Raw genomic sequence first — 225,546 nt, 5'->3', positions numbered from 1 at the left:
CGACTGCGATATCGGGCAGCGCGAGCCCGTGTGCGTCGAAGGTCGCGCGCATGTGGTCGAACGGCGCGGTGCCGCGCGGCGGAATCGCCCAGCGCGCGTGCAGCGTATCGGCGAGCGTCGGCGCGCGGCCGAGCGCGCGCAGCGGATGGTGCGGCGCCGCAACGATATGGCTGCGATCTTCCCAGCGGCACTCGGGAATCGCGACGATCTCGTCGGTGTCGGGCCCGTGCGCGGACAGCGCGAGATCGATCTCGTGCTTGTTCAGCCCTTCGGCGAGCCGGTCCCACACGCCTTCGAGGATTTCGACGCGCAGGTTCGGCCAGCGGTCGAGCACGCGGCCGACTGCGATCGGCAGCACGAGGCTCGCGATGCTGCCCACCGCGCCGACCTTGATCGTGCCCTTCGCGAACCCGCGCATCGCGTCGAGCTCCTCGCGCGCGTGCTCGGCCTCGTGCTGCAGCAGCGTCGCATGCGGCAGCAGCGCGTCGCCGAACGCGGTGAGCTGCACGCCCTTCGAGTGGCGCTCGAACAGCGGCGCGCCGACCTGATCCTCGAGCCGCTTCAGGATCCGGCTCAGCGCCGGCTGCGTCACGTGCAGCGCGTCGGCCGCGCGGCCGAGGCTGCCGCACGCGACGATCGTCGTGAAGGCGCGCAATTGTCGGAGGTCGAAAGTCATGCCGGAGCGTAATGGCTTTTTGCAGAAAATACAGTATCCGAGAATGGCTTGCACTTCGATACTGTGGAAACCGCCAAGCCACCCAGGAGACACCCGAGCATGTCCGGCCATCCGCCCCCATCCGCCGCATCGATCACCGTTCGGGATGCGGTGATCGACCTGCTTCGCCAGTTCGGCATCGACCGCGTGTTCGGCAATCCCGGCTCGACCGAGCTGCCGATGTTCCGCGATTTCCCGGCCGATTTCCGCTACGTGCTCGGCCTGCACGAGGCCGTCGTGGTCGGGATGGCCGACGGCCATGCGCAGGCCACCGGCAATGCGGCGGTCGTCAACCTGCATTCGGCGGCGGGCGTCGGCAACGCGATGGGCAATCTCTTTACCGCGTTCAAGAACCGCACGCCGCTGATCGTCACCGCAGGCCAGCAGGCGCGCGCGATCTTGCCGTTCGACCCGTTCCTCGGCGCGACCCAGGCCGCCGAACTGCCGAAACCGTATGTGAAGTGGAGCATCGAGCCCGCGCGTGCGCAGGACGTGCCGGCCGCGATCGCGCGGGCGTACCGCGTCGCGATGCAGGAGCCGCGCGGCCCCGTGTTCGTGTCGATTCCGGTCGACGACTGGGACCAGCCGGCCGAGCTGCTGCCGCGGCGCGACGTCAGCAGCGTCGTGCGGCCCGATCCCGACGCGCTCGCACGGCTCGGCGACGCGCTCGACGCCGCACGGCGCCCCGCGTTCGTGGTCGGCGCGGCCGTCGATCGCGCGGGTGCATGGGACGACGTCGTGCGGCTCGCCGAGCGGCACCGTGCGCGCGTGTACGTCGCGCCGATGTCGGGTCGTTGCAGCTTCCCCGAGGACCATCCGCTGTTCGGCGGCTTCCTGCCCGCGATCCGCGAGAAGATCGTCGCGCGGCTCGACGGGCACGACCTCGTGTTCGCGTTCGGTGCGCCTGCGTTCACCTATCACATCGAAGGCTTCGGCCCGCACGTGCCGCCGGGTGCGACGCTCGTGCAGCTCGTCGACGATCCGGGCGTCGCCGCGTGGACGCCGTCCGGCGATGCGGTCGTCGGCAACCTGCGGCTCGCGGCGCGTGACCTGCTGGCGCGGCCGGCGCCGCCCGAGCGGCCGATGCCCGCGCCGCGTCCGCCGCGCGCGCGCGTCGACGCACCGGCCGGCGGCGAGCGCATGTCGGTCGCGTTCGCGCTGCAGACGCTCGCCGACGTGCGCGACGCGCTGGACATCGTCGTCGAGGAAGCGCCGAGCGCGCGGCCCGTGATGCAGGAGCACCTGCCGTTCACGCGCAGCGGCACGTTCTACACGATGGACAGCGGCGGGCTCGGCTACGGGATGCCGGCCGCCGTCGGCGTCTCGCTCGCGCAGCCGGGCCGGCGCGTGATCGGGCTGATCGGCGACGGGTCGAGCCTGTATTCGATCCAGGCACTGTGGAGCGCCGCGCAGTTGAAGCTGCCGATCACGTTCGTGATCCTGAACAACCGGCGTTACGCGGCACTGCAGGATTTCGCGCCCGTGTTCGGCTTCGGCCCCGGCGACCCCGTGCAGGGCACCGATCTGCCCGACCTGGATTTCGTCGCGCTCGCCGAAGGGATGGGCTGCCGCGGCGTGCGTGTCGCCGACGCGGCGCGACTGCGCGACACGCTGACCGACGCGCTGCATGCGGCGACGCCGGTCGTCGTCGAAGTAGAGATTGCCTGACGCGCACCGCGCGTCTTTCCGGAGACTCCATGCAAACCGTATCGATGCTGATCGGTGGCGAACGCCGCCATTCGTCCAGCGGCGCGACCTTCGTGCGCCGCAACCCGCTCGACGGCGAAATCGCGTCCGCAGCGCCCGCGTGTACCGTCGACGATGCGCGTGCGGCGGCCGACGCGGCCGCGCGCGCATTTCCCGAATGGGCCGCGCTCGGCCCCGGCGCACGCCGCGCGCTGTTGTTGAAGGCGGCCGCCGCGCTCGAGGCGAAGCACGAGCAGTTCGTCGCCGCGATGGCGGCCGAGACGGGCGCGTCCGCGCTGTGGGCCGGCTTCAACGTGCACCTCGCCGCGAGCGGGCTCGTCGAGGCTGCGTCGCTGACCACGCAGGTCGGCGGCGAACTGATTCCGTCCGACGTGCCCGGTTCGCTCGCGATGGGCGTGCGGCAGCCGGCCGGCGTCGTGCTCGGCATCGCGCCGTGGAACGCGCCGGTGATTCTAGCGACGCGCGCGCTCGCGCTGCCGCTCGCATGCGGCAACACGATCGTGCTGAAGGGCTCGGAGCTGTGTCCCGTCACGCACGGGCTGATCGTCGAGGCGCTGCAGGAGGCTGGCTTGCCGCCGGGCGTCGTCAACTTCGTGACGAATGCGCCCGAGGATGCGGGTGCGGTTGTCGACGCGTTGATTGCTCATCCGGCCGTGCGCCGCGTGAATTTCACCGGCTCGACGCGTGTCGGCAGGATCGTCGCCGAAGCATGCGCGCGCCACCTGAAGCCGTCGGTGCTGGAGCTGGGCGGCAAGGCGCCGTTCATCGTGCTCGACGATGCGGATCTCGACGCAGCGGTCGCCGCGGCCGCGTTCGGCGCGTTCGCGAATTCCGGGCAGATCTGCATGTCGACCGAACGCATCATCGTCGACGCCTCGATTGCCGATGCATTCGTCGCGAAGCTCGCCGACAAGGCCGCGTCGCTGCCGCTCGGCGATCCGCGCAAGGGCCCCGTCGTGCTCGGCTCGCTGATCGACATGAAGGCCGTCGAGCGCTGCAACGCGCTGATCGACGATGCGCTCGCGCATGGCGCGACGCTGCTGTGCGGCGGCAAGGCCGACAGCACGCTGTTCCCGGCGACGCTGCTCGATCGCGTGAGCCCGGCGATGCGCATCTACGCGGAAGAATCGTTCGGCCCGGTGAAGGGCATCGTGCGCGTCGACGGCGAGGAGGCGGCGATCCGCTGCGCGAACGACAACGCATTCGGGCTGTCGTCGGCCGTGTTCAGCCGCGATGTCGCGCGCGCGCTGCGCGTCGCGGCACGCATCGAATCGGGCATCTGTCACGTGAACGGCCCGACCGTGCATGACGAGGCGCAGATGCCGTTCGGCGGCGTGAAGGACAGCGGCTTCGGCCACTTCGGCGGCAAGGCCGGTATCGCGGCGTTCACGGACCTGCGCTGGATCACCGTGCAGACCGTGCCGCGCCACTATCCGTTCTGAAGAGGCCACCGACGATGAGGATCGCCATTCTGGGTGCGGGCGCGATGGGCTCGCTGTTCGGCGGGCTGCTGGCCGAAAGCGGCGAGGCCGTCACGCTGATCGACGTGAACGACGCGCATCTCGATGCGATCCGCCGCGACGGGCTGCGCATCGACGACGATCGCGGCGAACGGCGCATCCGCGTTTTGCAGGCCGTGCGGCCGGAAGCCGCAAATGCGGACGCGGCCGCATCGCCCGACACGCCGTTCGACCTGCTGATCGTTTTCACGAAATCGCTGCATACGCGTACGGCGCTCGACGGCGTGCGTGCGCTGCTGACGCCGCGCACGCACGTGCTGACGCTGCAGAACGGGCTCGGCAACGTCGAGACGCTGAACGCGTTCGTGCCGCTCGAACGCATCCTGGTCGGCGTGACGACGTGGCCGGCCGATGCCGCGGGGCCCGCGCACGTTCGCTCGCACGGCGCGGGCACGATCCGCATGATGACGGCCGACGGCGCGGCACGCCCGTTCGCGACGGCCGTGGCCGACGCGCTGTCGCGTGCGGGGCTCGCGTGCACGCTCGACGCCGACGTGTGGGCCGCGATCTGGGAGAAGGTCGCGTTCAACGCGGCGCTCAATACGGTGTGCGCGGCGACCGGCTGCACGGTCGACCAGCTCGGCAACCATCACGACGGGCCGCGGCTCGCGCTTGCGATCGCGGCCGAGACGGCCGCCGTCGCCCGCGCGAACGGGATCGCCGTCGACGGCGAACGCATCGCACGCAACGTCGCACATGCGATCAGCGCGCATCGCGGCCATCGCCCGTCGATGCTGCAGGACGTACTTGCGGGCCGCCGCACGGAAATCGACGCGATCAGCGGCAAGGTCGTCGCGGCCGCGCGCGAAACGGGCGTCGCGGTGCCGCACACCGAGACGCTGCTCGCGCTCGTCCGGCTGATCGACGCGCGGATGCACTGAGCAACAGGCCGGCGACGCGGCTTGCGCCGCATGACGATACGAGCGCGCCGCGCGCAGGCGGTGGCGCCGGATCGAGACGGGTTGGACAGGATGCCGGCGCCGCTGCACTGACGCCGACGCGACCGCGCAGCACGAGATCCGGGCACGCGCCAATGCGCCAGCCCGGGCAACTGGAGACGTTATGAACGCCATCGAATGCCGTTGTCTTGCCGCGCACCGTTCGCGCACGTTGCCACCGACGCGCGGCGCACGGGAGGTCGCATGAGCACGCGCGACGGAGTGCCGCCGCCGTCGATCGACATCGGCTCGACGCTCGACGACGGGCCGTTCACGGCGATGCAACGCGGCGTGGTGCTGCTTGCCGCGCTCGCGATCGTGCTCGACGGCTTCGACGGCCAGTTGATCGGTTTCGCGATTCCCGTGCTGATCCGCGAATGGGGCATCACGCGCGGCGCGTTCGCGCCGGCCGTCGCGGCCGGGCTGATCGGGATGGGCATCGGCAGCGCGTGCGCGGGGATCGTCGCGGACCGCTTCGGCCGCCGCCAGGCCGTGATCGGCAGCGTGTTCCTGTTCGGCATCGCGACCTGCGCGATCGGCTTCGCGCCCGACGTCGCGGCGATCGCGATGCTGCGTTTCTTCGCGGGGCTCGGGATCGGCGGCGCGCTGCCGACCGCCACGACGATGACGGCCGAATACACGCCCGCGCGGCGCCGCACGATGATGGTGACCGCGACGATCGTCTGCGTGCCGCTCGGCGGGATGCTGGCCGGCCTGTTCGCACACGAGGTGCTGCCGCGCTACGGTTGGCGCGGGTTGTTCTTTGCCGGCGGCGCGCTGCCGCTCGTGCTCGGTTTCGTGCTCGTGCGCGCGCTGCCTGAATCGCCGCGCTATCTCGCGCGACGCCCCGCGCGCTGGCCGGAGCTCGGCGCGCTGCTCGCGCGGATGCAGCGGCCGGTCGCGCCGGGTACCGTGTTCACCGATACGAAAGACGCACGCGCACCCGGCGGCCGCGGCGGCTTTGGCGCGCTGTTCGCGAGCGGCCAGGCGCGCGACACGATCGCACTGTGGTGCGCGTTCTTCATGTGTCTGCTCGCTGTCTACGCGGCATTCAGCTGGTTGCCGACGATGCTGTCCGCGAGCGGGCTGAGCGTGTCGGTCGCGGGCACGGGGCTCACCGCGTACAACCTCGGCGGCGTGATCGGCGCGCTGCTGTGCGCATGGGCGATCGCGCATGCCGGGTCGCGCTGGCCGCTCGCGCTGTGCAGCATCGGCGGCGCGGCGAGCGCGGTGTGGCTGATGGGCGTCGATGCGAGCCGCCACACGAACTGGCTGATCGTCGGGCTCGGCCTGCACGGGTTGTTCGTCAACGCGGTGCAGTCGACGATGTATGCGCTTTGTGCGTACATCTACCCGACGGCGGTGCGCGCGACGGGTACCGCGAGCGCGCTCGCGTTCGGCCGGCTCGGCGCGATCCTCAGCGCGTTCGCGGGCGCGATCGTGATCACGGCGGGCGGCGCAAGCGCGTACCTGACGATGCTGGCCGCGGCGATGGGCGTCGTGTGCATCGCGCTGCTCGCGGTGCGGCGGCATATTCCGCGGCTGTCGCGCGCGCAGTCGCGGCCGCGCGAAGGAGAGGAGCTGGCCCGCACGTCGTCGTGACGGCGGGCGAAGGGAGCCGGCCGCGCGTTACAGCGTGGTGCGCACGTGCCAGAGCTCGGGGAACAGCACGACGTCGAGCATCTTGCGCAGATACGGCGCGCCGCTGGTGCCGCCCGTGCCCTGCTTGAAGCCGATGATGCGCTCGACGGTCGTCACGTGACGGAAGCGCCACTGACGGAACGCGTCCTCGAGATCGACCAGTTCCTCGGCCATCTCGTACAGTTCCCAGTGCTGCTGCGGGTGACGGTACACCTCGAGCCACGCGGCCTCGACCGTCTCGTCGTGCCGCGTCGGCTGCGTCCAGTCGCGCTCGAGCCGCTCCGGTGCGATCGGGAAACCGCGCCGCGCGAGCAGGCGCACGACCTCGTCGTAGAACGACGGCGCTTCGAGCGTCGCGCGCACCTGTTCGAGGATGTCGGGCCGGTGCGCATGCGGCTGCAGCATCTGCACGTTCTTGTTGCCGAGCAGGAATTCGAGCTGGCGATACTGGTACGACTGGAAGCCCGACGACTGCCCGAGATACGGCCGCATCGCCGAATACTCGGACGGCGTCATCGTCGACAGCACGCTCCACGCCTGCACGAGCTGCTCGAGGATGCGCGACACGCGCGCGAGCATCTTGAACGCGGGCGGCAACGCGTCGGTGCGCACCGCATCGAGCGCGCCGCGCAGCTCGAACAGCGCGAGCTTCATCCACAGCTCGCTCGTCTGATGCTGGATGATGAACAGCATCTCGTTGTGATCGGGCGACAGCGGATGCTGCGCGTCGAGGATCGAATTCAGCGACAGGTAGTCGCCGTAGCTCATCGACTTCGAGAAATCGAGCTGCGCGTTGTGCCAGCCGGCTTCACCGGCGGCATCGCCCGGCACGTGCGGCGCTTCGTGTGCCGCTTGCGTCGAATGTGCCGATTGCGCGGCGCGTGCGCCCGAGAACGGGCAGCCCGCCGGCGCGTCGTTGCCGGGTGGCTGCATATGACCAGAATTCACGACTTTCTCCAGGATTGAATGACGGGGGCGCGGCGCGTTATCCGCACGTCACTGCGGCGCGCGCCGGGCAAAACCGGTCAGGTCACCGCGCCGCGCTCGGCGAACTCGGGCGCCTTCCACGCGTCGGTGGCCAGGATGTCGCGCAGCGTCTCGACGGCATCCCACACGTCGACGAAGCGCACATAGAGCGGCGTGAAGCCGAAGCGCAGCACGTACGGCTCGCGGTAGTCGCCGATCACGCCGCGCGCGATCAGCGCCTGCATCACCTCGTAGCCGTGCGGATGCTCGAAGCTCGCCTGCGAGCCGCGCTGGTGATGCGCGCGCGGCGTGACGAGCTTCAGCGACAGGCCCGCGCAGCGCGTTTCGACCAGCGCGATGAACGCGTCGGTCAGCGCGAGCGACTTGCGGCGGATCGCGTGCATGTCGGTCTGCAGGAACACGTCGAGCCCGCATTCGACCATCGACATCGACACCATCGGCTGCGTGCCGCACAGGAAGCGCGCGATGCCCGGATCGGGCGCGAAGCCCGGCTGCATCGCGAACGGTGCGCGGTGGCCCCACCAGCCGGACAGCGGCTGCGAGAAATGCGCGTGATGGCGCTGCGGCACCCACACGAACGCGGGCGAACCGGGGCCGCCGTTCAGGTACTTGTACGTGCAGCCGACCGCGCCGTCAGCGCGCGCGCCGTTCAGGTCGACCGGCACCGCGCCGGCCGAGTGCGCGAGATCCCACAGCATCAGCGCGCCCGCGTCGTGCACGAGTTGCGTGACGGCCGGCATGTCGTGCATGTAGCCGGTGCGGTAGTTCACGTGCGTGATCATCGCGACGGCCGTGTCCGCGCCGAGCGCATCGGGCAGGTCGGCCGGATCGTCGATCAGGCGCAGTTCGTAGCCGCCGCCGAGCTGCTCGATCAGCCCCTGCGCGATATACAGGTCGGTCGGGAAATTCGAGCGTTCCGACACGATCACGCGGCGTTCGGGCGCACGCTCGGCCTGGTGGCGCAGCATTGCCGACAGCAGCTTGAACAGGTTGATCGAGATGGTGTCGGTCACGACCGTTTCGCCGGGCGCGCCGCCGATCAGCGTCGCGAGCTTGTCGCCGAGGCGGCGCGGCAGCGCGAACCAGCCGGCCGTGTTCCAGCTGCGGATCAGCCCTTCGCCCCATTCGGCGCCGATCACCTGCTGCGCGCGGGCGGCCGATGCGCGCGGCTGCGCGCCGAGCGAGTTGCCGTCGAGGTAGATCACGCGGTCTGGCAGTGCGAACTGGTCGCGCAGCGGGGCGAGCGGGTCGTCGCGGTCGAGGGCGAGCGCGTCTTCACGGGTCTTGATCATGATGTGGGTCGTTGGTCGGGGTAATCAGGAGGCACGCGCGGGCAGCGCGCGCAGCACCGCGCGCACGGGGCTCGCGTCGAGCGTCGCGAACTTCAGCGGCAGTGCGATCAGTTCATAGTCGCCGGGCGGCACGTCGTCGAGCACGATGCCTTCGAGGATCGCCATCCGGTGCGCACGCACGCGGTGATGCGCATCCATCGTCTTCGATTCCTGCGGGTCGAGCGACGGCGTGTCGATGCCGATCAGCTTCACGCCATGCGCGGCGAGCAGGTCGATCGTTTCAGGCGCGACCGCGCAGAAGCCGGGGTCCCATTGCGCGATCGGCGCTTGCGCACAGGTGCGCAGCAGCACGCGCGGCGGCACGCCGTCGAGCATGGCCGCAACGTCGGCCGGCTGCACGACCGGCGATGCGCCGATGCAATGGATCACGCGGCACGGGCCGAGATAGGTGTCGAGCGGCACGGCGCCGATCGGCGCGCCGTCGGCGTCGTAGTGCAGCGGCGCGTCGCAGTGCGCGCCCGTGTGCGGCGACAGCGTCAGGCGCGCGACGTTGACCGGCGAGCCGGCCTCGATGCGCCACACGCGTTCGACGGAAACCGGTGTATCGCCCGGCCACACGGGGGTGGCGGGGCTGACAGGCGGCGAGATGTCCCAGAGTGTGTCCATGGCATGACGAAGCGGTGAGTCGATGCTTCGAATGATAGGTGGACGCTCGCAGAAAGTGCTTGCGAAATAAACATGGACAAACCGCCGGATTGGCAGATAATTCGACTCAGAGGGAAAACGGGGACCAAAAATGCACGCGATCACGCTCGATGCCACCGACTGCCGGATTCTGGCGGTACTGCAGGAAGAGGGCAGAATCAGCAATCTCGATCTGGCGGAACGGATTTCGCTTTCGCCATCCGCTTGCCTGCGCCGCATGCGCCTGCTCGAAGAGCAGGGCGTGATCGAGCACTACCGGGCGTGCCTGAGCCGCGAGAAGCTCGGCTTCGAGCTCGAGGCGTTCGTGCAGGTGTCGATGCGCAACGAAGAGAATCAATGGCACGAGCGCTTCGCGGAAGCGCTGCGCGAATGGCCGGAGGTGGTCGGCGCATTCGTCGTGACGGGCGAGAGCCACTATCTGCTGCGCGTGCTCGCGCACAACCTCAAGCACTATTCGGATTTCGTGCTGCACCGGCTCTACAAGGCGCCGGGCGTGATGGACATCCGTTCGAACATCGTGCTGCAGACGTTGAAGGACGAAGCCGGCGCGCCGGTCGGGCTGGCGCGCACGGGCGCGATCAAAGCGGTGTAAGGCCGTGGAAGCCGCCGCCGTGGAACACCAGTGGCGGCGTTTCGTCCGAAGCGGCGCGCACGCCGCAGCGTTCCACTTCGCCGACGAAGATCACGTGGTCGCCTTCGTCATAGCGGCTGCGGTTGTGGCATTCGAACCACGCGAGCGCGCCGTCGAGCACGGGCATCCCCGAGTTGCCGGCCACGTGCGCGATTCCTTCGAAGCGGTCGCCCTTGTAGGTCGAGAAGCGCTTGCACAGGTCGAGCTGCGACGCCGCAAGCACGTTCACCACGTAATGACTGTTGCCGCGAAACACGGGCGTCGACGCCGATTTGTGCGCGAGGCTCCACAGCACGAGCGGCGGATCGAGCGATACCGAGTTGAACGAGCTGGCGGTGATGCCGATCAGTTGCCCGGACGGCGCGCGCGTCGTGATCACCGTCACGCCCGTCGCGAACTGGCCGAGCGCCTGGCGGAAGGCGGCCGCGTCGAAATCCGGCGGGTTGGCGCGGCTCATCGGGCGGCCTTCCGGAACGAAACGGGCGGGCGCGGCGCGACGCGGGTGTGACGGGCGCGGCGGACGAAAGGCGACAAGGCGGTCGGTTGGGAAGTGGTGCGCATGGCCCGATTTTAGCGGAATCGGGGCCGCCGGGCCCGGCCGGACGGCGCATTGCGGGGATAGCGTGACGTAGCGAACACAGCGGCGCGATGCCGGGTTCACGATGCCGCGCGGCCGGCATGGCCGCTCTGTCGCGTTATTGTGCGGTGCGGTCGGCCCGTCCACCTGCCGATCCGCCGATCCGCCACGCGTGCCATCGATGTCCGCGCTATCGCGTCGCCGCCAGTCCGAGCGACAGCGCACCCGTCACGATCAGGCTCGATGCCCACACCGCGTCGAGATTGAACCAGCTCCGCGACACGAACCTCAGCCCGAGATAGCGGTACACGAGCCACGCGAGCCCGCCGCCGCCGGCGATCATCGCGGCCGCATGCACGGCCGCGACGACGAGCGCCATCCCGAGATGCGCATCGACGAGCGTGGCCGCCGCGCGGTGGCCGGCGTCCCTGTCGAGTCCGCAAAGCCCGAGGTAGATCGGCACCAGCATCAGCCCCGCGCCGTGCGCGATCGCGACCGCGAACGACCACAGGCCGAGCCGCGCCGGCGGGATCCGGGCGAGCGCGCGCGGATGCCGGCGCCGGATCAGCAGCACGGCGCCGAAGCCGATCACGAGCGCGCTCGCGCCGATCCGGATCGCCGACTGCCACGCGAGCAGCGCGGCGAGCAGCCCGAACGGCAGCATCACCGCGAATACCGCGAGCGCATGGCCGAGCGCGAGATAGCCGAGTGCCGCGACGAGCGCGCCGCCGCGGCGCGTCATCAGCGCGTTCGACACCGCGAGCGGCCAGCCCATCGCGGGATTGAGCCCGTGATACACGCCGCTCGCGAGCACCGCTGCCCACAGCGCGAACTGCGCGTGAAGTCCGGTGCTCAACGCTTGACCGACGGATAGCAGAACGAGTCGGTCGAGCAGTCGCCGCCTTCGAGCCGGATCTGGTGCGCGCGATAGCCGTCGGGGAACTCGACCCAGTAATCTTCGGCGAGCGTCAGCCCGCCGTCCGGCCCCGCGTGCGCGAGCACTTGCGCGGCCGGCACGCCGTCCGGATAGAACTGGTCGTCCCACGTCGAATAGAGCGAGTTGGTCCAGTACACGCGCCGGCCGTCGCGGCTGATCTCGACCATCTGCGGACCGCCCGCGAACGCGCGGCCGTTCGTGTGCGGCGCGCGGCGCACGATCCCGCCGATGCGCACCGACCCCGCGAGCACCGGGTTGTGCGGGTCCGACACGTCGTACTGGCGCATCTCGCCGGTGCCCCAGCACGACACGTAGAGGAAGCGATCGTCGAGCGACAGGTCGATGTCGGTCACGAGCGGCGGCACCGCGCCGAACGCTTTCAGCAGCGGCGGCAGTTCGTCGGCCGCGGCAGGCTCGGGCGGGATCGTCGCGGTCTTCTTCACATGGAACTTGCCGTCCTCGCGCCACCAGGTCCAGATCGAGCCTTCGAGATTCGTCGTGTCGACCACGACGCCGACGAATCCGTATTCGCGCACCGGATCGTGCGCGGGCCGCACCTCGAGCGCCATCTGGTGCTGCGCGCCGAGATCGATCGTCTGCACGTTGCGTCGTGCGCGCAGGTCCCAGAAATGCAGCCGGTGCCCGTATTTGTTCGCGAGCAGGTCCTCGGGCACGATGCCGTTCTCGAATTGCGGCGGCAGCGCCCATTCGCTCGACACCATGTAGTCGCGCGGCAGGTTCCACCAGAAGTCGTAGTGCTTGTCCTGCGGGCCGCGATCGATCTCCCAGCGGCCGAGCACGTCGAAGCTTTCGCAATCCATGATGAAGATGCCGGGCGCGCCGTCGGTGCCGTCCTTGCCCGCGCCGCCGAGCGTGCTTACGTAGATGCCCTCGGGGCCGCAGTGAACGGTGTGCGGCCGCGAATAACCGGTCTTCGCGAAGATCTCGTCGGGTTCGATGATCTTGTGGATGCGCGCCTGCGTCGGATGCGGCTTGGTGTCGATCACGTAGATGCGCGACGAGCGCAGGCCGGGGATGATCAGGAAGCGGCGTTCGAGAAACGCATGGCCGGTCAGCGGCGACAGCGAAGACGAACACGCATTCCAGCCGAAGTGGTGAAACTCGTCGCCCGTGTTCGGCATCGTCACCGTATGCACGATCTTTCCGTAGGTCGACGAGCCGGGCTTCACGTCGATCACGGCGAGTGCGTCGGGTCTGGAAAAATCGGGGCTCAGCAACAACGTATAGGCAAATTCTTCCGCCGGCGCCTGCATCGCAAGCTCCGGCGAAGCGTGAAACGTCGGGTCAGGCCGCATGCTCATGGTATTGCCCTCTCAGTGGTATCGGATCGCGGACGCACGGCCGTACGATGCGGGCGTGCGGGTCGGGGTTGCCGCGCGGCGCGAATCACGCCGGCGGGCGCGATCGGCAGGCGGATGCACGCGTCGGCGACACGTGCGGCGCCGTGCATCAGATCGTGAAAGCGGGTGAAGACGATGAACCGGATCGCGGCGCCCTGTGTGACACGAGCGCACGATATCGCGAAGGTGAAGTTGAAGCGTCGGCTCGCGACGTGGCGGCGACCGGGCCCGCGACGCGGGCGATGTCTGTCAAGACGTGCATATCGATGTTCCGGCAGATGATGGGTACATCAGGGGCGGGTGTGCATCGGGCGCTTTGCGTCGCCGGCCGGTTTTGCCGCCGCGCTCACGCGTGCCTAAGTGTAGTCGAGAAACGTGCGGCCGGGCCGCGCGCGGCACCTGTACGATCTGCCAGGTTCGCGCGCGAGTGAGATACTTGCCGAAGTGCCGCTGCGTCCCGCACCACGGACGCGCAGCGGCGAGACGGAACGGTGGCGCCGGCACATGCGTGCCGGCCGCTGTCATCAACGAGGGCTTGATTTCATGGTGAACGAAATGCTTGAAACCGCGACGTTGGGAGGCGGGTGTTTCTGGTGCACGGAGGCCGTGTTTCTCGACGTCGACGGCGTGACGGCCGTCCAGTCGGGCTACGCGGGCGGCCACACGCGCAATCCCGGCTATCGCGACATCTGCGAAGGCGACACGGGGCACGCGGAAGTCGTCAACGTGACGTTCGATCCGGCGCGCATCGGTTATCGCGAGATCCTCGAGATATTCTTCGCGACGCACGATCCGACCCAGTTGAACCGGCAGGGCAACGACGTCGGCACGCAGTACCGGTCGGTCGTGTTCACGCATTCGGATGCGCAGCGCGACACCGCGCTGGACGTGATCAGCGAGCTGGAGCGCGAGCAGGTGTTCGGGCAGCCGATCGTCACGCAGGTCGTGCCGCTCGACGGCAACTACTGGCCGGCCGAGGACTATCACCAGAACTATTACGCGCGTAACCCGGGGCAGGGCTACTGCTCGGTCGTGATCGGGCCGAAGCTCGCGAAATTCCGGCAGAAATTCTCGCACCGGCTGAAATCGCTGCGCGGCGGGTAAGCGCTTGACCGGCGCAAACCGGCGAAACCGACGTTAGGGCTCGTTCCCCTGTTTGGAAAAATGTATTCGTGGGGCCAGCGCAAGCCCGTTATTAGCGGGAACCGGCCCTAAGCCGCCTCGTTGCGCCACTGCGCGCACGCGGCGGCGATCTCGCGCGCGAGTGCGATGCACGACAGCGGCGCGGAGCCTTCCGCCTTGTTGTTGATCGTGATGATCACCGGCTGCCCGGCCAGCGCGTAGCGCGCGGCCAGTTCGGCGAGCGCCGAGCGCGTCGCCGGATCCTCGTCGACGAGCTTGTCGAACGGTTCGTACTTCGCTTTCGCCTGTTCGTACTTGAAGCCGCCGTGCAGGCTCCAGCGCACGATCAGCGGGCCCGGCGCGTCGCCGTCGAGCAGCGCGAGCGCGGCGGCCTGGCGCAGCGGGTCGGGCATCCGCGCGTGCAGGCCGACGCAGTAGCGCACGCCGAGCGCGGCGAGCGCACGGATGAAGCGCGGCGTGAGCAGGCTCGCGTCGCGGATCTCGATCGCGTAGCGCGGGCCGTCGGCTTCCGGCGGCAGCGGCGGCAGCGCCGCGAAGAACGCGGCGAGCCGGTCGATCAGCGCGGCCGGTTCGGCGAGCAGATGATCGGGCAGCGGCGAGAACTGGAACACGAGCACGCCGGCCTTCCGGCCGAGCCCTTCGAGGCACGGCTGCACGAATTCCCGGGTGGCGAGCTGCGCGTCGAGGAAGGTCGGGTTCGGCCCGGCCGGCTCGCCGCGCCGGCCGCGTACGACCGCGTCGGTCACCGAGGCCGGCGCCTTCACGACGAAGCGGAAATCGTCGGGCACCTGCTGCGCGTAGCGCAGGTAGTCGGCGACGGACAGCGGGCCGTAGAACGACCGGTCGAGACTCACGCTCTTCAATAGCGGATGTGCGCCGTACGCTTCGAGCCCTTCGCGCGACAGTTTCGTCTGCGCGAAATCGCCGTCGTAGACGATGCCGTTCCAGCCGGGGAAGTACCACGACGACGTGCCGAGCCGGACATTCGGCGGCAGGCCGGCCGCTGCGTCGGCGACGTCCGCCGCGATCGGCGCGGGCAGCACGCCGCGCCGGCGCCGGCCTTGCTTCGGCGGCGCGGCTGGCGGCGACGGTTCGTCCCACAGCAGGCCGGAGGCGGGCGGTGGTGCTTCGTCGGAGTCGGGAGGACTGGAGGTCGCACGGGCGGGCGGTGCCTGTCGTGCATCGTCATGCGGGTTCGAAGTCACGCGTTCACCGGCGTTTGCGGGAGGCGTGTCGTCTGCGGGCGGCGACGCGCGTGCGGCGTCCACCGGCACGCCGAACAGGTCGAATTGTCCGTCGGCGTGCGACCCGTCCGTGTCGTCGTGCTGCCGTCGTTCCGGTGGCGCCTTGCGCCGCGTCCTGCCGTCACCCATGCATGCCCAGCGTGAAGCGCCGCCTAGCGCGGCAGCGCGCGTTCGTACATATAGCGCCGCGACCAGGGCAGCGTTTTCGCGCTGCGTCCGGCCTTGCGGCACACGATCTGGAAGATCGACACGTCGTCGTGCTCGAACGCATACGCGCAGCCGGCGAGATACACGCGCCAGATGCGGAATTTTTCGTCGTCGACGAGTTTTCGCGCTTCCTCGGCCTTCGCCTCGAAGTTTTCCGTCCAGATTTCGAGCGTGCGCGCATAGTGCCGCCGCAGGCTTTCGACGTCAACCGCTTCCAGCCCGCCGCGCTGCGCGGCTTCGAGCGCGAGGCTGATGTGCGGCAGCTCGCCGTCCGGGAACACGTAGCGATCGATGAACTCGCCGCCGCCGAGCGCCGTTTCGCCGCTTTCCGCGTCGGTCGACGTGATCCCGTGGTTCATCGCGATGCCGTCGTCGGCGAGCAGTTCGCGCACCCGCGAGAAGTACAGCGGCAGGTTCTTGCGGCCGACGTGTTCGAACATCCCGACGCTCGTGATGCGGTCGAACTGGCCGTCGATCTCGCGGTAGTCCTGCAGGCGGATCTCGATCTTGTCTTCCAATCCCGCAGCCCTCACGCGCGCGGTCGCGAGGTCGTACTGGTTCTGCGACAGCGTCACGCCAAGACACGTCGCGCCGAACTTCTGCGCGGCGCGCAGCACGAGTGCACCCCAGCCGCAGCCGATGTCGAGCAGGCGCTGGCCCGGCTGCAACTGGATCTTCGTCAGGATGTGGTCGATCTTCTTGACCTGCGCGGTGGCAAGATCTTCGTCGCCGTTCTCGAAGTACGCGCACGAGTACACCATGTTCTCGTCGAGCCACAGCCTGTAGAACTCGTTCGAGACGTCGTAGTGATACTGGATCGCCTTCTTGTCGGTGTTCTTCGTGTGGCTGAAGTAGCGCTTCACGCGCGCGAGCTTGCTCGCGCTCGTCACCGTGCTGCGCGCGAGCGAGTAGCTGATGTTGATGATGTCCGACACCTTGCCCTCGATGTCGATCTTGCCTTTCACGTACGCCTCGCCGAGATTGTCGAGGCTCGGTTCGAGCAGCAGCGGCAACGCCGACGCGCTGTTCACCTTCAGCGTGACCTGCGGCGCGCTGAAAGTGCCGAAATCGAGTTGGTCGCCGTTCCACAGCACGAGGCGTGCCGGTATGTTCGCTTTCGCCCGTACTTCGTCCGCCCACTGTGCCAGCTTCTTTTCCCAGAACATTTGGAATCTCCGTTTGTTCGTTGAATCGAATACAGCCAAGTATCTTGACGGCGCCCGCCGCTTGCGACGCGGGCGCCCGGATGCAACACGAGACACGACCGGCGTGCGCCGGCGCCGCGCTTAGGGCGACAGGCGCGAGATCGTCCAGTCCGGCGACGTGTCGGCGTCGCGCGTATAGAGCAGGCGGTCGTGCAGCCGCGACGGGCGGCCCTGCCAGAACTCGATCGAGTCGGGTACGAGGCGGTAGCCGCCCCAGTGCGGCGGGCGCGGCGGATTGTCGCCGTAGCGTTCGCCGACTGCCTTTTCGCGCGCTTCGAGCGTCGCGCGGCTGTCGATCACGGCGCTCTGCTCGGACGCCCATGCACCGATGCGCGAGCCCAGCGGGCGCGACGCGAAATAGCGGTCGCTTTCTTCGGCGCTGGTTTTCTCGATCCGGCCTTCGATGCGCACCTGGCGCTCGAGCTCGATCCAGTAGAACAGCAGCGCCGCTTGCGGATGCGCGGCGAGGTCGCGTCCCTTGCGGCTTTCGTAATTGGTAAAGAAGACGAACCCGCGTTCGTCGACGCCCTTGATGAGCACGATCCGGGCCGAAGGCCGGCCGTCGGCGCCGACGGTTGCGAGCGTCATCGTGTTCGGCTCGGGCAGCTGGGCGGCGAGCGCCTCCTTGAACCAGCGGTCGAACTGGACGAAGGGGTCGTGGGCGGCATCGGCTTCGTCGAGCGAAGCACGTGAATAGTTGATGCGGAGATCGGCGAGAGTCGTCATGTTATGCAAACGCTTCAATCTGGGGCCAGTATAGCGAACGCGCGAGAATCGTGCGTGCACAGTGGCGCGTGCGAGCGGGGAGTTCAGGCAAAATAGAGGGCTGCTCGACTTACGTTTTCCTTGCTGCCATGTCTGCCGCCGATACTGCCCCGCCCAGTTCTTCTGATCTTACCCCGAGCCCGACAATCCAGCTTGACGTGGATCGGGAGCGGCGTTTCGGCGGCGTCGCGCGGCTGTACGGCGCGCCGGCGGCGGCCGCTTTCGAGCGTGCGCATGTCGCGGTGATCGGGATCGGCGGCGTCGGGTCGTGGACGGCCGAGGCGCTCGCGCGCAGCGCGATCGGCACGCTGACGCTGATCGATCTCGACAACGTCGCGGAAAGCAATACGAACCGGCAGATCCATGCGCTGGACGGCAATTACGGCAAGCCGAAGGTCGACGCGATGGCCGAGCGGATCGCGCTGATCGATCCCGCGTGCCGCGTGAACCGGATCGAGGATTTCGCCGAGCCCGACAACTTCGACGCGCTGCTCGGCGGCGGTTTCGACTACGTGATCGACGCGATCGACAGCGTGCGCACGAAGGTTGCGCTGATCGCGTGGTGCGTCGCGAAGCGGCAGCCGCTCGTCACGGTCGGCGGCGCGGGCGGGCAGCTCGACCCGACGCGCATCCGCATCGACGATCTCGCGCTGACGATCCAGGATCCATTGCTGTCGAAGGTGCGCGCGCAGTTGCGCAAGCAGCACGGCTTTCCGCGCGGGCCGAAGGCGCGTTTCAAGGTCAGCGCCGTGTATTCGGACGAGCCGCTGATCTATCCGGAAGCGGCCGCGTGCGACATCGAGGACGGCGCGGAGCCGTCCGCGGCCGCGCATGTCGCGGGGCTCAACTGTGCGGGATTCGGTTCGAGCGTGTGCGTGACCGCGAGCTTCGGTTTTGCGGCCGCCGCGCATGCGCTGCGCGCGATTGCGGCGCAAGCCGCCGGCTGAGCGGCGAAGCGCGGGCGTTGCTTCATGCTGCGGCGCGGCACACGCGCTGCCGGCGATACGGCGACCCGGCCGCGCCGTCGCGGCCCGGGCCCGCCGTTCGTCAGTTGAGCGCCATGCTCAGCTTGCGCCGCCACGCAGCGACGATATCGGGGCGGTCGCCGGCCAGTTCGAACACCGAGATCATCGTCCTGCGGCCGAGGTCGTCGCCGTACGCGCGGTCGCGCAGCACGATTTCCAGCAACTGCTCCAGCGCACTTTCATACGCACGCCGCGCGATCAGGCTCTGCGCGAGGTCGAAGCGCGCGTCGAGATCGCCCGGGTTCTCCGCGATGCGTGCTTCGAGCGCGTCGGTCGGCGGCAGGTCGGCGGTTGCGTCGAGCGCGTCGAAACGGGTCTTGATCGCCTGGTAGCGCGGATCGCCGCCTTCCACGATCTGCGGCGACAGCCGCTCGGCCTCGGCGCGCGCGACTTCGACCTGGTTGTGCGCGAGCAGCAGGTCGATCAGGTCGAGCCGCGCGTCGTCGAAGCCGGGGTTCAGCGCGAGCGCCGCTTCGAGGTGCGTGAGCGCGTCGTCGTAGCGCGATTCGGCCATCGCGTACTGCGCGGCGCGGCGTTCGGCTTCCTCGGGTGCCGGCAGCAGCCGGTCGAGGAACGCGCGCAACTGGCCTTCCGGCAGCACGCCGACGAACTGGTCGACCGGGCGCCCGTCGGCGAACGCGATCACGTGCGGGATGCTGCGCGTCTGGAAGTGCGCGGCGAGTTCCTGGTTCTCGTCGACGTTGACCTTCACGAGCTTCCAGCGGCCGTCGTAATCGGCTTCGAGTTTTTCGAGCAGCGGGCCCAGCGTCTTGCAGGGGCCGCACCACGGCGCCCAGAAGTCCACCAGCACGGGCGTGTCCAGCGACGCCTCGATGACGTCTTTCTCGAATGTGGCAAGCGTGGTGTCCATGTCGTTCTCTTCGGTTCGAATATCGTCAGGATGGGGGCAGCGCGCCCCTTTTTCAACGCGGCTTCGACTCGGGCAGCGGAATCCACTCGGTCTCGCCCGGCACCTTGCCCATTTCCTGGCGCGTCCAGGCTTCCTTTGCGCGCGCGATCGCGTCGCGGCTGCTGGCGACGAAATTCCATTCGATGAAGCGCTCGCCGTCGATCTTGTCGCCGCCGAGCAGCATCGCGCGCGCGCCGCCGGCGCTCGTCAGCGTGACCGTTGCGCCCGGCGCGAGCACGGCCATCTGCTCGGCCGGAACCGGCGTGCCGTCGATCGCGAGATCGCCGTCGACCACGTAGACCGCGCGCTCCTCGTGCGACGCATCGAGTTCGATGCGGCTGCCGGCCGCGAATGCGGCCGCGACATACAGCGTGCGCGAGAACGTCGTGACCGGCGAGCGCAGCCCGAATGCGTCGCCGGCGATCACCGTCAGCGACACGCCGTCTTCGTCGCGCTGCGGCAGCGTGTCGGCCGCATGGTGCTCGAACGACGGCTCGGTGGTTTCGTGCGCGCGCGGCAGCGCGACCCAGGTCTGGATCCCGTGCACGGTGTGGCCGTTTGCGCGCTGCGCGTCGGGCGTGCGTTCGGAATGGACGATCCCGCGGCCGGCCGTCATCCAGTTCACGTCGCCCGGCACGATTTCCTGCTGCGAGCCGAGGCTGTCGCGGTGCAGGATCGCGCCGTCGAACAGGTAGGTGACGGTCGCAAGCCCGATATGCGGATGCGGGCGCACGTCGAGCCCCGTGCCGGCCGGCAGCGTGGCGGGCCCCATGTGATCGAAGAAGATGAACGGGCCGACGAGGCGCGCGGCGAGCGCGGGCAGCGTGCGGCGCACCTGCTGGTTGCCGATGTCGCGCACGTGCGGCTTCAGCAGGGCTTTGATCGAGGCGGTCATGGCGGGTCCTGTGGGGCGGCGGGGGATCCCGGTCATTGTACTGGCCGCCCGCCGACGATTCCATGCGCGCTGCGCGGGTATCGGGCCCTGCGGCGAAACCCGGTAGACTGACGCGCTTCTGAAGAAAACGCCGGGCCGCCCCAGGTTTTCTTGACCCCCTCGGGGGCCCTGGCGCGAAGCGACAGGGTGGGGGTGCCTTGTACATCGATTCGACAATCGAGGAGACGCCGATGATGGCCCCGAAGGACTTGCTGCTCGCGCTGGTCGTGATCCTGGCGTGGGGCGTGAACTTCGTCGTGATCAAGGTTGGCCTGCACGGGATGCCGCCGATGCTGCTCGGCGCGCTGCGCTTCACGCTCGCGGCCGTGCCCGCGGTGTTCTTCGTGCGCCGGCCGCAGATTTCGTGGCGCCTGCTGGTGCTGTACGGCGCGACGATCCAGCTCGGCCAGTTCGTGTTCCTGTTCACCGGCATGTACGTCGGCATGCCGGCCGGCCTCGCATCGCTCGTGCTGCAGTCGCAGGCGTTCTTCACGCTCGTGTTCGCGATGCTGTTCCTCGGCGAGCGGCTGCGCGTGCAGAACCTGGTCGGGCTCGCGATCGCCGCGGGCGGGCTCGTCGTGATCGCGGCGCAGGGCGGCCGCGCGATGACGATCGCGGGTTTCCTGCTGACGATCTGCTCGGCCGCGATGTGGGCGGTCGGCAACATCGTCACGAAGAAGGTCGGGAAAGCGAACCTCGTGTCGCTCGTCGTGTGGGCGAGCCTCGTGCCGCCCGTGCCGTTTTTCCTGCTGTCGCTGTGGTTCGAAGGGCCGCAGCGGATCGCGACCGCGCTCGCCGGGCTGAACGGTGCGTCGATCTTCGCGGTCGTCTATCTCGCGTTCGTCGCGACGCTGCTCGGCTACGGGCTGTGGAGCCGCCTGCTGTCGCGCTACCCGGCCGCGCAGGTCGCGCAGTTCTCGCTGCTGGTGCCGATCGTCGGCCTCGCGTCGTCGGCGCTGCTGCTCGACGAGCACCTGACGCGCGCGCAACTGATCGGCACGGCGCTCGTGATGGGAGGGCTCGCGGTGAACGTGTTCGGCGGGAAACTGATGCGCCGCGTCGCGGTGTCGTGACGCGCCGGCACGCGCTGCGTGCCGGCGGCGGGGCGGGGTGGCCGGGTACGGCCGTCAGGCCATCCGGTTCTTCGCGAGCGGCGGATTCGCGGCGAAATAACGCTTGATGCCGCGGAAGATCGCGTCGGCCATCTGGTCGCGATAGCTGTCGTCGTTGAGCCGGCTCTCTTCTTCCGGGTTGCTGATGAACGCGGTTTCGACGAGGATCGACGGGATGTCGGGCGCCTTCAGCACCGCGAACCCGGCCTGCTCGACCGAGCCCTTGTGCAGCTTGTTGATGCCGCCCACTTCCTTCAGCACGTAGTTGCCGTAGCGCAGCGAATCGCGGATCTGCGCGGTCGTCGACATGTCGAACAGCGCGCGGTTCACGGCCGCGTCGGCCGTCTTGATGTTGATGCCGCCGATCAGGTCGGACGAATTTTCCTTGTTGGCCATCCAGCGCGCCGCGGCGCTCGTCGCGCCGTGGTCGGACAGCGCGAACACCGATGAGCCGCGCGCGGACGGCGTCGTGAACGCATCCGCGTGGATCGACACGAAGAGATCGGCGCCGACGCGGCGCGCCTTCTGCACGCGCACGTTCAGCGGCACGAAGAAGTCGGCGTCGCGCGTCATCATCGCGCGCATGTTCGGCGCACCGTCGATCTTCGCGCGCAGCTTCTTCGCGATGTCGAGCGCGATGTGCTTCTCGTACGTGCCGCCGCCGCCGATCGCGCCCGGATCCTCGCCGCCGTGGCCCGGATCGATCGCGACCGTCAGCAGGCGCACGGTGCCGCCCTTGCCGGATTTCGGCGCGGTGAACTTGTAGGTGTCGCCGTCGTCGTCGCTGTCGTCGCGGCGTGCGATGACGGGCGGCGGCTTGACGGCCGGCTTCGCGGGCGTCGAAGGCGTGGCCGCGGCGGGCGGCGCGTGCGGCGTGGCCGGCGTGTTCTGCGCGAAGCGCTGGAAGAATGCGTCGCTGTTGTCGTTGCCCGCGACGGGCGGCGTGGCCGGCCCGTTCAGCGCGCTCGGCGGCTGCATCTGCTGCGCACGTGCCGTGTCGTTGAGCGCCTGTTCCTTGCGTTCCGTCTGCGCGATCAGGTCGGTCAGCGGATCGGGCGCGACGGCCGGATACAGGTCGAACACGAGCCGGTACTTGTAGGTGCCGACCGGCGGCAGCGTGAACACCTGCGGCTTCACCGAGCCTTTCAGGTCGAACACCATCCGCACGACGTGCGGCTGATACTGGCCGACGCGCACCGACTGGATCTGCGGATCGTTCGGCGCGATCTTCGACACGAGGTCGCGCAGCGCCTGGTCGAGATCGAGGCCGTTCAGGTCGACGACGAGACGGTCGGGACCCTGCAGCAGCTGTTGGCTATTCTGCAGCGGCTGGTCGGATTCGATCGTGACGCGCGTGTAATCGCGCGCGGGCCACACGCGCACGCCGAGCACCGACGATGCATGCGCGAGCCGCGGTGCGACGAGACCGAGCACCAACGTCGACGCGCCCGCGCACAGGATCTGGCGGCGCCGCCAGTTATGCGTCGCGGTGGCCGCCGATTCGATCGAGCGGAACGGTTTGATCAACATCTTTCGAGACATGCCTTTCCTGAAGCGCTGTACGCCCGGACGGTGAGGGCACGGCCATCGCCATCCACGTCGAGCGAGAAAACCAGATCGGGCACGCCGAGCAGTGCACCCGCCTGTTGCGGCCATTCGACGAGGCAGATCGCGCTGGAATTGAAATACTCGCGAAAGCCTGCGTCGGACCATTCGGCCGGATCGTTGAATCGATACAGATCGAAGTGATAGACCTCGAGTTCCCCATCGTCGCGTTCGAGCGCGTACGGCTCGACGAGCGTGTAGGTCGGGCTGCGCACGCGTCCTGTGTGGCCGAGGCCGCGCAGGATCGCGCGCACGAGGCTCGTCTTGCCCGCGCCGAGATCGCCGACCAGCTGGATCTGCAGCCCGTCGAACGCGTGCGCGCGGGCGAGATCGAGGCGCGCCGCATCGAGCGCGTGCGCGAAGCGCGTGCCGAAGGCCTCGGTCGCCGCCTCGTCGGCGAGCGCGATCACGCGCTCCGCGAACGGGGCAGGCAGCATGACGGCATGAGGCGTATGGGACGTGGCTGGCATTCTCGTAAAATAGTGCGATGAACCGATTACCGGAACTCGCCGCATCCGACAGGCCTTCGACTCGTGCCGAAGGCGCGGCGCCGTGCGCGCTCGACGATGCGGCCTTGACTGCGCTCGCCGCGCGCATCAGGGCGTGGGGGCGCGAATTGGGTTTCGGGGCGATCGGCATCAGCGATACCGATCTCTCGGATGCCGAAGCAGGCCTCGCCGCCTGGCTGGAAGCCGGATACCACGGCGAAATGGATTATATGGCGAAACATGGGACGAAACGCGCGCGGCCGGCCGAACTTGTGGCCGGTACGCGACGCGTGATTTCCGTGCGGCTCGCCTACCTGCCGGCCGAAACGCTCGCCGCCGGCGCGCCCGACGGCGGGCCCGGCGCGCTCGCGCCGCACGACTGGCGCGCACGCGAACGGGCCCGGCTCGACGATCCGCAGGCGGCCGTCGTGTCGATCTATGCGCGCGGCCGCGATTATCACAAGGTGCTGCGCAACCGGCTGCAGACGCTCGCGGAGCGCATCGAGCGCGAGATCGGCGCGTTCGGCTACCGCGTGTTCACCGACTCGGCGCCCGTGCTCGAAGTCGAGCTCGCGCAGAAGGCGGGCGTCGGCTGGCGCGGCAAGCACACGCTGCTGCTGCAGCGCGATGCGGGCTCGCTGTTCTTCCTCGGCGAGATCTACGTCGACCTGCCGCTGCCGACCGACGCGCACACGTCGCCCGACATCGCGCCCGAGACGCCGGGCGCACACTGCGGCAGTTGCACGCGCTGCATCGACGCGTGTCCGACCGGCGCGATCGTCGAGCCGTACCGCGTCGACGCGCGCCGCTGCATCTCGTACCTGACGATCGAACTGAAAGGCAGCATTCCGGAGCCGCTGCGGCCGATGATCGGCAATCGCGTGTACGGCTGCGACGACTGCCAGCTCGTGTGCCCGTGGAACAAGTTCGCGCAGGCTGCGCCGGTGGCCGATTTCGACGTGCGGCACGGCCTCGACCGCGCGACGCTCGTCGAACTGTTCGGGTGGGACGCGGAAACGTTCGATACGCGGATGCAGGGCAGCGCAATCCGGCGCATCGGCTACGAAAGCTGGCTGCGCAATCTCGCGGTCGGGCTCGGCAATGCGCTGCGCGCGAGCGCGGACCGGCTTGCGCCACAGGCGCGCGACGCGATCGTCGCCGCGTTGCGCGCGCGGGCCGACGATCCGTCGCCGGTCGTGCGCGAGCATGTCGAATGGGCGCTGCGTGCCGCGTGAAGGCGGCGTAAAGTGTCGTCGGCGCGCGGCGGTGCCGCGCGCATCCATCGCTCAGGAGAGGGCAATGTTCAATGCAGTCATCGACGCGCCGTTCGGCAAGGTCGGCATCCGCACGGATGCCGCGGTGGTGCGCGAGATCGTCTATCTGCCCGAATCGGTGAAGTCGGTCGATCCGGATTCGCCGCTCGCGGAGCGCGCAGTCAAGCAGATCGAACGTTATTTCGAGCGCGCGTCGGCGCGTTTCGACCTGCCGCTCGCCGAAGTCGGCAGCGCGTTCCAGCACCGCGTGTGGGACGTGATCAGCGATATCCCGCCCGGCACGGTGCTGACCTACGGCCAGGTTGCAAAGCGGATCGGCAGCGCGCCGCGCGCGGTCGGCCAGGCGTGCGGCGCGAACTACTTCCCGCTCGTGATCCCGTGCCATCGCGTCGTCGCGGCGGGCGGCCTCGGCGGCTTCGCGAACCACGACGACAACGGTTATTACCAGAAGGTGAAGCGCTGGCTGCTGGCGCATGAGGGCGTGCCGTACCGATGAGCGAACCGCTGATGTCCCCCGAAGCCGACGGCGATGCCGCCGCGGCATCGCCCGCGCTGCTCGCAAGCCGCGCGTCGATCGACGTGTTCTGCGATGCGCTGTGGCTCGAGCACGGGCTCGCGCGCAACACGCTCGACGCGTACCGGCGCGATCTGGTGCTGTTTTCCCAATGGCTGGCCGCGACGCACGACGCGCCGCTCGATTCGGCCGACGAGGCGATGGTGACGGGCTACATCGCCGCGCGCAGCGACGGCAAGGCGACGTCGTCGAACCGGCGGCTGTCGGTGTTCCGTCGCTATTACGGGTGGGCCGTGCGCGAGCATCGCGCGAGCGCCGACCCGACGCTGCGGATCACGTCCGCGAAACAGGCGGCGCGGTTTCCGTCGACGCTGTCGGAGGCACAGGTCGAGGCGCTGCTCGGCGCGCCCGACATCGGCACGCCGCTCGGCCTGCGTGATCGCACCATGCTCGAGCTGATGTATGCGAGCGGGCTGCGCGTGAGCGAGCTCGTGACGCTGAAGACCGTCGAGGTCGGCCTCAACGAGGGTGTCGTGCGCGTGATGGGCAAGGGCTCGAAGGAGCGGCTCGTGCCGTTCGGCGAAGTCGCGCACGGCTGGATCGAGCGCTACCTGCGCGACGCGCGGCCGGCGCTGCTCGGCGCGCGTGCGGCCGATGCGCTGTTCGTGACTACGCGCGGCGACGGGATGACGCGCCAGCAGTTCTGGAACATCATCAAGCGCCACGCACAGCACGCCGACGTGCGCGCGCACCTGTCGCCGCATACGCTGCGGCATGCGTTCGCGACGCACCTGCTGAACCACGGCGCCGATCTGCGCGTCGTGCAGCTGCTGCTCGGCCACAGCGACATCTCGACCACGCAGATCTACACGCACGTCGCGCGCGAGCGGTTGAAGACGCTGCACGCGCAACACCACCCGCGCGGTTAGCGCGAATCCGGCAAGGCACGGCGCTGCACAGCGCCGTGCCGGCCGGCGTCAGACCAGCTCGCGGAGCTTGTGCTTCAGCACCTTGCCGGTCGACGCGGCCGGCAGCGCGTCGAGCACGCGGATGTGAGCAGGGCGTTTGTAGGGCGCCAACCGCTCCGCGCACCATGCGTGCAACGCCGCTTCGTTCGCCGCCGCGCCGGGCACCAGCTCGACGAACGCGAGCACTTCCTCGTTGCCTTCGACCGCGCGGCCGATGACGGCGGCCTGCACGACGTCCGGATGCGCGTTCAGCACCTGCTCGACTTCGACCGGATACACGTTGAAGCCGGACCGGATGATCAGTTCCTTGCTGCGGCCCGCGATCGTCACCGCGCCGTCCGCCTCCTGCCGCGCGAGATCGCCGGTGCGCAGCCAGCCGTCCGGCGATACGGCCGCGCGCGTCGCATCCGCGTTGCGGTAGTAGCCGAGCATCACGTTCGGCCCGCGCACGCGAATCTCGCCGACTTCGCCCGGCGGCACGTCGGTGCCGTCCGGCGCGACGATCCGCATGTCGACGCCCGGAATCGGCACGCCGACCGAACTGTCGGCGCGCGGCGCGTCGAGCGGCGTCTGCGTGATCGTCGGACTGCTTTCGGTCATTCCGTAGCCGTTGTGCAGCGGCACGCCGTACGTGCGCTCGACGCGCGCCTTCAGGTTCGCATCGAGCGGCGAGCCGCCCGAATACGCGAAGCGCAGGCGCGGCGCGTGCCATGCGTGGCCGTGCGTGTGCAGGTGTTCGAGCAGCTTCGCGTGCATCGCGGGCACGCCCTGGAAGATCGTGACGCCTTCGTCGGCGAGCGCGACGCGCACGGCCTCCGGCGCAAAGCGCGGCGCGAGCCGTAGCGTCGCGCCTGCATACAGGCTGCCGAGGCAGACCGACGCGAGCCCGTACACGTGCGACACCGGCAGCACCGTGTAGACGACGTCGTCCGGCGACACGCGGCGCAGCGTGCTCGACGTCGCCGCGATGAACAGCAGGTTGCGGTGCGACAGCATCACGCCCTTCGGCGCGCCGGTCGTGCCGGTCGTGTAGATCAGCGCCGCGCATTGCGCGGCACCGTCGGCGGCCACCGGTTCGGCAGGCGCGCTCGCGTCGACGCGATACGACCATGCGCCGATGTCGACCGGCAGCGCGCCGGCGGGCGTTGCGCCGAGCCGCGTCGCGTGGGCACGTGCGTCGGGCGATGCATCCGTCGCGAACGCGATCAGCTTCGGACCCGCGTGCGCGGCGATCGCATCGAGTTCGCCGGCCGACAGCCGCGCGTTCGACACGAGCGCCCACGCGTCGAGGCGGGCGACCGCGAACAGCAGCACGATCTGCGCGACGCAGTTTTCCGCGACGATCATCACGCGGTCGCCGCCTTGCACGCCGAGGCTCGCGAGCCGCGCGGCGGCCGCATCGACGGCCTGCGACAAGTCGCCGTACGACAGGCGGCGCGCGTCTTCGATCAGCGCCGGATGCGCGGGCGCCTGCGCGGCCCAGCGCGCGGGCACGTCGGCGATTCGGCCGGGCAGCGCGGCCAGCAGCGCATCGACGTCGAGCGGCTCGGATGAACGGATGGTCGAGGGCATGGCGTCTCCAGAAAAGGGGCGGGCGGCGGCGTGACGATGTTTGCGAACGATCGTGCCATGACGGCGCGCGCGCCACAATCGGCCAATCGGGCAATAGCGCTTCGCGATGTCCGCAATGATGATGAGCGGGATCGTTGCGGCGATGCCGCGGGCCGCCCGGCGGAAAACGGGCCGCGAGTATACCGCCGGCGCGGGCATGCCATCGCGCGCCCGCCGGTCGTTCGCCATTAGAATGCCGCCATGAGCAAATCCAGACACGTGTCCGAAACCCCCGCGACCCAGCTGTTGCGCCGCCACGGCGTCGCGTTCGGCGAGCATCCGTACGAATACGTCGAACACGGCGGCACCGGCGAATCGGCGCGCCAGCTCGGCGTCGACGAGCACAGCGTCGTGAAGACGCTCGTGATGGAGGACGAACACGCGAAGCCGCTGATCGTGCTGATGCACGGCGATCGCACCGTGTCGACGAAGAACCTCGCGCGGCAGATCGGCGCGAAGCGCGTCGAGCCGTGCAAGCCCGACGTCGCGAACCGCCACTCGGGTTATCTCGTCGGCGGCACGTCGCCGTTCGGCACGCGCAAGACGATGCCCGTCTACGTCGAGGCGACGATCCTCGAATTGCCGACGATCTACCTGAACGGCGGCCGCCGCGGCTACCTCGTCAGCCTCGCGCCGGCGGTGCTCACGTCGCTGCTCGACGCGCAGCCCGTGCAGTGCGCGAGCGTCGACTGAGGGTTTCACCTTCGTGGCAGCCCGCGCTCGTTCGGTAGAATGGGCGCCGTTTCGGCTTGCCGCGCACAGCCTTCCCTTTACCGATACGTTGAAAGAAGAGTCCTCCGCATGCAGATCCTGCTCGCCGCCCTCGTTGCCTACCTGATCGGTTCGGTGTCGTTCGCCGTCGTCGTCAGCGGTGCGATGGGCCTGGCCGACCCGCGTTCGTACGGGTCGAAGAATCCCGGCGCGACCAACGTGCTGCGCAGCGGCAACAAGAAGGCCGCGATCCTGACGCTCGTCGGCGATGCGTTCAAGGGCTGGATCGCCGTGTGGCTCGCGCGGCGCTTCGGCCTGCCCGACGTCGCGGTCGCCTGGGTGGCGATCGCCGTGTTCCTCGGCCACCTGTATCCGGTGTTCTTCCGCTTCCAGGGCGGCAAGGGCGTCGCGACCGCGGCCGGCGTGCTGCTCGCCGTGCACCCGGTGCTCGGGCTCGCGACCGCGCTGACCTGGCTGATCGTCGCGTTCTTCTCCCGCTATTCGTCGCTCGCGGCGCTGGCGGCGGCCGTGTTCGCGCCGGTGTTCGACGTGTTCCTGTTCGGCACGGGCCACAACCCGGTCGCATGGGCCGTGCTCGCGATGAGCGTGCTGCTCATCTGGCGTCACCGCGGCAATATTTCGAAGCTGCTCGCGGGGCAGGAGAGCCGGATCGGCGACAAGAAGAAGGCGGCCGCCGACGGCGGCGCGCAGGACGGCGGGAAGGCCTGAGGAAGCGGCGTTTGCCGCGCGCCGGGCGCGCCGCGTGTGCGGGGCCCGGCGGGATGACGGATCGGCGGCCGATCAGTCGCGGAAGTTGTTGAAGTCGAGCGGCGTATCGGTCACGTCCTTGCGCAGCATCGCGATCGTGTTCTGCAGGTCGTCGCGCTTCGTGCCCGACACGCGCACCGCGTCGCCCTGGATGCTCGCCTGCACCTTGATCTTGCTGTCCTTCACGAGCCGCACGATCTTCTTCGCGAGATCGCCGGTCACGCCTTTCTTCACGGTGACGATCTGCTTGACCTTGTCGCCGCCGATCTTCTCGACCTTGCCGTAGTCGAGGAAGCGCACGTCGACGTTGCGCTTGGCCAGCTTGCCGATCAGCACGTCCTTGACCTGGCCGAGCTTGAAATCGTCGTCGGCGAACAGCGTCAGCTCGCGTTCCTTCTGCTCGACGCGCGCGTCGGAGCCCTTGAAGTCGAAGCGCGTCGAAATTTCCTTGTTCGACTGCTCGATGGCGTTCTTCACTTCGATCATGTTCGCTTCGGAAACGACGTCGAACGATGGCATGGTTTTCTCCCTTGAGATGCGGGCACCCGGCTCGCGCGCGGGCACTCGCTATAATTGCGGACTGTTTGCCATTTTACCGATGCCCCTCCGTTTGCCCAACACCGGCCATTTGCCGGCCCGGGCCGACGTGACCGCGAATGCCGATGCCTCCTGACGATTCCGCCCTGTCGCTGCTTCCCGACCATCCGCTTGCCGCGCACAACACGTTCGGTATCGACGCGAACGCACGCTTTGCCGCGCGCATCACGCACGCGGCGCAGTTCGAGGCGCTCCATCGCGACCCGCGCGTCGCGAACCTGCCGCAGCTCGTGCTCGGCGGCGGCAGCAATGTCGTGTTCACGCGCGATTTCGACGGCGTCGTGCTGCTCGACGAGATCGCGGGCCGCCGCATCGTGCGCGAGGACGACGACGCGTGGTACGTCGAGGCCGGCGGCGGCGAGAACTGGCACGCGTTCGTCGCGTGGACGCTCGAGCACGGGATGCCGGGCCTCGAGAATCTCGCGCTGATCCCGGGTACCGTCGGTGCCGCGCCGATCCAGAACATCGGCGCGTACGGCCTCGAGATGAAGGGGTATTTCGACTCGCTGGTCGCCGTCGAGCTCGCGACGGGGCGCAGCGAGCGCTTCGACGCCGCGCGCTGCGCGTTTGGCTATCGCGACAGCTTCTTCAAGCGGGAAGGGCGCGGCCGGTTCGCGATCGTGTCGGTGACGTTCCGGCTGCCCAGGCAATGGACGCCGCGGCTCGGCTACGCGGACGTCACGCGCGAGCTCGACGCGCGCGGCATCGCGCCCGATGCGGCGACGCCGCGCGACGTGTTCGATGCGGTCGTCGCGATCCGCCGCGCGAAGCTGCCCGATCCGCTCGTGCTCGGCAACGCAGGCAGTTTCTTCAAGAATCCGGTGATCGATGCCGCGCAGTTCGATGCATTGCGCACCCGCGCGCCCGAGGTCGTGTCGTATCCGCAGCCGGACGGGCAGGTGAAGCTCGCGGCCGGCTGGCTGATCGACCGCTGCGGCTGGAAGGGGCGTGCGATGGGGGCGGCAGCCGTGCACGACCGCCAGGCACTCGTGCTCGTCAATCGCGGCGGCGCGACGGGTGCCGACGTGCTCGCGCTGGCACAGGCAATCCAGCACGACGTGTTCGCGAAATTTGGCGTCGAGCTGGAGCCGGAGCCGGTCTGCCTGTAAGCCGGGCCACGACGCCCGCGTAACGGAGTCGCGCCGGCTTCTGCCGATTCCACACGGCAAACCGTCCTTTTTTCTCGAAGCGCACCGGCGTGTCCCACCTCGCGCCGCACCGCTCGGCGGCGATGCACGCGTCGTGCCGTTCTGCCGCCCGTCCATCCACGCCGTCGCGTCCCCCCCGACCGCCACACCCGTCATTCCCTTGACTCTCATTTAACCTTGAGGTTAAATGAAATCATGCGTTCCACATCCGATTCCCTGTCTGCGGTGTTCTCCGCGCTGGCCGACCCTACCCGGCGCGCGATCCTGGTGCGGCTCGCCGAGGGCGCGGCGCCCGTCGGCGAGCTGGCCCGGCCGTTCGACATGTCCGCACCGGCGATTTCGAAGCACCTTCGCGTGCTGGCGGAGGCGGGGCTGATCGAGAGGGAAGTCAATGCGCGCTGGCGAATCTGCCGGTTGCGCGCGGACGGGATGCGCGATGCGCACGGATGGCTCGAAGCCTATCGGCAATATTGGGAAGAGAGCCTCGATCGACTGACGGCGTTTGTCGAATCGTGCGCGGGCGGCACGGCCGGCGGCGACGCCCCACCACGGCGGGAGAAGTCATGAGTCAGGCAGCGACGTTTCATCTCGAATTGAACCGGTTCATCCGCGCGCCGCGCGAACGTGTTTTCGACGCGTTCACGAACGAAGCCGCGCTGGCGACCTGGCATTGTCCGCGCGGGATGAGCGTGATCGAAGCAAGCGCCGACGCGCGGGTCGGCGGCAAGTACCGCATGGTGATGGGCGGGCGCGACGGTTCGCGCCACATCGCGGGCGGCGAATACCAGAAGGTCGATCGGGTCGACTTTCTGGCGTACACGTGGGCGTGGGAGGCCGGGTCGATGCCGGCCGACCTGAAGACGCTGATCGAGGTCACGTTCACCGACCAGGACGGTGGCACGCATCTGCACATGCGTCACAGCGGCTTTCCGGGCGAGGCCGAGCGCGATTCGCACATGGGCGGGTGGCAATCGGTGTTCAACCGGCTCAACGATCTGCTGGACCCGGAAGGCAGCGCGGGTACCGTCGTCGTGATCGGCGATCCGCGCAGCACCTATTGCCGGACCGTGCGCATGGCGCTCGTCGAAAAGGGCGTCGCGTACACGTTGCAGCCGCTGCCGCCGCATTCGCCGGAAGTGCTCGCGCACAACCCGTTCGGACGCATCCCGGCATTCTGCGACGGTCCGATCGAGTTCTACGAAACGCGTGCGATCCTCGGCTATATCGACGAAGGGTTCGACGGCCCGAGCCTGCTGGCCCAGTGGGGCGTCACCGCGCATGCGCGCGGCGAGCAGTGGATCAGCCTGATCAACTGCCACGCGTACGACGCGATGGTGCGCCGCTACGTGCTGCAGTACGTCTTCCCGAAAGGCGAGAACGGCCAGCCCGATCGCGCGGTGATCGACGCGGCGCTGCCTGAAATCGGCCAGCATCTGCAGGTGTTCGATGCGGCGTACGGCGGGCGCGATTACCTGGTCGGCAGCGCGTTGTCGATGGCGGATCTGTTCCTGGCGCCGATCCTGGCTTACGTGGGCATGTTCCCCGAAGGCGCCGAATTGCTGCGGAAATGCCCGAACGTCACGCGTGCGCAGGCGGTGATGCGCGAGCGGCCAAGCTTCGCCGCGACGCAGCCGGCGCCGGGCTGACGGGGCATCGGCATGAGCACGCATCCCGCGCGGGTGGCGGGAAAATAAAAAGCGCCGGCTGGGCCGGCGCTTATCGCTTGCGACGAGGCCGCGCGCGTCAGTGTTTCAGCCGGCCGAGCAGCAGGAACTCCATCAGCGCTTTCTGCACGTGCAGGCGGTTTTCCGCCTCGTCCCATACGACGCTTTGCGGGCCGTCGATCACGCCGGCCGTCACTTCCTCGCCGCGGTGCGCGGGCAGGCAGTGCATGAACAGCGCGTCCGGGTTCGCGTGGCCCATCATTTCCTCGTCGACGCACCAGTCGGCGAACGCCTTCATCCGCGCTTCGTTCTCGGCTTCGAAACCCATGCTCGTCCACACGTCGGTCGTCACGAGATCGGCGTCCTTGCACGCTTCGTTCGGATCGTCGAACACCTCGTAGAACGGTGCGCTGTCGGGCGACACGAGCTTCATGTCGAGCGCATAGCCCGGCGGCGTCGACAGGCGCAGCTTGAAGCCGAGGATCTGCGCGGCTTCGATCCACGTGTAGAGCATGTTGTTCGCATCGCCGACCCACGCGACGGTCTTGCCGGCGATCGGGCCGCGATGCTCGTAGTACGTGAAGATGTCGGCGAGCACCTGGCACGGGTGGTAATCGTTGGTCAGGCCGTTGATCACCGGCACGCGGGAGTTCTCCGCGAAGCGCTTGATGACGTCCTGCTCGAACGTGCGGATCATGATGATGTCGACCATCCGCGAGATGACCTGCGCGGAATCCTCGACGGGCTCGCCGCGGCCGAGCTGCGTGTCGCGCGTACTCATGAAGACGGCGTGGCCGCCGAGCTGGAAGATCCCGGCCTCGAACGACAGGCGCGTGCGCGTCGAGCTCTTCTCGAAGATCATCGCGAGCGTGCGGTCGTGCAGCGGGTGATAGGTCTCGTAGTTCTTGAACTTGCGCTTCAGGATACCCGTGCGTTCGAGCACGTACTCGTAGTCTTCCAGCGAGAAATCCTTGAACTGCAGGTAGTGACGAATGGTTTTGGCGGTCATGAAGCAAGATACGGCGGGTTTCACCCGGCAGCGAGGCCGGACGGCGCCGCCGTCGGGTGTGGATAACTCAAAGCAGCATAAAGGATTTTCTGTGCTTTGACGAGCCGCGGAGAGAGGCGGGGCACGATCGCCGCGCGCGGCCGGCGGCGCGGGAAGGGGGCGTCGGGACGACGCGCGATGGCGCGCTGCGGTATAATCGAAAAGTTTTCTCCAGCCCGGCAGGCAAGCCTCTTCGCGCTCTGCCGGACACAAGCCGTGCGCTGCACAAATCCGGTGCAGCACACCGGCGGCGCGCATCGACGTCCTGTTTTCGGGATATCCGAATGCTTGTGCCGCCGTCCATTCCAGCTTTGTGTTCGCGTATCCAGGCGCCGTCGCCTGGGCATCGCCGGGCCGTCACTTGGGTAACCACATGGCTGAAACCCCTCCGACCGAATTCTTTATCCAGGGCATCACGAAAGACGGGAAAAAGTTTCGCCCGAGCGACTGGTCGGAACGTCTGGCCGGTGTGATGGCCTGCTTCGGGCCGGGGGCGAGCGGGCCGAATGCGCGTCTCAAGTATTCGCTGTACGTGCGCCCGACGATGCTCGGCGACCTGAAATGCGTGATCCTCGATTCGCGGTTGCGCGACATCGAGCCGATGGCTTTCGATTTCGTGCTGAATTTCGCGAAGGACAACCACCTCGTCGTCACCGAGGCGTGCGAACTGCCGGACTACAGCGCGAAGAAGTGATGCCGACGGGCGAGGGCGCCTGGTGCGCCCGCCCCGGCTGTCGTCGGCCGGCATGATGTCCGGACGACAGACGACAAAAAAGCCCGCCTAGGCGGGCTTTTTTGCGATCGCAGGAAACAGGAGCGCCCGCGTGGGCGGGCGCACCGGAGTTACGCTGCTGCCTGCAGGCCCTTGACGGCTGCGGCCAGGCGGCTCTTGCTGCGAGCGGCCTTGTTCTTGTGAACGATCTTCTTGTCGGCGATCGTGTCGATCGTCTTCACGGCAGCCTTGAACAGATCGGCAGCCTTTGCGTGGTCGCCGGCTTCAACAGCCTTGCGAACCGACTTGATCGCGGTACGGAATTTCGAGCGCAGCGCCGAGTTGTGCGAGTTTGCCTTCGCGGCCTGGCGGGCGCGCTTGCGTGCTTGTGCGGAGTTAGCCATGACGGTTCCTTATCCTGTCCTGTTTCCAGAGCTTGGAGCCTGACGGCCAAGCGCTGCTTTTCGATCCGTCCCCTGAGAACGATTGCCCAGGGGCGCATAAAAAAACGGTGATTTTAACCGAGGCCGGGACATGAAAACGGCAGTTGCCGTGCATGTACGAGCCCAGAAACGGGCGATTATAGCAACAAAATCAAGCGAGTGGCAAGTTCGTCGTGATACCCGTCGGGCGGGGTGCCCGCGGCGGGCGTGCTTTTCGGCATCGGCCGGTGGCCGGGCCACGCAACGTCCGTATAATAAGCGCCCCATGAATCTATTCCGAGCCCTGCTGACGGTCAGCGGCTTCACGCTGCTGTCGCGCGTGACCGGACTGGCCCGCGAGACGCTGATCGCCCGTGCGTTCGGCGCCAGTCAATACACCGACGCGTTCTACGTCGCCTTCCGCATCCCGAACCTGTTGCGCCGCCTTTCTGCTGAAGGCGCGTTCTCGCAGGCGTTCGTGCCGATCCTCGCCGAGTTCAAGAACCAGCAGGGGCACGATGCGACGAAGGCGCTCGTCGACGCGATGTCGACCGTGCTTGCGTGGGCGCTTGCCGTGCTGTCGGTCGCCGGGATCGCCGGTGCGTCGTGGGTCGTGTTCGCGGTCGCGTCCGGCCTGCACACCGACGGCCAGGCGTTCCCGCTCGCGGTCACGATGACGCAGATCATGTTCCCGTACATCGTGTTCATTTCGCTGACGACGCTCGCGTCCGGCGTGCTGAACACGTACAAGAGCTTCTCGTTGCCCGCGTTCGCGCCGGTGCTGCTCAACGTCGCGTTCATCGCCGCGGCCGTGTTCGTCGCGCCGCACCTGAAGGTGCCGGTGTTCGCGCTCGCGTGGGCCGTCATCGTCGGCGGCGTGCTGCAGTTCCTCGTGCAACTGCCGGGCCTGAGGAAGATCGACATGGTGCCGCTGATCGGCCTCAATCCGCTGCGCGCGCTGCGCCATCCCGGCGTGAAGCGCGTGCTCGCGAAGATGGTGCCCGCGACGTTCGCGGTGTCGGTCGCGCAGCTTTCGCTGATCATCAACACCAACATCGCGTCGCGGCTCGGGCAGGGCGCCGTGTCGTGGATCAACTACGCCGACCGCCTGATGGAATTCCCGACGGCGCTGCTCGGCGTCGCGCTCGGCACGATCCTGCTGCCGAGCCTGTCGAAGGCGCACGTCGACGCGGATTCGACTGAATATTCGGCGCTGCTCGACTGGGGGCTGCGCGTCACGTTCCTGCTCGCGGCGCCGAGCGCGCTCGCGCTGTTCTTCTTCGCGACGCCGCTTACCGCGACGCTCTTCAACTACGGCAAGTTCGACGCGCATACCGTCACGATGGTCGCGCGCGCGCTGGCGACCTACGGGATCGGCCTGGTCGGCATCATCCTGATCAAGATCCTCGCGCCGGGCTTCTATGCGAAGCAGGACATCAAGACGCCCGTGAAGATCGCGATCGGCGTGCTGATCGTCACGCAGATCTCGAACTACGTGTTCGTGCCGCTGATCGGCCATGCGGGCCTCACGCTGAGCATCGGCGTCGGTGCGTGCCTGAACTCGCTGCTGCTGTTCCTCGGGCTGCGCAAGCGCGGCATCTACCAGCCGTCGCCGGGCTGGCCGCGCTTCTTCATGCAGCTCGTCGGCGCGACGCTGGTGCTCGCGGGCGTGATGCACTGGTTCTCGATCAGTTTCGACTGGACCGGGATGCGCACGCAGCCGCTCGATCGCATCGCGTTGATGGCCGCGTGCCTCGTGCTGTTCGCTGCACTATATTTCGGTATGTTGTGGGTGATGGGCTTCAAATACGCTTACTTCAGAAGGCGCGCCAAGTGACGACCGCAATGACCCGCGTCCTCGACTACTTCAGCACGCTCGTGGCGGACGACGACAGCCTGCCCGTCACGGAGACCGCGCTGTCGCTGGCGCAGGACGCGTATCCCGACCTCGACCTGCAGGGCACGCTGGCCGAACTCGACATGCTGGCGGCGCGGCTGCGCCGGCGGCTCGCCGACGATGCGGACCTGAAAGGCCGCGTCGCCGCGCTGAACGACTTCTTCTTCCGCGAGCTCGGCTTCGCGTGCAATCACAACGACTACTACGACCCGGATAACAGCCACCTGAACGCCGTGCTGAAGCGGCGGCGCGGGATCCCGATCTCGCTGTCGGTGCTGTACCTGGAGCTTGCCGAGCAGATCGGCGTGCCGGCGCGCGGCGTATCGTTCCCCGGCCATTTCCTGCTGCGCGTCACGCTGCCGGACGGCGACCTGATCATCGATCCGACCAATGGGCATTCGCTGTCCGAAGCCGAGATGGTCGAGATGCTCGAGCCGTACGTCGCGCGTGCGGCCGGCGCGGTCGACAGCGCATTGCGCGCGCTGCTGCAGCCCGCGACGAGCCGCGAGATCATCGCGCGGATGCTGCGCAACCTGAAGACGATCTATCTGCAGACGGAGCGCTGGCAGCGGCTGCTCGCGGTGCAGCAGCGGCTCGTGATCCTGTTGCCCGAACAGCTCGACGAGGTGCGCGATCGCGGTTTCGCGTATGCACGGCTCGACTACCTGCGCCCCGCACTCGAGGATCTCGAGCAGTATCTCGGCGAGCGGCCGGAGGCGGACGATGCGACCGTCGTCGAGTCGCAGGTGACCGAATTGCGGCAGCGGATGCAGCGCGACGGCGAGGACTGAGCCGCCGCGCGACTACCGGAACCCGGAATGAACAACGCCCGCAACGCGGGCGTTTTTTTCATGCGCGCTTACTTCGGCTGCATCCGGATCGCGCCGTCGAGGCGGATCACTTCGCCGTTGAGCATCGGATTCTCGACGATCTGGCGCACCAGCATCGCGTATTCGGCCGGTTTGCCGAGCCGCGGCGGGAACGGCACCATCGCGCCGAGCGCGTGCTGCACGTCCTGCGGCATGCCGAGCAGCATCGGCGTCTCGAACAGGCCGGGCGCGATCGTCATCACACGAATGCCGCTGCGCGACAGGTCGCGCGCGATCGGCAGCGTCATCCCCGCGACGCCGGCCTTCGAGGCCGCGTACGCGGCCTGGCCGATTTGTCCGTCGAATGCGGCGACCGATGCGGTGCTGACGATCACGCCGCGCTCGCCGTCGGCGGTCGGCGCGGTTGCGGCCATCGCGGCCGCCGCGAGCCGGATCATGTTGAACGTGCCGACCAGGTTCACGTTGATCGTCTTCGCGAACACGTCGAGCGGATGCGCGCCGTCCTTGCCGACGGTTTTCGCCGCGGGCGCGATGCCCGCGCAGTTGACGAGGCCGCGCAGCGTGCCCGCGCGCGTCGCCGCGTCGACGGCCGCCTGCGCGTCGGCTTCGCTCGACACGTCGCATCGTACGAATACGCCGCCCAGCTCGGTTGCGAGCGCGATGCCCGCCGCCTCGTTCAAGTCGGCAAGTACGACCTTGCCGCCTGCCTGCGCGAGCATCCGCGCCGTTCCGGCGCCGAGGCCCGATGCGCCGCCCGTGATCAGAAAGACGTTGCCGCGAATCTCCATGACTGTCTCCTTTGTCGACCACCCTTGGCGCTTTAGCGCTTAGGGAGGTCCCATGCAAAGCGTCGACCACCCTTGGCGCTTTAGCGCTTAGGGAGGTCCCATGCAAAGCGGTCGACCACCCTTGGCGCTTTAGCGCTTGGGGAGGTCCCATGCAAAGCGGTTGTGCCGTCCGATGCGAAGCGATCGGTTGAAAAGCCGTGCGCCGGTTGGCGGCGCGCATGCATCCGACCGATTGTACGAGGCGCCATCGCGCGGCGGCGAGACAAGCACGATCGTGCTTGTCTCGGCCGGGCGAAAAAAAAGCCGCCCGGACAGGGCGGCTCGCGGTGCGCGACGCAGTGCTTACTTCAGTGCGTCGAACGCACGCTCGCGGATTTCCTCGACGGTGCCGAGGCCCGAGATCTTGCGATACTGCGGTGCCTTCAGGCCGTTTTCCTCGCCGCGCTGCGCCCAGTCGCCGTAGTACTTGATCAGCGGCTTGGTCTGCGCTTCGTACACTTCGAGACGCTTCTTGACGGTTTCTTCCTTGTCGTCGTCGCGCTGGATCAGCGGTTCGCCCGTCACGTCGTCCTGGCCCTCGACCTTCGGCGGGTTGAACTTGACGTGGTACGTGCGGCCCGATGCCGGGTGCGTGCGGCGGCCGCTCATGCGCTCGATGATTTCCGAGAACGGCACGTCGATTTCGAGCACGTAGTCGATCGCGACGCCGGCGTCCTTCATCGCATCGGCCTGCGCGATCGTGCGCGGGAAGCCGTCGAACAGATAGCCGTTCGCGCAATCGGATTCCTTCAGGCGCTCCTTGACGAGGCCGATGATCAGGTCGTCGGTCACGAGCTTGCCTTCATCCATGAAGCGCTTCGCTTCGATGCCGAGCGGCGTGCCGGCCTTCACGGCCGCGCGCAGCATGTCGCCCGTCGAGATTTGCGGGATGCCGAACTTTTCCTTGATGAAGTTTGCCTGGGTGCCCTTTCCCGCGCCGGGCGCGCCCAACAGGATCAAACGCATGGTGATATCTCCAAGTATGTAGATTCGTGTGGCGAGCTTCAAAGGCGCCGGCGACTGCGTGCGCGGGGCTTGCCTGGCGCGCGACGGACCGGTCTGATGCGGCGCGTCGGCTTCGGCGACGCGCGGCTGCCGGCAAGGCCGCGGGCGGGGTCAAGCGAGGACGCGCTGGTCGCGGACGGCTCGCACAATCGCCTGATTATGCCACGGGTTATTTTGAACCCGGCTGAAAAAGGGCCTGCACGCGCGCGAGATCGGCCGGCGTGTCGATGCCGGCTTCGGGCGCGGACTCGGTGATCAGCACTGCGATGCGCTCGCCGTGCCAGAGCGCGCGCAGCTGTTCGAGCTGCTCGGCCTGTTCGATCGGCGCCTGCGCGAGCGACGGATACGTGCGCAGGAAACGCGCGCGATATGCATAGAGGCCGATGTGCCGGTAGACCGGAAATGCCGGGGCCGGCATGGCCGAGACGTCGGGCCAGTGCGGCTGGTATGCGTCGCGGCTCCACGGAATCGGCGCGCGCGAGAAGTACAGCGCGACGCTGTGCGCGTCGAGCGCGACCTTCACGACGTTCGGGTTGAACACGTCGGCCGCGTCGTGGATCGGGTGTGCCGCGGTCGCGATCGCGCAGGCCGGATGTGAGGCCAGGTGCGACGCTACGTCGCGCACGAGCACGGGGTCGATCAGCGGCTCGTCGCCCTGCACGTTGACGACGACGGTGTCGTCGCTCCACCCGAACGTCGCCGCGACTTCCGCGAGCCGGTCGGTGCCGGACGGATGGTCGGCACGCGTCAGCACCGCTTCGAAGCCGTGATCGCGCGCCGCATCGAGCACGCTCTGCGCGTCGGATGCGACGAGCACCTGCTGCGCGCCCGCTTCGCGCGCGCGCTCGGCGACGCGCACGACCATCGGCTTGCCGCCGAGATCGGCGAGCGGCTTGTTCGGGAGGCGCGTCGACGCGAGCCGGGCGGGAATGACGGCGATGAAGGGTTGCGGGTGAGTCATCGGGGGTGAGCGGTGAGAGGGACGGGGCGGGTGGCGCGTCCGGAGCCGGTCGCCCGGCGGGGTTCGGCGACCGGGCGCGGCCGGGTCGCCTTCAAGCGATTGCGCGGCTTAGCGGCCGGCTGGGTCGACCGGCGTGCCTTCGACGGTCTGGCGTGCTTCGTCGACGAGCATCACGGGGATGCCGTCGCGGATCGGGTACGCGAGCTTGTCCGCGTTGCAGATCAGCTCCTGCGCGGCACGGTCATAGTGGAGCGGGCCTTTGCAGATAGGGCACACAATGATTTCAAGCAGGCGAGCGTCCACGGAGTTTCTCCACAACGAGGGCAATGAGGCGAGGGTCGAGCGCGGCTTCGACGGGGACGACCCACAGTCGAGCGTCGCGCCAGGAAGCGCCCAATTTTACTGCATCCTTCTCGGTGATCAGGATCGCATCGACGGCGTCGTCGACGAACGGATTGTCGGCGAACGCGTAGTGGTCCGGCAGTGCCCGCGTCGCCGGCGCGAGACCGGCCGCGCGCAGCGTCGCGAAGAAGCGCTCCGGCGCGCCGATGCCGGCGGCCGCGAGCACGCGCTCGTGCGCGAACTGCGACAGCGGGCGGCGCAGCGCGGGCTGGTCGAGGTGCCACGCGGCGCCCGGCGTGAGCGCGAGCGCGTAGGTGTCGGGCCACGGCGGCAGCGCGCCGCTGTACGGGTCGTTGACGAGCGTGGCGTCGCGGTGCCGCGACAGCGGCTCGCGCAGCGGGCCGGCCGGCAGCAGGAAGCCGTTGCCGCCGAGCCGGTGGTCGAACACGACGAGCTCGACCGTGCGCGCGAGGCGGTAGTGCTGCAGGCCGTCGTCGCTGACGATCACGTCGACGTCCGGATGCGCGGCGCGCAGCGCCTGCGCGGCCGCGACGCGGTCGGGGCACACCCAGACGGGCGCGCCGGTGCGGCGCGCGATCAGCAGCGGCTCGTCGCCGCCCACGCTTGCGCGCGATGCGGGGGTGACGGCGGTCGGCGCTTTCACGGTCGCGCCGTAGCCGCGCGACACGACGCCGGGCGTGAAGCCGGCCGCGCGCAACGCGTCGACGAGCGCGATCACGGTCGGTGTCTTGCCGGTGCCGCCGACGGTCACGTTGCCGACCACGACGACGGGCACGCCGACGTCGACCGGCTTCTTCCAGCCCTGTGTGTACGCGGTGCGCCGCAGCGCCGCGCACAGGCCGAACACGCATGCGAACGGCGTGAGCGCCCACGCGAGTGCGCCGCGCCGCTGCCATTCGCGTGTCAGGCGCGCTTCGAGCCGGCCGAGCGGGCCGCCGGGCGCGCTCATCGGGCCGGGCGCGGCGCGTCGTGCGCCGCGGCGTGGGACGGATTCGTCAAGGCGGATTCTCCGTTGGGCGGCGCATGCCGCGGGGTCTGCGGAAGGCGGCACTCTAGCGTGCCACATGCGGACGCGGCAAGCGCCACCGGCCGACGCAGCCTGCGGGGCCGAATCGCGACGGGCTGTGGATAACTCTGTGAAGAACTCCCCGGTCGATGGCCTCAAACGCCCGTCGGGTGGACCTCGAATCGGATGGGAATCATTTGGAAAGGTTTAAAAAACGATAAAAAACAATGTGTTATCGCGAATCGTCTGGGTTTTTCCGCGGTTTTCGAGCGTTTTACTTGGACGATTGCCAAAGTGTGGACACCTTCCGCGCGTCGCGGCGCATGCGGTCGGTGCTGGACGCCGCGCGCGTGTCGGACTATCGTGTCGCCGCCAGCATTCATCCGACCGTCCATGCCTTCCGACTCCCCTTTTGCCGCACCGGGCGCGACCCGCAGCGGCGACGAAGTGATTCCCGTTTCGGCGCTCAATCGCGCGATTTCGACGATGCTCGAGCGCTCGTTTCCGCTGCTGTGGATTTCGGGCGAAGTATCGAATTTCACGCGCGCCGCGAGCGGCCACTGGTATTTCTCGATCAAGGACCAGCAGGCGCAGATGCGCTGCGTGATGTTCCGCGGCCGTGCCCAATACGCGGAATTCACGCCGCGCGAAGGCGACCGGATCGAGGTGCGTGCGGTCGTCACGATGTACGAGCCGCGCGGCGAAGTGCAGCTCAACGTCGAGGCCGTGCGGCGCACCGGGCAGGGGCGCCTGTACGAGGCGTTCCTGCGGCTGAAGGCGCAGCTCGAAGGCGAGGGCCTGTTCGCACCCGAGCGCAAGCGGCCGCTGCCGGCCCACCCGCGCGCGATCGGCATCGTCACGTCGCTGCAGGCCGCCGCGCTGCGCGACGTGCTGACCACGCTTGCGCGCCGCGCGCCGCACATTCCGGTGATCGTCTATCCGGCGCCCGTGCAGGGTGCCGGCTCCGCCGAAAAGCTCGTTGCGGCCGTCGAGGCCGCGAATGCGCGGCGCGAGGTCGACGTGCTGCTGGTCTGCCGCGGCGGCGGCTCGATCGAGGATCTGTGGTCGTTCAACGACGAAGCGCTGGCGCGCGCGATCGCGGCGAGCGAACTGCCGGTCGTCAGCGGCGTCGGGCACGAAACCGATTTCACGATCGCGGACTTCGCGGCCGACGTGCGCGCGCCGACGCCGACCGGCGCGGCCGAACTCGCGAGCCCGCAGCGCGCGCTGCTGCTGCGCGAGGTCGGCGACCGCCAGCGTGCGCTCGCGCGCGGCATGGAGCGCCGGCTCGAACAGCGCGCGCAGCAGCTCGACTGGCTTGCGCGCCGGCTCGTGAGCCCGGCCGAGCGGCTGCAGCGGCAGCGCACGCACGTCGAGCAGCTCGCGGTGCGGCTCGCGTCGGCGGCGTCGCGGCCGGTGCGCGACGCACGCGCGCGCTTCGCGCTCGCGCAGTTGCGCTGGCAGCGCGCGCGGCCCGATCCGTCACAGGCGCGCCAGGCGCTCGCGGGGCTGTCGCAGCGTCTCGCGGTTGCATTGCAGCGCCGTCACGAACGCGACACGGCACGTGTGTCAGCCTGTGCGGCGCGGCTCGAGGTGCTGAGCCCGCAGCGTACGCTCGAGCGCGGCTATGCGGCGCTCATCGATGCGCAGACGGGCCGCGCGGTGCGCGCGCCGAGCGCGCTGAAGCCGCAGCGTCGCCTGACCGTGCATCTCGCCGAAGGGGCGGCCGACGTCACGCTCGCCGACGTGCAGCCGCGCCTGACCGATACGATCTGACGTTAACCGGCGCACGCGAAGCGACGGGTCGAAACGGGCGTCCCGCGGACGGGAACGGATGCTGCGCATCGCCGGTTCGTCCTGCCGGACGATGCGCGAACATCGCTTTTCCGCATACCGCGGATAAATGGCCCGTGAGTTTGCGGGGTTATTCGTCCTCGCCTACAATCGGACGCTCGGCAGCATTCAACACAAGCCCCCCTACATACTCAACGAAGGAATCGCCATGGCTCATACGCTCCCGCCGCTCCCGTACGCTGAAGACGCACTCGCGCCGACCATCTCGCTCGAGACGATCCAGTACCACTACGGCAAGCACCATCAGGCTTATGTGACGAACCTGAACAATCTGATCCCGGGCACGGAATTCGAAAACCTGTCGCTGGAAGAGATCGTGAAGAAGTCGTCGGGCGGCATCTTCAACAACGCCGCGCAAATCTGGAACCACACGTTCTTCTGGAACAGCCTGTCGCCGAACGGCGGCGGCGCACCGACGGGCGCGCTGGGCGACGCGATCAATGCGAAGTGGGGTTCGTACGACGCATTCAAGGAAGCGTTCACGAAGGCTGCAGTCGGCACGTTCGGTTCGGGCTGGGCATGGCTGGTGAAGAAGGCTGACGGTTCGCTCGACATCGTGTCGACGAGCAACGCAGCGACGCCGCTGACGACCGCCGACAAGGCACTGCTGACGATCGACGTGTGGGAACACGCGTACTACATCGACTACCGCAACGCACGTCCGAAGTTCGTCGAAGCGTTCTGGAACATCGTGAACTGGGACTTCGCAGCGAAGAACTTCGCGTAAGTCCGGCGCCTGCGCGCTTCTACGGCGCGCGGCACCCACGAAAAAGCCCTCGAAACGAGGGCTTTTTTGTTTTTGTCCGGCAGGCTCGTGCCGAGCTCGCGAACACGATGGCGCCGCGCCGCGTGTCAGCCGTTGCGCGGCGTTCAGTGCGTACCGTCGCCCAGCCCGCTCGCGCGGCGCAACGCGTCGATGTCGACGAGTTCGATCTCGCCGACATGCAGCCGTACGACGCCGTCGGCCTGCAGCGCCTTCAGCAGCTGGTTGGTGGTCTGACGCGTCAGCGACAGCATCGACGCGAGCGTTTCCTGCGACAGCCGTACGCTTGTGCGTCCGGCGCTGATGCCGCCGTAGCCTTCGGCGATCATCAGCAGGCGCGCGGCGAGCCGCTGCGCGGCCGGCATCACGCTCATCGATTCGACGGTGAGGAAGCTCAGGCGCAGCTTTTGCGCCATCAGCAGCGCGAACTGCCGCCAGTATTGCGGCGTCGCGGCGAGAATCGCGAGCAGCGCGGCCTGCGGCACGTGCAGCAGCAGCGCGTCGTCGAGCGCGATCGCGTCGTGCGTGCGCGGCTGGCCGTCGAACAGCGCGATTTCGCCGAACCACGTGACGGGCTCGGCGACCGTCAGCAGCGCTTCCTTGCCCTGCGGGTCGACCGCACCTATCGTGAGTGAACCGGCCAGTACCGCGTACAGCCCGCACGGCGGGTCGCCGCGCCGGAACAGCGCGTGACCGGCCGGCAGGCGGCGCAGCGCCGCACGGCCGAGCAGGTCCGCGCGCAACGCGGGCGGCAGCGCGGCGAACCACGGGTTCGTTTCAATCTGCGGCAGGTAGGGGGCGAGCGACGAGGGCATGGTCACGCGATGTCGGGTAGCTGACAGAGGTTCTCGGGCGTGACGCGCATCATAGCGCTCAACGACCGACCAGGAGACGCGATGAAGACGCTCGAAGACCATCTTTCCCAGTATGCGGCCTACCATCGCGACGCGCGCAACATCGCGACGCATCTGGTCGGCATCCCGATGATCGTGTTCGCGGTCGAAGTGCTGCTGTCGCGGCCGGCGATCGGGATGCTGGCCGGCATTGCGCTGTCGCCGGCACTGCTGCTCGCCGTCGCGTTCGCGGTGTTCTACCTGAGTCTCGACCTGCGGTTCGGGATCGTGATGACCGCGCTGTTCGCGCTCGGCCTGTGGGCCGCGCAGGCGCTCGCGCTGCTGCCGACCGCGCAATGGCTCGCGATCGGCATCGGCGCGTTCGTCGCCGGCTGGATCGTGCAGTTCGTCGGGCACTGGTTCGAAGGGCGCAAGCCCGCATTCGTCGACGATCTGGTCGGCCTGATGGTCGGGCCGCTGTTCGTCGTCGCCGAAGTCGCGTTCTTCGCGGGGCTGCGCGGCGACGTGCGCCGCGAAGTCGAGCGGCGGGCCGGGCCCGTGCACGGCGGCGCGCACTCGCATGTCTGACGGGCCGGTCTGCGTGGTCGGCGCGGGCGCCGTCGGCTGCTATCTCGGCGGCCGGCTCGCGGCAGCCGGCGCGCAAGTGACGCTCGTCGGCCGCGCGCGGATCGGCGACGCGATTCATCGGCACGGGCTCACGCTGACCGATCAGCGCGGTTATCGCGCGACGCTCGCGCCGGCCGATGTCGCGTTCGCGACCGATCCGGCCGCCGCGGCCGCCGCGCGGCTCGTGCTGGTCGCGGTGAAGTCGGCCGCGACGCGCGACGCCGCCGCGCAGTTCGCCGGCGTGTTGCGGCCCGGTACGGTCGTGATCAGCTTCCAGAACGGCCTGCACAATGCCGACGTGCTGCGCGACGCGCTGCCGCAAGCGACCGTGCTGGCCGGCATGGTGCCGTTCAACGTGATCGAGCGCGGGCCCGGCGCGTTTCACCAGGGTTCGGCCGGCGCGCTCGCGGCCGATGCGTCGCCCGCGCTGCAGCCTTTTACCGGCGCATTCGCGCGTGCCGGGCTGCCGCTCGCGCTGCATCGCGACATGCCGGCCGTGCAATGGGCGAAGCTGCTGCTCAACCTGAACAACGCGGTCAATGCGCTCGCGAACCTGCCGCTGCGCGACGAACTCGCGCAACGCGCGTATCGCCGCTGCGTCGCACTGGCCCAGCGCGAAGCGCTTCACTGGCTCGCGCGTGCCGCGATCCGGCCCGCGCGGCTGACGCCATTGCCGGCCGCGTGGATCCCGGCCGTGCTCGATCTGCCCGATGCGGCTTTCCGCGTGCTCGGCGGCCGGATGCTCGCGATCGATCCGCTCGCGCGTTCGTCGATGTCCGACGATTTGGCGGCACACCGTGCGACGGAAGTCGAGTGGATCAACGGCGAGATCGTTCGGCTCGCCGCGCGCTTCGGTGCGCCGGCGCCGGTCAACGCGCGACTGTGCGCGCTCGTCCATGACGCGGAAAACGCGGCGGCCCGTCCGGCGTGGCGCGGCGACGCGCTGTGGGCCGAGCTGGCCGCGCAGGCGCCGCGCACGGACGCCGCGCGGGCCGCGTAGGCCGGCTTTGCGCCATCGTTGCGCGGGTCGTACGCGATGCCACAGGCGGGGCGCAACGGCTAAGATGCGAGGTGCGTCATACGACGCCTATGCGGAGCCATCACCATGGTCGATCGCCCGACTCTCGACGCCTACGACGCGCATGCCGCGCAATATGCGCAGGACTGGCTCGACCAGGCCGCGCCCGACGACATGTACGCGCTGCTCGAGCAGCATTTCTCGCCGGGGCCGACCGCCGACGTCGGCTGCGGAGCAGGGCGCGACACGGCCTGGCTCGCTTCGCGCGGCTTCGACGTGCGCGGCTACGACGCGAGCACCGCGCTGCTCGACGAAGCGCGGCGGCGCCATCCCGATCTGAGCTTTGAACTGGCCGCCCTGCCGGCGCTGGCCGGCGTGCCGTCCGGCGCGTTTCGCAACGTGCTGTGCGAGACGGTCGTCATGCATCTCGAACAGGCGGACGCGGCCGCCGCCGCCGCGCGACTGGCCGATCTCCTGATGCCGGGCGGCACGTTGTACCTGAGCTGGCGGGTGGCCGGAAACGGCGCGCTGCGCGACGAGCGCGGCCGCCTCTATACGCCGCTCGACTCCGCGCGGATGCATGCGGCACTCGGCGCCGGCATGCACGTGATCGACGAACATGAAGTTGTCAGCGCGTCGTCCGGCAAGCGCGTGCACCGGCTGATCGTGCGCAAGGCCGCCGCCGCGTGAAGGCGGCGCGCCGTCGCGGTCATTCGCGGCTGAGCGCCGCTTCCCAGTTGATGTCGACGCAGAGCACCTGCATGCCCGCCGCGGCGGGCGCGGCGACCGACGCGGTCACGCACAGGTGTGCCTCGTTGATCGACAGGTAGGGCGGCGTCAGATGCACGCGGCCCGGCGCGCGCATCGCGTCGATGAAGTACGGGCGGCGCTCCCAGCTCGCACCCTCGGAATGCAGCAGTGGCCGGAAGCGCTTGGCGCGCTGCGACACGCTGCCGCGCGCGAGCACGTTGTCGCCGATCTGGCGTCCCGATGCGTCGAGCAGGAAGCAGCGCGCGGTCTCGGGCAGCCCGAGCACGGCGGCGGCCGAGTCGGTGAGCGATGCGCCGGCGCCGAGCTTCTGGCTCGCTTCCTCGAGCGCGGCGACATACGGCGCGAGCCGTTCCGCCTGCTTGCGCTCGCGTTGCGCGACGCGCAGCCGCAGCGCGGCCGACAGCGTATCCATGCAGCCCGCGGCAGCCTGCGGCTGCACCGGGTCGACGCTCGGCCCCGCGAAATACTGGCCCTGCACGAAATCGACGTTGCACTCGAGCGCGATCATTGCGTCGCGCTCGGTCGACAGCCCGCCCATCAGCACGAGCTGGCCGGATTCGTGCAGCAGCGACACGAGCCCCGGCAGCACGCGTTCGAGATGCGAGTGCTCGCTCGCCTGCGCGAGGATGCCGCGGTCGAGCGTGACGATGTCCGGATGCAGGTGCCACACGCGGTCGATGTTCGAGTGCTTCGCGCCGAACCCGCCGAGCGCGATCAGGAAGCCGGCCTTGCGCAGCCCGTCGACGATCGCCGCGTAGCGCGGCGTCTCGCCGCCCGCCTGCTCGGGCACCTCGAGCACCACGCGGTGCGGCGGCAGCCCGAGCGCCTTCAGGTTCGCGAGCAGCGCGTCGCCGTAGATGGTGTCCATCAGCGCGGCCGGGTGCAGGCTCAGGAAAAGCCATTCGTCGTGACTGTCGAACGCGTGGAAGTTGCCCAGATGCAGCGATTCGGCGAGCCGGCCGAGTTCGAGCAGGTCGCCGCGCCGTGCCGCCTGCGTGAACACCTCGTGCGACGCCACCTGGCGGCTTTCCTCGTCGTGCGCGCGCAGCGATGCGTGATAGCCGATCGCGCGGCGGTGCGACACCGAGAAAACGGGCTGGAACACGCTGAACACGGTGTAGCCGCCGTACAGCACGGTGCGCCGGTTCCCGTCGTCGCCGGCGACGGGGCGGGGCGGCTGAAAGCCGGGGGGATCGATTTCGATCATGCTCATGATGTCGGCCGAAGGAAGACTGCCAGTTTACCTAGAGAATAGGCGAGCAAGAAGCATGCACGGCATCGCGCCCCGTGCGGCGGCCCGTCGCGGCCGGAGAATGGGGCATCGCAGGGGCGGGCTGCACCGCAATGGTGCGCGCGGAGGCGGTGCGGCGCCCGAAACGGCGCGCGCCGCGCGTCACGCGCGCTCGGACGGGTCCGTCTTGCGCGCGGTGCTGCGGATCTCCGGTGCGAGCTGCGCGAAGATCCAAGCGGACGCGGCCGTGATGATCCCGACGCAGACGAACGTCGCATGGAACGCGGGCAGCGTGTTGCTCGGCGTGACGGTGCGCAGCATGCCGGTGAACGTCGCGAGCAACGCGCCGGCGACCGTGACGCCGAGGCTCATCGACAGCATCTGCACGAGCGAGAACAGGCTGTTGCCGCTGCTCGCGCCGCCGGTGCCGAGATCCTTCAGCGTCAGCGTGTTCATCGCGGTGAACTGCATCGAGTTGAAGCCGCCGAACAGCGCGAGGTGCACGACCTTCACCCAGACGGGCACCGTGTCGCGCATCAGCGCGAAGCTCGCCATCATCACGCCGACCATGATCGTGTTCGCGAGCAGCACCTTGCGATAGCCGTGCTGCGTGATCAGGCGCGTGATGATCCGCTTCGAGAACATCCCGGCCGCCGCGACCGGCAGCATCATCAGCCCGGCCTCGAACGCCGAGTAGCCGAGGCTCACCTGCAGCAACAGCGGGATCAGGTACGGCATCGCGCCGCTGCCGATCCGCGCGAACAGGTTGCCGAGCAGCCCGACGCTGAACGTGTGGATCCTGAACAGTTCCAGCGAGAAGATCGGCTGCGGCGCGCGCACCGCGTACAACCCGTACGCGACGAAGCACGCGAGGCTCAGGATCAGCAGCACGAGCACGGCCGCGTGCTGCATGCCGAGATCGGCGAGCCCGTCGAGCGACAGCGAGATTGCGACCATGCCGATCGTCAGCAGCAGATAGCCCTTCAGGTCGAAGCGGCCGACGGCCGGGTTGCGCGAATCGGGCATCGAATAGAAGGTGGCGATGCAGCCCGCGACGCCGACCGGCACGTTGATCAGGAAGATCCAGTGCCACGACGCGATCTTCACGAGCCAGCCGCCGAGCGTCGGCCCGATCAGCGGGCCGATCAGGCCGGGGATCGCGACGAACGACAGCGCGGACAGGTAGCGCTCGGCCGGAAAGGTGCGCAGCACCGCGAGCCGTCCGACCGGCAGCAGCATTGCGCCGCCGACCCCCTGCACGACGCGGAACGCGACGAGCTGCGTCAGCGTATGCGCGTTCGCGCACAGCAGCGAACCGAGCGAGAAGACCAGGATCGCGCTGAAGAACACGCGCCGCGTGCCGAACGTATCGGCGAGCCAGCCCGACACGGGGATCATCACCGCCATCGTCAGCGAGTACGCGATCACGACGGACTGCATCCGCAGCGGCGATTCGCCGAGGCTCGCGGCCATCGACGGCAGCGCCGTGTTGACGATCGTCGCATCGAGCGTCTGCATGAAGAAGCCCGTCGCAACGAGCCAGAGCATCACGGTGAGGTTCTTTTCGCCGGGAGCGGCGGCGGGCGGGCGTTGGAACATGAAGGCGGGGCGGTGGCGCGGGACAGCCGACATTGTAGGGAAAGCCGCCGCGCAGTGCAGGTTCGGTGCAGGCGCAATGCGAAGCCCGGCCGGCGGATGCCCGTCCCCGTCGGTTGACCAGTACAGTTCAGCCAAAAGTGTCTGCAGCCGTATCTGTCCGTGTGCTGCCACTGTCCGAAATACTGGAGCCATCGAACCCGTGCGACCAGGAGGCTGCCATGCGCGAACTGCGACTCTACGTGATGGACGGTGACGAGCCGGCCGGACGGTGGCGGATCGTCGATCGCACCGTGCTCGAGGTGGCCGAAGGCGACGCCTGGGTGACCGTCGAGGGCCTGCCCGACGACCACTGGCTCGGCGCCGGCGATTCGCTGACGTTGATGCCCGGCACGCGCGTGTGGGTCAGCGCGGGGCCGCACGGCGCGACCTTCGCGTTCGGTCCGCTCGTGGTGCCGGCCGCGCGCGCCGTGCACGCGTGGTGGCGTCCGCTCGTCGCGTGGCGCGACGGCCGGCGTCACGCGGCTGCGTCGCTGCCGACGTAGCGCGCCCGGGGCCGGATCAGCTTGCCGTCCGCGTATTGCTCAAGCGCATGCGCGATCCAGCCGGCCGTGCGGCCGGCTGCGAACAGCGTGAACGCCGCGCCGTCCGGCAGCGCGAGCGTACGCTCCAGCACCGCGAGCGCGAAATCGATCGCCGGCCGTAGGCCCGTCGCCGCTTCGACGCGCGCGGCGAGCGCACGTGCCGCTTGCAACGCCGGTCGGTCGGGCGTCGCGGCGTGCAGCGCGTCGAGCAGCGCCAGCGCGCGCGGGTCGCCGTCGGGGTAGAGCGGGTGCGCGAAGCCGGACAGGGCGGTGCGGCCGCCGTTCGCACGTTCGTCGTGCGCCAGCCGCAGCGCGAGGTAGCGGTCGAGGTCGACGGCGCGGGCCGCTTCGTCGAGCAGCGTGCCCGCGCGGAACGTCTCGCCGCCGTGGCGCGGCCCGGACAGCGCCGCCAGCCCGCCTGCGATCGCGCCGAACAGGTGGGTGCCGGTCGACGCGATGCAGCGCACCGCAAAGGTCGACGGATTCAGTTCGTGATCGGCGCACAGCACGAGCGCGCGACGCAGCAGGTCGGCTTCGTCGCGCCGTCGCACGCGCCACGCGGCAGCGAGCTGCCGGTGCACGGGCGCGTCGCCCGGCGCGATGCCGGCGAGCGCGGCCGTCGCGACACGCAGCAGCAGCGCGGCCGAATCGAGCTGCGCGTCGCGCCCCTGCGCCCACAGGCGCGGCAGCGACGCGGCCGCGGCCGGCAGCAGCACCAGCGTGCGTTCGAGCGGCGCGAGATGCGCCCAGCGGCGTGCCCAGTCGTCCCACTGCGCGGTGTCGAAACCGGTCGACGCGAGCGACGCGGCGGCAAGCCGCGCGGGCGGACAGTCCCACAGCCTCGCGGCCGTCTGCTCCAGCGTCGCCTCGTCGGCAAGCGCGATCGCATCGGCGCCACGGTAGCGCAGGCGGCCGTCGGCGATCTGCGTGATCCGCGATTCCAGCACCGGCACGCCCCAGTCGAGCGACCGCTCGGCGACGCCGCCCGCGCGTTTCGCATCGGCGCGGCGGCGCGCGAGCAGACGCACCTCGTCCGCGTCGTAGCGGCGGCGCTTGGTCGCGCCATCGGGCAGCGAGCGCAGCAGCCCGCGGCTCACATACGCATAGAGCGTGCTCACACTGACACCGAGGGTGCCGGCGGCTTCCTGCGCGCTGAGGGATGTCATGCCGGTCGCTCCTGGCGGGGCGCATGAAGCGCGGCCCCGCTACAACTATTCGTTATGTATCGATTCGTGCAATCAAGATTGATCGCACCTGTCGCGAATTCTAGACTCGATTCCGTCTCCCCCTACGACGCTGAGGCGCTCACTTCACCATGACACCCGAACTCGCATTGACGCATCTGTGGCAACTCGCGCACGGCGACCGCGGCGCGCTGGCCCGTACGACCGTGACGGGGCAGGACCCGACGCTGCCGTCGACGTTCCATATCGGCACGCTCGCCGCGGCAACGATCGCGGCCGCTGGGCTCGCGGCGGCCGAATGCCACCGGCTTCGCACGGGCGTCGTGCAATCCGTCGACGTGTCGGTGCGCGACGCGCTCGTCGCGTTCCGCAGCGAACGCTACCTGCGCGTGGACGACGGTCCGCCGCCGGAGTTGCGTCATCCGGTGACGGGCTTCTTCGAGACGCGCGACGGGCGCTGGATCCAGTTGCACGCGAACTTCCCGCATCACCTGCACGGGATCCTCGACGTGCTCGGTTGCGGCGCGCAGCCGGCCGAGGTCGCCGCGGCGATCCGCACGTGGGACGGTGCGGCACTCGATACCGCGCTGGCCGAGGCCGGCCTGTGCGCGGCATTGATCAGAACACCTGATGAATGGGCGGCGCACGAGCAGGCGCATGCGATTGCGTCGCTGCCGCTGTTCGAGATCGAGCGGATCGGCGACGCGCCGGTCGAGCCGATCGGCCGCGGCGAGGCCGGCCAGCCGCTCGCGGGCGTGCGCGTGCTCGATCTCACGCGCATCATCGCGGGGCCGGTCGCGGGCCGCACGCTGGCGTCGCACGGTGCGCAGGCACTGCTCGTCAACGGCCCGCACCTGCCGAACATCGCGCCGCTCGTGATCGACAACGGGCGCGGCAAGCGTTCGACATGGATCGACCTGCGCGAAGACGCAGGCGTCGATACGCTGCACGCGCTCGCACGCGACGCGGATGTGTTCCTGCAGTCGTACCGGCCCGGCGCGCTTGCGGCACGCGGTTTCGCGCCGCAGGCGCTGGCGGAACTGCGGCCCGGCATCGTCTGCGTGTCGGTGTCCGCATACGGGCACTCGGGGCCGTGGGCGAAACGGCGCGGCTTCGACAGTCTGGTGCAGTCGGCGAGCGGGATCGCATGGCAGGAGCAGCAGGCCGCGCACGCGGACAAGCCGCGCCATTTGCCATGCCAGGCGCTCGATCATGCGACGGGTTATCTCGCGGCGTTCGGCGCGATGATCGCGCTCGCGCGGCGGGCGCGCGAAGGGGGGAGCTGGCACGTGCGGCTGTCGCTCGCGCAGACGGGGCGCTGGCTGCAGTCGTTCGGCGCCGTGCCGGACGGCCTGCAGGCGCCCGATCTCGCGGCTGCCGACGTGCGCGACCGGATCGACCGCATCGCGTCGCCGTTCGGCACGATCGACGCCGTGCGGCCGGCCGAACGGTTGTCGGCGACGCCGCCGTCGTTCGCGCGGCCGCCCGTGCCGCTCGGCACCGACGATGCTCGCTGGCTGTGAGTGCCGGCGGCGCGGCTTGCGTTACTTGCGCAGTTCGACGACGAAGTCGTAGTAGTCGTTGCGGCAGTAGGTATCGGTCAGCTCGATCGCGCGCTGGTCCGACGTATAGCCGATCCGCGTGATCAGCAGCAGCGCGTCGTGCGGCGCGATGCCCATCTGTTCGGCGATCTCGTCGGTCGCGTTGACCGCGCGGAAATGCTGCAGCGCGCGCACGATCGGCGTGCCGCGCGCTTCGAGATAGCTGTACAGCGAACCGCCGATTGCCTGCGGATCGGGAATCAGCGTCGCGGGGAACGTCGAGTTCTCGACGGCCATCACGATGCCGTCGGCGAGGCGCAGGCGCTTCAGGCGCGTAACCGACGCGGCCGGCGACAGCCCGAGCTGGATCACCTCGTCGCGGTTCGCGGGCTGGATCTCGCGTGCAAGCCATTGCGAGCTCGGCTTGAAGCCGCGGCGCTCGAGCATTTCGCTGAAGCTCGACAGCCGCGACAGCGGATCCTCGTAGCGCGGCTGGATGAAGTTGCCCGCGCCCTGCGTGCGGCGGATCAAACCCTGCTCGACGAGCAGCGCGATCGCCTTGCGCGCGGTGATGCGCGACACGCCGAGCGCATCGGACAGCACGCGCTCTGACGGCAGCGCCTCGCCGGCCGTCCAGCGATTGTCGTGGATTGCGTCGCCGAGCTTGCGGGCGAGCTGCAGGTAGAGCGGCGTGTCGTTGTCGGGGTCGGGGCGCAGGTCCTGCCAGCGGTCGTCCGTGGGTGACTTCATGGAGTGGGTATCGATCAGGTTGCGGCCATTCTAAGTCATCATGCGGCGCCGTTATAGCCGGTTTTTGCCCCGCAATAGGCCGGTGTCGCGCCGATTGACTACACTGATGCGTCGTATTCCATGCTTCGGCCGCGGTGTGCGGCCACGAATCCGCAGCGAGGAGCGCATGACAGACACGATCGCCACGGTCGTCCTGCCGGACGGCGAGACGATTCCGAAGCTCGGCCAGGGCACCTGGGAAATGGGCGAGCGGCCGGCCCGCCGCGCGGACGAGATCGCCGCGCTGCGCGAAGGCGTCGAACTCGGGATGACGCTGGTCGACACGGCCGAGATGTATGGCGAAGGCGCGACCGAGTCGCTCGTCGGCGAGGCGCTTGCCGGCCTGCGCGACGACGTGTTCCTCGTCAGCAAGGTCTATCCGCACCATGCGAGCCGGCGCGGCGTCGTCGCCGCGTGCGATGCGAGCCTCAAGCGCCTGCGTACCGATCGCCTCGACCTGTACCTGCTGCACTGGCGCGGCTCGGTGCCGCTCGAAGAGACGGTCGAGGGCTTCGACGCGTTGCGACGCGCGGGCAAGATCCGTCACTGGGGCGTGAGCAACTTCGATACGGCCGACATGGACGAACTCGTCGACGAGGCGGGCGGCGGCGCGTGCGCGACCAACCAGATCCTCTACAACATCGCGCGGCGCGGCCCGGAATTCGACCTGCTGCCGTGGCTCGCCGAACACCGGATGCCGGCGATGGCGTACAGCCCGGTCGATCATGGGAGGCTGCCGAAGCGCTCGCCGCTCGACGAGATTGCACGGCAGCGCGGCGTGTCGGTGATGCGCGTCGCGCTGGCATGGGTGCTCGCGCAGCCGGGTGTATTCGCGATCCCGAAGGCGTCGCGGATCGAACATGTGCGCGACAATCGTGCCGCGCTCGATTTCGTGTTGAGCGAAGACGAGCGCGCGCAGCTTGACGCGTACTTCCGTGCGCCGCGCAGCAAGCGCGCGCTCGAGATGCTCTGACGGCACCCGGCCGGGCAACGCGTCCGGTCAGTGGTTGCCTCCGGACGATCCGCCGTTGCCGTGACCGCCGCCATTGCCGTGGCCGGTGCCGTTGCCATTGCCGACGCCGTTGGCACCACCATTGCTGGCGCCACCACTGCCGTTGCCATTGCCGTCGCCGCCGCCATTGCCGTGGCCACCGTTGCCGCCGTTGCCGCCGGCGCCACTACCGTTACCGCCGCCGTTGCCCGCGCCTCCGTTGCCGTTGCCGCTGCCACCGCCATTGCCGTGACCACCGTTGCCGCCGGCGCCACTGCCGTTCCCGCCGCCGTTGCCCGCGCCGCCGCTGCCGCCGCCATTGCCGTGGCCACCGTTGCCGCCGGCGCCACTGCCGTTACCGCCGCCGTTGCCCGAGCCGCCAGTGCCGCTGCCACCTCCATTGCCGTGGCCACCGTTGCCGCCGTTGCCGCCGGCGCCACTACCGTTACCGCCGCCGTTGCCCGCGCCTCCGTTGCCGTTGCCGCTGCCACCGCCATTGCCGTGACCACCGTTGCCGCCGGCGCCACTGCCGTTCCCGCCGCCGTTGCCCGCGCCGCCGTTGCCGCCGCCATTGCCGTGGCCACCGTTGCCGCCGGCACCACTGCCGTTCCCGCCGCCGTTGCCCGAGCCGCCAGTGCCGCTGCCACCGCCATTGCCGTGGCCACCGTTGCCGCCGGCACCACTGCCGTTCCCGCCGCCGTTGCCCGAGCCACCGTTGCCGCTGCCGCCGCCATTGCCGTGGCCGCCGCTGCCGCCGGCACCACTGCCGTTCCCGCCGCCGTTACCCGCGCCTCCAGTGCCGTCGCCGCCGCCATTGCCGTGACCACCGTTGCCGTGGCCGCCGCCGTCATCGCCGCCATTGCCGTGACCACCATTGCCGTGGCCGCCGCCGTCATCGCCGCCATGGCCACTACCACCGTTGCCGTGGCCGCCGCCGTCATCGCCGCCATTGCCGTGACCACCGTTGCCGTGGCCGCCGCCGTCATCGCCGCCATGGCCACCACCACCGTTGCCGTGGCCGCCGCCGTCATCGCCGCCATGGCCACCACCACCGTTGCCGTGGCCGCCGCCGTCATCGCCGCCACCATGTCCGCCATGGCCTCCGCCACCCGAGGTGCCGCCACCCGAAGTACCGCCACCTGAAGTACCGCCACCTGAAGTACCGCCACCCGAAGTACCGCCACCCGAAGTACCGCCACCCGAAGTACCGCCACCCGAAGTACCGCCACCCGAAGTACCGCCACCCGAGGTGCCGCCACCCGAGGTGCCGCCACCCGAGGTACCGCCACCCGAGGTGCCGCCACCCGAGGTACCGCCACCCGAGGTGCCGCCACCCGAGGTACCGCCACCCGAGGTACCGCCACCCGAGGTGCCGCCACCCGAGGTGCCGCCACCCGAGGTACCGCCACCCGAGGTACCGCCACCCGAGGTACCGCCACCCGAAGTACCGCCACCCGAAGTACCGCCACCCGAAGTACCGCCACCCGAAGTACCGCCACCCGAAGTGCCGCCACCCGAAGTGCCGCCACCCGAAGTGCCATCACCGGAGCCACCGTTGCCGGACGAATTGCCTCCTCGGCCGGTGCCGCTCGTACCGCCGGACGTTGAGCCTGTCGCTCCGCCGGCACCGGCAGGTCCCACAGCGCCGTTTCCGTTATTTCCGCCGCTACCGCTACCGGGGTTGCCGCCACTGCCGCTCGAGCCGGCACCTTTACCGCCAATTCCACCGCCGGCATAGACATGCACCGCGCATGCAGCCGGATTGGCTGCGCACGACGAAGCGTCCTCGACCAGTGTCATGACGGCGTCCGCGCTGGCAACTGCGTCGGGCACGGAGTCAGGTGTTGCGTTCTGCGCGACTGCATACGAGCAGCAGCACGCAAACGCGGCCGCGGCCATCAAGGTCGCGCGATAGCACCGTCCCGCCGCGCGGAACGGCTGTTTTTTCTTAAGCATCATGGCCTCCCGATGCGCGCGATGCCTCGTCGTCGCGCGACGATCTACGTGTGGAGCAGGGGGGCCATAAAAGATTCGTTGTCCTAACGGCGGCCGATTACCTTCGGGCCGGCGCTTGAAGCCAGCCGCGAACGCGGATCGGCACGCGGGCCCGCCGTGCGAAGCCCTATCAGCGAGATTCGTGCCACCGGCCGCTTACACCCGTGGCGCAAGGCGCGCGCATGCATGCGACGGCGCATGACGCGTCGTCGGGGGAGTTTTGTTTCCGAAATGAAACATCTGAGCGATGCTCAGCGCGTCGGCGCGTCGGCCGCGCGCTGCCAGCGGTGGAACAGGATCGATGCGATCCAGCAGACGAGGAACAGCGCGACGATGCCGTAGCCGATCGAGCCGAAGCGTTCGCCGAGCGCATCGAGCGCGTCGCGCACGGGGCCCGTCAGCGCCAGCTTGTCGGCGAGCAGGCCGGCCGCCTCGATCCCGCCGATCGCCAGCGCGACGGCCGCCGACACGAACGTGATGCTCGCGTTGTAGAGCAGCTTGCGCTGCGGATCGTCCATCGCCCAGCCGTATGCATGAATCATCAGCACGTTGTCGGTCGAGTCGATCAGCGTCATGCCGGCGGTGAACAAGGCGGGAAACAGCATGACCGTATAGACCGGCAACCCCTGGCTTGCTTGCGCGGCGGCAATCGCGAGCAGGCCGATTTCGGTTGCAGTATCGAAACCTAGCCCGAACAGCACGCCGACCGGATACATGTGCCAGCTCTTCGACACGAACCGGAACAGCGGGCGCAGCAGCCGCGACACGAGTCCGGCCGGGCCGTGCACATGCGCGGCGCCGTGCGCGTGCTCCGGCATGCCGCGATAGCGCCGCCACACGTCGCGCAGGATCATCAGGTTCACGCACGCGAGCACAAGCAGGAAAGTAGCCGACACGGCCGTGCCGATCGTGCCGCCGATCTCGCGGAACGCATCGAACCGGTCGCGCAGTGCGAACGCGGTCAGCGCGATGGCGAGCGTCGCGGCGATCACGATCGTCGAATGACCGAGCGAGAAGAACAGCCCGACGCTTACCGGACGCTGGCCGTCCTGCATCAGCTTGCGCGTCGCGACGTCGATCGCCGCGATGTGATCGGCGTCGACCGCATGACGCAGTCCGAGCCCGTACGCGATCGCCGCGGTGCCGAGCAGCAGCGGATGGTCGCGCAGCACCGCGAGCGCCCAGAGCCAGACGGCGACGTTCGCGGCGATCAGGCCGGCGTAGAGGGTCAGCAGGCGGCGCAGGGCAGGGGTGGGCGGCATCGGGCGGTTTCATCTGACGAATCGCGATGCATTGTGGCATGCGAAAAAAATGACTGGCGTGCCGATCAAAAAGCCGCGAGCGGTGCGCACCGGACGAAAAAAAGCCCGTCCGGAACCGGACGGGCCTGGCATGCGGCAGGGCGCGAGCGCCCGGCGCTTACTTCGCCTTCGCGCTGATCACGCCTTCCGATACGTTGGCCGGCGTTTCCGCGTAGTGCTTGAACTCCATCGAGTACGTCGCGCGGCCCTGCGTGGCCGAACGCAGCGACGTCGAATAGCCGAACATCTCCGCGAGCGGCACTTCGGCGCGCACGAGCTTGCCGCCGCCGCCCGCGATGTCCTCCATCCCCTGCACGATGCCGCGCCGGCTCGACAGGTCGCCCATCACGTTGCCCATGAAGTCCTCGGGCGTCTCGACCTCGACCGCCATCATCGGCTCGAGCAGCACCGGCTTCGCGCGGCGCATCGCTTCCTTGAACGCCATCGAGCCGGCCATCCGGAACGCGTTTTCGTTCGAGTCGACGTCGTGGTACGAACCGAACGTCAGGTGCACCTTCACGTCGACGACCGGGTAGCCCGCGAGCACGCCGCTCTTCAGCGTTTCGGTGATGCCCTTGTCGACGGCCGGGATGAATTCGCGCGGAATCACGCCGCCCTTGATCTCGTCGAGGAACTCGTAGCCCTTGCCCGGGTTCGGTTCGAGCGTGATCACCGCATGGCCGTACTGGCCGCGGCCGCCCGACTGCTTGACGAACTTGCCCTCGACATCGGACGCCGTCGTGCGCACCGTCTCGCGATACGCGACCTGCGGCTTGCCGACGGTCGCTTCGACGCCGAACTCGCGCTTCATCCGGTCGACCAGGATTTCGAGGTGCAGCTCGCCCATCCCCGAAATGATCGTCTGGCCGGACTCCTCGTCGGTCTGCACGCGGAACGACGGGTCTTCCTGCGCGAGGCGGTTCAGCGCGAGGCCCATCTTTTCCTGGTCGGCCTTCGTCTTCGGCTCGACGGCCTGCGAGATCACCGGCTCCGGGAATTCCATCTTCTCGAGGATGATCGGCTTGGTCGGATCGCACAGCGTGTCGCCGGTGGTCGCTTCCTTCAGGCCGACGGCCGCCGCGATGTCGCCCGCGCGCACTTCCTTGATCTCCTTGCGCTCGTTCGCATGCATCTGCAGGATCCGGCCGAGCCGTTCCTTCTTGTCCTTCGTCGCGTTGAGCACCGTGTCGCCCGATTCGACGACACCCGAATACACGCGGAAGAAGATCAGCTGGCCGACGAATGGGTCGGTCATGATCTTGAACGCGAGCGACGAGAACGGCTCGTCGTCGCTCGGATGACGTTCCGCCGGCTTTTCCGGATCGGCGAAGTCGTGGCCGAGGATCGCCGGCACGTCGACCGGCGACGGCAGGTAGTCGATCACCGCGTCGAGCATCGCCTGCACGCCCTTGTTCTTGAACGCGCTGCCGCACAGCATCGGCACGATCTCGTTCGCGATCGTGCGCTTGCGCAGCGCGCCCTTGATCTCGTCCTCGGTCAGCGATTCATGGTCGTGCAGATACTTCTCGAGCAGTTCCTCGCTCGCTTCCGCCGCGGCCTCGATCATCTTCTCGCGCCATTCGTGCGCAAGCTCGACGAGATTCGCGGGAATCTCCTCGTACGAGAACTTCACGCCCTGGCTTTCGTCGTCCCAGACGATCGCCTTCATCTTGACGAGATCGACGACGCCCTGGAAATGATCTTCCGCGCCGACCGGAATCTGGATCGGCACGGCGACGCCCTTCAGGCGCTCGCCGATCTGCCGCTGCACGCGGAAGAAGTCGGCGCCGACGCGGTCCATCTTGTTGACGAACGCGATGCGCGGCACCTTGTACTTGTTCGCCTGGCGCCACACGGTTTCGGACTGCGGCTGTACGCCGCCGACCGAGTCATAGACCATGCATGCGCCGTCGAGCACGCGCATCGAGCGTTCGACCTCGATCGTGAAGTCGACGTGGCCCGGGGTATCGATGATGTTGATCCGGTGCTCCGGGTAGTTGCCGGCCATGCCTTTCCAGAAAGCCGTGGTCGCCGCCGACGTGATCGTGATGCCGCGTTCCTGCTCCTGCTCCATCCAGTCCATCGTGGCCGCGCCGTCGTGCACTTCACCGATCTTGTGGCTCACGCCGGTGTAAAACAGGATGCGCTCGGTCGTCGTGGTCTTGCCGGCATCGATGTGAGCGCTGATCCCGATATTGCGATAGCGCTCGATGGGGGTTTTGCGGGGCACGTGAACCTCCTGGTGGTTCGGATCGTAAGCGGGCAGGCTGGGCCGGCCCGGGTTTGGAACAAGCGAGACTTAAAGCATAGCGCTTGCGCGTGGCTTTTGCAGATGCGGCCAGCACCGGCGGAATCAAGCCGGGCGGCGGCGCCGGCTGGCGAAAAAAAAGCCGGCGCGCGCGGGCGGCCGGCTTCGGTCGGGGCGCGGCGCGAGGCCGCGGATCGCCGTTACTGGGCCTTCGGCAGGCCGTCGAGCTTCATGCCCGGCTTGATGCCCTTCGCGGCGAACCAGCCCTTGCTCATTTCGAGCGCATAGACGCCGTTGTTGCGCGGGCAGTGGTTGTCGGTCGTCTCCGCCTTCATCTCGTCGATGTCGGTGATCGTGCCGTCCGCACGGATGAATGCGATCGACAGCGGGATCAGCGTGTTCTTCATCCAGAAGCAGTGCACGGCATTCTCGTTGAAGACGAACAGCATGCCTTCGTTCGGCGCGAGCTGCGAACGGTACATCAGCCCCTGTTCGCGGTCGGCGTCGTTCGCGGCGACGGCCGCGTCGATCACGTACATGCCGGCGCGCAGCTTCACGTGCGGGAACTCGCTCGGCTGCTTGGCGCCGGGCGGCATCTGCGCGCTGGCGGCCTGCATGCCGACGGCGAGGACGGCGAGCGCGGCGGGAAACACGGCGGCACGCGCAAGGCGGCCGAGCGACGAGCGCAGGGAGAATTGCACAGCAAGGCTCCTATCTGGAAAACGAGACCCGCATGGTACGCGATGCGCGCCGGCGGGCACAAAAAGAAAAAGGCAGATCGCCTTGCGGTGATCTGCCTTTCAACGCCGTAAGAACGGCAAGACTGCGTGTTCTTGACTGCGTTATTACAACCAGCTTGCTTAGTTCGAAGCAGCTGCCGGGGCTTCGGCTTCGCTTGCAGCCTTCTTAGCAGCGTGGTGCTTCTTAGCTGCGTGGTGCTTCTTGTGCGTTGCCTTCTTAGCCGGTGCCGAAGCAGCTTCTGCCGGAGCAGCAGCAGCCGGAGCGGCCGGAGCCGAAGCTTGTGCGAAAGCAGCCGTTGCGAAGAGGCCAGCGACCAGAGCGGCGATCAGTTTGTTCATGTTGTGTTCCTCAGCTTTAGTTAATTAACCAAATGACCCGGCATAGGAGTCATGACGTCTAACGGTGCCATCCACCTTTCGGTTGACAGACGCTTCGAGAAATTTCTCATTGCGCTGCGGGCGCCGAATCGTATTCGAAGAAAACGTCGCTTTCGTGACGCAAACACGGGTTCGGCTGCCAATGCCGGATAGCTCAGGGTGGCATCTGCGTGATTTAACGCGCGATCTTCGCAGGCGGTTGACGAAAAAGATGACGAAAAATTCGCGTGTCCGGAATCCGTCATCCGGCGGGCGCGAAACCGTCCCACGGCGCGCGCGGCGGCAGCGCAATTGTTTCGCCTGGCGCAATGCCGAGCGCGAATATGTCCAGCGCACCGATGCCGACGCGCACCAGACGCAACGTCGGGAAGCCGACGGCCGCCGTCATCCGGCGCACCTGCCGATTCTTGCCTTCGGTGATCGCCAGTTCGATCCACGTGGTCGGGATCGCGGCGCGGTAGCGGATCGGCGGGTTGCGCGGCCACAGCGCGTCGGGCGGCTCGATGAACTCGGCGCGGCACGGGCGCGTCACGTAGTCGCCCAGATCGACGCCGCGCGCGAGCGCCTTCAGGTCGGCCGGGCCCGGCGCGCCCTCGACTTGCGCCCAGTAGCGCTTGACGAGCTTGTGGCGCGGCTCCGCGATGCGCGCCTGCAGCGCGCCGTCGTCGGTGAGCAGCAGCAGGCCCTCGCTGTCCGCGTCGAGCCGGCCGGCCGCATAGACGCCGGGCGTTTTTACCCAGTCGCCGAGCGACGGCCGCGTCTCGTGCGCGGAAAACTGGCAAATCGTGCCGAACGGCTTGTTGAGGGCGATCAGGTTCATGGCAGGGCGCCCGCCCGGCGTGCCGCAGGAAGCGGGGCGGGCGGTCTATGGCAAATGGCGGAATCTTAATGCATAATACGGAACGGCAAGTCCTCTGTCTTATATAAGACATAAGTGAGGTCTTGATACGCAGTGCCGCGCTTCGTGCCGAAGTGCCCGGTTGGGGCGCTAGAATAGCGGCTCGCTGTTGCCGTCACGGGGTGGCCATGCCGCGCCCCCGCCGCGCGCGCAGCTTCGACCAGCATCACCTGCTCAGCCACGTCACTGGAGTCGATCATGCCGTATCAGCACATCAAGGTTCCGGAAGGCGGTGACAAGATCACCGTCAACAAGGACTTCTCGCTCAACGTTTCCGATCAGCCGATCATTCCCTATATCGAAGGCGACGGTACGGGCTTCGATATCACGCCGGTCATGATCAAGGTCGTCGACGCGGCGGTCGCGCATGCCTACAAGGGCAAGCGCAAGATCCACTGGATGGAGATTTTCGCGGGCGAGAAGGCGACGAAGGTGTACGGTCCGGACGTGTGGCTCCCGGACGAAACGCTGCAGGTGCTGAAGGAATACGTGGTGTCGATCAAGGGGCCGCTCACGACCCCGGTCGGCGGCGGCATCCGTTCGCTGAACGTCGCGCTGCGCCAGGAACTCGATCTCTACGTGTGCCTGCGCCCGGTCCAGTACTTCAAGGGCGTGCCGTCGCCGGTGCGCGAGCCGCAAAAGATCGACATGGTGATCTTCCGCGAGAACTCGGAAGACATCTACGCGGGCATCGAATGGGCCGCGGGCTCCGAGCAGGCGAAGAAGGTGATCAAGTTCCTGCAGGACGAGATGGGCGTGAAGAAGATCCGCTTCCCGGAAACCTCGGGGATCGGCGTCAAGCCCGTGTCGACCGAAGGCACCGAGCGTCTCGTGCGCAAGGCGATCCAGTATGCGATCGACAACGATCGCAAGTCGGTCACGCTGGTGCACAAGGGCAACATCATGAAGTTCACGGAAGGCCTGTTCCGTGACGCAGGCTACGCGCTGGCCCAGAAGGAATTCGGCGGCGAGCTGATCGACGGCGGCCCGTGGATGCGCGTGAAGAACCCGAAGACGGGCAACGAGATCGTGATCAAGGATTCGATCGCCGACGCGTTCCTGCAGCAGATCCTGCTGCGCCCGGCCGAATACGACGTGATCGCGACGCTGAACCTGAACGGCGACTACATCTCCGACGCGCTGGCCGCGCAGGTCGGCGGCATCGGGATCGCGCCGGGCGCGAACCTGTCGGATTCGGTCGCGATGTTCGAGGCGACGCACGGCACCGCGCCGAAGTACGCGGGCAAGGATTACGTGAACCCCGGTTCCGAGATCCTGTCGGCGGAAATGATGCTGCGCCACCTCGGCTGGACGGAAGCGGCCGACACGATCATCGCGTCGATGGAGAAGTCGATCCTGCAGAAGCGCGTCACGTACGACTTCGCGCGCCTGATGGAAGGCGCGACGCAGGTGTCGTGCTCGGGCTTCGGCGAAGTGCTGATCGAGAACATGTAAGACCCCTTGCGGGGTGGGCCGGAGCGTTTCCGGCCGCCCCGGCGCCACCTGCCGGCGCCGGGGCGTTTCGTGGATGGCAGGTTTGGTTTGACAGGGCGGTCCGGCGTGCGGGCCGCGGCGCCGCGAAGCGGCCCGGAGGCCCTGCAAGGTAGAACATGACGGCCCTCGCAACACCATCGCCCGGCTGAATCCGGCGCCCCTTTCGCGATCGACCCGGTCGCTCCCCGCCGGTTACCCGCCGGCGCTCCTCAGTCCCACTTTCACGTAGCAACGCATTGACCATGTCCACTTCGCCCAAGATCATCTATACCCTCACCGACGAGGCGCCCGCGCTCGCGACCTATTCGCTGCTGCCGATCGTCAAGGCCTTCACGCGCTCGTCCGGCGTCGCCGTCGAAACGCGCGACATCTCGCTCGCCGGCCGCATCGTCGCGGCATTCGCAGACATCCTGCCGCCGGAGCAGAAGGGTTCCGACGATCTGGCCGAGCTGGGCCAGCTCACGCTGAAGCCGGAAGCGAACATCATCAAGCTGCCGAACATCAGCGCGTCGGTGCCGCAGCTCAAGGCCGCGATCGCCGAACTGCAGGCGCAGGGCTACAAGCTGCCGGCCTATCCGGAAGATCCGTCGACGGACGAAGAGAAGGCCGTCAAGGCCCGCTACGACAAGATCAAGGGCAGCGCGGTGAACCCGGTGCTGCGCGAAGGTAACTCCGACCGCCGCGCGCCGCTGTCGGTCAAGAACTACGCACGCAAGCATCCGCACAAGATGGGCGCCTGGAAGGCGACCTCGAAGGCGCACGTCGCCCACATGAGCGAAGGCGACTTCTACGGCAGCGAGAAGTCGGCGCTGATCGCCGATGCCGGCAGCGTGAAGATCGAACTCACGACGGCCGACGGCGCGAAGAAGGTCCTGAAGGAAAAGACGGCCGTGAAGGCCGGTGAAATCATCGATGCATCGGTGATGAGCCGCAACGCGCTGCGCAGCTTCATCGAGGCGCAGATCGCCGACGCGAAGGCGCAGGACGTGCTGTTCTCGGTGCACCTGAAGGCGACCATGATGAAGGTCTCCGATCCGATCCTGTTCGGCCATTTCGTGTCGGTGTTCTACCGCGACGCGCTCGCGAAGCACGCGGACGTGCTGGCGCAGGCCGGCTTCAACCCGAACAACGGGATCGGCGATCTGTACGCGCGCCTGAAGGACCTGCCGGCCGACACGCGCGAAGCGATCGAAGCCGACATCAAGGCCGAATACGCAGTGCGCCCGCGCCTCGCGATGGTCAACTCCGACAAGGGCATCACGAACCTGCACGTGCCGAGCGACGTGATCGTCGACGCGTCGATGCCGGCGATGATCCGCGATTCGGGCGGCATGTGGGGCCCGGACGGCGCGCTGTACGACGCGAAGGCCGTGATTCCGGACCGCTGCTACGCGGGCGTGTACCAGGCCGTGATCGAAGACTGCAAGCAGCACGGCGCATTCGATCCGGTCACGATGGGCAGCGTGCCGAACGTCGGCCTGATGGCGCAGGCGGCCGAGGAATACGGTTCGCACGACAAGACGTTCCAGATCCCGGCGGACGGCGTCGTGCGCGTCACCGATGAAGCCGGCAACGTGCTGCTCGAGCACGCGGTCGAGTCGGGCGACATCTGGCGCATGTGCCAGACGAAGGACGCACCGGTGCAGGACTGGGTCAAGCTCGCGGTAAACCGCGCTCGCGCGACCGGCGCACCGGCCGTGTTCTGGCTCGATCCGGCGCGCGCGCACGATGCGCAGATCATCGCGAAGGTCGAACGCTACCTGAAGGATCACGACACGAACGGCCTCGACATCCGCGTGCTGACGCCGGTCGAAGCGACGCGCTTCTCGCTCGAGCGCATCCGCGCGGGCAAGGACACGATCTCGGTCACCGGCAACGTGCTGCGCGACTACCTGACCGACCTGTTCCCGATCATGGAACTCGGCACCAGCGCAAAGATGCTGTCGATCGTGCCGCTGATGGCCGGCGGCGGGATGTTCGAAACGGGTGCGGGCGGTTCCGCGCCGAAGCACGTGCAGCAGTTCGTCGAGGAAGGTTTCCTGCGCTGGGATTCGCTCGGCGAATTCCTCGCGCTGGCAGCGTCGCTCGAACACCTCGGCCACGCATACCAGAACCCGAAGGCGGTCGTGCTCGCGAAGACGCTCGACCAGGCGACCGGCAAGTTCCTGGACGAGAACAAGTCGCCGGCGCGCAAGGTCGGCGGCCTCGACAACCGCGGCAGCCACTTCTACCTGTGCCTGTACTGGGCGCAGGCGCTCGCCGAGCAGACCGAGGACGCCGCGCTGAAGGCGCAGTTCGAAGGCGTGGCGAAGGCGCTGTCCGACGGCGAAGCGCGCATCCTGGAAGAACTGGCGGCCGCGCAGGGCAAGCCGCAGGCCATCGGCGGCTACTACCGTCCGAACGTCGACCTGACGAGCCAGGCGATGCGCCCGAGCGCGACGCTGAACGGCATCGTCGACGCGGTCGCCTGACGCAGGCCGCGCAAGCGCGCGGGCCAATGCGTGTGTCGGCGCGGCGGGTTTTGCCGTCCGCCGTCCGACACAAAAGAAAAACGCCCCGGACGCCCGGGGCGTTTTTCGTTGCAGGCTTGCCATTCAGACGTGGACGATTTCCCACTCGGCGATTTCGTGCGGCACTTCGAGCGTCGCCGTGTCCAGTTCGGACAGTTGCTCGCAGTCGCCGCGGGAGATGTGGTCGGCCGCCACTTCGGGGCACGAGAACGCGCCGAGCAGGGCGTTGCCGAACGTCGCTTCCCAGCCGCCGTTACCCGGCAGGATGTAGAACGACCCGAGCGCTGAACCAAAGCGAAATCCCTTCATTTCCGTTCTCCCTTTCTGATCACAAGCGATTCTGTTGTGCCGCCCGCCGGCTCGGCCGGCTGTGGCCCGACTGGCTGCTTGCGCCGGGTTCCGTATCGAACGTCGTGGCGAAGCGTCAGTGCATGGAACAAAGTCTACGTCCGCGACCCGATCGGATGGTGCGCGTAGAGCGGCTTCTCGAAACGAAAATTCTCATTTAAAAACAACGCATTATTTTTGCCATTTTGTATTGTGGAACGATTTTTGGCATCGCGAAACAGGAAATTTGTGCCCTGCACCACGAATTTTTATAAGGCAGAGACTTGTTCCGCATCGTGAAATATTCACGGTTTCGCGATGGGATAGCGCGACGAGCGCCAATGCAGGGACGGACGGCAGGCGTCAAGCGGTCGCCCGGAGGGCGTCATGGGAGCGGATAAGTGGCGGCGGCAGTCGCCGGCGAAGGGCAGCGCGTCGCAGATTGGCGCTTCCGTCGACGCGTGTTGAAACCGGCGCAACAGCGCCGCGCACTGCGGCGTATCGCCGCCCGACCGGCGGCGGCGCGTCTGGACAGGGGCCTGCGGTTATCATGACGCGGGCATCAGGTTTCGCGTCGCGCATCGGCGTTCGATGCCGGCCGGCGCGGGCGTCGCGGCTTCCGCGCGACGCAGCAAGGATAACGAGGAACGATTGATGATACGGAGAACCTTCCTGTCGCGCGCCATCGGTGTCGCGGCCGCGTCGCTGTTCGCGCGCACCGCGTGGGCGCAGCATGCGGGTCATGCCGGCATGGCCGGCATGGATTCGATGGACGACATGCCCGGCATGTCGGGCATGTCAGGGATGTCGGCTCACGCGCAGCACGGCAAGCCCGCGCCGGCCGCGCTCGCGGCCGCCGACGCGCTGCCGGCCGGCGCGCCGCTTGCCTCGTTGCGCACGCTTGCGAACGAAAGCCGCGAACCCGGCACGTTCCGGGCCACGCTGGTCGCGCAGCCGGTGGCGCGGCCGATGCTGCACGGTGTGCGGCCGACCACGTTCTGGCAGTTCGGTGCGGGCACGCAAGGCCCCGTCGTCGGCCCGCTGATCGACGTGCGCGAGGGCGATACGGTCGAGATCAAATTCGTGAACAAGCTGCCGCAGCCGTCGACGATCCACTGGCACGGGCTGCCGGTGCCGCCCGACCAGGACGGCAATCCGTCCGATCCGATCGCACCCGGCGCGTCGCACGTGTACCGCTTCACGTTGCCGAAGGGCAGCGCCGGCACCTACTGGTACCACCCGCATCCGCACATGATGACGGCCGAGCAGGTGTTTCGCGGGCTGGCCGGCCCGTTCGTCGTGCGCGCCGCGGACGATCCGCTCGCCGGCTGGCCCGAGCGCAACCTGTTCGTGTCGGACCTGAAGCTTGCACGCGACGGCACGATTGCACCGAACGACATGATGGACTGGATGAACGGCCGTGAAGGTCAGTTCGTGCTGGTCAACGGCGCACGCCGGCCGCGGATCGACGTCGCCGGCGACGAACGCTGGCGCGTATGGAATGCGTGCAGCGCGCGCTACCTGCGCGTCGCGTTCGACGACGGCCGCGCCTTCGAGCACGCGGGCACCGACGGCGGGCTGTTCGACGCGCCGCGCCGCGTGACGTCGTTGCTGATTGCGCCGGGCGAGCGCGCGGAGCTACTGGTGCGCGCCGGTGATCGCGCGTCGCGCGCGGTGCTGCAGGCGGCCGAATACGACCGCCGCAAGATGGCGATGTCGCACGACGACGGCCACGGCAGCCTGCCGCCCGACCCGGCGCTGGCGCTTGCCGATGTCGCGTTCGCGCCTGCCGAGGCGCGCGCGCTGCCCGCGACGCTGCGCGCGGTGCCGCCGCTGGGCGAACCGGTTGCGCACAAGACGGTCGCGTTTGGCGAAGAAATGGACATGGACGCGATGATGAAAGGCGCGGCACACGGCCGCCCGGCGGGCATGCGCTTCACGATCAACGGAGCGACCTACGCGCCGCACCGCGCGACGCTGACGAGCCGCCGCGGCGACGTCGAGCGTTGGGAGATCCGCAATGCCACCGACATGGACCATCCGTTCCACCTGCACGGCACGCAGTTCCAGGTGATCGAGCGCGCGTCGGGCGGCTCGCGCACGGCCGAACCGTTCCGCGCGTGGCGCGATACCGTGAACGTCCGCAGCGGCGAAACCGTGACGATTCTCGTCACGCAAGACATGCCCGGCGAACGCATGTTTCATTGCCACATTCTCGAACACGAGGATCTCGGCATGATGGGCACGCTGAAGGTCGTGTAACGAAGGCGCTAATGTGTTTCACATGCCGGATCAGTTTCCGATCTGCATGCGTGACAAGACAATACGTGTTCAATAATCGGGATTGAACGAAAAGGCCGGCCAATCGATTATCGATTGGCCGGCCTCAAAAAAAGAAACCCGGCGCATTGCGCCGGGTTTCTTCGTCCGATATCCGATGCCTTTATGCGGCCTGGATGTTCGACGCTTGCTTGCCCTTCGGTCCTTGAACGACGTCAAAGCTCACCTTCTGGCCTTCCTTCAGCGTCTTGAAGCCATTCATGGTGATAGCCGAGAAGTGCGCAAACAGATCCTCACCGCCCTCGTCGGGAGTGATGAAACCGAAGCCCTTCGCGTCGTTGAACCACTTAACGATACCAGTTGCCATACCTACTTCCCCTGTCACACAGTCGCTGCTACTTACCACGAGCACGCTCGAAAAGCTAAACGACCGGAAAATGCAGCCGTTCCCCCCTCACAAGCTCACCTCGGCCTCTTTCATTTCGCCAACCGGCAATTTGAAAAAAGTGCCAGCTTGATTGTTGGCGCTCTTTATTGGAGTGTCAAGTGGAATTTTTAGACGTATGGAGGGCCGTTGTAAAGAACCCATTTTCAGGGTTTTTCCGGCTTTGCTTTGCAGCATGCGGCCAAGCGCGGGGACTTGAAAAGCCGCATAATCGGCTCATATACCAGGCTCGAGTGACACGCGTTCGAGTCGTCCCGGCTTGTGGGATACTGGATGCGGATACGACGTTCCGGTGCGGTTCCCCCTGACGGTTCGTGTTCCGCGCCACGCGTGAAAGCCGGCACCGCAGCCGGCTTTCGTATGGCGCGAAGACGATCGCGTGTTCCGGGATACCGGGGAGGGCGCCGGCCGGTCGGTCGGGTAATGGCAGGATTGCGGGCCTGTCCGAGTTGTTTAGAATGGGTGTATGGCGATTATCCCGGACAAGCAGGACAGTACCGTCCTGGAACGCAAGCAGCAGAAGCTCAAGCCGCCTTCGATGTACAAGGTGGTGCTGCTGAACGACGACTTCACGCCGATGGAGTTCGTCGTGATGGTGGTCCAGGAGTATTTCAAGAAGGATCGCGAGACGGCCACGCAGATCATGCTGAAGGTCCATCGCGAAGGGCGAGGGGTATGTGGGGTCTATACGCGGGACATCGCGTCGACCAAGGTTGAGCAAGTCGTTACCCATGCGCGGCAGGCCGGGCATCCGCTGCAGTGCGTGATGGAGGAAGCATGATTGCCCAGGAATTGGAAGTCAGCCTGCACATGGCGTTCATGGAAGCACGCCAGGCGCGCCATGAGTTCATTACGGTCGAGCATCTGCTGCTGGCTCTGCTGGATAATCCGACGGCAGCCGAGGTGTTGCGCGCGTGCGCGGCAAACATCGAGGACCTGCGTCAGAACCTGCGCAATTTCATCCACGACAACACACCTACCGTCCCGGGCACCGACGATGTCGATACCCAGCCGACGCTCGGTTTCCAGCGCGTGATCCAGCGCGCGATCATGCACGTCCAGTCGACGTCGAACGGCAAGAAGGAAGTGACCGGCGCGAACGTGCTGGTCGCGATCTTCGGCGAGAAGGATTCGCACGCGGTGTATTACCTGCAGCAGCAGGGCGTCACGCGCCTCGACGTCGTGAACTTCATTTCGCACGGCATCGCGAAGACGAACGGTGGCGAAGCCGCCAAGTCGACCGACGCGAACGCGGAAAGCGAAGACGCGAATGCGCAGAAGGAAACGCCGCTCGCGCAGTTCACGCAGAACCTGAACCAGATGGCGAAGGACGGCCGCATCGATCCGCTGATCGGTCGCGAGCCCGAAGTCGAGCGCGTCGTGCAGGTACTGTGCCGCCGCCGCAAGAACAATCCGCTGCTCGTCGGCGAGGCCGGCGTCGGCAAGACCGCGATCGCGGAAGGGCTCGCGTATCGCATCACGCGCGGCGAGGTGCCCGATATCCTCGCGAATGCGCAGGTCTACTCGCTCGACATGGGCGCGCTGCTCGCCGGCACCAAGTATCGCGGCGATTTCGAGCAGCGCCTGAAGACGGTGCTGAAGGAGCTCAAGGAGCGTCCGCACGCGATCCTTTTCATCGACGAAATCCATACGCTGATCGGCGCGGGCGCTGCGTCGGGCGGCACGCTCGATGCGTCGAACCTGCTGAAGCCGGCGCTGTCGTCGGGCACGCTCAAGTGCATCGGCGCGACCACGTTCACCGAGTATCGCGGCATCTTCGAGAAGGATGCGGCGCTGTCGCGGCGCTTCCAGAAGGTGGACGTGAGCGAGCCGACCGTCGAGCAGACGGTCGCGATCCTGCGCGGCCTGAAGTCACGCTTCGAGGAGCATCACGGCGTCAAGTATTCGTCGGGCGCGCTGTCGGCCGCGGCCGAACTGTCGGCGCGCTTCATCACCGATCGTCACCTGCCGGACAAGGCGATCGACGTGATCGACGAAGCGGGCGCCGCACAGCGCATCCTGCCGAAGTCGAAGCAGAAGAAGACGATCGGCAAGAGCGAGATCGAGGAAATCATCTCGAAGATCGCGCGTGTGCCGCCGCAGAGCGTGTCGCAGGACGACCGCAGCAAGCTGCAGACGCTCGACCGCGACCTGAAGAGCGTCGTGTTCGGCCAGGATCCGGCGATCGACGCGCTGGCGGCATCGATCAAGATGGCGCGCGCGGGCCTCGGCAAGATGGACAAGCCGATTGGCGCGTTCCTGTTCTCCGGCCCGACGGGCGTCGGCAAGACCGAAGTGGCGCGCCAGCTCGCGTTCACGCTCGGCATCGAGCTGATCCGCTTCGACATGTCGGAATACATGGAGCGTCACGCGGTGAGCCGCCTGATCGGCGCGCCGCCGGGCTACGTCGGGTTCGACCAGGGCGGGCTGCTGACCGAAGCCGTCACGAAGAAGCCGCATTGCGTGCTGCTGCTCGACGAAATCGAGAAGGCGCATCCGGACATCTACAACGTGCTGCTGCAGGTGATGGACCACGGCACGCTGACGGACAACAACGGCCGCAAGGCGGATTTCCGCAACGTCATCATCATCATGACGACGAACGCGGGCGCCGAGTCGATGCAGAAGGCGACGATCGGCTTCACGACGCGCCGCGAAACGGGCGACGAGATGACCGACATCAAGCGCCTGTTCACGCCGGAGTTCCGCAACCGCCTGGATTCGATCATCAGCTTCCGCTCGCTCGATGAGGAAATCATCATGCGCGTGGTCGACAAGTTCCTGATCCAGCTCGAGGAACAGCTGCACGAGAAGAAGGTCGACGCGCTCTTCACCGACGCGTTGCGCAAGCATCTCGCGAAGCACGGTTTCGACCCGCTGATGGGCGCGCGGCCGATGCAGCGGCTGATCCAGGACACGATACGTCGTGCACTGGCCGACGAGCTGCTGTTCGGCAAGCTCGTCAACGGCGGCCACGTGACGGTCGACGTCGACGAAAGCGACAAGGTGCAGCTGTCGTTCGACAAGCTGGCGAATCCGCCGCACAAGCCGAACGAAGAGACGGTCGAAGTCGAGTAAGCGATAATTCGTTGTTCATGCGAACGGCGCGGGAAGTTCTCCGCGCCGTTTCGTTTTATCCGGCGCCGGCGGCGCAATGGTGGTGCAGGGGAGTGGTAACGCAGTGACACAACAACAACGGTCGTTCGACAACATCGTCGCGCGCGAACAAGGGTTGCGCCACGCGCTGACGTCGGGGCAGATGGCGATGATCGCGATCGGCGGCGCGATCGGCACGGGGTTGTTCCTCGGCAGCGGGTTCGCGATCGGGCTCGCCGGCCCGAGCGTGCTGGTCTCGTATGCGATCGGCGCGCTGATCGCGCTGCTGCTGATGGGCGCGCTCGCGGAAATGACCGTCGCGCATCCGACGGCCGGCTCGTTCGGCGCGTATGCCGAGCACTACGTCGGCCCGCTCGCGGGCTTTCTCGTGCGCTATGCGTACTGGTTCGCGGTCGTGTTCGCGATCGGCACCGAGATCAGCGCGATCGCCGTGTTCATGAAGTACTGGTTTCCGGCCGTGCCCGGCTGGTACTGGGTGATCGGCTTCTCCGCGCTGCTGATCGCCGTGAACCTCGCGAGCGTCACGCTGTACGGCTCGGTCGAATATGCGTTCTCGCTGCTGAAGATTGCGGCGATCGTCCTGTTCATCGTGCTCGGCGCGTATTTCGTGTGGTCGGCGCCGGCCGCATCGGGCATCGGCTTCGCGAACTACACCGCGCATGGCGGCTTCATGCCGAAGGGGCCGTGGGGCACCTGGGTCGCGGTGATCGTCGCGATCTTCAGCTACATGAGCATCGAGGCCGTCGCGATCGCGGCGGGAGAAGCGCGCGATCCGCAGCACGCGGTCACGCGCGCGTTCCGCTCGACGGTGTTCCGGCTCGTGCTGTTCTACCTGCTGACGCTGTCGCTGATGCTCGCAATCGTGCCGTGGACGCAGGCGGGCACCGACGAAAGCCCGTTCGTGAAGGTGATGGCCGCGACGCACGTGCGGTACGCGGCGGGCGTGATCAACTTCGTGCTGCTGATCGCGGCGCTGTCGGCGATGAACAGCCAGCTCTACGTGACGACACGGATGATGTTCAGCCTGTCGCGCGCACGGCTCGCGCCGGCGGTGTTCGGCCGGCTCGGCACGAACGGCGTGCCGCGTGCGGCGCTGTGGATCTCGACGAGCGGCGTCGCGGTGGCGGCCGTGCTGGTCGCGCTGGCGCCCGACACGGCGTTTACCGTGATGATGGCGATCGCGATGTTCGGCGCACTGCTCACCTGGCTGATGATCTTCGTCACGCACCTGCGCTTCCGTTCGCAGTATCGAGGCCCCGCGCTCGCATTCCGGATGTGGGGTCACCCGTTCGGCAGCCTGTTCGGCGCGGGGCTCGTCGCGGCGATCCTGTTCACGACCGCGTTCACGCGCGAATTCCGGATGACGATGGTGGTCGGAGTCGTGTTCGTCGTGCTGCTGACGCTCGCGTATGCGCTGCACTACCGGCACCAGCACGCACGCTGACGGTGCCGGCGCGGCCACCCACGGCCGCACTAGCCGGCCATCCCGACCTTCGCGTTCGCTAAGGTTCCGTTAAGCCGTCGGCGACTAACATTCGATCCTGTCCGCAATGCGGGCCGGCACGCGCCGCCTCGCCGCTTTCCTGTAAAAAGGGGTTCGAATGAACAAACTTCCCGAAATCACGCTTGCGTTCTGGATCATGAAGATCTGCGCGACGACGCTTGGCGAAACCGGCGGCGACCTGCTGTCGATGACGCTGAACGTCGGCTACGCGGTGAGCTCGATCCTGCTGTTCGGCTTCTTCCTCGTGACGCTCGGCGCGCAGCTCAAGACGACGCGCTATCACCCGGCGATCTACTGGGCCGTGATCGTCGCGACGAGCACGGCCGGCACGACGATGTCCGACTTCATGGACCGTACGCTCGGCCTCGGCTATGCGGCCGGCTCGTCGATCCTCGTCGCGATCCTGCTGGCAATCTTCGCGGTCTGGCGATTCAGCGGCGAATCGCTGTCGGTCAACCTGATCCGCACGCGCAAGGTCGAGCTGCTGTACTGGATCGCGATCCTGTTCTCGAACACGCTCGGCACCGCGCTCGGCGACTTCCTCGCGGACAGCTCGGGGCTCGGCTTCGGCGGCGGCGCGCTGCTGATCGGCGGGCTGCTGGCGGTGATCGTGCTCGCGCACTATTTCACGCGGATCTCCGGCGTGTTGCTGTTCTGGGCCGCGTTCGTGCTCACGCGTCCGTTCGGCGCGACGGTCGGCGATCTGCTGACGAAGCCGGTCGCGAAGGGCGGGCTCGCGCTCGGTACGGTCGGCTCGTCGGCCGTGCTGCTCGGCGCGCTGGTCGCGTTGGTGATCTATGCGAGCGTCGCGCAGGCGCGGCGCCGCGAACCGGTACCCGCGCGGATCGCGCAGCCGGTCAGCGAATGACGGCGAACGGAAGAAGGAAAGGGGCCGCGAGGCCCCTTTTTTACGTTGAGTCGCTCAGTGGCGGCCGGTGCTGCCGAAGCCGCCTGCGCCGCGGTCGCTCTCGGCGAAGTCGTCGACGATGTTGAACTGCGCCTGCACGACCGGCACGATCACGAGTTGCGCGAGCCGCTCGAACGGGTTCAGCACGAACTCGGTCTGACCGCGATTCCACGTCGAGACCATCAACTGGCCCTGGTAGTCGGAGTCGATCAGGCCGACGAGGTTGCCGAGCACGATCCCGTGCTTGTGGCCGAGGCCCGAGCGCGGCAGGATCAGCGCCGCATAACCGGGATCGGCGAGGTGGATCGCGAGGCCGGTCGGCACGAGCGTCGTTTCGCCCGGCTGCAGCGTGACCGGCGCGTCGAGGCACGCGCGCAGGTCGAGGCCCGCGCTGCCGGTGGTCGCGTAGGCGGGCAGGTAGTCGCGCATGCGCGCGTCGAGAATCTTCAGGTCGAGTTTCATGCGGTCGTCGAATCGGTCGGGAAGGGCGCGGCGGCGCGGGCCGCCGCGCGGGGATCAGATCAGGCGGTTGTCGGGCAGGCGCTTCGCGATCTCCGCGACGAGCGCATGCGCGAGTTCGTCCTTCGGCGCGCGCGGCAGGCGCGTGAGGCCGGCGGCCTCGAACAGCACGACTTCGTTGTCGTCGCGGCCGAACGTCTGCGGGCCGAGGTTACCGATGAGCAGCGGCACGTTCTTGCGCTTGCGCTTTTCGTCGCCGTGCACGTCGAGGTCGCCGCTTTCGGCCGCGAACCCGACGCAGAACGGCGGAGCGGGCAGCGCGGCGACCGACGCGAGGATGTCGGGGTTCTCGACGAACGCGAGCGCCGGCATCTTGCGATCGGCTGCCTTCTTCATCTTGTGTTCGGCAGGCTGGTCGACGCGCCAGTCGGCGACCGCGGCCACCGCGATGAAGATGTCGGCATCGGCGACCGCGTGCATCACTGCGTCGTACATCTGCTGCGCGGTCTGCACGTCCTGGCGGTACACGCCCCACGGCGTGTCGAGCGCGACCGGCCCTGCGACGAGATGCACGTCGGCGCCGGCCTGCTGCGCGGCGCGCGCGAGCGCGAAGCCCATCTTGCCGCTCGAGCGGTTCGTGAGGCCGCGCACGGGGTCGAGCGGTTCGAACGTCGGGCCGGCCGTGATCAGCACGCGCCGGTGCGCGAGCACCTTCGGCGCGAAATGCGCGACGATCGCTTCATAGATCGCGTCGGGCTCGAGCATCCGGCCGTCGCCGACTTCGCCGCACGCCTGCGCGCCCGAATCCGGGCCGAGCACCGACACGCCGTCCGCGCGCAGTTGCGCAACGTTGCGCTGCGTGGCCGGGTTTTGCCACATCTGGCGGTTCATCGCAGGAACGACGAGCAACGGACAATCGCGCGCGACGCACAGCGTCGACAGCAGATCGTCCGCGAACCCGTGCGCGAGTTTCGCGAGGAAATCCGTCGACGCGGGTGCGATCACGATCGCGTCGGCTTCGCGCGACAGGTCGATGTGCGCCATGTTGTTGTCGACGCGCGCGTCCCACTGGCTCGTGAAGACGGGCCGGCCCGACAGCGCCTGCATCGTGACGGGCGTGATGAATTGCGTGGCGGCTTCGGTCATCGCGACCTGCACGGTCGCGCCGGCCTTCGTGAGCAGCCGCGTGAGCTCGGCGATCTTGTAGCAGGCGATGCCGCCCGTCAGGCCGAGAACGAGGTGTTTTCCTGCGAGTTCTGCGTGTGCCAACTCAGGCCTCCAAGGTTCAAACGGGACGGCCGGCGCGAGGCCGGCCGTCGACGCCGAGTATGCGCGCTTAGCGCGAGCCGCGCACGCGACGGAGTTCGTCGTAGATCAGCAGCACCGCGCCGACCGTGATCGCAGAATCGGCGAGGTTGAACGCCGGGAAGTGCCAGGCGCCGAGGTGGAAATCGAGGAAGTCGATCACGTGACCGTACACGAGCCGGTCGATCACGTTGCCGAGCGCACCGCCGAGGATCAGCGCGAGCGACACGCTGAACAGCCGCTGGTGGCCGTGGCGCTTCAGCAGGAAGCAGATCACGAGCGTCGCGCCGATGCCGAGCGCGGTGAACGCCCAGCGCTGCCAGCCGCTCGCGGTCGACAGGAAGCCGAACGCGGCGCCGCGGTTGTACACCAGCACGAGGTTGAAGAACGACGTCAGCGCATGCTGCGCGCCATACGCGAACGTTTTCAGGATCGCGATCTTCGACAGTTGATCGAACAGGATCACGATCAGCGAAATGCCAAGCCAGGGCGCAAGCGCGCCGCTGGCCGGTTTCGACAGGGTTTTCGCCATATTTAAGCAGCGCTCCGGATTTCGCCGTTTTCAAAGAGGTTCGAGAAGCAGCGGCCGCACAGCGTCGGATGATCGGCGTGTGCGCCGACATCTTCGCGGTAGTGCCAGCAGCGTTCGCACTTCTGGTACTTCGACGCGGCCACGTCGACGCTTTCCTGCGCTTCGTCGTCGACCTTGACGACCGTCGCGGCCGACGTGATCAGCACGAACTTCAGGTCTTCGCCGAGGCTCGTGAGCGCGTCGTAGCGCGCGCCGCTCGCGTGCACGGTCACTTCGGCCTGCAGCGACGAGCCGATGCGGTTCGCGGTGCGCGCTTCCTCGAGCGCCTTCGTCACGTTGCCGCGGACGTCGCGCAGCAGCGCCCACTTCTCGATCAGCGCGGCCGAGCCGGCGACTTCCGGATACGCGTAGTAGGTTTCCGTGAAGATCGTGTCGCTGGCCGGCTGGAACACCTTCCACGCTTCTTCGGCCGTGAACGACAGGAACGGCGCGAGCACGCGCAGCAGGCCGTGCGTCAGGTGGTACAGCGCCGTCTGCGCGGAGCGGCGCGCGCGCGAATCGGCCGCGCTCGTGTACAGGCGATCCTTCAGCACGTCGAGGTAGAAGCCGCCGAGATCTTCCGAGCAGTACGTCTGCAGCTTCGCGACGACCGGGTGGAATTCGTACTTCTCGTAGTGGCCGAGCAGTTCCGTCTGCAGTTGCTCCGAGAACGCGACCGCATAACGGTCGATCTCGAGCCATTCGCCGACCGGCACCGCGTGCTGCGTGTAGTCGAAGTCCGACAGGTTCGCGAGCAGGAAGCGCAGCGTGTTGCGGATACGGCGATAACCTTCGGTCACGCGCTTCAGGATTTCCTCGGAGATCGCGAGCTCGCCCGAATAGTCGGTCGACGCGATCCACAGGCGGATGATTTCCGCGCCGAGGCGGTTCGCGACTTCATGCGGGTCGACGCCGTTGCCGAGCGACTTGCTCATCTTGCGGCCTTCGCCGTCGACCGTGAAGCCGTGCGTGAGCAGGCCCTTGTACGGTGCGCGGCCGTCGATCATCGACGCGGTCAGCAGCGACGAGTGGAACCAGCCGCGATGCTGGTCCGAGCCTTCGAGATACAGGTCGGCCGGGAACTGCAGCTGATCCTTGTGCGAGCCGCGCAGCACGTGCCAGTGCGTCGTGCCCGAGTCGAACCACACGTCGAGCGTGTCGCGGTTCTTTTCGTACAGGTTCGCGTCGTCGCCGATCAGCTCGCGCGGATCGAGCGTCTGCCATGCCTCGATGCCCGACTGCTCGACGCGCTTCGCGACTTCCTCGAGCAGTTCGAGCGTGCGCGGATGCAGCTCGCCGGTTTCCTTGTGCACGAAGAACGCCATCGGCACGCCCCATTGGCGCTGGCGCGACAGCGTCCAGTCGGGGCGGTTCGCGATCATGCTGAACAGGCGCTGCTTGCCCCACGACGGGTAGAACGCGGTCGCGTCGACGCCTTCGAGCGCCGTTTCGCGCAGCGTCTTGCTGCCGTCGCGCGGCGTCACGTCCATGCCGGCGAACCACTGCGACGTCGCGCGGTAGATGATCGGCGTCTTGTGGCGCCAGCAGTGCATGTAGCTGTGCGTGTACTTCTCGCTGCGCAGCAGCGAGCCGGCGGCGTTCAGTGCGTCGACGATCTTCGGGTTCGCATCCCAGATCGACAGGCCGCCGAACAGCGGCAGCGATTCGATATAACGACCGTCGCCCATCACCGGGTTGATGAAGTCCGAATCGGTCATCCCGTGCGCCTTGCAGGACATGAAGTCCTCGATGCCGTACGCGGGCGACGAGTGCACGACGCCGGTACCGGTGTCGGTCGTCACGTAGTCGCCGAGGTAGACGGGTGCGGTGCGCTTGTAGCCGGGGTGGGCCGATGCGAGCGGGTGGTGGAAGCGCAGGTTCGCGAGCTTCACGCCGGGCGTGGTCGCGACGACGCGGCCCGTCAGCTTGAACTCTTCCATGCACGCGGCGACGCGCTCTTCGGCGATGATCAGCAGCCCGCGCTCGGTGTCGACCAGCGCGTAGACGATTTCCGGATGAAGGTTCAGCGCCTGGTTCGCGGGAATCGTCCACGGCGTGGTGGTCCAGATCACGATGCCGCCTTCGGCGCGCGGCAGTGCCGGCAGGCCGAACGCCTGAGCGGTCTTTTCCGGCTCCGCGAATGCGAACATCACGTCGATCGTCGGATCGGTGCGGTCCTTGTACTCGACTTCCGCTTCGGCGAGCGCCGAGCCGCAGTCGAAGCACCAGTTCACCGGCTTCAGCCCGCGATACACATAACCCTTCTCGATGATCTTGCCGAGCGCGCGGAGCTCTTCCGCCTCGTTGACGAAGTTCATCGTCTTGTACGGGTTGGCCCAGTCGCCGAGCACGCCGAGGCGCTTGAAGCCGACCTTCTGCTTCTCGATCTGCTCGGTCGCGTACGCGCGCGCCTTGCTCATCACTTCGGCCGCCGGCAGCGACTTGCCGAACTGCTTCTCGATCTGGATCTCGATCGGCATCCCGTGGCAATCCCAGCCCGGCACGTACGGCGCATCGAAGCCGGCCATGTTGCGCGACTTGACGACGATGTCCTTCAGGATCTTGTTGACGGCGTGGCCGAGGTGGATGTCGCCGTTCGCATACGGCGGGCCGTCGTGCAGGATGAACTTCGGCCGGCCCTGGCTGGCCGCGCGGATCTTGTCGTAGATGCCGCGCTCTTCCCATTCCTTGACCCACTGCGGCTCGCGCTTGGGCAGGTCGCCGCGCATCGGGAACGGCGTGTCGAGCAGGTTGACCGGATACTTGGCCTGCGGTTTCGAATCGGCTTTCTTGTTGCTCATGATGGGATCGCTATCAAATCGGGTGGACGCTCGTGCGTCGTGAATCGGGTATGCGCGCGAGTGAGCGGCGCGAGGGTGCGGCGCGCGGGGCGCCGCCGTCCGGATCAGCTAATTCGGTCGGTTGCCGACGTCGAGAAGCCCGTTGCGCGGCTGCCCGGCGCACGGTCGCGCTCGATGAAGTACGCGCGTGCATTCGCGACGTCCAGTGCGATCGCGCGCGACAGCGCCTCGAGATCGTCGAATTTCGCTTCGTCGCGCAGCTTCTTCAGGAATTCGACGCGGATGAGCTTGCCGTACGCATCGCCATGCCAGTCGAGCAAGTGGACTTCGAGCAGCACGCGGCCCGAATCGTCGACGGTCGGGCGCAGGCCGAGGCTCGCGACGCCGGGCAGCGGGGCGGGGCCGAGGCCGTGTACCTGCACGACGAAGATGCCCGCGAGCGCCGGCCGCTTGTGCGCGATCGGCAGGTTCAGCGTCGGGAAGCCGAGGTCGCGGCCGAGCTTCAGCCCGTGCGCGACGTGGCCGCTGATCGCGTAACCGTGGCCGAGCGCCTGCGCGGCCGCGTCGAGATCGCCGGCCGCGAGCGCGGTGCGCACGCCCGAACTGGAGATGCGCGTGCCGTCGCTGCCGGCCACCGTGCCCATCTGCTCGACTTCGAAGCCGTATTGCTCGCCGGCCGCCTTCAGCGTGTCGAAGGTGCCCGCGCGCTTCGCGCCGTAGCAGAAATCGTCGCCGACCATCATCCAGCGCGTGTGCAGCCCGTTCACCAGCGTACGCTCGACGAACGCCTGCGGCGACTGGCTGGCGAACGTGTGGTTGAAGTGCTCGACGACGACGCGGTCGACGCCGTGCTCGCGCAGCGCCTCGAGCTTGTCGCGCAGCATCGCGATGCGCGGCGGCGCGCCGGCCGGGTTGAAGAATTCGCGCGGGTGCGGCTCGAAAGTCATCACGCACACGGGCAGGCCGCGCGCGTCCGCTGCCGCGCGCACGCGCGCGAGCAGGGCCTGGTGGCCGCGATGGACACCGTCGAAGTTGCCGATCGTCAGCGCGCACGGGGCGCGGCTCTCGGCGTTGGGCAGGCCGCGGAAGACTTTCACGATAGCGGATGCAGCGTCGGGGGAATGGGCGGTGGGATGCCGCAAAGCAGAAGATTATAAACGTTCGGGCGGGCCGGCGGCCGAGAAGGCGGGAAACGCGGGGGCGAATGGTAAAATTCGCGGATGAAAAAACTCGTGATCCTGATTTCCGGTCGCGGCAGCAACATGGAGGCCATCGTCCGCGCGTGCGCGCAGGAACGCTGGCCGGCCGAGGTCGCTGCCGTGATCGCCAACCGGCCCGATGCGGCCGGCCTGGCTTTTGCCGCGTCGCACGGGGTGGCGACCGCGGTGGTCGACCACCGGTCGTTCGACGGCCGCGACAGCTTCGACGCAGCGCTCGCCGCCGAAATCGACCGCTTTGCCCCCGATCTCGTGGTCCTCGCGGGCTTCATGCGCATCCTCACGCCGACATTCGTCAGACGATACGAAGGCCGTCTGCTGAACATTCACCCGTCGCTGCTGCCGAGCTTCAAGGGCATCCACACGCACCAGCAGGCGCTCGATGCGGGTGTCGCGCTGCACGGCGCGAGCGTGCATTTCGTGATTCCCGAGCTCGACAGCGGCGCGATCGTCGCGCAGGGCGCGGTGCCGGTGCGCGCGGGCGACGACGCAGCCGCGCTCGCGCAGCGCGTGCTGACGGTCGAGCATGTGCTGTACCCGCGTGCGGTGCGCTGGTTCGTCGAGGGGCGTTTGCGCCTCGAGAACGGCCGTGCCGTCGTGGCGCCGGAAGAGGCACGCTGGATTTTCGCGGATCAACCGCATACCGAAACGAGTGAGGGCGTATGAAGCTGCACGGATTCCTGATCGGCCAGACCGAGACTTTGCTGGCCGAGGTGCTGAAATTCGCCGGCCCCGCCGACGCGACGACGAGCCGGTTCTTCCGCGCGCACCCGAAGCTCGGGCATGCCGAGCGCGGCGTGATCGCCGAGGCGGTCTTCGCGGTGCTGCGCCGCAAGATGGAGTTTTCGCACCTGGCCGAGAGCGGCACGGGCACGCCCGCGCGGCGTCTCACGCTGCTCGGCCTGATGCAGACGGCCGGCCGTAACGCGCTGAAGCCGTTTTTGTCCGACACCGAGTCCGCGTGGCTCGAGCACGTGTCGAAGATCGATCCGGCGAGCCTGCCCGTGCGCGTGCGCACGAACCTGCCCGACTGGATCCACCAGGCGCTGTCGGCCCGATTCGACGCCGAGGAACTCGCGCAGCTCGCCGCCGCGCTGAACTACCCGGCGCCGCTCGACCTGCGCGCCAACGCGCAGAAGGCGACCCGCGACCAGGTGATCGACGCGCTGCGCGCGAACGGCATCGATGCGGGTGCGACGCCGTTCGCGCCGTTCGGCGTGCGTGTGGTCGGCAAGCCGGCGCTGACGCGCCTGAAGCTGTTCGAGGAAGGCGAGATCGAGGTGCAGGACGAAGGCAGCCAGCTGCTGTGTTCGCTGGTCGCGCCGCGCCGCGGCGAGATGATCGTCGATTTCTGCGCGGGCGCGGGCGGCAAGACGCTCGCGCTGGGTGCGATGATGCGCTCGACCGGGCGCCTCTATGCGTTCGACGTGTCGGAAAAGCGTCTCGCTAAGCTGAAGCCGCGCCTTGCGCGCAGCGGGCTGTCGAACGTGAACCCGGTGCTGATCGACAGCGAGCACGACGCGAAGATCAAGCGGCTCGCCGGCAAGATCGACCGCGTGCTGGTCGACGCGCCGTGCAGCGGCCTTGGCACGCTGCGTCGCAATCCGGACCTGAAGTGGCGCCAGTCGCGCACCGCGATCGACGAGCTGACGCCGAAGCAGGCGTCGATCCTCGCGAGCGCCGCGCGCCTCGTGAAGAAGGGCGGCCGGCTCGTCTATGCGACCTGCAGCGTGCTCGACGCCGAGAACGAGCGCATCGTCGAGCAGTTCCTGGCCGACCATCCCGAGTTCGTGCTGGTGCCGGCGCAGAAGGTGCTGGCCGACCAGCGCATCGAACTCGAGACGGGCGACTACCTGTCGCTGTGGCCGCACCGTCACGCGACCGACGGCTTCTTCGCCGCGGTGCTTGAGCGGCGCGCGCAGTAACGGCGGCCCGGACGGACGATGGAGAATCTGCAGAGCCGCCTGCTGTCGCACCGGCTGGCGTCGGTGATTCGCGATTTCCACCAGCCGGTGATGATCTGGCAGGCGGCGATCCTCGTCGGCGCGCTGTGTTTCGCGTGGGTGGCCGCGCGCTTCGTGCACGGCCGCATCGATGCGCGCCGCCGGGCGGCCGGACGCGCGCCCGGCGCGGGCGCGCAAAGCCTGAAGCGCGCATTGTTCCCGTTGTTCGGCGGCGTCTTCGCGGGCGTCGCGCAGCTCGCGTTCGACCCGTTCATGTCGACGTCGCTGCTGTCGCTCGCGCTCGTGCCGTTGTTCGGCATCGGGCTGATCTACGTGCTGTTCTTCTTCGCGCGGCGCGTGTTCGCGCGCGACGGCCACACGCATGCGTGGCTGTCGATCGTCGAGAAGATCGTGTCGACCGTCGTGTGGGCCGCAATGGTGCTGACCGTGCTCGGCATCCAGCGCGATGTGCTCGGCTGGCTCGACAGCGTGCAGTTCCGCGTCGCCAATGCGCACCTCACGCTGCTGTCGCTGATCTCCGGCGCGCTGTGGGTCTGCGTGACGCTGATGGTCGCGATGTGGCTCGGCTCGGTGCTCGAGGATCGCCTCACGCGCGCGAGCACGCTCGACGCGAACCTGAAGGTCGTGCTGTCGCGGGTCGGCCGCGCGCTGCTCGTGTTCGCGGCGATCCTGATCGGGCTGTCGCTGGTCGGCATCGACGTGACGGTGCTCGGCGTGTTCGGTGGCGCGGTCGGCGTCGGCCTGGGCTTCGGGCTGCAGAAGATCGCGAGCAACTACGTGTCGGGCTTCATCATCCTGCTCGACCGGTCGCTGCGGCTCGGCGACGCAATCAGCGTCGGCGGGCTGCAGGGCGTCGTCACGCAGATCCGCACGCGCTACACGGTCGTGCGCGGCCTCGACGGCAACGAGACGCTGATCCCGAACGAGAAGCTGATCACCGACGTCGTGCAGAACCAGTCGTCGTACCTGACGCGCGGTTATGCGAAGGTCGCCGTGCAGGTCGCGTATACGAGCGATGTCGAGCACGCGCTCGCGTTGCTCGCGGACGCTGCGAAGGACGTGCCGCGCGTGCTGGCGGAGCCCGCGCCGACCCCGTATCTGGTGAGCTTCGGCGCGGACGGGATCGACCTGGAACTCGGCTTCTGGATCGAGGATTCGGCGAAAGGCACGTCGGGCGTGCGTTCGACGGTGAACCGCAACATCTGGCGGCTGTTCAGCGAACACGGGATTTCGATTCCGTTTCCGCAGCGCGAAGTGCGCGTCGTCGGGTTGCCGGACGGTTTTGCCGGCGCGGGCGTTGCGGCCGGCGATCCGGCGGCCGGTGGCGGCGCGGTGGATGGGCGCGCGTCGGCTGCGTAGCGCGCGTCGGGCGTCAATCGTATCGACCCCGCGGTCGGAACCGGATCGCGGGCCTTTCCAGGTCCGCCCGTGGACTGTTCCGGTTGCGTCAGGGCAAGAAAATATTCATTTTTTACAAAGACTTGGAACGGTTGAAGTAAAATCCAAGTCTATTCGCGGTATGCTTTCATTTTTCTGACGCCTGCGCGAGCCGGTGTCGCTCTCATCTCATCACAGGTAACTGCCTTGTTGAATTCCCTGCTCGATTTTCTTTCCCACGGGCTCCTGCATTTTTCGTGGTGGCAGGTCGCGCTGTTCGCGCTCGCCGTCACGCACGTCACGATCATCGGCGTGACGGTCTACCTGCATCGCTGCCAGGCACACCGCGCACTGGAACTGCACCCGATCGCGAGCCACTTCTTCCGCCTCTGGCTGTGGATGACGACCGGCATGCTGACCGGCCAGTGGGCGGCGATTCACCGCAAGCACCATGCGAAGTGCGAGACCGAGGAAGATCCGCACAGCCCGCAAACGCGCGGCATTTGGAAGGTGTTCCTCGAGGGCGCCGAGCTGTATCGCGCGGAAGCGAAGAATGAAGAGACGATGCGCAAGTTCGGCCACGGCACGCCGAGCGACTGGATCGAACGCAATCTCTATTCGAAGTACCCGATCCTCGGCATCAGCATCATGATGGTGATCGACGTCGCGCTGTTCGGCGTGCTCGGTCTGACCGTGTGGGCCGTGCAGATGGTCTGGATTCCGTTCTGGGCGGCAGGCGTCGTCAACGGCTTCGGCCACTTCTGGGGCTACCGCAACTTCAACTCGGCCGACGCGAGCACGAACCTGTTCCCGTGGGGCATCGTGATCGGCGGCGAAGAACTGCACAACAACCACCACACGTTCGCGACGTCGGCGAAGCTGTCGAACAAGTGGTACGAGTTCGACATCGGCTGGATGTACATCCGCATCATGTCGGCCTTCGGTCTCGCGAAGGTGAAGAAGGTCGCGCCGACGCCGCGCCTGAACAAGCCGAAGATGGTGCTCGACCAGGAAACGCTGCAGGCCGTCTTGTCGAACCGCTACGAAGTGATGGCGCGCTACGGCAAGGCCGTGAAGCGTGCATACCGCCAGGAGCTCGCGCATCTGAAGGAACTCGGTTCGAGCGAGAAGTACCAGTTGATGCGCGGCGCGCGCAAGTGGTTCCACAAGGACGCCGACGGCCTCGACGAGCCGCAGAAGAAGCTGCTGCCGGAAATCTTCGCGAACAGCCAGAAGCTGCATACGTACTTCCAGTTGCGCCAGGACCTCGCCGCGATCTGGGATCGTTCGACCGCGTCGCGCGAACAGCTGCTCGCGCAATTGCAGGATTGGTGCCATCGCGCAGAACAAAGCGGCATCAAGGCGCTGCAGGAATTCGCGACGCGCCTGCGTCGCTACGCCTGATTCGAAATCGATTAGAATCTCAGGACGTCAAAAACCCCGCGTTGGCGGGGTTTTTTCATTTGGGCCGCCGGTTTTTGACAGAAGCGATCGGCAGGTCTCGAATTCGTATGAGGCTTGGGGCAGCGGCGCAATGGCGCCCCGGGGCGAGCGTAGAGGATGGGATCGGAGTAGTGTTGAAGCGCCGATTCTGGTTGACCGTGAGGCATGGCACCGGAGCAAGCGCTAAAGCGCCGGCACTGGTCGACCGCGAAGCATGGGGCCGGAGTAAGTGCTAAAGCACTAACTCCGGCCGACCGCGAAGCATGGGACCAGAGTAAGCGCTAAAGCGCTAACTCTGGTCGACAGGAGATATGGAGATGCAATCGACGATCAAACCCGTCGAGTACGACCGGCCCGTCGCAGCAGGGACCGTGTGCGGCGTGGGACAGGCATGGGCCAAGGTGCCCGATGCGCCGTCCCCCGACGAGCGCGCTGCGCTGAAGGCGCGCATCAAGGCGCTGCTCGTGCGTGAAAAGGCCGTGCTGGTCGCGCACTACTACGTGGATGCGGAACTGCAGGAACTCGCCGACGAAACCGGCGGCTGCGTTGCCGACTCGCTCGAAATGGCCCGCTTCGGCCGCGATCACGACGCGCAGACGCTGGTCGTCGCCGGCGTGCGCTTCATGGGCGAAACCGCGAAGATCCTGAGCCCGAACAAGCGAATCCTGATGCCCGATCTCGATGCGACCTGTTCGCTCGACCTCGGCTGTCCGGTCGATGAATTCTCGGCGTTCTGCGATGCGCATCCCGACCGCACCGTCGTCGTCTACGCGAACACCAGCGCGGCCGTGAAGGCCCGCGCGGACTGGATGGTCACGTCGTCGATCGGCCTCGAGATCGTGGCCGACCTGCACGCGCGCGGCGAGAAGATCATCTGGGCGCCCGATCGCCATCTCGGCAGTTATATCCAGAAGAAGACCGGCGCAGACATGCTGCTGTGGCAGGGTTCGTGCCTTGTCCACGACGAATTCAAGGGAATCGAGCTCGACCTGCTGCGCGCCGAATACCCGGACGCGAAGGTGCTCGTCCATCCCGAATCGCCGGAAAACGTCGTTGCGCAGGCCGATGTCGTCGGCTCGACCACGCAGCTGATCGACGCGGCCGTCAAGCTCGACGCGACGCGCTTCATCGTCGCGACCGATCTCGGCATCCTGCACAAGATGCAGCTCGCGGCACCCGGCAAGACCTTCATCGCAGCGCCGACGGCCGGCAACAGCGCGACCTGCAAGAGCTGCGCGCACTGCCCGTGGATGGCGATGAACGGCCTTGCGAACCTCGCCGACGTGCTCGAACGCGGTCACAACGAGATCTTCGTCGATCCCGCGATCGGCGAGCGTGCACGCCTGCCGATCGACCGGATGCTCGATTTCGCGGCCGCGCACAAGAAGCGCGTGCAGGCGAGCGGCGATCTGCAGCGCGACCAGCAACTGTTCGCGAACGTGGGGGCCGCATGACCGTTGCTGTCTCCCCGCTGTTCGACATCGTTCGCGACCAATACGGCGCGGCATTCGACGACGCGATCGCGCGCAACGTTGCCGATGCGATCGCGGAAGACGTCGGCGCCGGCGATCAGACTGGGCGGCTCGTGCCGGCCGGCGGGCGTCGCCGCGCGCGCATCATAGTGCGCGAGGAAGCCGTGCTGTGCGGCGTGCCGTGGTTCGAGGCCGTGATCGACCGGATCGATCCGGCGATCACCGTGCATTGGCGCTACCGCGAAGGCGACCGGATGATGCCCGATTCGACTGTCTGCGAGCTCGAAGGGCCGGCGCGCGCGCTGTTGACGGCCGAGCGCAACGGGCTGAACTTCCTGCAGTTGCTGTCGGGTGTCGCGACCGCGACGCGCCGATATGTCGATCGTGTCGAAGGCACGCGCGCGAAGATCCTCGATACGCGCAAGACGCTGCCGGGCCTGCGGCTCGCGCAGAAGTACGCGGTGCGCGTCGGCGGCGGCGAGAACCAGCGTCTCGCGCTGTATGACGGCATCCTGATCAAGGAGAACCACATCGCTGCGGCGGGCGGCGTCGGCGAGGCGCTCGACGCGGCGTTCGCGCTGGATTCGGGTGTGCCCGTGCAGGTTGAAGTCGAGACGCTCGCGCAGCTCGACACGGCGCTCGCTCATCGCGCGCAGTCGGTGCTGCTCGACAACTTCACGCTCGACATGATGCGTGAAGCGGTGCGCGTGGCGGCCGGCAAGGCCGTGCTCGAAGTGTCGGGCGGCGTCAATTTCGACACGGTGCGCGCATTCGCGGAGACGGGCGTCGATCGCATCTCGATCGGTGCGCTGACGAAGGACGTGCGCGCGACGGACTATTCGATGCGGATCGTCGACTGACCGCGCGTCATGCGATCAGACAAAAAAGCCGTTGGCGCGCAAACGCCAACGGCTTTTTTCTTGCGTGGTCGCAGCCGGTGAGGTGCGTCGCTCAGCGACGCGCACGCGGCGTGAGCACGCTCGGCAGCGCCTTCGGCAGCGTGTGCGGCCAGTCGCGGCTGTAGTGCAGCCCGCGGCTTTCGCGGCGCGAGTGCGCGCTCTTCACGATCAGCGTCGCCACGTCGACGAGGTTGCGCAGTTCGAGCAGGTCGCGCGTCACGCGGAAATTTGCGTAGTACTCGTGGATCTCGTCACGCAGCAGCGACAGCCGGTGCTTCGCGCGTTCGAGGCGCTTGTCGGTGCGCACGATGCCGACGTAGTTCCACATCAGGCGGCGCAGTTCGTCCCAGTTGTGCGCGACGACGACTTCCTCGTCCGCATCCGACACGCGGCTTTCGTCCCATGCGGGCAGCGTGGCCGGCGTTTCGGCGTCGAAGCCGGCTGCCTCGATCGCCTCGGCCGCTGCGCGGCCGATCACGAGGCATTCGAGCAGCGAGTTGCTGGCGAGCCGGTTCGCGCCGTGCAGCCCCGTGTACGACGTTTCGCCGACCGCGTACAGGCCCGCGAGATCGGTGCGCCCGGCGAGATCGGTCACGACGCCGCCGCACGTGTAGTGCGCGGCCGGCACGACGGGGATCGGCTGTTTCGCGATGTCGATGCCGAATTCGAGGCAGCGCGCATGGATCGTCGGGAAGTGTTCGCGCAGGAACGCTTCCGGCTGATGGCTGATGTCGAGATACACGCAGTCGATCCCGCGCTTCTTGATCTCGAAGTCGATCGCGCGTGCGACGATGTCGCGCGGCGCGAGTTCGGCGCGCGGATCGTGCGCGGGCATGAAGCGCGTGCCGTCGGGCAGTTTCAGCAGGCCGCCTTCGCCGCGCACGGCCTCCGAAATCAGGAATGATTTCGCATACGGATGGAACAGGCAGGTCGGGTGGAACTGGATGAATTCCATGTTCGACACGCGACAGCCCGCGCGCCACGCCATCGCGATGCCGTCGCCGGTCGCCGTGTCGGGGTTCGTCGTGTACAGGTAGACCTTGCCGGCGCCGCCCGTTGCGAGCACCGTATGCGGCGCCTCGATCGTGATCGTGCGGTCGTTGTCGACGTCGAGCGCATACAGGCCGTGACAGCGGCGGCCGGGCAGGCCGAGCCGGTCCGACGTGATCAGGTCGATCGCATGGTGGTTTTCGAAGAACGTGATGTTCGGATGCTGGCGCGCGCGTTCCGACAGCGTCGCGAGCACCGCATGGCCGGTTGCGTCGGCCGCATGGATGATCCGGCGGTGGCTGTGGCCGCCTTCGCGCGTCAGGTGGAAGCCGAGTTCGGCCGCGTCGTCCTTCGTGAACGGCACGCCTTGCGAGATCAGCCATTCGATCGCTTCGCGGCCGTGCTCGACGATATAGCGCGTCGCGCCTTCGTCGCACAGGCCGCCACCGGCGACCAGCGTGTCGTCGACGTGGTTCTCGATACTGTCTGCCGAATCGAGGACTGCCGCGATGCCGCCCTGCGCGTTATCGCTTGCGCCCTCCATCATCGAACGTTTCGCGATCAGCGCGACACGTCGCGTGCTGGCCAGATTGAGCGCGACCGACAGCCCTGCCAGGCCACTGCCGACGATCGCCACGTCGAATTTCATGCTGCATCTCCATCGTTACGCTTTTGATCTTGTGCGTTCCGGCGGCATGGCCGCGGAAAGGGGAGAGCATACCGCGTCGGGCCCGAGCGTGCGCGCAAAACAAAAAGCCCCGCATGTGCGGGGCTTTTCGGTCGCCGTCAGGCTGGCAGAAACCGGAGATTACTTGATCTTGGTTTCTTTGTATTCCACATGCTTGCGGACGACGGGATCGAACTTCTTGATCGCCATCTTTTCCGGCATGTTGCGCTTGTTCTTCGTGGTCGTGTAGAAATGACCCGTACCAGCGGTCGACTCAAGCTTGATCTTGTCGCGGGCGCCTTTTGCCATGATTGTGCTCCTTGGGCTTAGGCTTCGCCGCGTGCGCGCAGGTCAGCGAGCACGGAATCGATGCCGTTCTTGTCGATCAGGCGCAGGCCGGCGTTCGAAACGCGCAGGCGCACCCAGCGGTTTTCGCTCTCTACCCAGAACCGGCGGTTTTGCAGGTTCGGCAGGAAGCGACGCTTGGTCTTGTTGTTGGCGTGGGAAACGTTGTTGCCGCTCATCGGCGCTTTCCCAGTTACTTGGCATACGCGTGCCATGAGAGCACTCCTAATACGCTAAATTCGGGGTTCGATCGCCGGTGAAGGTTCCATCGCACCGCCACGTGATCCATGGCTGCACTCAGAACGCCGTAGCCCTTGCAGACAAGGCCCTTCGATGGCTAGAACTGGTTGGAAAAAATACAGACGGCGATTCTAGCAGAAAAAGTTCAGGAAAATCAAACCTAATTTCGCTTCGTCGTTGCGGCGCCCTGGGTCGGGCCGCCGCGCCACAGTCTACAGCCAACCGGCACGTGCGAACGAGAAAGTGTCGCTGGTGCCGACGACGACGTGATCGAGCAGCCGCACGTCGACGAGTTCGAGCGCGTCGCGCAGCACGCGGGTCAGGCGGCGGTCCTCCGCGCTCGGCTGTACCGCGCCCGACGGATGGTTGTGCGCGACGATCAGCGCCGCGGCGTTCTGCATCATCGCGCGGCGCACGATCTCGCGCGGGTAGACGGCCATGCGCGTCAGCGAGCCGCGCGTGATTTCCTCGGTGTCGATCAGGCAATTGCGGGCGTCGAGGTACACCGCGACGAACACTTCGCACGGGGACGTGCCGATCTTCAGCCGCAAATAATCCTCGACCGCACCGGGCGAATCGATTTGCGTCCGCTCGCGTGCTTTCTCCCTCAGCATGCGCCGCGCGATCTCGGTGACCGCGGCCAGCCGCGTGGAGCGCGCGGGGCCGATGCCGGGGTATGCCTCGAAATCGTCGGTCGTCGCCTCGAGCAGCCCGCGCAACGTTCCGAACTGCTTGACCAACGCGCGGGCGCTGACGAATACGTCGTGCCCGGGCTTGCCGGTGCCGAGCAGCAGCGCGATCAGTTCGTCGTCGGTCAGCGCGGCTGGCCCGCGCTCCAGCAATCGCTCGCGCGGCCGCTCGGGCCGCCAGTCGCCCGGGCGGCGCTTGCGCCGGCGGAGCGGAACGACGCGGCCGGGCGGATCGGCCGGCGCATCGGCGGTGTCGCGGCATTCGGCCGGCGGCGGGGCGAGGCAGGGTGACAGCATGCTTGAAACTCCATTGGCGGCAGGCTGTCTGCGCGACGTCGTCGCACTTTCCGCCTTGCGCGCTCAGGTGACTTACAATATTGGCTTTGCGCCGGGCCTTGCGGCCGTATCGGGCGCCGACTGAACGAGTAATTCATGAGCCTCATCGATCTATCCGAAGTGAAGCCCGGTTCCCACGTCACGTTGCATTACCGGCTGGCACTGGCCGACGGCGCCGACATCGTCAACACCTTCACCGACAAGCCCGCCACGCTGCTGCTCGGCGCGGGGCAACTGGCGCCGTCGCTGGAACAGATTCTGCTCGGGCTCAGGGTTGGAGACCACTCGACTTTTCAGCTAACCCCCGAACAGGCGTTCGGTCCCCGTAATCCCGACATGCTCCAGCGCGTGACGCTGTCGACGCTGCGCGAGAACGGGATGGTCGGTGACGATTTCACGCCGGGCGAGTTGATCGAGTTCAACGCGCCGGACGGCGGCCGGTATGCAGGGGTGCTGAAGGAAGTCAGCGAAACCTCGGCGCTGTTCGACTTCAATCATCCGCTCGCGGGCCAAGCGCTCACGTTCGAAGTGAAAATCATCGGAATCCTGTAATCATGAGCACCACCGATACGCTGTCCGGGCAGACTGTCGCCGCCGATGCCGAAATCCTGCTGGCCCAGCCGCGCGGCTTCTGCGCGGGCGTCGACCGTGCGATCGAGATCGTCGAGCGCGCGATCGCGATGCACGGTGCGCCGATCTATGTCCGTCACGAAATCGTCCACAACAAGTACGTGGTCGAGGATCTGAAAAAGAAAGGCGCGATCTTCGTCGAGGAACTCGAGGAAGTGCCGGCCGGCAACACCGTGATCTTCAGCGCGCACGGCGTGTCGAAGGCCGTGCGCGACGAGGCCGACGTGCGCGGGTTGCGCATTTACGACGCAACCTGCCCGCTCGTCACGAAGGTGCACGTCGAGGTGGCGAAGATGCGCCAGGACGGCGTCGATATCGTGATGATCGGGCACAAGGGTCACCCGGAAGTCGAAGGCACGATGGGGCAGGTCGAGCGCGGCATGCATCTCGTCGAGAGCGTCGAGGACGTGCAGAAGCTCGAGCTCGCCGATCCCGAGCGCATTGCGCTCGTCACGCAGACGACACTGTCCGTCGACGACGCGGCCGAGATCATCGCGGCGCTGAAGGCGAAGTATCCCAAGATTCGCGAGCCGAAGAAGCAGGACATCTGCTACGCGACGCAGAACCGCCAGGATGCAGTGAAGTTCATGGCGCCGCAGTGCGATGTCGTGATCGTGGTCGGCAGCCCGAACAGCTCGAATTCGAGCCGCCTGCGCGAAGTGGCCGAGAAGCGCGGCGTGGACGCATACATGGTCGATGCGCCCGACCAGATCGATCCGGCATGGGTCGCAGGCAAGCGCCGCATCGGCGTGACGGCCGGCGCGTCGGCCCCCGAGGTGCTCGCCCAGGCCGTGATCGCGCGGCTGCGCGAGCTCGGCGTGCGCAACGTCCGCGCGCTCGACGGCATCGAGGAAAACGTGTCGTTTCCGCTGCCGCGCGGGTTGAACCTGCCGCCCGCCGCCTGATTGCCGCATCGCACCCGCGGAACACCGAAGCGCGCCTCCCGGCGCGCTTTTTTTTGTCCGTCGAAACTGCAATCGCAACCATTATTCGTGGTATCGGTGCAACCCGGTTGCTCTGCGCGTTCCTGATCGTCTCTCAAAATTGGTTGCAATGCAGGAAAACCCCATCGAATCAGGATTATTGGCGTCCTATAAATGGAGTTACAATGCGCCCGTTTTCAGGCCGGAATGGCTTTGAAATCGGGTTTTGGCAAGGCGCGGGAGACCATTCAATGCATGTGAAGTTGGCTTACGCCGTGTCCGTCGCCGCACCGGTTGCAATGCTTGCCGGTTGCAGCAAAAAGAGCGACGACGGGGCGGGCAGGGAGGCTGCGGTGTTCGCGGCACCGCCGGCCAGCGGCGTGCGCGCCGCCGGAACCGGTCGTGCGGCGTCATCGGCGTGCCGCATCGCGCAATTGGGCAAGGACAAGGAAAACGGGGCACGTTTGGCGATCGAGGAAATCAACGCGCTAGGCCTGACGAACGATCGGGCAGCGGGCATGCAGGCTGCATCGCAACAAGCCGCCGGTCGCGGTGTGACAACGACCGTGCGCGCCGACCGACGGATGCTGGCGACGGCGCCGCATGCATGCGGCGCTGCGAGCCGAGTGCGGATCTCGCCGGCCCCCTTTCATTTCGATTCGACGAATCAGCGTGTCGCCGCGAGCGGTGAAGTCGTGGCGCGCGGCCTGGTTCGTACGATGGATTCCGACGCAGTCCTGACGATGGTCGGGCGCGGCTTTCGCGATGCCTTGCCAGGCGACGCGGCACGGAATCCGATCTGCCCGGATGCGGGGCTTGCCTCGCACCGGACGGGAAAAGGCACGGATGCCGGGCAACCGGACGATGGCCGTCTCGGCATGCTGCCCTACGACTTCAAGGAGGCCACGAACACCGTCCTCGACGTCGTGACGATTTAGCGACGGGACTCATGACGGCACCGGAACAGTGCGGTGCCGTTTTTGTATCCGCTCCGGCGGCAGGTCCGGCCGTACAGGCCGGGCGGCGCGCGCCGGGACGATCCACACCCTTACCGGTATCGACTAGTACCCGCAGTGTCGCCGAGAAGGCGCGATTCCTCGCTTACCCGCGGGGCGCAACGTCCTCCGGCAGCACGGGCCAAGGAGCTTTAAATGGATATTTTCGTCCAGCAGGTTCTCAACGGGCTGGTGCTCGGCAGTGTGTACGCCATCATCGCGTTGGGTTACACGATGGTGTACGGCATTCTCGGCATCATCAACTTCGCGCACGGCGACGTGCTGATGATCGGCGCGATGGTCGCGCTGTCGGCCATTACCGTCCTGCAGAACCACTTTCCCGGACTCGGCAACGTCGCGACGCTGGCGATCGGCCTTGGCATTGCCGCGGTCGTCTGTGCCGTCGTCGGCTTCACGATCGAGCGGGTCGCATACCGGCCGCTGCGCCGCGCGCCGCGCCTCGCGCCGCTGATCACCGCGATCGGCGTGTCGATCCTGCTGCAAACTGCCGCGATGATCATCTGGTCGCGCAACCCGCTGCCGTTCCCGCAATTGCTGCCGACCGATCCGATCAACGTGATCAAGGCCACCGACACGACGCCCGGCGCCGTGATCTCGGTGACTGAAATCGTGATCATCGCGGTGGCGTTCATCGTGATGGGCGGCCTGCTGCTGCTCGTGCACAAGACCAAGCTCGGCCGTGCGATGCGCGCGATCGCCGAAAGCCCGAACACCGCGAGCCTGATGGGCGTGAACCCGAACTTCGTGATCTCGGCGACCTTCATGATCGGCTCCGCGCTCGCCGCGCTGGCCGGCGTGATGATCGCGTCCGAATACGGCAACGTGCACTTCTACATGGGCTTCATCCCCGGCATGAAGGCGTTCACGGCGGCGGTGCTCGGCGGTATCGGCAACCTCGGCGGTGCGATGGTCGGCGGCGTGCTGCTCGGCCTGATCGAGCAGCTCGGTGCCGGCTACATCGGCAACCTCACGGGCGGCGTATTCGGCAGTAACTACCAGGACGTGTTCGCCTTCATCGTGCTGATCATCGTGCTGGTATTCCGTCCGTCGGGCCTGCTGGGCGAACGTGTCGCGGATCGCGCGTAACGGAAGGGAGCAAACAACATGACATCCATTCAACCGATCGAATCCTCGACGTCGCTCGTCGAAGAGCGCAACACCGCCAAGACCGTCGTCATCGGCATCCTGACCGCTGCGTTCGTGATCGCCGCGCCGATCATCATCGGCGCGGCCGGCGGCAACTACTGGGTCCGCGTGCTCGACTTCGCGATGCTGTACGTGATGCTCGCGCTCGGCCTGAACGTGGTGGTCGGCTTCGCCGGCCTGCTCGACCTCGGCTACATCGCGTTCTACGCGGTGGGCGCGTACACGGCGGCGCTGCTGTCTTCGCCGCACCTCACGTCCCAGTTCGAGTGGATCGCGGCCCTCGCTCCCGGCGGGCTGCACATCCCGTTCCTGATCATCGTGCCGATCGCGATGGCGCTGGCGGCGACCTTCGGGATCCTGCTCGGCGCGCCGACGCTGCGCCTGCGCGGCGACTACCTGGCGATCGTCACGCTGGGCTTCGGCGAAATCGTCCGGATCTTCATGAACAACCTCGACCGTCCGGTGAACATCACCAACGGCCCGAAGGGGATCACGGGCATCGATCCGGTGCATGTCGGCGGTTTCAACCTGTCGCAGACGCACTCGCTGTTCGGCCTCCAGCTGCCGTCGGTCTACATGTACTACTACCTGTTCGTGCTGTGCTCGCTGCTGGTGATCTGGACCTGTACGCGTCTGCAGCACTCGCGCATCGGCCGCGCGTGGGCGGCAATCCGCGAGGACGAGATCGCGGCGAAGGCGATGGGCATCAATACCCGCAACGTGAAGCTGCTCGCGTTTGCGATGGGCGCATCGTTCGGCGGCCTGTCGGGCGCGATGTTCGGTTCGTTCCAGGGCTTCGTGTCGCCGGAATCGTTCACGTTCTGGGAATCGATCGTGGTGCTGGCGTGCGTGGTGCTCGGCGGCATGGGCCACATCCCGGGCGTGATCCTCGGTGCGGTGCTGCTCGCGATCTTCCCGGAATTCCTGCGTTCGACGATGAGCCCGCTGCAGCATGCGCTGTTCGGTCATGACATCGTCGATACGGAAGTGATCCGCCAGGCGCTGTACGGCCTCGCGATGGTGATCATCATGCTGTACCGCTCGGAAGGCCTGTGGCCCGCGCCGAAGCATGAGGACAAGATCGCGAAACTGGCGAAGCGCGCCAGCAAGAAGCCGGTGCGCGCGTAACGAACGGACAAGGGGATATCCACATGAGCGACAAGCAAATCCGACTGTCCGTACAGGGCGTGAACAAACGCTTCGGCGGCCTGCAGGCACTGTCCGACGTCGGCCTCGAGATCAAGGAAGGCGAGATCTACGGCTTGATCGGCCCGAACGGCGCCGGCAAGACGACGTTCTTCAACGTGATCACGGGCCTCTACACGCCGGACTCCGGCGAGTTCAAGCTGGACGGCGCGGAATACAAGCCGACTGCGGTGCACCAGGTCGCGAAGACGGGCATTGCGCGCACGTTCCAGAACATCCGGCTGTTCGGCGGGATGACCGCGCTCGAGAACGTGATGGTGGGCCGCCACGTGCGCACCAAGCACGGTCTGCTCGGCGCAGTGTTCCAGACGCCGGCCGAACGCCAGGAAGAGCGCGAGATCAAGGAACGCGCGATCGAGCTGCTCGAATACGTCGGCGTGCTGCAATACGCGGACTACACGTCGCGCAACCTGTCGTACGGCCACCAGCGCCGTCTCGAGATCGCGCGCGCGCTGGCGACCGACCCGAAGCTGCTCGCGCTCGACGAGCCGGCGGCCGGGATGAACGCGACCGAGAAGGTCGAACTCACGCGCCTGCTCGACAAGATCCGTTCGGACGGCCGCACGATTCTGCTGATCGAGCACGACGTGAAGCTCGTGATGCACTTGTGCAACCGGATGACGGTGCTCGATTACGGCAAGGTGATCGCCGAGGGTCTGCCGCAGGACGTGCAGAAGAACCCGAAGGTGATTGAGGCATATCTCGGCGCAGGGGTGCACTGATGGCAGCGGCAATGTTGAAAATCAAGGGCTTGCAGGTCAACTACGGCGGCATCCAGGCCGTCAAGGGCGTTGACATGGAAGTCCGTCAGGGCGAGCTCGTGACGCTGATCGGCGCGAACGGCGCAGGCAAGACCACGACGATGAAGGCGATCACGGGTCTGAAGCCGTATTCGGCGGGCGACATCGAGTACGACGGCAAGTCGATCAAGGGCGTGCCGTCGCACGAGCTGCTCAAGCGCGGCCTCGCGATGGTGCCGGAAGGCCGCGGGATCTTCGCGCGGATGTCGATCGTCGAGAACATGCAGATGGGCGCGTACCTGCGCAACGACAACGAGCAGATCAAGAAGGACGTCGAGCGGATGTTCGGCTTCTTCCCGCGCCTGAAGGAGCGGGCGACGCAGCTCGCGGGCACGCTGTCGGGCGGCGAGCAGCAGATGCTGGCGATGTCGCGCGCGATCCTCTCGAAGCCGAAGCTGCTGCTGCTCGACGAGCCGTCGATGGGGCTGTCGCCGATCATGGTCGAGAAGATCTTCGAAGTGGTGCGCGAGATCTCGAAGGAGGGCATCACGGTGCTGCTCGTCGAGCAGAACGCGCGCCTCGCGCTGCAGGCGGCCGACCGTGGCTACGTGATGGATTCGGGCATGGTCACGATGGAAGGCGATGCGAAGCAGATGCTCGACGATCCGAAGGTGCGTGCCGCGTACCTGGGTGAGTAAGTGGATGAATGAGCGGGCCCGGTGACGCGCGGCGGCAGATGCCGCGTGCGTCGTGCAAGGGCTTTCGAAAGGCTGTCACGGGATGCCGTGACAGCTTTTTTTTCGTGTCGTGCGATTCGGGTCGAACTGTGCGTGCGGAGGCGACTCCATTCGACTGTTGCGCTGCGCATGGGGCGCGGGAAACGACAGGGCTGCCCACCCGCCGACGGTCGCCCGATGCCGGTCGCCCGCAGCCGGTCGCCCGCAAACCGACACACGGGCCGCGTAGCATCGACGACCATCGGACACGGAGAACACGCATGAGTCTGGACTACGGTTTCGTGAAGGCGAAGGTGACATCGGTGGCGAAGCTGAAGGGCTCGCCGCACGGCAGCGAGATCCAGTATCACATCCACCTGACGCTGGCGCTGCCGGGAGGCGACTGGGATGTCGCGATCAACGTCGGCACCAGCGATGCGGACGACTTGCTGAACTACAAGCTCGTCTACGATTTCCACCATCCCGTCACGCAGACGCTCGCGGCCGCGGCGGAAGGCTACACCGACCTCACGGGGCAGGCCGCACTGCCCGCGCTCGACTACCTGCGCAGCGACATCCTGAACGAGACCGGCGCGTGGCGCGCGAGCGCGGTGATGGACGGTACCGAGAACCCGGAGCCGATCCCGTCGCTGCTGCGGCTCGTCAGTGCCGCACAGTCGCAGGGCCTCGACGTCGTCGTGTTCGGCCGCACGTATGCGGAAGGCAACGGCATTCACGACACGCACATGAACCAGGGCTCGACGGGCCCGAACTACCTCCATCGCACAGGCGACGACCACAACGACCACAACGACGTCTGGCAGGACGGTGCGCTGATCGTGCGCGTGAGCGATACGCAGTGGGCCGCGTATTTCGCGGCGTTCGAACAGCAGGCCGTACCGACCGACGCGCTCGGCAATCCGCTGCCGGGCGCGGGGCCGATCACGCGCTGATACGGGCTGCCGCCGCCGGCTGCATCACGCTGCCGGCAGCGTCTTGCCGAACGAGATGCGCTCCTCGACGCGATAGCCGAGCGCCGCATAGAAGCGGCACGCGTCGTCGTTGCCGGGCAGCACCTGCAGGTTGATCTTCAGGCAGCCGCGCGCGGCGAGCGCGCTTTCCGCGTGTGCGATCAGCGCGCGGCCGACGCCGAGCCGCCGCGCGTCGTTCGCGACGCCGAACGAGTAGAGCCAGCCGCGATGTCCGTCGAAACCCGCCATCAGCGTGCCGACGACGCGCGCGCCGCTGGTCGCGACGAAGAACAGTTCCGGCTGCGTCGCGAGCTTCAGCTCGATCGATCGCAGCGGATCGCGGTGCGGCGGCGCATCGGCCTCTTCGTATTGCGGGAACGCGTCGCGCCATACCGCGAGCACGGCATCGGTGTCGGCGCGTTCGAACGGGCGGATCGCGACAGCATCGGCGGCGGCATCCATCTCGGCGGTCTCCTTAGAGCGTGTCGAGGATCGACCGCAGCATCGCCATCATCTGGTCGATCTCGTCGGTCGTCACGTTCAGCGCGGGCATGAAGCGCAGCAGGTTCGGCCGCGCGGCGTTCAGCAGCAGGCCGTCGGGCTGCATGTCGCGCGCCTTCTCGACGATCTGCGGGCCGATGTCCTTGCCGAGCAGCAGCGCGCGCAGCAGGCCTTCGCCGCGTTCGCCTTCGAAGCCGCGTTCCTCCGACAGCTCGAGCAGCTTGCGCTTCAGGTATTCGCCGCGTGCACGCACGCCTTCGAGGAAGCCGGGCGCGACGAGCTGCGAGATCACCGAATAGCCGGCCGCCGTCATCAGCGGGTTGCCGTTGTACGTGCCGCCCTGGTCGCCGGCCTCGAACACCGCGACGTCGGCCTTCGACAGCAGCGCCGCGAGCGGCACGCCGCTGCCGATGCCCTTGCCGAGCGTCATGATGTCCGGCTCGATGTCGGCGAGCTCGTACGCGAACAACGTACCCGCGCGGCCGCAGCCGCTCTGCACTTCGTCGACGATCAGCAGCAGGTTGTGCTGCTTCGTCAGCGCACGCAGTTCCCGCATGAACTCGCGCGTTGCCGGGATCACGCCGCCTTCGCCCTGAATCGGTTCGAGCATCACGGCGACGGTCTTGTCGGTGATCAGCTTCTCGACCGAGTTGATGTTGTTCAGCTCGGCCTTCGGGAAGCCCGGCACCTGCGGCGCGTAGATCGTGTCCCAGCCCGGCTTGCCGCTGGCCGACATCGTCGCGAGCGTGCGGCCGTGGAAGCTGTGGTCGAACGTGATGATCTCGTACGCGCCGTTGCGGAACTTGCGGCCCCACTTGCGCGCGAGCTTGATCGCGCCTTCGTTCGCCTCGGCGCCGCTGTTCGTGAAGAACACCTTGTCGAACACGCTGTGCTGCGTGAGCAGGCCCGCGAGCTTCGCCATCGGCTCGTTGTAGAACGCCGGAGAAGGGTTCAGCAGCTTTTCGGCTTGCGTCTTCAGCGCTTCGACGACACCGTCGTTGCAGTGGCCGAGGCTGTTGACGGCCCAGCCCTGAATGAAGTCCAGATAACGCCTGCCCGTGTGATCGTAGAGCCACGAACCCTTGCCGTGCGTAAACACGATGTCGGGGCGGTTCGTGATGTACATCAGCGAGTCGATCGGGTAATCGTTCAAGGGCATGGCAGCAGACTCCAGCGGACGTTGAAAGGGAAACGGGCAATAAAAAAGCCACGGGAGGCCGTGGCTGGTGGGTTCGAACAGCTTGTGCGTAACCGGCGAAGCAGTGAGGGGTTACGCGCGAGTCCGTGACGAGCCTGCGGCATCCGGGCGGAGCGGCGAGCGGCGACGTCGGAGAGCGGACAGGAAGCGGTTCATGTGCGCAAGCATAAGGCATCCCGCGCCCCACTGTAAACCGCCGCCATGCCACGGATGTGACATCGCGGCGCATAGCGCGGGACGCGGGCGGCGAGTCTCAGACCGGATGCGCGAGATCGGCGGCGCTCGTGAACGAGTCCGCGTAGAACTCGTCGGCCGGCAGTGCGTGGTGCTGCGTGAAGTCGCGCTGCGCGGATTCGACCATCACCGGCGCACCGCACGCGTACACCTGATGGCCCGACAGATCGGGCAGGTCCTCGATCACCGCGCGATGGACGAAGCCCGTGCGGCCCGTCCACTGGTCGGCGCCGTCGGGCTCGGAAAGTACCGGCACGTACTTGAAGTTCGGGATCTCGCGCGCCCACTGTTCGGCGAGCTCGCCGAGGTAGATGTCCTTCTTGCGGCGTGCGCCCCAGTAGAGCGTCATCGGGCGTGTGATGCCGCGGTGCTTCACGTGCTCGATGATCGCCTTGATCGGCGCGAAGCCCGTGCCCGATGCAAGCAGCACGATCGGCTTGTCGGAATCCTCGCGCAGGAAGAACGTGCCCAGCGGGCCTTCGAAGCGCAGGATGTCGCGCTCCTTCATCGCGCCGAACACGTGGTCGGTGAACTTGCCGCCCGGCATGTGGCGGATGTGCAGCTCGATCGGGCCTTCCTCGTGCGGCGCGTTCGCCATCGAGTAGCTGCGGCGCGAGCCGTCCTTCAGGATGAACTCGACATACTGGCCCGCGAGGTACTGCAGGCGTTCGTTGGCGGGCAACTGCAGCTTCACGACCATCACGTCGTCGGCCTTGCGTTCGAGCGCGGCGATCCGGCACGGCAGCTTCTTGACCTGCACGCCGTCGACGCCGGCAATTTCGCGCACGTCGATCTCGAGATCGCACTGCGCCTTCGAGCAGCACAGCAGCGCGAGGCCGCGCGTGCGCTCGTCATTGGACAGCGCCGACGCGGCATGCGGGCCCTGTTCGATCTGGCCCGACACGATCTGGCCCTTGCAGGAGCCGCACGCGCCGTTCTTGCAGCCGTACGGCAGATGGACGTTCTGGCGCAGCGCGGCCGCCAGCACGGTTTCGTCCGACTCGACCTGGAATTGCCGGCCGCTTTGCTTGAGAGTGACGTTGAATGCCATAGAACCAAACTAGAACAAAATGTGGGGACCGTGCATGTCGCGCACGGCAGCTACAATGCAAACCCGTTGCGCGTCGCGCAACGGTGGCTACTGATTTCGCAACCAACATGATCGCGACACGAATCCTGCGCCGGCCGCGCGCACTGATCGTCGGCTGCGGCGACGTCGGCATGCGCTGCGTCGCGCAATGGCGCGACACGCGCCGCAACCTGCGGATCTTCGCGCTGACGAGCCACCCGGCCCGCCGCGACGAACTGCGTGCCGCGGGCGCGACGCCGATCGTCGGCGACCTCGATCGCCGGGCGACGCTCGGCCGCCTCGCGGGTCTGGCCCGCACGATCCTGCATCTCGCGCCGCCGCAGTCCGACGGCCGCGACGATCGGCGCACGCGTGCGCTGATCGCCGCAACGACCGTGCCCGTGCGACGGCCAGCAGGGCCGCCGGCACCGGCGGTCGGCCGGCTCCGAACGCTGCGCGCCGCTGCCCGACAGGCCGGCGCGCCCGTTCGGGCAGCGCGTATTGTACCCGACGGTGTTCGCGCGCCGAGGCTCGTCTACGCGAGCACGACGGGCGTATACGGCGATTGCGGCGGGGCGCGGATCGACGAAACACACCCGCTGCGTCCCGCGAATCCGCGCGCGTTCCGGCGCGTATCGGCCGAGCGGCAACTGCGCGCGGCGACGGTGCGCGGCGTGCTGTCCGCGCGCATCGTGCGCATTCCCGGCATTTACGCGGCGAACCGCCTGCCGGTCGCGCGACTCGAGCGCGGCACACCGGCGCTCGAGCCGGCCGACGATGTCTATACGAACCACATCCATGCGGACGATCTCGCGGCGATCCTGCGCCGCGCGGCCGAGCGCGGCAGGCCGGCGCGCGCCGTGCACGCGTCGGACGACAGCGAACTGCGGATGGGGGAGTATTTCGACCGGGTCGCGCAGGCGCTTGGCCTGCCGCAGCCGCCGCGCATCAGCCGCGCGGACGCCGAGCGTCAGCTCGAACCGACGCTGCTGTCGTTCATGCGCGAGTCGCGGCGACTGTCCAACGCACGGCTCAAGGCCGAATTGTGCGTGACGTTGCGTTATCCGACCGTAGACGATTTCCTTCAAACGCTCGCGCCGGGCAGCGCGTCAGGTCAGCGCCGGTAGCGCCTCGATCAGCAGGAAGCACAGCAGCGCGCCGATCAGCGCGCCAATCAGGTTCGGATGGTATTTGTGCTTCAGGTGCATCGCAGCCAGCAGCCCGCCGATCACGATGACACCGACGATCGCGAACGCGATCATCACGTACGACAGTTCGAAAGAATGGTTGATGTTCATGATGTCTCCCCTGCATCGCTGCTCGTACAGCTTGTGATTCGAGTATAGCGGGGGATCGTGCGGCCGAGACGCGGCCGGGCACCGAACGGTCGTGCGGATTTTCCCTTACAGGGTTTTGACCCGGTGCGTGGCAAGCCTCGATCTTCAGGGCTGGGGAAGGGCGGATAGCGCAGCACCGTAGGCGTACTTGACAGCGTGTTTTCGCTGGCTGATATGCTCGAATCATGCAACGCCACCAAGCCTTCAAATATGAACTGATGCCGACCGGCGAACAGCAGCGCCAGATGCGCCGCTTCGCCGGGTCGTGCCGGTTCGTCTTCAACAAGGCGCTGGCGTTGCAGAAGGAGCGCTACGAACGCGGCGAGAAGAAGCTCGGCTATGCCGGGCTGTGCAGGCTGATCACCGATTGGCGCAACAGCCAGCAGACACCGTGGCTCAAGGATGCGCCGACACATCCCCTGCAGCAAACGCTCAAGGACCTGGAGCGCGCGTACGCCAATTTCTTCGCCAAACGTGCGGGCTTCCCGCGCTTCAAAAGGAAGGGGCAGTCAGACAGTTTCCGCTATCCCGACCCGAAACAGATCAAGCTCGATCAGCGAACCAGCCGACTCTTCCTACCCAAGCTCGGCTGGCTACGCTACCGCAATAGCCGAAACGTATTGGGCGAGGTGAAGCTGGTCACGGTGTCGGCCAGCGGCGGCAAGTGGTATGCGAGCATCCAGACCGAACGCGTGGTCGAACGATCTGTTCCAAAAGGCGGCGCGATCGGCATCGACTTGGGCATCGTTCGCTTTGCCACCCTCTCGGATGGCAAGTTCTACGCGCCGCTGAACAGCTTCAGGCGGCATGAGACGGCATTGCGCCGCGCACAGCAGGCCGTGAGCCGCAAAGTGACATTCAGCAACAACTGGAAGAAGGCGAAAACTCGCGTCCAGCGTATCCATGCCCGGATCGGCAACGCCCGCCGTGACTACTTGCACAAAGCCACGACCACGATCAGCCAAAACCACGCGATGGTGTGCATCGAGGATTTGCAGGTTCGGAACATGTCCAAATCGGCGGCGGGTAGTGCCATGCAACCGGGAAAGAGCGTTCGAGCCAAGTCCGGCCTGAACAAGTCCATTCTCGATCAGGGCTGGTTCGAGTTCCGACGTCAACTCGATTACAAGCTGGCGTGGAACGGCGGACATCTCGTTGCCGTGCCTCCGCAGAACACGAGCCGCACCTGCCCGCGGTGCGGACACGTGTCGGCGGACAACCGTCGGAGCCAAGCCCGATTCGAGTGCATGGATTGTGGTTTCGACGAAAACGCCGATTTGGTCGGCGCGATCAATGTGCTCAGGGCGGGACACGCTCGTTGCGCCTGTGAAGTGAGCGATGCAACAAGATCGCCAGCAGCAGGAACCCACTGAAGCGAGCTGTCTGCATAGGCAGTCAGACGCCGTAGGAATCGCCCGACTTTAAGGGGGCGAGGATGTCAAGGGATTGCGCAGCGCTGAAAGGTCGGCGTCATCGAGCCAGCGCCACGCGCCGGGTTCGAGGTCGTCCGGCAGCGCGAAGCCGCCGATGCTTTCGCGGTGCAGCAGCTCGACGCGGTTGCTCGCCGCCGCGACCATGCGTTTCACCTGGTGATACTTGCCTTCGAGGACGGTCAGCGCGAGCGCATGCGTGTCGCGCGCGTCGGCGGCGACCGCCGCGATCGGCTTCGGCTCGCCGTGGAGCTGCACGCCGGTGCGCAGCGCGTGCAGTTGCGCGTCGTCGAGCGGATGGCGCACGGTCGCCACGTAGGTCTTCGGCACCTTGCGCTTCGGCGACGTGTACGCGTGCACGAACTGGCCGTCGTCGGACAGCAGCAGCAGGCCCGTCGTGTCCTGGTCGAGCCGGCCGACGCACTGCACGCCGCGCGCGACGAGCGGCGCGGGCAGCAGGCTGAACACGCTTGAATGGTGTTGCGGATCGCGCGAACACTCGTAGCCGGCCGGCTTGTTGAGCGCGAGATACGCACGCGCGTGGAACGGCCAGGCCGTATCGTCGACCGAGAACACGAGGCCATCGGTGTCGAACGTCGCGTCGGGGGCGGTCGCGCTGGCGCCAGCGATGGCGACGCGGCCCGCTTCGATCAGGCCGCGGCACTGGCGGCGCGAGCCGAAGCCCTGGGTGTAGAGAATGCTTTCGAGATCCATAGCGCGCGCATTCTATCAAGCTGCGCGCGACCGGCATGAACCCGCATGCGCTGGTAAGCTGCCGGAACGCCGCGCAGCGCGTGGCGCCCGTTCATTCTTCACGGAAAGTCCATGCATTTCGATTCGCTCCCGTTCGGCCGCAACGCTGCCGCCGTCATCCTTGCGGCGACCGTTTCGTCGGCCGCGTTCGCGCATGCGCATCTCGCGAAGAGCGATCCGGCGGCGGGCGCGGTGCTGACCGCCGCACCGGCCGCCGTCACGATCGACTTCACCGAGCCGCTGGAGCCGGCGTTCAGCTCGATCGTCGTTGCCGACGGCGACGGCAAGACGGTGTCTGACGGCAAGACGCGCATCGACGCGTCGAACCGCAAGCGGATGACGGTGCCGCTCGCGGCGGTCGGCGCGGGCGCCTATACGGTGAAATGGGTGGCCGTCGCGACCGACGGGCACCGCACGCAGGGAGCGTACGGCTTCAGCGTGAAGTGATGCAACGGCGGCGACAGGCCCGTGCCAGGGTTGCCGCCGCCCTTATCCGACAGGGAGTTTCCCGCATGAATCCGACGACGCTCGATGCACTCGCCGATTTCCCCCGTCTGCTCGAAGCCCATTTCGCGGCCGTGCCCGACGGCTATGCACGCTGGACGCCCGACGACTGGGCCGGGATCCCGAGCGAGCACTACTCGCCGCTCGGGCAGCTCTGCCATGTGCGCGACATCGAGATCGACGGCTATCACGTGCGGCTGCGGCGGATGCTCGACGAAGATCGGCCGCTGCTCGTGTCGATCGACGGCGACGCGCTCGCGGTCGAGCGCCGCTACAACGATGCGTATGCGTCCGACGTGCTCGCGGCGATCCGCGAAGCGCGACGCGAGACGCTGGATCTCGTGTCGCGCCTCACGCCCGAACAGTTCGAGCGCGTCGGCGAGTTCGACGGCTACGGTTCGCTGACCGTGCGCGGGCTTGTCCATTACCTGTGCAGCCACGATCAGCAGCATCTGGCCGGCATGCAGTGGCTGCTCGGCAAGATCGACGCGGCGCTGTACGCGCGCTGATCAGGCCGGCGGACGCGCCGCCCTGATCAGCGGATTCCGGCTTCGTTGTCAGTGCGGAAGATCACGTGGCGACGTTCCGATTGGATCGATATTCTGGATAATCCATCCAGCCGCGACCGGCTGACCTGCGTGTCGCGCGTGCCTACACTCCAAACTTCGTTCAACGAAAAAAGGAGTCACCTGTGGCAACTCACACGCTCGCAGACAAGGTCGTCCTGATCGCAGGCGGCGCAAAGAATCTCGGCGGCCTGATCGCACGGGACCTGGCGGGCCACGGCGCGAAGGCGGTGGCGATTCACTACAACAGCGCGGCGTCGCAGGCGCAGGCCGAGGAGACGGCCGCCGCGGTGCGCGCGGCCGGTGCCGAGGCCGCAACGTTCCAGGCCGACCTGACGACGGCCGCCGCGGTCGAGAAGCTGTTCGACGACGCGAAGCAGCGCTTCGGCAAGATCGATATCGCGATCAACACGGTCGGCAAGGTGCTGAAGAAGCCGTTCACCGAGATCAGCGAAGCCGAGTACGACGAGATGTTCGCGGTCAACAGCAAGTCGGCGTTCTTCTTCATCAAGGAGGCGGGGCGGCACCTCGAGGATCACGGCAAGCTCGTCACGCTCGTGACGTCGCTGCTCGGCGCGTTCGCGCCGTTCTATGCGGCATACGAAGGATCGAAGGCGCCGGTCGAGCACTTCACGCGCGCGGCGTCGAAGGAGTACGGCGCGCGCGGGATCTCGGTGACGGCCGTCGGGCCGGGCCCGATGGACACGCCGTTCTTCTATCCGGCTGAAGGCGCCGATGCGGTCGCGTATCACAAGACGGCGGCCGCGCTGTCGCCGTTCAGCAAGACGGGCCTGACCGACATCGAAGACGTCGTGCCGTTCATCCGTCATCTCGTGACCGACGGCTGGTGGATCACGGGCCAGACGATCCTGATCAACGGCGGCTATACGACCAAGTAACCGACCGGACAACCGGTCGCATACCGCGCCGCGCCGGCCGCCGCCGCGGGCGCGCGGCGCACCGCAATGGGCAGATTGCGTGGACAATGGACGGGCGCGCAGCCGCGCGCCCGTTTTCTCGGTGCCGCCGGATACCGCCGCGATGCGCGACGGTCGGCGGCGACGGTCGTCCGAACCCACGTTCCCCGCCGATGGACAAGCTGGATCAGGTCAGAATCTTCCTGCAGGTTGCCGAGATGGGCAGCTTCATCAAGGCCGCGCATGCGCTCGACGTGCCGCGCGCGACCGTGTCGGCGGCCGTCCAGCAGCTCGAGGCGGGGCTCGGCACCCGCCTCTTGCACCGCACGACGCGCCAGGTGCAGTTGACCGCCGACGGCGTGCTGCTGCTCGAACGCGGCCGGCGCCTGCTCGCGGAGGCCGACGAGCTCGATCGCCTGTTCCGCCGCCGCGACCGCGACGTGGTCGGGCGGCTGAACGTCGACGTGCCGAGCCGGATCGCGCGCCGTGTGGTCGCGCCCGCGCTGCCGTCGCTGTTTCGCCGCTACCCGAAGCTGCAACTGTCGCTCGGCTCGACGGACCGCTCGATCGACCTCGTGCAGGAGGGCGTCGACTGCGCGATCCGCGTCGGGCGGCTCGCGGACAGCAGCCTCGTCGTACGGCCGCTCGGGCAGTTCGCGCTGATCAACTGCGCGAGCCCCGACTACCTGCGCGAATGCGGCGTGCCCGAGCATCCGGATGCGCTCGCGCACGGGCACTGGGCGATCGGCTATGCGTCGCCGACGACCGGGCGCGAGCTCGAGTGGGAATACTGCGTGGACGGCGAGCGGCACACGCTGACGCTGCCGAGCCGCGTGATCGTCAACAACGCCGAAACCTATATCGCCGGCTGCATCGCCGGGATGGGGCTGATCCAGATTCCGCGGTTCGACGTCGCGCATCTGCTGGACAGTGGCGCGCTCGTCGATGTGATGCCCGGCCACCGCGCCGAGCCGATGGACGTGTCGGCCGTGTATCCGCACCGGCGGCACCGGTCGCGCCGGCTCAATGCATTCGTCGATTGGTTCGGGGAACTGATGGCGGACGCGTTGACGGGACCAGCGGCCGGGAAGGGCGCGGAAGGCGACTGATCGGTCGGCGGGTGTGTGTCGCGCGCCGACGCGCTTGTTTCAGTCGGCCAGCGCTGCGAACTGCCGGTTGCGCCCGACTTCCCGCACCGCTTCGATCAGCGCCGCGCCGGTGCCGTCCGGCTTCGATGCGAACGCGTAGAAACGTGCGGCCGGCAGCGCGGGCAGGCCGTCCTGGGGCCCGCATGCGCGCAGCCCGTCGCGCAACTGGCTGCGCGCCAGCGCCGTGACCGCGAAACCCGCGAGTGCGGCCGACACGCAGCCGGCCATGCTGCTGCTCTCGAACAGCACGCGGAACGGCCGCAGCGCGGCGGCGAGCGCCGATACGGCGGCCTCCCGATAGACGCACGGTTCCGGAAACAGCGCGAGCGGTACTTCGCCGTTAGCGTCGAGCGTGCGGTCCGACGCGAATGCCCACACGAGCGGTTCTTCCCACAGCAGTTCGCCCGGCGCGTCGACCTGCCGGCACTGCTTGCCGAACACGACATCGAGCCGGCCGAGCGTCTGCTCGCGCAGCAGCGACGCGGTGATCCCGACCTTCAGCTCGATCGCAGTCCGCGGGTGGTGGTCGCGGAACGTGCGCAGCACCTGCGGCAGCCACGCACTCGCGAAATCCTCCGAGGCGCCGACGCGCAGCCGCCCGTGCGCCGGCGCGCCGCGCAGCCTCGCGCGCACTTCGCGCTCCATGTCGACGATGTTGCGCGCGTATGCGTACAGCGTGTCGCCGGCCGGCGTGAGCGCGATACGGCGCGTCGTGCGCGCAAGCAGCACGGTGCCGGCCGCCTGTTCGAGCCGCTTGATATGACCGCTGACGGCGGACGGCGTCAGCGCGAGACGTTCCGCTGCCGGCGCGAACCCGCGGCTGTCGACGACTTCGAGGAAGGTGCGCAGCAGCGCGATGTCGAGCGAGGTCGACGCAGGATCGGTCAGCGGTTTCATCGGTCAATTCAACACAATACTCGAAGAGTGAATCATGATACTCCGTGAATCGTGATGAAAGGTTGGCCTACGATCGTCAGCTCAAGTTGACCCGACGGAGAACACGATGACTGCCTATGCGCATGCGACGACCGCGTCGCTCGATATCGCCTATCTCGAATGGAATCCGCGCGGCGAACGCGTGGCCATGCTGCTGCATGGCTGGCCGGATAGCCCGGTCGGCTGGGAGGCCGTTGCTGCGGCGCTGGCCGCGCGCGGCTACCGCGTACTCGCGCCTGCACTGCGCGGCTTTGCGCCGACGCGCTTTCGCGACGCATCCGTGCCCCGCAGCGGCCAGCTCGCGGCGCTCGGGCGCGACCTGCTCGAATTCGTCGATGTGCTCGGCGTCGAGCGGCCCGTGCTGGTCGGGCACGACTGGGGCGCCCGCGCGGTCGCGAACGCCTGTGGGTTGCGCGATGGCGTCGCATCGCATCTCGTGATGCTGTCGGTCGGGTACGGCACCAACGATCCCGGTCAGCCGCTGCCGCTGCAGCAGGCGCGCAACTACTGGTATCACTGGTTCATGGCGACGCCGCGCGGCGAGCAGGCGCTGCGCGACGATCGCCGCGCGTTTGCCCGCGTGATGTGGGACACGTGGTCGCCGCCCGGCTGGTATCGCGACAGCGATTTCGATGCCGCTGCTGCCGCGTTCGACGGGCCCGACTGGATCGACGTCGTGCTGCATTCGTACCGGCATCGCTGGGGTTTCGCGCCGGGTGCGCCGGCCTATGCCGACGACGACGCGCGGCTGAATCCATCGCCCGTGCTGTCGGTGCCGACGCTCGTGCTGCACGGCGGCGCGGATGCCGTCAACCACCCGGACAGCTCGGCCGCGCGCGAACGGTACTTTGCGGGGCGCTACGCGCGGCAGGTGCTGGACGGCGTCGGGCATTTTCCGCAGCGCGAGGCGCCGGAGGCGGTCGCGGACGCGATCCTCGGGTTCTGCGAGCGCGACTGACGCGCGCCGGCCGGCCCGGCGCGCAGGGGATCAAGCGTGGACGCGGGGTGCGAGCAGGTCGTCGAGGCCGATGTTCCGGAACATCTCGCGGCGGATGCGATCGCCGGCGCGGAACACTTCCTCCGCGCCGTCCTGCGACGGGTCGACGAACACGCGGTACGGGCGCTTGCCGGCCGGCGCGGCGACGAGGTCGGCGATCGCCGTCGCGACGGCGCCGGCATCGGCGTCCGCGGGTTCGAGCGCGGCGAGGCCCCGCAGCGCGTGCTCGGCGACGCCCGCGTACGGCCCGCTGTCGTAGGCCGCCTGCACGACGGCATCGGCCGGCTTGCCCGCGTGGACGAAGTGATTCGTGCCACGGGTGAACGCGCCCGGCACGACGATCGACGTTTCGATGCCCCAGCGCGCGAGTTCGGCCGCATAGGACACTGCGAGCGAATCCATCGCGGCCTTCGCGGCGAAATAGGGTGCGAGGAACGGCGGGGTACCGCCGCGCGCCGACGAGGACGATACCCAGACGAGCAGGCCACGGCCCTGGCGGCGCAGGTGCGGCAGCGCCGCCCGGTTCACGCGCTGGGTCGACACGACGTTGATGTCGTACAGCTGCGCCAGCTGTTCGGGTGTGAACGCCTCGGCCGGACCGAACACCATGTGGCCGGCGTTGTGGACGATGATGTCGAGGCGGCCGTGGTCCGCGATCACGCGGTCGATCGCGGCGTCGACGGATGCGTCGTTGCCGACGTCGAGCTCGACGGTGCGCAGGTCGACGCCGTGTTCCTGCGCGTAGGCGGCGATCGCGGCGGCGCGCGGCGCGTTGCGGCCGGCGCTTTCGCGCATCGACGCGTAGACCGTATGGCCGGTGCGGGAGAGTGCCTGGGCCGTCAGCAGGCCGAAGCCGCTGGACGCGCCCGTGACGAGAATGATTTCCTTCATGATCGATCTCCTGCAAGTGTGGGGGAGCGGGCGCGGCATGCGGTCCGTCAGCACATGCCGCCGTTGGCGCGCAGGATCTGGCCGTTGACCCACGCGCCGTCCGGGCCGGCGAGGAACGCGACGACGCCGGCGATGTCCGCGGGCTGGCCGAGCCGCTCCAGCGGATTCATCTTCGCCATCCGGTCGACGAGTTCGGGGCTCTTGCCCTGCAGGAACAGCTCGGTCGCGACCGGTCCCGGCGCGACCGCGTTCACGCTGATGCCGCGGCCGCGCATCTCCTGCGCGAGGACCTGCGTCAGGCCCTCGACGGCCGCCTTGGTCGCGATATAGACGCCGTAGGTCGGCAGGCGCATGCCGATCACGCTCGACGACAGGTTGACGATGCGGCCGCCGTCGCGCACGCGCTTCGCCGCCTCGCGGCTGACGTTGAACGTGCCCTTCAGGTTGATCGCGACGGTCTGGTCGAAGGCCGTGTCTTCGACGTCGGCGATGGCGGAGAGCATCATGACGCCCGCGCTGTTGACGACCACGTCGACGCGGCCGAACGCGAGCTCGGCCGCGTCGAACAACGCGGCGATCGCCGCCGGGTCCGCGACGTCCGCCTGCACCGCGACGGCTTCGCCGCCGGCGGCGACGATCGCGTCGACCACTTCCTGCGCGGGGCCGGCGCTGCCGGCATAGTTCACGACGACCCTGAAACCGTCCCGGGCGAGACGGCGGGCGATTTCCGCGCCGATGCCGCGTGATGAACCCGTGACGACGGCGACCTTTTCCGTTGTGCTCATGTCCTGCTCCTTGGTTCGTGAGTGCCGTGCGAGCCGGCGACAGGACCAATGTAGGCTTCCTCGATCAATAAAAATAATGAATAATGATCAGATCAAGAATGACTGAAAGTATGTCTCATGGCGTTCGACAGCAGGCTTCTCAGCGGTATCGGCGTGCTCTCGGCGGTGATCGAGGCCGGCACCTTCGCGCGCGCGGGCGAGGCGATGGGGTTGACGCAGCCGGCCGTGAGCCGCGCCGTCGCGCGGCTGGAGGAGCGCGTCGGCATCCGGATCTTCAACCGGACGGCGCGCGCGATCACGTTGACCGACGAAGGGCGGCGTTTTTACGAGGCGGTCGCGCCGCTGCTGGCCGGCATCGAGGAGGCGGCGGTCGACGCAGGCCGTTCCAGGGCGCGCGTCAGGGGGCGGCTGCGGGTCAACGTGGACGGCACCTTCGGCCACTACGTGCTCGCGCCGCGGATGGCGGAATTCCTCGACCGCTTCCCCGAACTGTCCGTCGAGATCAGCGTGCGCGACCGGATGGGCGATCTCGTCGCCGACGGCTTCGACGTGGCGGTGCGCTTCGGCATTCCGGAGCCGTCGTCATACCGCGCGCGGCTGCTGCTCGAGACGCGCGTGCTCACCTGCGCGTCGGCGGCCTATGTCGCGCGTCACGGCGAACCGCGGCATCCGCACGATCTCGCGGACGGGCATCGTTGCGTGCTGATCCGCGATCCGGTAACGGGGCGGCCGTTCGAATGGGTCTTCCATCGCGGCAACGAGGTGGTGCCGTTCGACGCCGGCGGCCGGCTGATGGTCAACGACACGGGCGCGCTGCTCGGCGCCTGCCTGGGCGGCGCGGGTGTCGCGCAGCTGCTGGAACTCTACGCGCGGGACATCGTCGCCGACGGGCGGCTGGTCCTGCTGCTGCCGGAGTGGGCGGACGAGACGTTCCCGCTTTATGCGTATCACCACGCGTCGAATCTCGTTTCCGCGAAGGTGCGGGTGTTTCTCGACTTCGTCCGCGAGCTGATGGCCTGAGCCTGCACGGCAAAAAGGCGGCCGGGCGGCCGTCGGGTCATTCGGTGCGATGCGGAATGTTGTCCGGGAACGGATAGGGCGCATGCGGCCCCGGCCAGTCGGGCACGGGTGGCGCGGTCAGCACGTCGCATCCGCCCAGCATGAGCGACAGAACCGCGGCGAGCACGCCGCGGCAGATCGGGCTTGAAATGTCGCGCGTGGACATGGCCTGCCTCCGTGCTGCGTTCCCTGATGCTTGGACCGCCGCGCGAGGGCATGCGTTGCGGGGCACGTTGCGTGCGGCAAAAACAAAAAACCCGCGAAGCGGTGAGCTTGCGCGGGTTTCGACAGGTGCAGCGCATCACGCTGCGAAATTCTGGTGCCCAGGGCCGGAATCGAACCGGCACGCCTTGCGGCGGGGGATTTTGAGTCCCCTGCGTCTACCAATTTCACCACCTGGGCTTGTTCCTGGCCGCGCATGCAATCGTGCGCGGCGAAACGCAGATTATGGCGGAAATCCGGATGCCGGGCAAGCCACCCCGTTGCCGGCGGTCGAGTTACTGGCTCAGGTAGACGAACCGGTCCTGCTTCACGATCCCCATCACGCTCGCGCGCTGGTCGAGCCCCACATGATCCTTGTCGCTGGAATTGACGACGCCGTTCGGCACCACGAGTTCGTGCGCGCGTTCGAGCTCGCGCCGCAGCGCCGCGCGAAACGCCGGCGTGCCGGGCTGCGCGGTCTTCAGCGCGCGGCCGACCGCGTCGGCGAGGCGCGGGTAGACGCCCGCCGCGTCGCCCGCGAACTGCGTGACGGTGCCGGCGCCGTACTTCGCCTCGTACGCGTCGACGAACGCGAGCGCGGCCTTGCGAGCCGGATGGTCGGCCGGCAGCGTGCGCGCGACGACGACCGGCTGGGTCGGGAACAGCGTTCCGTCGACGTCCTTGCCGCCGAGCTTGATGAATTCCGGCGTTGCGATCCCGTGCGTCTGGTAGATGGCGCCCTTGTAGCCGCGCTCGACCAGCGTGCGCTGTGGCAGCACGGCCGGCGTGCCCGAGCCCGCGATCAGGATCGCGTCGGGCTTCGCCGCGATCAGCTTCAGCGCCTGGCCCGTGACGCTCGCGTCGGTGCGGTTGAAGCGCTCGGTTGCGACGACGCGGATCTTGCGCAGGTCGGCGAAGCGCGTGAACTCGTTCAGCCAGCTGTCGCCGTAGCTGTCCGCGAAGCCGATGAAGCCGACCGTCTTCACGCCATGGTTCGCCATGTAGCGTGTCATCACGTCGGCCATCGCGCGGTCGCTCTGCGCCATCTTGAACGCCCAGGTCCGCGCGCCTTCCTGCGGCTCGACGATCGCGCCGGAGCCGACCAGCGTGATCATCGGTGTTTGCCCGGCGGCCACCGCGTCGAGCGCCGCGAGCGCGGCCGGCGTGATGTTCGGCCCGACCACGACGTCGACGTGATCCTCGTCGACCAGCTTGCGGATGTTGCGCACGGCGGTGCCCGGGTCGGACGCATCGTCGAGCACGGTCACCTGCACGGGCTGCCCGGCAATCGTCTTCGGCCACATCAGGATCGCGTTCTTGCTCGTGATGCCGATCGCGGCGGCCGGGCCGGTTGACGACAGGTCGACGCCGACCTTCAGGTCGGCATGCGCGGCCGTGCAGGCCAGCACGAGGGCGGCGCCGGCGGCGCGGCGCAACAGGGCGGGAAGCATCATGCGGGAATCTCCGTCGGGCAGCAAAAAGGGGCGCGATATGCGCCCCCTGTGTTTATACACGCCGGGCTCAAGAAAACACCGGGCCGCCCCAGGTTTTCTTGACCGCTTCGCGGGGCCTGGCGCGAAGCGACAGGCCGGGGGCGCTTACAGCTCGTACGATTCGGCTTCGCCCTTGAGCGCCTGCTCGATCAGCTTGCGGTTCAGCGTCGGCGACAGCAGTTCGACGAGCGTATACACATAGCTGCGCAGATAGGCGCCCTGCTTGAGCGCGACGCGCGTCACGTTGCTGCCGAACAGGTGGCCGACCGGGATCAGCCGCAGGTTGCGGTCGCGCTCGGGATTGAACGCGATGTCGGCCATGATCCCGACGCCGAGGCCGAGCTCCACATAGGTCTTGATCACGTCGGCGTCGATCGCCTCGAGCACGATGTCCGGCGACAGCCCGCGCAGCGCGAACGCCTGGTTGATCTTCTTGCGGCCCGCGAACGCGTCGTCGTACGTGATCAGCGGGTATTGCGCGAGATCGTCGAGCGACGGCGGCTTGCGTTCGAGCAGCGGATGATCGGCCGGCACGACGGCCGCGTGATGCCACTGGAAGCAGGGCAGCGACACGAGTTCCTTGTAGTCGGCGATCGCCTCGGTCGCGATCGCGAGATCGGCCTGGTCGTGGATCACCATCTCGGCCACCTGCGTCGGGCTGCCCTGCAGGATCGACAGGTGCACCTTCGGGAAGCGCTTCTTGAATTCGGCGATCGCGGCCGGCAGCGAGTAGCGGGCCTGCGTGTGGGTGGCCGCGATGGTCAGGTTGCCCTGGTCCTGCGCGGCATAATCTTTCCCGACCCTTTTAAGGCTTTCAACCTCCTGCAGGATCCGCTCGACCGACGCGAGGATGATCCTGCCCGGCTCGGTGAGCGAGCGCACGCGCTTGCCGTGCCGCGTGAAGATCTCCACGCCGAGCTCGTCCTCGAGCTCGATGATCGCCTTCGACACCCCCGGTTGCGACGTGTAGAGCGCCTTGGCGGCCTCGGTGAGGTTGAAATTCTGCCGGACTGCCTCGCGCACGAAGCGAAATTGGTGCAGGTTCATTTATAACCCTTCCGCATATCAACAGAATTTTTTAGTCGTTTGAAATATAAGGCGAGTTTATTACGATTCACCGGAGTTTTTCAAATATGGATATCTGTTTTCGTCATTAGCAATCCACCCGGCAGCGGATGGCCGGCGGCAGTGACGGTGGAACGGAGATTCGGGCGCGACGTGGCTAGGACGTCGCGCGGTCACCACGAAAACCCCTGGGGTCCCCGAATGTATCAGTACGACCAATACGACCAGACGATCGTCGACGAGCGTGTCGCGCAGTACCGCGATCAGGTGCGCCGCCGCCTGTCGGGCGAGCTGAGCGAAGACGAGTTCCGTCCGCTGCGTCTGCAGAACGGCCTGTACATGCAGCGCCACGCATACATGCACCGCATCGCGATTCCGTACGGCAACCTGCGCAGCGACCAGCTCCGGATGCTGGCGCGCATCGCCCGCGAGCACGACCGCGGCTATGGCCACTTCTCGACCCGCTCGAACATCCAGTTCAACTGGATCGAGCTGGAAGAAACGCCCGAGATCCTCGCGAAGCTCGCGTCGGTGCAGATGCACGCGATCCAGACGTCCGGCAACTGCATCCGCAACATCACGGCCGACCAGTTCGCGGGCGTCGCCCAGGACGAGGAGATCGATCCGCGTCCGTGGTCGGAGATCCTGCGCCAGTGGTCGACGTTCCATCCCGAATTCGCGTGGCTGCCGCGCAAGTTCAAGATCGCCGTGTCGGGCTCGAAGCACGACCGCGCGGCCGTGCAGATCCACGACCTCGGCGTGTACCTGAAGAAGAACGCGCAGGGCGAGGTGGTCGCGAGCATCCTCGCGGGCGGCGGCCTCGGCCGGACGCCGATCGTCGGCGCGGTGATCAAGGAAGACCTGCCGTGGCAGCACCTGCTCACGTACTGCGAAGCCGTGCTGCGCGTGTACAACCGCTACGGCCGCCGCGACAACCTGTACAAGGCCCGCATCAAGATCCTCGTGAAGGCGCTGTCGCCCGCGAAGTTCGCGCAGCAGGTCGAGGAAGAGTGGCAGCACCTGAAGGACGGCCCGTCGACGCTCACGCAGGCCGAACTCGACCGCGTATCGCAGTATTTCCAGCCGCCCGTCTACGAGAAGCTGGCCGACACCGACGCATCGTTCGAACAGCACCTGCTCGAGAACAAGGCGTTCGCGCGCTGGGTCGAGCGTAACGTCGCGCCGCACAAGGTGCCGGGCTACGCGGCCGTCACGCTGTCGCTGAAGGATCATCGCGTGGCCCCGGGCGACGCGACCGACCGGCAGATGGAACTGGTTGCCGACTGGGCCGACGCTTACTCGTTCGGCGAGCTGCGCGTGTCGCACGAGCAGAACCTGATCCTCGCGAACGTGAAGAAGCGCGACCTGTTCGCGGTGTGGGAAAAGGCGAAGGCGGCCGGTTTCGCGACGCCGAACATCGGCCTGCTGACCGACATCATCGCGTGCCCGGGCGGCGATTTCTGCTCGCTCGCGAACGCGAAGTCGATCCCGATCGCGCTGGCGATCCAGCAGCGTTTCGACGATCTCGACTACGTGTACGACCTCGGCGACCTGTCGCTGAACATTTCCGGTTGCATGAACTCGTGCGGCCATCACCACGTCGGCAACATCGGCATCCTCGGCGTCGACAAGGACGGTGCCGAGTGGTACCAGGTGTCGCTCGGCGGCGAGCAGGGCACGGGCCGTAACGGCGCGCGCCTCGGCCGTGTGATCGGGCCGTCGTTCTCGGCGGAAGAAGTGCCGGACGTGATCGCGAAGCTGATCGACACGTTCGTCGATGCACGCATCGACGGCGAGCGCTTCGTCGACACGTACGACCGCATCGGCATCGCGCCGTTCAAGGAGCGCGTGTATGCGGCGCGCCAGACGGTGAACGCGTAACCAACCGGGTAGAAGGAACTAGCAGATGGCTTCGATTATCAAGAACCGCGCAGTGATCGACGATGCATGGCAGGTCGTGCGCGCGGCGGAAGACGGTGCACTGCCCGCGGTCGACGCATTGCCGGCCGGCAAGGTGCTGGTGCCGTTCGCATTGTGGCAGGCCAAGCGCGCGGCGCTCGTCGCCGCGAAGACGAAGGACGAACTTGGCGTGTGGCTCGCGCCGGACAGCGAGCCGGCCGATCTCGTGGCCGATTTCGGTGCGATTTCGCTGATCGCCGTCGATTTCCCGCGCTTCGCGGACGGCCGCGGCTACAGCATCGGCCGCCTGCTGCGCGAGCGCCACGGCTGGAAGGGCGAGTTGCGTTCGATCGGCGATGTGCTGCGCGACCAGCTGCTGTACATGTCGCGTTGCGGCTTCGACGCGTTCGCGGTGCGCGCCGACAAGGACATCAACGACGCGCTGAATGCGTTCACGGAATTCACGCAGCGCTACCAGGGTGCGTTCGACGAGCCGGCGCCGCTGTTCCGCCGCCGCGCCGCCGCGGCCGACGCGAAGGTGGGCGCATGAGCACCGCGACCGCCACCGCGCTGACGCCGGAACTCGCCGCGAAGGTCGAGCGCCTCGACACGCTGCTCGCGCAGATCGGCGCACGTCACGAGAAGGTGAAGTTTGCGAGCAGCCTCGCCGCGGAAGACATGCTGCTCACGCATGCGATCCTGTCGAAGGGCGTGTCGATCGGCATCTTCTCGCTGAACACGGGCCGCCTGCACGCGGAGACGCTCGGCATGATCGACCGCGTGCGCGAGCGCTACGGCTACGAGATCGAGCAATTCCACCCGCAGCAGGATGCGGTCGACCAGTACGTCGCGGAGCACGGCCTGAACGCGTTCTACGAGAGCGTCGAGCTGCGCAAGTCGTGCTGTCACATCCGCAAGGTCGAGCCGCTGAACCGTGCGCTGGCCGACGTCGGCGCCTGGGTCACGGGCCAGCGCCGCGAGCAGTCGGTCACGCGTGCCGAGCTGCACGAGGAAGAACAGGACGAAGCGCGCGGGATCGCGAAGTACAACCCGCTCGCCGACTGGACGGAAGCCGACGTGTGGACGTACCTTGACGCGTTCGACGTGCCGGTCAACCCGCTGCATGCGCGCGGTTACCCGAGCATCGGCTGCGAGCCCTGTACGCGCGCGATCCGCCCCGGCGAGGACAGCCGTGCGGGCCGCTGGTGGTGGGAGTCGCGCGATACGAAGGAATGCGGGCTGCACATCACGATCACGCCGATTCCCGCGACCGCCGAAGCAGGCGCCGCGCACTGAACGCCTCACAAGACACTGAATATTGCGCCGCCTGCGACAGCGGGCGGCACGAACCCAGAAGAAGGACTGAAATCATGAGCACGACGCTCGAGCAATCCGCCTTTGCCCCGGCCACCGGCGGCGACAGCCGCATGGGCCACCTCGACTGGCTCGAAGCAGAGTCGATCCACATCCTGCGCGAACTGGTCGCCGAATGCAGCAAGCCGGCGCTGTTGTTCTCGGGCGGCAAGGATTCGGTCGTCGTGCTGCATCTGGCGCTGAAGGCGTTCGGCCTCGGCGCGAACCGCAAGACGTCGCTGCCGTTCCCGCTCGTGCACATCGACACGGGCCACAACTACGACGAAGTGATCGACTTCCGCGACCGCCGCGCGCAGGAGCTCGGCGCCGAGCTGGTCGTCGGCCACGTCGAGGATTCGATCAAGCGCGGCACGGTCGTGCTGCGCCGCGAAACCGATTCGCGCAACGCCGCGCAGGCCGTCACGCTGCTCGAGACGATCGAGCAGCACGGCTACACCGCGCTGATCGGCGGCGCGCGCCGCGACGAAGAGAAGGCACGTGCGAAGGAGCGCATCTTCTCGTTCCGCGACGAATTCGGCCAGTGGGACCCGAAGGCGCAGCGCCCCGAGCTGTGGAGCCTGTTCAACGCGCGACTGCATAAAGGCGAGCACCTGCGTGTATTCCCGATCTCGAACTGGACCGAGCTCGACGTGTGGCAGTACATCGCGCGCGAGAACCTCGAGCTGCCGTCGATCTATTACGCGCACGAGCGCGAGATCGTGCGCCGCAACGGGCTGCTCGTGCCGGTCACGCCGCTCACGCCGATGCGTGACGGCGAGACGAGCGAGGTCGCCCAGGTGCGCTTCCGCACGGTCGGCGACATCAGCTGCACGTGCCCGGTCGAGAGCGACGCGGACGACGTCGAGAAGATCATCGCCGAGACGGCGGTGACCGAGATCACCGAGCGCGGCGCCACCCGGATGGACGACCAGGCCTCCGAAGCCGCGATGGAACAGCGCAAGAAGCAAGGTTATTTCTGACGCACACGAGGACATTCACATCATGAGCATCATCGAAAATCACGAAGACCTCGGCGTGCTGCGCTTCATTACCGCAGGCAGCGTCGACGACGGCAAGAGCACGCTGATCGGCCGCCTGTTGTACGACAGCAAGGCCGTGCTGTCCGACCAGCTGTCCGCGCTGTCGCGCGCGAAGAACAAGCGCACGGTCGGCGACGAGCTCGACCTCGCGCTGCTGACCGACGGCCTGGAAGCCGAGCGCGAGCAGGGCATCACGATCGACGTCGCATACCGCTACTTCGCGACCGCGAAGCGCAAGTTCATCATCGCCGATACGCCGGGCCACGAGCAGTACACGCGCAACATGGTGACGGGTGCGTCGACGGCGCACGCGGCGATCATCCTGATCGACGCGACGCGCGTGACGGTCGAGAACGGCGTCGCGGACCTGCTGCCGCAGACCAAGCGCCACAGCGCGATCGTCAAGCTGCTCGCGCTGCAGCACGTGATCGTCGCGATCAACAAGATGGACCTCGTCGACTACAGCGAGGCGCGTTTCAACGAGATCCGCGACGCGTACGTCACGCTCGCGAAGCAGCTCGGCCTGACCGACGTGCGCTTCGTGCCGGTGTCGGCGCTGAAGGGCGACAACATCGTCGGTGCGAGCGAGCGCATGCCGTGGTACGCGGGCGAGCCGCTGCTCGACGTGCTCGAGTCGCTGCCGGTCGAGACGCAGGCGCATGACGCGCTGCGCTTCCCGGTGCAATGGGTCGCGCGCCAGGACGGCAGCTCGGCCGACGATTTCCGCGGCTACATGGGCCGTATCGAGTCGGGTGAAGTGAAGGTCGGCGACGAGATCGTCGTGCTGCCGTCGAACCGCACCGCGACGGTCGCCGAGATCGTCGCGCCGGTGCCGGGCGGCACCGCGTCGGTCCCGCACGCGTTCGCGGGCCAGACGGTGACGATTCGTCTCGAACAGGATATCGACGTGTCGCGCGGCGACATGTTCGTCACGACCGCCGAGCCGGTCGAGCCGGCCAAGAAGCTCGAGGCCGACCTGTGCTGGTTCGACGAAACGCCGCTGTCGCCGCAGCGCAAGTATCTGCTGAAGCAGACCACGAGCACGGTGTTCGCCAAGATCGGCGCGGTCAAGCAGGTGCTCGACGTGCATACGCTGTCGCACGCGACCGACCGTCACGAGCTGAAGATGAACGACATCGGCCGCGTCGCACTGACGCTGCAGAAGCCGATCGTCTGCGACACGTACGATGCGCATCCGGGCACGGGCGCGTTCGTGCTGATCGACGAGGCGACGCACCACACGGTCGCCGCCGGCATGATCCGGGCATTCTCGGCGTAATCGGCAAACCTCGCGGCAAGCCGCGCCGCCACGCGGCGGCGCGGGCCGCAGGACAAGCGAAGCGACAAACATGGGCAAGGTGTATCTGATCGGAGCGGGACCGGGCGCGGCGGACCTCATCACGGTGCGCGGCGCGCGGCTGCTGGCGCAGGCCGACGTCGTGCTGCACGACGCGCTCGTCGAGCCCGCGATGCTCGACTACGCGCCGAACGCGCGCAAGATTGCGGTCGGCAAGCGCTGCGGGCAGCGCTCGACCGCGCAGCACTTCATCAACAAGCAGATCGTCGATGCGGCGCGCGAGCATGCGTGCGTCGTGCGGCTGAAGGGCGGCGACCCGATGCTGTTCGGTCGCGCGGAAGAGGAAATGCGCGCGCTCGATGAGGCCGGCATCGACTACGAGGTCGTGCCGGGCATTACCGCGGCACTGGCCGGCGCGGCGACGCTGAAGCGTTCGCTGACGCTGCGCGGCGTGTCGCGCAGCGTCGCGTTCGCGACGCACAGCCGGGCGCCGGGCAGCGACGAGATCCGCGAAGCCGCGCGCGCCGATTCGATCGTCTACTACATGGGCCGCGACAGCGCGCCCGGCATTGCGCAGGAACTGATCGACGCCGGCCGTGCACCGGCGACGCCGGTGGCGATCGTCGAGGCGTGCAGCACCGCACGCGAACGCTCGCTGACGCTGACGCTCGCGCAGATGGCGGCGGGCGATGCGCAGGCGTGGCTCGATCCCGCGGAACCGAGCCTGCTGATGATCGGCGACGCGTTCGCCGAGCGCGCCCGGCACGCGAAAGCGGGCGATTCGCTGCGGGACGCGGCCTGAGCGGATTCCGGCTGGAGTCCGAAACGAAAAAAGCGCTGGCTTCATCTGCCAGCGCTTTTTTACTTGGGGCCGCCGTTTCGCTTACGCGTCGTCGCCGATCTGGTCGACGCAATAGCGTGCGACCGCGTCGAGCACGCCGTCGTCTTCGCCGACGGCCGTCGCGCAGCGGATCTCGACACCCGGATGCGCGGCGCGGCATTCGTCGATGAGTTGTGGCAGATCGCGGCGGACATGGCCGCCCTGGCCGAAGAACACCGGTATCACGGTGATGCGCGCGCAGCCGGCTGCGACTTGCGCGGCGACGGCTTCACCGAGCGACGGCGTCATCAGTTCGAGGAACGCGAGCGACACGTGCGACGCAGGGGAGCCGGCGCCGCGCAGCCGCGCGGCGAGCCGCTCGAACGGCTCGGCCCAGCGTGGATCGCGGGCGCCGTGGCCGAACAGGACGATGCCGAGCGAGCTCATGTCGAAATCTCCGTCGTGACGCGGCGCTCAGTGCCGGTCGACCCACTTGAGTGCGAACAGGCCGAGCGCGAGATAGATCAGGCCCGGCGTCGCTGCGGTGAGCGGTGCGGGCCACGTGTTCAGCGTGCCGATGTGCGAGAACAGCGTATTGAGCAACTGGAAGCTCATGCCGAGCATGATGCCGCCGAACACCTTCACGCCGACCACGCCCGCACGCGTGTGCAGGTACGCGAACGGCAGCGACAGCACGAGCATCACGAACACCGCGAACGGATACAGCAGCTTGCGCCACAGCGCGATGTCGTAGCGCTGCGTGTCCTGCTGGTTTTCGCGCAAGTGCTGGATGTAGCGGAACAGGTTGATGATCGACATGCGCTCCGGCGACACGAGCAGCACCGACAGGATCTGCGGCGTCAGGTCCGAACGCAGCCGGTATTCGGGCAGCGAGACCTGCTGCGACCGGTAGACGGGGTTCAGCGCGTCGGCCGGCTGGCCGCTGATCGGCTTGATCGGCGTGAGTTCCGTTTCGGTGACGCCCGTCAGCAGCCAGTGACCGGGCGGCTCGTAGCGGCCCGTCTGCGCGATCCGCAGGTTCTGCAGCTGGAATTTCGAGTCGAATTCGTAGATGCGTACGTTGCTGATTGTCGAGTCGGGCGACAGGCTGCCGACGTTGACGAAGCGCGTGACCTGTTCGCCGTTTTCGCGGGCCGCGAGCGTGTCCTTCACCCACACGCCCGACTGGAAGTTCGACGACACCGACGCGCCGAGCGCCTGCAGCCGCACGCGTTCGGACAACTGGTCGGCGTACGGGCCGACGAATTCGCCGATCAGGTAGGTGACGATCACGAGCGGCACGCCGATCTTCAGCAGCGAGCGCAGCGCCTGGTTGGTCGCGAGGCCCGACACGCGGAAGATCGTGAATTCCGAATTCGCGGCCATCTGCGCGAACACGTAGATCGCGCTGATCAGCGCGGCGACCGGGATGATCTCGTAGAAGCGCGACGGCGTCTGCAGCGCGACGCGCAGCACCGCGTAGCCGAACTTGTAGTTGCCGTGCCCGACCGAGTTCAGTTCGCTGATCAGGTCGAAGAAGAAGAACAGGCCCGAGAACGCGAACAGGATGAAGACGAACGTGACGTAGATCTGTCGCGCGAAGTACTTTTCATAGAGCCGCATCGATCATGCTCCCGAGCGGCCGAACAGCGCGCGTGTGAACAGCGGACGATTGCGCACGCGCAACCAGAAGATGACGGCGACGATCGCCGCGACGAGCGCGTGCAGGCCGACGAGGCCGACGCCGAACGACATCTTGCCCTGCTCGATCTGCGCCTGCACGACGTTAAGCAGGTTCGAGTACGTCAGGTAGATCAGCACGGCCATCACGAGGTTGATGGTGCGGCTGCGGCGCGGGTTCTGGTATGCGAGCGGGATGCCGAGCACCATCAGGTTGAGCGCGATCAACGGCAGCCCCGCGCGCCACGCGAATTCCGCGAGGTTGTCGCGCGTCGGCTTGCTCAGCAGGTCGAGCGTCGGCGTGCTGTTGGTTGTCGGCACGTTGACGACGGGCGTGCTGGTGATCTTCACGCCGTAGCGCTCGAACTCCATGATCTTGAAGTTCGGCTGGCCGGGCGTGCCGTCGTAGCGGCGGCCGTTTTCCAGGACGACGAAACGGCTGCCGTCCCGCGTTTCCGTGTGACCCGTCTGGGACACGACGACGTTGACCTTGCCGTTCTCGGTCGACGTCACGAACACGTTCTGCACCTTGCTCTGGTCGGGCGTCATCTTCTCGATGAAGAACACGCGATGGTTCGTGGCCGACTCGCGGAACTGGCCCGGCGCGAGCAGCGAGATCTCGTCGCGCTGCTGGAAGCGTGCCTTGATCATCTTGCTCTGCTGGTTCGACCACGGCCAGCCCACGAACGCGAAGAACGCGATCAGCAGGATGATCGGCGCGGCGAACATGCCGATCGGCTTGATGAGGCGCGTGAGGCTCACGCCCGACGCGAGCCACACCACCATTTCGGAGTCCCGGTACCACCGGGTCAGCACGAACAGGATCGACACGAACAGCGTGACGACGAGCATCACGGCGAGATAGCCGATCACGGTCAGGCCGATCAGCACGAGCACGTCGCGCGGATCGATTTCGCCGGACGCGGCGTAGCCGACGATGCGGATCATCATCGTCGTGAGCATGATCGTGAGCAGCACCATGAACACGGCGCCAGCCGTATACGCAAGCTCGCGCTGGAGGGAGCGTTCGAAGATCATTCTTGATGAGAAGAGGGCGGGAGGCTGCGCACGCGTGGTGGAGCGCTCGCGCCGCCACGGGAAAAATAGCGGATAATTGCGGCTTTCATCCTTAGCCCAGATTTTATCCGAGGACAAGCGCGATGGACTTTAGCATAAAAGGCTGTGATTGGAGCAAAGGCGAGGCCAAGGGGTTCCTGACCGGGAAGTCCGACTGCATCGTGCTCGGCATCTTCGAGGCGCAGACGCTTTCGGGCGCGGCGCTCGACATCGACACGGCCACCAAGGGACTGATTTCGCGCGTGGTGAAGGCCGGCGACATGGACGGCAAGCGCGGCAAGACGCTGTTCCTGCACGAAGTATCGGGCATCGGCGCGTCGCGCGTGCTGCTCGTCGGCCTCGGCAAGCAGGATGCTTTCAACCAGAAAGCCTATAACGACGCGGTCACGGCCGCCTGGCGCGCGCTGCTGGCCACCAAGGTGGTCCAGGTCACGTTCACGCTCGCGCAACTGCCGGTCGACGAGCGCAGCTCCGACTGGGGCGTGCGCGCGGCAATCCTCGCGCTGCGCAACGAGACCTACCGCTTCACGCAGATGAAGAGCAAGCCGGAACCGGCGTCGCACACGCTCAAGCGCGTCGTGTTCAGCGTCGATCCGTCGGACGAAAAGGCGGCGAAGGTCGCGGTCAAGCAGGCCGTCGCGCTCGCGAACGGGATGGATCTCACCCGTGACCTCGGCAACCTGCCCGGCAACGTCTGCACGCCGACTTATCTGGGCAACACCGCGAAGCAGATCGCGAAGGATTGGGGCCTGAAGGCCGAAGTGCTCGGGCTCAAGCAGATCCAGGCGCTTAAGATGGGCTCGTTCCTGTCGGTCGCGCGCGCGTCGGTCGAGCCGCCGCAGTTCATCGTGCTGCACTACCAGGGCGCCGCCGCGAAGGCCGCGCCGGTCGTGCTGGTCGGCAAGGGCATCACGTTCGATACGGGCGGCATCTCGCTGAAGCCGGGCGAGGGCATGGACGAGATGAAGTACGACATGTGCGGCGCCGGTTCCGTGCTCGGCACGATGCGTGCGGTCGCCGAAATGGGCCTGAAGATCAACGTCGTCGCGATCGTGCCGACCTGCGAGAACATGCCGGGCGGCAACGCGACGAAGCCGGGCGACATCGTCACGAGCATGAAGGGCCTGACGATCGAGGTGCTGAACACCGACGCCGAAGGCCGCCTGATCCTGTGCGACGCGCTCACGTATGCGGAGCGCTTCAAGCCGGCGGCGGTGATCGACGTCGCGACGCTGACGGGCGCGTGCGTGATCGCGCTCGGCGGCCACAACAGCGGCCTGTTCTCGAAGGACGACGCGCTCGCGGGCGAACTGCTCGACGCATCGCGCGAGGCGAACGACCCGGCGTGGCGCATGCCGCTCGACGACGAGTACCAGGATCAGCTGAAGTCGAACTTCGCGGACATCGCGAACATCGGCGGGCGTCCGGCCGGTGCCGTGACGGCCGCGTGCTTCCTGTCGCGCTTCACCGACAGCTATCCGTGGGCTCACCTCGACATCGCGGGTACCGCATGGAAGGGCGGTGCCGCGAAGGGCGCGACGGGCCGTCCGGTGCCGCTGCTCGCGCAGTTCCTGATCGACCGCGCCGGCCAGTGATGGCGGTGCTGACGACGATGCGGGTGCGCGGGCAATGACGCGAATCGACTTCCATTCGAACGTCGGCGATTCGCTCGCGTACGCATGCCGGCTGCTGCGCAAGGCCTATCAGGCCGGGCAGCCGGTCGTCGTGCTCGCCGAGCCCGCGCGGCTGCGCGCGCTCGACGAGCAGCTCTGGACGTTCTCGCCGCTCGATTTCATTCCGCATTGCGGCGTCGACAGCGAGCACGCGGCCGGCACGCCGATCGTGCTGGCTGCCGATCTCGACAAGGCGCCGCATCATCACGTGCTGCTGAACCTCGGCGCGGCGGTGCCTGCGCAGTTCGCCCGCTTCGAGCGCCTGCTCGAAGTGGTCGGCAATGCGCCGGACGAGCTGGCCGCGGGCCGCGACCGCTACCGCTTCTACCGCGATCGCGGATACGCGCTGAACAACTACAAGCAGGGCAGCTAGCCGCAACCGTCGACGGAGTGTTCCCGTGACACAAGCCGATTCATCCACGATCCCGACGCTGACCGACGTGCTGGTGCCGGGCAAGCCGGTTCCGGCGCGCTCGCCCGCGCCCGACGCGCCGCAGCCGCACGCCGGCGCGGCGATTCCGTTGTTGACCGACGTGATCGCTTCAACCGATTCCACGAAAACATACGCCGACCCCGATTTCGTCGTGATCGAACCCGTGCCGACGCTTCACGTGCCGGCGGTCGAGCTGCCGGGCGACGTGGCGACGGCTGCCGCGGCGGCGATGGGCGAGACCGATGCGCCGGCCGTACCCGGCGCTGCGGTGCATGTGGTCGCCGAGGACGCAGCGCCAATGAATGCACCGCTCCGGTCATCGCTGGGCGACGACGATGCGCCGCATGCGTTCGCTGCGGTTGCGCGCGATGCGGTCGGGCACGCATCTGAAACGGTCATGCCGGAGGCGGTCGTACCGGCCATGGTGCCGCAGCCGGATGTGCAGGCAGCCGTCGGGCTGACGCCTGAAGATGCGCAGCATATCGCCGAGCGGCTGCGCAACCGGCTGACGAGCTATCTGACCGGGGCAGGGCGCGAGGCCATCGAGGCCCGTTGCCGCGATGCGCTGCATGAGCATTCGGCCTGGCTGGTCGGCCAGGTCACGCGCGAGGTGGCGCTGACGCTGGAAACCGAGGTCATGGACTGGGTCCGTGACGCGGTCGACGAAGAGATCGCACGCCGCCGGGCCGGTCATTCGGGCTGACCGTCCGGCCGTTCGGCGACAGAAAACAGGGTGCGGTTTCAGCAAATACCGGCAAAGTTGCCGGCGAGGGGCAAGCCCGCCTTTCGGCAGCGCCCGGCTTAACGGTTAGCCCCGCCCCGGGCATCCGCTTCAATGCAGCGACAGCACCCATTGCGCGAGCGCGTGGGCTTCGGCGCTTGTCAGTTGCGTATTGGCGGGCATCGGCACACCGCCCCATACGCCGACGCTGCCTTTCACGATCGATTGGGCAAGGTAATCGACCGCGTCGCCGCGCGCCGCATACTTGCCGGCGATGTCGCGGAACGACGGGCCCATCAGCGGCTTGCCGATCGCGTGGCAGGCCATGCAGTTCTTGCGCTGCGCAAGCGCGAGCCCGTCGGCCTGTTCGGCGCGCGCCGCCACTGAGCCGCCGGTCAGCAGCGTCACGAGCAGGGCGCGCAATATCGTCTGTTTCATGCGGTTCTCCGCCGGCGGGGACGGCCGGCTTCATCGTCCGCGCATTATAAAAGCAAAGGGAACGCACGTTTTGCGCGTTCCCCCGGCGGCCCTTTCCATTGGGGTCGCATGGTGCGGCGATATCGCGTCAACCCGTGACGGCGCCCTTGTTCGCCGGCCGGGCGAGGGCCGCGAATTTCGCGAGCACGCCGCGCGTATAGCGCGGCGCCGGCTGTTTCCACGCGGCGCGACGGCGCGCGAGCTCGGCATCGTCGACGTTCAACTGCAGCAGCAGCCGGTGCGCATCGATCGTGATCGAGTCGCCCTCCTGCACGAGCGCGATCGTGCCGCCGACGAACGCCTCGGGCGCGACGTGGCCGACCACCATGCCCCACGTGCCGCCCGAGAAGCGCCCGTCCGTGATGAAGCCGACCGATTCGCCGAGCCCCTTGCCGATGATCGCGGACGTCGGCGCGAGCATTTCCGGCATGCCGGGGCCGCCCTGCGGGCCGAGGTAGCGCAGCACGAGGATGTCGCCTGCGCGGATCCGGTCGCCGAGGATCGCATCCATCGCACTCTGCTCGTCGTCGAACACGCGGGCCGGGCCCGTGATCACCGGGTTCTTCAGGCCGGTGATCTTCGCGACCGCGCCGTCTTCCGCGAGATTGCCTTTCAGGATCGCCAGGTGGCCTTCCTTGTACAGCGCGCGGTCGATCGGGAAGATCACGTCCTGGTCCGCGCGCGGCACGCTCGGCACGTCCTTCAGTTCGTCCGCGATCGTGCGGCCGGTGATCGTCATGCAGTCGCCGTGCAGCAGCCCCGCATCGAGCAGGATCTTCAGCACCTGCGGAATCCCGCCGGCCCGGTGCAGGTCGGTCGCGACGTACTGGCCCGACGGCTTCAGGTCGCAGATCACGGGCACGCGCTTGCGAATGCGCTCGAAGTCGTCGATCGTCCAGTCGACCTCGGCCGCATGCGCGATCGCGAGATAGTGCAGCACCGCATTGGTCGAGCCGCCGGTCGCCATGATTACCGACACCGCGTTTTCGATCGACGCCTTCGTGATGATGTCGCGCGGCTTCAGGTCGCGCTTCACGGCGGCGACGAGCACGCGTGCCGATTCGGCGGCCGAATCGACCTTCTCCTGGTCGGGGTTCGCCATCGTCGACGAGTACAGCAGCGACATCCCCAGCGCCTCGAACGACGAACTCATCGTGTTCGCGGTGTACATGCCGCCGCACGAACCCGACGTCGGGCACGCGTTCTGCTCGACGCCTTCGAAATCCTCCTGCGACATCCGGCCCGCGGTGAATTCGCCGACGGCCTCGAACGACGACACGATCGTCAGATCCTTGCCTTTCCAGTGGCCGGGGCGGATCGTGCCGCCGTACACGTAGATGCCCGGCACGTTCAGGCGCGCGAGCGCGATCATGCCGCCCGGCATGTTCTTGTCGCAGCCGCCGACGACGACCACGCCGTCCATCCATTGCCCCTGCACGCAGGTCTCGATGCAGTCGGCGATCACCTCGCGCGACACGAGCGAGTACTTCATGCCCTCGGTGCCCATCGACATGCCGTCCGAAATCGTCGGCGTGCCGAAGATCTGCGGGTTCGCGCCGGACGCCTTCACGGCCTCGACGGCCGCGTCCGACAGGCGCTGCAGGCCGGAATTGCACGGCGTGATTGTCGAATGGCCGTTCGCGATGCCGACCATCGGCTTGTCGAAATCGTCCTTCTGGTAGCCGAGTGCGTAATACATCGAGCGATTCGGCGAACGGGCCACGCCTTGCGTGATGTGCTTCGAGCGACGGTTGTACGACATGGGGGACTCCATCGTTGTCTGGGCGACGCCCGTGTGCGGCGTGCCGGTTCGGATGAAACAAGAATGGAGTTTCCGGATTGGGATGTCCAATATATTATTTGTCGCTTATTAAGTCGTTTTGCGAATGAGTGACGCATGGCCGATCCGACACCCGACCTGCGCCAGTGGCGCTATTTCATGACCGTTGCCGACGAGCGTCATTTCGGCCGCGCGGCCGAGCGCCTGTCGATGACGCAGCCGCCGCTGTCGCAGGCGATCCGGGCGCTCGAGGATGCGCTCGGCGTCGCGCTGTTCGTGCGGACCAAGCGCTCGGTCGCGTTGACGGCGGTGGGTGCGGCGCTGTTGCCCGACGTGCGTCGGCTGCTTGCGTCGGCCGACGCGCTGCCGCCGCTCGCGCGGCGGCTTGCGCGCGGCGAGGCCGGCTCGCTGTCGCTCGCGTTCGTGTCGACCGCCGATTACGGACTGCTGCCGTCGCTGTTGCGCGCGTTCGGTGCGCGTTATCCACAGGTGCGCCTGCAGCTTGCGGAGGCGACGAGCGACGTGCAGATCGACGAACTCGTCGCCGGCCGCATCGATGCCGGGCTCGTCATTCCGCCGGTGCCGCCGCGTCACGCGGCCGGGCTGTCGTACCTGCCCGTCGTGCGCGAGCCGCTGGTGGTCGCGATGCCGGCAGCAACGTCCGATGCGCCCGAGGACGAGCCCGTGCATCTCGCCGATGTCGCCGCATTGCCGCTCGTGATCTTTCCGCGTCGTTTGGCGCCCGGCTTTTATGACATCATTACGGGCTGCTACGGCGCGGCGGGGGAAACTCCGCGCATCGGCCAGGAGGCGGTCCAGATGCAGACGATCGTCAGCCTCGTGTCGGCCGGCATGGGCGTCGCACTGGTGCCGCAATCGCTGCGTAACCTGCGGCGCACCGGCGTGGTCTACCGGCCGCTCGCCGGTCATGCGCCGGTCGTCGAGACAGGCCTCGTGTGGCGCACGGGCGACGTGAGTCCCGTGCTCGCCGGCTTCATCGACGTCGTGCGTGCGCAGGGCGTTGCCGCGTGACGTGAACGATGGTGCACCGGTGCCGTCCAATGCGCGGTGCTGCGCGTTCGCGATCGCCGTACCGCATTCGAAAACTTCTTCGCTAACCCATGATCATTCACCCGAATTTCGACCCCGTTGCGATCCATCTCGGGCCGCTGGCCGTGCGCTGGTACGGCCTCATGTATCTCGTCGGCTTCATCGCGGCGATCGTCGTCGGCCGGATCCGCCTGAAGCTGCCGCACGTTGCGGCGCAGGGCTGGACCGCGAAGGACATCGACGACATGATGTTCTACGGCGTGCTCGGCACCGTGCTCGGCGGCCGGCTCGGCTATGTGCTGTTCTACAAGGCCGATTTCTACTTCTCGCATCCGCTCGACGTGTTCAAGGTGTGGGAAGGCGGCATGTCGTTTCACGGCGGCTTCCTCGGCGTGACGCTCGCGATGGTGCTGTTCGCGTGGCAGCGCAAGCGCCACTGGCTGCAGGTCACCGATTTCGTCGCGCCGATGGTGCCGACGGGGCTCGCGGCCGGGCGGCTCGGCAACTTCATCAACGGCGAGCTGTGGGGCCGCGTGACCGATCCGACGGCGCCGTGGGCGATGCTGTTCCCGGGCGCGATGCGCGACGATGCGGCCTGGCTGCCGAAACATCCGGCGCTCGTCGAGAAGTGGCATCTCGCCGACGTGTTCATGCAATACCAGATGCTGCCGCGCCATCCTTCGCAGCTCTATGAAATCGCGCTCGAAGGCATCGCGCTGTTCTTCGCGCTGTTCTTCTTCTCGCGCAAGTCGCGGCCGATGGGCGCCGTGTCCGCGCTGTTCCTGATCGGCTACGGCCTCGCGCGCTTCACGGTCGAGTTCGCGCGCGAGCCCGACGACTTCCTCGGCCTGCTTGCGCTCGGCCTGTCGATGGGGCAGTGGCTGTCGCTGCCGATGATCCTCGCGGGCGTCGCGCTGATGGTCTGGGCGTATCGCCGTCGCGCGGCGAATGCGGCTGCGTGATGCGATACCGATGCGCGCGCAACCGGTGCGTGCATCGTCAACCCGCTTGCAAATAAGAAACGCCGGCCCTCGGGCCGGCGTTTTGCGTTTCTGACAGCCGCGCGTTGCGCGTTACTTCATCTGCACCGAACCGTTGACGGTGACCGACACGGTGGCCTTGCCGCCTTCGACCGCGATCGGGGCGCTCATCTTCGCGCTGTCCATCGGCGCTGCAGCCATCGCCATCATGCGCGGATACGGCTGCACGTTGCGGCCGCTGCCGACGTTGACATCGCGGATCGTGTAGCTGCTGTAGCCGAACGCCTTCGCGGCTTCGTCCGCGCGGGCGCGGAACGACTTGATCGCTTCGGTCGTGAGCTTCTGCTCGGCCGTGCGCTGCGCTTCGGGCGACAGCGAGAACTCGACGTTCGCAACCTGCATCAGGTTCGACAACTGGCCTGCAAGCTTCGACGCCGCGGCGAAATCGCGCGATTCGAGTGCGACCTCGGTACGGCCGCGCCATGCGGAGATCTTCCCGTCGCGATCGGTGCTCGGATACACGGAGAATGCGCCCGTGTGCGCGGTGACGCCCGAGACGCCCTTCGCCTGCGACAGCGCGGCATCGGCACGCTGGTTCAGCGCGGACGTGAGGCTGCCCGGATCCTTGGCCTGCTGTTCGTAGAACAGCGTGATGTGGATGATGTCCTGCGGCACGTCGGCGCTGGCCTGCGACGAAAGCGACAGCACGCCCGCCGGTTCCGGAAAGTGCGGGTTCGCGGTCTGCGCGTGCGCGGCGGGCGACGCGAGCGTCAGCGCGACGGGAACGGCGGCGGCGAGGGCGAGCGACAGCGCGAGTGCGGATTTCTTGGTCATTGTTGGACTCCTGGTGCGAGGGCGCGCACGCGGATCACGCGTGCACGACGCGGGCGTACCGCGCAACGAAAAAAAACGGCCGGCCCGATAGGCCGACAGCGGTTGCTTAGGCTGCGCGAAAGGCCCGCGAGTTCCGCGGCGGCCGCGCGTGCTGACCAGATTTGACCTTTGGTGTGTGCCTACTGCGTGCGCTGCGTGCGCCTACTTCATCAGCTTTTCGGTGATGAACCGCCATTCGGCACGCGTGACGGGCGTGATCGACAGCCGGTTGCCGCGCGCGAGCACGCGCATGTCGGCGAGTTCGTCGTGTTCGCGCAGTGCGTTGAGCGGCACGAGCGGCGACTTTTTCACATAGCGCACGTCGACGAGCAGCCAGCGCGGTGCTTCCTGTGTCGACTTCGGGTCGTAATAGGGGCTTTTCGGATCGAACTGCGTGGGATCGGGGTAGGGCGTCGACGACACTTCGGCGAGGCCTGCGATGCCCGGCTCGGGGCAGCTCGAGTGATAGAACAGCACGCCGTCGCCGATCTTCATCGTGTCGCGCATGAAATTGCGCGCCTGATAGTTACGCACACCGGTCCACGGCAGCGAGCGCTGCGGTGCGTTGGCGAGATCGTCGATGCTTGCTTCGTCCGGTTCGGACTTCATCAGCCAGTATTGCATGGATCGTGATCGACGCAGCAGGAGGCATGATCGCCTATATGCATGCGCGTTTCGCATGCAAACAGACCCTGAAAAAGGAAACGGCACCGGGACTCGCCCGATGCCGTTGGATAGGCCCCCGCCTTGGCCGCTAGGCCGGCATCCTGAACCTGAGGTTCAGAATTGGTCGCAGTTAGCAGCACTTCGGGTACATCAGACAGAGTGACGCGCGCGCCCGTGCTACAAATTTCCGCAACCGTGCACATGGCATTGGTTCAAGGAATATATGACCTTGGCGAACCAGGCAGGGAAGCTGACTGAACTGTGTTTCGATGCGCCAATTTGACCACCGTTGATCGCCGAGATCAAGGAGAATCGACGCATCGATTAAAACGTTACTGCGTCTCGTGCTGTGCGAGCACCGCGCCGAGCTGTTCGTTCATCTGGTGCATTGTACGACGGATTTCCTCCGCCGGAAATGCTTCACCGTGCCGCACGCTCGTTTGCAGCCGCAGCAATTCCGATGCGAGCGACAGTGCCGCCATCACCGCGATGCGATCGGTGCCGCGTACCGAGCTGTTCGAGCGGATTTTCGACATTTCGGCGTCGACGCGCGCGACCGCCTCGAGCAGTGCCGCTTCGGTCTCGGCCGAACAGGCGAGACGATAGGCCTGACCGAGAATCGAGACTTCGATCTGCTTGGTGCTCATGCATGTTCTCCGTGGCTGGCCGCGTCATCGCCATCCGTACGCGCCTGCGCATCCAGCAGGTCGAGCTGGTTGTCGGCTTGCTCCGCGCTTTTCGAGCGCGGCAGCTTTTCGAGAATCGCGTTCAGTTTCACCTGCGCGTCGTCGATTTTCGCCGACAGCGTGTCGCGCTCGGCCGCGAGCGCATTGCGTTCGTCGCGCAGTTGCGCGAGTTCCGCGCGGACCGTGTCCGCTTCCGCGCGCAATTGCGCGACCTGCTCCTCGAGCGCGAGCCGTTCCGAGTGATAGCGCTTGTTCAGCGAAATCAGACGGCCAATATTTTGAGATAAGGTTTCGAGTTCGTTGAGCATTTGCTGCGTCCTCTAAAGACCCAGCATTTTAGCGCGGAATAACGCGCAATCCGACATCTGTAACGTTTCCAGTCGTAACACCCCCGCTTCTTGCCGCGAATGGGCGCGTCCCGTGCGTGTCCGGACGCTTCCTTGACGCTCGCGCGAGCGGCTCCTAAACTGGCGCCGCCTCGGTGCTCGCGCGTGGAACGCGCGGTTAAACGGGAAGCAGGGCGCGGGCTCCGCCAGGAGACCGCCAACCTGCGCTGCCCCCGCAACGGTAAGCGGCCGCGTCCAGTGACGCAGGCCGGCTCGGGCGCGTTCCGCGTGCAGGTTTCGCACGCGGACGCGGGCCACTGCGCGTCTTCGCGCGGGAAGGCGAGCCGGTATGCCGCCAGCCCGGATACCGGCCGAGGCGGGGAGCCCGCACGGGCTTCGTGACGCGCGACCTGCGGGGAGGCGGGGCGCGCAGTGCTTCACGGGATTTATCTTCATGCTGACCCCAATCGTCCGCACGGCGCTCGGCGCGCTCTGCGGATTGCCGCTTGCCGCCGCCGCGCAGGCCGCGGCGAATGCCGATTCCGCGGCGTCCGCCGTACCCGCGGCAACGTCCACAGGGCCCGCGGCCCAGCCTGCCGCTGCGACCATGCTCGAACCGGTCGTCGTCACCGCGCAGCGCGCGCCGCAGGCGCTGGCCGACGCGATTCCGCAAACCACCGTATTCGACGCGCAGGATATCGCCGCGCACCCGGGCGCCGACCTGCCGACGCTGCTCGCGTTTGCGCCCGGCGCGCAGATCGTGCGCAACGGCGGCCCCGGCGCGAGCGCGACGATGTTCCTGCGCGGCGCGGAGTCGACGCAGTCGCTCGTGCTGATCGACGGCGTGCGGGTCGACTCCGCGAGTCTCGGTGCCGCGCAACTGAGCCAGTTGCCGCTCGACCAGATCGAGCGCGTCGAGATCGTCAACGGCAACGTGTCGTCGCTGTATGGCTCGGGCGCGATCGGCGGCGTCGTGCAGGTGTTCACGAAGGACGGCGGCAATCGTCCGCCGCGCTTCAACTTCGCGGTCGGCGTCGGCAGCTACGGCACGCAGACCCAGCAGGCCGGCGTATCGGGCCGGCTCGACAGCGACGGGAAGACGACGTTCAGCGTGTCGATCGCGCGCGACAAGGACAACGGCTTTTCCGCGCTCGATCCGGCGAAGAAGCCGAACGCGAACCCGAATGCGAACGGCTACCTGAACGAGAGCATCACCGCGGCGCTGCGCCACCGCTTCAACGATCGCTGGGATGCGGGCGTCAGCTATTTCCAGTCGAACGGCAACAACAGCTACGACAACGCGTGGGGCGCGCCGACCGACCTGAACAACCTCTATTCGCGCGTGCAGCAGGTGCGTGCGTTCGCGAACGGCAAGCTGACCGACTGGTGGACCGCTCACCTGAGCGTGTCGACCGGAAACGATCGCAGCCAGTCGGCGCTGAACGGCGCCTATACCGATCACTTCAATACCGACAACCGCCAGTACACGTGGCAGAACGATTTCCGGATCGCGCCGGATCACCTGATCCAGGCCGGCTACGAGCGACTCGACCAGCAGTTCATGTCGAATGCGTATGCCGCGCCGCAGCGTCACGTGAATTCCGGCTGGATCGGTTATTCGGGGCGCGTCGGCCACCAGCAGTTCCAGGCGAACCTGCGCCGCGACCAGTACTCGGACTTCGGCGGCGCCAATTCCTACTATCTCGGCTACGGCCTCGAGCTGACCGATCGCTGGAAGGTGACCGCGAGCTATTCGGACGCGTTTCGCGCGCCGAGCTTCAACGACCTCTATTTCCCGATGGCCGGCAACCCGTCGATCCAGCCGGAGCGCAGCCATTCGATCGAAGCCGCGCTGCAGTACGCGTCCGACGCAGTGGGCGTGATGCGGCTCACCGCGTTCCAGACGCGCTACGCGAACCTGATCAACTATCGGCCCGACGCGAGCGGTTTCTACTATATTGCGCAGAACGTCGGCAGCGCGAAGGTGCAGGGGCTCGAAGGATCGTGGCAGGGGCATGTCGGCGCGACCGACGTACGGGTTGCCGCCACGTTGCAGAACCCGGTCAACGAAACGCAGAATCAGGATCTCGACCGCCGCGCGCGACGTTTCGCGTCGATGGCCGTGAACCGCGCATTCGGCGCGTGGCGCGTCGGCGGCGAATGGCTCGTGAGCGGCGCGCGCGACGATTCGGGCGGCGGGCGGCTCGGCGGCTACGGGATCGTCAACCTGTCCGCGCGCTACAACATCACGAAGTCGTGGTACGTCAGCGCGCGTATCGATAACCTGCTCGACAAGGACTACGAGCTTGCATATGCCTACAACACGCCGAAGCGCGGCGCCTATGTCACGCTCGGCTGGCAGCAGCAGTAAGCGGATGCGCCGCACGTCGTGCGCGGGGCCGTGCGCGGCATGAGCGCCGCGCGCGCCGCCGCGATCTGGGCCGCGCTGGCCGCCGCGGTCGCGTTGCTGTTCGTCGCGTCGCTGTCGATCGGCAGCGTGCCGATGTCGCCGTGGCAGGCGCTCGCGTCGCTCGTGCCGCATGGCGGCGATGCGCTGTTCGCCGACATCGTCCGCACGCTGCGCCTGCCGCGCGCGCTCGCGGGCTTCGCGTGCGGTGCGCTGCTCGCGCTTGCCGGTGCGCTGCTGCAGGTGCTGCTGCGCAACCCGCTCGCGGAACCGTACGTGCTCGGCGTGTCCGGCGGCGCGGCCGGGTTCGCGCTGGTCGCGATGATCGCGGGCGGTGCGTGGTGGCTCGTCGATGCGTCGGCGTTTGCCGGCGCGCTCGTGTCGGTTGCGCTCGTGCTCGGTCTCGCGCGCCGCGAGCTGTGGCGCGGCGATTCGCGCGACGCGTCGCCGCGGCTGCTGCTCACCGGTGTCGTGATCGCGGCAGGGTGGGGCGCGCTCGTCACGCTGCTGCTGTCGCTCGCGCCCGATGCGCGGTTGCGCGGGATCATCTTCTGGCTGACGGGCGACTTGAACGGCGTGACCGCACCGTGGTTCGCGTGGGGTGCGCTGCTATTGGCCGCATGTGTCGCGCTGCCGGCTGCGCCGCAATTGAACGTGCTGCTGCGCGGCGACGCGACCGCGCTCGCGCTCGGCGTGCCCGTCGCGCGCCTGCGTGTGAGGATCTATCTCGTCGCGTCGCTGGCCGCGGCGGCGGCGGTGACGACGGCCGGCACGATCGGCTTCGTCGGCCTCGTCGTGCCGCATGCGCTGCGGCTCGCGTTCGGCAACGACCAGCGGATGCTGCTGCCGGCCGCGATGCTTGCGGGCGGCGGCGGCGTGATGGCGGCCGACCTGCTCGCGCGCACCGCGATCGCGCCCGCGCAATTGCCGGTCGGCGTGATGACCGCGTTGATCGGCGTGCCGGTGTTCCTGTGGATGTTGCTGAGGAGGCCGATGCGATGACGAACATGGCGCAGCACTCCGCCGCTGCCTTACGCGACGACATGACCTACGCGACTGTCGACCTGACGCTGAAGGCCGGTGCGCGCATGCTGCTCGACGGCTTCACGCAGGCCTTCCGTCCCGGCGAAATCTGGTGCGTCGCGGGGCCGAACGGTGCGGGCAAGACGACGCTGCTCGCGACGCTCGCGGGGCTGCAGTCGCCGGCCGGCGGCCGGGTCGAGATCGACGGCCGGCCGCTCGCCGCGTGGCAGCCTGCGCAACTCGCGCAGCGCCGTGCGCTGATGCCGCAGCAACTGCACGATGCATTCAGCGCGACCGTGTTCGACACGGTGCTGCTCAATCGCTTTCCGTATCTCGGCGGCTGGGGCTGGGAGCGTGACGGTGACCGCGCGGCCGCGCACGACGCGCTTGCGACGTTCGACCTGGCCGCGCTCGCGTCGCGCGACGTGCTGTCGCTGTCGGGCGGCGAACGGCAGCGGGTCGCGCTGGCCGCGACGCTGTGTCAGGATGCGCCGCTGATGCTGCTCGACGAGCCGCTCGCGCATCTCGACCTGCATCACCAGATCGACTGCCTGACCGCGCTGACCGCGTGGCTCGATGCGGGCCCGCGCACGGTGCTGTTCTCGTGCCACGACCTGAACCTCGCGCGGTGTTTTGCGACGCATGCGCTGTTGCTCGACGGCCGCGGCCATGCATGGGCCGGCCCCGTGCACGACGTGCTGACGCCCGAGCGCGCAAGCGACGCGTTCGGCTATCCGCTCGTGCTGATCCGCGAGCATGGCCGCGACGCGCTGCTGCCTGCGTGGCCCGGGCGACAATGACCTTTTCCTTTACGATGCGCGGCGCAGGCCGCGCCAACGACACGGTTCCTCGATGACGACTCCGACCCAGTTCCCGCCCGCGATCGCGCCGCTCGACGATGCGCTGCGCAAGCGCCTGCAGCATGTGATCGACCACAAGACCAAGCCGCCCGGCAGCCTTGGCCAGCTCGAGGCGGTCGCGCTGCAGATTGGCCTGATCCAGCACACCGAGCGGCCGGTCGTGCAGCGCCCCGTGATGATCGTGTTCGCAGGCGATCACGGGATCGCAGCCGAGGGCGTAAGTCCTTATCCGCAAGCGGTGACCGCGCAGATGGTCGCGAACTTCCTCGCCGGCGGCGCGGCGATCAACGCGTTCTCGGGCGTCGCGCAGTGCACGCTCGAGATCGTCGATGCGGGCGTCGCGTCGCCGCTGCCGCTGTCCGACCGGCTGGTGTCGCTGCCGGTCGCGCGCGGCACGCGCAACTTCGCGGCGGAGCCGGCGATGACACGCGACGACGCGATGACGGCGCTTGCGGCCGGTGCGGCGCGTGTGCGCCTGCATGCATCGCTCGGCACGAACGTGATCGGCTTCGGCGAGATGGGGATCGCGAACACGTCGTCGGCCGCGTGCCTGATGAGCCGCCTGCTGAGCGTGCCGATCGACGCATGCGTCGGGCGCGGCACGGGCCTCGACGACCAGGGGCTCGCGCACAAGCGCGCGGTGCTCGGCCGTGCGATGGTCAAGCACTCGCACGCGATCGCGCCGCTCGACGTGCTCGCGACGTTCGGCGGCTTCGAGATCGCGATGATGACGGGCGCATATCTCGCGGCCGCGAGCGAGCGGATGACGATCCTCGTCGACGGCTTCATCGCGACGGCCGCGCTGCTCGTCGCCGAGCGCATCGCGCCCGGCGTGCGCGACTACTGCGTGTTCTCGCATACGTCGCACGAGGCCGGGCACCGGCGCATGCTCGAGCATTTCGGCGCGAAGCCGCTGCTCGCGCTCGACCTGCGGCTCGGCGAAGGCACGGGCGCGGCGCTCGCGCTGCCGCTCGTGCGAGCGGCTGCTGCGTTCCTCAGCGAGATGGCGAGCTTCGAGTCCGCCGGCGTCGACAATCGTGACGCCTGATCGCGCGCGCGGCGTGCGTGCCGAACTGCGCTACTTCTTCGTCGCGCTCGGCTACTTCACGCGCATGCCCGTGCCGCGCGCGATCGGCTACGCGGCCGGCGATCTCGACCAGGCCGCGCGTTATTTCCCGCTCGTCGGCGCATGCGTCGGCGCGTGGGGCGCGCTCGTCTATCTCGCCGCGCTGCGCGTGCTGCCCGCGTCGATCGCGGTCGGGCTGTCGATGGCCGCGACGCTGCTCGCGACCGGCGCGTTCCACGAGGACGGCCTCGCCGACAGTTGCGACGCGTTCGGCGGCGGCTATACGCGCGACGACGTGCTGCGCATCATGCACGACTCGCGGATCGGCACGTTCGGTGCGGTCGCGCTCGTGATCGCGCTCGGCCTGAAATGGCAGGCGCTCGCGGCCATGCCGCCGCTGCGTGCCGCATGGACGATGATCGCCGCGCATGCGGCGAGCCGCACGGCGGCCGTCAGCCTGCTGATGTCGCTCGACTATGTGCGCGCCGAAGGCAAGGCGAAGCCGGTCGCGCAACGGATGGGCGCACGCACGGCATGCGTCGCGGCGGTATTCGGATTGCCGTGGCTGTTCTGGCCGGACTGGCGCGTGGGCCTCGCCGCAGGCGTCGCGCTCGTGCTCGTGCGCGCGTGGGCGGCCCGCTATTTCCTGAAGCGGATCGGCGGTTATACGGGCGACTGTCTCGGCTTCGCGCAGCAACTGAGCGAACTGGCGATCTATCTCGTGGTGCTCGGATGGACGTCGTCCTGATCCGCCATCCGGCCGTCGCCGTCGGGCCGGGCATCTGCTACGGACGCAGCGACGTGCCGCTCGCTGCAACGGCCGATGCCGGCGCGCATGCGGTGTGCGCGCATCTGTCGGCTCTCGGTGCGCCGCGGCCCGAGCAGATCTGGACGAGCCCGTTGCAGCGCTGCGCATCGATCGCCGAACGGCTGGCGCAGGCAATCGATGTGCCGCTGCTGCGCGATGCCGGCTGGCAGGAAATGGATTTCGGCGCGTGGGAAATGCGGCGCTGGGACGATATCGACCGTGCGGCGCTCGATGCGTGGGCGGCCGACCTGATGCATGCGTGTGCGCATGGCGGCGAAAGCGTCGAGCGGTTCGCCGCGCGGGTTGCACGGCGGGCCGACGCGGCCATGCGGGCCGATCGGCCGCAATGGGCGGTCACGCATGCGGGGGTGATCCGCGCGTTCGCATCGCATGTGTTGCGTGTGCCGCTCGATACGCTGCTGTCGCGGCCGGTGCCGACGGGCGGTGTCGTCTGGCTGCGTGCGGACGATGCGGCGCGAACATGGGAAGTCGTGCACTGGGATGAATAGGTTCGCCCGAGCCTGCATGTGCACGGCACAACGCGCGGTCAAACCACCTCAAGCACCGGGCGCATCGAGATGTGCGCGACGAACGCGCAAGTCGTCGGAAATCAGCGCGCCGGCCGCCGCGCACGCGCGGCATCGAGATCCTCGCACAGCGCGGCGGCGCCCTGCGCGATCCGCGGCGACGGCCGCGTCAGCAGGTCGCCGTCGATCGCGAACAGGTTGTTGCGCGCAACGGCCGTCAGCGCGGGCCACGCGTGCCAGCGCGCAAGGCTCGGCAGCGGTTCGTCCGAACGCGTCGCGCCGGCGCTCGTCGTCACGATCGCTTCCGGATTCGCCGCGAGCACGGCCTCGTCGGTGACACTCGGCGCGAGCGGCTTGAGCGACGCGAACACGTTACGGCCGCCGCACAGCGCGATCACGTCGTTGATCAGGTGCGCGCCGTTGAGCGTCGTCAGCGGGCGGTCCCAGACCTGGAAGAACATCGTGACGGGCGGACGCGCGGCGTAACGTGCACGCAGCGTCGAAATGTCGCGCGCAAAGGACGCCGCGGCCGCATCGGCTGCCGGCTGCGTGCCGAGCAGCGTGCCGAGCCGGCGCAGCGACGACGATACGTCGTCGAGATGTTTCGGCTCACTGAAGAACAGCGGGATGTGCAGCGCGCGTAGCGCATCGGTCTGCCGCTCGGCGTTGCCGTGCCGCCAGACGACGATCAGGTCGGGCTTCAGCGCGGCGATCCGCTCGAGATCGAGCGCCTTGTTGTCGCCGACGCGCGGCACCGCTTGCGCAGCGGGCGGATAGTCGCTGTACGTGACGGTGCCGACGAGCTTCCCGCCGCCGCCGGCCGCATAGACCAGCTCGGTCGCGTGCGGCGCGAGGCTGATCACGCGTTGCGCGGGCGCCGGCAGCGTAACCGTATTGCCGGCGTCGTCGCGCGTCGTGACATCGGCGTGGACGAGCGGCGCGTGAACGAGCGCGGCCAGTGTCGCGGCCGGCGCCAGCCGGCGGAACTTGCGCGGGCTCATGCGGATTCCTGTTGCAGCATCGGCACGCAGTGCGCGAGCGCGTCACCGAGGCGCTGCCATTCGGCTTCGCTGCCCGGCAGGCCGATGCGCACGCTGGACGGCTTCGCGAAGTGTCGCGTCCAGATGCCGCGTGCCGCGAGCGCCGCATGCAGCGCCGCGGCGCGCGGATCGTCGGTCCAGCTGAAGAGCGGTGTCGCGCGAACCGCGAAGCCGTGCGTGCGCAGCAGTGCGGCCAGCCGCTCGCCGTCGGCTGCGAGTCGTTCACGCGTGGCGGCCTGCCATGCACGATCGGCGAACGCCGCGTCGACCGCGTGGCGCGCGGGGCCGCCGACCGTCCATGCGCCGAGCATGTCGCGCAGCGCGACGATCCGTTCGGGGCAGGCGAGCACGAAGCCCGCGCGGATGCCGGCGAGACCGAAGAACTTGCCGACCGAGCGCAGCACGACGAGCCCCGGGCGATCGACCTGCGGCGCGAGCGATTGCGTCGCGCCCGTGTCGGCGAATGCCTCGTCGACGATCAGCGTGCCGCCGCGCGCCGACAACTGCGCATGCCAGCCGAGCAGGCGCTCGGCCGGCACGAATTCGGCGGTCGGATTGTTCGGATTCCCGACGATGACGTGACGCAGCGTCATCGGCAACGTATCCGTGCCGATGTCGAGCGGAGTGACGCGGTGGCCGTGACGTGCGAACGCGGGTGCGTATTCGCCGTACGCGAGCGACGCGACGCCGGCGTCGCCGGTCGGCAGCAACGCAGGCAATGCGCGGATCGCGGCCTGGCTGCCGGCGACCGGCAGCACGTGCGCGGGATCGGGCGCGTGGTAGTACTGCGCGGCGCAGGCCGCGAGGCCGTCGCCGTCGTCGGGCAGCCGGCGCCACGCGTCGGCCGGGACGGGCGGCACCGGATAGCCGACCGGATTGATGCCGGTCGACAGGTCGAGCCACGCGTCGTACGGAATGCCGTGGCGACGTGCGGCTTCATGCAGGTTGCCGCCGTGCGCGATGCGGGTGTCAGACATGATGGGTGGCCATGACGAGTGCGCCGCTCGCGACCAGCAGCGCGAGCCACAGCGCGAGCGTGCGTGTGACGAGCGACAGCGCGGCGACGATGTGGACGGCGGTCGCCGGTGCGCCGGTGCCGAGCGCCGGACGATCCTCGATCTCGCCGTGATAGACGGCCGGGCCGCCGAGCTGCACGTTCAGGCTGCCGGCGCCCGCGGCCATCACCGGGCCCGCGTTCGGGCTGTCCCAGTGGCGCGCCTGCGTGCGCCAGCAGCGCCATGCGGCGGCCGTGTCGCCGAGCAGTGCGTAGCTCGCGGCCGTGAGGCGCGCGGGAATCCAGTTCAATGCGTCGTCGAGGCGCGCGGCGGCCCAGCCGAAGGTCAGGAAGCGCGGCGTGCGGTAGCCCCACATCGCGTCGAGCGTGTTCGCGAGCCGGAACAGCAGCGCGCCGGGGCCGCCCGCGACGACGAACCAGAAGAGTGCGCCGAAGATCGCGTCGTTGCCGTTCTCGAGCGCCGATTCGACGGCCGCGCGCGACAACGCGCCTTCGTCGGCGTCGCTCGTGTCGCGCGACACGATCCGCGCGGTCAGCGTGCGCGCGGCGCCGAGGTCGCGCCGCAGCAGCGCCGCGGCGATCGGTGCGACATGGTCGGCGAGACTTTTCGCGCCGAGCGCGAACCACAGCAGCGCGACGTGCAGCGCGGCCGCGAGCGGCCACGGCAGCACGGCCACGAGCCATGCGGCGACGGCCACCGGCGGGACGACGGCTGCGATCCACGCGGCGACGCCAACCACGCGGCCGTGCCGGCCTGTATTCGATGCGCCTTCGATGCGCGCGGCGAGGCGGCCGAACGCGACGAGCGGATGCCAGCCGGCGGGCTCGCCGATCGCGCGGTCGACGATCGCGGCCGCGACTGCGAGCATCGCGACGACGGGCAGCGACAGCATCAGCATGACGGCGCTCCCGTCTTGAGGTCGAGCGGCAGCCCGGCGACGAGCAGCGTCACGCGCGTCGCGAGCGCGGCGACGCGCTGGTTCAGGCGCCCGAGTTCGTCGACGTAGCGGCGCGTGACCGACCCGAGCGGCACGACGCCGAGCCCGATCTCGTTGCTGACGACGATCACCTTCGCGCGCGCGCCGCGCAATGCGTGCTCGAGCCGCTCGACCTGCGCCGCGTACTGCGCATCGTCGAGCGGTTCGCCGTCGGCCGGGCACAGCAGGTTCGTGAGCCACAGCGTCAGGCAGTCGACCAGCAGGCATGCGTGCGGATCGTCGAGCCGCGCGAGCGTGCCGGCGAGGTCGACGGGCGCGTCGGCGAACCCCCATTCGGCCGGCCGGCGCGCGCGATGATGCGCGATGCGCTGCGCGAATTCGGCATCGGCGGCGGTCGCGGTCGCGATGTAGGTGACGGGACGGCCGCTGTCGGCCGCGAGCTGCTCGGCATGCGCGCTCTTGCCCGAGCGCGCGCCGCCGAGGACGAAGGTGAGGTCGTGCGGAATCATCGCGTGATTGTAACGGCGCGGGCGTACCGGCGCGGGCGATAATGCGGCCTTTGCTTCGCGACGACCTTTACACGATGAATGCACCCGAGTTGCGGCCGCGCGGCACGCTGATGATCCAGGGCACGACGTCCGATGCGGGCAAGAGCACGCTCGTCGCAGGCCTGTGCCGCCTGGCGCGCCGTGCCGGCGCGCGCGTTGCGCCGTTCAAGCCGCAGAACATGGCGCTCAACAGCGCGGTGACGGCCGACGGCGGCGAGATCGGCCGCGCGCAGGCGCTGCAGGCGCTGGCCGCGGGTGTCGCGCCGCATACGGATTTCAACCCCGTGCTGCTGAAGCCGACGAGCGACCGCGGCGCGCAGGTGATCATTCACGGCAAGGCGCGTTTGAACCTCAATGCGCGGGCGTATCACGACTACAAGCCGGTTGCGTTCGACGCGGTGCTCGAGTCGTATGCGCGCCTGCGCGCCGGTTACGACACGGTGATCGTCGAGGGCGCCGGCAGCCCGGCCGAGATCAACCTGCGCGACGGCGACATCGCGAACATGGGTTTTGCCGAGCGCGTCGACTGCCCGGTCGTGCTCGTCGCCGACATCGACCGCGGCGGCGTGTTCGCGCACCTGGTCGGCACGCTCGCGTGCCTGTCGGACAGCGAGCGCGCACGCGTGCGCGGCTTCGTGATCAACCGCTTCCGCGGCGACTTCAAGCTGCTCGAACCGGGGCTCGACTGGCTGCGCGCGCAGACCGGCAAGCCGGTATTCGGCGTGCTGCCGTACCTGCACGGGCTGATGCTCGATGCGGAGGACATGCTGCCCGCCCAGGCGCGCAGCGCCGCCGCACGCGGCGACGCCGGCGTGCTGCGCGTCGTCGTGCCCGCGCTGCCGCGCATCAGCAACCACACCGATTTCGATCCGCTGCGCGCGCATCCGCAGGTCGAGTTCACGTACTGGAAGAGCGGCCCGGTGCCGGATGCCGACCTGCTGATCCTGCCCGGCTCGAAGAGCGTGCAGCGCGACCTCGCATGGCTGCGCGACGCGGGCTGGGACGCGCTGATCCATCGCCACCTGCGCTACGGCGGCAAGGTGATCGGCATCTGTGGCGGGATGCAGATGCTCGGCCGCACGCTCGACGATCCGCTCGGCCTCGAAGGCGCGCCCGGCAGCGTGCCGGGGCTCGGGCTGCTCGAGTTCGACACGACGCTGCAGCCCGACAAGACGCTGAAGAATGTGACCGGGCATCTCGCGCTGCCGGGCGGGGCTGCCGTGCGCGGCTACGAGATCCACATGGGCGACACGCACGGGCCCGCGCTCGCGGCGTCCGCGCTGACGCTGGCAACCGACGCCGCACAGGGCGGCACGCGCCCGGACGGTGCGGTTTCCGCCGACGGCCAGATCCTCGCGACCTACGTGCACGGGCTGTTCGACGCGCCCGACGCGTGCGCGGCGCTGCTCGCGTGGGCCGGGCTCGACGGCGCGGAGCGCATCGACTATCCGGCGCTGCGCGAGGCATCGCTGGAGCGGCTGGCCGACACGTTCGCCGACCATCTCGACCTCGACGCGCTGTACGCCGAGTTTCGTTGAAGCGGCGCCGCGCCGCCCTCGCTTTTTCCGCCGGATCGCGTACAACACAGGAGGAGGGCGGATGTCCGCCTGGAGGAGTGCGACGATGAAGGCTCGATGGTGGTGGAGCGTGCTGCTCGCGGCGCTGCTGGGTGCATCGGCGGTTGCGCACGCGTGCGATTCATACACACCGGGCGGCAGCCAGTCCGGTTCCGGCGACGCGACACAAGGCAAGAGCGGTTACTGACGCCGGTATCGGGGCATGATCGGTCATGCCCCTTTTTACGACCGGATTCATTCTTAGTGGGAATCAGTTAAAGCGGATTGGCGTGTTTATCGGCCGAATCGGTTCGAATAGAGTGGGGGCCATTCTCATCCACTCACGAAGGAATCCGCCATGAACCCCAATCGCCTGAACGATTTCGCCGCGACGCTGCTGCGCGTCGCGCTCGGCGTGCTGTACCTCGCGCACGTCGCGCAGAAGGTGTTCGTCTTCACGCTGCCCGGCACCGCGCAGTTCTTCGCGTCGATTGGCCTGCCGGGCTGGCTCGCGTACCTGACCACATTCGTCGAACTGGCGGGCGGCCTTGCGCTGCTCGCGGGCTTCCGCGTGCGCGTCGCCGCGCTCGTGCTGCTGCCGTTCATGCTCGGCGCGACCGCCGCGCATCTGCCGAACGGCTGGGGCTTCTCGTCGCCGCACGGCGGCTGGGAATACCCGGCGTTCTGGGCCGTCACGCTTGCCGTGCAGGCGCTGCTGGGCGGCGGCGCGTTCGCGATCGGCGCACGGGAGGCCGCGGTTCAGCGCGCCTGACGGGCGCGTGAGCCGTGCGCCGTTCGGCGCAACCCGTTCCGGTGACACCCCGTTTGCCGATATCATCGCTCCCTGTATCAGCAATCGAGCGGCGCCAGCCATGCGGCCGGCGCCGCGTGGCTTTTTCGGGGGAATTCATGACGGTGATCGTGGTGGCGAATCCGAAGGGCGGCGTGGGGAAGAGCACGCTGTCCACCAATCTTGCCGGCTATTTCGCGGCGCAGGGTGCGTGGGTCGCGCTCGCCGATCTGGACCGGCAGCAGTCCGCGCACGCGTGGCTCGACCTCCGGCCGGCCGGCTTGCCGGCAATCGAGGCGTGGGATCTCGATCCGGACGCGCCGTCGAAGCCGCCGCGCGGCCTCGAATATGCAGTGATCGATACGCCGGCCGGCCTGCACGGCAACCGGCTCGGCGTCGCGCTGCAACTGGCCGACAAGGTGATCGTGCCGCTGCAGCCGTCGATGTTCGATATTCTTGCGACCCAGCAGTTTCTGGAGCGCCTCGCAGGCGAGAAGGCCATGCGCAAGGGCAGCGTCGAGGTCGGGATCGTCGGGATGCGGGTCGATGCGCGCACGCGCTCGTCCGACCAACTGCACCGCTTCGTCGAAGGGCTCGGCCTGCCGGTGCTCGGCTACGTGCGCGACACGCAGAACTACGTGCAGATCGCCGCGCACGGCCTCACGCTGTGGGACGTCGCGAAGAGCCGCGTCGACAAGGACCTCGAACAGTGGCGGCCGATCGTCGAGTGGGCCGAGCGCCGCGCGAAGAAGGCGGAGAAGGCGGAAAAGGCCGCCAAGGCGTCCTGATCCGGTCGCGCGGCCGTGACGCCGGTGCGCGACAAAATGAGAAAGGGCCGGATCCCGTGCGACACGGGATCCGGCCCTTCGATCGCAAGCGGCGCAGCCGCGCCCGCGCGCCACGGCACGCGGGCGGCCGCTCAAGTTACGTCCAGTTCTGCGTCGGCACGTGATCGCGGTGGCCCTTGATCTTGTTGCCGTCGTCGATGAACACGAGCTTCGGCTTCCAGCCGGCCTGCAGTTCGGCTTCGTCGACCATCGCGAATGCCGCGATGATCACCAGGTCCCCAAGCTGCGCACGGCGCGCGGCGGAGCCGTTCAGCGAGATCATCCCGCTGCCGCGCTCGCCCTTGATCGCGTACGTCGAGAAGCGCTCGCCGTTGTTGATGTTCCAGATGTCGATCCGTTCGTTTTCGACGATGTTCGACGCTTCGAGCAGGTCTTCGTCGATCGCGCACGAGCCTTCGTAGTGCAGCTCGCAGTGCGTGACTGCCGCGCGGTGGATCTTCGATTTGAGCATGTGGCGCTGCATGGTGTCTCCGTGATGCGTCGTGAGAGGCGCGGGCGGGCGGCCCGTCAGATTTCCAGGTTGTCGATGAGGCGCGTCGCGCCGAGCTTCGCGGCCGCGAGCACGACGAGCGGCTCGCCGGCTTCGAGTTCGGCGGCGCTCGGCGCGATCAGGTTCGCCTGGCGGCGGATCGACAGGTAGTCGGGCGCCCAGCCGCGCTCGGCCAGGTGCGTGCGCGCCAGTTGCTCGAGCTTGCCGAGGTCGCGCTCGCCGCCGAGTACGCTTTCGCGCATGCGCTGCAGCGTCCTTGCGAGTTCGGGGGCTTCCCGGCGCTCGTCGGCCGACAGGTAGCGGTTGCGCGACGACAGCGCGAGGCCGTCCTCGTCGCGCACGGTTTCGGCCGCGATGATGTCGACCGGCAGCGCGAGCTGATGGCACATGCGGCGCACGATCATCAGCTGCTGGTAGTCCTTCTTGCCGAACACGGCGACGCGCGGCTGCACGCAGGCCATCAGCTTCGACACGACCGTGCACACGCCGGTGAAGAAACCGGGCCGGAATTCACCTTCGAGGATCCCGCCGAGATCGTCCGGCGGCAGCACGCGGTATTCCTGCGGTTCCGGGTACATGTCGCGCTCGGTCGGCGCGAACAGCACGTAGACGTTTTCCTTCTGCAGCTTCTCGATATCGTCCTGCAGCGTGCGCGGATACTTGTCGAAATCCTCGTTCGGGCCGAACTGCAGCCGGTTGACGAAGATGCTCGCCACGACCGGGTCGCCGTGCTGGCGCGCGAGGCGCATCAGCGACAGGTGCCCTTCGTGCAGGTTGCCCATCGTCGGCACGAACGCCGTGCGGTTCTGTCCGCGCAACTGGTCGCGCAGTTCATGGATCGAGCTGATGACTTTCATGATCGGGTAGCGGGTTCCTCGCGCATGCGCGCGTTGGCGCCGCAGCGGCGGCGTCGGGGTCGAAGCGGAGAACGCCGGCGCGCGGGCGGCGCATCGGGCGTCGGCGGATTGTAGAGGATTTGGCCGCCAAACGCATCGAAAAGAGAACGATCGTTCACTTTTTAATCGGGCGTGCCGGAAACGAGCCGCGACCTGGGGGCGCGGCCGCCCGCCGCGGCGAAGCGGCGAGCGTCGGGATGAATCGGGAGCACGGGAATGGCGGGCGCGGGCCTTACGCGGGCAGGTATGCGAGGCGCACGTAGATCGGCGCGAACGGCTCGGGCTGCGTGATCTCGACGAGCGATTCGCGCGCGAGCTCGAGCATCGCGATGAAATTCACGACGACGACCGGTACGCCGCGCGACGTGTCGAACAGGTCGGCGAACTCCATGAAGCGCGCGTTCTGCAGCCGGCGCAGGATCAGGCTCATGTGTTCACGCACCGACAGTTCCTCGCGGGAGATCTTGTGGTGCTGCACCAGCTTCGCGCGCTTGAGCACGTCGGCCCACGCGGCGCGCAGGTCGTCCGAGTTCACGTCGGGAAAGCGCGGCGTGATGCTTTGCTCGATGTAGACGTCGGCGCGCAGGAAGTCGCGGCCGAGCTGCGGCAACTGGTCGAGGCGCTGTGCGGCGAGCTTCATCTGCTCGTATTCGAGCAGGCGGCGCACGAGTTCGGCACGCGGATCTTCCGCTTCCTCGCCGGTGTCGGCCTTCTTGACCGGCAGCAGCATCCGCGACTTGATCTCGATCAGCATCGCGGCCATCAGCAGGTATTCGGCGGCCAGTTCGAGGTTCGACGTGCGGATCTGGTCGACATAGCCCAGATATTGCGCGGTGACCTGCGCCATCGGGATGTCGAGCACGTTGAAGTTCTGCTTGCGGATCAGGTAGAGCAGCAGGTCGAGCGGGCCTTCGAACGTCTCGAGGAAAATCTCGAGCGCATCGGGCGGGATGTACAGATCCTGCGGCAGCTTGAAGAGCGGCTCGCCGTACAGGCGAGCGAACGCCGCGACACCGTCGACCGTGTCGGGCGTCGAATCGGCGCCCGCGGGCGCGGCGATCGCGTCGTCCTGCCGGGCGGCGCTGGCCTCGTCGGCGGCGCTCACGTCGTCAGAAGTTCTGGTAGTAGACGTACGACGTTTGCTTCACGCGCGATTCCTGCTGCTCGTCGCGCTCTTCGAGGTCGATCGGCTGCTTGTCCCACAGCAGCGAACGGCCTTTGCGCTGCTCTTCCTCGAGCGTCGGCTTCTGTTGCTTGAGCTGGTTCAGGAACTGCGTGACGTCGGACTGGTACGGCATGGCTGGATTTTCCGTTTCGGGCGGCGCACGATGCGCCGGATTCGCGATGGCGGGATTTTACCGCATCGGGGGAACGGCCGGCGCCAATCGCGCGTCGAATCCGCGGGCGCACGCCTGCGGCGCGGCGGCCCCGGCCCGTGCGCGCGCCGTTGCGCGCAAGCGTCAAAGCCTCGCGCGTGCGGGCATGGCCGCTGCCCTGTGGTCAAATACAGGGTTTCCACGAAACCGTGACAACCGAGGGCGAGGTTATATTTGGCGGGGCAGTCGAACCAGCAAGCACACACGGCGCATGACGCAGGCCCGCGCGCGGCACGCAATCTCGCCGGCACCGCGGCCCGCGCCGCACGGGCGGCCCTCGCGGGTTGCGTCGCCGCGTGCTTCGCGCTGCCGGCCCACGCGAAGTACGACGTCGACATCGATGCGCCGCGCTCGGTCCGCAAGCTGCTCAAGTCGCATCTCGATATTGCGCGCTTCGCGAAGCGCGACGACATCAGCGAAGACCAGTTCGACTTCCTCGTGACCGCCACGCCGCAGCAGGTGCGCGACCTCACCGCGACGGCCGGTTATTTCTCGCCGGTCGTGCGCACCGACGTGCGCACGCGCAACGGCAAGCGCGACGTACGCATCGCGGTCGATCCGGGGCCGCAGACCGTCGTGTCGACGGTCGACCTGACATTCAAGGGCCCCGTCGACACCGAAGATCCGAAGCAGGAGGCCGCGACCCGTTTCGCGTTCACGCTGAAACCGGGCGACCCGTTCACGCAGTCCGACTGGGACGGCGCGAAGGGCGCGGCGCTCAAGCAACTGCAGTCGCGCCGCTATCTCGGCGCGAAGATCGCGTCGTCCGAGGCGCGCGTCGACCCGCGCACGCAGCGCGCGACGCTCGCGGTCACGTTCGACAGCGGCCCGACGTTCACGATCGGCAAGGTCGATGTCGACGGCGTGCGTCGTTATCCGGAGAAGATCGTCACGAACGTCAATCCGCTGTCGGAAGGCGAGATCTACGACGTGCAGCGAATCGCCGAACTGCAGCGGCAGTTGCAGAACACGCCGTACTACGCGAGCGTCGCGATCGACGTCGGCGACGATACGACGAAGCCCGAGCGCACGCCCGTGCACGTGAAGGTCAGCGAGTTCCCGTACAACAACATCCGCGGCGGTGTCGGTTTCGCAACCGATACCGGGCCGCATGTGCAGGGCTCCTATACGTATCTCGACACGTTCGGCGCCGCGTGGCCGCTGACCGTGTCGGGCCGGCTCGACCAGATCCAGCAGTACGGGCAGGTTCAGTTGTCGATGCCGCCGGGTGAGAAAGGATGGACCAACAGCGTGCTCGCGTCCTATACGAATACCAACGTGTCGGACACGCGCATCTACAGCGCGAGGGTCGGCGTGCAGCGCACGCGCAGCGGCCAGTTCATCGACTATTCGTATTCGCTGATGTACTACCAGGACCGGCTCGACCAGAACGGCGCGGAGCCGACCACGAGCCGTGCGCTCGTGCCGCAATGGGCCTGGACGCGCCGCAATGTCGACGATCCGCTGTTTCCGCGTTCGGGCAACCTGATCCACGCGGAGGCCGGCTTCGCGGTCAAGGGCGTGGCGACCGACCAGACGTTCGTTCGCGGCTACGCGCGCGGCCAGCAATACCTGCCGGTCGGCAAGCGCGACCTGTTCGTGTTCCGCGCGGAGCTCGGCGGCGTGTTCACGAGCGGCAGCTCGGCCGGCGTGCCGGCGTCGCTGCTGTTCCGCGCGGGCGGCTCGAACTCGGTGCGCGGTTACGGTTACCAGAGCATCGGCAACAGCGTCGACGGCTCCGTTTTGCCGACCAAGTACCTGATGACGGGCACCGCCGAATACCAGCACTGGTTCAACCGCGACTGGGGCGCCGCGACGTTCTTCGACATCGGCACCGCGACCGATGCGTGGGGCGAGAAGGTGTTTTATCCGGGCGTCGGCATCGGTGCGCGCTGGCGCAGCCCGGTCGGCCCGATCAACGTCGACGTCGCGTACGGGCTGCGCAACCACAGCGTGCGCCCGTACCTGACGCTCGGCATCGCTTTCTGAACGTACCGCTTCATCCACGACGAACCGCATGACGAAGGACCCGAACGACACGCCGCCGCCTCACGACCCGGATTCGCCCGACGGCGCACCCGACGCACCGCCGCGCGCGCCGCGCCGCGGACGCGCGATGCGCGTCGTCGCGTGGACGCTCGCGACGGTCGTGCTGCTCGTCGTGCTGGCGGTGGGGCTCGTGCTGGCCGCGGCGACGACCGAGCGCGGCACGCGGCTCGCGTGGCACGCGGCCGTGCGCGTGCTCGGCGGGCAGCTTGCCGGCACGCTCGAGGGCGGAACGCTGGCGACCGGCGTGCGGCTGCGCGACTTCGCGTGGACGAGCCCCGGCGGTGCGGGCACGGAAGTGCGCATCGACCGGATCGCGGGCCGCTGGGCGCTGACCCGCGCGCCGTGGCGGCTGTCCATCGCCTATCTTCGCGCGGGCACGATCGACGTGCGGATCGCGCCGGGACCGTCGACGCCGAGCACGACGCCGCAGGACCTGAGCCTGCCGCTGCAGCTGCGGATCGACGACCTGCGCGTCGATCGCCTCGCGATTCACGACGGCGGTTCGACGACGCAGTTCGACCATATCGCGCTGAACGGCCGCAGCGACGGCCGTCACCATGAACTCGCGCTCGACAGCATCGATACGCCGTACGGCGCGCTGACCGCACGCGCGAAGCTCGACGGCGTGAAGCCGTTCGCGCTGACGGGCGAAGCCACCTACGCGGGCAAGCTGTCCGACGAGCCGGTCGACGCGCGGGCCCGCGTGTCGGGCTCGCTCGAGGCGCTGGTTGCGGACGTCGACGCGAGCGGGATGAAGCTGAGCGGGCGCGCGCACGTCGAGGCCGCGCCGTTCGGCGCGGTGCCGCTCACGCGTGCGTCGCTCGCGTTCGATCACGTGAACCCGCAGGCGCTTGCGCCCGGCGCGCCGGCCGCCGATCTCGCGGTGCGCGCGCAACTCGCGCCCGTGACCGCGCCGGCCGGTGCCGCACCGGCGAAGGGTTTCGCGGTGACTGGCCCCGTGTCGATCGTCAACGCGAAGCCCGGTACGCTCGGCGACCACCTGCTGCCGGTGATCGACGCGCACGCGAACGTTCATCTCGACGCGCACGCGCAGCGGATCGACGATCTCGCGCTGAAACTGATCCGCGACGGCAGCGTGACGGGCAACGGCACGCTGACGGGCGGCAAGGGCCGCTTCGACCTGAAGGTCGCGAACCTCGACCTGAACGCATTCGTCGCCGAGCTGCGCCCGATGCGGCTGGGCGGCCCGCTCGGCGTGACGCTCGCGGGCGACGTGACGACGGTCGACTTCAACCTGAACGACCCGAAGCTCGCGCTCGGCGCGCGCGCGAAGGTCGCGCTGACGCCGCAGCAGACGGTGCTGACCGACGCGCGCGTGACCGCGGCCAACGGCCGTATCGACCTGACGGGCGTGTTCCGCCACGACGCGCATTCGAGCTACGACGCGAAGGCGACGCTGACGGCGTTCGATCCGCTGCTGCTCGCCGCGATGACTGCGCCGAAGGCCGGCGGCAAGCCGGCCGCCAAGGCAGCGGCGCCGGCCCGGCGCGGCGAGACGCGCGTGTCCGGCACGCTGACCGCGTCGGGCGCGTTTGCGCCGCAGGTGTCGACGAAGGCGACCTTCAAGCTCGGCGACAGCCTGTACGACGGCGTGCCGCTGACCGGTGCAGGCGTCGTGCAGCTCGCCGGCTCGCGGATCCTGCCGAGCAACGCGAACCTGTCGATCGCGGGCAACCACGTCGATTTGCGCGGCAGCTTCGGCGCGCCCGGCGACCGGCTGCGCTTCGTCGTGGACGCGCCGCAGCTCGACCGGCTCGGCTTCGGCGTGGAAGGGCTCGTGCAGGCACAGGGTGACTTGACGGGCAGCTTCGCGCACCCGAACGTGACGGCCACCTACAAGGCCGAGCACGTCGTCGTCGGATCGAACCGGATCGGCGCCGCGCAGGGCCACGCGGACATCCGCGACGGCGCGCACGGCGCACTCGTGTTCACGGCCGACGCGACCGACATCGCGCTCGGCTCGCTGAAGCTGAAATCGCTGCGCGCGAATCTCGACGGCACGCGCGCGAAGCACACGCTCGACGCATCGGCGCTCGGGATGGCCGACGGCCGCGTGATCGACGTGACGCTCGCGGCGAACGGCGGCGTGGTCGAGAACCGCGACGGGATGCGCTGGGACGGCACCGTCACGCGTCTCGCGAATCGCGGCACGCCGGCCGTCGCGCTGCAGGCGCCGCTCACCGTGTCGGCCGGCGCCGGCCGTGTGACGCTCGGCGCAACGCGGCTCACGCTCGAAGGCGCGGCGATCGACCTGAAGTCGTTCGTGTTCGATCACGGCCAGATGCGCTCGGCGGGCTCCGTGAGCGGCGCGTCGGTCGCGCGTTTCCTCGCGGTCCGTCAGGAACTGACGGGCCAGCGGCCGCCGCTGCGGACCGACGTCGTGCTCGACGCCGACTGGGATTTCTCGCTCGGGGCGAACTCGACGGGCTATGTGCAGGTGAAGCGCCGCGGCGGCGACGTGACGATCGAGAGCGGGCGCGGCATCGCGTCGCTCGGGCTGACCGACCTGTCCGCGCGTGCGAGCTTTGCGCCGGGCAACCGGCTCAACTTGACGGCGCTTGCGAAGGCGAACCGGATCGGCACGTTCGATGCGAACGTCGTGGTGCCGTTCGCGCTGCACGACGGTATGTTCGGGGTCGTCAACGACGGCGCGCTGACGGGCCGCATCGACGCCGACGTTCCGTCGCTGAAGGCGACCGGCAACCTGTTCGGGCCGAGTTACCTGCTCGGCGGGCGCGCGGCGCTGAAGCTCACGGTCGCCGGTACGCCGGTGAAGCCGAACCTGTCGGGGATGCTGACGGGCGACGACCTGTCCGCGACGCTGATCGACCAGGGCGTGCAGCTGAAGGACGGCATCGTGCGCGTGAAGCTCGCGGAAAACCTCGTCGAATTCCAGCAGGTCGAGTTCCATGGCGGCGACGGCACGCTGCGCGCGCTCGGCCGCGTGCGCCTCGACGGCGAGGCGCCCGACCTGACCGCGAGCATCGTCGCGGACAAGCTCGAACTGTTCGCGGCGCCCGATCGCAAGCTGTCGCTGTCGGGCAAGGCGACGGTCGCGAACGACGGGCCGCGCGGCGCGCTGTCGATCGACGGCAAGTTCGTGGTCGACCGCGCGCTGTTCGACCTGCCCGAGGACTCGGCGCCGCGGCTGTCCGACGATGTCGTGATCGTGCAGCCGGACGGCACGGTGCGCGGCGACACGCCGACGGGCACCGCGGTGGCGAAACCGCAGGCGGCCGCGGACAAGCCGGCGCCGTCGCTCGCGCCGCGCGCGAACATCGACATCGGCCTCGGCAACGACTTCCGCTTCAAGGGCCATGGCGCGGATCTCGGGCTGCGCGGCACGATCACCGTGATGAGCGCGCCGGGCGTGCCGCTGCGCGCGGTCGGCAACGTGCGCGTGACCGAAGGGTCGACGTACACGTCGTTCGGCCGCAAGCTCGCGATCGAGAACGGCTTCTTCACGTTCAACGGCCCGGTGTCGAACCCGGGCGTCAACATCCTTGCGATGCGGCGCAACCAGGAGGTCGAGGCCGGCGTGCAGGTGACGGGCACGATCCAGTCGCTGACGGTCAAGCTCGTGTCGGAGCCGAACGTCACGGACAACGAAAAGCTGTCGTGGCTGCTGTTCGGGCACGGCACCGACCAGGGCAACAACGTCGGCCAGCAGGGTGCGATGACGGCGGCGCTCGGGCTGCTCGGCAGCGTGACCGGCAAGCGCGTCGCGCAGACCTTCGGTCTCGACGAAGTATCGATCGGCCGCAGCGATGTCGGCCTGACCGATCCGCAGGTCGTGCAGGTGTCGAAGGCGATCAACGAGCGTTTCGTGCTCGGCTTCGAGCAGGGCCTGCAGTCGGCGAGCAACGCGTTCAAGGCGACGATCAACCTGACGCGCTTCTGGTCGGTGTCCGCGTACGGCGGGACGTTCCAGGGCGTCGACCTGAACTACACGCGGCGCTTCGATCGCTGGTTCAGTCAACGGTGACGGCGGGCGTCGCGTGTCGCTCGCGGCAGATGGGTCGGTGTGGCGTACATGCGAGCCCGTCGTTGCGTGTGGCGACGGCGACAGGGCCGGCGATTCAGCGGCCGCTCGCCGCAGTCGTCAACCCGGGTTCGCTGCCGCGCACGCGGCGAATCCTTCGTGCGTTTCGGCGACCGTGACGTCGACCTGCAGCAGCCGGCCGCAAGCATCGATCCGCCGCGCTCGGAAGTAGTGGCGGTATCGCAGCGCGGCAGCCGCGACCGGCGGCGTGATCCGGGAATTCCACGATTCGATCGAGAAGCCGCCGGCGTCCAGCCATTGCAGCAGTCGCGACACGCCCGCATCGTCGGGCGGCACGACGAGGTCGACGTCGTTCAGCGGCGCTTCGGCATCGTTGTCGCTCGCGCCGGCGGCGAGCCGGCGTGCGAAACCGCCGAACACGGCGAACGCGAAGCCGTCGCGCGCCAGTGCGGCAACGAGTACGCGGGCCGCGTCGGCATCGCTTGCGAGCGGTGCCTTGTGGCACACGAGCGCGTATTCATGCGTGCGGTCGGTCGGCCCGTTGCCGTGCCGTGCGGGGCCGTCCGCGCGTTCGTAGATCAGCACGCGCTCTTCGTGCAGCACGAAGCGTTCGCCGAGCAGCCGCGCGACATCCCACGCGAGCGGCACGAACCGGCCGCCGAGCCGCAGGTTCTGCGCCATCACGATACACCAGCCGTCCGGTTCGAGCAGTGCATCGACGCCCGCGAACACGTTGCGCATCCGCTCCAGATACGGCGCGTAGTGTGCGACGCCGTACAACTGCCCGTCGGCCGTCTTGCCGGGCAACGCGTCGCAGCCGAAGTACGGCACGTTCGTCAGGCACAGCGTGAACGGGCCGCCTGCGTCGCGCGCGGCGGCCTGTGTCGCGGCGCGCGACAGGTCGCCCGCGAGCACCGGATGGCGGTTGGCTGTCGTGCCGGCCCGCGCGAGCCGCTCGCGTGCGAACGCTGCGCGCTCCGGATCGATCTCGACGCCGAGCGCTGGCACACCGCAGCGCGCAGCCGCGACGAGCGTTGTGCCGAAGCCGCAGAACGGATCGACGATCCAGCCGTCCGGCGTCGCGTGGCTGCCGATGAACGGCGTCATCTGTTCGACCCAGCCGCAATCGCGCGCGGTGAATGAATCTCGTGCGCGCAGGTCGGCGGGCAGCGTCGTGTCGGCGGCTTCGTCGGTCAGGCGCAGCCAGCTAGTCACGGCGGTCATCGTCGCTCCACAGGATGTCGCGCGTCGGTTGCCAGCCCGCGCACAGGTTGCCGTTCGGATGGAAGACGAGCTTGTACACGGCGTCGCGCAGTTCGTGCTCGCGCATCTCGCCGTAGTCGGACGTCTCGAACACGACTTCGAACCCGTCGCGATGCGCCCAGCGCGCATTCCAGAAGTAGTAACCGCCCGTCAGCGCGATCGGCTCGCAGCGCGCGGAAAACACCGGGTCCGCGACACACGCGAGCAGCAGCGCGTCGATCGCGATGCGTGCGCGGTCGATGTAGCGGCGCGTCGCGTTGTGCCGGTACGTGTCGGGCAGCACCGAGAATTCTCGGAAGATCACCGTGCTCGCGCCGAGCGCGCGGGCACGATCGAGGTAGCGGAGCACGTCCGCCGGCGTCTCGATGCCGCCGCGCTGCACGATGCAGACGAGCTTGACCGGGAAGCGGGCACGCGCGGCGGCGAACGCGGTCTCGAATGCGGCGTCGCGCATCACTGGCCGGCCTGGGCGAAAGCGCATGATCGACTGGTTCACGTCGTCGCGGTCGTGATGGCGCGACCATTCGAGCCATGACAGCCCGAACGCGGCGAGCGCGGGCAGCAGCGCGTCGCCATGCTCGACGAGGCCTGCACCGTTCGTGTACAGCACGCTGCCGCCGACGTCCGGGCCGTCGTCGCCAGCCGCGTCGAGCGTTGCGAGGAGCGACAGCAGCCAGCCGGGATCGTCGGTGTTTTCGAGTCCGGATAGCGAATACGATAGCGGCACGCCGCGCAGCGCTCGCAGCGCGCGGGCGAGCCGGTCGAAATGAGCGACGGGCGGGCGCAGGCTGGCCGCCATTGGGCCGGTTGCGGTCTCGTCGACGAGCGTTTCCGAGCAGAACCTGCAGCGCGCGGAGCACGGCCGGGCGGCAGCGTACGGCGTTAAGGTCAGCGGTTGCGCGAAGCGGATCGTGCGTGCGCGGAGCACATGCTCGTGCCAGCGCGCATGGTCGCTGGCCGGCGGCTCGCGCAGCGCGAGCCAGGCGAAGCGATCGGCGAGCGCGCCGATCGCGCGGCTGCGCGCGACGAGCGGCGCGACGCCATTCGCGTCGGCGATCGGCACGAGGGGGATCGTCAGCGGGGAGCGGGCGCGGCTCATGCGGCGCGACCTGCGCGTCCGTGCGGCCGAACAGGCGTGGGGTGCGTTCTCATGGCGTTGTTCCGTGTACGGCACCTACCGCCACAACCCATGGCTGGCCACGCGTGGCGGCCTTCGGAATCCGGCGGGTTCCGGTGCTGCGAAAGCATCGGCCTGTGCGAGCGGCTGCCGCGCAAGCCGATATGGTAGCGGAATCCGTGCGTCGAACGCGCCGCGTCGCGATCCCGTCAGCGCGGGCATAAAAAACCCCGCACGCATCGTGCGGGGCCTTTTTTTTTGCAAGCGGCGGCGCGCTCGGCTCGGCTTACTTCACGCGCATGCCGGGCTTCGCGCCGCTGTGCGGCTCGAGGATGTAGAGGCCCGGCTCGGCCTTCTCGTCGGTTGCCGACGCCGCGAGCACCATCCCTTCGGACAGGCCGAACTTCATCTTGCGCGGCGCGAGGTTCGCGACCATCACCGTCAGCTTGCCGACGAGCTGCTCGGGCTGGTACGCGGACTTGATGCCCGAGAACACGTTGCGGGTCTTTTCCTCGCCGACGTCGAGCGTGAGCTGCAGCAGCTTGTCCGACCCTTCGACGGCCTGGCACGCGACGATCTTCGCGATGCGCAGGTCGATCTTCGCGAAATCGTCGATCGAGATGGGCGCATCGTCGGCGCCGTTCACGACGGCCGGCTTCGCGTTCGCCTTGGCGTTCTTCGCGTTCTTCGCGTCCTTCACGGCATTCGCAGCATTCGCGCCTGCAGCGGCCGCGCCGGTCGCCTCGGCCTGCAGCGAATCGCGGTTCGCGGCGAGCAGCGCGTCGATCTGCTTCGGGTCGACGCGCGTCATCAGGTGCTGGTACGCCTTGATCGGCTGTTCCGACGACAGCGGCTTCGCGGCATCGGCCCACGTGAGCGGCGCGATCCCGAAGAACGCCTCGACGGATTCGGCGACGCGCGGCATCACCGGCTTCAGCGCGAGCGACAGCAGGCGGAAGGCCTCGAGGCTCACGCTGCAGGTTTCGTGCAGCGCGACCGCGTTGGCCGGATCCTTCGCGAGTTCCCACGGCTTCGCGCCGTCGACGTACGCGTTCACGTCGTCGGCGAGCTCCATCGTGTGGCGCAGCGCGCGGCTGTATTCGCGTGCTTCGTAGTTCGCGGCGATCGCGGGAATCGCATCGCGCAGCTTCGCGACGAGCGGATGGTTCATCGCGCTGTCCTGCACGCGGCCGTCGAAGCGCTTGAGCAGGAAGCCGGCCGCGCGGCTCGCGATGTTCACGTACTTGCCGACCAGGTCGCTGTTCACGCGCGCCTGGAAGTCGTCGAGGTTCAGGTCGATGTCTTCCATCGTCGCGTTCAGCTTTGCTGCGAAGTAGTAGCGCAGCCATTCGGGGTTCAGGCCCGTGTCGATGTAGCTCTGCGCGGTGATGAACGTGCCGCGCGACTTCGACATCTTCGCGCCGTCGACCGTCAGGAAGCCGTGCGCGAACACGTTGGTCGGCGTGCGGTGGCCCGAGAACTCGAGCATCGCGGGCCAGAACAGCGTGTGGAAGTACAGGATGTCCTTGCCGATGAAGTGGTACTGCTCGGCTTTCGCGCCCGGGCGGATCCACGCGTCGAAGTCGATGCCGTTGCGGTCGCACAGGTTCTTGAAGCTCGCGTAGTAGCCGACCGGCGCGTCGAGCCACACGTAGAAATACTTGCCGGGCGCACCCGGGATCTCGAAGCCGAAGTACGGCGCGTCACGCGAGATGTCCCAGTCGGCGAGCTTGGCCTCGCCGGCGTCGCCGAGCCATTCGCGCATCTTGTTGGTCGCTTCGGGCTGCGCGAGGCCGCTCACCCATTCGCGCAGGAACGTCTCGCAGCGCGGGTCGGACAGGCGGAAGAAGTAGTGCTTCGACGTCTTGCGCACCGGCGTCGCGCCCGACACCACCGAATACGGGTTCAGCAGCTCGGTCGGCAGGTAGGTCGAGCCGCACACCTCGCAGTTGTCGCCGTACTGGTCCTTCGCGTGGCACTTCGGGCACTCGCCCTTGATGAAGCGGTCCGGCAGGAACATTTCCTTGACGGGGTCGTACGCCTGCTCGATCTCGCGCTCGGCGATCAGGCCCGCTTCCCGCAGCGCGAGGTAGATCTGCTCGCTCAGCACGCGGTTCTCGTCCGAGTCGGTCGTGTAGAAGTTGTCGAACGACACGCCGAAGCTGTCGAAGTCGCGCTTGTGCTCGGTCCAGACGCGGTCGATCAACTGCTTCGGGCTCAGGCCTTCCTTTTCCGCGCGCAGCATGATCGGCGTGCCGTGCGTGTCGTCGGCGCCGATGTAGTAGACCTCATGGCCGTGCATTCGCAGCGTCCGCACCCAGATGTCGGTCTGGATGTACTCGACCAGGTGGCCGATGTGGATCTGCCCGTTGGCATAGGGCAGTGCGGACGTAACGAGGATCTGGCGGTCGCCTTGCGGCGCCGCAGCCTGCACGGAAGTGAGGTCGGATGCGGACATAGGGTCTGTAGAGGAACGGCGGAAATACGACGGGAAACTGCGATTCTAGCAGGGGCGCGGGGCGGGGAGGCGGGCCGGCGCCGCGGAGCGGGCGCCGGAACGGGCGGGGCCGCGCAAACGGCGTGCCCGGTGGTGCTGCTGCGCTGCAGCACGAATTCTGCGGGCAAAAAAAACCGGGGCGGATACGGCCCCGGAGCAACAACGACAAGAGGAGAATGGTGACGCGCCGGCAACACCAGCCGCGTACCGTAAATACTGACCACGGCCCGCGACGGAAGTTCGAAATTTTTTTCGATTTGTTACCGGCCCCGACGGAAGCCTTGTCCGGCGGGGTTGCGCGGGCGGCGTGCCCGCGCCTTCTCCTCGTCGCGCGCTTACTGCGCCTGCGCTGCGCGCAGGTAGATTTCGACGCGGCGGTTCTGTGCGCGGCCGGCTTCGGTCGCGTTGTCCGCGATCGGGTTCGACGGGCCCATGCCTTGCGCCGACAGGCGGCCGCTGTTGACGCCGCGCTGCGAGAGCGCGTTCACGACGCTTTGCGCGCGGTTCTGCGACAGCGTCTGGTTCAGCTGCGCCGAGCCGGTGCTGTCCGTGTAGCCGACGATCGATGCCGTCACTTGCGGGTTCTGGTTCAGCGTCGTTGCCAGGTCGTTCAGCAGCGGCGTGAAGGCCGGCGTGATCGCGTACTGGTTCGTCGCGAACGTCACCGAGCTCGGCACGTTCAGCTTCAGCGAGCCGTCCGGCTGCTCGGTCACTTGCGTGCCCGTCTGCGCTGCCGACGGGGCGAGCTTGTTCTTGATCGCCTGCCAGTTGTAACCCGTCACGCCGCCGACCAGTGCGCCGACGCCCGCGCCGATCGCCGCGCCCTTGCCGCCGCCCGCCAGTGCGCCGATGCCTGCGCCCAGCGCCGCACCCGTGCCGGTACCGACGGCCGTGTTGGTGCCTTGCGGCGATGCGCAGCCGGCCAGCACTGCACCGGCCAGGGCGAAGACGGACAGGCGAGTCGCGATTTTCATGTTCATCTTGGATTCCTCTCTTGGTTGAACGAGTCGACAACGACGACAACAGTTTTACGGCTCCCAGCGCAGGCCGCCCGAAACAGGCAAGGCCGGCCCGCGCTCGCGGCAGCCGCCGAGGTGGCCGCATGCCCAGTCCGTCAGCGTGGCTGTTCGGACAGTGCGACGCGTCAGCCTCTACAATATAGGCGGTTACGGGTCGATTTGGCCCCATAGCATGCCGCACGCGAAGAGTGCGCCGGGTCGCGCGTTCGCGCAATGGCATGCAACAGATTCTTTCACTTTTCCCGATTTTCGCAGCGTAATTTGATATTTTTTGACGTTTGCGCGCGAGAAAAACGTTTTCACGGAGTTTCGATGAGCATTGACCGGGCACAAGTCGACACCGCGCTGGCGGCTGTCGTCGACCCCAATACCGGCCGTCCGTATGCGGCGAGCAAGGGCGTGCGCAACGTCGCGATCGACGGCGATGTCGTGACGCTCGACGTGGTGCTCGGTTATCCCGCGCGCAGCCAGCACGACGACGTGCGCGCACGCGTCGCGGCGGCGCTCCAGGCCGTGCCGGGCGTGCGCGACGCGCGCGTCGCCGTGTCGCAGGAGATCGTCGCGCACACGGTGCAGCGCGGCGTGAAGCTGCTGCCGAACGTGAAGAACATCGTCGCGGTCGCATCGGGCAAGGGCGGCGTCGGCAAGAGCACGACGGCCGTGAACCTCGCGCTCGCGCTCGCCGCGGAAGGCGCATCGGTCGGCATTCTCGACGCCGACATCTACGGCCCGTCGCTGCCGACGATGCTCGGCATCCACGGCCAGCGTCCCGAGTCGCCCGACAACCAGTCGATGAACCCGCTCGTCGGCCACGGGCTGCAGGCGAACTCGATCGGTTTCCTGATCGAGGAAGACAATCCGATGGTGTGGCGCGGCCCGATGGCGACGTCCGCGCTCGAGCAGCTGCTGCGCCAGACCAACTGGCGCGAGCTCGACTACCTGATCGTCGACATGCCGCCCGGCACCGGCGACATCCAGCTGACGCTCGCGCAGCGCGTGCCCGTCACTGGCGCGGTGATCGTCACGACGCCGCAGGACATCGCGCTGCTCGACGCGAAGAAGGGCCTGAAGATGTTCGAGAAGGTCGGGATTCCGATCCTCGGCATCGTCGAGAACATGAGCATCCACATCTGCTCGAACTGCGGCCACGAGGAGCACATCTTCGGCGCCGGCGGGGCGGAGCGGATGGCAAAGGACTACGATGTGAACGTGCTTGGCAGCCTGCCGCTCGACATCGCGATTCGCGAGCGGGCCGACAGCGGCACGCCGACGGTCGCGGCCGAGCCGGACGGCGCGCTGGCGCGTCGCTACCGCGACATCGCGCGCGGGGTCGCGCTGGCGATTGCCGAGCGCGCGCGCGACATGACGTCGAAGTTCCCGACGATCGTTGTTCAAAATACGTAAAACCCTTGCGGGGCGGGGCCTCACGCTGTTTACGGCGCCGCGAGGCGCGGTATCATGGCGACTTTTCCCGGGTCCCTTTACCCGCCCGGCGCGGCCGTCGTGTCAAACGGCCGTCAGCCGGCATGAGGATCGAATGAAACAACGACATCACGGGGTACGCGCCGGCCGCGCGCGGCGCGCGCTGCTGGCCGCCGCCGCGCTGGGCCTGCTGGCCGGCTGTACCTCCTTTTCCTCGTCGCACGAAAAACGGGCCGACGCACAACTGCAGCCGACGGTCGGCTCGCAGGCGCGCGGCGCGGTGACGTTCGTCGAGCGTCCGGACGGCGTCCAGGTCACCTACAACCTGGTCGGCCTGCCGCCGAACAGCGATCACGCGCTGCAGGTGCACGAGCGCGGCGACTGCAACGCGGGCGACGGCTCGAGCGCCGGCCCGGTGTTCGCGCCGGCCGCCGACCGCCTGCGCGCGGGCGCCCGCGTCGCCGGCGATCTCGGCAACATCCATGCGGATGCGAACGGCGTCGCGGCCGGCTTCATCGTCGCTCCGGATCTGGCCCTCGATGGCGTGCGCTCGGCGATGAACCGCGCGGCGCTGGTGCACCGAGATCCGAGCGATCCCGCGTTCCCGCAGCATGGCGCGGGCCCCGCGCTGGCCTGCGGCGCGATCCGTTGACGGTCGCCGCGTGCGCGGGCCGATGATCGCGTAAAATGTGCGCCTTTCCCGGCCGCCGTCCTGAACCGGCGGCCTTCGTTTTCTGTCACGCAGCGTTTCCTGGCGCCCCGATATGAGTATCAAGTCCGACAAATGGATTCGGCGCATGGCCGAAGAGCACAAGATGATCGAGCCATTCATGCCCGATCAGGTTCGCGAGTCCGCGGACGGCCGCCGGATCGTCAGCTACGGCACGTCGAGCTACGGCTACGACATCCGCTGCGCGGACGAATTCAAGATCTTCACGAACATCAACTCGACGATCGTCGATCCGAAGAACTTCGACGAGGGTTCGTTTGTCGATTTCAAGGGCGACGTGTGCATCATCCCGCCGAACTCGTTCGCGCTGGCCCGCACCGTCGAATATTTCCGCATCCCGCGCACCGTGCTGACGGTCTGCCTCGGCAAGTCGACCTATGCGCGCTGCGGGATCATCGTCAACGTGACGCCGTTCGAGCCCGAGTGGGAAGGCTACGTCACGCTGGAATTCTCGAATACCACGCCGCTGCCCGCGAAGATCTACGCGAACGAAGGCGTCGCGCAGGTGCTCTTCTTCGAGAGCGACGAAGTGTGCGACGTGTCGTACGCCGATCGCGGCGGCAAGTATCAGGGGCAGCGCGGTGTCACGCTGCCGAAAACCTGATCTGGTTGCATAACGTCTCACCAGTTTCCGGGTGACCGCTGCGCGTGACGCGCCGCGGTCGTTCTTTTTGGAGAATCGCCCATGAAGTTTCGTTTCCCCGTCGTGATCATCGACGAAGATTTCCGCTCCGAGAACATCTCGGGCTCCGGCATCCGGGCGTTGGCCGAAGCGATCGAGAAGGAGGGCGTCGAAGTCCTCGGCCTCACGAGCTACGGCGATCTGACGTCGTTCGCGCAGCAATCGAGCCGCGCGTCATGCTTCATCCTGTCGATCGACGACGACGAACTCATGCTCGGCGAAACCGGCCAGGACGGCGAACTGCCCGAGCTCGCGACCGCGATCATCGAGCTGCGCGCGTTCGTGACCGAAGTGCGCCGCCGCAACGCGGACATCCCGATCTTCCTGTACGGCGAGACGCGCACGTCGCGGCACCTGCCGAACGACATCCTGCGCGAACTGCACGGCTTCATCCACATGTTCGAGGACACGCCGGAGTTCGTCGCGCGCCACATCATCCGCGAGGCGAAGGTCTATCTCGACTCGCTCGCGCCGCCGTTCTTCAAGGAACTCGTCAAGTACGCGGACGAAGGCTCGTACTCGTGGCACTGCCCGGGCCACTCGGGCGGCGTCGCGTTCCTGAAGAACCCGCTCGGCCAGATGTTCCACCAGTTCTTCGGCGAGAACATGCTGCGCGCGGACGTCTGCAACGCGGTGGACGAACTCGGCCAGCTGCTCGATCACACGGGCCCGGTCGCGGCGTCCGAGCGCAATGCGGCGCGCATCTTCAGCGCCGATCACCTGTTCTTCGTGACCAACGGCACGTCGACGTCGAACAAGATCGTCTGGCACGCGACGGTCGCGCCGGGCGACATCGTGCTGGTCGACCGCAACTGCCACAAGTCGATCCTGCACGCGATCACGATGACGGGCGCGATCCCGGTGTTCCTGACGCCGACGCGTAACCATTTCGGCATCATCGGGCCGATCCCGCGCGACGAATTCAAGCCGGAGAACATCCGCAAGAAGATCGAGGCGAACCCGTTCGCGCGCGAGGCGCTGCGCGAGAACCCTGACATGAAGCCGCGGATCCTGACGATCACGCAGAGCACGTACGACGGCGTTGTCTACAACGTCGAGATGATCAAGGACCTGCTCGGCGACCTGCTCGACACGCTGCACTTCGACGAAGCGTGGCTGCCGCACGCGACGTTCCACGACTTCTACCGCGACATGCACGCGATCGGCGACGGCCGCCCGCGCACGGGCGCGCTGGTGTTCGCGACGCACTCGACGCACAAGCTGCTCGCGGGCATCTCGCAGGCGTCGCAGATCGTCGTGCAGGATTCGGAGAACCGCACGTTCGACAAGCACCGCTTCAACGAGGCGTACCTGATGCACACGTCGACGAGCCCGCAGTACGCGATCATCGCGTCGTGCGACGTCGCGGCCGCGATGATGGAGCCGCCGGGCGGCACCGCGCTGGTCGAGGAATCGATCGCGGAAGCGATCGACTTCCGTCGCGCGATGCGCAAGGTCGACGCCGAATACGGCGACGACTGGTTCTTCAGCGTGTGGGGCCCGGACAACCTGTCGGAAGAGGGCATCGGTTCGCGCGAAGACTGGATGCTGAAGCCGAACGACCACTGGCACGGCTTCGGTCCGCTCGCGGAAGGCTTCAACATGCTCGACCCGATCAAGGCGACGATCATCACGCCGGGGCTCGACGTCGACGGCGAGTTCGGCGAGACGGGCATTCCGGCCGCGATCGTCACGAAGTACCTGGCCGAGCACGGGATCATCGTCGAGAAGACCGGCCTGTACTCGTTCTTCATCATGTTCACGATCGGCATCACGAAGGGCCGCTGGAACTCGATGGTGACCGAGCTGCAGCAGTTCAAGGACGACTACGACAACAACCAGCCGCTGTGGCGCGTGCTGCCGGAATTCGTCGCGCAGCATCCGCGCTACGAGCGCGTCGGCCTGCGCGACCTGTGCGCGCAGATTCACGACGTGTACCGCGCGAACGACATCGCACGCCTGACGACCGAGATGTACCTGTCGGACATGGAGCCGGCCATGAAGCCGTCGGACGCGTTCGCGAAGCTCGCGCACCGCAAGATCGACCGCGTGCCGCTCGACGAGCTCGAAGGCCGCGTGACGAGCATCCTGCTCACGCCGTACCCGCCGGGCATTCCGCTGCTGATCCCGGGCGAGCGCTTCAACAAGACGATCGTGAACTACCTGCGGTTCGCGCGCGACTTCAACGAGCGTTTCCCGGGCTTCCACACCGACATCCACGGCCTCGTCGCGGAAGAGGTGAACGGCCGCGTCGAGTACTTCGTCGACTGCGTGCGCGACTGATGGCGACGCACGGACGAATCCAGGCGATGCGCGCGGCAGTGGCCGCGCTCGTCGTCTGGGCGGCAGGGTCGGCGGGGCTGGCGGGGTTCGGCGTCGCACACGCGGAAGTCGCGGCGGCCGACCCGCTCGACGTCGCGATGCGGCAATGCCTCGCGCGGCGCGACCGGTCGTCGCCGGCCGGCCAGATCCAGTGCATGGGCGAAGCGCAGCAGCAGTGGCAGACGGTGATGGACGGCGCGTACCAGCGCCTGTTGAAGGATGCGCCGGCCGACGCGAAGCGCGGCTGGCAGGATAGCCAGCGCCGCTGGGTCACATGGCGCAAGGATGAAGTACAACTGCTGAAGGCCGTGTACGACACGACGCGCGGCACCGCGTACGCGATGTCGAGCGCCGACATGCAGTTGCAGCCCGTGCGCGATCGCGCGCTGGCGCTGCGCGGCGCGGCCGATCGTTATGCGCCGCCGCCTGCCGCCGTACCGGTAGCGGCCACGAGCGACGCGCAGGACGGCGCGAGCGCGGCCCAGGGCGCGGCCGCGTCGAACGGCAAGCCGGCGGCGAACGCGCCGCGCGATCCGGCCGTGCGCCGCGTGCGGCCGTGCGAACAGGATGCCGCGTGCGAGCACGCGCTGTTCGACCTGAACCGCTATTACCAGAAGCTGCGCCGCAAGATGCCTGCGCATTCGGCCGCGACGCTGGTGCGCGCGCAGCGCGCGTGGGTCGCGTTCCGCGACACGACGGCGCCGCTCGTCGGCGAGGACGGGCGCGTGGACCTGATCGGCGCGCGGATCGCGACGATGAAGCGGCTGTCGGAGACGGCCGGCAACAAGTAAGCGCCGTCGCGACGCCGGTCGTTCGGCGCCAACGACAAAACGGGCACCCTCGGGTGCCCGTTTGCATTTGGCGCTGCGCCGTGCGCCGTGTTCGCGCGCGTGCCTACGCGGGCTGCTGCGGGTCGTGCCGGCCGAACCACGACGGCACGAGCGCGACCGCATCGTCGAGCGATGCGAGCACGTGCAGGCTCAGCGCGACGATTTCGGGCGTCGGCGCCTTCAGGTCGGGCACGGTGATGACCGACGCGCCGGCGCCGGCGGCCGATTGCGCGCCGAAGTCGCTGTCTTCGAACGCAACGCACGCGTGCGCCGGCACGCCGAGGCGTTCGGCCGCGAGCCGGTAGACGGCCGGATCGGGCTTGCCGCGCGTGACTTCGTCGCCGCCCGCGATCGCGCGGAAGAACGGCAGCACGCCGACCGCGTCGAGCCGCGCGCGGATCACGTCGCACGCGGACGACGATGCGACCGCGCACGGAATGCCGGCTTGCGCGAGCGCGTCGAGCAGCGCGAACGCGCCGGGCTTCAACGGGAATTTCGGATGGGGCTCGGGCGCCGCGAGCTGTTCGCGTACGCGGATGCGCACCGCGTCGAACGTATCGGGGTTGCCGATCAGCCGTGCCAGGATCACCTGGCCTTCGGCGAACGAGCGGCCGACGATCTGCAGATAGTCGGTGGCCGTCAGCGCGACACCGTGCGCATTCGACACGTCGAGCCACGTGTTCATGATGGTCCGCTCGGAATCGACGAGCAGGCCGTCCATGTCGAAGAGCGCGGCGGAAAAGGTCATCGGCGGCATCCGGGAAGCGGGGCAGGCAATGGGCGGCGCAACGGCCGCCCGAATGAAAAACGGACGCCGAGGGCGTCCGTCCGGAACAGCGGGCTTACTGGCCGAGCGCGGCGCGGGCAGCCTTGACCGCCGCGCGCACCTGGTCGGGTGCGGTGCCGCCCGGATGGTTGCGGCTGGCGACCGAACCCTCGAGCGTCAGGTAGCCGAACACGTCGTCGCCGATCAGGTGCGCGACGTTCGGCAGCTCCTGCTTCATCTCGTCGAGCGTCAGGTCGGCGAGATCGATGCCGCGGTCGTCGCAGATCTTCACTGCGTGCGCGACGGCTTCGTGCGCATCGCGGAACGGCAGGCCGCGCTTCACGAGGTAATCGGCGAGATCGGTGGCGGTCGAGAAGCCCTGCAGCGCGGCAGCGCGCATCGCGTCCGGCTTCACGGTGATGCCGGCGACCATTTCGGCGAAGATCCGCAGCGTGTCGGCGACGGTGTCGACCGTGTCGAACAGCGGTTCCTTGTCTTCCTGGTTGTCCTTGTTGTACGCGAGCGGCTGGCCCTTCATCAGCGTCAGCAGCGCCATCAGGTGGCCGTTCACGCGGCCCGTCTTGCCGCGCGCGAGTTCCGGCACGTCCGGGTTCTTCTTCTGCGGCATGATCGAGCTGCCGGTGCAGAAGCGGTCGGCGATGTCGATGAAGCCGACGCGCGGGCTCATCCACAGCACGAGTTCTTCGGAGAAACGCGACACATGCGTCATCACGAGCGCGGAGGCCGCCGTGAATTCGATCGCGAAGTCGCGATCGGACACCGCATCGAGCGAGTTCGCGCAGATGCCGTCGAAGCCGAGCGTCTTCGCGACCGCGTGGCGGTCGATCGGGTAGCTCGTGCCCGCGAGCGCGGCCGCGCCGAGCGGCAGGCGGTTCACGCGGGTGCGGCAGTCGCGCATGCGCTCCGCGTCCCGCGAGAACATCTCGACGTACGCGAGCAGGTGGTGGCCGAACGTGACGGGCTGCGCGACCTGCAGGTGCGTGAAGCCCGGCATGATCGTGTCGGCATTCTGTTCCGCGAGGTCGAGCAGCGCGCCGCGCAGGTCGTTCAGCAGGCCGCCGATGCGGTCGATTTCGCCGCGCAGCCACAGGCGGATGTCGGTCGCGACCTGGTCGTTGCGCGAGCGGCCGGTGTGCAGGCGCTTGCCGGCATCGCCGATCAGCGCGGTCAGGCGCGCCTCGATGTTCAGGTGGACGTCCTCGAGATCGAGCTGCCATTCGAATTCGCCGCGCTCGATCTCGCCCTTGATCTGCGCCATCCCGCGTTCGATCGCGGCCAGGTCGTCGGCGCTGATGATCTTCTGCGCGGCGAGCATGTTCGCGTGCGCGAGCGAGCCGGCGATGTCGACGAGCGCGAGGCGCTTGTCGAAAAACACCGACGACGTGTAGCGCTTGACCAGCTCCGACATCGGTTCCGAGAAGCGGGCCGACCAGGCCTCGCCCTTTTTGTGCAGTTGGGACGTCATGGCGATTCTTCGAAGGGGAGTTGGGCGGCGTGCGCCGCCGAGGGAATCCCGCGATTCTAACATTCGCGGGCCCGGCGGCCGGCACGGGCTAGCGCAGCGCGCAGGTCAGCGGGCCGATGCGCGGCAGCGTGCCGTCGTCCGGGCGCCGGTACGCGAATTCGACGCCGCAGCGGCGTCCGCCGCCGGAAATCTCCAGATGATTGTCGGCGGCGAGGCCGTCGACGAACGTGAGGCCGTCGTAGCCGACGATCGTGCGCTGGCCGCTTTCGACGTGCACGACGTCGAGGCCGGGCGGCAGCGGCGCGCCGTCCGGCGTGCGCAGCGCGATCGACGCCGCGCGGTAGCGCGTGACCGGGAAGCGCGCGAGCACGCCCGAGCGGGCCTGCGGCACGACGTCGAGCGTCGTGTCCGCGAGGCGCGCATCGGCCGGCAGCGTCGTGCCGTCGATCGCGACGCGATTGTGCTGGTATGCGCTCAGGTCGGGCACCAGCAGGTAGCCGGTGCGGTCGGTCTCGCCGATCGGCCGGTTCTGGTGCAGCACCGGCACGCGCCCGGCATCGGTCGACACGAGCGCGAAGCCGTCGTCGATGCGGCGCGACGTCAGCAACTGGCCGTTCATCAGCACGAGCGCGCCGGTCACGTCGACCGCCGCGTCGCGTTGTCCGCCGAACGACTGTCCGAGCAGCGTGACCTGGCCCGCGCGGCCCAGGTATTGCAGCTGTCCCTGGCCGTAGCGCAGCGGACCGTTCTCGCCGGCCTGCACGTTCCAGCCGAAGCCTCCGTCGTAGTCGGGCGCGCGCGACGCGCTGACCGCGCGGGTCGACTCGCCGTTCTGCCGGCCGACGCTCGCCGCGACCGACGTATTGTCGCCGAGGCCGACGCTCAGGCTGACGAAGAAGCCGCGCGCGTTGTGCTGCCGGAAATCCTGGAACGCGCTGACGGTCATCGACGCGAGCATCCCGAAGTTGACCGACCACGCCGCCGTGCCGATCCGCGACGCGGGCGCGCCCGGGTATTTGAGGCCGAGATAGCTGAACGACAGCGTCTGCGCGCGCAGGAGCGGGAACGACACCGTCACGCGGTCGCTGATGGTCGCGACCGGCGTGCCTTCGCGCGCGCCGAGGTCGCCGTAGCCGCCGAACGCGCGCAGCGTCTGCGCGTCGACCGAGAAGCGCGGCGTCACGTACTGGTAGCCGAGGCCGGCCTGCGCGCCGGAGAAGCGCCCGGCGCTGACGGCCAGCGACGCGTTCGCGACGCCCCCGCCGCCGATACGTGCGAGCACGCCCGCGCCGGCGTCGTAGACGCCGCTCGTCGCCTCGGCGTGCGCCTCGGCCGTCAGCCGCTCGGTGACGCCGTAGCGCACCGATCCGCTCGCGGCCGGCGTGCGCGCATAGTCGAACGCGTCCTGGCCGTATGCGCGGCGCAGGAAGCCGGCCTCCACCGAATAGCTGGCGAGGCCGGGCGCGAGCAGGCGCGTGTCGACGTAGAGCGGGATCGACGTGGCGATCGTGCGGCCGAGCGCGTCGCGCGTGATCACCGTCGCGTTGCCGGCGCCGGTGATGCCCGGCACGCTGTTGATCACGAACGGGCCGCCCGGCACGTCGCCGCTGAACTGGCGCACGTTATTGACGTACAGGTCGACCGCCGACGGCACGACCGCGCTGCCCGACAGCGCCGGCACCGGGAAGGTCACGAGATCGGGGCGCAGGCCGAAGTTGCTGCGCCACTGCACGCCGCCGATGCGCAACGAGCGCGTCCACGACAGCGACGACGAGATGGTGTCGCCGAATTGGGTCGTCGTGAGCGTGCGCGGGTCGGACACCGTCCACGACGTGTCGTAGCGCATGTAGCGCTGCCCGTCGCGACGGAAGTAGCCGATGCCGGTGTTGCTGAACACGCCGGCCGGATCGAAGTAGCGCGCCTCGGTCCACACCGCGAGCGGCGAATGCGCGGCGGTCTGCGCGTATGCGTCGTAGTTCAGCACGATGCCCCGGCCGGACGTCGCGGGCGGCGTGGCGGCGAGCCCGCGCGCGTCGAACGTGTGCGGAATGCGCAGCGCGTCGGGCACGGTCAGGTCGATCGTCTGGCGGCCCGGATCGTAGTCGTAGCGCAGGCCCGCGAGCGCGTCGAGCTCGACCGGCGTGTTCGACAGCGGCTGCGCGCGGTCGCCGCTTGCGATGCCGAGGTCGTTCAGGTCGGCCGACGCCGCGAACAGGTGCCCGTCGGCCAGCCGGAAGCGCGCGATCCGGTGGGTCGGCTCGCCGTTGATCGACACGTCGAGGTACAGCACGCCGGGCTCCGGGGCGGCGGAAGGGGGCAGCTCGGAGGCCGGCTGCGCGCCTGCGGTGCCCGCGCGCAGCGCCAGCGCGACGGCGGCGAGCCACGCGTATCGCCTGGCCGGCGTCGTTCGATTGGCATGTCGCGTCGTCGGCACGCGCAACGGGGCGGGAGGGCGCCGGCGCCGGACTCAGCGCGGCGCCAGCCGGGCCTCGACGGGTTGCGTATTGACTGTCGCGCGGACTTTCACGAACGGCGACGGGCGCGCGTCGAGCTTGAGCGGCCAGTGCCGCACGCTGCCGGCCAGCGCGTAGCCGAGCAGCCCGCGCGCGACGTCGTGCGCGTTGCCGTGCGCATCGACGAGCTGCACCGCGGAGAGCTGCGCGCGCCGGCCGCCGAGATTCGCGACCGACAGCCGCAGGCCCTGCGAATCGGCCTCGATGCGCCAGTCGAGCTGCGGCGGGGTGGGCGGTGCGGCGGGTTCGACGAACACCGGCACCGAGTAGCGCACGCGGATCGTGATGCCGTTCTGCGCCGGTGTGCCGGGCGCGGGCAGTTCGTCGATCAGCACGCGATAGCTTTCCTCCGTGACCGGGCTCGCGCGCGCGGTGCGCACGAGGCGGATCAGCTGCTCGGCGTTCGCGCCGATCTGCAGCAACGGCGGCGACGCGGCGAGCGAATCGGTCGGCGTCAGCACGTCCTCGCCGTTCTCCTGCGTCCAGCGGAACGTGCGCACCTGGCCGTAGATCGGCTGCACGCCCGAATTGCTGAGCGTGACGCCCGCCGCCGCGACCGACGGCGGCAGCTCGAGCGTGACCGGCGAAATCTGCAGCGTCGCGGCCGGCGCGGCTGCAGCCGACGCGGCGCACAGCGCGGCGACAAAACAGGGGCCGATCGCCACGGCGGGTCAGAAGTAGACGGTCGCGGTGACGGTGGCCTGGTAGGTGTCCGGTTTCGGGGTGCCTTGCGTCTGCACCTGGCCGTATACGTTGATCGTCTGGGCGGAGCCGTTGCCGGTGCCGCCGACGGTGTCGGTGCCCTGCGTGTTCCCCCAGATCGTCGTGTGGCCGCTGTCCTGGAACAGCTGGAAACCGACCGTCGTGCCCGTGTTGCCGCTGGTCGTGCCGGCCATCAGCCGCGCGCTGACCGTCGAGCCGGAGACGCCGCCCGAGTCGAGCCCGACGTTGTAGGGCGTCGTGTTGCTGCAGGTGACGGAGAGCGTGGTCTGCTGGTTGATCGCGGCCGACAGTACGCCAGAGGCGCCGAATGCGAGCGGGTTCGCGCTGACCGAGCAGTTCGCCTGGATGGTCAGCGTGACGTTGAATTGCGCGGTGGCGGTGCCGTTGGAATAGATGGCGGCGGCGACAGGGCGCCAGGCCGGGGTGAGTGCGATGGCCGCCGCGATGGCGGTGGACAGCCCGTGACGCGTGATGGCGTTCATTGTGATGGTCTCCAGCCGTTCTGGGAGTGTCGCCCGGCCTGCGGTGCCCGAACCGCGTGATTCGCCGTGTCGACGGAACCGCACATTTGTCTGACTAGATTACTCTACGCATTTGGTTGCATGCAATGGTAGAAATGCGGACTAGTTCGCATTGTCTGAATATTTTGCGGGCGGGCGGCTTGATCTGGATCAACGGTCGGGGCGGCAGCCGGGCCGCCGCCGGTACGAATGCTTTTCTATCGGGGGAAACCATGGCGGAGCAGCGGGTCGTGCGGGCGTACCGGTATCTGCATCGGGTGGCGTGCTGGCTGCTGGCCGCGCTGCTGTGCGGGCCGTGGCTGTCCGCGCAGGCGGACAGCTGCACGGTGAGCGCGCAGACGACGAGCTTCGGTTCGGTCAGCCCGATCACGCAGGCCGCGTACACGACGACCAGCACGGTGGGCGTGACGTGCACGTGGGATACGTTGAGTCTCAACACGACCGCGCTGGTCTGCCTGAATCTCGGCGCGACGAGCCCGCGCGCGATGACGAACGGGGCCAACCAGATGCAGTACGACCTGTACCAGGACAACGGCTATACGCAGGTCTGGGGCGCGGTCGCCAGCGGCACGACGCCGATGTCGGTCACGCTGGCGAAGCCGGGGATCGGCACGAGCGCGAACGCGACCCTGACCGTTTACGGCCGCATCGCGCCGAACCAGCCGACCGTCCCGAGCGTGAACAACAGCAGCACGCTCTACTCGCAGACGTTCGCCGGGAACCTGGCGTCGTACAGCTACAACTTCGCGCTGCTCGCCATTCAGTTGGTGCCATGCACGTCGCAGGCGTCGGCGGGCACGTTCGCGTATTCGACGAACGCGACCATCGTGAACAATTGCTTCATCAGTGCGACGAATGTTGCGTTTCCCGCAACGGGCGTGCTGGCGGCGGCGCAGACGGCAACCGGCTCGATCAGCGCCCAGTGCACGAACGGCGACGCGTTCCAGATCGCGCTGAACGGCGGCAGCAGCAGCAATGTCGCCGCGCGCACGATGCAGCGCGTGGGCGGCGGCGGTTCGGTCGGCTACCAGCTCTACCAGGACAGCGGCTTGACGAAGCCATGGGGCGACGGCACCGGCGGCACGTCGATGGCGACCGGCACCGGCAGCGGGCTCGCGCAGGCCATCACCGTCTACGGCCGCGTGCCCGCGCAGGCGACGCCCGCGCCGGGCGACTACAGCGACACGATCACCGCGACGATCAGTTTTTGAGCGGGCTCAGTCGCGCACCAGCACGACCAGCTTCAGGTCCTCGCGGTGCGCGGGCTTCAGCGTGATCTGCTGGTACACGAGACGGCCGTCGGCCGGATGGTCGAATTCGCGCAGGCCGCCTTCGCGCTCGAACACGTCCTGCGACGCCCAGTACTGCGCGAATGCGTCGCTGCCGGCGGTCAGCGCATCGATCAGCGCGCGCGTCGGCGCGTCGGCCAGGTGGCGGATCGAATCGGCGCGGAATTCGGCCGCGAGCCGCCGCGCGCGGGTTTCCCAGTCGACGATCAGCGTGCGCGCGGCCGGCGCCATGAACGTGAAGCGCAGCAGGTTGCGGTCGTGTTCGCCGTCGAGCCAGCCGGAAAACAGCGCGGCGGCCGGCGCGTTCCACGCGAGCGCATTCCATTGCCGGTCGAGCACGTACGCGGGCGTCGCGATCGCCGCGACGGTCGCGGCGAGCGTCGGCGGCAGGTCGCCGCCCGCGACGTCGGGCTCGGCTGGATCGCGCTGCGCGGCCAGTTCGAACAGGTACGCGCGCTCGGCCTTCGACAACTGCAGCGCGACGGCGATCCGCGCGAGCGCGTCGGCCGACGCCGACACCGGACGGCCCTGTTCGATCCACGTGTACCAGGTCGGGCTGACGCCGCACAGCTGCGCGACTTCCTCGCGCCGCAGCCCCGGTGTACGGCGGCGCGGGCCGGGCGGCAGGCCGACGGCCTGCGGCGACAGCCGCTCGCGGTGGGCGCGGATGAATTCGCCGAGCGCGCGGGCGGGCGTGGCGTCGAGCGGCGGGGTGGGGGCGGAGGACGGCTGGTTCATGCGGAAACGGCGAAGTGGAAACGGGGATACGGCAACGGGCAACGATCAGACAGGTGTATCGAATACCAGTATAACTGCTTAACTTGTACTGGTACAAACGCAGGCCTATTGTAGCGGTTCGCGCGCTGGCAGGCAGCGGGCGTCCCACAAAACGCGTTGCAGGGGGCTGGAACCGGCGCCGAAGCGCCCACTCCGGTCGACCGTACAAAGGAGCGAACGATGAAACACCACGACCAGGTCGCCGACGCATTCGGCACGACGGCCGCCGCCTATCTGACGAGCACGGTCCACGCGACGGGCGCCGATCTGCAGACGCTCGCCGACGCGGTGCGCGCGACGCCCGATGCGGCCGTGCTCGATCTCGGCTGCGGTGCCGGCCACGCGAGCTTCGCGGTCGCGCCGCACGTGCGCGACGTGGTCGCCTACGATCTCGCCGCGCCGATGCTCGCGACCGTCGACGCGGCCGCGCGCGAGCGCGGGCTCGCGAACATCCGCACGCAGCAGGGCCCGGCGGAACGGTTGCCGTTCGACACGGCGACGTTCGACTGGGTCGTGAGCCGGATGAGCGCGCACCACTGGCACGACATGCGCGCGGCGCTGGCCGAGGTGCGCCGCGTGCTGAAACCGGGCGGGCGCGTGCTGATGATCGACATCGCGGGCAACGATCATCCGCTGCTCGACACGTACCTGCAGGCGGCCGAAGTGCTGCGCGACGCGTCGCACGTGCGCGACTACCGCGCGGACGAATGGCTCGCGATGTTCCGCGACGCCGGTTTCGACGCGCACGTGCACAGCCGCTGGCGGCTGCCGATCGATTTCGACACGTGGGTCGCGCGCATCCGCACGCCGGCCGACAGCGTCGCCGGCATTCGCGCGCTGTGGGCACATGCGCCCGACGAGGTGCGCGGCTACTACGCGGTGCGGCCCGATGGTTCGTTCGAGCATGACGCGCTGCTGATCGACGCGCATTGACCGGGCCAGCCGGCACGGCATGCCGATGCGGTGCGGCCTCCCGATGAAAAAAGCCGCGATACGCACCGTGGGTACGGTGACGTATCGCGGCTTCTGCGATGCCATGCGGCGCGGAACGGGCCCGCGCCGCATGCGGATCAGCCGGTGTTGCGCAGGCCGGCCGCGATCCCGTTGATCGTCAGGTGAATCCCGCGGCGCAGCCGCGCGTTCGTGTCGCCCGCGCGGTGACGCTTGATCAGTTCGACCTGCAGGTGATTCAGCGGATCGAGATACGGGAAGCGGTTCTTGATCGAGCGCGCGAGCAGCGGGTTGGTCGCGAGGCGGCCTTCGTGCCCGGTGATTTCCGCCAGCGCCTGCGACGTACGCTCCCATTCCGCGACGATCCGCTCGAACACATGCTTGCGCAGCTTGCGGTCGGACACGAGCTGCGCATAGCGCGATGCGACCGCGAGGTCGGTCTTCGCCAGCACCATGTCCATGTTCGACATCAGGTTCGAGAAGAACGGCCAGGTCTTGTTCATCTTCTTCAGCAGCGCGACGCGCTTCGTGCGCTCGGCTTCATCCTGCGCGCCGTCGAGATACGCGCTCACCGCACTGCCGAAGCCGTACCAGCCCGTCAGCAGCAGCCGGCACTGGCCCCACGAGAAGCCCCACGGAATCGCGCGCAGATCCTCGATCTTGCGCTGCTTCGGATCCTGCAGCTTGCGCGAAGCGGGGCGGCTGCCGATGTTCAGCTCGGCGATCTCGGTGATCGGCGTCGACGAGAAGAAGTAGTCGGTGAAGCCGGGCGTTTCATAGACGAGCGCGCGGTACGCGGCCATCGCCGAGTCGGACAGCGTCTGCATCGCGACCTCGAACGCGGGCAGTTGCGCAGGGGCGTTCGATTGCGGCAGCAGCGACGCCTCGAGCGTCGCGGCGACGACCGTCTCGAGGTTGCGCCGACCGATCTCGGGGTTCGCGAACTTGCTCGCGATCACCTCGCCCTGCTCGGTCAGGCGGATCTGGCCGTTCACGGTGCCCGGCGGCTGCGACAGGATCGCCTGGTAGGTCGGGCCGCCCCCGCGGCCGACCGTGCCGCCGCGGCCGTGGAACAGCCGCAGCGTGATCTTGCGGTCGCGGAACAGGTCGACGAGCGCGAGTTCCGCGCGATACAGCTCCCAGTTCGACGTGAGGAAGCCGCCGTCCTTGTTGCTGTCCGAGTAGCCGAGCATCACTTCCTGCTCGGCACCCTGGTGCGCGATCAGCGCATCGACGCCCGGCAGTGCGAAGTATTCGCGCATGATGCGCGACGCGTCGCGCAGGTCGGGGATCGTCTCGAACAGCGGGATCACCATCAGGCTGTTCCTCGCATGGCCGCCCGGCACGCCGAGCGCACCTTCGAGCAGCCCCGTCTCCTTCTGCAGCAGCAGCACCTCGACGAGGTCGCTGACGGTTTCCGTATGCGAAATGATGTAATTGCGCACCGCGCGCGCGCCGAATTGCGCGCGCACTTCGCGCGCCTTCTCGAACACGCCGAGCTCGCTTTGCGCGAGCGCCGAATATTCGAAGTACGGCGAGCGCAGCGGGCGCGGGTCGGCGAGTGCGGCGAGCAGCACGCGCAGCTTGTCTTCCTCGGCGAGCCCTGCATAGTCGGCCTCGACGCCCGCGCGCGCGAACAGCTCGGCGACCACCGCTTCATGGATGTCGGAGCTCTGGCGCAGGTCGATGCTCGCGAGATGGAAGCCGAACACTTCGGCGGCACGCACGAGCGGCGCGAGGCGCGGCGCGGCGAGCGACGTGCCGTGGTGTTCGTCGAGCGACGCGGTGAGCACCTTCAGGTCGGCGACGAACGCTTCGGAATCCGCATACGGAATCGCGCGCACGGGCGGCGCGCCGCGGCCCGCGCTGCGCACGGGCACCGTGCCTTCGCCCAGGCGCACGCGTGCGCTCGCGGCGAGCCGCGTGTAGATGCCGATCAGCGCGCGGCGATACGGTTCGTCGACGCGGTGCGGCGACTGGTCGGGCGACGCGGCCGCGAGCGCCTTCACGGCGTCGTTCGCGCCGACGAGCAGGTTCGACACTGACAGTTCGGCGCCGAGCTTGTGCACCTGTTCCAGATAGTGCTCGAGGATCACCGCGGACTGGCGGTTGATCGCCTCGTCGAGCGTCGGCGCCGTCACGTTCGGGTTGCCGTCGCGATCGCCGCCGATCCAGCTGCCCATCTGGAAGAACGCGGGCACGCGCGCGGACAGGCCGTGCTCGGCGAGCGCGGCCTCGATGTCGCCGTACAGCGCGGGCAGTTCGTCGAGGAAGGTCGCGCGGTAGTACGACAGCGCGTTCTCGATCTCGTCGCCGACCGTCAGGCGCGCGTCGCGCAGCATCCGCGTCTGCCACAGCGCGGTCACGCGCGCGCGCAGCATCGATTCGTTGTACTGGCGCTCGCGCGCGGTCAGCTCCTGGTCGCGTTCGGCGAGCAGGCGCGCGATGTCGTGCTGCGCGTCGAGGATGCTCTTGCGCTGCACTTCGGTCGGGTGTGCGGTCAGCACCGGCACGATCAGCGCATCGTCGAAGAAGCGCTGCAGCAGGCGTTTCGACGCGTTGCCGGTGGTCTTCAACTGTTCGAGCGCGTACGCGACCGTGCCGGGCTGCGGCGCGGAGCCGGCCAGCGCGTGGATGCGGCGGCGGCGGTTGTGGTGGCGGTCTTCCGCGATGTTCGCGAGATGCGAGAAATAGCTGAACGCGCGCACGACGCTCACCGTCTGCTCGGGTGTCAGCTTGCGCAGTTTCTTCTCGAGCGTCTGCGCGGCTTCGCTGTCGTCCTCGCGGCGGAACTTGACCGCGGTCTGGCGGATCGTCTCGACGACGTCGAACACGGTGTCGCCTTCCTGCTCGCGCACGACGTCGCCGAGCAGGCGGCCGAGGAAGCGGATGTCCTCGAACAGCGGGCCGTCCTTGTCCTCGCGCGTGCGCGTGCCGGACTTCGGCGCGCCGGCCGTGCGGGCAGCGGGGCCGGCGGCTTTCGTCGCGCGTTTTGTCTGACGTATCGGGTCTTTCGGTTTCGTTGCCGTTTTCGCACGGCCGTTCGCGGCGGTGGCGACGGTGTCCGTCGGGGCGTCGGAGGAGGACAGGGCAGCATTGCGGCGCGCCGTACGCGCCGATCCGGAAGACTTCACGATGGGTTTCCTTGGGAAAGCTCGAGTCAAAAGGAACTGCGGAAACTGCGGGAACTGCGGTCAAGCAACCAGCTACGTGCGGCACATCCGCACATCGGCGCCGCGACCCGCGCAGGGGCCGGTCGGGCGCAGGCTCCGGGCCCGGGCGGGCCGGGGCGTGCGTGCTACCATTGTTCGATCTTCAATCCCGTCCTTCGATGTTCCAGCAATGAATTCCGAGACCCTTGCGGCCGGGCCGCAACAGGCACAGCCGCCCGCGACGTTGACGATTGCTTCGCGCGAGAGCCGCCTGGCGATGTGGCAAGCCGAACATGTGCGTGATGCGCTGCGCAAATTATATCCAGCTTGTGACGTGAAAATCCTCGGGATGACGACCCGCGGCGACCAGATTCTCGATCGCACGCTGTCGAAGGTCGGCGGCAAGGGCCTGTTCGTGAAGGAACTGGAGAATGCGCTGGCCGACGGCCGCGCCGATCTCGCCGTGCATTCGCTGAAGGACGTGCCGATGGCGCTGCCCGACGGCTTCTCGCTCGCCGCGATCATGGAGCGCGAGGATCCGCGCGACGCGTTCGTGTCGAACGACTACGCGTCGCTCGACGCGCTGCCGGCCGGCGCGGTCGTCGGCACGTCGAGCCTGCGCCGCGAGGCGATGCTGCGCGCACGCTATCCGCATCTCGACGTGCTGCCGCTGCGCGGCAACCTCGACACGCGCCTCGCGAAGCTCGACCGCGGCGACTACGCGGCGATCATTCTCGCGGCCGCCGGCCTGAAACGCCTCGGCCTCGACGCGCGGATCCGCGCGCTGATCGACGTCGAAGCCAGCCCGCCCGCGGCCGGCCAGGGCGCGCTCGGCATCGAGATCGCCGCGCACCGCAACGACGTCGCCGCGTGGCTCGCGCCGCTGCACGACCCGCAGACCGCGCTCGCGGTCGAGGCCGAGCGGATGGTGTCGCGCGCGCTCGGCGGCAGCTGCGAGGTGCCGCTCGCCGCGCACGCGGTGTGGCGCGCGGGCGAACTGTACCTGACGGGCCGCGTGTCGACGACCGACGGCAAGCGCGTGCTGACGGCCGAGGAGTGCGGGGCCGTCATGACCGTCGCCGATGCGCTCGCGCTCGGCCGCGCGGTGTCCGACGAGCTCGAGGCGCAAGGCGCGCTCGACATCGTCAAGGCGCTGCTCGCCGGCTCGCAGGCCGGCAAGGGCGACGCCTGATGGCGGGCGGCGCGCGCGCGTTCACCGCTGTCCTGACGCGCCCGGACGGCCAGTCGGACGCGCTTGCGTCGCAACTGGCGGATGCCGGCTGCGACGTGCTCGAATTCCCGCTGATCGATATCGCGCCGGTCGACGATCCGGCGCCGCTCGACGCTGCGTTCGCGGCGCTTGCCGACTTCACGCTCGTGATTTTCGTGTCGCCGAACGCGATCGACCGCGCGCTTGCGCAGTACGGCGCGATCTGGCCGAATGCGCTGCCGGTCGGCGTGGTCGGGCCCGGCAGCGTCGCGGCGCTCGAGCGGCACGGCATCGCGGCGCCCGCGCATCGCGTGATCGCGCCGCAGGCGCCGGCCGACGGCGGCGTGCCCCATTATGATTCGGAAAGCCTGTTCGCGTGCATCGAGGCCGCGTTCGGCGGCGCGCAGGCGCTGGCGGGCAAGCGCGTGCTGATCGTGCGCGGCGACGGCGGGCGCGAATGGCTTGCCGACCGGCTGCGCGAGGCCGGCGCGGACGTCACGCTGGTCGCCGCGTACCGGCGCGTCGTGCCCGAGCCGCGCGTCGGCGCATGGGAGCGCGTGCACACGCTGCTCGATGGCGCACCGCATGCGTGGCTCGTCACGAGCTCGGAAGGCGTGCGCAACCTGCACGAACTCGCGCGGGCGCACCTGAACGACGCCGAGATCGACGCGCTGAAGCATGCGCCGCTCGTGACGCCGCACCCGCGGATCGAGCAGACCGCGCGCGCATTGGGTTTTGATAGGATTACGCTGACCGGCGCGGGCGATGAGCGCATCGTCCGCGCGTTTCGAACGATGGCCGACGAGGCCGTCCAACCGGCGACAGCCGCACCGGTGACTAAACGCATGACAGATACCAACGATTCCAAAAGCGTCGCTTCCCAGCCGGCCGCTGCATCCGCACCGCCGTCCCGCCCCCCTTATATGGCGTCCGAACCGCCCATGCGCCGCGGCGGCAGCGCGGTGCTGTGGTTCGTGGTCGTCGTGCTCGGCTGCGCGGCGGGTGTCGGCGGCTATGCGCTGAACCGCAAGATCGACCGGCTCGACGGCACGTTCGTCGCGCGCCAGAAGGCGCTCGACGCGCAGACGGCCGAGACGCGCATGAAGACCGAGCAGGCGCTCGCGAGCACGCACCAGGTCGACACGCAGCTCGCGCAGCTCGACGGCAAGCTCGCCGACGCGCAGAGTGCGCAGCAGGCGCTGCAGCAGCAATACCAGGACCTGTCGCGCAACCGCGATGCGTGGATGCTCGAGGAAGTCGACCAGATGCTGTCGAGCGCGAGCCAGCAGCTTCAACTGACGGGCAACACGCAGCTCGCGCTGATCGCCCTGCAGAACGCCGATGCACGTCTCGCGACGTCGCAGAGCGCGCAGGCCGTCACGGTGCGCAAGGCGCTCGCGCAGGACATCGAAAAACTGAAGGCCGCGCCCGCGGCCGACCTCACGGGCCTCGCGATCAAGCTCGACGACGCGATCGGCAAGATCGACGCGCTGCCGCTTTCCGGCGAGGCGATCGTGCCGCACGCGGCGCCGAAGGCCGCGCCGGCCGACGCCGCATCGACGGCCGTGGCCGGCGAGCCGCGCTGGAAGGTCTGGTGGCACGACTTCTCGGCCGGTCTCGGCCAGCAGTTGAAGGGCCTCGTACAGGTGCGCCGGATCGACAACGCGGACGCGATGCTCGCGTCGCCCGACCAGGGCTACTTCGTGCGCGAGAACGTGAAGCTGCGCCTGCTCACTGCGCGCCTGTCTCTGCTCGCGCGCAACGACAGCGCGATGAAGGCCGACCTGCACGCCGCGCAGGCGTCGCTCGGGAAGTATTTCGATCAGGCGTCGAAGGACACGCAGACCGTCGAGGATCTGCTCAAGCAGGTTGACGGCGCATCGCTGACGGTCGCGGTGCCGAACCTGAACACGAGCCTGAACGCCGTTCAGCAGTTCAAGAGCCGGGGGTAACGATGACGCTTCGAGGAATCGTCTGGCTCGCGGTCCTGTTCGCGATCGCCGCTGCGCTCGCCACCGTCGGCCGTTTCGACGCGGGGCAGGTGCTGCTCGTCTATCCGCCGTACCGGATCGACGTGTCGCTGAACCTGTTCGTGATCGCCATCGTCGTGCTGTTCATCGTCGTGTATGCGCTGCTGCGCATCGTGCGCAACATCTGGCGCATGCCGAAGCGGGTCGCCGCGTATCGTGCGCGTTCGCGCAACGAGAAGGCGCAGGCGTCGCTGCGCGATGCAATCTCGAACCTGTACGCGGGCCGCTTCTCGCGCGCGGAGAAGGCCGCGCGCGACGCGCTGTCGGTCGACGCGAACCTGGGCGCCGCGAGTCTCGTCGCGGCCACCGCCGCGCACCGGATGCACGAGTACACGCGCCGCGACGACTGGCTGTCGAAGGTCGACGCGCCCGAATGGCAGGACGCACGGCTGCTCGCCGCGGCCGACATGCGCGCGGACGCGCGCGATGCCGACGGCGCGCTCGCCGCGCTGGCCGACATGCAGGCGGGCGGCAAGCGCATCCATGCGCAGCAGGTTGCGCTGCGCGCGCAGCAGCAACTGAAGAACTGGGCCGAGGTACTGAAGCTCGCGAAGGCGCTCGAGAAGCGCGAGGCGCTGCATCCAGCCGCGGCCGTGCGGCTGCGCCAGCAGGCCGCGGAAAACCTGCTGCGCGAACGCCGGCACGACCCGGACGCATTGCTCGAGGTGTGGCAGTCGCTGTCGCCGGTCGAGCGCCAGTCGCCGCGTCTCGCCGATCTCGCGGCGGACCTGCTCGTGTCGCTCGAGCGTCGCAACGAAGCGCGCCGCATCGTCGAGGAAGCGCTCGCGCACAACTGGGACGCACGCTTGCTGCGCCGCTACCCGGACACGGCCGGCGCCGACGCGCTGCCGCTGATCCAGAAGGCGGAAGGGTGGAAGAAGGATCACCCGGAGGATGCCGACCTGCTGTTCGCGCTCGGCCGTCTCTGCCAGCAGCAGCAGCTGTGGGGCAAGGCGCAGTCGTTCCTCGAAGCGGCGCTGAAGCTGGCCGACAACGAGGCGCTGAAGGTGCGTACGCATCGCGCGCTTGCGCGCCTGTTCGAGCATCTCGGCGAAACCGACAAGGCTGCGAAGCACTACCGCGAAAGCGCGCTCGCGATTACCGTGGTCTGACGCCGGCCGCGGCCGCCTGTTGCGGGCGGCACGCTACGCATGCGCAACATGCCCCGAACGCCGGATGGCCTTCGGGGCATTTTTTCGTCCGCTGCGAGCCGGCGCTGGACGCGCCGTGCACTACGCGCCGAGCCTGCGCAGCAGGTCGTCCTCGTTCGCGACGAACCATACCGATGTCCCGCGATTGGACTCGCGAACGAGCGCGCGCAGCGCTTCGCTGCGCGCGAGCCAGCGGTCGATGTCGCCGATTACGCCGAGCCGGACGCCATAGTTGACGAGTTTCTGCAGCACCGCGCCGGCCAGCCCGCTGTCGAGCCGGTAGAAGTCGTCGTGCAGCGCGTCGGCGGGGACCGCGACCCAGTCGGCTTCATGCTCGTGCGCGAGCGCGACGAGGTCGAGCGCATCGCTTTCCCGCTGCACGAGGCCGGCGGAAGGATCGCGGATCAGCACGCGGCGGTCGGCTGCCTGAACGATTCGGTGGGGCATGCGGGCGGGTTCCGTCGTCATGGTCGTTTCGCGCCGTGCATCATTTGTCGACGAGCTGCTTCGGCACCGACAGCGCGAGCAGCCCGCCGAGCACGAGGAACCCCGCGAGCATGTACATGCCCGAATCGTTGGCGCCCGTCGCCTGCTTGAGCCAGCCCATGAGGTAGGGGCTCAGGAAGCCCGCGAGGTTGCCGATCGAGTTGATCATCGCGATGCCGGCCGCGGCGGCCGCACCGCCGAGGAACGCGGTCGGCAGGCTCCAGAACAGCGGCAGCGTCGTCAGGATGCCGATCGTCGCGAGCGTGAGGCCGAGCATCGCGAGCGCGGTCTGGTGCGCCCAGATCACCGACAGCACGAGCCCCAGCGCGCCGATTGCGGCCGGAATCGCGAGGTGCCAGCGGCGCTCGCGGCGCTTGTCCGCGCTGCGCGCGATCAGGATCATCGCGACCACTGCAGCCGCATACGGAATCGCCGACAGCAGGCCGATCGCGAACGTGTCGGTGACGCCCGTCGCCTTGATGATCGTCGGCAGCCAGAAGCCGACGCCGTAGAGCCCCATCACGAACGAGAAGTAGATCAGCGCCATCAGCCACACGCGCGGGCTCGACATCACGGCGCCGAGCGGCAGGTCTTCCTTGGTCGCTTCCTCCGCGTCGACGTTGCGCGCGAGCAGCGCCTTTTCGTCGTCGGTCAGCCAGTTCGCCTTCGCGATCCGGTCGTCGAGCTTGAGAAACACGACCACGCCGACCAGCACCGACGGGATGCCTTCGAGCAGGAACAGCCATTGCCAGCCGTGCCACCCGCTCACGCCGTTGAACGCCTTCAGGATGAAGCCCGACAGCGGCCCGCCGATCACGCCGGACAAGGCGACTGCCGTCATGAAGAAGGTCGTCATCCGGCCGCGCCGGTGCGCGGGATACCAGTAGGTGAGGTACAGGATCACGCCGGGGAAGAAGCCGGCTTCGGCGAGCCCGAGCAGGAAGCGCATCACGTAGAACATCGTGGGCGTCGTGACGAACATCGTCAGGATCGAGATCACGCCCCAGGTCGCCATGATGCGTGCGATCCACACGCGCGCGCCGACCTTGTGCAGGATGATGTTGCTCGGCACCTCGAAGAGGAAATAGCCGAAGAAGAAGATCCCGGCGCCGAGCCCGTAGACGGTGTCGCTCAGGTTCAGGTCGCTCGCCATCTGCAGCTTCGCGAACCCGACGTTCACGCGGTCGAGATACGCGACCACGTAGCACAGCAGCAGGAGCGGCGTGAGCCGCCACGACACCTTGCGGTAGGTTGCTTCCTCGAATGCGCCGGACGAACCCGGCAGCGATTGCGTCGATGTTGCCATGTTGTCTCCTGTCGATCCAAGTTGGCGCTTTAGCGCTTACTTGGATCCCATGCTTTGCGGTCGATCCAAGTTGGCGCTTTAGCGCTTACTTGGATCCCATGCTTTGCGGTTTTTATGGTTGACCGGAGCCGGTACAGCGGCGCCCGACCCGGTTTCGTGCGAAGCAATGCGTGAATGCCGTGCCGGCCGGTGAATCCCGACGCGGCACGCGAACAGCCAGGTGCGGCTGGATGCAGCTAGATGCAGCGCCCGCCGTCGACTTCGAGGCAGACGCCCGTGATGAATTCGGCCTCGTCGGACGCGAGGTAAAGCGCCGCGTTCGCGATGTCCTGCGGTGTCGAGAACCGGCCGAGCGGGATCGTCGCGAGGAAGCGGCGGCGGTTCTCGGGCGTGTCCTCGCAGCCCATGAACTCGGTCATCAGGCCCGTCTCGCCGAGCACGGGATTGATGCAGTTCACGCGGATGCGGTCGGCGCCGAGCTCGGCCGCGAGCGACTTGCTCGCGGTGATCATCGCACCCTTCGTGCTGTTGTACCAGACGAGGCCCGGGCGCGGCCGCACGCCGGCCGTCGACGCGACGTTCACGAACACGCCGCCGCCCTGTTTGCGGAAGTAAGGAACGAAGGTCTGCACGCACCAGAACAGGCTCTTCATGTTGACTGCGTACACACGGTTGAACTCGGCTTCCGTCACGTCGAGCACCGGCTTGTTGCGGTGCGTGGTGCCCGCGTTGTTCACGACGATCTGCACTGCATGGAAATCGTCGAGCGCGGCCTGCAGCAGCGTGTTCCAGTCGTCCTGCTGCGACACGTCGCCCGCGACCGCGATCGCCTTGCCGCCCGCGAGCGCGATCTCGCTCGCGACGCGTTCGGCCGCCGCGCCGTTCAGGTCGTTGACGACGACGTTCGCGCCTTCGCGCGCGTAGGTCTTCGCGATGCCTTCGCCGAAACCCGAGCCGCCGCCCGTGACGATGGCCGTCTTGCCGCTCAACCGCATGGTGTGTCTCCTGTGCTGGTTATGAGAGTCGTCGTGTTTCGTTTCGCGATTCGGCCGGCTGCTGCCGGCCGCGTGTCGCGTGTCGCGCGTTCAGCCGTGCCGGATCGCGATCGTCTTCAGCGCGGTGAAGCCGTACAGCGCCTCGAAACCTTTTTCTCGGCCATGGCCCGAGTGACCGACGCCGCCGAACGGCAATTCGACGCCGCCGCCCGCGCCATAGTTGTTGATGAACACCTGGCCCGCGCGCAGGCGCCGCGCGAGACGCATCTGGCGCGCGCCGTCGCGCGTCCAGATGCCCGCGACGAGGCCGTACGGCGTGCCGTTCGCGAGTGCGACGGCTTCGTCTTCGTCGACAAAGCGCATCGCGGCGAGCACGGGGCCGAACACTTCCTCCTGCGCGAGCCGGTGCGACGGCGGCACGTCGCGCAACAGCGCGGGCGCCTGGTAGAAGCCGCTTTCGGGCGCGTCGGCGACGACCTGCCCATGCGCGGCCATCGGAATGCCGTCGTGCTGCGCGTCGGACAGGAAATCCCACACGCGCTGCTGCTGCTTCGCGTTGATCAGCGGGCCGCAGTCGAGGTCGGCGCGGCTCGGGCCGACGCGCAGCCCGTTGAACGCGGTGGCGAGGCGCTCGACGAGCGGCTCGTAGACCGCGCGCTCGATCAGCACGCGGCTGCCGGCCGAGCAGGTCTGGCCGCCGTTCTGCACGATCGCCGATACGAGCACGGGCAGCGCCGCTTCGAGATCGGCATCGGCGAACACGATCTGCGGCGACTTGCCGCCGAGTTCGAGCGTGACGGGCACGTGGTTCTCGGCTGCCATCTGCGTGACCAGCTTGCCGGTGGCCGGCGAACCCGTAAACGAGATGTGGTTGATGCCCGGATGGCGCGCGAGCGCTGCGCCGGCTTCATGGCCGTAGCCGGTGACGATGTTGAGCGCGCCGGCCGGCAGCCCGGCCTCGGCGGCCAGCTCGGCGACGCGCAGCACGGACAGGCACGCATCCTCGGCCGGCTTGACGACGCACGCGTTGCCGGCCGCGAGCGCCGCGCCGACGCTGCGCCCGAAGATCTGCATCGGGTAGTTCCACGGCACGATGTGGCCCGTGACGCCGTGCGGCTCGCGCACCGTCAGCACCGTATAGCCGGCCTGATAGGGGAGGGTTTCGCCGTGCAGCTTGTCGGCGGCGCCCGCGTAGAACTCGAAGTAGCGCGCGAGCGCCGCCGCGTCGGCGCGCGCCTGCTTCAGCGGCTTGCCGGTGTCGCGCGCCTCGATCGCCGCGAGTTCCTCGATGGAATCGGCCACGCGCGCCGACAGCCGCATCAGCACGCGGCCGCGCGCGGCGGCGCTCGCGGCGCCCCATGCGCCCGCGAATGCGTCGCGGGCCGCGGCGACCGCGCGCTCGATGTCGGGCGCGGTGCCGCGTGCGATCGTCGCGAATGGCTGGCCGTCGGACGGATCGACGACCGCGATCGTTTCCAGTTGCGCGGGCAACGTCCATTCGCCCGCGATGAAGTGCTTCGCCTCTTCCATGCCTGCTCCCGTCGACTCGATGTCGACCGGACTTGGCGCTTCAGCGCTTAGTCCGGTCCCATGCAAAGCTGTTGGCGCTTCAGCGCTTACTCGGGTCCCATGCTTCGCGGTCCCATCCAACGCCGCCGGTGGATCGACGGCCGGACATCCGGAACGATTATCGCGCCGATCGTCATCCGGACGCCACCGGTCGATTGGCTATAATGGCGCATTCCGTTGAGGGACGCCTGCGGCGGTGCATCGGCCGCGGCGCCCTGTCCCGAATTCCCATCGACCTACAGAGAGCGCTCATGAGCTTCAATCATGTTCCGGCCGGCAAGGACCTGCCGCAAGATTTCAACGTGATCATCGAGATTCCCGCGCAAAGCGATCCGGTGAAGTACGAGGCGGACAAGGAGCTGGGCCTCCTCGTCGTCGACCGCTTCATCGGCACGGGCATGCGCTATCCGGTGAACTACGGCTACATCCCGCAGACGCTGTCGGGCGACGGCGATCCGGTCGACGTGCTGGTGATCACGCCGTTCCCGCTGCTGGCCGGCTCGATCGTGCGTTCGCGCGTGCTCGGCATGCTGCAGATGACCGACGAGTCGGGCGTCGACGCGAAGCTGGTCGCGGTGCCGCACGACAAGATCTGCCCGATGACGGCGAACCTGAAGTCGATCGACGACGTGCCCGAGTACCTGAAGGACCAGATCAAGCACTTCTTCGAGCAATACAAGGCGCTCGAGAAGGGCAAGTGGGTGAAGGTCGAAGGCTGGGCCGGCATCGAAGCCGCGCACAAGGAAATCACCGACGGCGCTGCGAACTACAAGAAGTAAGCGGCGCGCCGGCCCGACGGCCGGTTCGTGCGAAACGCAAACCGCGCGTGTCTCGTCAGGAGGCCGCGCGGTTTTGTTTTGCGCGCGCGCTTTTCTTGCTTGCGGAAGGGGAGGCGGGCACGGGCGGCGTGGTGGTATTCGGTGCGTCCTTCGCGCGTTTGGCGCGGCGACGGGCAACGGAGACTTCGGTGGCTTCGGCGGCTTTCGTGGCCGACGGACGACGGCGAGCCGGTGCGGGAGCGAGGGCGTCGTGTCCGTCCGTGACGGGTTTGCTGCGGGCTGCGGACGCTTTTCTTTTCGACGACGGCGACGCGGCCTGCTGGTCTATTTTTGCCGGCGTGCCGCGTGACGAGGTCTTTTTTACGACCGCATCGCCGCCGCTTTTCGCGCGCTTCGCGATCGGCGCGGCTTGTTCCGCCTTCGGAGCCTTGGCAGCTTGTCGGGGCTTCGCGGTTTTCTCAGACTTGATGGCTTTCTCGGCTTTCTCGGCTTTCTCGGCTTTCTCGGCTTTCTCGGCTTTCCCGGTTTTCTCAGCCTTCTTGGCGGCCTTTTCCGTTTCAGCCATCTTCGTCGCGCTATCGACGTTCTCCGTCTTTGCCTTCACCTTCTTCCGCCCGCGCGCGCCCGCCTTCAACCCGGCAACCTCACTGCTCCCGTCGACGATCACCCCCGCCGGCAGCACCGATTCCAGTGTCCGCAACCCTGCAGCCAGCTCACGCTTCTGCGCGGGCGTGAGCCGCTTCACCCAGTATTCGGCGCGCGACGCGCTCGACCGGTCGGGCAGCGGAAACGACGCGAGCACCGCGCGCGGCTTGCGCGAGCGCGTGTAGCGCGCGCCTTTGCCGGCCGCGTGTTCGTCGAAGCGCGCGACGACGTCGGTCGTGATGCCCGTGTAGACGCTGTCGTCGGCGCATTCGATCAGATACAGAAACCAGGACATGGCAGGGCGGCGGGATGAGAAGCCGCCAGTGTCTCAGAAAAGTCGCGCGTCATCGCAGTCCGTCGCCGTGCCCGTCGCGGAAGCGGCTCGGCGCCGCGCCGAGTTCGCGCGTGAAGAAGCGCGTGAACGCGCTCGTCGAACGGAAGCCGACGCGCACGCCGATCTCGCCGATCGGCAATTGCGTATTCAGCAGCAGGTCGCGCGCCTCGCCGAGCCGCGCCTGCGCGACGAGCGCGTGGAAGCCGACCGCTTCGCGATGCAGCCGTCGGCGCAGCGTCCAGCGCGACATCGCGAAACGTGTGCACACATGCTGCATCAGCGTGTCGGTCGGCACGTCGGCATCGTCGGAGGTACGCAGCCAGTCGCGCACGCATTGCTCGACGGACGAGCCGAACGTCGAGCGCACGCGAACCCGGTCGCGCGCGGCGTCCGCCGCGTGGCGCTGGATGCCGGCGAGCGGCGCGTTGTAGCGCTCGAACGGCGTGTCGAAGTGCGCGGAGCGCAGCACGATGCGGTTGTGCGCGGCGTCGAACGACACCGGCGCGCCGAGCATGTCGCGCAGCGCGGCCGCGGGCGCGAACGCTCGGCCGGCAAATTCCGCGTCGTCCACGCGCACGTGCGGATCGTACAGGCGAGCGAGCGCCGCGAGGATTGCGAGGTTCGCGAGCGCGCTGCCCGCGTGCCGGCCATCTCCTTCGTTCACGTATTCGAGCGCGATCGCATCGCCGTTCTCGTGCGCGAAGATCCAGTCGACGTTGCCGATCAGCTCGCGATAGTGCAGGTAGCCGTGCAGCGCGTCGCGCAGCGTTGCCGCGTTGCACGTGACGCCCGCGAGCTCCGGGAACGGCACGAGCCACGGCACGGCCTGCGGCGGCGAGCGGTACCAGGACAGCGGCCACGCGCTCGTCAGCCGCATCGCGGCGACGTGCCGGTCGCCCGCGATGCGGCGCGTGTCGTCGGCGAGTTCGGCCGGCCCGATGCCAAGCGTCTCGTATAGCGGCGCGATGTCGATGCCGTTCGCGCGCGCGTCTTCGCACAGCCAGCGGTAGATCCGGACGGATACCGATTTCTGTCGCAACTCCATGTCTGTCTCCCTGTCGTCATGCCGTTCGGGTTTGTCCCCGCTGCGAGAGGTCAACGCATGCTCCTGCCGGTCAAGCGTGGTGACCGGTCGATTTTTAGACTCGGACGCTGGAGTGTGGCGACCAGTACAACAGATCGATTCAGGAGGATCAATGAAAACTTCGCTGTTCCGGTGTTCGACAATTGCGTCCGCGTGCGCGCTCACGATGGTGCTCGCGTCGTGCGGCGGCGACGACATCCAGCCGGGGGCATCCACGTCGGTCGACGCGGATGCCGTGGCCGACCAGCGCGCGGCCGCGCTGGTCGCGCAACTGACGACCGACGAAAAGCTGCAGCTCGTGCACGGCACGGGCCTGCCCGCGCTCGACCTGGGCGGGCCGTTTCCGGCCGACGCGCTGAACGGCGCGAGCTACATTCCGGGCGTGCCGCGGCTCGGCATTCCGGGCGTCAGCAGCGCCGATTCGGCGGGCGGCGTGAACGTGAAGAATGCGCGCGTGACGGCACTGCCCGCGCCGGTCGCGCTCGCGGCGACGTGGGACCCGGCGCTCGCGGGCACCTACGGCACGCGCATCGCGCTCGAATTGCGCGCGCTCGGTTTCGCGGAAGGGCTCGGCGGCGGCGTGAACCTCGCGCGCGAGCCGCGCAACGGCCGCACGTTCGAATACATGGGCGAGGATCCGGTGCTCGCGGGCACGCTGAGCGGCGCGCGCACGCAGGCGACACAGGCGCAGAAGGTGATCGCGACGATCAAGCATTTCGCGTTCAACGACCAGGAAACCAACCGGATGACGATCGATTCGGTCGTCGACGAACGGACCATGCGCGAGGCCGAGCTGCTCGCGTTCGAGATCGGCGTGAAGGACGGCCAGCCGGGCAACGTGATGTGCTCGTACAACAAGCTGAACGGCGTCTATGCGTGCGAGAACCCGTATCTGCTGACGACGGTGCTGAAGAACGAGTGGGGCTTCAAGGGCGTCGTGCAGTCGGACTGGGGTGCGACGCACTCGACGGTCGCGGCCGTGCAGGTGGGGCTCGACGAGGAACAGCCGGGCGCGGCCGACGACGGCAACGCGCCGCTCGGCTCGTACTTCAATACGAAGCTGCGCGCGGCGCTGCAGGCCGGCAGCGTGTCGGTCGCGCGGCTGAACGACATGGTGCAGCGCAAGCTGCGCACGCTGATCCGCATCGGCGTGATGGACGCGCCGCCGAAGGCGGGCGGTGCGATCGACGAAGCTGCAGGCAACGCCGATGCGCTCGCGATCGCGCGGCAATCCGCGGTGCTGCTGAAGAATGCGGTCGCGCCCGGCGATGCGCAGGCCGTGTTGCCGCTGGCGGCCGGCACGCTCAAGTCGGTCGTCGTGATCGGCGGGCATGCGGACGTGGGGGTGCTGTCGGGCGGCGGCTCGGGCGCGGTGCCGGCGATCGACGGCAATGCGGTGACGACCTGCCAGCAGCCGGCCGATACGCTGTTCGGCGGCTGCGCGACCTGGTACAAGTCCGCGCCGCTCGCGGCGATCCGCGCGAAGGCGCCGAACGCATCGGTCAGCTATCTCGACGGGACGGACGCAAACGCCGCCGCGACCGCGGCCGCGCAGGCCGATGTCGCGATCGTGTTCGCGACGCAGTGGCAGACGGAAGGGCTCGACCTGGCGAGCCTGTCGCTGCCCGATGCGAAGGCCGATCCGTACAACCAGCAGTACGACCAGAACGCGCTGATCGCGGCGGTCGCGGCGAAGGCGAAGCGCGTGATCGTCGTGCTCGAGAACGGCAGCCCCGTGCTGATGCCGTGGCTCGCGAACGTGCACGGCGTGCTCGACGTGTGGTATCCGGGCGTGCAGGGCGGCCAGGCGATCGCGGACCTGCTGTTCGGCGACGCGAACCCGTCGGGCCGGCTGCCGCTGACGTTCCCGAAACAGGAGGCCGACCTGCCGCAACAGGCGATCGACCCGGCGAGCCAGCAATCGGTCTATGCGGAAGGCCTCGCGTACGGCTATCGCTGGTTCGACGCGAAGGCGATCGAGCCGCTGTTCCCGTTCGGCTACGGGTTGTCGTACACGACGTATGCGCTTTCCGCGATGACCACGCGGGCCGACGCATCGGGCAACGTGACGGTCGGGGTGACGGTGACGAATACAGGCGCGCGCGCCGGCGTGCAGACGGTGCAGGTCTACGCGGCGTTGCCCGCGTCGCTCGGCGAACCGCCGAAGCGGCTGGTCGGCTGGACCAAGGTCGCACTGCAGCCGGGCGAGGCGCGCACGGTCAGCGTGGCGATTCCGTCGCAGCGTTTCTCGACCTGGGACGTGAGCACGCATGCATGGCGGGTGAATGCGGGCAGCTATACGCTCACGGCCGCCGCGTCGTCGCGCGATCCGCAGGCGCTGTCTCAGGCGGTGTCGCTCGCGGCGCGCTGACCGGCCGCGTGATGCGCCGGGTCGGCGCGGGGCTGCGCCCGGGCCGGCCCGGTGCCGAAGTTGCCCGATGCGGGCCGGCACACGAGCCGCCTCGCGCTACTCGGTGCCGCGCCGGAACGGATCGTGTTCGCGCAGTTCGTCGACGTACGCGTGGATATGCTCGGTCTCGCGTTCGAGAAAGCGCGCGACTGCATCCGAGAACGCCGGGTGTGCAAGCCAGTGCGCGGAGTGCGTGACGGTCGGCAGGAAACCGCGCGCGAGCTTGTGCTCGCCTTGCGCGCCGCCTTCGAACGTGTCGAGCCCGGCCTCGATGCAGAATTCGAGCAACTGGTAGTAGGCCGTTTCGAAATGCAGGCAGGGCACGTGCTCGAGCGCGCCCCAGTAGCGGCCGTACAGCGTGCCGCCGCCGCGCTCGCCGCGCCGGTAGACGGCGAGCGCACTCGCGATCGGTTTGCCGTCGGCTTCCGCGATCACGAGCAGCAGGTTCTCGGGCATCGTCGCGCCGATCGTGCGGAAGAAGTCGAGGTTCAGGTACGGGCTCGAAAAGTGTTCGCGATAGGTCTGCCGGTAGCAGCGCGAGAAGAAGCGCCAGTCGGCGTCGGTGATCCTGTCGCCGGTCAGCCGCCGGAACGTCACGCCCGCATCGTGCACCTTGCGCCGCTCCGCGCGGATGTTCTTGCGCTTCTTTTGCTCGAGCGTGGCGAGGAAATCGTCGAAGTGGCGGTAGCCGTCGTTGAGCCAGTGAAACTGCACGCCTTCGCGCAGCATCATCCCCATCGATTCGAGCAGCCGCGCTTCGTCGCCGGTCGGGAACAGCACGTGCAGCGACGACACGTCGCTCTGCTCGGCGAATGCGAGCAGCGTGGCCGCGAGCCGGCGGCGCGCGTCGTCGTCGGCCGCGAGCAGGCGCGTGCCCTGCACCGGCGTGAACGGCACCGCGCACAGCAGCTTCGGGTAGTAGGGCAGGTCGTTGCGCTGGTACGCGTCGGCCCACGCCCAGTCGAACACGTATTCGCCGTACGAATGCTGCTTCGCATAGACGGGCGCGGCAGCGGCGAGGCGACCCGTGCGCTCGTCGGTCAGCGTGACGAAGTGCGGCGACCAGCCGGTATCGTCGACCGCGCAGCGCGCGACGTGCAGCGCGTCGAGGAATTCGTGGCGCAGGAACGGCGTCGGCTGCGCGTCGCGCGCGAGCAGCGCGTTCCATTCGTCGGCCGGCACCTCCGCGGGGGACGACAGGATGCCCGTGCGATAATCGATGCGTTCGTGTTTCAAGCGTGATTCCGTACCGTTGGATGTTGCCGGATGCGTGCCGCCGTGGCCCGCGCCCGGGTCGATTTCGTCAGCCGTTCAGGGCGCGCCGCCGGGCTGCGCCGATCCCGTCATGAAGACCCGACTCGCTCTCGCCCAGATCAACGTCACCGTCGGCGATTTCGCCGGCAACGTCGCGCGGATCGTCGCGGCCGCGCGCGCCGCGCACAACGATGGTGCGCACCTGATGGTCGCGCCCGAACTCGCGCTGTCCGGCTATCCGCCCGAAGACCTGCTGCTGCGGCCCGCGTTCTACGCGGCGGCGGCCGCCGCGCTCGATGCGCTCGCCGACGCGCTGAAGGCGTTCGACGGGCTCGCGGTGCTGGTCGGCCATCCGTTGCGCGGCGTGGGTGATGATCTGCCGGGCGGCGCTCCGTCGGGCGGCGATCCGTCGGGCGGCGATCCGCTCGCGTCAGCCGTCGATGGTAATGCAAACCGCCCGATCGAGCGCGGCGTGCCGCCCACCGACACCTTCAACGCGGTGTCGCTGATCGTCGGCGGCGAGGTCGCCGGCACCTACCGCAAGCAGGATCTGCCCAACGCCGAAGTGTTCGACGAGAAGCGCTATTTTGCGACGGACGCCGAGCCGCTCGTGTTCGAGCTGAACGGCGTGAAATACGGCGTGATCATCTGCGAGGACGCGTGGCACGCATCGGCCGCGCAGATCGCGAAGGCGGCCGGCGCACAGGTGCTGCTGATCCCGAACGGTTCGCCGTACCACATGAACAAGGAAGCGGTGCGCATCGACATCCTGCGCGCGCGGATCCGCGAGACCGGGCTGCCGATGGTGTACGTGAACCTCGTCGGCGGCCAGGACGAACTCGTGTTCGACGGCGGCTCGTTCGTGCTCGACGCGCAGGGCGCGCTCGTCGCGAAGATGCCGCAGTTCGACGAAGGGCACGCGATCGTCGAATTCGACGGCGCGCGGCCGCTGCCCGGCGCGATCGCGCCCGCGCTGTCGACCGACGCGCAGGTGTACCGCGCGCTCGTGACCGGCGTGCGCGACTACATCGGCAAGAACGGTTTTCCCGGCGTGCTGATCGGGCTGTCGGGCGGCGTCGATTCGGCGCTGGTGCTGGCCGTCGCGTGCGATGCGCTCGGGCCCGAGCGCGTGCGCGCTGTGATGATGCCGTCGCGCTTCACGGCCGACATCTCGACCACCGATGCGGCGGAGATGGCGCGACGCGTCGGCGTGCGCTACGACGAGATCGCGATCGCACCGATGTTCGACGCGTTCCGCGCGTCGCTCGCGGGCGAGTTCGCGGGCCGCGCGGAAGACGCGACGGAGGAGAACATCCAGGCGCGCATCCGCGGCACGCTGCTGATGGCGCTGTCGAACAAGTTCGGCTCGATCGTGCTGACGACCGGCAACAAGAGCGAGATGGCGGTCGGCTACTGCACGCTGTACGGCGACATGGCCGGCGGCTTCGCGGTGATCAAGGACATCGCGAAGACGCTCGTGTACCGGCTGTGCCGCTATCGCAACGAGACGGCCGACTACGTGCTGCGCGACGTGATTCCCGAGCGGATCCTGACGCGCGCGCCGTCGGCCGAGCTGCGCGAGAACCAGACCGACCAGGACAGCCTGCCGCCGTACGACGTGCTCGACGCGATCATGCGGATGTACATGGAAGAAGACCGGCCGCTCGCCGAGATCGTCGCGGCCGGCTATGCACAGGCCGACGTCGAACGCGTGACGCGGCTCATCAAGATCAACGAATACAAGCGCCGCCAGGCGCCGATCGGCATCCGCGTCACGCATCGCGCATTCGGGCGCGACTGGCGCTACCCGATCACGTCGCGTTTTACCGAGCGTCTCGACTGACCCGCGCACGGCTTACAATCGGGGTCGCGATTTTTCATCCAAACGAGCATTGAGGGACAACCATCATGAAACGCATCACCGCCATCATCAAGCCGTTCAAGCTGGACGAAGTCCGCGAAGCGCTCGCTGAAGTGGGTCTCACGGGCCTGACCGTGACGGAAGTGAAGGGCTTCGGCCGCCAGAAGGGGCATACCGAGCTGTATCGCGGCGCCGAATACGTCGTCGACTTCCTGCCGAAGATGAAGATCGAGGTGGTCGTCGCGGAAGCGCAGGTCGACCAGGTCATCGATGCAGTGATCGGCGCGGCGCGCACCGGCAAGATCGGCGACGGCAAGATCTTCGTGTCGGACGTCGAGCGCGTGATCCGCATCCGCACCGGCGAAGAGAACGAAGCGGCCGTCTGAGTAACGCATGCGTACGCGGGCCGCACGAAACCGGCCCGCCAATAAAAAACGGTGCGATACCCGGTAGGGTACCGCACCGATACGCGCCTCTCGCAGCAGCGTGGAAAGTGTTGCCGAATCGTTCTTTGGACGGCGCCTGATCAGAACAGGTGCTGGATGCCGGCGTAGACGCCGGTCTGGCTGCCGCCCGGATGCGGGTTGCCCGTCGACACGGCCGTGCCGGCGCCGTTCGCGTTCAGGCTGAAGTTGGCCGTCGAGCTGTTGCGCACCGTCGCGACCTGCATGTCGAACAGCGTGCGCTTCGAGATGTTGTACGAGCCGCCGACCGTGTAGATGTTCGCGTTGCCGCCGCCGTGGTTCGCGTTCACGTGATACACGGCCGCGATCAGCGCTGCCGCCGGCGTCGCTTGCCACGTCACGCCGCCCCAGACCTGCTGGGTGCCGGTGATACCGTTGTTGACGGCCGGGCCGCCGCTGCCGTCCGCGTGCGACGACTGGTAGGCAGCCTGCAGCTTGAACTGGCCGAGGAACACGTTCGCGCCCGCGAAGTATTCACGCGAGTAGTTGAACACGTCCGAGAAGCGGCCGTTGCTGTCGCGCGTTTCGTCGTAGATGCCGCGCAACTGGAACAGCGAGTTCGTGTAGGTGATCTGCGCGCCGGCTGCACGGCCCGGCTGGCCGGACGTCGTGTTGCCGTTGAAGCTGGTGGAGTTCGAGAACGCGAACTGGCCGTAGAAGTCGAGGCCGTAGAACTGCGGCGACTGGTACGACACGTTGTTGCTGGTCTTGTTCCAGTTGCGGCCGCGCACGAGCGATGCCGACGACCAGCTCGACTGACCCAGCGGGTCGAAGTCCCACACGCCGTTCGCGATCGCGAGTTCGCGACCGAACAGCAGCGTACCGTAGCGGTCGTTCGAGATGCCGACCGTCGCGAAACGATCCCAGATCGAGCCGGACGTGCCGAGACCGCCGGTCATCGTGTTGAACGCGCCTTCGAGGTGGAACAGGACCTTGTTGCCGCCGCCGATGTCCTCGCTGCCCTTCAAGCCCCACAGGCTGGTGCCCCAGTCGCCGCTTTCCGCGCGCACTCGGTGGCCGTCTTGCAGGCCGTTCATGTACTCGATGCCTGCATCCAGGCGGCCATACAGCGTGACGCTGCTCTGCGCGTGCGCCGTTACCACCCCAGCAGCCATCAGCGCGGCCGCGACCAAAGCTTTCTTCATCATCTCCTCCATACCCTGTCAAAAAGTCAACCCAGACTGCATGAGATGCCCGGAGCGCGAGCGCCGGGCAAAAGCGGGATAACCAGGGAGACCTCGTGCAGGGCCGGTAAGCGCAGCACGCGGGCAAGCGGACGGAAAACCGTTGAGCGGTCCCGCGCAGCCGGGTCGGCCTGCGGGGTCTCCTTGTAGTGTCGTGAAGCTAAACTACATTTCACGAACTTCGTTTTGCTACTTTGGTTACTAATTTAGCAAAAATACAATTTTGTGGCGATGGAAATCGTTGTTTGACTAACACCTGTCGTCAATTTGCCATGCAACACAGTGCGCAACAGGTGCCATAAGGGTTCGCAACTACCGGAAAACCCTTGTCGCGCAAGGGAGACACGAATTCCGCGAGCATGGGTCAAGGATTGCCACTATTGACGTTGCCGGGGCGTGGGCGTAGGCGCGAGAGAGGCTAAATCGGTAAGTATTTCGTAATGAATTGGCGGCCGCCGGATGCCGCTGTCCAGTGCCTGCAACGCCCGTCGCGCAAGGCGCACGGCCGCTGCGCGCCGAGTTCAGCCGGGGCCCGGCCGTGCGTCGAGCAGTTGCGCGCGAATCCAGCGGTGCGCGTCGGTGCGTGCGTGCTTCGCGTGCGAGTAGACCTTCACCGTGTAGCGCGGGATTTCGAACGGCGCGGGGAAGATGCGGATCGGCGCTGCGTGCCGCAGCGCCTGCGCGGCGCGGTTCGGCACGGTCATCAGGAGTGCGGATTCCGCGATCACGAACGGCGCAGCGAGCACGGTCGGCAACTGCACGGCGACCTGCCGCGCGAGGCCGAGCCGGTCGAGCACGTAGTCGACGACGCCGCGCGATTCGTTCCACGGCGTGACGACCACGTGGCGTGCCGCCAGGTACTGGTCGAGCGTCAGCCGCCGGCGGATGTCCGGATGCGCGGCGCTCGCGATCACGACGTAGTCGTCGGAGAACCAGTCGAAATCCTCGATGCCCGGCGTGTCGGCCGTCGATTCCTCGTGGTAGCCGAGCGCGAAATCGATGCGGCCGGCCGCCAGCTCGTCGACGGAAATCTTCCGGTCGGAATGCACGACGCGGATCCGCAACCGTGGCGCGACGTGCTGGATGCGCGCGAGGAACGCCGGCAGTACCGCGAACGCCGTGTAGTCGGTCGCGGCGAACACGAACGTGCGGTCGCTTTGCGCGGGATCGAAGCGGCGCGCGCGGGCGAGCCCCTTCGACATCGCGTCGAGCGCGTCGCCGGCCCACGTGGCGATGTCGTCGGCGCGCACGGTCGGCTGCATCTCGTTGCCGAGGCGCACGAACAGCGCGTCGCCGATCGCGTCGCGCAGCCGCGCGAGCGCGTGGCTCAGCGCGGACGGGCTCATCGCAAGCTCATGAGCGGCTGCGGCGACCGACCGGTGGCGGTACAGCGCGTCGAACGCGAGCAGCAGGTTCAGGTCGAGACGGCGCAGGTCGGGATGCATCATGTTCAGGTCGAGATGAAGAAACTGCACTTCCTGCAGGCACCGCGCGAACGTAGCATGACGGTCTGATCGGCGCCAGCGCGGTTGTGCGGCGCCGCTTTCCGTTTCAAGTCCGGGCCGGAGGAGGGCTCAACCCGTGCAAATCGACATCCGTACCGCCACCGTCGCCGACGTGCCGCTGATCCTGCGTTTTATTACCGAGCTGGCCGTCTACGAGAAGGCGGAGCACGAAGTGATCGCGACGCCCGCGTCGCTCGAGCGCAGCCTGTTCGGCGAAGGGTCGCCGGCGCGCGCGCTGATGTGCGAGGTCGACGGCGAACCGGCCGGCTTCGCCGTGTATTTCTTCTCGTATTCGACGTGGCTTGCCCGGCAGGGGCTCTATCTCGAGGATCTGTACGTGTCGCCGCGCTTTCGCGGCGCGGGCGCCGGGCTGCGGCTGCTGAAGGCGCTCGCGCGGATCGCGGTCGAATCGGGCTGCGGGCGTTTCGAATGGAGCGTGCTCGACTGGAACGAGCCGGCGATCCGCTTCTACGAAAGCGTCGGCGCCGCGCCGCAGAGCGAGTGGGTGCGCTACCGGCTCGCGGGCGACGAATTGCGCGCGTTCGCCGACAGCGCGCCGGTGAGCGCCGCGTAAACGCAAAACGGGCGCCGCGCGGCGAACCGCGGGCGCCCGTTCGGGGGCCGTGCGTTACTTGAGGCTGCCCGACAGGAAGCCGCGCAGGCGTTCGCTCTTCGGGTTGGCAAACACCTCGGCCGGCACGCCTTCTTCCTCGACGCGGCCCTGGTGCAGGAACATCACGTGGTTCGACACGTTGCGCGCGAAACCCATCTCGTGCGTGACGACGATCATCGTGCGGCCTTCCTCGGCGAGCTTCTGCATCACCTTCAGCACTTCGCCCACGAGTTCCGGGTCGAGCGCCGACGTCGGTTCGTCGAACAGCATCACGTCCGGATGCATCGCGAGCGCGCGCGCGATCGCGACGCGCTGCTGCTGGCCGCCCGACAGGTGCGACGGATACTGCTTCTCGACGCGCGGCGCGAGGCCGACCTTCTCGAGATACGTGCGCGCGCGGTCCTCGGCTTCCTTCTTCGGGATGCCGAGCACGTTCACGGGCGCTTCCATCACGTTCTCGATCACGTTCATGTGCGACCAGAGATTGAAGTGCTGGAACACCATCGACAGCTTGGTGCGCACGCGCTGCAACTGCTTCGGATCGGCCGCGCGCAGCGCGCCGGCCTTGTCGAGGGCGGTGCGGACTTCCTCGCCGTCGACGAAGATGCGGCCGGCGTTCGGCTGTTCGAGGAAGTTGATGCAGCGGAGCATCGTGCTCTTGCCGGAGCCGGACGAGCCGATCACGCTGATCACGTCGCCCGAGTTCGCCTTCAGCGACACGCCCTTGAGCACCTCGTTGTCGCCGTACCGCTTGTGCAGATCGTCGACGAAAAGCTTCTGAGTCTGGGAATTCATCAATAGTCCTGCGAAAACTTACTTGCCTTGCGGGCGCAGATACGCGAGCCAGCGGCGCTCGGCCTGGCGGAACAGCCACACGAGCGCGAACGAGATCACGAGATAGAGCAGGGCGGCGATGCCGAACGCATGGAACGACATGTAGGTCGCCGAGTTCACGTCGCGGGCGATCTTCAGGATGTCCGGCACGGTCGCGGTGAATGCGACCGTCGTCGCGTGCAGCATCAGGATCACTTCGTTGCTGTACAGCGGCAGCGCGCGGCGCAGCGCCGACGGCAGGATCACGCGGCGATACATCGTGAACGGCGTCATCCCGTACGCGCGCGCGGCTTCGATCTCGCCGTACGACGTCGCCTTGATCGCGCCCGCGAAGATCTCGGTGGTATATGCGCAGGTATTCAGCGTGAACGCGAGCAGCGTGCAGTGCATCCCGTCGCGGAAGAACGCATCGAGCATCGGCGTGCCGCGCACGGCCTGCAGGCTGTAGAGGCCCGTGTAGCAGAGCAGCAGCTGCACGTAGAGCGGCGTGCCGCGGAACACGTACGTGTAGAGCCACACGGCGCTCGACAGCCACTTCTTCTTCGACACGCGCGCGACCGCGAGCGGTATCGACAGGCAGAAGCCGAGGCCGATCGACACGACGAGCAGCCACAGCGTGATCGCGACACCGGTGATGCGATAGCCGTCGGTGTAGAGATAGTTGCGCCAGTATTCTTGGATGAGTTCGATCATAGGTCAGCCTTGCGGACACCGGTCGAGTAGCGCTTTTCGAGCCACATCAGCACGAAGTTCGAGATCGTCGTGATGGCGAGGTAGACCGCTCCCGCGATCAGCGTGAAGAAGAAGAACCGCAGCGTGCCCTTGCCGGCGTCCTGCGACGCCTTCACGACGTCGGCCAGGCCGATGATCGACACGAGCGCGGTCGACTTCACGAGCACCTGCCAGTTGTTACCGATGCCCGGCAGCGCGAAGCGCATCATCTGCGGGAACATGATCCGCGTGAACACCTGCCAGTTCGTCATCCCGTACGCGCTGCCGGCCTCGAGCTGGCCGCGCGGCACCGACAGGAACGCGCCGCGGAACGTCTCGGTGAAGTACGCGCCGTAGATGAAGCCGAGCACGAGCACGCCGGCGAGGAACGGGTCGATGTCGATCTGGTCCCAGCCGAGCGCGTCGGTCGCGATGTTCAGCCAGATCTGCAGGCTGTAGAACAGCAGCAGCATCAGCACGAGGTCGGGCACGCCGCGGATCAGCGTCGTGTAGACGGTGCCGACGCCGTTCGTCACGCGGTTGCGCGACAGCTTCGCACCGGCGCCGAGCAGACCCAGCAGGAACGACAGCGCAAGCGAAAGCACCGCCAGTTTGACGGTTTGCCAGGTGCCTGCGAGGATCAGCGGGCCGTAACCTTGTAGAAACATATGTGGTCCTTGACGGCGCACGCAGTGCACCGCGAAAGACGCGTCCGCCAAGCTGCGCGGAACGCCCCGTGCGTATCATGACCGTCCGCCCCGGCAAGGGTGCCGGGCCAGCCCGTCGCGCGAGCGGCGGGCAAGGGGGCGGGCGGCGCGTGGTTGACTGCCTGTACTGCCCGGACGCGGGGCCGCCCCCGCATCCGTTGCTTCTTCTTGTCGGCGCTCAGCGGGCCGCAGCCGAATAGACGCTGAACGAGAAGTACTTGTGCGACAGCCGGTCGTACGTGCCGTCCTTGTGCATGTCGGCCAGCGCGTTGTTGATCTTGAGCTTCAGGTCCGAATCTTCCTTGCGCAGGCCGATCGCGGTGCCGTCGCCGATCGTCTTCGGATCCTTCACTTCCGGCCCGGCGAACGCGAAGCCCTTGCCGCGCGGCGTGCGCAGGAAGCCGTAGTCGGCCTGCAGTTCGTCCTGCAGCGTCGCGTCGAGGCGGCCCGAGCCGAGATCGGCATAGACCTGGTCCTGGTTCTGGTACGGAATGATCGTCACGCCCTGCGGTTCCCAGTACGCCTTCGCGTAGGTTTCCTGCGTCGAGCCCTGCTCGACGCCGACGCGCTTGCCCTTCAGCGACGCTACCGTCGGCAGCAGCGGCGAGCCGGTCTTCGCGATCATCCGCGCCGGTGCGTCGTACACCTTGTCGGAGAAGTCGATCTGCTCGCGGCGCTTGTCCGTGACGGTCAGCGACGACACGATGACGTCGTACTTCTTCGCCTTCAGCGCCGGAATGATCCCGTCGAGGTCCTGCGCCACCCACACGCATTTCACGTTGATCCGCTTGCAGATCTCCTTGGTGAGATCGACGTCGAAACCGACGATCTCGCCGCTCGGCGCGGTCGACTCGAACGGCGGGTAGCTGGCATCGACGCCGATCCGCACGGTCTTCCACTCCTTCGCGAAGGCGCTGCCCGCCACGAGGGCGAGGGCGGCGCACAGGGCGGCCTTCTTCATTTCCATCCTTCTGTTGCTGACTTTCCGGGGGCGCTCGCGGCCGGTCGGACCGGGCGCCGCGGCGTATTCTAGACGGCCAAAATTCGCCGATCGGCGTTCTGGCGATGGCGGCCGCCGGACGGGCGAACGCCAAAAGGGCGGTATTTTACCCGAACGCGATACCCGGAAAACGGCAATCCGGCGCGATCGATCGATTCTTCGATTCGGCTGTTGCGGTAATGACCGTATTCGCAATGGGTATTGCATCAATTGCAGTCGTGGGCGCAACGATCCGGTGCACGGTCGACGGATTGTCGCGTGGTCGGTGCAACCTTACAGTTGGGGCATACCAGAAACAGTGCGTCTCACGGAGTGCTGCCCCATGTTCCAGATCCGTCGCGCCGCCGATCGCGACCAGCGCAGCCACGGCTGGCACGAATCCCATCACAGCTTTCCCCGCGCCGCCGGTCGTGGCGGCGCGCCGGCGTTCGGCGCGCTGCGCGAACTGAACGAGGAGTGCATCGCGCCGACCCGCGGCTTCGGCATGCGTCCGTACCGCGACGCGGAAATCGTCACCTACGTGCTCGACGGCGCGCTGGCGTACCGCGACAGCCTCGGCAGCGGTGCGATCGTCCGCGCGGGCGGCGTGCAGCGCACGAGCGCCGGCACGGGCATCATGCTGAGCGAAACCAACGCGTCGCGCGACCAGCCGCTGCGCCTGCTGCGGATCTGGCTCGCGCCGGCCGGGCCGGGCGGCCGGCCCGGCTATGTGCACACGCGCTTCGCCGACGACGACCGGCGCGGCCGGCTGCGGCTCGTCGCGTCGCCGGACGGCGACGACGGCTCGCTGCCGGTGTACGCGGATGCACGAATCTTCGCGGGATGGATCGACGGGGACGAGCGGGTGGCGTTCGACGTGCCGGCCGGCCGCCGCGTCTACACGCATGTGGCGCGCGGCGAGGTGGAGATCAATGGCCGCGTGCTGGCGGCGGGCGATGGCGCGGGCATCGGCGGCGTGGACGCGGTGGCGTTCGCGCGTGGCCGGGCGGCCGAGGTGCTGCTGTTCGACGTCGCCTGAACGAAAAAAGGGGACGCGTGCCGGTGCCCGCGTCCCCTTCGGCGCCGCTCCGGGGAGCGGCTTGCCGGCTTACTGCGCCGGCGCCGACGCGCCCTTGGCCGCGCGGTGCTGTTCCCAGCGTTCCTTCATCTTCTCGTGGCGCTGCTGCATCTGCGCGAACTGCTGCTTGAGCGCCGTGCTGACCGTGGTCTTCTGCTGGTCGTTCAGCCCGTTGTAGAACGCGAGCCATGCGGCGGACGTCTGCTCGCGCAGTTGCGCATTCTGCTGTTCGGCCTGCTGGCGCGCGGTGTGCATCGCGTTCAGGTCGAGGATCGGCTGGTTCTGCTGCGCCTTGAACTGCTCGCGCATCTGCTCGTGGCTCTTGCGCATCGCGTCACGGTTCTGCTTCATCGTGCTGACGGCCGCCTGCCATTGTTGTTCCTGCGACGCGTTGAGCTTCAGCTGGTCGTGCAGTTTCATGATCGCGCCGAACGGGCCGCCGTCGTGCTCGTGCATCTGGTGCATGCCGGGGCCGCCCGGCGGCGGCATGTCGTTGGGCTGCGCGGCATGCGCGGTGCCGAAGGCGAGAGCGAGCACAGTGGCGGCCGCGATGGCCACGCGGGAAGTCTTCTTATACATTTCAGAAACTCCTTGTATCCAAAGGGTCCGGCGATGCAGTCCGGGGAAAGCCAGGTACCGCATCCGGTAAGACGCAGGTTAGCGATGCGGGCCCCGGCCGGTGTTACGCGGGGCGGTGGCCCGGTTACCGCGCATTACAGTTCCCTTGCGCGGTAACCCGCAGTAACCCTTTCGTCCCTTTGTTTCGTTCTTCGACTCCGCCCTCGCGCGGTAAACTTCAAGCCATGACTACCCAGATCCTCATCGTCGACGACGACCAAGAACTCCGAGACCTGCTGCGCGACTATCTCGTGCGCCAGGGGATGGAAGTGTCCGTGCTGCACGACGCGGCGACGCTCGAGAAGCGTCTCGAGCGCGAGCGGCCCGACCTGATCGTGCTGGACCTGATGATGCCGGGCGTGGACGGCCTGACCGCGCTGCGCCAGTTGCGCGCGGCCGGCGACGACATCCCCGTGATCATGCTGACCGCGCGTGCGGACGACGTCGACCGTATCGTCGGCCTCGAACTCGGCGCGGACGACTACCTCGGCAAGCCGTTCAACCCGCGCGAACTGCTCGCGCGCGTGCAGGCCGTGCTGCGCCGCCGCCGCGCGACGCCGTCGGCAGCCGCGCCCGAACAGCGCGAGCCGTTCGCATTCGGCCGCTTCGTGCTCGACTTCCAGGGGCGCACGCTGTCGGTCGACGGCAAGCCGGCCACGCTGTCGAGCAGTGAATTCGCGCTGCTGAAGATCTTCGTGAACCATGCGCTGCGCACGCTGACGCGCGAGCGGCTGCTCGAGCTGCTGCACGGGCCCGAATACGACGGTACCGACCGCGGCATCGACGTCCAGGTGTGGCGCCTGCGCCGCATCCTTGAAACGGATCCGTCGACGCCGCGCTTCATCCAGACGGTGCGCGGGCGCGGCTACGTGTTCGTGCCCGACGGCGAGGCCCATGCGCAAACCCATTGATTCGCTGTTCGGGCGGCTCGCGCTGCTCGTCGTTGGCGTCCTGCTCCTGTCGCACTTTGCGTGGTTCTTCGCGATGCGGCTCGAGCGCAACCAGATGCAGACCCGTTACGCGGTCGAGGAGGCCGCGTTCCTGGTCGACGCGGTGCGCCAGCACGTCGAGCGCACGCCCGACCAGCCGTTGCCGTCGCGCGTGCGGCTCGTGACGCCGGGCAGCGCCGACGTGCCGAACGCCGATCCGTCGAGCCTGCCGGCGGCGCTCAAGCGGTTCCGCGACGACGTGAGCGAGCGGATGCCGCCCGGCACGCGCGTCGAGATCGGCGCGCCGGGCCATCCGCCGGTGCTGTGGGTGAAGGAGCCGTCTGACCGCAACTGGATCGTGGTGCCCGTGCAGCCGCTGCGTCCGCCGCGTTCGCTTGACCGGATGCTGTTGTGGCTCGGCACGATCTTCTCAGCCGGCGTGATCGCCGCGTTGTTCGCGGCCTGGCAGTTGCAGCAGCCGCTTCGCTCGCTGGCGCGCGCGGTCGCGCGCTTCGGCCGCGGGCAGCCGGTGCCGCCGCTGCGCGAGCGCGGCCCGCGCGAGCTGCGCCAGCTCACGCATGGCTTCAACCAGATGGTGGAACAGGTGTCGCAGGCCGAGAGCGACCGCGCGGTGATGCTGGCGGGCGTTGCGCACGACCTGCGCACGCCGCTTGCGCGGATGCGCCTGCGCGCGGAAATGATGGACGATGCGCGCTTGCGCGACGGCGTCGTGCGCGACGTCGACTCGATGTCGCACATCGTCGACCAGTTTCTGGTGTTTGCGCACGGCGGGTCCGACCGCAGCGAGCCGGTGCCGGTCGATCAGGCCTGCGAGCGGATCGCACGCAGCTATCGCGCGGTCGCACCGAATGCGCCGGCGGTCCAGACGCGGCTCGACGCCGATCCGGGCTTCCGGCTGCCGACGGCGACGCTCGACCGGATCCTGTCGAACCTGCTGGACAACGCGCATGCGTACGGCGCGCCGCCCGTGCTCGTCGAGACGGCGCGCACGTCGACCGGCTACGTGCTGTCGGTCAGCGACAACGGCGGCGGGATCGCGCCGCGCGACCTCGCGGCCGCGACGCGGCCGTTCGTGCGGCTCGACCCCGCGCGCGGCGGGAACGGCCACAGCGGGCTCGGGCTCGCGATCGTCGAGCGGCTCGTGCTCAGGCTGGGCGGGGCGTGCGACATCGGCAACCGCCCCGAAGGCGGCCTGCGCGTCGCGATGACGTTTCCGTTCGAGGTCGTGCCGAAGGACGAGCCCCACGCTCAGGCCGCGTAAGCGATTGCGGCGCCTGCCCGGGCAGGCAAGCACCGCGCGGCATCATTCGAACAGCGTGCCGAGCGTCTCCGCCGCGTTGCTGTCGATCGTGTTGTAGGTCACGGTAGTGGCCTCGAAGATGTAGACGGTCGTATAGCGGCCGAGGCGCTCCAGGATTTCCTCCTGCAGCGATTCCGGCACGACGTTCATGTTCAGGTACCATGCCGTCGACGACAGCCGCGTCTGGAACGACCCGTATTCCTGCATCAGTTCGTAGAACGCGTCGGCATCCTGATCGCGGCAGACGATCACCAAGTTTCCTGCCATTCCCTTCCTCCCGCTCGTCGGTCGATCCTCGAGGTCTGTTTACATGTGGAACGGCCATGCGTTGCCACGAGAACGGCCGCAACAGACCCCAAGGGCTAGCCCCGATCATACCCGCTTCGCCGTATCCGGCTCCTGACGCCCGACACGGTTTGCGCCTGCGTGCGGCTGGCGGGTTCACGGCCGGCCCGGATCACGGCATAATTCGGGCCTGCATGCCGGCCGAACGACTGCGGCCGGGCTGCCCCGTACCGTGCACCCGCCGTCCACCCGCGCGCCGGGCACGATCCGTGCGCCGCCCGTGGCGGGCGCCGTCGCGCCGCCCCGGGACGGTTGTACCTGAAATACAGGTTGGTGTAGTGTCGTGCCGTCGCGAGCCGGCTCGACCGGGCCGCGCGGGGGCGCAGCTTGCACGCACGGCGCATCGCGTCTGCGCGAGATCGTCAGTCAATCGAATTACCGCGCCCGTGCGCTTTGCCATGAATCAACATCGACTGCCGGCTTCGTTCGGCCTTACCGGGGAGGGCGCCTGATGGACGTCGGATTCTTCAATCCGAACCGGACCGCCAACGCGTCCGCGTGGCGCGTTCTGCCGAACCGGTGGGACTTCATCGCGTTTCCGCTGATCATCTGCCTGCTGGCGATGGCGATCGTCGGCTTCCACGAAACGATGGCACCGATCGGGACCCTGCAGACGCAGAAGATCTCGCTCGACCCGTCGAACCTGCCCGAATACGCGTTGCGCACCACGCTGCGGATGCTCGCGGCGATGGTCGCGTCGCTCGTGTTCACGCTCGTCTACGGCACACTCGCGGCCAAGAGCCGTCGTGCGGGCATGGTGCTGATCCCGATCCTCGACATCCTGCAGTCGGTGCCGGTGCTCGGCTTCATCTCGTTTACGGTCACGTTCTTCCTCGCGCTGTTCCCGAGCCGCGTGCTCGGTGCCGAGCTCGCGGCGATCTTCGCGATCTTCACGAGCCAGGCGTGGAACATGACGTTCAGCTTCTACCAGTCGCTGCGCACGGTGCCGCGCGATCTCGACGAAGTGTCGCGGAGCTTCCACCTGACGTCCTGGCAGCGCTTCTGGAAGCTCGAGGTGCCGTTCTCGATGCCGGGGCTGATCTGGAACATGATGATGTCGATGTCGGGCGGCTGGTTCTTCGTCGTCGCGTCGGAAGCGATCACCGTCGGCAACCAGACGATCACGCTGCCGGGGATCGGCGCGTATCTCGCGCAGGCGATCTCGGACAAGAACCTCGGCGCGATCGGCTGGGTGATCCTCACGATGACGGTCGTGATCCTGGCCTATGACCAGTTCCTGTTCCGCCCGCTCGTCGCGTGGGCCGACAAGTTCCGGATGGAGAACACGAGCTCGGGCAACGCGCCGGAGTCGTGGCTGCTCGACCTCGTGCGCCGCACGCGCCTGATCCATCAGTTGCTCGTGCCGGCCGGCTGGTTCTTCGCCAAGGCTGCGCGGATTCCGCTGCGCCTGCCGCTGTCGGGTGCGATGCGCTTCGCGCTGCCGCGCGTCGAAAAGAAGGCGTCGCGCACGGTCGACATCGCCTGGGCGGCCCTCGTGCTGATCGGCACGGCCTATATCGTGTGGCGCGTCGTCAGCTTCGTGTCGACCGGCGTGACGATGGCCGAGGTCGGCCACGTGCTGGTGCTCGGGCTCATCACGCTGCTGCGCGTGGTCGTGCTGATCGCGATCGCATCGGTGATCTGGGTGCCGATCGGTGTGTGGGTCGGGCTGCGCCCGAGGCTGGCCGAGAAGCTGCAGCCGCTCGCGCAGTTCCTCGCCGCGTTCCCGGCCAACCTGCTGTTCCCGGTGTTCGTGATCGTGATCGCGCGCTTCCACCTGAACCCCGACATCTGGCTGTCGCCGCTGATCGTGCTCGGCACGCAGTGGTATATCCTGTTCAACGTGATCGCCGGCGCAACGTCCTACCCGAACGACTATCGCGAAGCGGCGACGAACTTCCGCATCCGTGGCTGGCAGTGGTGGCGGCAGGCGATCCTGCCCGGCATCTTCCCGTACTACGTGACCGGCGCGATCACCGCGTCGGGCGGCGCGTGGAACGCGAGCATCGTGTCGGAAGCCGTGCAGTGGGGCACCACCAAGATCGAGGCGCACGGCCTCGGCGCGTACATCGCGCAGACCACCGCCGCCGGCGACTTCCCGAAGATCATCCTGGGCATCGCCGTGATGTCCCTGTTCGTCACCCTGTTCAACCGCCTGCTGTGGCGCCCGCTGTATGCCTTTGCCGAAGCGAAGCTGCGGCTCGACTGAGACCGATTGAGAGCGAAACGCGATGCACAATCCGAATGCTGTAAACGCCCCCGTCCAGACGTCCCAGCCGCCGCGCCTCGGCGAGGAAATCCTGCGCGTCGATCACGTCTGCCGCGGCTTCAACAAGACGCAGGGTGAACTACTCGTGCTCGACGACGCGAACCTGTCGCTGCGCGAAGGCGAGATCGTCGGGCTGCTCGGCCGTTCCGGCTCGGGCAAGTCGACGCTGCTGCGCATCATCGCCGGCCTGATCGAGCCGACCGGCGGTGAAGTGACCTATCTCGGCCAGCCGCTGCGCGGCCCGGCCGAAGGCGTCGCGATGGTGTTCCAGACGTTTGCGCTGTTCCCGTGGCTCACCGTGCTGCAGAACGTGGAGGCCGGCCTCGAAGCGCTCGGCGTCGGCGCGCGCGAGCGGCGCGAGCGTGCGCTCGCCGCGATCGACCTGATCGGTCTCGACGGTTTCGAGAACGCGTACCCGCGTGAACTGTCGGGCGGCATGCGCCAGCGCGTGGGCTTTGCGCGCGCGCTCGTCGTCGATCCGACGATCCTGCTGATGGACGAGCCGTTCTCGGCGCTCGACGTGCTGACGGCCGAGACGCTGCGTACCGACCTGCTCGACCTGTGGACGCAAGGGCGGATGCCGATCAAGTCGGTGCTGATCGTCACGCACAACATCGAGGAAGCCGTGTTCATGTGCGACCGGATCCTCGTGCTGTCGTCGAACCCGGGCCGCGTGATCGCCGAGATCAAGGTGCCGTTCAAGCATCCGCGCAACCGGCTCGACCCGGCGTTCCGCAAGCTCGTCGACGATATCTACGCGAAGATGACGGCCCGCCAGACCGGCGAGGCGACGAAGAAGGGGCTCGAGCTCGGCAGCTGGCTGCCGCAGGTGTCGACCAACCTGATGGCCGGCCTGATCGAAACGCTCGCGATGGCGCCGTACCATGGCCGCGCGGACATGCCGGAAATCGCGCGCACGCTGCATCTGGAAGTGGACGATCTGTTCCCGATCGCCGAAGTGCTGCAGTACCTCGGTTTCGCGGACGTGCGGGAAGGCGACGTGTTCCTGACGCCGCCGGGGCGCGTGTTCGCGGAATTCGGCACGCAGGAGCGCAAGCTGATGTTCGCGGATCACCTGCTGAAGCACGTGCCGCTGGCTGCGCGGATCAAGAAGGTACTGAACGAGCGTCCGGGCCATCGTGCGCCGCGTGTGCGCTTCGAGCAGGAGCTCGAGGATTCCCTGTCGGACGGTGCGGCCGAGGAAACGCTCGACGCGGTGATCGACTGGGGCCGTTATGGCGAGATCTTTTCGTACAACGACCAGACCGAGATCTTCAGCCTCGAGGACGTCGAGTCCTGATCGATCGTGCCGGGCCGTTCAGCCCGGCAGCCGCATGCGCCGCGCGTCACGCAGCGCATCGCCCCGTTACTGCAAATTGCCCCAGCGGTCGACAGCCGGTTCGGCCGACGCCCATTTCCAGTGCGTGCCTTGCTGGCACGCACTCGCGAAATACCAGTCGGCCTTGTCGCCGTCCTTCACCGAGAACGCGAATTCCTTGCACAGCGCGAGCGCCGACGAGTACGCGCGCGTGACGCGCACTTCGCCTTCGCCGTTTTCCAGCGGCAGCGTGTTCTTCACCTTCCACGGTTTGATTTCGCCGACGGCCAGGCTGCCGGCCGCCTTCGCGATCGCGTCCTGCTGGTTCTGATGGAGTTGCTTCATCGTGCGGTTGACGGCCTCGTCGGTCGCGGCCTGCACGGCGATCCCGACGCCGAGGCCGACCGCCGGGTTCGCGGTGACGAGGCCCGTCGCCGCACCGGCGAGCGCGCCGCTCGCCGCGCCGACCGACCCGCAGCCCGACAGCGTGGCCGCCGCCGCGCAAAGCGCGCCGATCGCCGCGATACGGATCGCGACGCTCATTGCAGCGCGCCCCAGCGTTCGGTTGCCGGTTCGGCCGACGCCCATTTCCACACGGGGCCGTCGCGGCAGATGGTGGCGACGTAGAACGCCGATTGCGCTGCCTTGTCGGGCTTCGCGGGCGTGTCGACCGCGAACACGATTTCCTTGCAGTCGAGCGGACCGATGCTGATCATCCGGCTGACCGTCACGCGGCCCTGCTCGTCGTCCTCGATCGGGAACGAGTGGTTCGTCGACCACGGCGCGACGCCGCCCACGTCGAGTGGGCCGGCTGCCTTCGCGATCTGTTCCTGCGTGTAGCGGTGCGCGACGCGCTGCGTGTACTGGACACCCGCACGCGCACCGGCGACGGCGCCAAGGCCGATGCCTGTCGCGACGGCGGCGTTGTTGGTGACCTTGGAAGCGATCGCGGCGCCCGCGATACCGGCGCCGGCTGTTGCGCCTTCGCTGTACAGCGAGTTGCAGCCGGACAGCAGTGCGGCCGTGGCGAGTGCGGCCAGCACGACGCGCGCCGGCATGGCCCGGCGCGACGATTCGAAACGAATGTTCATCCCTGAATGCAAGTCCTGTCTGGGTGAGCGGCGACGCTTGCGCGCCTCCATGCCGCGTCATTGTTTCGCAATTGTCATAGGAAAAATGCAAAGCTTTGACAAATCGCCGAATGGCATGCCGCGCGGGCGCGCGGCGCTATTCTCGGACAGATGGCTGACGCGGGGTCGAAACGTTACAAATTGAAGGTAATTGTTACTTTGGCGTGCAAGGAACCGACCTAGACTGTTTTGTTATGGAATGTTTCTACGACGGCTTCGAGCCGCGCCTCATATGAGACACCCAGCCATGCGTCGTCCGAAACGGTTTTCGCATCGGCCACCCGACGCGGGGGCGGACCAACCGCGTCCACAGACCGACGCGCCATCCGCACCGCCATCCGGTGCACCCGGCGAAACGCCGTCCGACGGCGATCACAACCAGGGCGGCGCCCGCCCGGAAGGGCTCGACTATCAACGCGACCTCGGCCAGGAGCAGGACGCTTGATCCCGTCGTCGTCGCATTCCGCAGCCGCATTTCATTGCATTTCTCGGAACTGAATCGCCGCACGGCCGCTTTCGGGCAGCCGCGTGAGCCTTGGCGCGCGCCGCGCGCCAGCCAATCGAATCGAGGAGGGGAAGCCGCATGAGCAGATTGATCGTGGTATCGAACCGTGTCGCCGCCGGCGAGGACACGCGCCCGAGCGCGGGCGGCCTGGCCGTCGGCGTGATGGACGCGCTGAAGGAAACCGGCGGCGTCTGGTTCGGCTGGAACGGCGAGATCGTCGGTGCGCCGGATGCCGAACCCGCGATCCAGCGGGACGGCAACGTCACGTATGCGACGGTCGGGCTGACCCGGCGCGACTACGACCAGTACTACCGCGGCTTCTCGAACGCGACGCTGTGGCCGGTGTTCCATTACCGCGGCGATCTCGCGCGCTTCGACCGGCAGGAGTACGCGGGCTACCTGCGCGTGAACGCGATGCTCGCGAAGCAGCTCGCCGCGCTGCTGCGGCCCGACGACCTGATCTGGGTGCACGACTACCATCTGCTGCCGTTCGCGCACTTCTTGCGCGAACTCGGCGTGAAGAACCCGATCGGCTTTTTCCTGCACATCCCGTTTCCGTCGCCCGACATGCTGCGCCTCGTGCCGCCGCACGAGGAACTCGTGAAGTTCATGTGCGCGTACGACGTCGCGGGCTTCCAGACCGATGCCGACAAGCAGGCGTTCACCGACTATATCGAGCGGCGCGGGATCGGCGCGGCGAGCGACGACGGGATGCTGCACGCGCACGGCCGCGTCGTGAAGGTCGCCGCCTATCCGATCGGCGTGCATCCGGACGCGATCGCGCAGGCGGCCGTCCAGTACAGTGCGCGCAAGCCGGTGAAGATGCTGCGCGAGGCGCTCGACGGCCGCAAGCTGGTGATGAGCGTCGACCGCCTCGATTACTCGAAGGGGCTCGTCGAGCGCTTCCAGTCGTTCGAGCGGATGCTCACGAATGCACCGGGCTGGCAGGGGCGCGTGTCGCTCGTGCAGATCGCGCCGCCGACGCGTTCCGACGTGCAGACCTACCAGGACATCCGCGAAACCCTCGAAGGCGAGGCCGGCCGCATCAACGGCCGTTTTTCGCAGCTCGACTGGACGCCGATCCAGTACCTGAACCGCAAGTACGAGCGCAACCTGCTGATGGCGTTCTTCCGGATGTCGCAGGTCGGCTACGTGACGCCGCTGCGTGACGGGATGAACCTCGTCGCGAAGGAATACGTCGCGTCGCAGGACCCGGCCGATCCGGGCGTGCTCGTGCTGTCGGAGTTCGCCGGCGCGGCGGCCGAGCTGACCGGTGCGCTCCTCGTGAATCCGTACGACCTGTCGCAGATGGCCGAGGCGCTCGAGCGCGCGCTGTCGATGCCGCTCGCGGAGCGGCAGGCGCGTCACGAGGAGAACCTCGCGCGCCTGCGCGAGAACGACCTGTCGGTCTGGCGCGATACGTTCGTCGCCGACTTGCGCAGTGTCGCGGCGGCCGCATCGGTCACGCAGCGCGCGGGCCGGCGGGTTGCGCATGCGTGAGTTCGCGCAGCGCGCCGAGGACGACGACGCGACCGACGACGCCACCGGCCGTTTCTTCGTCGTGACGGGCGGCCCGGGTTCGGGCAAGAGCACGTTGCTCGACGCGCTCGAGCGCGCCGGTTTCGCGCGCTCGCAGGAGGCCGGGCGAGGCGTGATCCGCGACCAGGTGGCCGTCGACGGCCAAGCGCTGCCGTGGCGCGACCCGGCCGCGTTCGCCGAACTGATGCTGAGCTGGGAGATGCGCTCGTACCATCTTGCGCGGCACGCGCGCGGGCCCGTGTTCTTCGACCGCGGCGTGCCGGACGTGGTCGGCTACCTGCGGCTGACGGGGCTGGCCGTGCCCGCGCATGCGGAAGCCGCGGCGCGCCGCTTCCGCTATCACCGGCGCGTGTTCATCGCGCCGCCGTGGCCCGACATCTATGCGCAGGACACCGAGCGCCGGCAGGATTTCGCGGAAGCCGTGCGCACCTACGACGCGATGGTCGATTGCTACACGTCGTACGGGTACCGGCTGATCGAGTTGCCGCGCGTGAGCGTGAAGACACGGGTGCGCTTCGTGATGGACGCGCTCGACGCCGCATGACGCGCCGGTGCGGCGCGCCGTGGTGTCAGGCCACCGTGTCCGGCCGCGGCGACGCGATGCGCAACATGCTCACGATCGCGGCCACCGCCGCGAAGGCCGCGGCGACATAGAGCGCGATCGTCGGCCCGCGATCGGGCACGAGCCCGAAAATCAGCGCGACCAGCGCGGCGCCGAGCGTCTGGCCCGTCAGTCGCGCAGTGCTCAGCATGCCGCCGGCGCCGCCGCTGCGCTCGCGCGGCGCAGACGACAGCATCGCGCGGTTGTTCGGCGACTGGAACAGCCCGAAGCCCGCGCCGCACAGTGCCATCCGCCACACGATGTCGACGGTGCCCGGATGCGCGCCGATCGTCGCGAGCGACAGCAGCCCGGCTGCGAACAGCGCGAGCCCGATCCCGCCGAGGATGCCGGCCGAATAGCGGTCCGACAGCACGCCCGCGAGCGGCGCGGCGAACACGATCACGAGCGGCCACGGCGTCATGTAGAGGCCGGTCTCGACCTGCGAGAAGCCGAGTGAATTCTGCAGCCAGAACGGCAGCGCGACGAACGCGAGCATCTGCGACGTGAACGACGCCGTCGACGTATAGACCGACAGCGCGAACATCGGGATGCGCATCAGGTCGACGGGCAGGAGCGGCGCCGGCTGCGACAACTGACGTTTCACGAAGAAGTAGCCGACGACGAACGCGACGGCCAGCTCGGCCGCGACGTACGCATGGCCTTCGCCGTGGCCGAGCCCGTCGACGGCCGTGATCAGCAGGCCGAACACGCACGCGTTCATCAGCGCGCTCGGGAAATCGTACGGCGCGTCGTGCAGCGGGTTGGCTGGCAGCGCACGCACGCTGCCGAGTACCGCGGCGATGCCGATCGGCACGTTGACCGCGAACAGCCACGGCCACGACGCGACCGACAGGATCGCGGATGCGACCGTCGGCCCGATCGCGGACGACAGCGCGACCACCATCGCATTGATCGACAGCCCGCGCCCGAGCATCGACGACGGGTAGATCATCCGCACGAGCGCCGCGTTGACGCTCATGATGCCGGCCGCGCCGAAGCCCTGGATCACGCGCATCACGGCGAGCATCGGCAGCGAGCCGGCAAGCGCGCAGCCGAGCGACGCCGCGGTGAACAGCGCGAGCCCGGCGATGTAGATGCGGCGATAGCCGATGCGCTCGCCGAGCGACGCGAGCGGCAGCAGCGTGATCGTGACCGCGAGCTGGTAGGCGTTGACGATCCAGATCGACGCGGCGTCTGACGCATGCAGGTCGCGCGCGATGGTCGGCAGCGCGACGTTCGCGATGGCGCCGTCGAGCACGGCGAGCGTGATGCCCAATGCGACGCAGACGATCGCCCAGTAGCGTTGCGGAAGCGGCAGACCGGTATCGGCGTTCATGGCGGGAGCGAAAGCGTGGTTGTCCGCGCGCCCGGTTGCCGGTTGCGTGCGCAACCATGCGAAAAGGGTGGAGGCGGCGATGAACGGCCCGGCCGGCGCGGCTGCACCGGACCGGGGCCGGTCGAGTGTATCACCGGGTCGTATTGCGCGACGCCGGCGCGCGCACTCAGCCTTCGAAGTCGAGGCCGCCGAGCCGCACGAGCGGGTCGGCCTGCGTGCGCGACGCGAGATCGATGTCGCGTGCGCCCTGCCACGCACCGAGTTTTTTCGGCAGCGCGGCCAGGTAGTGCTCGAAGCGATGCGGGCCGTCCGGCTCCATCAGCCGCTCGATTTCGTCGGTGTCCCAGGTCAGCTCGAGATTCAGCGGATGCACGAAGCCGCTCACATGCTCGTGCGGCGCGCTGCGGATCTGCACGCGCGTCGGGTGCCCGTGCCCGCCGTACGGGATGACGTCGGTCAGCACGTGATCGGCGAAGAAGGCGGCGATTGCCTGCGCGATGCGCGGCGCGAATTCGGTATCGAAACGGCGGGCGGTTTCGGGCTGCATGAAGGCGTCTCCTGAGTGCCGAAAATCGTAGCACGGCGGCGCTGCGTTTCGGCGTGTGCGATACGCGTAATGGCGCGTTACCACTTGCTGCATCTATTACGGCCGCGCGCCGCCACAATGCATCGCATCCAGTACCACTTCGCGTGGGAGTCCATCATGAAAAAGATTGCCGCAGTGTGTGTCCTCGCCGGTTCGCTCGCCGTGGCGGGTCCGGCGTCCGCGCATGGCCGCGACGGCGGCGCCATCATCGGCGCGTTGATCGGCGGCGCGGTGCTGGGCGCAATCGTGACGTCCGCGATGAATCCGCCCGTCGTGTATCAGGCGCCCGCGTACCAGGCACCGGCCTATCAGCCGCCGACGTACTACCAGGCGCCTGCGTACCAGCAGCCTGACTATCCGACTTACCAGCAGGCGCAGTACCAGGACGACGGCCCGAACTATTGCTACGACCGCTATCAGCGCGCGTATGTGTGCGGTGCGCCGGTGTCGCGCGGCTACGCGCAACCGGCCGGCTGGTAAGCAGGCAGGTGCGCGACGCGTGACCGGCTTCGGTGCCGGCTGGCCGGCACCTCCCGGAGTTCGCCGCGCCGGACCGGACGACAAAAGGCCCTCGCTTCATGCGAGGGCCTTGGTTTTTTCCGCGGCCGTTCGTTCGTCCGCGTGATGCGCCGGCCATCGGCTGGCCGTGTGCGGATACAAACGGTTGCAATTGAACGTCAGTGGCGATGGCCGCCGCCGTCGTCGCCGCGCCCGCCGCCATCGTTCCAGTCGCCGCGGCGTCCGTCGCCGCGTCCCCAGCCGCTGCCGCGGTTGCCGCGATCGCCGTCCCAGCGGTGGTAGTCGCGCCGGCCGCGATCCCAGTCGCGCCCGCCGCCGCCGCCCCAGATGTTGACCGTGCCGTACACCGGGGCGGCGTACGCGTAGCCGGGATCGGAATAGTAGGGCTGTCCGTAGCCGTACCCGTATCCGGCGTCGGGTGCGACGACGCAGCCGGCCAGCAGGGTCGCGACGCCGGCGGCAGCAATGAGCTTCAGCATGATGTTCTCCGTTGGTTCCCGTATAAGTACCGCGCGCGGGGACTGCCGGCTGTTCGGAATTGTGTCGTGAAATTACAGCGCCGTAAGGTCGCGCGGCGAAAGTGTTAGCATCCAGGGCTCATTTGTTTTTCAGGAGCACATCGATGAAATTCGCGATCCGGGCCGCATTGGCCGCTTTCTGCGTCACGACTGCCGCCGCGTGCGCGGCAGGCCCCGCATCGGCGCCCGCCGTGCCGGCCGAGTCGATCAAGATGTTTCCGCAGGCAGCGGTCGGCCAGCAGCGCGCCGTGATCGCGCTGCCCGCGCTCGAGAACGAGGGCGATGCGCGCGTCGAGCTGATGATCGGCAAGACGCTGCAGACCGACTGCAACCAGCAGTGGTTCGGCGGCGAGCTGACCGCCGAGGACGTGAAGGGCTGGGGTTATACGTACTACCGGCTCACCGACGTGAAGGGGCCGGCGTCGACGCTGATGGCGTGTCCGGGCCAGGCGCCGCAGCAACGGTTCGTGCAGGTGCGCGGCGACGGTCAGCTGCTGCGCTACAACAGCCGCCTGCCGCTCGTCGTCTATGTACCCGACGGCTTCGAGGTGCGCTATCGCGTGTGGCACGCGTCGAAGGACGTGCAGCGCGCGGCGAAGCAGTAACGTGCCGGTGCGGCCGCGCGCGGCTGCGGCGTCCTGCCGCTAGCCGCCGCTCGCGCCGACGAGCGCCGGCCACGCGGCCAGCGCGGCTTGCGCGACCGCCTCCAGGTCGCGACGGCTCGCGCCGTCGCGCGCCTGGATCGACATTCCCTGCTGAACCGTCACGTAGTACCGCGCGATCGCATCGAGGTTCGCGTGCGTCGCAATCTCGCCGGTCGCGACACCTTGCCTGAGGCGCTCGCGCAGCGCTTCGACCGTGCGTTCGCGCATCGCGATCAGCGTTTGCCGGACGGTGTCGGAACGCTCGGCCGGGTGCAGTGCCGACAGCACGATCAGGCAGCCGGCCGGCTTCGACCGCCGCGTGAACACGCGCGCGGTATCCATCAGGTAGTTCCGCATCGCGTCGTACGCGCTGCCGGCCTGCTCGACGCCATCCCAGATTTCCCGCCCCTCCGTTGCGCGGTAGTGCTCGAGTGCCTGCCGGAACAACGCTTCCTTGCTGCCGAACGCCGCATACAGGCTCGGTGACGCAATGCCCATCGCGGCCGTCAGGTCCGCCATCGACGCACCCTCGTAGCCGAGACGCCAGAACACCTCCATCGCGCGATCCAGCGCCGCTTCCTTGTCGAAGCTTCTCGGTCGGCCACGTTCAGCCATTGCTTCCCTCCCTTCGTCGATATCTGTATCGATCGATAAAATAATTCAATTGACAGTGTCGCGCAACTTGCCACATTCTGTGTCGGCCGTTACATAAATAAGGAAAGGAACGAACATGGATCGACTTCAGGGCAAGCGTGCACTTGTCACGGGCGGCAGCCGCGGCATCGGCGCGGCCATCGCGAAACGGCTGGCGGCCGATGGCGCGGACGTCGCGATTACCTACGAAAAATCGGCCGAGCGGGCGCAGGCCGTCGTCGCCGGCATCGAGGCGCTGGGCCGTCGAGCCGTCGCGATCCAGGCCGACAGCGCCGATCCGGCGGCGGTGCGCAACGCGGTCGATCGTGCCGCGGAGGCGTTCGGCGGTCTCGACATCCTCGTGAACAACGCGGGGATTTTCCGGGCCGGCACGCTGGACGACCTCACGCTCGACGATATCGACGCGACGCTGAACGTGAACGTGCGCGCGGTGATCGTCGCGTCGCAGGCGGCGGCGCGGCATCTCGGGGAGGGTGGGCGCATCGTGTCGACCGGCAGTTGCCTCGCGACGCGCGTGCCCGATGCGGGGATGAGCCTCTATGCGGCGAGCAAGGCCGCGCTGATCGGCTGGACGCAGGGGCTCGCGCGCGATCTCGGGCCGCGCGGCATCACGGTCAATATCGTGCATCCGGGGTCGACGGATACCGACATGAATCCGGCCGACGGCGAACATGCCGGTGCGCAGCGTTCGCGGATGGCGATTCCGAAGTACGGCAAGGCCGATGACGTGGCGGCGCTCGTTGCGTTCGTCGTCGGGCCGGAAGGGCGGTCGATCAATGGGACCGGGTTGACGATCGATGGCGGTGCGAACGCGTAAACGCCGATGCCCGGCGTGATTTCGCCGGGTGGCGTTGCGTTCGTTATCGGCAGCCGAGCCGTAGATGCTCGGTTTCCAGGTTGACCCGCTTGTCGTAAGCCTGCAGTTCGTTGCGCGGCTTGCCGTCCGGGCCGATTCCGCGCACGACCTTTTGGCCGCGGTCGGGTGCATGCGTTACAGCGTCGATGCCGGCGGCCAGTTCCCTGCAGCGTGCGTCGGAGGACGCGTTTCCCGGGCGCGGTGCTGTCGCGCCCGTGACGTTGGCGATGCCCGGGCTGACGTAGCGCTGTTTCGCGTGCGCCGTGCCGGACGCGGTGCCGGTATCGGCGGCGTTCGCCGTGCAGGTCAGGGCCGAAAGTGCGGCGAGTGCCGCGAGCGTGCGAATCATGGTCGGGTTCCGTATGCGGCGAAAAGTTCGGGATTCTATGCAATGTCCGCCGCATGCGGGCCGCGATCAGGCAGAGTGCGATCACGTGTCGCATGTCATCGTGATGACGCCGTGATGAATGAAGGGGGGGCAGCGACCCGTTTGATGTACGGCGCGGAAGCTCGGGCACAGAGTTTATTTGCAAAGTGGTCTGGCATACTTACGATGGCGCCATCTTGGGATCGCGGACATCGTATGTACACAGTGGAACGGGCGACACTCGCCGCGCTCTGTCTTGGTCTGGCTGCATGTGGCGGCGGTGGCGACGGCGGGGCGGCGTCGTTGCCGCAGACCGTTGCGGGCACATCGACATCGCCGGCCGTGCCCGCCAGCGCGGCATCCGGCACATCGACTTCATCGACATCGTCAACGTCGTCTGCGAACTCGGGTAGCTCGACGTCGCCGGCCGGTGCGACACTTTCGCCCGCCAACGGCGCCGGGTCGACCCTCGTCGCGGACGTCACGGTTTTTCCGGCCGCCGACGGCAGCGACCAGGCCGACGCATTGCAGAAGGCATTCGACAGCCTGAAGGCCGGCCAGCGGCTCGTCATCTCGCCGGGCCGCTACGTCGTCGGGCGTTCGCTGTCGGTGACCGTGCCGCAGGTGGTGATTTCCGGATACGGCGCGACGCTGGCCGCCACGAATCCGGCGGACCAGACGATCGTGATGAGCGGCGCCGGATCGACGCTCGTGGGCGTGACGCTGGCCGGCACCGGCACGACGCGGCTCACGACGCCGGCTTCGACCAAGGTCGAGGTGACGGGCGCGGGCGTCCAGGTGCTTCGCGTGACGATCGATGGCGGCGCCAGTGGCGGGATCTTCGTGTTCGGCGGCAGCGGCGTCGCGATCGTCGGCAATACCGTCCGGGCGACGCTGGCCGACGGCATCCATGCGACCTACGGTTCGACCAACGTGCTCGTGCAGAACAATACGGTGACGGGCACCGGCGACGACCTGATCGCCGTCGTCAGCTATGTCGGCGATGGCCGCCTCAGCAGCAATGTGCTGATCGACCATAACGCGGTGTCCGGCAACGCGTGGGGGCGCGGCATTTCGGTGGTCGGCGGCCAGGCCGTGACGATCTCGAACAATACGGTCGACGGCGTCGAGAAGGCGGCGGGCATCCTGGTCGCGCAGGAGGACAGCTGGAAAACCTACGGGTCTTCGAACGTCGTCATCACGGGCAATACCGTGACCAACATCCAGAACTCGAACGTGAACAATGGGCTGCAGCCGACCCAGCAGGGCGCGATCGAGCTGGATACGTGGTCGGGAGCGGTGTCGGATGTCACGGTGGCGGACAACCGCGTGTCGGGCTCCGGTTATGCGGGTTTCCGGGCGTACGGGAACGTGTGTTCGTTCAGCGTGACGGGGAATACGTTCTCGTCGATAGCTGGTTCGCCGGTGTCGCTGCTGTCGAGCGGTTGTGCGGTGGGCCAGATCGTCGTCGATGCGAACCAGTTGGGCGATGGCAGCTTGCTGGCGCGGCCGGCAGGTGCGTCGGCGACCGGTGCGTTTACCGTGACGGGCGCGGATGCGAGCCTGATGCCGCAGGTGCGGACGGGGTTGATGTAAGGAGCGGGGGCGGGTGCGGTCGCCTGACGGCGTTCTGCGTGCGCGGTTCCGGCAGATCGTGTCCGACGGCAAGTCGTGAACAAGGGAAAGTGCGGGAAATTTCTGGTCCCCCGACAGAATTCATGTCTACATGAGGGAGAAAGGACTGGTGACCATGGGGTGTAAAAAGACCCCCAAAACAACCTCCTGACGATCGATGCCACGGGGGCAGCTTCGCTGGTTCCAGCGGTCCGCCGCACTTCTGTGTGCGGAAAGGTGTTCAAGCTCGGGCGGCGCTCGAACCCACCAATCGATCCACCAAAAATATATCCATGGTCAGTCGCCGGCGTGGCCATCGATAGCCGCGCAGATCGATTAAAACGGCTTAAACATCGATGTTCCCTTGCCGAAGAGGCGGTCGTAGACTTCGACAGCATACGCATCGGTCATACCAGAGACGTAGTCGC

At 67.9% G+C, this 225,546-nt stretch carries 214 protein-coding genes, 1 tRNA gene, 1 other RNA gene and 1 riboswitch (1 of these 217 running past the window's edge); of the genes, 106 read left to right on the top strand and 110 right to left on the bottom strand.

Going from position 1 to position 225,546, the window contains the following annotated elements; translation table 11 throughout:
* Positions 1–676, bottom strand: the 5' portion of a protein-coding gene (locus LXM88_RS19005; RefSeq protein WP_262536067.1) for a LysR family transcriptional regulator. 236 nt of this gene lie to the left of the window's left edge; 676 of the gene's 912 nt are visible here — the first part of the coding sequence; it begins with the start codon at positions 674–676; the stop codon falls past the left edge of the window.
* A gap of 99 nt (positions 677–775) precedes the next feature.
* Between LXM88_RS19005 and mdlC the strand changes: the two genes are divergently transcribed.
* The 4 genes from mdlC to LXM88_RS18985 all read left to right on the top strand — a co-directional run bounded on the left by mdlC (position 776) and on the right by LXM88_RS18985 (position 6,482).
* Positions 776–2,383 carry a benzoylformate decarboxylase gene (gene mdlC / locus LXM88_RS19000; protein ID WP_262536066.1) on the top strand — a complete coding sequence of 536 codons (1,608 nt, stop codon included), beginning with the start codon at positions 776–778 and terminating at the stop codon, positions 2,381–2,383.
* A 29-nt stretch (positions 2,384–2,412) separates the two neighbouring features.
* Positions 2,413–3,864 (top strand): aldehyde dehydrogenase, encoded by a 1,452-nt coding sequence (locus tag LXM88_RS18995; protein WP_262536064.1) that lies wholly within the window; start codon positions 2,413–2,415, stop codon positions 3,862–3,864.
* Positions 3,865–3,878: 14 nt separating this feature from the next.
* Positions 3,879–4,823 (top strand): ketopantoate reductase family protein, encoded by a 945-nt coding sequence (locus LXM88_RS18990; RefSeq protein ID WP_262536063.1) that lies wholly within the window; start codon positions 3,879–3,881, stop codon positions 4,821–4,823.
* 261 nt (positions 4,824–5,084) lie between these two features.
* On the top strand, positions 5,085–6,482 hold the full coding sequence (locus LXM88_RS18985; protein ID WP_262536061.1) for an MFS transporter: 1,398 nt from the start codon (positions 5,085–5,087) through the stop codon (positions 6,480–6,482).
* 27 nt (positions 6,483–6,509) lie between these two features.
* Here LXM88_RS18985 and kynA read toward each other — a convergent pair whose 3' ends face one another.
* The 3 genes from kynA to kynB all read right to left on the bottom strand — a co-directional run bounded on the left by kynA (position 6,510) and on the right by kynB (position 9,466).
* Positions 6,510–7,454 carry a tryptophan 2,3-dioxygenase gene (gene kynA / locus LXM88_RS18980; RefSeq protein ID WP_262542878.1) on the bottom strand — a complete coding sequence of 315 codons (945 nt, stop codon included), beginning with the start codon at positions 7,452–7,454 and terminating at the stop codon, positions 6,510–6,512.
* Positions 7,455–7,546: 92 nt separating this feature from the next.
* Complete coding sequence (gene kynU, locus LXM88_RS18975) at positions 7,547–8,800, bottom strand: kynureninase (protein WP_412524115.1); 1,254 nt, start codon at positions 8,798–8,800, stop codon at positions 7,547–7,549.
* A 24-nt stretch (positions 8,801–8,824) separates the two neighbouring features.
* Complete coding sequence (gene kynB, locus LXM88_RS18970) at positions 8,825–9,466, bottom strand: arylformamidase (protein WP_262536059.1); 642 nt, start codon at positions 9,464–9,466, stop codon at positions 8,825–8,827.
* Between the two features lie 130 nt (positions 9,467–9,596).
* On the opposite strand from kynB, the gene LXM88_RS18965 reads away from it, so the two are divergent.
* Complete coding sequence (locus LXM88_RS18965) at positions 9,597–10,097, top strand: Lrp/AsnC family transcriptional regulator (RefSeq protein ID WP_262536057.1); 501 nt, start codon at positions 9,597–9,599, stop codon at positions 10,095–10,097.
* Here LXM88_RS18965 and LXM88_RS18960 read toward each other — a convergent pair.
* The 3 genes from LXM88_RS18960 to LXM88_RS18950 form a co-directional block, all read right to left on the bottom strand.
* Positions 10,084–10,593, bottom strand: coding sequence for a flavin reductase family protein (locus LXM88_RS18960; RefSeq protein WP_034178871.1), 510 nt, complete (start codon positions 10,591–10,593; stop codon positions 10,084–10,086). The two genes, LXM88_RS18965 and LXM88_RS18960, sit on opposite strands and share 14 nt — an antisense overlap.
* A gap of 310 nt (positions 10,594–10,903) precedes the next feature.
* Positions 10,904–11,569, bottom strand: coding sequence for a hypothetical protein (locus LXM88_RS18955; RefSeq protein ID WP_262536054.1), 666 nt, complete (start codon positions 11,567–11,569; stop codon positions 10,904–10,906).
* Positions 11,566–12,972, bottom strand: a complete 1,407-nt coding sequence (locus tag LXM88_RS18950) for a selenium-binding family protein (RefSeq protein ID WP_262536053.1) — start codon at positions 12,970–12,972, stop codon at positions 11,566–11,568. Before LXM88_RS18950 ends, LXM88_RS18955 begins: the two co-directional genes overlap by 4 nt.
* 582 nt (positions 12,973–13,554) lie before the next feature.
* On the opposite strand from LXM88_RS18950, the gene msrA reads away from it, so the two are divergent.
* Positions 13,555–14,115, top strand: a complete 561-nt coding sequence (gene msrA, locus LXM88_RS18945) for a peptide-methionine (S)-S-oxide reductase MsrA (RefSeq protein WP_262536052.1) — start codon at positions 13,555–13,557, stop codon at positions 14,113–14,115.
* Positions 14,116–14,222: 107 nt separating this feature from the next.
* Here msrA and LXM88_RS18940 read toward each other — a convergent pair whose 3' ends face one another.
* From LXM88_RS18940 to pdxH, 3 genes are all read right to left on the bottom strand, one after another.
* Positions 14,223–15,527 carry a DUF72 domain-containing protein gene (locus tag LXM88_RS18940; RefSeq protein WP_262536051.1) on the bottom strand — a complete coding sequence of 435 codons (1,305 nt, stop codon included), beginning with the start codon at positions 15,525–15,527 and terminating at the stop codon, positions 14,223–14,225.
* 23 nt (positions 15,528–15,550) lie between these two features.
* Positions 15,551–16,771 carry an SAM-dependent methyltransferase gene (locus tag LXM88_RS18935; RefSeq protein WP_262536050.1) on the bottom strand — a complete coding sequence of 407 codons (1,221 nt, stop codon included), beginning with the start codon at positions 16,769–16,771 and terminating at the stop codon, positions 15,551–15,553.
* A gap of 120 nt (positions 16,772–16,891) precedes the next feature.
* Positions 16,892–17,536, bottom strand: coding sequence for a pyridoxamine 5'-phosphate oxidase (pdxH, locus tag LXM88_RS18930; RefSeq protein WP_262536049.1), 645 nt, complete (start codon positions 17,534–17,536; stop codon positions 16,892–16,894).
* A 128-nt stretch (positions 17,537–17,664) separates the two neighbouring features.
* Between pdxH and tcdA the strand changes: the two genes are divergently transcribed.
* Positions 17,665–18,522, top strand: coding sequence for a tRNA cyclic N6-threonylcarbamoyladenosine(37) synthase TcdA (gene tcdA / locus LXM88_RS18925; protein ID WP_262536048.1), 858 nt, complete (start codon positions 17,665–17,667; stop codon positions 18,520–18,522).
* Positions 18,523–18,622: 100 nt separating this feature from the next.
* On the opposite strand, the gene trxA is transcribed toward tcdA, so the two are convergent.
* Both trxA and LXM88_RS18915 read right to left on the bottom strand, forming a co-directional pair.
* The gene (trxA, locus tag LXM88_RS18920; RefSeq protein WP_262536046.1) at positions 18,623–19,471 is read right to left on the bottom strand and encodes a thioredoxin; all 849 of its coding nucleotides are present in this window, start codon (positions 19,469–19,471) and stop codon (positions 18,623–18,625) included.
* Between the two features lie 52 nt (positions 19,472–19,523).
* Positions 19,524–20,405 (bottom strand): pirin family protein, encoded by an 882-nt coding sequence (locus LXM88_RS18915; protein WP_262536044.1) that lies wholly within the window; start codon positions 20,403–20,405, stop codon positions 19,524–19,526.
* Positions 20,406–20,638: 233 nt separating this feature from the next.
* Here LXM88_RS18915 and LXM88_RS18910 point away from each other — a divergent pair, with 233 nt between their 5' ends.
* The gene (locus LXM88_RS18910; RefSeq protein WP_262542876.1) at positions 20,639–21,517 is read left to right on the top strand and encodes an EamA family transporter; all 879 of its coding nucleotides are present in this window, start codon (positions 20,639–20,641) and stop codon (positions 21,515–21,517) included.
* A 54-nt stretch (positions 21,518–21,571) separates the two neighbouring features.
* Here the strand turns inward: LXM88_RS18910 and LXM88_RS18905 are convergent, their stop codons facing one another.
* Both LXM88_RS18905 and tsaE read right to left on the bottom strand, forming a co-directional pair.
* Positions 21,572–23,098 (bottom strand): N-acetylmuramoyl-L-alanine amidase, encoded by a 1,527-nt coding sequence (locus LXM88_RS18905; RefSeq protein ID WP_262536042.1) that lies wholly within the window; start codon positions 23,096–23,098, stop codon positions 21,572–21,574.
* Positions 23,080–23,631: a tRNA (adenosine(37)-N6)-threonylcarbamoyltransferase complex ATPase subunit type 1 TsaE gene (gene tsaE, locus LXM88_RS18900; RefSeq protein ID WP_262536040.1), complete on the bottom strand. Its 552-nt coding sequence runs from the start codon at positions 23,629–23,631 to the stop codon at positions 23,080–23,082. The genes LXM88_RS18905 and tsaE overlap by 19 nt, the downstream gene beginning before the upstream one ends.
* Before the next feature lie 17 nt (positions 23,632–23,648).
* Here tsaE and queG point away from each other — a divergent pair, with 17 nt between their 5' ends.
* The 3 genes from queG (at position 23,649) to xerD (ending at position 26,366) form a co-directional block, all read left to right on the top strand.
* On the top strand, positions 23,649–24,884 hold the full coding sequence (queG, locus tag LXM88_RS18895) for a tRNA epoxyqueuosine(34) reductase QueG (protein ID WP_262536039.1): 1,236 nt from the start codon (positions 23,649–23,651) through the stop codon (positions 24,882–24,884).
* 64 nt (positions 24,885–24,948) lie between these two features.
* Positions 24,949–25,419, top strand: a complete 471-nt coding sequence (locus LXM88_RS18890) for a methylated-DNA--[protein]-cysteine S-methyltransferase (protein WP_262536038.1) — start codon at positions 24,949–24,951, stop codon at positions 25,417–25,419.
* Positions 25,416–26,366, top strand: coding sequence for a site-specific tyrosine recombinase XerD (gene xerD, locus LXM88_RS18885; protein ID WP_262536037.1), 951 nt, complete (start codon positions 25,416–25,418; stop codon positions 26,364–26,366). Before LXM88_RS18890 ends, xerD begins: the two co-directional genes overlap by 4 nt.
* A 48-nt stretch (positions 26,367–26,414) precedes the next feature.
* Here xerD and LXM88_RS18880 read toward each other — a convergent pair whose 3' ends face one another.
* Positions 26,415–27,977, bottom strand: coding sequence for a class I adenylate-forming enzyme family protein (locus LXM88_RS18880; protein ID WP_262536035.1), 1,563 nt, complete (start codon positions 27,975–27,977; stop codon positions 26,415–26,417).
* Between the two features lie 240 nt (positions 27,978–28,217).
* Between LXM88_RS18880 and ybaK the strand changes: the two genes are divergently transcribed.
* Positions 28,218–28,709, top strand: a complete 492-nt coding sequence (ybaK, locus tag LXM88_RS18875) for a Cys-tRNA(Pro) deacylase (RefSeq protein WP_262536034.1) — start codon at positions 28,218–28,220, stop codon at positions 28,707–28,709.
* 108 nt (positions 28,710–28,817) lie between these two features.
* A complete protein-coding gene (gene plsY, locus LXM88_RS18870; protein ID WP_262536033.1) occupies positions 28,818–29,456 on the top strand; it encodes a glycerol-3-phosphate 1-O-acyltransferase PlsY in 639 nt (212 codons plus the stop codon).
* A 72-nt stretch (positions 29,457–29,528) separates the two neighbouring features.
* Here the strand turns inward: plsY and LXM88_RS18865 are convergent, their stop codons facing one another.
* On the bottom strand, positions 29,529–30,014 hold the full coding sequence (locus tag LXM88_RS18865; RefSeq protein ID WP_262536031.1) for a YajQ family cyclic di-GMP-binding protein: 486 nt from the start codon (positions 30,012–30,014) through the stop codon (positions 29,529–29,531).
* Between the two features lie 137 nt (positions 30,015–30,151).
* Between LXM88_RS18865 and murB the strand changes: the two genes are divergently transcribed.
* The 3 genes from murB (at position 30,152) to LXM88_RS18850 (ending at position 32,886) form a co-directional block, all read left to right on the top strand.
* Positions 30,152–31,201 carry a UDP-N-acetylmuramate dehydrogenase gene (gene murB, locus LXM88_RS18860; protein ID WP_262536029.1) on the top strand — a complete coding sequence of 350 codons (1,050 nt, stop codon included), beginning with the start codon at positions 30,152–30,154 and terminating at the stop codon, positions 31,199–31,201.
* A gap of 234 nt (positions 31,202–31,435) precedes the next feature.
* On the top strand, positions 31,436–31,807 hold the full coding sequence (locus LXM88_RS18855) for an ArsR/SmtB family transcription factor (protein ID WP_262536028.1): 372 nt from the start codon (positions 31,436–31,438) through the stop codon (positions 31,805–31,807).
* Positions 31,804–32,886 (top strand): SRPBCC domain-containing protein, encoded by a 1,083-nt coding sequence (locus LXM88_RS18850; protein ID WP_262536027.1) that lies wholly within the window; start codon positions 31,804–31,806, stop codon positions 32,884–32,886. The genes LXM88_RS18855 and LXM88_RS18850 overlap by 4 nt, the downstream gene beginning before the upstream one ends.
* 97 nt (positions 32,887–32,983) lie before the next feature.
* On the opposite strand, the gene argF is transcribed toward LXM88_RS18850, so the two are convergent.
* Complete coding sequence (gene argF, locus LXM88_RS18845; protein ID WP_262536025.1) at positions 32,984–33,913, bottom strand: ornithine carbamoyltransferase; 930 nt, start codon at positions 33,911–33,913, stop codon at positions 32,984–32,986.
* Positions 33,914–34,325: 412 nt separating this feature from the next.
* Between argF and LXM88_RS18840 the strand changes: the two genes are divergently transcribed.
* Entirely contained in the window at positions 34,326–34,646 is a 321-nt protein-coding gene (locus LXM88_RS18840; protein WP_262536023.1) for a DUF3579 domain-containing protein, read from the top strand.
* A 149-nt stretch (positions 34,647–34,795) separates the two neighbouring features.
* Here the strand turns inward: LXM88_RS18840 and rpsT are convergent, their stop codons facing one another.
* Positions 34,796–35,068, bottom strand: a complete 273-nt coding sequence (gene rpsT / locus LXM88_RS18835; RefSeq protein WP_047898858.1) for a 30S ribosomal protein S20 — start codon at positions 35,066–35,068, stop codon at positions 34,796–34,798.
* A gap of 304 nt (positions 35,069–35,372) precedes the next feature.
* Between rpsT and murJ the strand changes: the two genes are divergently transcribed.
* The gene (gene murJ, locus LXM88_RS18830; RefSeq protein WP_262536021.1) at positions 35,373–36,923 is read left to right on the top strand and encodes a murein biosynthesis integral membrane protein MurJ; all 1,551 of its coding nucleotides are present in this window, start codon (positions 35,373–35,375) and stop codon (positions 36,921–36,923) included.
* A gap of 8 nt (positions 36,924–36,931) precedes the next feature.
* Positions 36,932–37,774 (top strand): SirB1 family protein, encoded by an 843-nt coding sequence (locus LXM88_RS18825; RefSeq protein ID WP_034190561.1) that lies wholly within the window; start codon positions 36,932–36,934, stop codon positions 37,772–37,774.
* Between the two features lie 68 nt (positions 37,775–37,842).
* Here LXM88_RS18825 and LXM88_RS18820 read toward each other — a convergent pair whose 3' ends face one another.
* The 5 genes from LXM88_RS18820 to lpxK form a co-directional block, all read right to left on the bottom strand.
* Positions 37,843–38,601, bottom strand: a complete 759-nt coding sequence (locus LXM88_RS18820; RefSeq protein WP_262536019.1) for an SDR family NAD(P)-dependent oxidoreductase — start codon at positions 38,599–38,601, stop codon at positions 37,843–37,845.
* 342 nt (positions 38,602–38,943) lie between these two features.
* Positions 38,944–39,606 carry an adenylate kinase gene (adk, locus tag LXM88_RS18815; protein WP_047898855.1) on the bottom strand — a complete coding sequence of 221 codons (663 nt, stop codon included), beginning with the start codon at positions 39,604–39,606 and terminating at the stop codon, positions 38,944–38,946.
* A 208-nt stretch (positions 39,607–39,814) separates the two neighbouring features.
* Entirely contained in the window at positions 39,815–40,606 is a 792-nt protein-coding gene (kdsB, locus tag LXM88_RS18810) for a 3-deoxy-manno-octulosonate cytidylyltransferase (protein WP_262536016.1), read from the bottom strand.
* 108 nt (positions 40,607–40,714) lie between these two features.
* Positions 40,715–40,909 (bottom strand): Trm112 family protein, encoded by a 195-nt coding sequence (locus LXM88_RS18805; protein WP_006482216.1) that lies wholly within the window; start codon positions 40,907–40,909, stop codon positions 40,715–40,717.
* Complete coding sequence (gene lpxK / locus LXM88_RS18800; protein WP_262535984.1) at positions 40,890–41,918, bottom strand: tetraacyldisaccharide 4'-kinase; 1,029 nt, start codon at positions 41,916–41,918, stop codon at positions 40,890–40,892. Before lpxK ends, LXM88_RS18805 begins: the two co-directional genes overlap by 20 nt.
* Before the next feature lie 450 nt (positions 41,919–42,368).
* Here lpxK and xseA point away from each other — a divergent pair, with 450 nt between their 5' ends.
* Positions 42,369–43,751 (top strand): exodeoxyribonuclease VII large subunit, encoded by a 1,383-nt coding sequence (gene xseA, locus LXM88_RS18795; protein WP_262535982.1) that lies wholly within the window; start codon positions 42,369–42,371, stop codon positions 43,749–43,751.
* A gap of 226 nt (positions 43,752–43,977) precedes the next feature.
* On the top strand, positions 43,978–44,556 hold the full coding sequence (sodB, locus tag LXM88_RS18790) for a superoxide dismutase [Fe] (protein ID WP_011352986.1): 579 nt from the start codon (positions 43,978–43,980) through the stop codon (positions 44,554–44,556).
* A 143-nt stretch (positions 44,557–44,699) separates the two neighbouring features.
* Here the strand turns inward: sodB and LXM88_RS18785 are convergent, their stop codons facing one another.
* On the bottom strand, positions 44,700–45,407 hold the full coding sequence (locus tag LXM88_RS18785; RefSeq protein WP_262542875.1) for a Crp/Fnr family transcriptional regulator: 708 nt from the start codon (positions 45,405–45,407) through the stop codon (positions 44,700–44,702).
* Positions 45,408–45,488: 81 nt separating this feature from the next.
* On the opposite strand from LXM88_RS18785, the gene LXM88_RS18780 reads away from it, so the two are divergent.
* The 3 genes from LXM88_RS18780 (at position 45,489) to LXM88_RS18770 (ending at position 47,760) form a co-directional block, all read left to right on the top strand.
* A complete protein-coding gene (locus LXM88_RS18780) occupies positions 45,489–46,013 on the top strand; it encodes an Mpo1 family 2-hydroxy fatty acid dioxygenase (RefSeq protein WP_262535975.1) in 525 nt (174 codons plus the stop codon).
* Positions 46,006–47,052: a 2-dehydropantoate 2-reductase gene (locus LXM88_RS18775; protein WP_262535973.1), complete on the top strand. Its 1,047-nt coding sequence runs from the start codon at positions 46,006–46,008 to the stop codon at positions 47,050–47,052. Before LXM88_RS18780 ends, LXM88_RS18775 begins: the two co-directional genes overlap by 8 nt.
* Positions 47,053–47,157: 105 nt before the next feature.
* Positions 47,158–47,760 (top strand): class I SAM-dependent methyltransferase, encoded by a 603-nt coding sequence (locus tag LXM88_RS18770; RefSeq protein ID WP_262535971.1) that lies wholly within the window; start codon positions 47,158–47,160, stop codon positions 47,758–47,760.
* 19 nt (positions 47,761–47,779) lie between these two features.
* Here the strand turns inward: LXM88_RS18770 and LXM88_RS18765 are convergent, their stop codons facing one another.
* Entirely contained in the window at positions 47,780–49,054 is a 1,275-nt protein-coding gene (locus tag LXM88_RS18765; RefSeq protein ID WP_262535969.1) for an EAL domain-containing protein, read from the bottom strand.
* A 180-nt stretch (positions 49,055–49,234) separates the two neighbouring features.
* Positions 49,235–50,671 carry a multidrug transporter subunit MdtD gene (gene mdtD, locus LXM88_RS18760; RefSeq protein WP_262535968.1) on the bottom strand — a complete coding sequence of 479 codons (1,437 nt, stop codon included), beginning with the start codon at positions 50,669–50,671 and terminating at the stop codon, positions 49,235–49,237.
* A gap of 218 nt (positions 50,672–50,889) precedes the next feature.
* On the opposite strand from mdtD, the gene LXM88_RS18755 reads away from it, so the two are divergent.
* Positions 50,890–51,213, top strand: a complete 324-nt coding sequence (locus LXM88_RS18755; protein ID WP_262535966.1) for a DUF2917 domain-containing protein — start codon at positions 50,890–50,892, stop codon at positions 51,211–51,213.
* Here the strand turns inward: LXM88_RS18755 and LXM88_RS18750 are convergent.
* Positions 51,186–52,418, bottom strand: coding sequence for a citrate/2-methylcitrate synthase (locus LXM88_RS18750; RefSeq protein ID WP_262535965.1), 1,233 nt, complete (start codon positions 52,416–52,418; stop codon positions 51,186–51,188). The genes LXM88_RS18755 and LXM88_RS18750 overlap by 28 nt on opposite strands.
* A gap of 149 nt (positions 52,419–52,567) precedes the next feature.
* On the opposite strand from LXM88_RS18750, the gene LXM88_RS18745 reads away from it, so the two are divergent.
* Entirely contained in the window at positions 52,568–53,959 is a 1,392-nt protein-coding gene (locus LXM88_RS18745) for a CoA transferase (protein WP_262535964.1), read from the top strand.
* 21 nt (positions 53,960–53,980) lie between these two features.
* On the opposite strand, the gene LXM88_RS18740 is transcribed toward LXM88_RS18745, so the two are convergent.
* Positions 53,981–54,727, bottom strand: coding sequence for a GntR family transcriptional regulator (locus tag LXM88_RS18740; protein WP_174384412.1), 747 nt, complete (start codon positions 54,725–54,727; stop codon positions 53,981–53,983).
* 166 nt (positions 54,728–54,893) lie between these two features.
* Between LXM88_RS18740 and LXM88_RS18735 the strand changes: the two genes are divergently transcribed.
* A complete protein-coding gene (locus LXM88_RS18735) occupies positions 54,894–55,739 on the top strand; it encodes an aldo/keto reductase (RefSeq protein ID WP_262535963.1) in 846 nt (281 codons plus the stop codon).
* Between the two features lie 27 nt (positions 55,740–55,766).
* On the opposite strand, the gene LXM88_RS37305 is transcribed toward LXM88_RS18735, so the two are convergent.
* From LXM88_RS37305 to LXM88_RS18705, 6 genes are all read right to left on the bottom strand, one after another.
* Positions 55,767–57,713: a hypothetical protein gene (locus LXM88_RS37305; protein ID WP_412524141.1), complete on the bottom strand. Its 1,947-nt coding sequence runs from the start codon at positions 57,711–57,713 to the stop codon at positions 55,767–55,769.
* Positions 57,714–58,003: 290 nt separating this feature from the next.
* A complete protein-coding gene (locus tag LXM88_RS18725; protein WP_262535959.1) occupies positions 58,004–59,014 on the bottom strand; it encodes a HoxN/HupN/NixA family nickel/cobalt transporter in 1,011 nt (336 codons plus the stop codon).
* Positions 59,015–59,171: 157 nt separating this feature from the next.
* Positions 59,172–61,283, bottom strand: coding sequence for an elongation factor G (gene fusA / locus LXM88_RS18720; RefSeq protein ID WP_262535958.1), 2,112 nt, complete (start codon positions 61,281–61,283; stop codon positions 59,172–59,174).
* A 218-nt stretch (positions 61,284–61,501) separates the two neighbouring features.
* Complete coding sequence (locus LXM88_RS18715) at positions 61,502–62,002, bottom strand: DUF192 domain-containing protein (protein WP_262535957.1); 501 nt, start codon at positions 62,000–62,002, stop codon at positions 61,502–61,504.
* Positions 62,003–62,161: 159 nt separating this feature from the next.
* Positions 62,162–62,380, bottom strand: a complete 219-nt coding sequence (locus tag LXM88_RS18710) for a hypothetical protein (protein WP_072444916.1) — start codon at positions 62,378–62,380, stop codon at positions 62,162–62,164.
* Positions 62,381–62,660: 280 nt separating this feature from the next.
* Positions 62,661–63,239, bottom strand: coding sequence for a pseudouridine synthase (locus LXM88_RS18705; protein ID WP_034178831.1), 579 nt, complete (start codon positions 63,237–63,239; stop codon positions 62,661–62,663).
* Positions 63,240–63,515: 276 nt separating this feature from the next.
* Between LXM88_RS18705 and icd the strand changes: the two genes are divergently transcribed.
* Positions 63,516–64,772 (top strand): NADP-dependent isocitrate dehydrogenase, encoded by a 1,257-nt coding sequence (icd, locus tag LXM88_RS18700; RefSeq protein ID WP_034178829.1) that lies wholly within the window; start codon positions 63,516–63,518, stop codon positions 64,770–64,772.
* A gap of 281 nt (positions 64,773–65,053) precedes the next feature.
* Positions 65,054–67,282, top strand: coding sequence for an NADP-dependent isocitrate dehydrogenase (locus tag LXM88_RS18695; RefSeq protein WP_262535953.1), 2,229 nt, complete (start codon positions 65,054–65,056; stop codon positions 67,280–67,282).
* 123 nt (positions 67,283–67,405) lie between these two features.
* Here LXM88_RS18695 and LXM88_RS18690 read toward each other — a convergent pair whose 3' ends face one another.
* Positions 67,406–67,630 carry a hypothetical protein gene (locus tag LXM88_RS18690; RefSeq protein WP_006490888.1) on the bottom strand — a complete coding sequence of 75 codons (225 nt, stop codon included), beginning with the start codon at positions 67,628–67,630 and terminating at the stop codon, positions 67,406–67,408.
* A 672-nt stretch (positions 67,631–68,302) separates the two neighbouring features.
* Between LXM88_RS18690 and LXM88_RS18685 the strand changes: the two genes are divergently transcribed.
* Positions 68,303–69,910: a multicopper oxidase family protein gene (locus LXM88_RS18685; RefSeq protein ID WP_262535942.1), complete on the top strand. Its 1,608-nt coding sequence runs from the start codon at positions 68,303–68,305 to the stop codon at positions 69,908–69,910.
* A gap of 181 nt (positions 69,911–70,091) precedes the next feature.
* Here the strand turns inward: LXM88_RS18685 and LXM88_RS18680 are convergent, their stop codons facing one another.
* Positions 70,092–70,295, bottom strand: a complete 204-nt coding sequence (locus tag LXM88_RS18680) for a cold-shock protein (protein WP_006478030.1) — start codon at positions 70,293–70,295, stop codon at positions 70,092–70,094.
* Between the two features lie 87 nt (positions 70,296–70,382).
* Complete coding sequence (locus tag LXM88_RS18675) at positions 70,383–70,550, bottom strand: hypothetical protein (protein WP_164991967.1); 168 nt, start codon at positions 70,548–70,550, stop codon at positions 70,383–70,385.
* 289 nt (positions 70,551–70,839) lie between these two features.
* Between LXM88_RS18675 and clpS the strand changes: the two genes are divergently transcribed.
* The 4 genes from clpS (at position 70,840) to LXM88_RS18655 (ending at position 75,862) form a co-directional block, all read left to right on the top strand.
* A complete protein-coding gene (clpS, locus tag LXM88_RS18670; RefSeq protein ID WP_006398529.1) occupies positions 70,840–71,154 on the top strand; it encodes an ATP-dependent Clp protease adapter ClpS in 315 nt (104 codons plus the stop codon).
* On the top strand, positions 71,151–73,451 hold the full coding sequence (gene clpA, locus LXM88_RS18665) for an ATP-dependent Clp protease ATP-binding subunit ClpA (protein WP_262535915.1): 2,301 nt from the start codon (positions 71,151–71,153) through the stop codon (positions 73,449–73,451). Before clpS ends, clpA begins: the two co-directional genes overlap by 4 nt.
* A gap of 103 nt (positions 73,452–73,554) precedes the next feature.
* Entirely contained in the window at positions 73,555–74,934 is a 1,380-nt protein-coding gene (locus LXM88_RS18660; RefSeq protein ID WP_262535913.1) for an amino acid permease, read from the top strand.
* A 157-nt stretch (positions 74,935–75,091) separates the two neighbouring features.
* Complete coding sequence (locus tag LXM88_RS18655) at positions 75,092–75,862, top strand: COG4705 family protein (RefSeq protein ID WP_262535912.1); 771 nt, start codon at positions 75,092–75,094, stop codon at positions 75,860–75,862.
* 54 nt (positions 75,863–75,916) lie between these two features.
* Here the strand turns inward: LXM88_RS18655 and dut are convergent, their stop codons facing one another.
* The 5 genes from dut to LXM88_RS18630 all read right to left on the bottom strand — a co-directional run bounded on the left by dut (position 75,917) and on the right by LXM88_RS18630 (position 82,134).
* Entirely contained in the window at positions 75,917–76,363 is a 447-nt protein-coding gene (dut, locus tag LXM88_RS18650; RefSeq protein WP_065499366.1) for a dUTP diphosphatase, read from the bottom strand.
* A 54-nt stretch (positions 76,364–76,417) separates the two neighbouring features.
* Entirely contained in the window at positions 76,418–77,629 is a 1,212-nt protein-coding gene (gene coaBC / locus LXM88_RS18645) for a bifunctional phosphopantothenoylcysteine decarboxylase/phosphopantothenate--cysteine ligase CoaBC (RefSeq protein ID WP_262535910.1), read from the bottom strand.
* Between the two features lie 67 nt (positions 77,630–77,696).
* Complete coding sequence (gene lspA / locus LXM88_RS18640) at positions 77,697–78,197, bottom strand: signal peptidase II (RefSeq protein ID WP_047898830.1); 501 nt, start codon at positions 78,195–78,197, stop codon at positions 77,697–77,699.
* Positions 78,198–78,199: 2 nt separating this feature from the next.
* The gene (ileS, locus tag LXM88_RS18635; protein ID WP_262535907.1) at positions 78,200–81,037 is read right to left on the bottom strand and encodes an isoleucine--tRNA ligase; all 2,838 of its coding nucleotides are present in this window, start codon (positions 81,035–81,037) and stop codon (positions 78,200–78,202) included.
* A 104-nt stretch (positions 81,038–81,141) separates the two neighbouring features.
* On the bottom strand, positions 81,142–82,134 hold the full coding sequence (locus LXM88_RS18630; RefSeq protein WP_262535905.1) for a bifunctional riboflavin kinase/FAD synthetase: 993 nt from the start codon (positions 82,132–82,134) through the stop codon (positions 81,142–81,144).
* Between the two features lie 123 nt (positions 82,135–82,257).
* Between LXM88_RS18630 and purN the strand changes: the two genes are divergently transcribed.
* The 6 genes from purN to nadC all read left to right on the top strand — a co-directional run bounded on the left by purN (position 82,258) and on the right by nadC (position 89,370).
* Positions 82,258–82,920, top strand: coding sequence for a phosphoribosylglycinamide formyltransferase (gene purN / locus LXM88_RS18625; RefSeq protein ID WP_262535904.1), 663 nt, complete (start codon positions 82,258–82,260; stop codon positions 82,918–82,920).
* A complete protein-coding gene (locus LXM88_RS18620; protein ID WP_262535902.1) occupies positions 82,917–84,179 on the top strand; it encodes an RsmB/NOP family class I SAM-dependent RNA methyltransferase in 1,263 nt (420 codons plus the stop codon). The genes purN and LXM88_RS18620 overlap by 4 nt, the downstream gene beginning before the upstream one ends.
* 18 nt (positions 84,180–84,197) lie before the next feature.
* A complete protein-coding gene (locus LXM88_RS18615; protein WP_262535901.1) occupies positions 84,198–85,577 on the top strand; it encodes a mechanosensitive ion channel family protein in 1,380 nt (459 codons plus the stop codon).
* A 225-nt stretch (positions 85,578–85,802) separates the two neighbouring features.
* The gene (locus tag LXM88_RS18610) at positions 85,803–86,999 is read left to right on the top strand and encodes a DesA family fatty acid desaturase (RefSeq protein ID WP_262535899.1); all 1,197 of its coding nucleotides are present in this window, start codon (positions 85,803–85,805) and stop codon (positions 86,997–86,999) included.
* 356 nt (positions 87,000–87,355) lie between these two features.
* Positions 87,356–88,492: a quinolinate synthase NadA gene (gene nadA / locus LXM88_RS18605; RefSeq protein WP_262535897.1), complete on the top strand. Its 1,137-nt coding sequence runs from the start codon at positions 87,356–87,358 to the stop codon at positions 88,490–88,492.
* Positions 88,489–89,370 (top strand): carboxylating nicotinate-nucleotide diphosphorylase, encoded by an 882-nt coding sequence (gene nadC, locus LXM88_RS18600; RefSeq protein ID WP_262535895.1) that lies wholly within the window; start codon positions 88,489–88,491, stop codon positions 89,368–89,370. The genes nadA and nadC overlap by 4 nt, the downstream gene beginning before the upstream one ends.
* 91 nt (positions 89,371–89,461) lie before the next feature.
* Here the strand turns inward: nadC and nadB are convergent, their stop codons facing one another.
* The 4 genes from nadB to radC all read right to left on the bottom strand — a co-directional run bounded on the left by nadB (position 89,462) and on the right by radC (position 92,637).
* A complete protein-coding gene (gene nadB, locus LXM88_RS18595) occupies positions 89,462–91,048 on the bottom strand; it encodes an L-aspartate oxidase (protein WP_047898822.1) in 1,587 nt (528 codons plus the stop codon).
* Positions 91,049–91,207: 159 nt separating this feature from the next.
* On the bottom strand, positions 91,208–91,375 hold the full coding sequence (rpmG, locus tag LXM88_RS18590) for a 50S ribosomal protein L33 (protein ID WP_006478046.1): 168 nt from the start codon (positions 91,373–91,375) through the stop codon (positions 91,208–91,210).
* A 17-nt stretch (positions 91,376–91,392) separates the two neighbouring features.
* A complete protein-coding gene (gene rpmB / locus LXM88_RS18585) occupies positions 91,393–91,626 on the bottom strand; it encodes a 50S ribosomal protein L28 (protein ID WP_004186391.1) in 234 nt (77 codons plus the stop codon).
* Positions 91,627–91,863: 237 nt separating this feature from the next.
* Positions 91,864–92,637, bottom strand: coding sequence for a RadC family protein (gene radC, locus LXM88_RS18580; RefSeq protein ID WP_262535668.1), 774 nt, complete (start codon positions 92,635–92,637; stop codon positions 91,864–91,866).
* Positions 92,638–92,772: 135 nt separating this feature from the next.
* Here radC and LXM88_RS18575 point away from each other — a divergent pair, with 135 nt between their 5' ends.
* From LXM88_RS18575 to LXM88_RS18540, 8 genes are all read left to right on the top strand, one after another.
* The gene (locus LXM88_RS18575) at positions 92,773–93,228 is read left to right on the top strand and encodes an FKBP-type peptidyl-prolyl cis-trans isomerase (protein WP_262535667.1); all 456 of its coding nucleotides are present in this window, start codon (positions 92,773–92,775) and stop codon (positions 93,226–93,228) included.
* A 2-nt stretch (positions 93,229–93,230) separates the two neighbouring features.
* Entirely contained in the window at positions 93,231–94,211 is a 981-nt protein-coding gene (gene ispH, locus LXM88_RS18570; protein WP_034178810.1) for a 4-hydroxy-3-methylbut-2-enyl diphosphate reductase, read from the top strand.
* 269 nt (positions 94,212–94,480) lie between these two features.
* The gene (locus LXM88_RS18565; RefSeq protein WP_262535666.1) at positions 94,481–95,167 is read left to right on the top strand and encodes an amino acid-binding protein; all 687 of its coding nucleotides are present in this window, start codon (positions 94,481–94,483) and stop codon (positions 95,165–95,167) included.
* 213 nt (positions 95,168–95,380) lie between these two features.
* Entirely contained in the window at positions 95,381–96,331 is a 951-nt protein-coding gene (locus tag LXM88_RS18560; protein ID WP_262535665.1) for a branched-chain amino acid ABC transporter permease, read from the top strand.
* An 18-nt stretch (positions 96,332–96,349) separates the two neighbouring features.
* Complete coding sequence (locus LXM88_RS18555; RefSeq protein WP_262535664.1) at positions 96,350–97,519, top strand: ABC transporter permease subunit; 1,170 nt, start codon at positions 96,350–96,352, stop codon at positions 97,517–97,519.
* Positions 97,520–97,542: 23 nt separating this feature from the next.
* Entirely contained in the window at positions 97,543–98,319 is a 777-nt protein-coding gene (locus LXM88_RS18550) for an ABC transporter ATP-binding protein (protein WP_096471563.1), read from the top strand.
* Positions 98,319–99,035 (top strand): ABC transporter ATP-binding protein, encoded by a 717-nt coding sequence (locus LXM88_RS18545; protein WP_262535663.1) that lies wholly within the window; start codon positions 98,319–98,321, stop codon positions 99,033–99,035. The genes LXM88_RS18550 and LXM88_RS18545 overlap by 1 nt, the downstream gene beginning before the upstream one ends.
* Before the next feature lie 299 nt (positions 99,036–99,334).
* On the top strand, positions 99,335–100,006 hold the full coding sequence (locus LXM88_RS18540; protein WP_262535662.1) for a YukJ family protein: 672 nt from the start codon (positions 99,335–99,337) through the stop codon (positions 100,004–100,006).
* Positions 100,007–100,030: 24 nt separating this feature from the next.
* Here LXM88_RS18540 and LXM88_RS18535 read toward each other — a convergent pair whose 3' ends face one another.
* From LXM88_RS18535 to LXM88_RS18525, 3 genes are all read right to left on the bottom strand, one after another.
* Entirely contained in the window at positions 100,031–100,486 is a 456-nt protein-coding gene (locus tag LXM88_RS18535; RefSeq protein ID WP_262535661.1) for a GNAT family acetyltransferase, read from the bottom strand.
* 13 nt (positions 100,487–100,499) lie between these two features.
* Positions 100,500–101,684, bottom strand: a complete 1,185-nt coding sequence (locus LXM88_RS18530) for an acetylornithine transaminase (RefSeq protein WP_262535660.1) — start codon at positions 101,682–101,684, stop codon at positions 100,500–100,502.
* Between the two features lie 292 nt (positions 101,685–101,976).
* Positions 101,977–103,008, bottom strand: a complete 1,032-nt coding sequence (locus LXM88_RS18525) for a CDP-6-deoxy-delta-3,4-glucoseen reductase (protein ID WP_262535659.1) — start codon at positions 103,006–103,008, stop codon at positions 101,977–101,979.
* A 107-nt stretch (positions 103,009–103,115) separates the two neighbouring features.
* Here LXM88_RS18525 and LXM88_RS18520 point away from each other — a divergent pair, with 107 nt between their 5' ends.
* On the top strand, positions 103,116–104,153 hold the full coding sequence (locus LXM88_RS18520; protein WP_262535658.1) for an NAD-dependent epimerase/dehydratase family protein: 1,038 nt from the start codon (positions 103,116–103,118) through the stop codon (positions 104,151–104,153).
* Here the strand turns inward: LXM88_RS18520 and LXM88_RS18515 are convergent.
* Positions 104,136–104,324, bottom strand: a complete 189-nt coding sequence (locus tag LXM88_RS18515; RefSeq protein ID WP_047898809.1) for a hypothetical protein — start codon at positions 104,322–104,324, stop codon at positions 104,136–104,138. The two genes, LXM88_RS18520 and LXM88_RS18515, sit on opposite strands and share 18 nt — an antisense overlap.
* Positions 104,325–104,548: 224 nt before the next feature.
* On the opposite strand from LXM88_RS18515, the gene LXM88_RS18510 reads away from it, so the two are divergent.
* The gene (locus tag LXM88_RS18510) at positions 104,549–105,736 is read left to right on the top strand and encodes an RNA-guided endonuclease InsQ/TnpB family protein (protein ID WP_262535657.1); all 1,188 of its coding nucleotides are present in this window, start codon (positions 104,549–104,551) and stop codon (positions 105,734–105,736) included.
* A 48-nt stretch (positions 105,737–105,784) separates the two neighbouring features.
* Here the strand turns inward: LXM88_RS18510 and LXM88_RS18505 are convergent, their stop codons facing one another.
* Positions 105,785–106,507, bottom strand: coding sequence for a pseudouridine synthase (locus LXM88_RS18505; RefSeq protein WP_262535656.1), 723 nt, complete (start codon positions 106,505–106,507; stop codon positions 105,785–105,787).
* A 111-nt stretch (positions 106,508–106,618) separates the two neighbouring features.
* On the opposite strand from LXM88_RS18505, the gene copC reads away from it, so the two are divergent.
* From copC to LXM88_RS18485, 4 genes are all read left to right on the top strand, one after another.
* Positions 106,619–106,993, top strand: coding sequence for a copper homeostasis periplasmic binding protein CopC (copC, locus tag LXM88_RS18500; RefSeq protein WP_262535655.1), 375 nt, complete (start codon positions 106,619–106,621; stop codon positions 106,991–106,993).
* Positions 106,994–107,058: 65 nt separating this feature from the next.
* A complete protein-coding gene (locus LXM88_RS18495; RefSeq protein WP_262535654.1) occupies positions 107,059–107,559 on the top strand; it encodes a DinB family protein in 501 nt (166 codons plus the stop codon).
* 182 nt (positions 107,560–107,741) lie between these two features.
* A complete protein-coding gene (locus LXM88_RS18490; protein WP_262535653.1) occupies positions 107,742–108,515 on the top strand; it encodes an SDR family oxidoreductase in 774 nt (257 codons plus the stop codon).
* A gap of 191 nt (positions 108,516–108,706) precedes the next feature.
* Positions 108,707–109,642 (top strand): LysR family transcriptional regulator, encoded by a 936-nt coding sequence (locus LXM88_RS18485; RefSeq protein ID WP_262535652.1) that lies wholly within the window; start codon positions 108,707–108,709, stop codon positions 109,640–109,642.
* Positions 109,643–109,681: 39 nt separating this feature from the next.
* Here the strand turns inward: LXM88_RS18485 and LXM88_RS18480 are convergent, their stop codons facing one another.
* Positions 109,682–110,578 carry a LysR family transcriptional regulator gene (locus LXM88_RS18480; RefSeq protein WP_262535651.1) on the bottom strand — a complete coding sequence of 299 codons (897 nt, stop codon included), beginning with the start codon at positions 110,576–110,578 and terminating at the stop codon, positions 109,682–109,684.
* Positions 110,579–110,684: 106 nt separating this feature from the next.
* On the opposite strand from LXM88_RS18480, the gene LXM88_RS18475 reads away from it, so the two are divergent.
* Positions 110,685–111,575 (top strand): alpha/beta fold hydrolase, encoded by an 891-nt coding sequence (locus LXM88_RS18475; RefSeq protein ID WP_262535650.1) that lies wholly within the window; start codon positions 110,685–110,687, stop codon positions 111,573–111,575.
* A gap of 30 nt (positions 111,576–111,605) precedes the next feature.
* Here the strand turns inward: LXM88_RS18475 and LXM88_RS18470 are convergent, their stop codons facing one another.
* Positions 111,606–112,505, bottom strand: a complete 900-nt coding sequence (locus tag LXM88_RS18470; protein WP_262535649.1) for an SDR family oxidoreductase — start codon at positions 112,503–112,505, stop codon at positions 111,606–111,608.
* A 47-nt stretch (positions 112,506–112,552) separates the two neighbouring features.
* Positions 112,553–113,290 (bottom strand): SDR family oxidoreductase, encoded by a 738-nt coding sequence (locus LXM88_RS18465; RefSeq protein WP_262535648.1) that lies wholly within the window; start codon positions 113,288–113,290, stop codon positions 112,553–112,555.
* Positions 113,291–113,407: 117 nt separating this feature from the next.
* Here LXM88_RS18465 and LXM88_RS18460 point away from each other — a divergent pair, with 117 nt between their 5' ends.
* Positions 113,408–114,310 (top strand): LysR family transcriptional regulator, encoded by a 903-nt coding sequence (locus LXM88_RS18460; RefSeq protein ID WP_262535646.1) that lies wholly within the window; start codon positions 113,408–113,410, stop codon positions 114,308–114,310.
* A gap of 37 nt (positions 114,311–114,347) precedes the next feature.
* Here LXM88_RS18460 and LXM88_RS18455 read toward each other — a convergent pair whose 3' ends face one another.
* The 4 genes from LXM88_RS18455 to LXM88_RS18440 form a co-directional block, all read right to left on the bottom strand.
* A complete protein-coding gene (locus LXM88_RS18455; protein WP_262535644.1) occupies positions 114,348–114,515 on the bottom strand; it encodes a hypothetical protein in 168 nt (55 codons plus the stop codon).
* A gap of 151 nt (positions 114,516–114,666) precedes the next feature.
* Positions 114,667–114,751 (bottom strand) — tRNA-Leu (locus LXM88_RS18450).
* A gap of 95 nt (positions 114,752–114,846) precedes the next feature.
* Positions 114,847–116,004, bottom strand: a complete 1,158-nt coding sequence (locus tag LXM88_RS18445; protein WP_262535642.1) for an ABC transporter substrate-binding protein — start codon at positions 116,002–116,004, stop codon at positions 114,847–114,849.
* A 144-nt stretch (positions 116,005–116,148) separates the two neighbouring features.
* Positions 116,149–117,090, bottom strand: coding sequence for a CysB family HTH-type transcriptional regulator (locus tag LXM88_RS18440; RefSeq protein ID WP_047898798.1), 942 nt, complete (start codon positions 117,088–117,090; stop codon positions 116,149–116,151).
* Positions 117,091–117,309: 219 nt separating this feature from the next.
* Here LXM88_RS18440 and LXM88_RS18435 point away from each other — a divergent pair, with 219 nt between their 5' ends.
* From LXM88_RS18435 to cobA, 6 genes are all read left to right on the top strand, one after another.
* The gene (locus tag LXM88_RS18435) at positions 117,310–118,989 is read left to right on the top strand and encodes a nitrite/sulfite reductase (protein WP_262535640.1); all 1,680 of its coding nucleotides are present in this window, start codon (positions 117,310–117,312) and stop codon (positions 118,987–118,989) included.
* Between the two features lie 25 nt (positions 118,990–119,014).
* Positions 119,015–119,557, top strand: coding sequence for a DUF934 domain-containing protein (locus LXM88_RS18430; protein WP_262535639.1), 543 nt, complete (start codon positions 119,015–119,017; stop codon positions 119,555–119,557).
* Positions 119,554–120,303 (top strand): phosphoadenylyl-sulfate reductase, encoded by a 750-nt coding sequence (locus LXM88_RS18425; RefSeq protein ID WP_262535637.1) that lies wholly within the window; start codon positions 119,554–119,556, stop codon positions 120,301–120,303. The genes LXM88_RS18430 and LXM88_RS18425 overlap by 4 nt, the downstream gene beginning before the upstream one ends.
* A 74-nt stretch (positions 120,304–120,377) precedes the next feature.
* Complete coding sequence (cysD, locus tag LXM88_RS18420; protein ID WP_262535636.1) at positions 120,378–121,340, top strand: sulfate adenylyltransferase subunit CysD; 963 nt, start codon at positions 120,378–120,380, stop codon at positions 121,338–121,340.
* 22 nt (positions 121,341–121,362) lie between these two features.
* The gene (locus LXM88_RS18415) at positions 121,363–122,679 is read left to right on the top strand and encodes a sulfate adenylyltransferase subunit 1 (protein ID WP_262535634.1); all 1,317 of its coding nucleotides are present in this window, start codon (positions 121,363–121,365) and stop codon (positions 122,677–122,679) included.
* Between the two features lie 70 nt (positions 122,680–122,749).
* Entirely contained in the window at positions 122,750–123,499 is a 750-nt protein-coding gene (gene cobA / locus LXM88_RS18410) for a uroporphyrinogen-III C-methyltransferase (RefSeq protein ID WP_262535632.1), read from the top strand.
* An 81-nt stretch (positions 123,500–123,580) separates the two neighbouring features.
* Here the strand turns inward: cobA and LXM88_RS18405 are convergent, their stop codons facing one another.
* The 3 genes from LXM88_RS18405 to lptF are packed head-to-tail and all read right to left on the bottom strand — an operon-like array spanning position 123,581 to position 126,235.
* Positions 123,581–123,964, bottom strand: coding sequence for a sirohydrochlorin chelatase (locus LXM88_RS18405; RefSeq protein WP_262535630.1), 384 nt, complete (start codon positions 123,962–123,964; stop codon positions 123,581–123,583).
* Positions 123,965–123,991: 27 nt separating this feature from the next.
* Positions 123,992–125,140: an LPS export ABC transporter permease LptG gene (lptG, locus tag LXM88_RS18400; protein ID WP_262535628.1), complete on the bottom strand. Its 1,149-nt coding sequence runs from the start codon at positions 125,138–125,140 to the stop codon at positions 123,992–123,994.
* Positions 125,141–125,143: 3 nt separating this feature from the next.
* Positions 125,144–126,235 (bottom strand): LPS export ABC transporter permease LptF, encoded by a 1,092-nt coding sequence (gene lptF, locus LXM88_RS18395; protein WP_262535626.1) that lies wholly within the window; start codon positions 126,233–126,235, stop codon positions 125,144–125,146.
* A gap of 122 nt (positions 126,236–126,357) precedes the next feature.
* Between lptF and LXM88_RS18390 the strand changes: the two genes are divergently transcribed.
* From LXM88_RS18390 to LXM88_RS18380, 3 genes are read left to right on the top strand one after another with little or no spacing between them, the layout of a single operon-like run.
* Positions 126,358–127,869 (top strand): leucyl aminopeptidase, encoded by a 1,512-nt coding sequence (locus tag LXM88_RS18390; protein WP_262535624.1) that lies wholly within the window; start codon positions 126,358–126,360, stop codon positions 127,867–127,869.
* Between the two features lie 34 nt (positions 127,870–127,903).
* Positions 127,904–128,320, top strand: a complete 417-nt coding sequence (locus LXM88_RS18385; protein WP_262535623.1) for a DNA polymerase III subunit chi — start codon at positions 127,904–127,906, stop codon at positions 128,318–128,320.
* A gap of 25 nt (positions 128,321–128,345) precedes the next feature.
* A complete protein-coding gene (locus LXM88_RS18380) occupies positions 128,346–129,083 on the top strand; it encodes a DUF2486 family protein (protein ID WP_262535622.1) in 738 nt (245 codons plus the stop codon).
* Positions 129,084–129,212: 129 nt separating this feature from the next.
* Here the strand turns inward: LXM88_RS18380 and LXM88_RS18375 are convergent, their stop codons facing one another.
* Complete coding sequence (locus LXM88_RS18375) at positions 129,213–129,539, bottom strand: c-type cytochrome (protein WP_262535621.1); 327 nt, start codon at positions 129,537–129,539, stop codon at positions 129,213–129,215.
* Between the two features lie 127 nt (positions 129,540–129,666).
* Positions 129,667–131,340: a dihydroxy-acid dehydratase gene (gene ilvD, locus LXM88_RS18370; protein ID WP_262535620.1), complete on the bottom strand. Its 1,674-nt coding sequence runs from the start codon at positions 131,338–131,340 to the stop codon at positions 129,667–129,669.
* Positions 131,341–131,475: 135 nt separating this feature from the next.
* Between ilvD and LXM88_RS18365 the strand changes: the two genes are divergently transcribed.
* Together LXM88_RS18365 and lgt are read left to right on the top strand one after the other, a co-directional pair.
* Positions 131,476–132,390, top strand: a complete 915-nt coding sequence (locus LXM88_RS18365; RefSeq protein ID WP_262535619.1) for a LysR substrate-binding domain-containing protein — start codon at positions 131,476–131,478, stop codon at positions 132,388–132,390.
* Between the two features lie 89 nt (positions 132,391–132,479).
* Entirely contained in the window at positions 132,480–133,370 is an 891-nt protein-coding gene (gene lgt, locus LXM88_RS18360; protein WP_262535618.1) for a prolipoprotein diacylglyceryl transferase, read from the top strand.
* Between the two features lie 111 nt (positions 133,371–133,481).
* Here the strand turns inward: lgt and LXM88_RS18355 are convergent, their stop codons facing one another.
* From LXM88_RS18355 to LXM88_RS18335, 5 genes are all read right to left on the bottom strand, one after another.
* Positions 133,482–134,222, bottom strand: a complete 741-nt coding sequence (locus tag LXM88_RS18355; RefSeq protein ID WP_072443552.1) for an SIMPL domain-containing protein — start codon at positions 134,220–134,222, stop codon at positions 133,482–133,484.
* Between the two features lie 201 nt (positions 134,223–134,423).
* Entirely contained in the window at positions 134,424–134,885 is a 462-nt protein-coding gene (locus LXM88_RS18350; protein ID WP_262535616.1) for an EVE domain-containing protein, read from the bottom strand.
* A gap of 111 nt (positions 134,886–134,996) precedes the next feature.
* Positions 134,997–135,178: non-coding RNA, 6S RNA (gene ssrS / locus LXM88_RS18345), on the bottom strand.
* A gap of 81 nt (positions 135,179–135,259) precedes the next feature.
* Complete coding sequence (locus LXM88_RS18340; RefSeq protein WP_011352906.1) at positions 135,260–135,574, bottom strand: cell division protein ZapA; 315 nt, start codon at positions 135,572–135,574, stop codon at positions 135,260–135,262.
* On the bottom strand, positions 135,571–135,921 hold the full coding sequence (locus LXM88_RS18335; RefSeq protein WP_006478092.1) for an ATPase: 351 nt from the start codon (positions 135,919–135,921) through the stop codon (positions 135,571–135,573). Before LXM88_RS18335 ends, LXM88_RS18340 begins: the two co-directional genes overlap by 4 nt.
* A gap of 154 nt (positions 135,922–136,075) precedes the next feature.
* A riboswitch (cobalamin riboswitch) is annotated at positions 136,076–136,329 on the top strand.
* Positions 136,330–136,393: 64 nt separating this feature from the next.
* Here LXM88_RS18335 and LXM88_RS18330 point away from each other — a divergent pair.
* The 6 genes from LXM88_RS18330 to cobC are packed head-to-tail and all read left to right on the top strand — an operon-like array spanning position 136,394 to position 142,612.
* A complete protein-coding gene (locus LXM88_RS18330) occupies positions 136,394–138,310 on the top strand; it encodes a TonB-dependent receptor plug domain-containing protein (RefSeq protein WP_262535613.1) in 1,917 nt (638 codons plus the stop codon).
* A gap of 39 nt (positions 138,311–138,349) precedes the next feature.
* On the top strand, positions 138,350–139,348 hold the full coding sequence (locus tag LXM88_RS18325; RefSeq protein WP_175919237.1) for a FecCD family ABC transporter permease: 999 nt from the start codon (positions 138,350–138,352) through the stop codon (positions 139,346–139,348).
* A 5-nt stretch (positions 139,349–139,353) separates the two neighbouring features.
* Positions 139,354–140,169, top strand: coding sequence for an ABC transporter ATP-binding protein (locus LXM88_RS18320; protein ID WP_412524140.1), 816 nt, complete (start codon positions 139,354–139,356; stop codon positions 140,167–140,169).
* A gap of 52 nt (positions 140,170–140,221) precedes the next feature.
* Complete coding sequence (gene cobT / locus LXM88_RS18315; RefSeq protein WP_262535611.1) at positions 140,222–141,277, top strand: nicotinate-nucleotide--dimethylbenzimidazole phosphoribosyltransferase; 1,056 nt, start codon at positions 140,222–140,224, stop codon at positions 141,275–141,277.
* Positions 141,267–142,043, top strand: coding sequence for an adenosylcobinamide-GDP ribazoletransferase (locus LXM88_RS18310; RefSeq protein WP_262535610.1), 777 nt, complete (start codon positions 141,267–141,269; stop codon positions 142,041–142,043). The genes cobT and LXM88_RS18310 overlap by 11 nt, the downstream gene beginning before the upstream one ends.
* Positions 142,028–142,612 (top strand): alpha-ribazole phosphatase, encoded by a 585-nt coding sequence (cobC, locus tag LXM88_RS18305; RefSeq protein ID WP_262535609.1) that lies wholly within the window; start codon positions 142,028–142,030, stop codon positions 142,610–142,612. Before LXM88_RS18310 ends, cobC begins: the two co-directional genes overlap by 16 nt.
* Before the next feature lie 101 nt (positions 142,613–142,713).
* Here cobC and LXM88_RS18300 read toward each other — a convergent pair whose 3' ends face one another.
* Genes LXM88_RS18300 through cobU form a run of 4 tightly spaced genes read right to left on the bottom strand, consistent with a single transcriptional unit; the run spans position 142,714 to position 146,132 of the window.
* A complete protein-coding gene (locus LXM88_RS18300; RefSeq protein WP_262535608.1) occupies positions 142,714–143,631 on the bottom strand; it encodes a cobalamin-binding protein in 918 nt (305 codons plus the stop codon).
* On the bottom strand, positions 143,628–144,647 hold the full coding sequence (gene cobD, locus LXM88_RS18295; protein ID WP_262535607.1) for a threonine-phosphate decarboxylase CobD: 1,020 nt from the start codon (positions 144,645–144,647) through the stop codon (positions 143,628–143,630). Before cobD ends, LXM88_RS18300 begins: the two co-directional genes overlap by 4 nt.
* The gene (gene cbiB, locus LXM88_RS18290; protein WP_262535606.1) at positions 144,640–145,584 is read right to left on the bottom strand and encodes an adenosylcobinamide-phosphate synthase CbiB; all 945 of its coding nucleotides are present in this window, start codon (positions 145,582–145,584) and stop codon (positions 144,640–144,642) included. Before cbiB ends, cobD begins: the two co-directional genes overlap by 8 nt.
* Entirely contained in the window at positions 145,578–146,132 is a 555-nt protein-coding gene (cobU, locus tag LXM88_RS18285; RefSeq protein WP_262535604.1) for a bifunctional adenosylcobinamide kinase/adenosylcobinamide-phosphate guanylyltransferase, read from the bottom strand. The genes cbiB and cobU overlap by 7 nt, the downstream gene beginning before the upstream one ends.
* Before the next feature lie 74 nt (positions 146,133–146,206).
* On the opposite strand from cobU, the gene LXM88_RS18280 reads away from it, so the two are divergent.
* From LXM88_RS18280 to LXM88_RS18265, 4 genes are all read left to right on the top strand, one after another.
* Positions 146,207–147,709 (top strand): cobyric acid synthase, encoded by a 1,503-nt coding sequence (locus LXM88_RS18280; protein WP_262535603.1) that lies wholly within the window; start codon positions 146,207–146,209, stop codon positions 147,707–147,709.
* An 85-nt stretch (positions 147,710–147,794) separates the two neighbouring features.
* Entirely contained in the window at positions 147,795–147,935 is a 141-nt protein-coding gene (locus LXM88_RS18275) for a hypothetical protein (RefSeq protein WP_166896785.1), read from the top strand.
* A gap of 150 nt (positions 147,936–148,085) precedes the next feature.
* Positions 148,086–148,499, top strand: a complete 414-nt coding sequence (locus LXM88_RS18270; protein ID WP_262535600.1) for a DoxX family protein — start codon at positions 148,086–148,088, stop codon at positions 148,497–148,499.
* 137 nt (positions 148,500–148,636) lie between these two features.
* Positions 148,637–149,305: a ParA family protein gene (locus tag LXM88_RS18265; protein WP_262535599.1), complete on the top strand. Its 669-nt coding sequence runs from the start codon at positions 148,637–148,639 to the stop codon at positions 149,303–149,305.
* A gap of 136 nt (positions 149,306–149,441) precedes the next feature.
* Here the strand turns inward: LXM88_RS18265 and panD are convergent, their stop codons facing one another.
* The 4 genes from panD to LXM88_RS18245 all read right to left on the bottom strand — a co-directional run bounded on the left by panD (position 149,442) and on the right by LXM88_RS18245 (position 152,049).
* Positions 149,442–149,828 carry an aspartate 1-decarboxylase gene (gene panD / locus LXM88_RS18260; protein WP_031398432.1) on the bottom strand — a complete coding sequence of 129 codons (387 nt, stop codon included), beginning with the start codon at positions 149,826–149,828 and terminating at the stop codon, positions 149,442–149,444.
* A 44-nt stretch (positions 149,829–149,872) separates the two neighbouring features.
* Positions 149,873–150,712 (bottom strand): pantoate--beta-alanine ligase, encoded by an 840-nt coding sequence (gene panC / locus LXM88_RS18255; RefSeq protein ID WP_262535597.1) that lies wholly within the window; start codon positions 150,710–150,712, stop codon positions 149,873–149,875.
* A gap of 271 nt (positions 150,713–150,983) precedes the next feature.
* Positions 150,984–151,856 carry a segregation and condensation protein A gene (locus tag LXM88_RS18250; protein ID WP_262535596.1) on the bottom strand — a complete coding sequence of 291 codons (873 nt, stop codon included), beginning with the start codon at positions 151,854–151,856 and terminating at the stop codon, positions 150,984–150,986.
* Positions 151,857–151,860: 4 nt separating this feature from the next.
* Complete coding sequence (locus LXM88_RS18245) at positions 151,861–152,049, bottom strand: DUF3460 family protein (RefSeq protein WP_096471518.1); 189 nt, start codon at positions 152,047–152,049, stop codon at positions 151,861–151,863.
* A 252-nt stretch (positions 152,050–152,301) separates the two neighbouring features.
* Here LXM88_RS18245 and LXM88_RS18240 point away from each other — a divergent pair, with 252 nt between their 5' ends.
* On the top strand, positions 152,302–154,116 hold the full coding sequence (locus tag LXM88_RS18240) for an autotransporter assembly complex protein TamA (RefSeq protein ID WP_262535595.1): 1,815 nt from the start codon (positions 152,302–152,304) through the stop codon (positions 154,114–154,116).
* A 28-nt stretch (positions 154,117–154,144) separates the two neighbouring features.
* On the top strand, positions 154,145–158,182 hold the full coding sequence (locus LXM88_RS18235) for a translocation/assembly module TamB domain-containing protein (RefSeq protein WP_262535594.1): 4,038 nt from the start codon (positions 154,145–154,147) through the stop codon (positions 158,180–158,182).
* Between the two features lie 117 nt (positions 158,183–158,299).
* On the opposite strand, the gene LXM88_RS18230 is transcribed toward LXM88_RS18235, so the two are convergent.
* The 4 genes from LXM88_RS18230 to LXM88_RS18215 form a co-directional block, all read right to left on the bottom strand.
* A complete protein-coding gene (locus tag LXM88_RS18230; RefSeq protein WP_262535593.1) occupies positions 158,300–159,424 on the bottom strand; it encodes a site-specific DNA-methyltransferase in 1,125 nt (374 codons plus the stop codon).
* The gene (locus LXM88_RS18225; protein ID WP_262535592.1) at positions 159,408–160,562 is read right to left on the bottom strand and encodes a hypothetical protein; all 1,155 of its coding nucleotides are present in this window, start codon (positions 160,560–160,562) and stop codon (positions 159,408–159,410) included. The genes LXM88_RS18230 and LXM88_RS18225 overlap by 17 nt, the downstream gene beginning before the upstream one ends.
* Before the next feature lie 304 nt (positions 160,563–160,866).
* Positions 160,867–163,038, bottom strand: coding sequence for a methionine--tRNA ligase (gene metG / locus LXM88_RS18220; RefSeq protein WP_262535591.1), 2,172 nt, complete (start codon positions 163,036–163,038; stop codon positions 160,867–160,869).
* A gap of 374 nt (positions 163,039–163,412) precedes the next feature.
* Complete coding sequence (locus LXM88_RS18215; protein ID WP_262535590.1) at positions 163,413–164,057, bottom strand: OmpA family protein; 645 nt, start codon at positions 164,055–164,057, stop codon at positions 163,413–163,415.
* A gap of 351 nt (positions 164,058–164,408) precedes the next feature.
* On the opposite strand from LXM88_RS18215, the gene apbC reads away from it, so the two are divergent.
* From apbC to LXM88_RS18190, 5 genes are all read left to right on the top strand, one after another.
* Positions 164,409–165,500 (top strand): iron-sulfur cluster carrier protein ApbC, encoded by a 1,092-nt coding sequence (apbC, locus tag LXM88_RS18210; protein WP_262535589.1) that lies wholly within the window; start codon positions 164,409–164,411, stop codon positions 165,498–165,500.
* A 133-nt stretch (positions 165,501–165,633) separates the two neighbouring features.
* Positions 165,634–166,170 (top strand): superoxide dismutase [Cu-Zn], encoded by a 537-nt coding sequence (gene sodC / locus LXM88_RS18205; protein WP_262535587.1) that lies wholly within the window; start codon positions 165,634–165,636, stop codon positions 166,168–166,170.
* 112 nt (positions 166,171–166,282) lie between these two features.
* Positions 166,283–166,852 (top strand): dCTP deaminase, encoded by a 570-nt coding sequence (gene dcd, locus LXM88_RS18200; protein WP_047898759.1) that lies wholly within the window; start codon positions 166,283–166,285, stop codon positions 166,850–166,852.
* An 81-nt stretch (positions 166,853–166,933) separates the two neighbouring features.
* Positions 166,934–169,213, top strand: a complete 2,280-nt coding sequence (locus tag LXM88_RS18195) for an arginine/lysine/ornithine decarboxylase (RefSeq protein ID WP_047898758.1) — start codon at positions 166,934–166,936, stop codon at positions 169,211–169,213.
* 26 nt (positions 169,214–169,239) lie between these two features.
* Positions 169,240–170,043, top strand: a complete 804-nt coding sequence (locus LXM88_RS18190) for a lysozyme inhibitor LprI family protein (RefSeq protein ID WP_412524114.1) — start codon at positions 169,240–169,242, stop codon at positions 170,041–170,043.
* Between the two features lie 103 nt (positions 170,044–170,146).
* On the opposite strand, the gene LXM88_RS18185 is transcribed toward LXM88_RS18190, so the two are convergent.
* The 5 genes from LXM88_RS18185 to LXM88_RS18165 form a co-directional block, all read right to left on the bottom strand.
* Positions 170,147–170,830, bottom strand: coding sequence for an HAD family hydrolase (locus LXM88_RS18185; RefSeq protein WP_262535584.1), 684 nt, complete (start codon positions 170,828–170,830; stop codon positions 170,147–170,149).
* Between the two features lie 94 nt (positions 170,831–170,924).
* Positions 170,925–172,334 carry an argininosuccinate lyase gene (gene argH / locus LXM88_RS18180; protein WP_047898756.1) on the bottom strand — a complete coding sequence of 470 codons (1,410 nt, stop codon included), beginning with the start codon at positions 172,332–172,334 and terminating at the stop codon, positions 170,925–170,927.
* Positions 172,335–172,422: 88 nt separating this feature from the next.
* Positions 172,423–174,774: a fimbria/pilus outer membrane usher protein gene (locus tag LXM88_RS18175; RefSeq protein ID WP_412524113.1), complete on the bottom strand. Its 2,352-nt coding sequence runs from the start codon at positions 174,772–174,774 to the stop codon at positions 172,423–172,425.
* Positions 174,775–174,801: 27 nt separating this feature from the next.
* Positions 174,802–175,512: a fimbrial biogenesis chaperone gene (locus tag LXM88_RS18170; RefSeq protein ID WP_262535582.1), complete on the bottom strand. Its 711-nt coding sequence runs from the start codon at positions 175,510–175,512 to the stop codon at positions 174,802–174,804.
* A 6-nt stretch (positions 175,513–175,518) separates the two neighbouring features.
* Complete coding sequence (locus LXM88_RS18165; protein ID WP_262535581.1) at positions 175,519–176,052, bottom strand: Csu type fimbrial protein; 534 nt, start codon at positions 176,050–176,052, stop codon at positions 175,519–175,521.
* A gap of 251 nt (positions 176,053–176,303) precedes the next feature.
* On the opposite strand from LXM88_RS18165, the gene LXM88_RS18160 reads away from it, so the two are divergent.
* Positions 176,304–177,302 (top strand): Csu type fimbrial protein, encoded by a 999-nt coding sequence (locus LXM88_RS18160; protein WP_262535580.1) that lies wholly within the window; start codon positions 176,304–176,306, stop codon positions 177,300–177,302.
* A 6-nt stretch (positions 177,303–177,308) separates the two neighbouring features.
* Here LXM88_RS18160 and LXM88_RS18155 read toward each other — a convergent pair whose 3' ends face one another.
* Positions 177,309–178,118 carry a helix-turn-helix transcriptional regulator gene (locus LXM88_RS18155; RefSeq protein WP_262535578.1) on the bottom strand — a complete coding sequence of 270 codons (810 nt, stop codon included), beginning with the start codon at positions 178,116–178,118 and terminating at the stop codon, positions 177,309–177,311.
* Between the two features lie 219 nt (positions 178,119–178,337).
* Here LXM88_RS18155 and LXM88_RS18150 point away from each other — a divergent pair, with 219 nt between their 5' ends.
* Positions 178,338–179,090 (top strand): class I SAM-dependent methyltransferase, encoded by a 753-nt coding sequence (locus LXM88_RS18150; RefSeq protein ID WP_105392938.1) that lies wholly within the window; start codon positions 178,338–178,340, stop codon positions 179,088–179,090.
* 137 nt (positions 179,091–179,227) lie between these two features.
* Here LXM88_RS18150 and ppc read toward each other — a convergent pair whose 3' ends face one another.
* Entirely contained in the window at positions 179,228–182,242 is a 3,015-nt protein-coding gene (gene ppc / locus LXM88_RS18145; protein WP_262535573.1) for a phosphoenolpyruvate carboxylase, read from the bottom strand.
* A gap of 208 nt (positions 182,243–182,450) precedes the next feature.
* Here ppc and hemC point away from each other — a divergent pair, with 208 nt between their 5' ends.
* The 3 genes from hemC to LXM88_RS18130 are packed head-to-tail and all read left to right on the top strand — an operon-like array spanning position 182,451 to position 186,612.
* Positions 182,451–183,452 carry a hydroxymethylbilane synthase gene (gene hemC, locus LXM88_RS18140; RefSeq protein WP_047898748.1) on the top strand — a complete coding sequence of 334 codons (1,002 nt, stop codon included), beginning with the start codon at positions 182,451–182,453 and terminating at the stop codon, positions 183,450–183,452.
* Positions 183,452–185,422: a fused uroporphyrinogen-III synthase HemD/membrane protein HemX gene (gene hemDX, locus LXM88_RS18135; RefSeq protein WP_262535572.1), complete on the top strand. Its 1,971-nt coding sequence runs from the start codon at positions 183,452–183,454 to the stop codon at positions 185,420–185,422. The genes hemC and hemDX overlap by 1 nt, the downstream gene beginning before the upstream one ends.
* A 2-nt stretch (positions 185,423–185,424) precedes the next feature.
* Positions 185,425–186,612: a heme biosynthesis protein HemY gene (locus LXM88_RS18130; RefSeq protein WP_262535570.1), complete on the top strand. Its 1,188-nt coding sequence runs from the start codon at positions 185,425–185,427 to the stop codon at positions 186,610–186,612.
* Between the two features lie 120 nt (positions 186,613–186,732).
* Here the strand turns inward: LXM88_RS18130 and LXM88_RS18125 are convergent, their stop codons facing one another.
* The 4 genes from LXM88_RS18125 to LXM88_RS18110 all read right to left on the bottom strand — a co-directional run bounded on the left by LXM88_RS18125 (position 186,733) and on the right by LXM88_RS18110 (position 190,968).
* Positions 186,733–187,098 carry a DUF4180 domain-containing protein gene (locus LXM88_RS18125; protein ID WP_262535569.1) on the bottom strand — a complete coding sequence of 122 codons (366 nt, stop codon included), beginning with the start codon at positions 187,096–187,098 and terminating at the stop codon, positions 186,733–186,735.
* 40 nt (positions 187,099–187,138) lie between these two features.
* Positions 187,139–188,443, bottom strand: coding sequence for an MFS transporter (locus LXM88_RS18120; protein WP_262535568.1), 1,305 nt, complete (start codon positions 188,441–188,443; stop codon positions 187,139–187,141).
* A 236-nt stretch (positions 188,444–188,679) separates the two neighbouring features.
* Complete coding sequence (locus LXM88_RS18115; protein ID WP_262535566.1) at positions 188,680–189,438, bottom strand: SDR family oxidoreductase; 759 nt, start codon at positions 189,436–189,438, stop codon at positions 188,680–188,682.
* A 90-nt stretch (positions 189,439–189,528) separates the two neighbouring features.
* Positions 189,529–190,968: an aldehyde dehydrogenase family protein gene (locus LXM88_RS18110; RefSeq protein ID WP_262535565.1), complete on the bottom strand. Its 1,440-nt coding sequence runs from the start codon at positions 190,966–190,968 to the stop codon at positions 189,529–189,531.
* Positions 190,969–191,258: 290 nt separating this feature from the next.
* Between LXM88_RS18110 and ppa the strand changes: the two genes are divergently transcribed.
* Entirely contained in the window at positions 191,259–191,786 is a 528-nt protein-coding gene (gene ppa / locus LXM88_RS18105) for an inorganic diphosphatase (RefSeq protein ID WP_034178734.1), read from the top strand.
* 55 nt (positions 191,787–191,841) lie between these two features.
* On the opposite strand, the gene LXM88_RS18100 is transcribed toward ppa, so the two are convergent.
* Positions 191,842–192,726: a GIY-YIG nuclease family protein gene (locus LXM88_RS18100; RefSeq protein WP_262535564.1), complete on the bottom strand. Its 885-nt coding sequence runs from the start codon at positions 192,724–192,726 to the stop codon at positions 191,842–191,844.
* A gap of 49 nt (positions 192,727–192,775) precedes the next feature.
* Positions 192,776–193,810 carry a helix-turn-helix transcriptional regulator gene (locus LXM88_RS18095; protein ID WP_262535562.1) on the bottom strand — a complete coding sequence of 345 codons (1,035 nt, stop codon included), beginning with the start codon at positions 193,808–193,810 and terminating at the stop codon, positions 192,776–192,778.
* A gap of 151 nt (positions 193,811–193,961) precedes the next feature.
* On the opposite strand from LXM88_RS18095, the gene LXM88_RS18090 reads away from it, so the two are divergent.
* On the top strand, positions 193,962–196,220 hold the full coding sequence (locus LXM88_RS18090; RefSeq protein WP_262535561.1) for a glycoside hydrolase family 3 C-terminal domain-containing protein: 2,259 nt from the start codon (positions 193,962–193,964) through the stop codon (positions 196,218–196,220).
* Positions 196,221–196,316: 96 nt separating this feature from the next.
* On the opposite strand, the gene LXM88_RS18085 is transcribed toward LXM88_RS18090, so the two are convergent.
* Positions 196,317–197,495, bottom strand: a complete 1,179-nt coding sequence (locus tag LXM88_RS18085) for a GNAT family N-acetyltransferase (RefSeq protein ID WP_262535560.1) — start codon at positions 197,493–197,495, stop codon at positions 196,317–196,319.
* Positions 197,496–197,604: 109 nt separating this feature from the next.
* On the opposite strand from LXM88_RS18085, the gene LXM88_RS18080 reads away from it, so the two are divergent.
* Positions 197,605–199,356, top strand: a complete 1,752-nt coding sequence (locus LXM88_RS18080) for an NAD+ synthase (protein ID WP_262535559.1) — start codon at positions 197,605–197,607, stop codon at positions 199,354–199,356.
* Positions 199,357–199,421: 65 nt separating this feature from the next.
* Positions 199,422–199,760, top strand: a complete 339-nt coding sequence (locus LXM88_RS18075) for a P-II family nitrogen regulator (protein WP_006398637.1) — start codon at positions 199,422–199,424, stop codon at positions 199,758–199,760.
* 140 nt (positions 199,761–199,900) lie between these two features.
* Here LXM88_RS18075 and LXM88_RS18070 read toward each other — a convergent pair whose 3' ends face one another.
* A complete protein-coding gene (locus LXM88_RS18070) occupies positions 199,901–200,986 on the bottom strand; it encodes a porin (protein WP_262535473.1) in 1,086 nt (361 codons plus the stop codon).
* A gap of 557 nt (positions 200,987–201,543) precedes the next feature.
* A complete protein-coding gene (locus LXM88_RS18065) occupies positions 201,544–202,470 on the bottom strand; it encodes a LysR family transcriptional regulator (protein ID WP_262542874.1) in 927 nt (308 codons plus the stop codon).
* A 133-nt stretch (positions 202,471–202,603) separates the two neighbouring features.
* On the opposite strand from LXM88_RS18065, the gene LXM88_RS18060 reads away from it, so the two are divergent.
* On the top strand, positions 202,604–203,101 hold the full coding sequence (locus LXM88_RS18060) for a GNAT family N-acetyltransferase (RefSeq protein WP_262535472.1): 498 nt from the start codon (positions 202,604–202,606) through the stop codon (positions 203,099–203,101).
* Between the two features lie 54 nt (positions 203,102–203,155).
* Here the strand turns inward: LXM88_RS18060 and LXM88_RS18055 are convergent, their stop codons facing one another.
* The 4 genes from LXM88_RS18055 to LXM88_RS18040 form a co-directional block, all read right to left on the bottom strand.
* Complete coding sequence (locus LXM88_RS18055; protein ID WP_096471492.1) at positions 203,156–203,935, bottom strand: ABC transporter ATP-binding protein; 780 nt, start codon at positions 203,933–203,935, stop codon at positions 203,156–203,158.
* Positions 203,936–203,953: 18 nt separating this feature from the next.
* Complete coding sequence (locus tag LXM88_RS18050; RefSeq protein WP_262535470.1) at positions 203,954–204,667, bottom strand: ABC transporter permease; 714 nt, start codon at positions 204,665–204,667, stop codon at positions 203,954–203,956.
* Positions 204,664–205,353 carry an ABC transporter permease gene (locus LXM88_RS18045; protein WP_124452854.1) on the bottom strand — a complete coding sequence of 230 codons (690 nt, stop codon included), beginning with the start codon at positions 205,351–205,353 and terminating at the stop codon, positions 204,664–204,666. The genes LXM88_RS18050 and LXM88_RS18045 overlap by 4 nt, the downstream gene beginning before the upstream one ends.
* Before the next feature lie 217 nt (positions 205,354–205,570).
* Positions 205,571–206,353, bottom strand: a complete 783-nt coding sequence (locus tag LXM88_RS18040) for an ABC transporter substrate-binding protein (RefSeq protein ID WP_262535469.1) — start codon at positions 206,351–206,353, stop codon at positions 205,571–205,573.
* 361 nt (positions 206,354–206,714) lie between these two features.
* Between LXM88_RS18040 and LXM88_RS18035 the strand changes: the two genes are divergently transcribed.
* The gene (locus LXM88_RS18035; protein WP_262535467.1) at positions 206,715–207,410 is read left to right on the top strand and encodes a pirin family protein; all 696 of its coding nucleotides are present in this window, start codon (positions 206,715–206,717) and stop codon (positions 207,408–207,410) included.
* Positions 207,411–207,479: 69 nt separating this feature from the next.
* Here LXM88_RS18035 and LXM88_RS18030 read toward each other — a convergent pair whose 3' ends face one another.
* Positions 207,480–208,028: a periplasmic heavy metal sensor gene (locus LXM88_RS18030; protein ID WP_262535466.1), complete on the bottom strand. Its 549-nt coding sequence runs from the start codon at positions 208,026–208,028 to the stop codon at positions 207,480–207,482.
* A 224-nt stretch (positions 208,029–208,252) separates the two neighbouring features.
* Here LXM88_RS18030 and LXM88_RS18025 point away from each other — a divergent pair, with 224 nt between their 5' ends.
* Together LXM88_RS18025 and LXM88_RS18020 are read left to right on the top strand one after the other, a co-directional pair.
* A complete protein-coding gene (locus LXM88_RS18025) occupies positions 208,253–208,978 on the top strand; it encodes a response regulator (RefSeq protein WP_047898732.1) in 726 nt (241 codons plus the stop codon).
* Entirely contained in the window at positions 208,962–210,278 is a 1,317-nt protein-coding gene (locus LXM88_RS18020) for an ATP-binding protein (RefSeq protein ID WP_262535465.1), read from the top strand. The genes LXM88_RS18025 and LXM88_RS18020 overlap by 17 nt, the downstream gene beginning before the upstream one ends.
* A gap of 42 nt (positions 210,279–210,320) precedes the next feature.
* Here the strand turns inward: LXM88_RS18020 and LXM88_RS18015 are convergent, their stop codons facing one another.
* Positions 210,321–210,584, bottom strand: a complete 264-nt coding sequence (locus LXM88_RS18015) for a double-stranded DNA-specific endonuclease (RefSeq protein WP_011352846.1) — start codon at positions 210,582–210,584, stop codon at positions 210,321–210,323.
* Between the two features lie 529 nt (positions 210,585–211,113).
* Here LXM88_RS18015 and LXM88_RS18010 point away from each other — a divergent pair.
* Together LXM88_RS18010 and LXM88_RS18005 are read left to right on the top strand one after the other, a co-directional pair.
* Positions 211,114–212,871 (top strand): ABC transporter permease, encoded by a 1,758-nt coding sequence (locus LXM88_RS18010; protein ID WP_262535462.1) that lies wholly within the window; start codon positions 211,114–211,116, stop codon positions 212,869–212,871.
* A gap of 22 nt (positions 212,872–212,893) precedes the next feature.
* Positions 212,894–214,231 (top strand): ABC transporter ATP-binding protein, encoded by a 1,338-nt coding sequence (locus LXM88_RS18005; RefSeq protein ID WP_034184771.1) that lies wholly within the window; start codon positions 212,894–212,896, stop codon positions 214,229–214,231.
* A gap of 66 nt (positions 214,232–214,297) precedes the next feature.
* Here the strand turns inward: LXM88_RS18005 and LXM88_RS18000 are convergent, their stop codons facing one another.
* Positions 214,298–214,792, bottom strand: a complete 495-nt coding sequence (locus LXM88_RS18000; protein ID WP_262535460.1) for a hypothetical protein — start codon at positions 214,790–214,792, stop codon at positions 214,298–214,300.
* Positions 214,789–215,340 (bottom strand): hypothetical protein, encoded by a 552-nt coding sequence (locus LXM88_RS17995; protein WP_096471485.1) that lies wholly within the window; start codon positions 215,338–215,340, stop codon positions 214,789–214,791. The genes LXM88_RS18000 and LXM88_RS17995 overlap by 4 nt, the downstream gene beginning before the upstream one ends.
* A 286-nt stretch (positions 215,341–215,626) precedes the next feature.
* Between LXM88_RS17995 and LXM88_RS17990 the strand changes: the two genes are divergently transcribed.
* From LXM88_RS17990 to LXM88_RS17980, 3 genes are all read left to right on the top strand, one after another.
* Positions 215,627–215,824, top strand: a complete 198-nt coding sequence (locus tag LXM88_RS17990) for a hypothetical protein (protein WP_262535458.1) — start codon at positions 215,627–215,629, stop codon at positions 215,822–215,824.
* A gap of 138 nt (positions 215,825–215,962) precedes the next feature.
* Complete coding sequence (gene otsA / locus LXM88_RS17985; protein WP_262535457.1) at positions 215,963–217,384, top strand: alpha,alpha-trehalose-phosphate synthase (UDP-forming); 1,422 nt, start codon at positions 215,963–215,965, stop codon at positions 217,382–217,384.
* Positions 217,377–217,967: an AAA family ATPase gene (locus LXM88_RS17980; RefSeq protein ID WP_262535455.1), complete on the top strand. Its 591-nt coding sequence runs from the start codon at positions 217,377–217,379 to the stop codon at positions 217,965–217,967. Before otsA ends, LXM88_RS17980 begins: the two co-directional genes overlap by 8 nt.
* Before the next feature lie 25 nt (positions 217,968–217,992).
* Here LXM88_RS17980 and LXM88_RS17975 read toward each other — a convergent pair whose 3' ends face one another.
* On the bottom strand, positions 217,993–219,360 hold the full coding sequence (locus LXM88_RS17975) for an MFS transporter (protein ID WP_262535454.1): 1,368 nt from the start codon (positions 219,358–219,360) through the stop codon (positions 217,993–217,995).
* Between the two features lie 166 nt (positions 219,361–219,526).
* Positions 219,527–219,907, bottom strand: a complete 381-nt coding sequence (locus tag LXM88_RS17970; protein WP_262535453.1) for a DUF5594 family protein — start codon at positions 219,905–219,907, stop codon at positions 219,527–219,529.
* A gap of 117 nt (positions 219,908–220,024) precedes the next feature.
* Here LXM88_RS17970 and LXM88_RS17965 point away from each other — a divergent pair, with 117 nt between their 5' ends.
* Positions 220,025–220,426 carry a hypothetical protein gene (locus LXM88_RS17965; RefSeq protein WP_262535452.1) on the top strand — a complete coding sequence of 134 codons (402 nt, stop codon included), beginning with the start codon at positions 220,025–220,027 and terminating at the stop codon, positions 220,424–220,426.
* Between the two features lie 197 nt (positions 220,427–220,623).
* Here LXM88_RS17965 and LXM88_RS17960 read toward each other — a convergent pair whose 3' ends face one another.
* A complete protein-coding gene (locus LXM88_RS17960) occupies positions 220,624–220,944 on the bottom strand; it encodes a hypothetical protein (RefSeq protein WP_262535450.1) in 321 nt (106 codons plus the stop codon).
* A 143-nt stretch (positions 220,945–221,087) separates the two neighbouring features.
* Between LXM88_RS17960 and eco the strand changes: the two genes are divergently transcribed.
* Positions 221,088–221,588, top strand: coding sequence for a serine protease inhibitor ecotin (eco, locus tag LXM88_RS17955; RefSeq protein WP_262535448.1), 501 nt, complete (start codon positions 221,088–221,090; stop codon positions 221,586–221,588).
* Positions 221,589–221,627: 39 nt separating this feature from the next.
* Here the strand turns inward: eco and LXM88_RS17950 are convergent, their stop codons facing one another.
* Positions 221,628–222,242, bottom strand: coding sequence for a TetR/AcrR family transcriptional regulator (locus LXM88_RS17950; RefSeq protein ID WP_262535446.1), 615 nt, complete (start codon positions 222,240–222,242; stop codon positions 221,628–221,630).
* Positions 222,243–222,357: 115 nt separating this feature from the next.
* Between LXM88_RS17950 and LXM88_RS17945 the strand changes: the two genes are divergently transcribed.
* Positions 222,358–223,098, top strand: a complete 741-nt coding sequence (locus LXM88_RS17945; RefSeq protein ID WP_262535445.1) for an SDR family NAD(P)-dependent oxidoreductase — start codon at positions 222,358–222,360, stop codon at positions 223,096–223,098.
* Positions 223,099–223,141: 43 nt separating this feature from the next.
* On the opposite strand, the gene LXM88_RS17940 is transcribed toward LXM88_RS17945, so the two are convergent.
* The gene (locus tag LXM88_RS17940; protein WP_262535442.1) at positions 223,142–223,486 is read right to left on the bottom strand and encodes a hypothetical protein; all 345 of its coding nucleotides are present in this window, start codon (positions 223,484–223,486) and stop codon (positions 223,142–223,144) included.
* 234 nt (positions 223,487–223,720) lie between these two features.
* Between LXM88_RS17940 and LXM88_RS17935 the strand changes: the two genes are divergently transcribed.
* Positions 223,721–225,100, top strand: coding sequence for a right-handed parallel beta-helix repeat-containing protein (locus tag LXM88_RS17935; protein WP_262535441.1), 1,380 nt, complete (start codon positions 223,721–223,723; stop codon positions 225,098–225,100).
* Positions 225,101–225,454: 354 nt separating this feature from the next.
* On the opposite strand, the gene LXM88_RS37300 is transcribed toward LXM88_RS17935, so the two are convergent.
* Positions 225,455–225,529: a hypothetical protein gene (locus tag LXM88_RS37300; protein WP_412524139.1), complete on the bottom strand. Its 75-nt coding sequence runs from the start codon at positions 225,527–225,529 to the stop codon at positions 225,455–225,457.
* Between the last annotated feature and the right edge of the window lie 17 nt (positions 225,530–225,546).

The sequence above is a fragment of the Burkholderia sp. S-53 genome, assembly GCF_025560745.1.
GTDB classification, from domain to species: domain Bacteria; phylum Pseudomonadota; class Gammaproteobacteria; order Burkholderiales; family Burkholderiaceae; genus Burkholderia; species Burkholderia pyrrocinia.
This window is presented reverse-complemented; position numbering and strand designations above follow the sequence as displayed.

Coding starts and splice junctions, on each gene's coding strand:
- mdlC (WP_262536066.1), top strand. CDS start 776: ATGTCCGGCCATCCGCCCCCATCCGCCGCATCGATCACCGTTCGGGAT.
- LXM88_RS18995 (WP_262536064.1), top strand. CDS start 2,413: ATGCAAACCGTATCGATGCTGATCGGTGGCGAACGCCGCCATTCGTCC.
- LXM88_RS18990 (WP_262536063.1), top strand. CDS start 3,879: ATGAGGATCGCCATTCTGGGTGCGGGCGCGATGGGCTCGCTGTTCGGC.
- LXM88_RS18985 (WP_262536061.1), top strand. CDS start 5,085: ATGAGCACGCGCGACGGAGTGCCGCCGCCGTCGATCGACATCGGCTCG.
- kynA (WP_262542878.1), bottom strand. CDS start 7,454: ATGCAGCCACCCGGCAACGACGCGCCGGCGGGCTGCCCGTTCTCGGGC.
- kynU (WP_412524115.1), bottom strand. CDS start 8,800: ATGATCAAGACCCGTGAAGACGCGCTCGCCCTCGACCGCGACGACCCG.
- kynB (WP_262536059.1), bottom strand. CDS start 9,466: ATGGACACACTCTGGGACATCTCGCCGCCTGTCAGCCCCGCCACCCCC.
- LXM88_RS18965 (WP_262536057.1), top strand. CDS start 9,597: ATGCACGCGATCACGCTCGATGCCACCGACTGCCGGATTCTGGCGGTA.
- LXM88_RS18960 (WP_034178871.1), bottom strand. CDS start 10,593: ATGAGCCGCGCCAACCCGCCGGATTTCGACGCGGCCGCCTTCCGCCAG.
- LXM88_RS18950 (WP_262536053.1), bottom strand. CDS start 12,972: ATGAGCATGCGGCCTGACCCGACGTTTCACGCTTCGCCGGAGCTTGCG.
- msrA (WP_262536052.1), top strand. CDS start 13,555: ATGGTGAACGAAATGCTTGAAACCGCGACGTTGGGAGGCGGGTGTTTC.
- LXM88_RS18940 (WP_262536051.1), bottom strand. CDS start 15,527: ATGGGTGACGGCAGGACGCGGCGCAAGGCGCCACCGGAACGACGGCAG.
- LXM88_RS18935 (WP_262536050.1), bottom strand. CDS start 16,771: ATGTTCTGGGAAAAGAAGCTGGCACAGTGGGCGGACGAAGTACGGGCG.
- pdxH (WP_262536049.1), bottom strand. CDS start 17,536: ATGACGACTCTCGCCGATCTCCGCATCAACTATTCACGTGCTTCGCTC.
- tcdA (WP_262536048.1), top strand. CDS start 17,665: ATGTCTGCCGCCGATACTGCCCCGCCCAGTTCTTCTGATCTTACCCCG.
- trxA (WP_262536046.1), bottom strand. CDS start 19,471: ATGGACACCACGCTTGCCACATTCGAGAAAGACGTCATCGAGGCGTCG.
- LXM88_RS18915 (WP_262536044.1), bottom strand. CDS start 20,405: ATGACCGCCTCGATCAAAGCCCTGCTGAAGCCGCACGTGCGCGACATC.
- LXM88_RS18910 (WP_262542876.1), top strand. CDS start 20,639: ATGGCCCCGAAGGACTTGCTGCTCGCGCTGGTCGTGATCCTGGCGTGG.
- LXM88_RS18905 (WP_262536042.1), bottom strand. CDS start 23,098: ATGTCTCGAAAGATGTTGATCAAACCGTTCCGCTCGATCGAATCGGCG.
- tsaE (WP_262536040.1), bottom strand. CDS start 23,631: ATGCCAGCCACGTCCCATACGCCTCATGCCGTCATGCTGCCTGCCCCG.
- queG (WP_262536039.1), top strand. CDS start 23,649: ATGAACCGATTACCGGAACTCGCCGCATCCGACAGGCCTTCGACTCGT.
- LXM88_RS18890 (WP_262536038.1), top strand. CDS start 24,949: ATGTTCAATGCAGTCATCGACGCGCCGTTCGGCAAGGTCGGCATCCGC.
- xerD (WP_262536037.1), top strand. CDS start 25,416: ATGAGCGAACCGCTGATGTCCCCCGAAGCCGACGGCGATGCCGCCGCG.
- LXM88_RS18880 (WP_262536035.1), bottom strand. CDS start 27,977: ATGCCCTCGACCATCCGTTCATCCGAGCCGCTCGACGTCGATGCGCTG.
- ybaK (WP_262536034.1), top strand. CDS start 28,218: ATGAGCAAATCCAGACACGTGTCCGAAACCCCCGCGACCCAGCTGTTG.
- plsY (WP_262536033.1), top strand. CDS start 28,818: ATGCAGATCCTGCTCGCCGCCCTCGTTGCCTACCTGATCGGTTCGGTG.
- LXM88_RS18865 (WP_262536031.1), bottom strand. CDS start 30,014: ATGCCATCGTTCGACGTCGTTTCCGAAGCGAACATGATCGAAGTGAAG.
- murB (WP_262536029.1), top strand. CDS start 30,152: ATGCCGATGCCTCCTGACGATTCCGCCCTGTCGCTGCTTCCCGACCAT.
- LXM88_RS18855 (WP_262536028.1), top strand. CDS start 31,436: ATGCGTTCCACATCCGATTCCCTGTCTGCGGTGTTCTCCGCGCTGGCC.
- LXM88_RS18850 (WP_262536027.1), top strand. CDS start 31,804: ATGAGTCAGGCAGCGACGTTTCATCTCGAATTGAACCGGTTCATCCGC.
- argF (WP_262536025.1), bottom strand. CDS start 33,913: ATGACCGCCAAAACCATTCGTCACTACCTGCAGTTCAAGGATTTCTCG.
- LXM88_RS18840 (WP_262536023.1), top strand. CDS start 34,326: ATGGCTGAAACCCCTCCGACCGAATTCTTTATCCAGGGCATCACGAAA.
- rpsT (WP_047898858.1), bottom strand. CDS start 35,068: ATGGCTAACTCCGCACAAGCACGCAAGCGCGCCCGCCAGGCCGCGAAG.
- murJ (WP_262536021.1), top strand. CDS start 35,373: ATGAATCTATTCCGAGCCCTGCTGACGGTCAGCGGCTTCACGCTGCTG.
- LXM88_RS18825 (WP_034190561.1), top strand. CDS start 36,932: ATGACCCGCGTCCTCGACTACTTCAGCACGCTCGTGGCGGACGACGAC.
- LXM88_RS18820 (WP_262536019.1), bottom strand. CDS start 38,601: ATGGAGATTCGCGGCAACGTCTTTCTGATCACGGGCGGCGCATCGGGC.
- adk (WP_047898855.1), bottom strand. CDS start 39,606: ATGCGTTTGATCCTGTTGGGCGCGCCCGGCGCGGGAAAGGGCACCCAG.
- kdsB (WP_262536016.1), bottom strand. CDS start 40,606: ATGACTCACCCGCAACCCTTCATCGCCGTCATTCCCGCCCGGCTCGCG.
- lpxK (WP_262535984.1), bottom strand. CDS start 41,918: ATGAGCGCGCCCGGCGGCCCGCTCGGCCGGCTCGAAGCGCGCCTGACA.
- xseA (WP_262535982.1), top strand. CDS start 42,369: ATGCCTTCCGACTCCCCTTTTGCCGCACCGGGCGCGACCCGCAGCGGC.
- sodB (WP_011352986.1), top strand. CDS start 43,978: ATGGCTCATACGCTCCCGCCGCTCCCGTACGCTGAAGACGCACTCGCG.
- LXM88_RS18785 (WP_262542875.1), bottom strand. CDS start 45,407: ATGCCCTCGTCGCTCGCCCCCTACCTGCCGCAGATTGAAACGAACCCG.
- LXM88_RS18780 (WP_262535975.1), top strand. CDS start 45,489: ATGAAGACGCTCGAAGACCATCTTTCCCAGTATGCGGCCTACCATCGC.
- LXM88_RS18775 (WP_262535973.1), top strand. CDS start 46,006: ATGTCTGACGGGCCGGTCTGCGTGGTCGGCGCGGGCGCCGTCGGCTGC.
- LXM88_RS18770 (WP_262535971.1), top strand. CDS start 47,158: ATGGTCGATCGCCCGACTCTCGACGCCTACGACGCGCATGCCGCGCAA.
- LXM88_RS18765 (WP_262535969.1), bottom strand. CDS start 49,054: ATGAGCATGATCGAAATCGATCCCCCCGGCTTTCAGCCGCCCCGCCCC.
- mdtD (WP_262535968.1), bottom strand. CDS start 50,671: ATGTTCCAACGCCCGCCCGCCGCCGCTCCCGGCGAAAAGAACCTCACC.
- LXM88_RS18755 (WP_262535966.1), top strand. CDS start 50,890: ATGCGCGAACTGCGACTCTACGTGATGGACGGTGACGAGCCGGCCGGA.
- LXM88_RS18750 (WP_262535965.1), bottom strand. CDS start 52,418: ATGACATCCCTCAGCGCGCAGGAAGCCGCCGGCACCCTCGGTGTCAGT.
- LXM88_RS18745 (WP_262535964.1), top strand. CDS start 52,568: ATGACACCCGAACTCGCATTGACGCATCTGTGGCAACTCGCGCACGGC.
- LXM88_RS18740 (WP_174384412.1), bottom strand. CDS start 54,727: ATGAAGTCACCCACGGACGACCGCTGGCAGGACCTGCGCCCCGACCCC.
- LXM88_RS18735 (WP_262535963.1), top strand. CDS start 54,894: ATGACAGACACGATCGCCACGGTCGTCCTGCCGGACGGCGAGACGATT.
- LXM88_RS37305 (WP_412524141.1), bottom strand. CDS start 57,713: ATGCTTAAGAAAAAACAGCCGTTCCGCGCGGCGGGACGGTGCTATCGC.
- LXM88_RS18725 (WP_262535959.1), bottom strand. CDS start 59,014: ATGCCGCCCACCCCTGCCCTGCGCCGCCTGCTGACCCTCTACGCCGGC.
- LXM88_RS18710 (WP_072444916.1), bottom strand. CDS start 62,380: ATGAACAAACTGATCGCCGCTCTGGTCGCTGGCCTCTTCGCAACGGCT.
- LXM88_RS18705 (WP_034178831.1), bottom strand. CDS start 63,239: ATGAACCTGATCGCCCTCAACAAGCCGTTCGGCACGATTTGCCAGTTT.
- icd (WP_034178829.1), top strand. CDS start 63,516: ATGCCGTATCAGCACATCAAGGTTCCGGAAGGCGGTGACAAGATCACC.
- LXM88_RS18695 (WP_262535953.1), top strand. CDS start 65,054: ATGTCCACTTCGCCCAAGATCATCTATACCCTCACCGACGAGGCGCCC.
- LXM88_RS18690 (WP_006490888.1), bottom strand. CDS start 67,630: ATGAAGGGATTTCGCTTTGGTTCAGCGCTCGGGTCGTTCTACATCCTG.
- LXM88_RS18685 (WP_262535942.1), top strand. CDS start 68,303: ATGATACGGAGAACCTTCCTGTCGCGCGCCATCGGTGTCGCGGCCGCG.
- LXM88_RS18680 (WP_006478030.1), bottom strand. CDS start 70,295: ATGGCAACTGGTATCGTTAAGTGGTTCAACGACGCGAAGGGCTTCGGT.
- LXM88_RS18675 (WP_164991967.1), bottom strand. CDS start 70,550: ATGCTGCAAAGCAAAGCCGGAAAAACCCTGAAAATGGGTTCTTTACAA.
- clpS (WP_006398529.1), top strand. CDS start 70,840: ATGGCGATTATCCCGGACAAGCAGGACAGTACCGTCCTGGAACGCAAG.
- clpA (WP_262535915.1), top strand. CDS start 71,151: ATGATTGCCCAGGAATTGGAAGTCAGCCTGCACATGGCGTTCATGGAA.
- LXM88_RS18655 (WP_262535912.1), top strand. CDS start 75,092: ATGAACAAACTTCCCGAAATCACGCTTGCGTTCTGGATCATGAAGATC.
- dut (WP_065499366.1), bottom strand. CDS start 76,363: ATGAAACTCGACCTGAAGATTCTCGACGCGCGCATGCGCGACTACCTG.
- lspA (WP_047898830.1), bottom strand. CDS start 78,197: ATGGCGAAAACCCTGTCGAAACCGGCCAGCGGCGCGCTTGCGCCCTGG.
- ileS (WP_262535907.1), bottom strand. CDS start 81,037: ATGAGCAACAAGAAAGCCGATTCGAAACCGCAGGCCAAGTATCCGGTC.
- purN (WP_262535904.1), top strand. CDS start 82,258: ATGAAAAAACTCGTGATCCTGATTTCCGGTCGCGGCAGCAACATGGAG.
- LXM88_RS18620 (WP_262535902.1), top strand. CDS start 82,917: ATGAAGCTGCACGGATTCCTGATCGGCCAGACCGAGACTTTGCTGGCC.
- LXM88_RS18615 (WP_262535901.1), top strand. CDS start 84,198: ATGGAGAATCTGCAGAGCCGCCTGCTGTCGCACCGGCTGGCGTCGGTG.
- nadA (WP_262535897.1), top strand. CDS start 87,356: ATGCAATCGACGATCAAACCCGTCGAGTACGACCGGCCCGTCGCAGCA.
- nadC (WP_262535895.1), top strand. CDS start 88,489: ATGACCGTTGCTGTCTCCCCGCTGTTCGACATCGTTCGCGACCAATAC.
- nadB (WP_047898822.1), bottom strand. CDS start 91,048: ATGAAATTCGACGTGGCGATCGTCGGCAGTGGCCTGGCAGGGCTGTCG.
- rpmG (WP_006478046.1), bottom strand. CDS start 91,375: ATGGCAAAAGGCGCCCGCGACAAGATCAAGCTTGAGTCGACCGCTGGT.
- rpmB (WP_004186391.1), bottom strand. CDS start 91,626: ATGGCACGCGTATGCCAAGTAACTGGGAAAGCGCCGATGAGCGGCAAC.
- radC (WP_262535668.1), bottom strand. CDS start 92,637: ATGCTGTCACCCTGCCTCGCCCCGCCGCCGGCCGAATGCCGCGACACC.
- LXM88_RS18575 (WP_262535667.1), top strand. CDS start 92,773: ATGAGCCTCATCGATCTATCCGAAGTGAAGCCCGGTTCCCACGTCACG.
- ispH (WP_034178810.1), top strand. CDS start 93,231: ATGAGCACCACCGATACGCTGTCCGGGCAGACTGTCGCCGCCGATGCC.
- LXM88_RS18565 (WP_262535666.1), top strand. CDS start 94,481: ATGCATGTGAAGTTGGCTTACGCCGTGTCCGTCGCCGCACCGGTTGCA.
- LXM88_RS18560 (WP_262535665.1), top strand. CDS start 95,381: ATGGATATTTTCGTCCAGCAGGTTCTCAACGGGCTGGTGCTCGGCAGT.
- LXM88_RS18555 (WP_262535664.1), top strand. CDS start 96,350: ATGACATCCATTCAACCGATCGAATCCTCGACGTCGCTCGTCGAAGAG.
- LXM88_RS18550 (WP_096471563.1), top strand. CDS start 97,543: ATGAGCGACAAGCAAATCCGACTGTCCGTACAGGGCGTGAACAAACGC.
- LXM88_RS18545 (WP_262535663.1), top strand. CDS start 98,319: ATGGCAGCGGCAATGTTGAAAATCAAGGGCTTGCAGGTCAACTACGGC.
- LXM88_RS18540 (WP_262535662.1), top strand. CDS start 99,335: ATGAGTCTGGACTACGGTTTCGTGAAGGCGAAGGTGACATCGGTGGCG.
- LXM88_RS18535 (WP_262535661.1), bottom strand. CDS start 100,486: ATGGATGCCGCCGCCGATGCTGTCGCGATCCGCCCGTTCGAACGCGCC.
- LXM88_RS18530 (WP_262535660.1), bottom strand. CDS start 101,684: ATGCCCTTGAACGATTACCCGATCGACTCGCTGATGTACATCACGAAC.
- LXM88_RS18525 (WP_262535659.1), bottom strand. CDS start 103,008: ATGGCATTCAACGTCACTCTCAAGCAAAGCGGCCGGCAATTCCAGGTC.
- LXM88_RS18520 (WP_262535658.1), top strand. CDS start 103,116: ATGATCGCGACACGAATCCTGCGCCGGCCGCGCGCACTGATCGTCGGC.
- LXM88_RS18515 (WP_047898809.1), bottom strand. CDS start 104,324: ATGAACATCAACCATTCTTTCGAACTGTCGTACGTGATGATCGCGTTC.
- LXM88_RS18510 (WP_262535657.1), top strand. CDS start 104,549: ATGCAACGCCACCAAGCCTTCAAATATGAACTGATGCCGACCGGCGAA.
- LXM88_RS18505 (WP_262535656.1), bottom strand. CDS start 106,507: ATGGATCTCGAAAGCATTCTCTACACCCAGGGCTTCGGCTCGCGCCGC.
- copC (WP_262535655.1), top strand. CDS start 106,619: ATGCATTTCGATTCGCTCCCGTTCGGCCGCAACGCTGCCGCCGTCATC.
- LXM88_RS18495 (WP_262535654.1), top strand. CDS start 107,059: ATGAATCCGACGACGCTCGATGCACTCGCCGATTTCCCCCGTCTGCTC.
- LXM88_RS18485 (WP_262535652.1), top strand. CDS start 108,707: ATGGACAAGCTGGATCAGGTCAGAATCTTCCTGCAGGTTGCCGAGATG.
- LXM88_RS18480 (WP_262535651.1), bottom strand. CDS start 110,578: ATGAAACCGCTGACCGATCCTGCGTCGACCTCGCTCGACATCGCGCTG.
- LXM88_RS18475 (WP_262535650.1), top strand. CDS start 110,685: ATGACTGCCTATGCGCATGCGACGACCGCGTCGCTCGATATCGCCTAT.
- LXM88_RS18470 (WP_262535649.1), bottom strand. CDS start 112,505: ATGAAGGAAATCATTCTCGTCACGGGCGCGTCCAGCGGCTTCGGCCTG.
- LXM88_RS18465 (WP_262535648.1), bottom strand. CDS start 113,290: ATGAGCACAACGGAAAAGGTCGCCGTCGTCACGGGTTCATCACGCGGC.
- LXM88_RS18460 (WP_262535646.1), top strand. CDS start 113,408: ATGGCGTTCGACAGCAGGCTTCTCAGCGGTATCGGCGTGCTCTCGGCG.
- LXM88_RS18455 (WP_262535644.1), bottom strand. CDS start 114,515: ATGTCCACGCGCGACATTTCAAGCCCGATCTGCCGCGGCGTGCTCGCC.
- LXM88_RS18445 (WP_262535642.1), bottom strand. CDS start 116,004: ATGATGCTTCCCGCCCTGTTGCGCCGCGCCGCCGGCGCCGCCCTCGTG.
- LXM88_RS18440 (WP_047898798.1), bottom strand. CDS start 117,090: ATGAACCTGCACCAATTTCGCTTCGTGCGCGAGGCAGTCCGGCAGAAT.
- LXM88_RS18435 (WP_262535640.1), top strand. CDS start 117,310: ATGTATCAGTACGACCAATACGACCAGACGATCGTCGACGAGCGTGTC.
- LXM88_RS18430 (WP_262535639.1), top strand. CDS start 119,015: ATGGCTTCGATTATCAAGAACCGCGCAGTGATCGACGATGCATGGCAG.
- LXM88_RS18425 (WP_262535637.1), top strand. CDS start 119,554: ATGAGCACCGCGACCGCCACCGCGCTGACGCCGGAACTCGCCGCGAAG.
- cysD (WP_262535636.1), top strand. CDS start 120,378: ATGAGCACGACGCTCGAGCAATCCGCCTTTGCCCCGGCCACCGGCGGC.
- LXM88_RS18415 (WP_262535634.1), top strand. CDS start 121,363: ATGAGCATCATCGAAAATCACGAAGACCTCGGCGTGCTGCGCTTCATT.
- cobA (WP_262535632.1), top strand. CDS start 122,750: ATGGGCAAGGTGTATCTGATCGGAGCGGGACCGGGCGCGGCGGACCTC.
- LXM88_RS18405 (WP_262535630.1), bottom strand. CDS start 123,964: ATGAGCTCGCTCGGCATCGTCCTGTTCGGCCACGGCGCCCGCGATCCA.
- lptG (WP_262535628.1), bottom strand. CDS start 125,140: ATGCGGCTCTATGAAAAGTACTTCGCGCGACAGATCTACGTCACGTTC.
- lptF (WP_262535626.1), bottom strand. CDS start 126,235: ATGATCTTCGAACGCTCCCTCCAGCGCGAGCTTGCGTATACGGCTGGC.
- LXM88_RS18390 (WP_262535624.1), top strand. CDS start 126,358: ATGGACTTTAGCATAAAAGGCTGTGATTGGAGCAAAGGCGAGGCCAAG.
- LXM88_RS18385 (WP_262535623.1), top strand. CDS start 127,904: ATGACGCGAATCGACTTCCATTCGAACGTCGGCGATTCGCTCGCGTAC.
- LXM88_RS18375 (WP_262535621.1), bottom strand. CDS start 129,539: ATGAAACAGACGATATTGCGCGCCCTGCTCGTGACGCTGCTGACCGGC.
- ilvD (WP_262535620.1), bottom strand. CDS start 131,340: ATGTCGTACAACCGTCGCTCGAAGCACATCACGCAAGGCGTGGCCCGT.
- LXM88_RS18365 (WP_262535619.1), top strand. CDS start 131,476: ATGGCCGATCCGACACCCGACCTGCGCCAGTGGCGCTATTTCATGACC.
- lgt (WP_262535618.1), top strand. CDS start 132,480: ATGATCATTCACCCGAATTTCGACCCCGTTGCGATCCATCTCGGGCCG.
- LXM88_RS18355 (WP_072443552.1), bottom strand. CDS start 134,222: ATGACCAAGAAATCCGCACTCGCGCTGTCGCTCGCCCTCGCCGCCGCC.
- LXM88_RS18350 (WP_262535616.1), bottom strand. CDS start 134,885: ATGCAATACTGGCTGATGAAGTCCGAACCGGACGAAGCAAGCATCGAC.
- LXM88_RS18340 (WP_011352906.1), bottom strand. CDS start 135,574: ATGAGCACCAAGCAGATCGAAGTCTCGATTCTCGGTCAGGCCTATCGT.
- LXM88_RS18335 (WP_006478092.1), bottom strand. CDS start 135,921: ATGCTCAACGAACTCGAAACCTTATCTCAAAATATTGGCCGTCTGATT.
- LXM88_RS18330 (WP_262535613.1), top strand. CDS start 136,394: ATGCTGACCCCAATCGTCCGCACGGCGCTCGGCGCGCTCTGCGGATTG.
- LXM88_RS18325 (WP_175919237.1), top strand. CDS start 138,350: ATGAGCGCCGCGCGCGCCGCCGCGATCTGGGCCGCGCTGGCCGCCGCG.
- LXM88_RS18320 (WP_412524140.1), top strand. CDS start 139,354: ATGGCGCAGCACTCCGCCGCTGCCTTACGCGACGACATGACCTACGCG.
- cobT (WP_262535611.1), top strand. CDS start 140,222: ATGACGACTCCGACCCAGTTCCCGCCCGCGATCGCGCCGCTCGACGAT.
- cobC (WP_262535609.1), top strand. CDS start 142,028: ATGGACGTCGTCCTGATCCGCCATCCGGCCGTCGCCGTCGGGCCGGGC.
- LXM88_RS18300 (WP_262535608.1), bottom strand. CDS start 143,631: ATGAGCCCGCGCAAGTTCCGCCGGCTGGCGCCGGCCGCGACACTGGCC.
- cobD (WP_262535607.1), bottom strand. CDS start 144,647: ATGTCTGACACCCGCATCGCGCACGGCGGCAACCTGCATGAAGCCGCA.
- cbiB (WP_262535606.1), bottom strand. CDS start 145,584: ATGCTGATGCTGTCGCTGCCCGTCGTCGCGATGCTCGCAGTCGCGGCC.
- cobU (WP_262535604.1), bottom strand. CDS start 146,132: ATGATTCCGCACGACCTCACCTTCGTCCTCGGCGGCGCGCGCTCGGGC.
- LXM88_RS18280 (WP_262535603.1), top strand. CDS start 146,207: ATGAATGCACCCGAGTTGCGGCCGCGCGGCACGCTGATGATCCAGGGC.
- LXM88_RS18275 (WP_166896785.1), top strand. CDS start 147,795: ATGAAGGCTCGATGGTGGTGGAGCGTGCTGCTCGCGGCGCTGCTGGGT.
- LXM88_RS18270 (WP_262535600.1), top strand. CDS start 148,086: ATGAACCCCAATCGCCTGAACGATTTCGCCGCGACGCTGCTGCGCGTC.
- LXM88_RS18265 (WP_262535599.1), top strand. CDS start 148,637: ATGACGGTGATCGTGGTGGCGAATCCGAAGGGCGGCGTGGGGAAGAGC.
- panD (WP_031398432.1), bottom strand. CDS start 149,828: ATGCAGCGCCACATGCTCAAATCGAAGATCCACCGCGCGGCAGTCACG.
- panC (WP_262535597.1), bottom strand. CDS start 150,712: ATGAAAGTCATCAGCTCGATCCATGAACTGCGCGACCAGTTGCGCGGA.
- LXM88_RS18245 (WP_096471518.1), bottom strand. CDS start 152,049: ATGCCGTACCAGTCCGACGTCACGCAGTTCCTGAACCAGCTCAAGCAA.
- LXM88_RS18235 (WP_262535594.1), top strand. CDS start 154,145: ATGACGAAGGACCCGAACGACACGCCGCCGCCTCACGACCCGGATTCG.
- LXM88_RS18230 (WP_262535593.1), bottom strand. CDS start 159,424: ATGACCGCCGTGACTAGCTGGCTGCGCCTGACCGACGAAGCCGCCGAC.
- LXM88_RS18225 (WP_262535592.1), bottom strand. CDS start 160,562: ATGAGCCGCGCCCGCTCCCCGCTGACGATCCCCCTCGTGCCGATCGCC.
- metG (WP_262535591.1), bottom strand. CDS start 163,038: ATGTCCGCATCCGACCTCACTTCCGTGCAGGCTGCGGCGCCGCAAGGC.
- LXM88_RS18215 (WP_262535590.1), bottom strand. CDS start 164,057: ATGAACATGAAAATCGCGACTCGCCTGTCCGTCTTCGCCCTGGCCGGT.
- apbC (WP_262535589.1), top strand. CDS start 164,409: ATGAGCATTGACCGGGCACAAGTCGACACCGCGCTGGCGGCTGTCGTC.
- sodC (WP_262535587.1), top strand. CDS start 165,634: ATGAAACAACGACATCACGGGGTACGCGCCGGCCGCGCGCGGCGCGCG.
- dcd (WP_047898759.1), top strand. CDS start 166,283: ATGAGTATCAAGTCCGACAAATGGATTCGGCGCATGGCCGAAGAGCAC.
- LXM88_RS18195 (WP_047898758.1), top strand. CDS start 166,934: ATGAAGTTTCGTTTCCCCGTCGTGATCATCGACGAAGATTTCCGCTCC.
- LXM88_RS18190 (WP_412524114.1), top strand. CDS start 169,240: ATGCGCGCGGCAGTGGCCGCGCTCGTCGTCTGGGCGGCAGGGTCGGCG.
- LXM88_RS18185 (WP_262535584.1), bottom strand. CDS start 170,830: ATGACCTTTTCCGCCGCGCTCTTCGACATGGACGGCCTGCTCGTCGAT.
- argH (WP_047898756.1), bottom strand. CDS start 172,334: ATGACGTCCCAACTGCACAAAAAGGGCGAGGCCTGGTCGGCCCGCTTC.
- LXM88_RS18165 (WP_262535581.1), bottom strand. CDS start 176,052: ATGAACGCCATCACGCGTCACGGGCTGTCCACCGCCATCGCGGCGGCC.
- LXM88_RS18160 (WP_262535580.1), top strand. CDS start 176,304: ATGGCGGAGCAGCGGGTCGTGCGGGCGTACCGGTATCTGCATCGGGTG.
- LXM88_RS18155 (WP_262535578.1), bottom strand. CDS start 178,118: ATGAACCAGCCGTCCTCCGCCCCCACCCCGCCGCTCGACGCCACGCCC.
- LXM88_RS18150 (WP_105392938.1), top strand. CDS start 178,338: ATGAAACACCACGACCAGGTCGCCGACGCATTCGGCACGACGGCCGCC.
- hemC (WP_047898748.1), top strand. CDS start 182,451: ATGAATTCCGAGACCCTTGCGGCCGGGCCGCAACAGGCACAGCCGCCC.
- hemDX (WP_262535572.1), top strand. CDS start 183,452: ATGGCGGGCGGCGCGCGCGCGTTCACCGCTGTCCTGACGCGCCCGGAC.
- LXM88_RS18130 (WP_262535570.1), top strand. CDS start 185,425: ATGACGCTTCGAGGAATCGTCTGGCTCGCGGTCCTGTTCGCGATCGCC.
- LXM88_RS18125 (WP_262535569.1), bottom strand. CDS start 187,098: ATGCCCCACCGAATCGTTCAGGCAGCCGACCGCCGCGTGCTGATCCGC.
- LXM88_RS18120 (WP_262535568.1), bottom strand. CDS start 188,443: ATGGCAACATCGACGCAATCGCTGCCGGGTTCGTCCGGCGCATTCGAG.
- LXM88_RS18115 (WP_262535566.1), bottom strand. CDS start 189,438: ATGCGGTTGAGCGGCAAGACGGCCATCGTCACGGGCGGCGGCTCGGGT.
- LXM88_RS18110 (WP_262535565.1), bottom strand. CDS start 190,968: ATGGAAGAGGCGAAGCACTTCATCGCGGGCGAATGGACGTTGCCCGCG.
- ppa (WP_034178734.1), top strand. CDS start 191,259: ATGAGCTTCAATCATGTTCCGGCCGGCAAGGACCTGCCGCAAGATTTC.
- LXM88_RS18100 (WP_262535564.1), bottom strand. CDS start 192,726: ATGTCCTGGTTTCTGTATCTGATCGAATGCGCCGACGACAGCGTCTAC.
- LXM88_RS18095 (WP_262535562.1), bottom strand. CDS start 193,810: ATGGAGTTGCGACAGAAATCGGTATCCGTCCGGATCTACCGCTGGCTG.
- LXM88_RS18090 (WP_262535561.1), top strand. CDS start 193,962: ATGAAAACTTCGCTGTTCCGGTGTTCGACAATTGCGTCCGCGTGCGCG.
- LXM88_RS18080 (WP_262535559.1), top strand. CDS start 197,605: ATGAAGACCCGACTCGCTCTCGCCCAGATCAACGTCACCGTCGGCGAT.
- LXM88_RS18075 (WP_006398637.1), top strand. CDS start 199,422: ATGAAACGCATCACCGCCATCATCAAGCCGTTCAAGCTGGACGAAGTC.
- LXM88_RS18070 (WP_262535473.1), bottom strand. CDS start 200,986: ATGATGAAGAAAGCTTTGGTCGCGGCCGCGCTGATGGCTGCTGGGGTG.
- LXM88_RS18065 (WP_262542874.1), bottom strand. CDS start 202,470: ATGATGCATCCCGACCTGCGCCGTCTCGACCTGAACCTGCTGCTCGCG.
- LXM88_RS18055 (WP_096471492.1), bottom strand. CDS start 203,935: ATGAATTCCCAGACTCAGAAGCTTTTCGTCGACGATCTGCACAAGCGG.
- LXM88_RS18050 (WP_262535470.1), bottom strand. CDS start 204,667: ATGATCGAACTCATCCAAGAATACTGGCGCAACTATCTCTACACCGAC.
- LXM88_RS18045 (WP_124452854.1), bottom strand. CDS start 205,353: ATGTTTCTACAAGGTTACGGCCCGCTGATCCTCGCAGGCACCTGGCAA.
- LXM88_RS18040 (WP_262535469.1), bottom strand. CDS start 206,353: ATGAAGAAGGCCGCCCTGTGCGCCGCCCTCGCCCTCGTGGCGGGCAGC.
- LXM88_RS18035 (WP_262535467.1), top strand. CDS start 206,715: ATGTTCCAGATCCGTCGCGCCGCCGATCGCGACCAGCGCAGCCACGGC.
- LXM88_RS18030 (WP_262535466.1), bottom strand. CDS start 208,028: ATGTATAAGAAGACTTCCCGCGTGGCCATCGCGGCCGCCACTGTGCTC.
- LXM88_RS18025 (WP_047898732.1), top strand. CDS start 208,253: ATGACTACCCAGATCCTCATCGTCGACGACGACCAAGAACTCCGAGAC.
- LXM88_RS18020 (WP_262535465.1), top strand. CDS start 208,962: ATGCGCAAACCCATTGATTCGCTGTTCGGGCGGCTCGCGCTGCTCGTC.
- LXM88_RS18015 (WP_011352846.1), bottom strand. CDS start 210,584: ATGGCAGGAAACTTGGTGATCGTCTGCCGCGATCAGGATGCCGACGCG.
- LXM88_RS18010 (WP_262535462.1), top strand. CDS start 211,114: ATGGACGTCGGATTCTTCAATCCGAACCGGACCGCCAACGCGTCCGCG.
- LXM88_RS18005 (WP_034184771.1), top strand. CDS start 212,894: ATGCACAATCCGAATGCTGTAAACGCCCCCGTCCAGACGTCCCAGCCG.
- LXM88_RS18000 (WP_262535460.1), bottom strand. CDS start 214,792: ATGAGCGTCGCGATCCGTATCGCGGCGATCGGCGCGCTTTGCGCGGCG.
- LXM88_RS17995 (WP_096471485.1), bottom strand. CDS start 215,340: ATGAACATTCGTTTCGAATCGTCGCGCCGGGCCATGCCGGCGCGCGTC.
- LXM88_RS17990 (WP_262535458.1), top strand. CDS start 215,627: ATGCGTCGTCCGAAACGGTTTTCGCATCGGCCACCCGACGCGGGGGCG.
- otsA (WP_262535457.1), top strand. CDS start 215,963: ATGAGCAGATTGATCGTGGTATCGAACCGTGTCGCCGCCGGCGAGGAC.
- LXM88_RS17980 (WP_262535455.1), top strand. CDS start 217,377: ATGCGTGAGTTCGCGCAGCGCGCCGAGGACGACGACGCGACCGACGAC.
- LXM88_RS17975 (WP_262535454.1), bottom strand. CDS start 219,360: ATGAACGCCGATACCGGTCTGCCGCTTCCGCAACGCTACTGGGCGATC.
- LXM88_RS17970 (WP_262535453.1), bottom strand. CDS start 219,907: ATGCAGCCCGAAACCGCCCGCCGTTTCGATACCGAATTCGCGCCGCGC.
- LXM88_RS17965 (WP_262535452.1), top strand. CDS start 220,025: ATGCATCGCATCCAGTACCACTTCGCGTGGGAGTCCATCATGAAAAAG.
- LXM88_RS17960 (WP_262535450.1), bottom strand. CDS start 220,944: ATGCTGAAGCTCATTGCTGCCGCCGGCGTCGCGACCCTGCTGGCCGGC.
- eco (WP_262535448.1), top strand. CDS start 221,088: ATGAAATTCGCGATCCGGGCCGCATTGGCCGCTTTCTGCGTCACGACT.
- LXM88_RS17950 (WP_262535446.1), bottom strand. CDS start 222,242: ATGGCTGAACGTGGCCGACCGAGAAGCTTCGACAAGGAAGCGGCGCTG.
- LXM88_RS17945 (WP_262535445.1), top strand. CDS start 222,358: ATGGATCGACTTCAGGGCAAGCGTGCACTTGTCACGGGCGGCAGCCGC.
- LXM88_RS17940 (WP_262535442.1), bottom strand. CDS start 223,486: ATGATTCGCACGCTCGCGGCACTCGCCGCACTTTCGGCCCTGACCTGC.
- LXM88_RS17935 (WP_262535441.1), top strand. CDS start 223,721: ATGTACACAGTGGAACGGGCGACACTCGCCGCGCTCTGTCTTGGTCTG.